The organism is Bifidobacterium sp. wkB338, assembly GCF_003688325.1.
Lineage (GTDB): Bacteria > Actinomycetota > Actinomycetes > Actinomycetales > Bifidobacteriaceae > Bombiscardovia > Bombiscardovia polysaccharolytica.
Genome location: NZ_NPOR01000011.1, coordinates 57672 through 288357, shown reverse-complemented (window position 1 = coordinate 288357; position 230686 = coordinate 57672). Strand labels below are relative to the sequence as shown.

Annotated in this window: 179 protein-coding genes, 2 tRNA genes, 1 other RNA gene, 4 pseudogenes and 1 riboswitch (2 of these 187 only partly in view); of the genes and pseudogenes, 56 read left to right on the top strand and 130 right to left on the bottom strand. The window is 59.7% G+C overall.

The genetic code is table 11. The features are described from left to right. From CI603_RS02690 to CI603_RS02680, 3 genes are all read left to right on the top strand, one after another. Window positions 1-385, top strand: partial view of an NAD-dependent succinate-semialdehyde dehydrogenase gene (locus CI603_RS02690; protein WP_121912939.1) — the 3' portion only. The gene continues 1079 nt to the left of window position 1, outside the view; the window shows 385 of its 1464 coding nt (coding positions 1080-1464); its start codon lies off the left edge, out of view; it ends in the stop codon at window positions 383-385. Window positions 386-625: 240 nt separating this feature from the next. After that, window positions 626-2050, top strand: a complete 1425-nt coding sequence (locus CI603_RS02685; RefSeq protein ID WP_121912938.1) for a sugar porter family MFS transporter — start codon at window positions 626-628, stop codon at window positions 2048-2050. A gap of 44 nt (window positions 2051-2094) precedes the next feature. After that, on the top strand, window positions 2095-2979 hold the full coding sequence (locus CI603_RS02680) for a sugar phosphate isomerase/epimerase (protein ID WP_046323413.1): 885 nt from the start codon (window positions 2095-2097) through the stop codon (window positions 2977-2979). Between the two features lie 90 nt (window positions 2980-3069). Here the strand turns inward: CI603_RS02680 and CI603_RS02675 are convergent, their stop codons facing one another. From CI603_RS02675 to CI603_RS02660, 4 genes are all read right to left on the bottom strand, one after another. Then, window positions 3070-3357 (bottom strand): putative quinol monooxygenase, encoded by a 288-nt coding sequence (locus tag CI603_RS02675; protein ID WP_121912937.1) that lies wholly within the window; start codon window positions 3355-3357, stop codon window positions 3070-3072. A gap of 243 nt (window positions 3358-3600) precedes the next feature. Then, on the bottom strand, window positions 3601-4542 hold the full coding sequence (locus CI603_RS02670) for a TIM barrel protein (protein ID WP_046323415.1): 942 nt from the start codon (window positions 4540-4542) through the stop codon (window positions 3601-3603). Between the two features lie 9 nt (window positions 4543-4551). Next, complete coding sequence (locus CI603_RS02665; protein WP_110425847.1) at window positions 4552-5571, bottom strand: Gfo/Idh/MocA family protein; 1020 nt, start codon at window positions 5569-5571, stop codon at window positions 4552-4554. A 201-nt stretch (window positions 5572-5772) separates the two neighbouring features. Then, window positions 5773-6663 carry an AraC family transcriptional regulator gene (locus tag CI603_RS02660; RefSeq protein WP_121912936.1) on the bottom strand — a complete coding sequence of 297 codons (891 nt, stop codon included), beginning with the start codon at window positions 6661-6663 and terminating at the stop codon, window positions 5773-5775. Window positions 6664-7036: 373 nt separating this feature from the next. Here CI603_RS02660 and CI603_RS02655 point away from each other — a divergent pair, with 373 nt between their 5' ends. The 6 genes from CI603_RS02655 to CI603_RS02630 all read left to right on the top strand — a co-directional run bounded on the left by CI603_RS02655 (window position 7037) and on the right by CI603_RS02630 (window position 13833). Next, on the top strand, window positions 7037-8089 hold the full coding sequence (locus CI603_RS02655) for a 3-isopropylmalate dehydrogenase (protein ID WP_121912935.1): 1053 nt from the start codon (window positions 7037-7039) through the stop codon (window positions 8087-8089). A gap of 142 nt (window positions 8090-8231) precedes the next feature. Beyond that, window positions 8232-9101 carry a sugar phosphate isomerase/epimerase family protein gene (locus tag CI603_RS02650; protein ID WP_121912934.1) on the top strand — a complete coding sequence of 290 codons (870 nt, stop codon included), beginning with the start codon at window positions 8232-8234 and terminating at the stop codon, window positions 9099-9101. A 114-nt stretch (window positions 9102-9215) separates the two neighbouring features. Continuing rightward, on the top strand, window positions 9216-10004 hold the full coding sequence (locus CI603_RS02645; protein ID WP_121912933.1) for a sulfite exporter TauE/SafE family protein: 789 nt from the start codon (window positions 9216-9218) through the stop codon (window positions 10002-10004). Window positions 10005-10184: 180 nt separating this feature from the next. Next, window positions 10185-11897 (top strand): putative PEP-binding protein, encoded by a 1713-nt coding sequence (locus tag CI603_RS02640; protein WP_220702250.1) that lies wholly within the window; start codon window positions 10185-10187, stop codon window positions 11895-11897. A 33-nt stretch (window positions 11898-11930) separates the two neighbouring features. Further along, the gene (locus CI603_RS02635) at window positions 11931-12794 is read left to right on the top strand and encodes a transketolase (RefSeq protein ID WP_121912932.1); all 864 of its coding nucleotides are present in this window, start codon (window positions 11931-11933) and stop codon (window positions 12792-12794) included. A 58-nt stretch (window positions 12795-12852) separates the two neighbouring features. Further along, complete coding sequence (locus tag CI603_RS02630; RefSeq protein WP_121912931.1) at window positions 12853-13833, top strand: transketolase family protein; 981 nt, start codon at window positions 12853-12855, stop codon at window positions 13831-13833. Window positions 13834-13974: 141 nt separating this feature from the next. On the opposite strand, the gene rho is transcribed toward CI603_RS02630, so the two are convergent. Further along, entirely contained in the window at window positions 13975-15876 is a 1902-nt protein-coding gene (rho, locus tag CI603_RS02625; protein ID WP_121912930.1) for a transcription termination factor Rho, read from the bottom strand. Between the two features lie 195 nt (window positions 15877-16071). Here rho and CI603_RS02620 point away from each other — a divergent pair, with 195 nt between their 5' ends. Next, complete coding sequence (locus tag CI603_RS02620) at window positions 16072-16734, top strand: TetR/AcrR family transcriptional regulator (RefSeq protein WP_121912929.1); 663 nt, start codon at window positions 16072-16074, stop codon at window positions 16732-16734. A gap of 59 nt (window positions 16735-16793) precedes the next feature. Here the strand turns inward: CI603_RS02620 and CI603_RS02615 are convergent, their stop codons facing one another. The 11 genes from CI603_RS02615 to rmuC form a co-directional block, all read right to left on the bottom strand. Then, the gene (locus CI603_RS02615; protein ID WP_121912928.1) at window positions 16794-18383 is read right to left on the bottom strand and encodes an NAD(P)/FAD-dependent oxidoreductase; all 1590 of its coding nucleotides are present in this window, start codon (window positions 18381-18383) and stop codon (window positions 16794-16796) included. 138 nt (window positions 18384-18521) lie between these two features. Next, window positions 18522-18836 (bottom strand): DUF2469 domain-containing protein, encoded by a 315-nt coding sequence (locus CI603_RS02610; protein ID WP_029678206.1) that lies wholly within the window; start codon window positions 18834-18836, stop codon window positions 18522-18524. Next, on the bottom strand, window positions 18833-19936 hold the full coding sequence (locus CI603_RS02605) for a GNAT family N-acetyltransferase (protein WP_183122219.1): 1104 nt from the start codon (window positions 19934-19936) through the stop codon (window positions 18833-18835). Before CI603_RS02605 ends, CI603_RS02610 begins: the two co-directional genes overlap by 4 nt. 167 nt (window positions 19937-20103) lie before the next feature. After that, window positions 20104-21606 (bottom strand): Asp-tRNA(Asn)/Glu-tRNA(Gln) amidotransferase subunit GatB, encoded by a 1503-nt coding sequence (gene gatB / locus CI603_RS02600; RefSeq protein WP_121912926.1) that lies wholly within the window; start codon window positions 21604-21606, stop codon window positions 20104-20106. A 24-nt stretch (window positions 21607-21630) separates the two neighbouring features. Beyond that, window positions 21631-23184 carry an Asp-tRNA(Asn)/Glu-tRNA(Gln) amidotransferase subunit GatA gene (gene gatA / locus CI603_RS02595; protein ID WP_121912925.1) on the bottom strand — a complete coding sequence of 518 codons (1554 nt, stop codon included), beginning with the start codon at window positions 23182-23184 and terminating at the stop codon, window positions 21631-21633. 4 nt (window positions 23185-23188) lie between these two features. Then, window positions 23189-23485, bottom strand: a complete 297-nt coding sequence (gatC, locus tag CI603_RS02590; RefSeq protein WP_015022515.1) for an Asp-tRNA(Asn)/Glu-tRNA(Gln) amidotransferase subunit GatC — start codon at window positions 23483-23485, stop codon at window positions 23189-23191. Window positions 23486-23528: 43 nt separating this feature from the next. After that, complete coding sequence (locus CI603_RS02585) at window positions 23529-24518, bottom strand: ABC transporter permease subunit (protein WP_147438270.1); 990 nt, start codon at window positions 24516-24518, stop codon at window positions 23529-23531. Next, on the bottom strand, window positions 24515-25462 hold the full coding sequence (locus CI603_RS02580; protein WP_121912923.1) for an ATP-binding cassette domain-containing protein: 948 nt from the start codon (window positions 25460-25462) through the stop codon (window positions 24515-24517). The genes CI603_RS02585 and CI603_RS02580 overlap by 4 nt, the downstream gene beginning before the upstream one ends. After that, window positions 25459-26163: a TrmH family RNA methyltransferase gene (locus tag CI603_RS02575; RefSeq protein ID WP_121912922.1), complete on the bottom strand. Its 705-nt coding sequence runs from the start codon at window positions 26161-26163 to the stop codon at window positions 25459-25461. The genes CI603_RS02580 and CI603_RS02575 overlap by 4 nt, the downstream gene beginning before the upstream one ends. Further along, on the bottom strand, window positions 26160-26837 hold the full coding sequence (locus CI603_RS02570) for an orotate phosphoribosyltransferase (RefSeq protein WP_259465456.1): 678 nt from the start codon (window positions 26835-26837) through the stop codon (window positions 26160-26162). Before CI603_RS02570 ends, CI603_RS02575 begins: the two co-directional genes overlap by 4 nt. Before the next feature lie 37 nt (window positions 26838-26874). Beyond that, window positions 26875-28227 (bottom strand): DNA recombination protein RmuC, encoded by a 1353-nt coding sequence (gene rmuC, locus CI603_RS02565; RefSeq protein WP_121912921.1) that lies wholly within the window; start codon window positions 28225-28227, stop codon window positions 26875-26877. A 176-nt stretch (window positions 28228-28403) separates the two neighbouring features. Here rmuC and CI603_RS02560 point away from each other — a divergent pair, with 176 nt between their 5' ends. Continuing rightward, window positions 28404-30479, top strand: coding sequence for a hypothetical protein (locus CI603_RS02560; protein WP_183122210.1), 2076 nt, complete (start codon window positions 28404-28406; stop codon window positions 30477-30479). Window positions 30480-30554: 75 nt separating this feature from the next. Here CI603_RS02560 and clpB read toward each other — a convergent pair whose 3' ends face one another. From clpB to ptsP, 17 genes are all read right to left on the bottom strand, one after another. After that, window positions 30555-33326 (bottom strand): ATP-dependent chaperone ClpB, encoded by a 2772-nt coding sequence (gene clpB / locus CI603_RS02555; RefSeq protein ID WP_121912919.1) that lies wholly within the window; start codon window positions 33324-33326, stop codon window positions 30555-30557. 160 nt (window positions 33327-33486) lie between these two features. Further along, a complete protein-coding gene (locus CI603_RS02550; protein WP_121912918.1) occupies window positions 33487-34302 on the bottom strand; it encodes a fumarylacetoacetate hydrolase family protein in 816 nt (271 codons plus the stop codon). Between the two features lie 66 nt (window positions 34303-34368). Beyond that, window positions 34369-35187 carry a YggS family pyridoxal phosphate-dependent enzyme gene (locus CI603_RS02545; RefSeq protein ID WP_121912917.1) on the bottom strand — a complete coding sequence of 273 codons (819 nt, stop codon included), beginning with the start codon at window positions 35185-35187 and terminating at the stop codon, window positions 34369-34371. A 243-nt stretch (window positions 35188-35430) separates the two neighbouring features. After that, window positions 35431-36474, bottom strand: coding sequence for a tRNA glutamyl-Q(34) synthetase GluQRS (gene gluQRS / locus CI603_RS02540; protein WP_121912916.1), 1044 nt, complete (start codon window positions 36472-36474; stop codon window positions 35431-35433). A 77-nt stretch (window positions 36475-36551) separates the two neighbouring features. Further along, window positions 36552-37898, bottom strand: coding sequence for an amidohydrolase family protein (locus tag CI603_RS02535; protein ID WP_121912915.1), 1347 nt, complete (start codon window positions 37896-37898; stop codon window positions 36552-36554). Between the two features lie 224 nt (window positions 37899-38122). After that, the gene (locus CI603_RS02530) at window positions 38123-38854 is read right to left on the bottom strand and encodes a GntR family transcriptional regulator (protein ID WP_121912914.1); all 732 of its coding nucleotides are present in this window, start codon (window positions 38852-38854) and stop codon (window positions 38123-38125) included. A gap of 244 nt (window positions 38855-39098) precedes the next feature. Then, window positions 39099-40505 (bottom strand): PTS ascorbate transporter subunit IIC, encoded by a 1407-nt coding sequence (locus CI603_RS02525; protein WP_121912913.1) that lies wholly within the window; start codon window positions 40503-40505, stop codon window positions 39099-39101. Beyond that, window positions 40502-40807 carry a PTS sugar transporter subunit IIB gene (locus CI603_RS02520; protein WP_046323441.1) on the bottom strand — a complete coding sequence of 102 codons (306 nt, stop codon included), beginning with the start codon at window positions 40805-40807 and terminating at the stop codon, window positions 40502-40504. The genes CI603_RS02525 and CI603_RS02520 overlap by 4 nt, the downstream gene beginning before the upstream one ends. A 5-nt stretch (window positions 40808-40812) precedes the next feature. Further along, window positions 40813-41358 (bottom strand): PTS sugar transporter subunit IIA, encoded by a 546-nt coding sequence (locus tag CI603_RS02515; protein WP_259465455.1) that lies wholly within the window; start codon window positions 41356-41358, stop codon window positions 40813-40815. A 574-nt stretch (window positions 41359-41932) separates the two neighbouring features. After that, window positions 41933-42006, bottom strand: a tRNA-Lys gene (locus CI603_RS02510). A gap of 97 nt (window positions 42007-42103) precedes the next feature. Continuing rightward, complete coding sequence (locus tag CI603_RS02505) at window positions 42104-43624, bottom strand: formate--tetrahydrofolate ligase (protein ID WP_121912911.1); 1521 nt, start codon at window positions 43622-43624, stop codon at window positions 42104-42106. Between the two features lie 39 nt (window positions 43625-43663). Beyond that, window positions 43664-45190 (bottom strand): C69 family dipeptidase, encoded by a 1527-nt coding sequence (locus tag CI603_RS02500; RefSeq protein WP_121912910.1) that lies wholly within the window; start codon window positions 45188-45190, stop codon window positions 43664-43666. A 156-nt stretch (window positions 45191-45346) separates the two neighbouring features. Beyond that, on the bottom strand, window positions 45347-45919 hold the full coding sequence (locus CI603_RS02495; RefSeq protein ID WP_121912994.1) for a YbhB/YbcL family Raf kinase inhibitor-like protein: 573 nt from the start codon (window positions 45917-45919) through the stop codon (window positions 45347-45349). A gap of 217 nt (window positions 45920-46136) precedes the next feature. Continuing rightward, window positions 46137-47675: a PTS ascorbate transporter subunit IIC gene (locus tag CI603_RS02490; RefSeq protein ID WP_121912909.1), complete on the bottom strand. Its 1539-nt coding sequence runs from the start codon at window positions 47673-47675 to the stop codon at window positions 46137-46139. Between the two features lie 87 nt (window positions 47676-47762). Continuing rightward, window positions 47763-48035 carry a PTS sugar transporter subunit IIB gene (locus CI603_RS02485; protein ID WP_024626949.1) on the bottom strand — a complete coding sequence of 91 codons (273 nt, stop codon included), beginning with the start codon at window positions 48033-48035 and terminating at the stop codon, window positions 47763-47765. A 78-nt stretch (window positions 48036-48113) separates the two neighbouring features. Continuing rightward, complete coding sequence (locus tag CI603_RS02480; protein ID WP_046323446.1) at window positions 48114-48560, bottom strand: PTS sugar transporter subunit IIA; 447 nt, start codon at window positions 48558-48560, stop codon at window positions 48114-48116. A 77-nt stretch (window positions 48561-48637) separates the two neighbouring features. Next, window positions 48638-50287 carry a phosphoenolpyruvate--protein phosphotransferase gene (ptsP, locus tag CI603_RS02475; RefSeq protein ID WP_121912908.1) on the bottom strand — a complete coding sequence of 550 codons (1650 nt, stop codon included), beginning with the start codon at window positions 50285-50287 and terminating at the stop codon, window positions 48638-48640. 233 nt (window positions 50288-50520) lie between these two features. On the opposite strand from ptsP, the gene CI603_RS02470 reads away from it, so the two are divergent. Next, a complete protein-coding gene (locus CI603_RS02470) occupies window positions 50521-50787 on the top strand; it encodes an HPr family phosphocarrier protein (protein ID WP_121912993.1) in 267 nt (88 codons plus the stop codon). 51 nt (window positions 50788-50838) lie between these two features. Then, window positions 50839-51897: a LacI family DNA-binding transcriptional regulator gene (locus tag CI603_RS02465; protein WP_121912907.1), complete on the top strand. Its 1059-nt coding sequence runs from the start codon at window positions 50839-50841 to the stop codon at window positions 51895-51897. A gap of 18 nt (window positions 51898-51915) precedes the next feature. Here the strand turns inward: CI603_RS02465 and CI603_RS02460 are convergent, their stop codons facing one another. From CI603_RS02460 to ffs, 5 genes and pseudogenes are all read right to left on the bottom strand, one after another. Continuing rightward, window positions 51916-53076: a DNA polymerase III subunit delta' gene (locus CI603_RS02460; protein ID WP_121912906.1), complete on the bottom strand. Its 1161-nt coding sequence runs from the start codon at window positions 53074-53076 to the stop codon at window positions 51916-51918. 299 nt (window positions 53077-53375) lie between these two features. Then, a pseudogene (gene tmk / locus CI603_RS02455) lies at window positions 53376-54029 on the bottom strand (dTMP kinase); the annotation flags it as partial. After that, a complete protein-coding gene (gene topA / locus CI603_RS02450; RefSeq protein WP_121912904.1) occupies window positions 54026-56890 on the bottom strand; it encodes a type I DNA topoisomerase in 2865 nt (954 codons plus the stop codon). The gene topA and the pseudogene tmk, both read right to left, overlap by 4 nt. 148 nt (window positions 56891-57038) lie before the next feature. Then, entirely contained in the window at window positions 57039-58058 is a 1020-nt protein-coding gene (locus CI603_RS02445) for a phosphatase PAP2 family protein (protein ID WP_121912903.1), read from the bottom strand. Window positions 58059-58156: 98 nt separating this feature from the next. Further along, an RNA gene (gene ffs, locus CI603_RS02440) (signal recognition particle sRNA small type) lies at window positions 58157-58247 on the bottom strand. A 236-nt stretch (window positions 58248-58483) separates the two neighbouring features. Here ffs and glf point away from each other — a divergent pair. Then, complete coding sequence (glf, locus tag CI603_RS02435) at window positions 58484-59662, top strand: UDP-galactopyranose mutase (protein WP_121912902.1); 1179 nt, start codon at window positions 58484-58486, stop codon at window positions 59660-59662. Window positions 59663-59689: 27 nt separating this feature from the next. On the opposite strand, the gene CI603_RS02430 is transcribed toward glf, so the two are convergent. Next, window positions 59690-60403, bottom strand: coding sequence for a TetR/AcrR family transcriptional regulator (locus tag CI603_RS02430; protein WP_183122209.1), 714 nt, complete (start codon window positions 60401-60403; stop codon window positions 59690-59692). Between the two features lie 196 nt (window positions 60404-60599). Here CI603_RS02430 and CI603_RS02425 point away from each other — a divergent pair, with 196 nt between their 5' ends. Continuing rightward, on the top strand, window positions 60600-61850 hold the full coding sequence (locus CI603_RS02425) for an MFS transporter (protein ID WP_121912900.1): 1251 nt from the start codon (window positions 60600-60602) through the stop codon (window positions 61848-61850). A 12-nt stretch (window positions 61851-61862) separates the two neighbouring features. Further along, window positions 61863-63386, top strand: coding sequence for an alpha-N-arabinofuranosidase (locus CI603_RS02420; RefSeq protein ID WP_121912899.1), 1524 nt, complete (start codon window positions 61863-61865; stop codon window positions 63384-63386). A gap of 172 nt (window positions 63387-63558) precedes the next feature. On the opposite strand, the gene CI603_RS02415 is transcribed toward CI603_RS02420, so the two are convergent. After that, the gene (locus tag CI603_RS02415) at window positions 63559-64701 is read right to left on the bottom strand and encodes an inositol-3-phosphate synthase (RefSeq protein ID WP_121912898.1); all 1143 of its coding nucleotides are present in this window, start codon (window positions 64699-64701) and stop codon (window positions 63559-63561) included. Between the two features lie 192 nt (window positions 64702-64893). Here CI603_RS02415 and CI603_RS02410 point away from each other — a divergent pair, with 192 nt between their 5' ends. Beyond that, window positions 64894-67116, top strand: a complete 2223-nt coding sequence (locus CI603_RS02410; protein ID WP_110425881.1) for a transglycosylase domain-containing protein — start codon at window positions 64894-64896, stop codon at window positions 67114-67116. A gap of 95 nt (window positions 67117-67211) precedes the next feature. On the opposite strand, the gene leuA is transcribed toward CI603_RS02410, so the two are convergent. The 14 genes from leuA to CI603_RS02340 all read right to left on the bottom strand — a co-directional run bounded on the left by leuA (window position 67212) and on the right by CI603_RS02340 (window position 80686). Further along, on the bottom strand, window positions 67212-69122 hold the full coding sequence (gene leuA / locus CI603_RS02405; RefSeq protein ID WP_046323453.1) for a 2-isopropylmalate synthase: 1911 nt from the start codon (window positions 69120-69122) through the stop codon (window positions 67212-67214). Window positions 69123-69376: 254 nt separating this feature from the next. Then, window positions 69377-69997: a DUF5701 family protein gene (locus CI603_RS02400; RefSeq protein WP_121912897.1), complete on the bottom strand. Its 621-nt coding sequence runs from the start codon at window positions 69995-69997 to the stop codon at window positions 69377-69379. Between the two features lie 42 nt (window positions 69998-70039). Continuing rightward, window positions 70040-71128 carry an aspartate-semialdehyde dehydrogenase gene (locus CI603_RS02395; protein ID WP_121912896.1) on the bottom strand — a complete coding sequence of 363 codons (1089 nt, stop codon included), beginning with the start codon at window positions 71126-71128 and terminating at the stop codon, window positions 70040-70042. Window positions 71129-71145: 17 nt separating this feature from the next. Then, the gene (locus CI603_RS02390) at window positions 71146-71709 is read right to left on the bottom strand and encodes an ACT domain-containing protein (protein ID WP_046323462.1); all 564 of its coding nucleotides are present in this window, start codon (window positions 71707-71709) and stop codon (window positions 71146-71148) included. Beyond that, window positions 71706-72539: an aspartate kinase gene (locus tag CI603_RS02385; RefSeq protein WP_121912895.1), complete on the bottom strand. Its 834-nt coding sequence runs from the start codon at window positions 72537-72539 to the stop codon at window positions 71706-71708. Before CI603_RS02385 ends, CI603_RS02390 begins: the two co-directional genes overlap by 4 nt. A 156-nt stretch (window positions 72540-72695) precedes the next feature. Further along, a complete protein-coding gene (gene recR / locus CI603_RS02380) occupies window positions 72696-73298 on the bottom strand; it encodes a recombination mediator RecR (RefSeq protein WP_046323913.1) in 603 nt (200 codons plus the stop codon). Further along, window positions 73298-76225 (bottom strand): DNA polymerase III subunit gamma/tau, encoded by a 2928-nt coding sequence (gene dnaX / locus CI603_RS02375; protein WP_121912894.1) that lies wholly within the window; start codon window positions 76223-76225, stop codon window positions 73298-73300. Before dnaX ends, recR begins: the two co-directional genes overlap by 1 nt. Before the next feature lie 70 nt (window positions 76226-76295). Continuing rightward, window positions 76296-76691: an Rv3654c family TadE-like protein gene (locus CI603_RS02370; protein WP_121912893.1), complete on the bottom strand. Its 396-nt coding sequence runs from the start codon at window positions 76689-76691 to the stop codon at window positions 76296-76298. 3 nt (window positions 76692-76694) lie between these two features. Further along, window positions 76695-77072: a TadE family protein gene (locus tag CI603_RS02365; RefSeq protein ID WP_121912892.1), complete on the bottom strand. Its 378-nt coding sequence runs from the start codon at window positions 77070-77072 to the stop codon at window positions 76695-76697. Continuing rightward, on the bottom strand, window positions 77059-77295 hold the full coding sequence (locus CI603_RS02360) for a DUF4244 domain-containing protein (RefSeq protein ID WP_046323466.1): 237 nt from the start codon (window positions 77293-77295) through the stop codon (window positions 77059-77061). The genes CI603_RS02365 and CI603_RS02360 overlap by 14 nt, the downstream gene beginning before the upstream one ends. A gap of 330 nt (window positions 77296-77625) precedes the next feature. Next, window positions 77626-78168, bottom strand: a complete 543-nt coding sequence (locus tag CI603_RS02355) for a pilus assembly protein (protein ID WP_121912891.1) — start codon at window positions 78166-78168, stop codon at window positions 77626-77628. Further along, window positions 78159-78719, bottom strand: coding sequence for a type II secretion system F family protein (locus CI603_RS02350; protein ID WP_220702249.1), 561 nt, complete (start codon window positions 78717-78719; stop codon window positions 78159-78161). The genes CI603_RS02355 and CI603_RS02350 overlap by 10 nt, the downstream gene beginning before the upstream one ends. A 114-nt stretch (window positions 78720-78833) precedes the next feature. Continuing rightward, a complete protein-coding gene (locus CI603_RS02345; protein WP_121912889.1) occupies window positions 78834-79922 on the bottom strand; it encodes a CpaF family protein in 1089 nt (362 codons plus the stop codon). Next, on the bottom strand, window positions 79919-80686 hold the full coding sequence (locus CI603_RS02340; protein ID WP_147438267.1) for a hypothetical protein: 768 nt from the start codon (window positions 80684-80686) through the stop codon (window positions 79919-79921). The genes CI603_RS02345 and CI603_RS02340 overlap by 4 nt, the downstream gene beginning before the upstream one ends. Before the next feature lie 782 nt (window positions 80687-81468). On the opposite strand from CI603_RS02340, the gene CI603_RS02330 reads away from it, so the two are divergent. From CI603_RS02330 to CI603_RS02310, 5 genes are all read left to right on the top strand, one after another. Further along, complete coding sequence (locus CI603_RS02330; RefSeq protein WP_110425893.1) at window positions 81469-83715, top strand: RNA degradosome polyphosphate kinase; 2247 nt, start codon at window positions 81469-81471, stop codon at window positions 83713-83715. A gap of 61 nt (window positions 83716-83776) precedes the next feature. Then, window positions 83777-84856: an NUDIX domain-containing protein gene (locus CI603_RS02325; protein WP_121912886.1), complete on the top strand. Its 1080-nt coding sequence runs from the start codon at window positions 83777-83779 to the stop codon at window positions 84854-84856. A 13-nt stretch (window positions 84857-84869) separates the two neighbouring features. Beyond that, window positions 84870-85565 carry a thymidine phosphorylase gene (locus CI603_RS02320; protein WP_046323916.1) on the top strand — a complete coding sequence of 232 codons (696 nt, stop codon included), beginning with the start codon at window positions 84870-84872 and terminating at the stop codon, window positions 85563-85565. A gap of 248 nt (window positions 85566-85813) precedes the next feature. Beyond that, window positions 85814-86452 carry a uracil phosphoribosyltransferase gene (gene upp, locus CI603_RS02315; protein ID WP_015022561.1) on the top strand — a complete coding sequence of 213 codons (639 nt, stop codon included), beginning with the start codon at window positions 85814-85816 and terminating at the stop codon, window positions 86450-86452. 444 nt (window positions 86453-86896) lie between these two features. Further along, entirely contained in the window at window positions 86897-88966 is a 2070-nt protein-coding gene (locus CI603_RS02310) for an FtsX-like permease family protein (RefSeq protein WP_121912885.1), read from the top strand. On the opposite strand, the gene CI603_RS02305 is transcribed toward CI603_RS02310, so the two are convergent. After that, the gene (locus CI603_RS02305; RefSeq protein ID WP_121912884.1) at window positions 88935-90020 is read right to left on the bottom strand and encodes a glycerophosphodiester phosphodiesterase family protein; all 1086 of its coding nucleotides are present in this window, start codon (window positions 90018-90020) and stop codon (window positions 88935-88937) included. The genes CI603_RS02310 and CI603_RS02305 overlap by 32 nt on opposite strands. A gap of 178 nt (window positions 90021-90198) precedes the next feature. On the opposite strand from CI603_RS02305, the gene CI603_RS02300 reads away from it, so the two are divergent. Continuing rightward, window positions 90199-91059, top strand: coding sequence for an aldo/keto reductase (locus tag CI603_RS02300; RefSeq protein ID WP_121912883.1), 861 nt, complete (start codon window positions 90199-90201; stop codon window positions 91057-91059). Between the two features lie 50 nt (window positions 91060-91109). Here the strand turns inward: CI603_RS02300 and CI603_RS02295 are convergent, their stop codons facing one another. The 5 genes from CI603_RS02295 to dnaB form a co-directional block, all read right to left on the bottom strand. Next, window positions 91110-92819: an AarF/ABC1/UbiB kinase family protein gene (locus CI603_RS02295; RefSeq protein ID WP_121912882.1), complete on the bottom strand. Its 1710-nt coding sequence runs from the start codon at window positions 92817-92819 to the stop codon at window positions 91110-91112. Between the two features lie 92 nt (window positions 92820-92911). After that, a complete protein-coding gene (locus CI603_RS02290; RefSeq protein WP_141650120.1) occupies window positions 92912-93271 on the bottom strand; it encodes a phasin family protein in 360 nt (119 codons plus the stop codon). 217 nt (window positions 93272-93488) lie between these two features. Further along, window positions 93489-94289 (bottom strand): type 1 glutamine amidotransferase, encoded by an 801-nt coding sequence (locus CI603_RS02285; protein WP_121912881.1) that lies wholly within the window; start codon window positions 94287-94289, stop codon window positions 93489-93491. Between the two features lie 26 nt (window positions 94290-94315). Further along, the gene (locus CI603_RS02280) at window positions 94316-95707 is read right to left on the bottom strand and encodes a Mur ligase family protein (protein WP_121912880.1); all 1392 of its coding nucleotides are present in this window, start codon (window positions 95705-95707) and stop codon (window positions 94316-94318) included. A 2-nt stretch (window positions 95708-95709) separates the two neighbouring features. Next, on the bottom strand, window positions 95710-97050 hold the full coding sequence (gene dnaB, locus CI603_RS02275) for a replicative DNA helicase (protein WP_046323917.1): 1341 nt from the start codon (window positions 97048-97050) through the stop codon (window positions 95710-95712). Window positions 97051-97466: 416 nt separating this feature from the next. Between dnaB and CI603_RS02270 the strand changes: the two genes are divergently transcribed. Next, window positions 97467-98858, top strand: coding sequence for an MATE family efflux transporter (locus tag CI603_RS02270; RefSeq protein WP_395947963.1), 1392 nt, complete (start codon window positions 97467-97469; stop codon window positions 98856-98858). 152 nt (window positions 98859-99010) lie between these two features. Here CI603_RS02270 and CI603_RS02265 read toward each other — a convergent pair whose 3' ends face one another. From CI603_RS02265 to CI603_RS02240, 6 genes are all read right to left on the bottom strand, one after another. Beyond that, window positions 99011-99349, bottom strand: a complete 339-nt coding sequence (locus CI603_RS02265; RefSeq protein WP_121912878.1) for a P-II family nitrogen regulator — start codon at window positions 99347-99349, stop codon at window positions 99011-99013. A gap of 17 nt (window positions 99350-99366) precedes the next feature. Further along, the gene (locus tag CI603_RS02260) at window positions 99367-100632 is read right to left on the bottom strand and encodes an ammonium transporter (RefSeq protein ID WP_121912877.1); all 1266 of its coding nucleotides are present in this window, start codon (window positions 100630-100632) and stop codon (window positions 99367-99369) included. 185 nt (window positions 100633-100817) lie between these two features. Then, window positions 100818-102140: a signal recognition particle-docking protein FtsY gene (gene ftsY, locus CI603_RS02255; RefSeq protein ID WP_183122208.1), complete on the bottom strand. Its 1323-nt coding sequence runs from the start codon at window positions 102138-102140 to the stop codon at window positions 100818-100820. A gap of 49 nt (window positions 102141-102189) precedes the next feature. Next, window positions 102190-102753 (bottom strand): hypothetical protein, encoded by a 564-nt coding sequence (locus CI603_RS02250; protein WP_121912876.1) that lies wholly within the window; start codon window positions 102751-102753, stop codon window positions 102190-102192. 248 nt (window positions 102754-103001) lie between these two features. Then, the gene (locus tag CI603_RS02245) at window positions 103002-103733 is read right to left on the bottom strand and encodes an ABC transporter permease (RefSeq protein WP_121912875.1); all 732 of its coding nucleotides are present in this window, start codon (window positions 103731-103733) and stop codon (window positions 103002-103004) included. Further along, window positions 103730-104638, bottom strand: coding sequence for an ABC transporter ATP-binding protein (locus CI603_RS02240; RefSeq protein WP_121912874.1), 909 nt, complete (start codon window positions 104636-104638; stop codon window positions 103730-103732). The genes CI603_RS02245 and CI603_RS02240 overlap by 4 nt, the downstream gene beginning before the upstream one ends. A 1691-nt stretch (window positions 104639-106329) precedes the next feature. Between CI603_RS02240 and CI603_RS02230 the strand changes: the two genes are divergently transcribed. Beyond that, window positions 106330-106653 carry a hypothetical protein gene (locus CI603_RS02230; protein WP_121912872.1) on the top strand — a complete coding sequence of 108 codons (324 nt, stop codon included), beginning with the start codon at window positions 106330-106332 and terminating at the stop codon, window positions 106651-106653. A gap of 236 nt (window positions 106654-106889) precedes the next feature. Here CI603_RS02230 and CI603_RS02225 read toward each other — a convergent pair whose 3' ends face one another. The 5 genes from CI603_RS02225 to CI603_RS02205 form a co-directional block, all read right to left on the bottom strand. Next, a complete protein-coding gene (locus CI603_RS02225) occupies window positions 106890-107510 on the bottom strand; it encodes a GNAT family N-acetyltransferase (RefSeq protein WP_121912871.1) in 621 nt (206 codons plus the stop codon). Between the two features lie 135 nt (window positions 107511-107645). Then, window positions 107646-108320: a response regulator transcription factor gene (locus CI603_RS02220; protein ID WP_121912870.1), complete on the bottom strand. Its 675-nt coding sequence runs from the start codon at window positions 108318-108320 to the stop codon at window positions 107646-107648. Next, window positions 108313-109578 (bottom strand): sensor histidine kinase, encoded by a 1266-nt coding sequence (locus CI603_RS02215; RefSeq protein ID WP_121912869.1) that lies wholly within the window; start codon window positions 109576-109578, stop codon window positions 108313-108315. The genes CI603_RS02220 and CI603_RS02215 overlap by 8 nt, the downstream gene beginning before the upstream one ends. 37 nt (window positions 109579-109615) lie before the next feature. Continuing rightward, complete coding sequence (locus tag CI603_RS02210; protein ID WP_121912868.1) at window positions 109616-111037, bottom strand: FtsX-like permease family protein; 1422 nt, start codon at window positions 111035-111037, stop codon at window positions 109616-109618. Then, complete coding sequence (locus tag CI603_RS02205; RefSeq protein WP_121912867.1) at window positions 111037-111774, bottom strand: ABC transporter ATP-binding protein; 738 nt, start codon at window positions 111772-111774, stop codon at window positions 111037-111039. Before CI603_RS02205 ends, CI603_RS02210 begins: the two co-directional genes overlap by 1 nt. Window positions 111775-112230: 456 nt before the next feature. Here CI603_RS02205 and CI603_RS02200 point away from each other — a divergent pair, with 456 nt between their 5' ends. Next, window positions 112231-113526: an ROK family transcriptional regulator gene (locus tag CI603_RS02200; protein WP_183122207.1), complete on the top strand. Its 1296-nt coding sequence runs from the start codon at window positions 112231-112233 to the stop codon at window positions 113524-113526. 58 nt (window positions 113527-113584) lie between these two features. On the opposite strand, the gene CI603_RS02195 is transcribed toward CI603_RS02200, so the two are convergent. From CI603_RS02195 to CI603_RS02170, 6 genes are all read right to left on the bottom strand, one after another. Continuing rightward, a complete protein-coding gene (locus CI603_RS02195; RefSeq protein WP_121912865.1) occupies window positions 113585-116599 on the bottom strand; it encodes a glycoside hydrolase family 38 C-terminal domain-containing protein in 3015 nt (1004 codons plus the stop codon). 327 nt (window positions 116600-116926) lie between these two features. Continuing rightward, window positions 116927-117835 carry a carbohydrate ABC transporter permease gene (locus CI603_RS02190; protein WP_121912864.1) on the bottom strand — a complete coding sequence of 303 codons (909 nt, stop codon included), beginning with the start codon at window positions 117833-117835 and terminating at the stop codon, window positions 116927-116929. Continuing rightward, the gene (locus CI603_RS02185) at window positions 117828-118703 is read right to left on the bottom strand and encodes a carbohydrate ABC transporter permease (RefSeq protein WP_110425917.1); all 876 of its coding nucleotides are present in this window, start codon (window positions 118701-118703) and stop codon (window positions 117828-117830) included. The genes CI603_RS02190 and CI603_RS02185 overlap by 8 nt, the downstream gene beginning before the upstream one ends. 76 nt (window positions 118704-118779) lie before the next feature. Then, window positions 118780-120156: an extracellular solute-binding protein gene (locus CI603_RS02180; protein ID WP_259465454.1), complete on the bottom strand. Its 1377-nt coding sequence runs from the start codon at window positions 120154-120156 to the stop codon at window positions 118780-118782. 637 nt (window positions 120157-120793) lie between these two features. After that, window positions 120794-122221: an alpha-L-fucosidase gene (locus CI603_RS02175; RefSeq protein ID WP_121912863.1), complete on the bottom strand. Its 1428-nt coding sequence runs from the start codon at window positions 122219-122221 to the stop codon at window positions 120794-120796. A gap of 213 nt (window positions 122222-122434) precedes the next feature. After that, complete coding sequence (locus tag CI603_RS02170; protein WP_121912862.1) at window positions 122435-125179, bottom strand: glycosyl hydrolase 2 galactose-binding domain-containing protein; 2745 nt, start codon at window positions 125177-125179, stop codon at window positions 122435-122437. A 247-nt stretch (window positions 125180-125426) separates the two neighbouring features. Between CI603_RS02170 and CI603_RS02165 the strand changes: the two genes are divergently transcribed. Beyond that, a tRNA-Lys gene (locus CI603_RS02165) sits at window positions 125427-125499 on the top strand. A gap of 182 nt (window positions 125500-125681) precedes the next feature. On the opposite strand, the gene CI603_RS02160 is transcribed toward CI603_RS02165, so the two are convergent. From CI603_RS02160 to CI603_RS08930, 4 genes are all read right to left on the bottom strand, one after another. Continuing rightward, window positions 125682-125987: a type II toxin-antitoxin system YafQ family toxin gene (locus CI603_RS02160; protein WP_121912861.1), complete on the bottom strand. Its 306-nt coding sequence runs from the start codon at window positions 125985-125987 to the stop codon at window positions 125682-125684. After that, window positions 125984-126274, bottom strand: a complete 291-nt coding sequence (locus tag CI603_RS02155) for a type II toxin-antitoxin system RelB/DinJ family antitoxin (RefSeq protein WP_052733388.1) — start codon at window positions 126272-126274, stop codon at window positions 125984-125986. The genes CI603_RS02160 and CI603_RS02155 overlap by 4 nt, the downstream gene beginning before the upstream one ends. Window positions 126275-127221: 947 nt before the next feature. Continuing rightward, the gene (locus CI603_RS02150; protein WP_395947962.1) at window positions 127222-130260 is read right to left on the bottom strand and encodes a cation-translocating P-type ATPase; all 3039 of its coding nucleotides are present in this window, start codon (window positions 130258-130260) and stop codon (window positions 127222-127224) included. A 452-nt stretch (window positions 130261-130712) separates the two neighbouring features. Next, a complete protein-coding gene (locus CI603_RS08930) occupies window positions 130713-131099 on the bottom strand; it encodes a hypothetical protein (protein WP_144177819.1) in 387 nt (128 codons plus the stop codon). 111 nt (window positions 131100-131210) lie between these two features. Here CI603_RS08930 and CI603_RS02140 point away from each other — a divergent pair, with 111 nt between their 5' ends. From CI603_RS02140 to CI603_RS09245, 5 genes are all read left to right on the top strand, one after another. Continuing rightward, window positions 131211-131876, top strand: coding sequence for an ABC transporter ATP-binding protein (locus tag CI603_RS02140; RefSeq protein WP_229281577.1), 666 nt, complete (start codon window positions 131211-131213; stop codon window positions 131874-131876). Beyond that, window positions 131873-133303, top strand: coding sequence for an ABC transporter permease (locus CI603_RS02135; protein ID WP_024627010.1), 1431 nt, complete (start codon window positions 131873-131875; stop codon window positions 133301-133303). Before CI603_RS02140 ends, CI603_RS02135 begins: the two co-directional genes overlap by 4 nt. 433 nt (window positions 133304-133736) lie before the next feature. After that, window positions 133737-134030 (top strand): ABC transporter transmembrane domain-containing protein, encoded by a 294-nt coding sequence (locus tag CI603_RS09250; protein ID WP_024627011.1) that lies wholly within the window; start codon window positions 133737-133739, stop codon window positions 134028-134030. A gap of 397 nt (window positions 134031-134427) precedes the next feature. Then, the gene (locus CI603_RS02120; RefSeq protein WP_198217313.1) at window positions 134428-134724 is read left to right on the top strand and encodes an ATP-binding cassette domain-containing protein; all 297 of its coding nucleotides are present in this window, start codon (window positions 134428-134430) and stop codon (window positions 134722-134724) included. 46 nt (window positions 134725-134770) lie between these two features. Continuing rightward, on the top strand, window positions 134771-134974 hold the full coding sequence (locus CI603_RS09245; RefSeq protein ID WP_183122206.1) for a hypothetical protein: 204 nt from the start codon (window positions 134771-134773) through the stop codon (window positions 134972-134974). Between the two features lie 1181 nt (window positions 134975-136155). On the opposite strand, the gene CI603_RS02110 is transcribed toward CI603_RS09245, so the two are convergent. The 10 genes from CI603_RS02110 to CI603_RS02065 all read right to left on the bottom strand — a co-directional run bounded on the left by CI603_RS02110 (window position 136156) and on the right by CI603_RS02065 (window position 146984). Further along, a complete protein-coding gene (locus CI603_RS02110; RefSeq protein ID WP_121912856.1) occupies window positions 136156-137664 on the bottom strand; it encodes a HAMP domain-containing sensor histidine kinase in 1509 nt (502 codons plus the stop codon). Next, complete coding sequence (locus CI603_RS02105) at window positions 137652-138383, bottom strand: response regulator transcription factor (RefSeq protein WP_121912990.1); 732 nt, start codon at window positions 138381-138383, stop codon at window positions 137652-137654. Before CI603_RS02105 ends, CI603_RS02110 begins: the two co-directional genes overlap by 13 nt. Window positions 138384-138517: 134 nt before the next feature. Further along, on the bottom strand, window positions 138518-139342 hold the full coding sequence (locus CI603_RS02100) for an ABC transporter permease (RefSeq protein ID WP_121912855.1): 825 nt from the start codon (window positions 139340-139342) through the stop codon (window positions 138518-138520). Between the two features lies 1 nt (window position 139343). Then, window positions 139344-140201, bottom strand: a complete 858-nt coding sequence (locus tag CI603_RS02095) for a hypothetical protein (protein ID WP_121912854.1) — start codon at window positions 140199-140201, stop codon at window positions 139344-139346. Then, on the bottom strand, window positions 140198-140893 hold the full coding sequence (locus tag CI603_RS02090; RefSeq protein WP_121912853.1) for a lantibiotic protection ABC transporter ATP-binding protein: 696 nt from the start codon (window positions 140891-140893) through the stop codon (window positions 140198-140200). The genes CI603_RS02095 and CI603_RS02090 overlap by 4 nt, the downstream gene beginning before the upstream one ends. Window positions 140894-141098: 205 nt before the next feature. After that, window positions 141099-141863: a hypothetical protein gene (locus tag CI603_RS02085; protein ID WP_147438266.1), complete on the bottom strand. Its 765-nt coding sequence runs from the start codon at window positions 141861-141863 to the stop codon at window positions 141099-141101. A gap of 2 nt (window positions 141864-141865) precedes the next feature. Beyond that, the gene (locus tag CI603_RS02080) at window positions 141866-142645 is read right to left on the bottom strand and encodes a multidrug ABC transporter permease (protein WP_147438265.1); all 780 of its coding nucleotides are present in this window, start codon (window positions 142643-142645) and stop codon (window positions 141866-141868) included. Further along, a complete protein-coding gene (locus tag CI603_RS02075; RefSeq protein WP_220702248.1) occupies window positions 142642-143745 on the bottom strand; it encodes an ABC transporter ATP-binding protein in 1104 nt (367 codons plus the stop codon). Before CI603_RS02075 ends, CI603_RS02080 begins: the two co-directional genes overlap by 4 nt. Window positions 143746-144147: 402 nt before the next feature. Beyond that, the gene (locus CI603_RS02070) at window positions 144148-145371 is read right to left on the bottom strand and encodes an MFS transporter (RefSeq protein ID WP_121912850.1); all 1224 of its coding nucleotides are present in this window, start codon (window positions 145369-145371) and stop codon (window positions 144148-144150) included. A 14-nt stretch (window positions 145372-145385) separates the two neighbouring features. Beyond that, window positions 145386-146984, bottom strand: coding sequence for a glycoside hydrolase family 31 protein (locus CI603_RS02065; RefSeq protein WP_121912849.1), 1599 nt, complete (start codon window positions 146982-146984; stop codon window positions 145386-145388). Window positions 146985-147208: 224 nt separating this feature from the next. On the opposite strand from CI603_RS02065, the gene CI603_RS02060 reads away from it, so the two are divergent. Further along, entirely contained in the window at window positions 147209-148075 is an 867-nt protein-coding gene (locus CI603_RS02060) for an AraC family transcriptional regulator (RefSeq protein ID WP_183122205.1), read from the top strand. 261 nt (window positions 148076-148336) lie between these two features. Here the strand turns inward: CI603_RS02060 and CI603_RS02055 are convergent, their stop codons facing one another. The 6 genes and pseudogenes from CI603_RS02055 to CI603_RS02030 form a co-directional block, all read right to left on the bottom strand. Continuing rightward, the gene (locus tag CI603_RS02055; protein WP_259465453.1) at window positions 148337-149248 is read right to left on the bottom strand and encodes a carbohydrate ABC transporter permease; all 912 of its coding nucleotides are present in this window, start codon (window positions 149246-149248) and stop codon (window positions 148337-148339) included. Next, window positions 149248-150126 carry a carbohydrate ABC transporter permease gene (locus tag CI603_RS02050; protein ID WP_110425937.1) on the bottom strand — a complete coding sequence of 293 codons (879 nt, stop codon included), beginning with the start codon at window positions 150124-150126 and terminating at the stop codon, window positions 149248-149250. Before CI603_RS02050 ends, CI603_RS02055 begins: the two co-directional genes overlap by 1 nt. 71 nt (window positions 150127-150197) lie before the next feature. Further along, entirely contained in the window at window positions 150198-151505 is a 1308-nt protein-coding gene (locus tag CI603_RS02045; protein ID WP_121912847.1) for an ABC transporter substrate-binding protein, read from the bottom strand. Window positions 151506-151764: 259 nt separating this feature from the next. Next, complete coding sequence (locus CI603_RS02040) at window positions 151765-152421, bottom strand: YesL family protein (protein ID WP_259465452.1); 657 nt, start codon at window positions 152419-152421, stop codon at window positions 151765-151767. Window positions 152422-152514: 93 nt separating this feature from the next. Further along, window positions 152515-154032: a sucrose phosphorylase gene (gene gtfA / locus CI603_RS02035; RefSeq protein ID WP_121912845.1), complete on the bottom strand. Its 1518-nt coding sequence runs from the start codon at window positions 154030-154032 to the stop codon at window positions 152515-152517. A 483-nt stretch (window positions 154033-154515) separates the two neighbouring features. After that, a pseudogene (locus tag CI603_RS02030) lies at window positions 154516-155559 on the bottom strand (LacI family DNA-binding transcriptional regulator); the annotation flags it as partial. A 373-nt stretch (window positions 155560-155932) separates the two neighbouring features. On the opposite strand from CI603_RS02030, the gene CI603_RS02025 reads away from it, so the two are divergent. From CI603_RS02025 to CI603_RS02005, 5 genes are all read left to right on the top strand, one after another. Then, complete coding sequence (locus tag CI603_RS02025; RefSeq protein WP_183122204.1) at window positions 155933-157003, top strand: iron-siderophore ABC transporter substrate-binding protein; 1071 nt, start codon at window positions 155933-155935, stop codon at window positions 157001-157003. 46 nt (window positions 157004-157049) lie between these two features. Next, window positions 157050-158099, top strand: a complete 1050-nt coding sequence (locus CI603_RS02020) for an iron ABC transporter permease (RefSeq protein ID WP_121912842.1) — start codon at window positions 157050-157052, stop codon at window positions 158097-158099. Between the two features lie 2 nt (window positions 158100-158101). Beyond that, the gene (locus CI603_RS02015; protein ID WP_121912841.1) at window positions 158102-159160 is read left to right on the top strand and encodes an iron chelate uptake ABC transporter family permease subunit; all 1059 of its coding nucleotides are present in this window, start codon (window positions 158102-158104) and stop codon (window positions 159158-159160) included. Between the two features lie 5 nt (window positions 159161-159165). Further along, window positions 159166-160065, top strand: coding sequence for an ABC transporter ATP-binding protein (locus CI603_RS02010; protein WP_121912840.1), 900 nt, complete (start codon window positions 159166-159168; stop codon window positions 160063-160065). A 152-nt stretch (window positions 160066-160217) separates the two neighbouring features. Continuing rightward, a complete protein-coding gene (locus CI603_RS02005; RefSeq protein WP_220702247.1) occupies window positions 160218-161189 on the top strand; it encodes a siderophore-interacting protein in 972 nt (323 codons plus the stop codon). Window positions 161190-161422: 233 nt separating this feature from the next. Here the strand turns inward: CI603_RS02005 and CI603_RS02000 are convergent, their stop codons facing one another. The 8 genes and pseudogenes from CI603_RS02000 to CI603_RS01965 all read right to left on the bottom strand — a co-directional run. Beyond that, window positions 161423-162013, bottom strand: a complete 591-nt coding sequence (locus CI603_RS02000) for an aminodeoxychorismate/anthranilate synthase component II (RefSeq protein ID WP_121912839.1) — start codon at window positions 162011-162013, stop codon at window positions 161423-161425. After that, on the bottom strand, window positions 161994-163631 hold the full coding sequence (locus CI603_RS01995) for an anthranilate synthase component I family protein (RefSeq protein ID WP_121912838.1): 1638 nt from the start codon (window positions 163629-163631) through the stop codon (window positions 161994-161996). The genes CI603_RS02000 and CI603_RS01995 overlap by 20 nt, the downstream gene beginning before the upstream one ends. A gap of 441 nt (window positions 163632-164072) precedes the next feature. Then, window positions 164073-165521: an MFS transporter gene (locus CI603_RS01990; RefSeq protein ID WP_110425947.1), complete on the bottom strand. Its 1449-nt coding sequence runs from the start codon at window positions 165519-165521 to the stop codon at window positions 164073-164075. Between the two features lie 40 nt (window positions 165522-165561). Beyond that, entirely contained in the window at window positions 165562-166485 is a 924-nt protein-coding gene (locus tag CI603_RS01985) for a nucleoside hydrolase (protein WP_121912837.1), read from the bottom strand. 34 nt (window positions 166486-166519) lie between these two features. Continuing rightward, on the bottom strand, window positions 166520-167338 hold the full coding sequence (locus tag CI603_RS01980; RefSeq protein ID WP_121912836.1) for an energy-coupling factor ABC transporter ATP-binding protein: 819 nt from the start codon (window positions 167336-167338) through the stop codon (window positions 166520-166522). Then, window positions 167335-168183 carry an energy-coupling factor ABC transporter ATP-binding protein gene (locus tag CI603_RS01975; protein WP_121912835.1) on the bottom strand — a complete coding sequence of 283 codons (849 nt, stop codon included), beginning with the start codon at window positions 168181-168183 and terminating at the stop codon, window positions 167335-167337. The genes CI603_RS01980 and CI603_RS01975 overlap by 4 nt, the downstream gene beginning before the upstream one ends. After that, window positions 168180-168998 carry an energy-coupling factor transporter transmembrane component T gene (locus tag CI603_RS01970; RefSeq protein WP_121912834.1) on the bottom strand — a complete coding sequence of 273 codons (819 nt, stop codon included), beginning with the start codon at window positions 168996-168998 and terminating at the stop codon, window positions 168180-168182. The genes CI603_RS01975 and CI603_RS01970 overlap by 4 nt, the downstream gene beginning before the upstream one ends. 146 nt (window positions 168999-169144) lie before the next feature. Next, window positions 169145-169795: pseudogene (locus CI603_RS01965) on the bottom strand (ECF transporter S component); the annotation flags it as partial. A 251-nt stretch (window positions 169796-170046) separates the two neighbouring features. Here CI603_RS01965 and CI603_RS01960 point away from each other — a divergent pair. Together CI603_RS01960 and CI603_RS01950 are read left to right on the top strand one after the other, a co-directional pair. Next, a complete protein-coding gene (locus CI603_RS01960) occupies window positions 170047-171918 on the top strand; it encodes a PfkB family carbohydrate kinase (protein ID WP_121912832.1) in 1872 nt (623 codons plus the stop codon). A 345-nt stretch (window positions 171919-172263) separates the two neighbouring features. After that, window positions 172264-174333, top strand: coding sequence for a TIM-barrel domain-containing protein (locus CI603_RS01950; RefSeq protein WP_121912831.1), 2070 nt, complete (start codon window positions 172264-172266; stop codon window positions 174331-174333). A gap of 165 nt (window positions 174334-174498) precedes the next feature. On the opposite strand, the gene CI603_RS01945 is transcribed toward CI603_RS01950, so the two are convergent. The 3 genes from CI603_RS01945 to CI603_RS01935 form a co-directional block, all read right to left on the bottom strand. Then, window positions 174499-175851: an MFS transporter gene (locus tag CI603_RS01945; RefSeq protein ID WP_259465450.1), complete on the bottom strand. Its 1353-nt coding sequence runs from the start codon at window positions 175849-175851 to the stop codon at window positions 174499-174501. After that, entirely contained in the window at window positions 175814-178003 is a 2190-nt protein-coding gene (locus tag CI603_RS01940; protein ID WP_121912830.1) for a beta-galactosidase, read from the bottom strand. The genes CI603_RS01945 and CI603_RS01940 overlap by 38 nt, the downstream gene beginning before the upstream one ends. Before the next feature lie 106 nt (window positions 178004-178109). Continuing rightward, the gene (locus tag CI603_RS01935; RefSeq protein WP_259465449.1) at window positions 178110-179072 is read right to left on the bottom strand and encodes a substrate-binding domain-containing protein; all 963 of its coding nucleotides are present in this window, start codon (window positions 179070-179072) and stop codon (window positions 178110-178112) included. 314 nt (window positions 179073-179386) lie between these two features. Between CI603_RS01935 and CI603_RS01930 the strand changes: the two genes are divergently transcribed. Further along, a complete protein-coding gene (locus tag CI603_RS01930) occupies window positions 179387-179782 on the top strand; it encodes a VOC family protein (RefSeq protein ID WP_110425957.1) in 396 nt (131 codons plus the stop codon). Window positions 179783-180085: 303 nt separating this feature from the next. Then, window positions 180086-180979 (top strand): 3-hydroxyacyl-CoA dehydrogenase, encoded by an 894-nt coding sequence (locus CI603_RS01925; protein WP_121912828.1) that lies wholly within the window; start codon window positions 180086-180088, stop codon window positions 180977-180979. A gap of 181 nt (window positions 180980-181160) precedes the next feature. Here the strand turns inward: CI603_RS01925 and CI603_RS01920 are convergent, their stop codons facing one another. The 3 genes from CI603_RS01920 to CI603_RS01910 are packed head-to-tail and all read right to left on the bottom strand — an operon-like array spanning window position 181161 to window position 186541. Next, window positions 181161-182405 (bottom strand): glycoside hydrolase family 1 protein, encoded by a 1245-nt coding sequence (locus CI603_RS01920; RefSeq protein ID WP_121912827.1) that lies wholly within the window; start codon window positions 182403-182405, stop codon window positions 181161-181163. Window positions 182406-182410: 5 nt separating this feature from the next. Next, entirely contained in the window at window positions 182411-185257 is a 2847-nt protein-coding gene (locus CI603_RS01915) for an alpha-L-rhamnosidase (RefSeq protein ID WP_121912826.1), read from the bottom strand. A gap of 15 nt (window positions 185258-185272) precedes the next feature. Continuing rightward, window positions 185273-186541 (bottom strand): MFS transporter, encoded by a 1269-nt coding sequence (locus CI603_RS01910; RefSeq protein WP_121912825.1) that lies wholly within the window; start codon window positions 186539-186541, stop codon window positions 185273-185275. Window positions 186542-186815: 274 nt separating this feature from the next. Between CI603_RS01910 and CI603_RS01905 the strand changes: the two genes are divergently transcribed. Together CI603_RS01905 and CI603_RS01900 are read left to right on the top strand one after the other, a co-directional pair. Then, window positions 186816-187622: an IclR family transcriptional regulator gene (locus tag CI603_RS01905; RefSeq protein ID WP_121912824.1), complete on the top strand. Its 807-nt coding sequence runs from the start codon at window positions 186816-186818 to the stop codon at window positions 187620-187622. Window positions 187623-187960: 338 nt separating this feature from the next. Further along, window positions 187961-189604, top strand: coding sequence for an MFS transporter (locus CI603_RS01900; protein ID WP_121912823.1), 1644 nt, complete (start codon window positions 187961-187963; stop codon window positions 189602-189604). 9 nt (window positions 189605-189613) lie between these two features. On the opposite strand, the gene CI603_RS01895 is transcribed toward CI603_RS01900, so the two are convergent. Continuing rightward, a complete protein-coding gene (locus CI603_RS01895; RefSeq protein WP_121912822.1) occupies window positions 189614-190024 on the bottom strand; it encodes a DUF4186 domain-containing protein in 411 nt (136 codons plus the stop codon). A gap of 188 nt (window positions 190025-190212) precedes the next feature. Here CI603_RS01895 and CI603_RS01890 point away from each other — a divergent pair, with 188 nt between their 5' ends. Beyond that, window positions 190213-191502, top strand: coding sequence for a class I SAM-dependent methyltransferase (locus CI603_RS01890; RefSeq protein WP_121912821.1), 1290 nt, complete (start codon window positions 190213-190215; stop codon window positions 191500-191502). A gap of 81 nt (window positions 191503-191583) precedes the next feature. On the opposite strand, the gene CI603_RS01885 is transcribed toward CI603_RS01890, so the two are convergent. The 8 genes from CI603_RS01885 to CI603_RS01850 all read right to left on the bottom strand — a co-directional run bounded on the left by CI603_RS01885 (window position 191584) and on the right by CI603_RS01850 (window position 200890). Further along, window positions 191584-192129, bottom strand: coding sequence for an FMN-binding protein (locus tag CI603_RS01885; RefSeq protein ID WP_121912820.1), 546 nt, complete (start codon window positions 192127-192129; stop codon window positions 191584-191586). A gap of 1 nt (window position 192130) precedes the next feature. Next, the gene (locus CI603_RS01880) at window positions 192131-192958 is read right to left on the bottom strand and encodes an ABC transporter ATP-binding protein (RefSeq protein WP_121912986.1); all 828 of its coding nucleotides are present in this window, start codon (window positions 192956-192958) and stop codon (window positions 192131-192133) included. Window positions 192959-193002: 44 nt separating this feature from the next. Then, window positions 193003-194169, bottom strand: a complete 1167-nt coding sequence (locus CI603_RS01875) for an ABC transporter permease (protein ID WP_183122217.1) — start codon at window positions 194167-194169, stop codon at window positions 193003-193005. Between the two features lie 16 nt (window positions 194170-194185). After that, window positions 194186-195496 carry an ABC transporter permease gene (locus CI603_RS01870; protein ID WP_121912818.1) on the bottom strand — a complete coding sequence of 437 codons (1311 nt, stop codon included), beginning with the start codon at window positions 195494-195496 and terminating at the stop codon, window positions 194186-194188. 21 nt (window positions 195497-195517) lie between these two features. Beyond that, entirely contained in the window at window positions 195518-196792 is a 1275-nt protein-coding gene (locus CI603_RS01865) for a DUF2318 domain-containing protein (RefSeq protein WP_121912817.1), read from the bottom strand. 13 nt (window positions 196793-196805) lie between these two features. Next, window positions 196806-197429 (bottom strand): iron transporter, encoded by a 624-nt coding sequence (locus CI603_RS01860; RefSeq protein ID WP_121912816.1) that lies wholly within the window; start codon window positions 197427-197429, stop codon window positions 196806-196808. After that, entirely contained in the window at window positions 197426-199240 is a 1815-nt protein-coding gene (locus tag CI603_RS01855; RefSeq protein ID WP_121912815.1) for an FTR1 family protein, read from the bottom strand. The genes CI603_RS01860 and CI603_RS01855 overlap by 4 nt, the downstream gene beginning before the upstream one ends. Window positions 199241-199399: 159 nt before the next feature. Beyond that, window positions 199400-200890, bottom strand: a complete 1491-nt coding sequence (locus tag CI603_RS01850) for an amino acid permease (RefSeq protein ID WP_121912814.1) — start codon at window positions 200888-200890, stop codon at window positions 199400-199402. Window positions 200891-201192: 302 nt separating this feature from the next. On the opposite strand from CI603_RS01850, the gene CI603_RS01845 reads away from it, so the two are divergent. Continuing rightward, window positions 201193-202656, top strand: a complete 1464-nt coding sequence (locus CI603_RS01845) for an amino acid permease (protein ID WP_121912813.1) — start codon at window positions 201193-201195, stop codon at window positions 202654-202656. Window positions 202657-202671: 15 nt separating this feature from the next. On the opposite strand, the gene CI603_RS01840 is transcribed toward CI603_RS01845, so the two are convergent. Further along, entirely contained in the window at window positions 202672-203628 is a 957-nt protein-coding gene (locus CI603_RS01840) for a 3-hydroxyacyl-CoA dehydrogenase family protein (RefSeq protein WP_121912812.1), read from the bottom strand. Between the two features lie 152 nt (window positions 203629-203780). Continuing rightward, window positions 203781-203959, top strand: a riboswitch (Lysine riboswitch). Window positions 203960-204055: 96 nt separating this feature from the next. Here CI603_RS01840 and CI603_RS01835 point away from each other — a divergent pair. Both CI603_RS01835 and CI603_RS01830 read left to right on the top strand, forming a co-directional pair. Beyond that, complete coding sequence (locus CI603_RS01835; RefSeq protein WP_121912811.1) at window positions 204056-205531, top strand: amino acid permease; 1476 nt, start codon at window positions 204056-204058, stop codon at window positions 205529-205531. A 205-nt stretch (window positions 205532-205736) separates the two neighbouring features. Then, window positions 205737-207242: an amino acid permease gene (locus CI603_RS01830; protein WP_121912810.1), complete on the top strand. Its 1506-nt coding sequence runs from the start codon at window positions 205737-205739 to the stop codon at window positions 207240-207242. 295 nt (window positions 207243-207537) lie between these two features. On the opposite strand, the gene ilvC is transcribed toward CI603_RS01830, so the two are convergent. The 6 genes from ilvC to fbaA form a co-directional block, all read right to left on the bottom strand. Next, on the bottom strand, window positions 207538-208587 hold the full coding sequence (gene ilvC / locus CI603_RS01825) for a ketol-acid reductoisomerase (RefSeq protein WP_121912809.1): 1050 nt from the start codon (window positions 208585-208587) through the stop codon (window positions 207538-207540). A gap of 264 nt (window positions 208588-208851) precedes the next feature. Further along, window positions 208852-210108, bottom strand: a complete 1257-nt coding sequence (locus tag CI603_RS01820) for an MFS transporter (RefSeq protein WP_195760154.1) — start codon at window positions 210106-210108, stop codon at window positions 208852-208854. A gap of 399 nt (window positions 210109-210507) precedes the next feature. After that, entirely contained in the window at window positions 210508-211476 is a 969-nt protein-coding gene (locus CI603_RS01815) for an FAD:protein FMN transferase (protein WP_121912808.1), read from the bottom strand. A 9-nt stretch (window positions 211477-211485) separates the two neighbouring features. Beyond that, window positions 211486-212787, bottom strand: coding sequence for an adenylosuccinate synthase (locus CI603_RS01810; RefSeq protein ID WP_121912807.1), 1302 nt, complete (start codon window positions 212785-212787; stop codon window positions 211486-211488). 142 nt (window positions 212788-212929) lie between these two features. Next, window positions 212930-213268 (bottom strand): hypothetical protein, encoded by a 339-nt coding sequence (locus CI603_RS01805; RefSeq protein ID WP_121912806.1) that lies wholly within the window; start codon window positions 213266-213268, stop codon window positions 212930-212932. Between the two features lie 192 nt (window positions 213269-213460). Further along, window positions 213461-214525 carry a class II fructose-bisphosphate aldolase gene (fbaA, locus tag CI603_RS01800; RefSeq protein WP_121912805.1) on the bottom strand — a complete coding sequence of 355 codons (1065 nt, stop codon included), beginning with the start codon at window positions 214523-214525 and terminating at the stop codon, window positions 213461-213463. A gap of 273 nt (window positions 214526-214798) precedes the next feature. Between fbaA and CI603_RS01795 the strand changes: the two genes are divergently transcribed. From CI603_RS01795 to rlmB, 8 genes are all read left to right on the top strand, one after another. Next, window positions 214799-215791, top strand: coding sequence for a nucleoside hydrolase (locus tag CI603_RS01795; protein ID WP_121912804.1), 993 nt, complete (start codon window positions 214799-214801; stop codon window positions 215789-215791). A 13-nt stretch (window positions 215792-215804) separates the two neighbouring features. After that, window positions 215805-217208, top strand: coding sequence for an MFS transporter (locus CI603_RS01790; protein WP_121912803.1), 1404 nt, complete (start codon window positions 215805-215807; stop codon window positions 217206-217208). 845 nt (window positions 217209-218053) lie between these two features. After that, window positions 218054-218635, top strand: coding sequence for a dCTP deaminase (gene dcd, locus CI603_RS01785; protein WP_110425991.1), 582 nt, complete (start codon window positions 218054-218056; stop codon window positions 218633-218635). 248 nt (window positions 218636-218883) lie between these two features. Beyond that, entirely contained in the window at window positions 218884-222942 is a 4059-nt protein-coding gene (locus CI603_RS01780; protein WP_183122202.1) for a fibronectin type III domain-containing protein, read from the top strand. Beyond that, a complete protein-coding gene (locus CI603_RS01775; RefSeq protein WP_183122201.1) occupies window positions 222932-224380 on the top strand; it encodes an MFS transporter in 1449 nt (482 codons plus the stop codon). Before CI603_RS01780 ends, CI603_RS01775 begins: the two co-directional genes overlap by 11 nt. After that, window positions 224377-225459 carry a LacI family DNA-binding transcriptional regulator gene (locus tag CI603_RS01770; protein WP_259465459.1) on the top strand — a complete coding sequence of 361 codons (1083 nt, stop codon included), beginning with the start codon at window positions 224377-224379 and terminating at the stop codon, window positions 225457-225459. Before CI603_RS01775 ends, CI603_RS01770 begins: the two co-directional genes overlap by 4 nt. A gap of 18 nt (window positions 225460-225477) precedes the next feature. Next, window positions 225478-226254 (top strand): carboxymuconolactone decarboxylase family protein, encoded by a 777-nt coding sequence (locus CI603_RS01765; RefSeq protein ID WP_121912799.1) that lies wholly within the window; start codon window positions 225478-225480, stop codon window positions 226252-226254. A 91-nt stretch (window positions 226255-226345) separates the two neighbouring features. Then, window positions 226346-227338 carry a 23S rRNA (guanosine(2251)-2'-O)-methyltransferase RlmB gene (gene rlmB, locus CI603_RS01760; protein ID WP_121912798.1) on the top strand — a complete coding sequence of 331 codons (993 nt, stop codon included), beginning with the start codon at window positions 226346-226348 and terminating at the stop codon, window positions 227336-227338. A gap of 417 nt (window positions 227339-227755) precedes the next feature. On the opposite strand, the pseudogene CI603_RS01755 reads toward rlmB, so the two are convergent. The 3 genes and pseudogenes from CI603_RS01755 to CI603_RS01745 all read right to left on the bottom strand — a co-directional run. Next, a pseudogene (locus CI603_RS01755) lies at window positions 227756-229117 on the bottom strand (DUF4032 domain-containing protein); the annotation flags it as partial. A gap of 172 nt (window positions 229118-229289) precedes the next feature. Next, complete coding sequence (locus CI603_RS01750) at window positions 229290-230417, bottom strand: ABC transporter ATP-binding protein (protein ID WP_121912796.1); 1128 nt, start codon at window positions 230415-230417, stop codon at window positions 229290-229292. Between the two features lie 204 nt (window positions 230418-230621). Next, a protein-coding gene (locus tag CI603_RS01745; RefSeq protein WP_121912795.1) for a carboxymuconolactone decarboxylase family protein crosses the window boundary here: on the bottom strand, window positions 230622-230686 show its end. Its footprint extends 334 nt past the window's final position; the window shows 65 of its 399 coding nt (coding positions 335-399); its start codon lies off the right edge, out of view; its stop codon occupies window positions 230622-230624.

Here is a 230686-nt window from a genome sequence, read left to right as displayed (position 1 = left end):
GGCAGGCGGCCATCGCTCCGATCTCGGCGAATGTTTCTTCCAGCCCACCCTTCTGGACCATGTGCCGCGGGAGTGCGAAGTCTTCCGTGAGGAGATTTTCGGCCCCGTGCTGCCTATCTCCCGATTCAGCAGCGACGAAGAAGGAATGAAGGCAGCCAATGACACCATCTATGGTCTGGCCGCCTATGCCTACACCAGATCGATCAAGCGCAGCGAGTGGGTCCAAGGCCATGCTCAAGCCGGCGTGCTCGCCATCAACTCCGGTGTCCTTTCCGATGCTTCAGTGCCTTTCGGAGGTGTCAAGCAGTCCGGCATGGGCCGTGAGGGCGGCAGCGAAGGCATCTACGAGTACCTGACCACCAAGTACACGCTCCTTATTCCCTGATCGCCTGCAAGACCGACCATCCTCCTTCCACAAGAAGCGAGCGCCGACCATCAATATCCTGGTTGGTGTTCGCTTCTTGTTGTTTCAGAAACGCGCACATCTGATATCAGTATTTATAGAAAACGCCTCTCCCCCTCATTGGGACGCTCAATTTTCCTTAGGCTTATAGCAGTCAGATCCACCGCCGATAACGATGTCGGAGCATTGGATACGGCATCATGCCAACTTGGAGGAACACCCATGTCCACCACCTATAGGGAGATCAGCCGCAACCTCGACATAGAGAAGCTGGCCGCCAACCGACGGCGATACTCCAGACTCATGATCGCTCTGGGCATTTTCGGAGGCGGTCTGTATGGCTACACAACCGTGGTCCTATCGGGGGCCCTGGTCACCATGAACTTCCACGGACAGGGACTCAACGCCTTCCAACAGGGAGTCCTGACAGCAGGGCTCCTCCTGGGCGCTGCCGTGGGATCCTTCCTGGGAGGCTCGTTGGCCGACCGATACGGCCGGAAGAAAATGATCATCACCGGTTCCTGCATCTCACTGCTGGCTTGCGCGGCCTGTGCACTGGCGACCGACTTCTCCCTTTTCCTCATTGCTAGAATCTCAGTCGGACTGGGTGTTGGATTCACCTCCTGCGTGGTGCCTATGGCCATCGGCGAGCTGGCTTCGGCGGACAAACGCGGCCGCTTGGTGTCTGTCAACTCGGTAATGATCAATATTGCGCAGCTCCTGGCTACCTGCGTCAACGCCATATTGGCCAAGGTCGCCGACTGGCATGCCATGCTCTGGGCCAACGTAGTGCCCGCGCTTTGCCTGGTCATCATCGCTTTTCTTATTCATGACACACCCAACTACTTCATTCGCCATGGCATGAACGATCAGGCCGTGCGCGTCCTGCTCTCCACACGCGATGAACAGGAAGCCAAGCAGACCTATGAGTCCATGCAGACCAGTCTGGCCTCCTCCAGCCGAGACTCACAGCACGCCAAGAAGGAGAGCTTCTCCACGCCATGGCTCCGGCGGGTGCTCATCGTTGGCATAGGCCTGGCCGTCATGCAGCAGTTCTCCGGAGTCAACGCCATCAACTTCTTCGCCCCCACCATCTTCTCGACCACGCTGGGATTCGGATCAACCGATTCAGTCATCGCCATGGTGCCGGTCATGCTGGTCTCGGCCATAGCCGCCGTGGTATTTGGCCTGATCCTGATCGACAAGATCGATCGCAGAACCGACCTGCTGATAGGCACGGCCGGCGTGACCGTATTCCTGACTGCCATCGGCATCTGCTACCTCTTCATTCAGGGGGGCAACACCAGCAAGGCTATGTCCTGGACCTTGATCGCCATCATGATGATTTACCTGCTCTTCGCCCAAGGAAGCATGGCACCCGTCACCTGGCTGATGATCGCCGAAATCTTCCCCACCGCAGTCAGGGGCCAGGGGATGGCATACGCCAATATCGCCGTCAACACCTCCAGCTTCATACTGACATTGATTTTTCCGGTCATGCTCGAAAAACTGGGCGGTGCAGGCTCCTTCTTCGTTTTCGCACTGATCAACGCGGGCGCCTTCCTTTTCACCAAGGCCCTGGTTCCGGAGACACGCGGCAAAACCTTGGCCCAGATAGAAGCGGAGGCCCGGCAACGCGTTAAGTGATGCCACACAAAACAACAACGCATACAAGCATCAGGAGGAGTGACATGGCTCTCATCAGCATGAATCAGACCGTGACCATGTACGGCAACGTACGAACCGATATACGTCTGGCCAAGGAGGCCGGCTACGACGGCATTGACCTGCAGACACCCAAACTCTACCGTTACCTGGACAAGGGATTCACTGCAAAGAGCCTGCTGCCTCTGCTTGACGGGCTCGCGGTCAGCGACATCGGGTCCATTCAGGACATCGAGCGGGAGGGATCCGCTGCCAGGGATCTGATGGACGAGGTGCGACGCATGTGCCAGGTGGCCTCTGAACTGGGGGCCCAGTACATCCAACTGTGCACAGGACCGGGACGGTGGGAGGTGGTCGAGGACTATGCTGCGGGCAGGCTCGCCGATGATGACCCCCGATACCGAGGCTTCCTGGGACGCGATGAGGCAGAGATGATCCGCGTTACCGCCCAAAACGTCCAAGAAGCTGCAGACATCGCAGCCGACTTCAACCTAGGCATCTACCTGGAGCCCCTGGCCTGGGCTCCGCTGAACCGCTGCAGGCAGATACTGGAGGTCATCGATCAGGCTTCCAGACCCAACATCGGTTTGGCCGTGGACACCTGGCAGTTCTATTCGGCCGGGGATACTCCTGACGACGTGCGGGCGCTGCCGGGAGATCTGATCAAGGCCGTTCACGTATCTGACGGGCTGGCTCTGACCCCCGGCAAGGATGTTGCCAACATGGACATCTACCGCAACACCATGATCGGAGGCGGCGTCATCCCCCTGCAAGAATGGCTGGATGCCGTGAAATCCACTGGCTTCGACGGCTGGTATTGCCCCGAGATCTTCTCCGACAGAGCCAGCGAAGAGGATATGGCGACCATGGCCGCCCTCACCCGGCAAACCATAGCCAGCCTGCTCTACTGAAACTTGCAGCCAAGCAGCCCGGCCCCTTGTACCGGACCGGGCTTTCCCTATGAGATCATCCGTTGATACAACAATGTCAGCAGGCGAGAATCAGACCAGCTGCCTACTGATGATGTCCTGAACGCCCTCCTCGGTAAGATTGCACATCTTGGGGAAAAGCGTCTTGAAATGTTGGCTCTGGCAGTGCGCTTCGTGGCTGTCGGGCGTGGGCCAGAACTCGATGAAAGCAAATTCATTGTGATTATCCGCTCGCTGAACAAAATGATAGCCGCCGCATTGTGGCTCAGCGGCTGACTTGCGAGCAAGCTCAGTCATCACTTTCAAAAATTCGTCCATGTTCTCGTCCTTGACGTGGACCGTGGCGTAAATGACTTCCATGACTTGTAATCCCTTTCAGACAAACACATACGCACGCCAGCTATTGGCGGTTTACGACTTGCGACGACCGTCAAAAAATGGGCCGGGGGGTGAGGGCTATCGGTTCAACCAGAACATCTGACTGCGAGAGCCATACTTGTTGCTGCCCCGCCCCACCCCTGGGCCTGTTGAAAAAAGAAAACCGGCATCCGACAGTATTCGCATACACATCGCCAGACACCGGTTCCGTTGACATATTGAGAATCAGAGAGTACCCAGACCGCAGGAAGCGAGATACTCGCGGGTCTTGATCGCATTAGGCAGAGGGAAGGAGGGATCAGCAGGATAGAGATCCTGCTCGCAGATCACATACATTTCCTTGTCCAAGGCCGCCAAGGCGTCGACCAGCTCCTGCATATCAGGCTCGCCGGCCGGGGGTGTCACCGATGCACCGCGGGCCACCGCTTCGCCGAAAGGCCAGTCCTTCTCATGGGCTTCCTTGACCAAAGCCGGGTCGAAAGCCTTGATATGAACGTAGGTGATCCTTTCAGGATACTTCTTGACCATCTCGATAGGATCACCGCCGCCGTACACGATATGGCCGGTATCCAGGCACAGATTCACATATTCAGGATCCGTGTTCTCGAAGATCCTGGCGATCTCCTCAGGGGTTTCGATATGGGAATCGCCATGAGGATGCAGGACCATCTTCAGCCCATAGTCCTCTTTCATGATCTTGCCCAGCTTGTTGGCATTGGTAATGTAGGTGTTCCAAGCCTCGGGGGACAGGACGCGGTCATCGGTCCACTCCCAGGTCTTGTCATCACGGTAGAGCGGCGGCAGATGCACGATGTACTCTGCGCCGACAGCGGCATGGGTCTCGGCGATCTCGCGGAAGTGCCGCTCGGTCTCCGGCCATTGTTCCGGCTTGTGCAGGACTCCCCAGCTGGTTCCGGCCACCACCTTCATGCCGTATTCATCGGTCCAAGCCTTGAGCTCCTTGGGATCCTTGGGGAAGTAACCCCAGGGGCCTGTTTCAAGAATCTCGAATCCGGCCTCAGCCATCTCCTTCATTGTCTGACGGGGAGGAATCTGCTTGTCGTCATTGTCGAACCAGACACCCCACTGGTCCGGGCATACACCGATGGACAGCTTGGAGTATTTGGGATCCTTCAGATTGCGAGCCTTGCCCTTGTTGTTTGTCATGATCGCGCCTTACTGCTCTTGGAAGAAGGACGGGGTCTCGGGCAGCTCGATCTTCTTGCGGATGCCGCCCTCGTCGCGCGAAGCGAAGAGCGCATCGCAGGTCACGCAGGCGATGAGGCCATCCCAGGAGGTGGGACCGGTCAGCTGGTCGGCGTTGATGCCGTCCACGAAGGCCTGCATCTCGCGGTCATAAGCCTCCTTGAAACGCACGGTGAAGTCATTGGGGATGGACTCGCGCTCGGACTCGGCCACCTTGACGATGGTGTTCTGCGGAGTGTGCAGGGCGATCTCGCCCTCCTCGCAGACCACACGGCAGTTGATGTCGTAGCCCATGTGGTTGCAGACGAAGACCTCCAGGTCGATGTGGACGCCGGACTTGGTGTCCATCTCGATGATCTGCGGATCGTGCAGTCCCTTGTGGGTGTGGCGGGTCTGCTTCTTGGGCAGGAAGCAGAAGACCGAGTCGTAGTCCTCGCCCAGCAGCCAGTGCAGCACGTCCACCTCATGGATGGCGGTCTCCACAATGGCCATATCGGAGTTGTAGTTGAGCGGGGTGTCCTCATTGCGATGGGCGCAATGAATCAGCAGGGGCTCACCGTAGGTCTTGTTCTGGATGGCCTGCTTGATCTCCTGATAGCCCTGATCGAAGCGGCGCATGAAGCCCACCTGGACCAGACGCTTGCCTCCGGCGATCTCGGCGTCGACCACACGACGGCAGCCGGCAGCGGAGGTGGTCAGCGGCTTCTCACTGAGCACGTACTTCTTCTGCTTGATGGCTTCAAGAACAAACTGCTCATGGGTCTCATGAGGCAGGGTCGCCACCACGACAGCGTCGATGTCCGGGGAGTCAATCAGGTCCTTGCCTGTTGCATAGACCTTGGCCCCGTACAGATCAGCCATCTTCTGAGCCCGTTCCGGTATCAGATCGCAGACGCCGGCGAGAGTGGCACCGTTGATTCTGGTCGAAAGACGCTTGGCATGGTCGGAACCCATGGTTCCAACACCGATGATTCCAATACGTAGTGTCATCTTCGTTCACTTTCCCTTGGCGATGTAATTGCTATCGCAGTAATTACTTTGTTATTGAGGGAGCTGCACTGCGTCCCTCTCATTGCATCGTAGGGGGCCACGCGCTCCCCGACTGCTGCCAATCGACCGGGAAAACACCTTTTCTTATCTTCCCTGCAGAAATCTGAATATTGGGCATCGCATTTTCAGAAAACCTGCAGACTATGAAAAATTCCGTCGAAACTCGGAAGGCGAGACTCCCACAAGCTTCTTGAAGGAGGACGAGAAGTGCGAGCTCACCGTGAATCCGCACTCCTTGGTGATCTGAGCGATAGGGATCTTGCTGGTCGTCAGCAGGTATTTGGCATGCGAGATTCGGCATTCCAGGACGAATTGATGCACACCCATGTCCAAATGGCGCTTAAAAGCATGAGAGAGCTGCGACTCGCTCGTATTCAGAATCTTGCTGAGCGCATGGATGGATACATCTGAGTCGAAATGCCTATTGATGTATCGTATGGCCGCTGACAGATCCGGGGGTACATTGTCGTCATAGTGCACCTCCAGGCTCTCATCGACTCGGCGAGTGAGCAGCACCAACACATGCTCCAAACGGCGGTGGAGCAATTCGTCCAATTGTCTTCGCGACAGTGACACATCCCCGGAGCGCATCTGGTCCAGTATGGAGGTGAGTTCATCCCCGGCATCTTGAGAATCCGTGAACAAAGGACCGTTGACATCCTGCAGATAGTCAGCGTATGCCTGTACGCCGTTGCCCTGAAAATGCAGGTAGGAGAATCGCGTCAGCCCGCTTGACCGGTAATCATTATGGTTTTTGCAGTCCAGCAAAACAACGTCTCCTGCATGAGCAGTAAATGAAGCACCCTCATAGACATAATCAAGACTGCCTGACTCAATGAAGAACAGGAGGAAGGAGTTCATATACTCACGTTTGCAAGAATAGTCCGAATTGACCCGGTACGTCCCGCCCCACAGCGGATGGAGGAAGACTGCGCGCGCCAGCCTTCCTGCGTCATTTATCTGTATGGCTTTCTTCCCGAGAATGCCGGATTCATCCGCCGGTATCCATTTTTTATAATCCTTAGGTGTCATATCCCACGATCCCCTTTACTCGCGTCCTTGCCAGTTCAGGTCCATGAATTGTGCTTTTATTGCTTTATTCTATTAGATTGCGTTGTTGAAATGTTGTCTGCTCTGTGCCCCCCTCCCCCGGGCAACACCCAAGGACCGATACACACGGGGCAGCAGAAGGCACGGATATTCAGCATACTGCCTGTCGAATGATCCGCTGTATTTTCATGTTATGCAGCTATTGGACAGTCCTCTACCCACTTTGATAAGTAAATCAAGGGAATGGCGAATTTTCGACACGATTATGCGAATATTGATATGAAAATCCCGTATATCGGTCTTTTTAGTGGTTTTCTGATTGCTATGCCGCCGGGCAATCATTAACATGAAAGGCATGAATACCCAAACATCAAAGAAGACATTGGACATCGCGGTCATCCCCGGTGACGGAATCGGCCGTGAAATCGTGCCAGTCGCGCAAGCTGTACTCAAGGAAGCCGTTGGCGACAGCGTTTCCTTTAACTACACCAACTATGATCTTGGCGCTGATCGCTACCTGCGCGATGGCACCCTCATCACAGACGAGCAAATCGAGGACATGAACAAAAAGGACGCCATTCTACTAGGTGCTGTCGGCGATCCTCGAGTCAAGTCAGGAATCCTGGAGCGCGGCCTGCTGCTCAAGCTCCGCTTCGCATTTGACCAGGCCATCAACATGCGGCCCTCCAAACTCTACCCCGGCGTCAAATCCCCTTTGGCCGACCCTGGCGACATCGACTTCGTCGTCATCAGAGAGGGCACGGAAGGCCTGTATTCCGGCATGGGCGGTCTGCTTCGCATGGGCACTGAACACGCCATAGCAACCGAGACCTCGATGAACACCGAATTCGGCATCGAGAGGGCGGTGAGGTTTGCCTTCGAACTGGCTCGCAAGCGCGGAGGCAAGAAGCACGTAACCATGGTCAATAAGACCAACGTACTCTACTATGCCGGTCAACTCTGGCTGTGGGTCATGGACAAGGTCGGCAAAGAGTACCCTGACGTGACCTATGACTACCTGCATGCCGATGCCTGCACCATCTTCCTGGTCACCGATCCCTCCCGGTTCGACGTGATTGTGACCGACAACCTCTTCGGAGACATCATCACTGACGAGGCCGGCGCAGTTGTGGGCGGAATCGGCTATTCGGCATCAGCCAACATCAACGTGACCGATGAGCATCCCTCCATGTTCGAGCCCATCCACGGCTCCGCCCCCGACATTGCGGGCAAGGGTATAGCCAACCCTTCGGCCACGGTCCTGTCTGCCGCCATGCTCCTGCAGCACTTCGGGTACGACGAAGCAGCCGCCCGCATCGATCGCGCCGTGGAAGCGGATGCTGAGGAGAACTCCTCACGCAAACGCAGCACGGATCAAATCGGCCAGGACATCATCGCAAGACTGTAAACAAGCAGCAACATACCTGTAAGCGCTCCGGAGGATTGAAACTCTGAACTCCGGGCGCCTACCTACCCTGTCTGCAGCAAGGATGCCGACGAACAGGACGAACCAAGGGCATCCATAAGTTCCAACAACGAGGTTAGACAATATGAAAATCGCATTGGATCCCACACCATTCCATCCCGACCTGCCATTCCTGGAACTGCCCAAGGCGGTAGCGGACGCCGGCTATAAGTACATGCAGCTGGCTCCGCACGATGCCTTCCTGCCGTTTTATGTGCATCCCAAGGCGGACGACGAACTGGTCAAGGACTTCGCGGCCGCTCTGAAGAAGGCGAACGTTGAGCTGTGCTCGCTGCTGCCGGTCTACAGGACCTCCTGGCCCGACGAGCGAGAGCGGCAGACAGCAGTGCGCAATTGGAAGCGGGCCATCGAAATCGCGGCTCTGCTGGACGTGCACGTCATCAACAGCGAATTCAGCGGCATACCGGAGCGCTATGAGGAGTCCGAGGCTGCCTTCTACGCGACCATGGAGGAAATACTGCCTCTGCTTGAGCGGGAAGGCATCCGCATCAACTTCGACCCGCATCCCTACGATTTCGTCGAGAACGGCATTGATGCGCTAAGGATCACACGAGGCCTCAACAGCCCGCTGGTCGGTGCGGTGTACGTGGCTCCTCACACCTTCCACTACGGCAACAATGTGGACGGGATCACAGCTCTGGCCGGCAAACGACTCAGGTCGGTCTATATCTCAGACAGCTATGACCATCATCGTTCGCATGATCTGCGGTATATAGCCAATCCTCCGGGAACCAACGCCCGCGTTCACCAGCACCTGAAAGTGGGCGACGGCGATGTGGACTTCAAGGCCCTGTTCGCCGCCCTGAAGAAGAACGGGTTCCTGGACCGGGAGGATTCCATCATCGTCTCCAACGTATTTGCCGAGGACGAGACCGCCCATGAAACGTCCGTCTACCAGCGTGAAACCATAGAACGCCTGGTGGCGGAAGCCTGAACGCAACTGCCTGTTTCCTCAGGAGTTGCCATGTCGGCCGACACTGATGTGACGCAGTGTCGGCCGACACATCTTCTTATAAAGAGCGTGCGCCAACAAAGGAAGTGACCTAACATGAACCTCTGGCTGATCATCGGTTTGGCGGCGGCTGCTGTCCTGATCGGCCTGGACAAGTCGTTGATACCAGGCTCAGCCATCCTGGCGGTGGCCGCTCTGGCGTCACTGATGCCCGCCAAAGAAGCCACCGAGCTGACGCTGATCATGGCTGTCGTCGCTGACTGGACCGCCATCTGGGCCTACCGGCATGACATTGTGCTGGCTTCCTTGCTTAGACTGTTGCCGACTGTGACCATAGGCATCCTTGCCGGCGTCTGGTTCTTGTATCACGCTGACAATGACGCGACCAAAAAGATTATAGGGGTCATACTTGCCTGCTTCATTGCGCCTTACTTCCTCTCGCGCATAAGGTCCGCGCTGAAAACGCGGCAGAGGGGCAAGAGTCAAGCCCCCCAAGTCGAAACCAGAAGCAAGAACAGGCAGAAGCAGTGGATAAGCGTGGCATTCCACATGCTCTGCGGCGTTCTGGCGGGTTTTACCACCATGGTAGCCAATGCCGGAGGACCGGTCACAGCCGTCTATTTCAGCAGCGAGCGGTTGCCGGTCAAGCAATTCCTAGGCACCACGGCAGCTTTCTACTTAGTAGTGAATATGGTGAAGCTGCCTTTCGCAGTCGGACTGAACACAACCAACAGAGAAACCGCGCTTGCCCTCCTATGCGTTCTCCCGCTCACATTGCTCGCCGTCTTCTGCGGCAGGCTGATCGCCGGTCACGTCAACCAGAAAGCCTTTACTGCGGCAATCTATATCTTCGCAGTCATCGCCGTCATCAACCTTCTGGTCTGAAAGGCGCCATTATGGCAACAGTACCGATTCCTGCACAAAAATTGGCAGAACGCTCCCAATCTCAGCAAAAGACCAAGACAGACTTGAATCTGGTTGAAGGCTTACTACCTCTGCCAATGCCGAGAACAAACACAGCGCGTGTTGTCTATTCAACGCCTTCGATCCAATGAGGGAAATGCTATGCGCAACACTACAGAACAATTCGTGTACAAGCTGTCTGAAGGCGATGCCTCCATGCGTGATCTGCTGGGAGGCAAGGGAGCCGGTGTGGCTGAGATGACCAAACTCGGCATGCCTGTGCCCGAAGGTTTCACTATCACCACGCAGGCCTGCAGAAGCTATCTATCCGGATCCAATGACATCAGCCAGGAAATCCACGAGCAGGTGCTGAGCAGTCTGTCCGATCTGGAGAAAGCCACTGGCAAGCGACTCGGGGACGGCGTTAATCCCCTGCTGGTATCGGTCAGATCAGGAGCTCAGGTCTCCATGCCCGGCATGATGGACACCATTCTCAATCTGGGACTGAACGAAGAGGTGGTGCAGGCTCTGATCAGTAAGACCGACAACCCCCGCTGGGCCTGGGACTCCTACCGCCGGTTCATTCAGATGTACAGCAATGTAGTGATGGGCGTGCCCGAGGAAGTCTTCGAACAACGCCTCTCCGAGCGCAAGACCGAGCGACAGGTCAGCGGCGACAACGACCTGGATGCCGAGGACATGGAATGGCTGGCCCACCGTTTTCTGGACGACTACAAGCAGCAGGAAGGCCGCGAGTTCCCGACCGATCCCACCATCCAACTCTTCGAATCCATCAAGGAGGTCAGGGCTAATGCGGACACGCCGGAAGATGCTCGGCGTTCACAGGAGCTGGGTGCTGAGGGAATCGGCCTGTGCCGCACCGAGCATATGTTCTTCCAGCCCGATCGCATCGAAGCCATCAGACGGATGTTAGTGGCAGCAGACGAAGAAGAACGCCAGGAAGCCCTCGATGCCCTCCTGCCTATGCAACGCGAGGACTTCACCGCCATGTATGAGGCCTTGGGCGGAAGGCCGATGACTGTCAGACTGATCGATCCGCCACTGCACGAATTCCTGCCCAAAACCGCTCAGGCCGTGGAAACTCTGGCAAAGGCGACCGGGCATACAGCCGAAGAGATCAAAGACACTGCTGACGAACTGACCGAGGTCGATTCCATGCTGGGACACCGGGGATCCCGCCTGGCAGTCACCTACCCCGCCATCGCCCGCATGCAGACCCGGGCCGTAGTGGAAGCCGCCATCCAGGTCAAGCGCCGACACCCCGACTGGTCCCTTGCTCCAGAAATCATGGTGCCTCTGGTCAGCGAGCCGGCGGAATTCGAATACGTCAAGCAGGTTGTGGAGGAGACGGCAAACCAGGTCATCAGGGAATCCGGGCTTCCCATGTACTGCTCGGTCGGAACCATGATCGAAACCCCCAGGGCGGCACTGCTGGCCGGTGATATAGCAGCCGGCGCTGAATTCTTCTCTTTCGGCACCAACGACCTTACCCAGACGACCTTCGGGCTCAGCCGGGACGATGCCGGCTCCTTCCTCCAGGACTATTACGACAAGGGGCTTCTGCAGGAGGATCCCTTCTCCCATCTGGACCAAGCGGGAGTCGGCAGGCTGGTTGAGATGGCGGTGAAGTATGGCAAACGCACCCGTCCGAACCTGAAGGTCGGCATATGCGGCGAGCACGGCGGGGATCCCTCCTCCATCGAATTCTGCGAGCGCGTTGGCCTGGACTATGTATCCTGCTCAACCTACCGGGTGCCGGTGGCGAGACTGGCCGCAGCCCAGGCCAGTCTGGGCAGGCATGCGCCCGAACGCAGGAAGGACAGCAATCAGGAAAACCAAACACCGCCGCAATAAGAACCAATCTACAAGAATAGTAAGGAAATCAACATGAACGAAAGCACCGATGCGGACAAGGTCAGAGAACTCAAACAGTTCGCTGGTCGGATCAGACAGGAGACGATCAAGGAGATCTCAGCCTTTGGGACCGGCCACGTAGGGGGATCCCTGTCGATAGCCGACCTTTTGGCCGTCCTGTACGGGCAGGAGATGAACATCAAGCCCGAGGATCCACAGTGGGCCGACCGGGACTGGTTCGTCCTGTCCAAGGGCCACTGCGCCCCGGCCCTATACGCCACACTCGCCTTGCGCGGATACTTCCCCATGGATTGGTTGAATACCCTCAACCGCAACGGGACCAACCTTCCCAGCCATGCCGACAGACTCAAGGTTCCCGGAGTGGACGTAACCGCCGGGTCCCTGGGTCAGGGGGCCTCAGTAGCCTCCGGCGTTGCCCTGGGACTGAAAATGGATGGTCGGGACAACAAGGTCTATCTGGTCATAGGAGACGGCGAGAGCCAGGAGGGGCAGATTTGGGAGATGGCCCTTTTCGCCGCCCAGCATCGCCTGGGCAATCTGATTGCTTTCATGGACTATAACGGCCTGCAGCTGGACGGATACTGCAAGGACATCTGCTCCTTGGGAGATGCCGCAGCCAAGTTCGAGGCTTTTGGGTGGCAGGTCGTTGACGTTCCCGATGGCAATGACGTCCCCTCCATTCTTCAAGCTTTGGAGACAGTCCACAGCAAGACACAAAAGACCGACGACCGACCTTCAATGATCGTGCTTCACACGGTCAAGGGCCTGGGATGGTCCGAGATTGCCGGAACTCCGAAGAGTCATTCAACAACAATCAACGAGCAGCAGCGCGACCAGGCTTTGGCTGAAATCCAAACAATGATGGATGCAGCCTGAGCATGAGAGCCATGTGCGCGAGCCCAATTGCACACGGACAGGTGAAAAGGGAAGAGGAATGATAGAACATACTTTGGAAAACGAGAAACAGGAAATGCGGCAGGCCTTCTGCCAGTGCCTCCTCGATCTGGCGGCCGACGAGGAGCGCCTGGTTCTGCTGGATGCTGATTTGATGAGTGCCATGGGCACCAAGCCCTTCCAGGAAGCCTACCCTGAACGGACAGTGGACTGCGGCATCCAGGAAGCCAATATGATCGGCACTGCGGTAGGACTCTCCCTTACCGGCAAAATACCGTTCGCACACACCTTCGCCTCCTTCATGAGCCGAAGGGCCATGGACCAGATATTCATTTCCGGCGCCTACAGCAAGGCCAATGTCAAACTCATTGGCTCCGACCCGGGAATCACCGCCAAGACCAATGGCGGCACCCACATGTCCTTTGAGGATATGGGGATCATGAGGGGCATCCCCACAATGACCGTCCTGGAAGCCACCGACATCACCATGCTGAAATGGATAATGGGTTGGATGTCCCGAACCTACGGCATGCAATACATGCGGTTGGTGCGCAAGCAGTGCGTCAAAATCTACCGGGATGGAACTGATTTTCAAATAGGAAAAGCCGTGCAGGTCATGAATCAGTTCGATGCACAGGCAACCATCATCGCCAGCGGCGTCTGCGTGGCTGAATCCATCAAAGCCGCCCGTACCCTGAGCGATGAAGGCATAGGGGTCCGCATCCTCGACATGTTCACTTGGAAACCATTGGACAATCAGGCTGTGATCGATGCGGCCAAACAGACCGGGGCTATCGTGACCGCCGAGAACCACAATGTCAACACAGGTCTGGGTGCTGCCGTCAGCGAAGCAGTGGCAAGCAGCTGTCCGGTTCCTATCGAATTCATTGGAGTGCACGACCGATTCGGCCAGGTCGGCGACCAGGACTATCTGGCTCAGCAGTACGGAATGACCGCAAAAGACATTGTAGAAGCCGTCAGAAAAGTCGTCGATAGAAAGCGCCTGTATCTTCACCGCTGACATCTAAGACGTCACCGGAGCACAGAAGAGGGGCAGGGTGTCGGATTGCCGGCACTCTGCCCCTTATTGACCTGTGGCTTAACGCGCGAACTCTAGCCTGCAGCCCTGGACCGGGTTGCACGCACGTTTACCGGATCATTCCTATTTCTGAGCCAGCATGGACTGGTTGATCGCCGCCAGGAAGTCCCGGTTGGTGGCGGTCTTCTTCAGCCTGGGCACCAGGGTCTGGTAGGCCTGCTCGGTCTCCATGCCGCCCAGGAGGCGACGCAGCCGGTAGACCACAGCCAGCTCCTCGGGTGCGGTAATCAGCTCCTCGCGCCGGGTGCCGGAGGCGTTGATGTCGATGGCGGGGAACATGCGCTTGTCGGCCAAATCCCTGGTCAGCCTCAGCTCCATATTGCCGGTGCCCTTGAACTCCTCGAAAATGACCTCATCCATCTTGGAACCGGTCTCCACCAAGGCCGATGAGATGATGGTCAAAGAGCCGCCGTTCTCGATGTTGCGTGCGGCACCGAAGAAGCGCTTGGGCGGATAGAGGGCCTGAGCATCCACGCCGCCGGAGAGGATGCGTCCGGAGGCGGGAGCCGAGATGTTGTAGGCGCGGGCCAGACGGGTCATGGAATCCAGAAGGACCACCACATCCTGTCCCAGCTCCACCAGGCGCTTAGCCCGTTCGATGGCCAGCTCGGCCACGGTGGTGTGATCGCTGGCGGGACGGTCGAAGGTGGAGGAGATGACCTCGCCCTGAACCGTGCGCTCCATGTCAGTGACCTCCTCGGGCCGCTCGTCCACCAGGACCACCATCAGGTGCACCTCGGGGTTGTTGGCGGTGATGGAGTTGGCGATGGACTGCAGGGTCAGGGTCTTGCCGGCCTTGGGCGGCGAAACGATCAAACCGCGCTGACCCTTGCCAATGGGAGCGACGATGTCGATCAGACGACCGGTGATGTTCTTGGGCTGGGTCTCCATCCGCATGCGCTCCTGCGGGTAGAGGGGAGTCAGCTTGTTGAAGTGAGGGCGCCCTGCAGCGTCCTCCACGCTCATACCGTTGATGGTGTCAATGGCCTGAAGAGGAACGAATTTCTGCCGCTGATTGCGATGCTCGCCCTCGCGGGGGGGACGGATGGAGCCATGCACGGCATCGCCCTTGCGCAGGCCGTACTTCTTGACCTGGCCCATGGAGATGTAGACATCGTTAGGGCCGGGCAGGTAGCCGGAGGTGCGCACGAAAGCATAGGAGTCCAGCACATCCACAATGCCTGCCACGGGGACCAGATCCTCGGGCTTGAAGTTCTCCCTGGGCTCATAGTCACGATCCCGGCCGCTGCTGCGATGGTTGTTGCGGTTACGTCGGTCGTTGCGATCGTTGCGGTCATTGCGGTCGCCTCGGTTTCGGCGATCATAGCCGTTGTGACGGTAGTCGCGCCCCTCCTCGCCGCGATCCTCATAGCTGCGCCGACGGGGCCGGTCATTCCGTGAAGGCAGTGCTGCCAGAATGTCGTCCAAATTGCGCACTGAACCTGAGCCGGAACCTTCGCGCTCCTCACCATGCTCACGCTCGCTCCGGCCGCGGTTGGTGTGGGAGCCTCGGGATGAATCCGTGCTGCGGTGGCGGCGACGGGATATGACCACGTTCTCCTCGTCGGCCACGGTATGGGGGAAGCGGTTCCGGTGCTCGGTATGACCGCTCTTATGATCGTCAATGCCCAAAACATCGAAGAGGTCTCCGACAGGACTGTCACCCTTATCACCCTTGGATTCCTGGGTTTCCGTGGACTCCTGTCCGCCTTCCGCGGAGGACTTCGCCTCCTGCTTTGTCGGCTGCTGCTGATCGGCGGCCTGGCCTCCCTTGGCCACGGCGGCCGCAGCCTTGGGCTTGCCAACGGTTACTCCCTCAGGGGCCTTGCCACCCGAGCGTGCCGCCTCGATCGTCTCGATCAGGACCGGCTTGCGCATGCCGGAAATACCGCGCAACCCCAGCTGCCTGGCCAATTCCTTGAGTTCGGGCAGCTTCATGGAATGAATATCTTGGCTTGTTGCCACTGTTGTAATGCCTTTCCTTCGCTATGCCTAATTAGGCTAGGCAAATAGCTTGAGAATAGTGCGGGGGTACCGCTCATGAAAATTCGATGCCGACTCGGCTTATCGAACTTCCATAAGCCTACAACGACTGCCCGACCGGTGCAAGGAACAGCCTGCGTGTCCAAATATTCATGGGTAAACCTCTAGACTGGGCATATGAATGATCGATCATCTCTGCGTGAGCAACGGCGGAGCGAATTCGTAACCACCGCCATGCGGGTCTTCGACCGGAAAGGTGCCGCAAACACCTCCCTGCGCGACGTCATCCACGCCATGAACCACGGCAAGGGCGTGGGCATGAGCGTTTTCTATTACTACTTCAAATCCAAGGACGATCTGATAGATGCCTGCGTGCGCACTTACCTGGCCTCCTACGTGGATCATGTGGTCGACATTCTGCATGATTCTGACCTGAACGTTCAAGAGGCGCTGGACGACATCTGCCCGCATCTGATAAGGGCCATCTGGAAGATGGACGTCATCTTCGCGGACAAGGCCAACTGGTACAGCTACCTGAGCACCAACAGCAATGTGATGGAAGGCTTCGTCAGACAGATTATCGACCCTTTGACCAAGGCACTGGACCGCTGGCTGGATCGGGGTGACCTTCCGCAGACTCCGCTGATCCAAACGGCCGGCACCCATACAGTGGCCTGGCTGATGGCCGACGGGCTCTCGTCCATCGTCAGCAACGGCAGAGAAGCCGCCGGCCACCCGCAGATCAGAGAGGTGGTCCGCCAACGGGTCCGCGAGAGTGTGGCCTTCTTCTCACAGCTGCTGGGCCTGCCTCTGAAGGCGCCGGCCATCGCCCTGTCGTGATGGCAAAGCCCCCGAACTTTCGATCGGAGGCTTAAAACGAAACGAAAGCCGAGGTTTGTCTACTTCTCCTCGTGATAAGACTTCTCGGTATTGACGTTCCAGACGTTGGTCTTGTCGGCACGCCCCGATTTGATGTTGGCCACGGCTTCCATGGATGTAGCCATGGAGTGGTCCTGGTTGTTGTAGTGGTGCTGCCCGTTGCGACCCACGCAGTAGAGGTTGCCGAAGGAGTCCAGCCATTTGACCAGCTCCGGCATCTGGGCGTAGGTATCGAAGTAGGCCGGGTAGGCCTTGACCACCCGCTCCCGGTGGGAATCCAGCACGTCGGCAGGGCCGTTGATGATGCCCATCCGGGTCAGCTCCTTGATGGCGAAGTCAGTGGTCTGCTGATCGCTCATGCTCCAGAAGTCATCACCCTCTTTGCAGAAGTACTCCAGGCCGATCCAGACAGTTCCGTCCACGTTCTTGACCATGTAGGGGCTCCAGTTGTTGAAAATCTGGATGCGGCCCATCTTGTAGCCGGGATCCTGCACATAGATCCAGCAGTCGGGAACGATGGGCGGATCACCCAAGGTCTTGATAGAGGTGGTGTTGCGGATGCGCAGGTGGCGGACCAGCAGGCCAACGGTCACGAAGTCACGGTAAGGCAGACCCTGAGCCACCCTGACCATTTCCTTGTCGGTGGACGGCTCCTCGTGGGCGATGGCCTCCACCAGGTCTTTGATGGGCATGGAGGAGATGATCTGGTCGGCTTGCAGAGTCACTTCTTTGCCATCAGCGTTGCGATAGATGACACCGGTCATGTGGCCGTCATGCTGAGTCAGTCCGATTACGCGGGCATCGGTGATCACGTGGACCCCGTGCTCCACATTGCGACGCTCCACGGTCTCCCAGAGCTGACCCGGACCCAGCTTGGGGTACCAAAACTCCTCGATCAGGCTGGTTTCGACCTGATGGGCATCGCGCTTCTTGGGCAGCAGCTTCTGGAAGGCGTTCTTGAGCACGCCCATGATGCTGAGCCCCTTGACCCGCTGGGCGCCCCAATCGGCGCTGATCTCGCGCGGGTGACGGCCCCAGAGCTTTTCGGTGTAGCCCTCGAAGAACATGGAGTAGAGCTTGCGGCCGAAGCGGTTGATATAGAAGTTCTCCAGGTTGTTCTCAGGCAGCTTGTGGACGACGGACTTCAGGTAGCTGAACCCGGCCTGCATGGTCAGCTTGAAGCCCATGGCCCTGAGGGTGTTGAGCGTCAAGGAGATGGGATAGTCGAAGAAGTGGTGGTTCCAGTAAATCCTGGAGACGCGGTGACGCTTGAGCATGACCCGGTCGGTCTTCTCCGGATCAGGGCCACCGGGTTCCAGGTCGTGGTGGCGGCCAAGTTTTTTATCGTCATAGGAGGGCGCGCCCTGCAGAGGCAGGACCTCCTTCCACCAGTCCATGATCCGGTCATCCTTGGAGAAGAACCGATGGCCGCCAATGTCCATGCGATTGCCGTTATGCCGGACCGTGCGGGAGATGCCGCCGAAGGCATCAGTGGCCTCCAGAACAGTGACATCATAGCGCTCATCGCCGCCGTCCTTGACCAGTTCCCATGCCGCTGTCAAGCCGGCGGGCCCTCCGCCGATGACGATCACGGACTGCTTGCGCTCCATGCCAACCTCCTGAAAACCGTATGAAATCACCACTACTGTACCTGGCTCGTCCCAGGCCAGAGGCTGCCGAGGGACTTCCCACACGAATTCCCGCCATTGCGTGGAACAAACGTGATGATGCTCGCCCCTGAGCGATATTTAGCCCAACGCATCGGGGATGTCGATATCCGTCTTTTGCACTTCCTCCACATTGACATCTTTAAAAGTGACGATGCGGACATTCTTGACGAACCGGCTGGACCGGTAGACATCCCAGACCCAGGCATCGGTCAGCCGGACGTCGAAGTAGACATCCTGCCCAGCGGACCGGACGTTGAAGTCCACCTTGTTGGCCAGGTAAAATCGCCGCTCGGTCTCGACCACATAGGTGAACAGCTTGATCACGTCCCGGTACTCGCGGTACAGGGCCAGTTCAGCGTTGGTCTCGTAGTTGTCGAGATCCTCAGCACTCATCGACTACCTCCATTCGCGCGATCACGGCCATGGCCAAGCGTACGCCACCAAGCACGCTTGGAACGTTTGGTCTCAGCCGACCCATAGGCCCAATCAGATGCCGTATGCTCCTCGCCGGACTGCTCGGCAACAGATTCGTCAGAATCAGGCTTATCCCCGGCATCTGTGACGTCCGTCTGACCAGAGTCTGCCCTCTCATCATTCCTGCTGTCAGATCCTGCATGGTCTTCAGCAGGTTTGTCTGAATGCGGGCCACCTGATGCAGACGAATCCTGAGATGCCAAGGTGGACTCCCCAGGCTCGGACCCGCTTATACCACCATTCTCATCCGCGGCGTATCCGTGTGCAACAAGAGCTTCGGCCACACCGGGGTTTTCGCGGATGACGTGCATGCCGAAAGCATTCAAAGAACGGATGGGATCATACTCGTCAACCAAAGCGTCCATGACGATCTGATCCTGATACTTGCCGTTCTCGGCATCCCAGAGCGCATCACGGGAGGTACCCGAAATCATGAATCCCAGAGACTGGTAGACAGAGATCGAGCGAGTGTTTTTCTCTGGCACAGCCACCCAGATCCGGTGCAGGCCCAGACCCGTAGGAGCAGCCGCGTACCCGTAGGTCATGATTCTGGGCATGGCATCCCGGGAGTAGCCACGCCCGCGGAAGTGCCTGCCCAGGACCACCTGGATTCTGGCCGAGCGTGACCAGCCGTCCACGTCGATCAGGAAGATCATGCCGATGACCCCCTTGGTGGCATCAGCATCGGGCGAGCCGTCCTGGTCGGTGTCCGCATCAGTGACCATGGCCCAAGCCAGGGTGCGGCGGGACTCGGGATCGCCCACGCCCGAATCACGGGCAGCCAGACCCTTGGACCAGGCCACCGATCGACGCACCCAGGCATTGACCACGGCTCGTTCGGCGCTAGGCCCCTTACCGGTGATGCCGGTGGAATTGTAAAAGGCCTCCAGCTGGTCCATTGCCGTCAGATCGGCGATGACGGCCGGCCGCAGGTGCAACATCTCGCCCCGGATGTAGGGAATCTCAATCCGGTCGGGCAGCTGCCTGTCCGCCACGTCGTCAGGTCCCTCGGATTGCATTTGCGGTCGGTCATTGCCCCTGCCGCTCATAGACATCACGTCACCTCCATGATCGCCACCTTGCGATGGCAATCAATTGTAATCCCTCGCCCCTGGGAAAACCATGAGAGGCTGGGCAGGTCCGCCGGTCCGAATCCGATGGAACCAGGTCGGCGGACCGGGCGTGGTCAGGACTTAGCGATGCGCTCCATGACGATCTTGCTGACAGCCTTGGCATCGGCCTGGCCCTTGGTGGCCTTCATGACCGCTCCGATAATAGCGCCCATGGGCTTCATATTGCCGCCTTTGAGCTTGGCCACGATGTCCGGGTTGTCCTTAAGGGCCTGGTCGACGGCAGCATCCAGAGCCCCGTCGTCCGAAACCACCTGGTAGCCGTGCTTCTTGACGACCTCGCTGGGCTTGCCCTCGCCCGCCAGCACGCCGGAGACGGTCTGCTTGGCCAGCTTGTCATTGAGTTTGCCGTCGGCAATCAGCTGCTCCACATCGGCAACATCCTGAGCCGAAATGGGCAGCTCCTGCAGGCTGACCCCACGGGCGTTAGCTTCGCGGGAGATCTCGCCCAGCCACCACTTGCGGGCTCCGGCAGCCGTAGCGCCGGCCTTGACCGTATCCTCGATCAGGTCCACAGCATCGGCGTTGACCGCATCCTGCATTTGTCTGTCGGTGAAATCCCACTCCTTCTTGAGACGGGCGCGGCGTTCGCGCGGCATCTCCGGCATCTGAGCCTTGAGCTCCTCGATATGATCCTTGGTCACATGGACCATGACCAGGTCAGGATCGGGGAAGTACCGGTAATCGTTGGCATCGGTCTTGACACGGCCGCCTGCCGTGGTCTGTGTGGACTCATCCCAGTGGCGGGTCTCTTGCAGCACCTCCCCGCCGGACTCCAGCAGGGCTGCCTGACGGCGGATCTCGTAGGTCAGCGTCTTCTCGATGCCCTTGAAGGTGTTGACGTTCTTGGTTTCCGACCGGGTTCCCAGAGGGGCGTCCGGCCCGGCATGCAGGGAGACGTTGACGTCGGCGCGCATGTTGCCCTGCTCCATCCGGGCGTGGGAGATGCCCAGGGCCCGGACGATGTCTCGGATGGCCCGGACGTAGGCCCCTGCCACCTCGGGGGTACGCGCCCCGGCGCCCTCGATAGGCTTGGTCACGATCTCGACCAGAGGGACACCAGCACGGTTGTAGTCCACCAGGGAGTGATCGGCACCCTCAATGCGGCCGTCAGCCCCGCCTACGTGGGTGTTCTTGCCGGCATCGTCCTCCACATGGGCCCGCTCGATGGGCACGCGGAAGATGCTGCCGTCGTCCAGCTCCACATCCAGATAGCCCTCGCCATTCAGGGGCTTGTCATATTGGGAGATCTGATAGTCACGGGGCATGTCCGGATAGAAATAGTTCTTTCTGGCGAACTGGCTCCACTCATTGACCTTGCAGTGCAGGGCCAGGCCCAGCTTGACCGCATAGTCGATGGCGGTCTTGTTGACTACAGGCAGGCTGCCGGGCAGGCCCAGGGAGACCGGGGTCAGCTGGGTGTTGGGCTCGCCGCCGAACTCGATATGGGCCGGGCAGAAGAGCTTGGTGTTGGTGCAGAGCTCGACATGGACCTCCAGGCCGAACACCGGGTCGTACTTGGCCACGGCATCGGCGTACTTCATCAGTTTTTCAGCCATTGTGATTCCGTTTCCTTCCGATGCCTACTTGTTCGATCCCTGGGCCAGACCATCCAGCCAGGGAGTGGACAACTTCCGGGAGATGGGTCCGCCCCACTGCTCCTCCAGGGCCGCCTCAAGAGCGGCGGCAGGCCGGTACATGACCTCGTCGCGCATCTGGGGGGCAAAGAACTGGAAGCCGACAGGCAGCCCGTCGTCGCTGAGCCCGGCGGGAATCGACATGGCCGGAGTACCAGCTAGGTTGGCCGGAATGGTGGCCACGTCGTTCAGGTACATGGCCAGCGGATCGTCCATCTTCTCGCCGAAACGGAAGGCCGTGGTCGGCGAAGTGGGCGATACCAGGACATCGGCCTGCTCGAAGGCCTTCTCAAAGTCGCGGATGACCAGGGTGCGGACCTTCTGAGCGGAACCGTACCAGGCATCATAATAGCCGGCGGACAGGGCGTAGATACCCAGGATGATCCTGCGCTTGACCTCGTCGCCGAACCCGGCCTCGCGTGTGGCGGCCATCATGTTGGCTGCCGTCTGGGGGACGCCATCGGGAGGCATGACCCGCAGGCCGTAGCGCATGCCGTCGTAACGGGCCAGGTTGGAGGAGACCTCAGAGGGCATGATGATGTAGTAAGCAGCCAACGCGTAGGGGAAGTGCGGGCAGGAGACCTGAACAACCTCGGCGCCCATGGATTCCAGCAGCGAGACAGCCTCGTTGAAACGTGCTTCGACGCCGGGCTGGTAGCCCTCGCCGCCCAGCTCCTTGACCAGGCCCACCTTGAGGCCCTTCAGATCGCGCTTCTGGCCCTGACGAGCAGCCTGGGCCAGAGGGGGAACCGGCTTGGGAATCGAGGTGGAGTCTCGGCGGTCATAACCACCAATGATTTCCTGCAGCAGGGCGGCGTCCAACACTGACCTGGAGACCGGACCAATCTGATCCAGGGAGGATGCCATGGCGATGGCCCCGAACCTGGAAACACCGCCATAGGTGGGTTTGACACCCACGGTGCCGGTCAGGGATCCGGGTTGGCGAATGGACCCACCAGTGTCGGTGCCCAGGGCCAGCGGAGCCTCAAAGGCGCCGACAGCCGAAGCCGAACCGCCGCCTGAACCGCCCGGGACCCGCTCGGTATCCCAGGGGTTGTGTGTGGGCTTGAAGGCTGAGTGCTCAGTGGAAGACCCCTGGGCGAACTCATCCAGGTTGGTCTTGCCCAGAATGGGCATGCTTGCGGCCTTGAGCTTCTTGATGACGGTGGCATCGTAAGGTGGTACCCAGCCCTCGAGGATCTTGGAGGCAGCCGTAGTGGGAATGCCCTTGGTGACGATCATGTCCTTGATGGCAATGGGAACGCCGGCCAGTTCCGGCAGCCCTTCGGCGCCTTCATGGGCCATGCGCTTATCGAAAGCGTCAGCCTGCTCCAGGGCCTGATCAGCGCTGATCTGCAGAAATGCATCAATGCTGGGCTCGGCGGCTTCGATCACATCCAGATGAGCCTGAACCAGCTCGCGGCTGGAGACCTGCCCCGACCGCAGCTGTGCGGCCATGTCGGAGGCGGATTGTTTAACCAATTCTTCCTGTGCACTCATCGTCTCACTCCTCACCCAGAATGCGCGGGGCCACGAACATACCGGACTCAGTTACCGGCGCCCCCGAAAGGGCAGCCTCCTGGGTCAGCGGCTCTTCAGCCTCATCGGGACGCAGATAGGCCTCCAGGGGGATGGGATTGGCAGTGGGGGGCACATCATCGCCGGCCACCTCCTGGACCTTGGTGATGGAATCGGCGATCACGTTGAGTTCGCCCTTGAGGCGGTCGGCCTCCTGATCGGTCAAGGCAATACGGGCCAGATCGCCCAAGTGCTTGATCTCTTCACGTGTAAAAGTTGGCATACCACTTATCATATGGGTGCTCTATGACACGCAGAAGACAGGGTCAACCGATGTCTGCGCGCCGGAAGACCAGGGTTCCCAGAGCACAGCATAGGGCTGTCCAGACCATCATGATCAGGCCGGCCTGCCACCAGGTGGGCCACCATCCGCGACCTGCTTCTGCAGTCCGGCCCAGGCCCGAGAGGAAGGTGACCAGCAGGCTGGTTGGGGTCAGCCTGAAGGGAATCTGCAGCCAGTCGACATGATGGGTCAAACCTCGCAGGATGCCCAGAATCAATGGCAGGATCAAGGTCAGTCCAAGAAACAGGCCGATCCCGCCGGCCTTGGATCGGCTCAAGGCTCCCAGGCCTAGACCCATCAAAGCGAAGAGGACCAGCATGAGCGGGCCGCCCAGCAAATCAATCAGGGTCAGCCCAGGCCTGGATGCAGACGAGGTGCCGGATCTGACTGATAGAAGCAGGGTCGCCAGTATCCAGCTGAGCAGCAGGCCCACCTGTGCCGCCAGCCAAGTCAGCAAGGCCAGAACAAAGCCCTTGGCCATAAGAACCATGCCCCGACGAGGATTGGCCGTCAGCGTGCTCTCAATGGTGGCGCCGGAAAATTCACGCGTGAGGGCCAGAACCCCCAGAATGCCTGCCACAATCATTGCCGGAAACAGGCCAGCTGCGACGGCCGACCAGAAAACGTCACTGGAAGCAGGCATGAGGTGGGCCGGGTATTGGCTGGCCTGTCGCCCCAGGCCAGCCAATACCCGGGGCGCACAAGCCATCAGGCCAGTGGTCAACGGCTGCAAGAGCATGACAATCAACAAGAGAACCCAGGTCGATCGCAGGGAGAACATCTTGCGCAGCTCCCCTCGGACCGCCCCGGAAAGGGTCAAGTGACCGGATGGCCGATGCAAATCCATGAAGGACAGCCCCGAAGTCCGACGCAACCTGGTAAAAGCGGAGCCATGCCGTGGAGTTGCGTAATCAAGTCCTGCGGGTACCTCTCGCCGACTCCGACGGGCCCGACGACCGTTGTCAGCACTCACAGTCTTGCCTCTGAATCACTCTGCCGCGCGCCCCTTCTCCCGTGGATGATGTCCTTGTAGGCCTGTTCCAGGGAAACCTCCTCCTGCTGGAAATCGTAGAGAACCACACCCTCCTGGGCCAGAATCGAGGCTGTGGATGCCAAGGGCGCACCCTGGATGCGGAAGCGGGCGGCATCTGGCGGACAGTTCTCGTCTGGCGGCAGACGAGTGATGCTGATTCCGGCAGCCGTTGCCAGAGCGGCCTTTAATTGGTCGGGCTGCGGCGTCACCGCATAGATGGAGTCACGGGAGTGCTCGCCAATGAACCGGGCCACGGTCGTTCTCTCCAGTATCTGCCCCTTGGCGATGATGACCAGATCGTCAGCGATTTCAGCCAACTTGTTTATCTTATGGGAGCTTAGGAGGACTGCCTTTCCCTGTGAGGCAAGGCTGTGCCAGATGCCCCTCATCCTCTCGGCTCCCTCCGGATCCAGTCCATCAAAGGAATCATCCAGAACCATGTTGCGTGGGTCGCCCAGGAGGGCTGCGGCCAGGGCCAGCCGCTGACTCATCCCCAAAGAAAAAGAACCCGTCGATCTATCGGCGACCGATTGCAGGCCAACCATCTCCAGTACCTGGTTCACCCGACGCTGATCGATGCCATTGACTGCAGCCAGGGCCAGCAGGTGGTTCCTAGCATTGCATGCAGGATGGACATTGCGTGGATTCAGTACTGCTCCTACTGTCCGCATGGGCGATGAGAGCCGGACGAACGGCTGGCCGTCGAACAGGGCTCTGCCTGAATCAGGACGAACCAGCCCTAGAGCGATGCGCAGTGTGGTCGACTTGCCAGCGCCTTTAGGCCCCACAAACCCGGTCACCCGACCGTCTCTGGCCGTGAAGGAGACACGGTCCAGTGCTTTGCGGGAGCCGAAACGCTTGGTCAGTGAGTCGATGACAATCATGGACCCGCCACCTCCGCATGCTGGCAGATCCAGGAGTGCATGGCCACGGCAGCCGCAGCCCCCGCATTGATGGATCGCACCGATCCAAACTGGGAGATGTAGACCACATCGTCGGCCAACTCCAAGGCCTTCTCGGAGAGCCCCGGCCCCTCGGCGCCGAACATGAGCAGGCAGCGACGAGGGAAGCTATAGGTCTCCATGGGAACGGCCCCAGGGACGTTGTCGATGGCAATCATACGGGGCATGGACTCCCCCTGCCCGGCTACCTCTTCTTGCAGGGTGGTTGCCATGGTCGCTATGTCGGGGTCGTGGACCACGTGCTGGTAGAGCTCGGTCATCAGGGAGCCCTTGCGGTTCCATTTGTGAGGACCAACTATATGGACGCGGCGGGCGGCAAAGGCATTGGCGGTTCTGACCATGGAGCCGATATTGAAGTCGTGTGTCCAGTTCTCCACAGCCACCTCGAAATCATGACGGCCTCGGCGATCCAAGTCGTCCCGAATGGCCTCGACCTTCCAGTAGCGGTACTGGTCCAGGACGTTGCGGCGGTCCCCCTGATCCAGCAGTTCACGGTCATAGCGCGGGTCTATCGGAAGGGGCTGCTCAGGATGCTCTTCCTGCCAGGGGCCAACCCCCACTTGCCGGAAGACCGGCTCATCCGAGACCATGGCCGCTCGGGTGACTGGATCAGGCTCCCTCATGATCGCTCCGGCGAACCGTCGGCAGTGCCGGCGAACTGATCCTCCTGGTAGGCGCAGATGAAGGGCAGCTGCTGCCGGGATCCGTCCACCGGATCGACCACCTGAATGCTGCCGTCTGTCCGGCCGCCCACCAGCGAAGCGATAGCCAACGTCTTCGCGCCCTGGCGCTGAATGATCCCGCAGTCAAGATTCAGCTCGTTATTCTTGCCCAAGGTAACCAGGGATGAAGTTTGCACATAGGATTTCCGGCCCAGCCAGGCATCCAGCAGGATGACCCGCCTGCCTTCGATGGATGGGCCCTTGATGGAGGGGTAGACGAAATCCATGACGAAGGCGTCCAGATCCTGCCCGCGCGAGGCTGCGGCATGAAGCATGGCATCAGCCAGTGGCACGGCAGCGGCGGTCAGGGCCCCGACCGCATTGAAATCGTCGACTGAATAGCCCGCATCCTCCAGGGTATCCAGAAGAACATGCCCGGCAAGTTCGGCCCCGCGGTGGTGGAAGGTGACCCCGCTCAGCTCGGTGAAGGGACGCCCGCCGATCTCCTGGGCTAGGAGTTCGCGCAACTGATCGACCGGCTCAGGCAGGTCCGTGTCGGATTTGCGCCCGACCAGATCAGGCGACCCAGTGGGCCTGAAGGATGAACCCTCTTGTCTCTTCGATGCCTCGTTCATGCTTATCAGACTAGCGCCGGAGGCCCCTAATCGGCACTCACTGCCCTTGGTCGGACAAAACTTCCGGCGCGGTCAGCTCCCTGATATTGCCCTTGTCTGAATCGATCATGTCGACCGAATCGATGACCTTGGAAGGGTCCATCTGCTGCAGCTTGCGAGCGGTAACCAGAACCCGCGATTCCAAAGAGGATGCAAACTTGTTGTAAGCGGTCACTGTGGCAGTGATGGAACGGCCCAGTTTGTTGGCCCGATCGCCCAGGACCACAAAGCGGTCATAGAGCTCGTGGGTCAACGTAAATAGGGTGCGGGCGTCCTCGGACAGGTTCTGCTGCTGCCAGGCATAGGCCACCGACTTGAGCACAGCCCAGAGGGTCACTGGCGAGGTCAGAGCCACCTTTTGGGCAAAGGCATCATCCATCAGGGTGGGATCCACCTCCAGAGCAGCCTGCAGAAGGGAGTCGTTGGGGATGAAGGCCACCACGAAGTCCGGGGCCGTCTCGAAGGCGTTCCAATACTCCTTGTCAGCCAGGGCCTTGACGTGCTCGCGTAGGGCACGGGCATGCGCCTTGAGCAGCTCGTCCCGGCGGCGCAACTCGTCATCCGAAGCAGTGTCGGGGATCTCGCAGGCCCGTTGATAGTCGGAATAGGGGGCCTTGGCGTCAATAGGAATAGTCTTGCCGCCGGGCAGGTGGACCACCATATCGGGACGCAGAACGCGACCATCCGAGGCCGTGACCACAACCTGAGTGTCGAAGTCCACATGCTCCAAGAGCCCCGCCGACTCGACGATATTCCTGAGCTGAGCCTCTCCCCAGGCGCCGCGCACCTTGTTGTTGCGCAGAGCCGAAGCCAGAGAGCTGGTCTCCTTGTCCAGCCGCCCCTGCTGCTCACCCAAACTCTTCAGCTGCTGCCCCAAGGAACCCATCTCCTGCTTGCGACCCTCCTCGATTTGGGCCACCTTATGCTGGAGGGCATCCAGATTCTTCTGCACGGGAGCCAGGGCAGAGAGCACCTTGCTCTCTTCCTCCATGCTCTGAGCCTGCCTGCGCCGCTTCTCCTCCTCCTGAGCCTGCGTACGGCGGCGCTCCTGCTCGATTCTGATTTGCTCGGCCTGTTGGGCCTGGGCCAGCTGGGACTTGACGAAGGAGAGCTCACGATTCAGGCCGTCCACCTTGGTCCGTGCCTCCACCAGAGCCGCCTCGGATCCGTGAAGCCTGTCCTGAGCCTGGTCCAGCTGCGAACGCAGCTCATCCACCTGGCCGTCAGACCCCGTGCCGACGGCCCTCCGGCCCTGGGCCCGACCCAGCGCATATCCGGCCAATCCTCCCAGGACCATACCGATCAGCAGGAGAAGCACAACCATGACTACCGATGACGTAGAATCGAACATATGTTCTAGTAAACCTCCAAGACTGGACCCGATAGTCAGATCGGCACGGCAGGTTGTCGGCGATGATTCGAGAATTCGTTTTTTCCGCAAGGAATCGGCCTTAAGACGGGTACCGGACCGCAATGACGGGCAGAATAGGAAATATTGAGGGGTTGGAGCAAGACCGAAGGAGATCCGTGGGTATCGACATCTTCCTAGCGATAGCCGATCTGGTCGTGGCCTGTGCGGTCACCTGGCTGATCATCTGGTACTTCCTTATGCCTTCGGCTCATGTCAGCGACCAAGATGCAGGCGCAGACTCCCCGGCCAACCGCCCCTGGCGCGATCCCGAGGATTGGGGCAAATGGGGGGCCGATCTGGACTCTCGCAGCCACCGTCTGCTCAGGCCTACCATCATTAGCGCCCTGCTGACCGCGCCCGTCCTGGTTCTGGATCTGTTCGATCGTTTCGGCCCCGATCTGATTCCCTCCTGGCTGACCAGCCCCTGGGTCCAGGCCATTCTGATAACCCCAGTCATCTTCTATTGCGGCCGTGGAATACTCATGGACGGGTGGAAGTCCATGACCGAGCACCGCTGCAGCCCCGATCTTTTGGCCATGCTGGCCACAAGCCTGGCCTACCTGTACAGCCTGGCCACCTGCCTGGCCGGGTCCCTGTTGCCGGAGGGCTCCCGATCCCCATACTTCGATCTGATCGGCGTAGTCATCACCCTCCTATTGCTGGCCCGGGTCATCGGCACCAGAATGGAAGCCTCCCTGGTGGCCTCTTTGAACCATCTAACAGAAATCCGACCAGCCTCAGGCCTGGTGGCTGATCCCGAGCATCCGCAGACAGTCCCCGCCCAGATTCTTGCACGTGACCGGATTCGCCCAGGCGATTTGCTTCTGGTGCGCACAGGAGAGCGCCCAGCCGCCGACGGGGTTGTGGAGTCAGGGTCGGCCCTGGTGGACGACAGCGAGCTGACCGGCGGCGACCGACCCCGGCCTTGCGGACCCGGTGACCGGATCCTGGCCTCCAGCAAGATTCTGGAGGGTCGACTGTCCATCCGCGTGGATGCCGCCGGCGACAACACCTATGCAGCCAGACTCGTGAAGATCATCCCTCAGGCCCTGGTCGAACGCTCCCCCGCCATGCGAAGAATGGATCGAATCGTCAACACAGCCATCGCCCTGATCATGATCCTGGCTGTCTGGACCTTCATGCTCTGGCTCATGCTGGGACCGCAACCCCACCTGGCCCACGCTGTAGGCAATGCGGTCTGCGTACTGACCATCGCCTGTCCCGCTGTCGCAGCCATGACCATCCCCATGGCCTTCCGAACCAGCTTGGAGACCGGCCTGGCCCACGGTCTGCTCTTCACTTCACCAAGAGCCATGAACCACCTGGGCCGGGTGCGCACGCTGATTCTGGACGACTCCTCTCTGCTGGATCCCGACGACTCGGAGAGCCAGGGTGTCCACGCGGAATCCCTGACCCGTACCGCCACCCATCTGCGCTCCTTGCGAGTGAGCAGCCTGATCCTGGATGGAAGCCGCCACCCGGATGACAGGATTGAGCGGGCAGCCCGTCAGGCGGGCGTGGATATGCTGATCACCCGACTGACCCCCGAACGCAAGCGCGAGTGCATGGATCGTCTCAACCACGACCTGACCCGGACCAGCAGAGGCGTTCCAGCGGATCGGACTGGTCAAGACACCGCATCCGCCGGGGAGCAGGGCCGAACCAGCCTGGTGGCTCTGGCAGCTGGTACTACAGCGGATCCCAAGCTGACGGCCAGGGCTCAGGTGAGCATCACTTTGGGTCCAAAACTTCAGGCTGACACAGACGATGCCACGGACGACATTGACCTGCCCCACCCGGATCTGATCCTGCACCAAGGCGACCTTGACGGGACAGGCAGGGCCATTGAACTGAGTCGGGCCACCACCCAGGTCATCAGGCAGAACCTGACCTGGTCCACTGTCTACAACGTCATCGCCCTGGCCATTGCCACCGGAATCTGCCAACCCTTCTTGGGCTGGATGCTCAACCCCATGATCGCAGCAGTAACAGGGGCCCTGTCCACCATCCTGGCCATGCTCAACGTTCGTCGCCTGCACCGGCTGCGGCACCTGCGCCGTCGCTGGTTGCACCTCGCCCTGATCGACACAGACCAGCTACCGACTGTAGCGGCACGGCGTCCCCAGGTCATCGTCGACAGCCAGTGGGAGTCCATGCAAGAGGGCAAGGATCCGGCGGCCGCTATGGACTGAATCCACAGAGCACAACTTGTGGCACAAAAAGGGTTGATACCCAGGATTATCCCGGGTACCAACCCTTAATTGATCTCAGCGAGACTGGGCCTGACCCTGATCGTCGCCACGAGCGGCATGACGGCCACGACCGTCATCGCCGGCATCAGCATCGGCATCGCCATCAGCTGTCACGTCGTTGACCGTGACCGAATCATCGACCAGATTCTCAGTGGGCCAAGCGGTCAGCTCCAGGTGGTCGCCGCCGGTCTGATCCACCAGGACCGTGTCGCCGTCGTGAACCTTGCCAGCCAGCAGCATCCTGGCCAGCTGATCGCCCACCTCGGTCTGGACCAGCCGACGCAAGGGCCGAGCGCCGAAGGCCGGGTCATATCCCATGTTGGCCAGCCATTCCCTAGCGGAGTCGGTGACGTCAAGGGTGATGCGCCGGTCGGTCAGCCGCTGGGCCACCTGCTTGACCTGGATGTCCACAATGGAACCCAGCTCGTCGCGGGTCAGCGGGTGGAAGATGACCAGATCGTCCAGCCGGTTGATGAACTCGGGCTTGAAGTTGGCATGCACCGCATCCATGACGGCCTTGCGCTTGCCATCCTCGTCCAGGTCGTCCCGGACCAGGAACTGCGAGCCCAGGTTGGAGGTCATGATCAGAATGGTGTTCTTGAAGTCCACCGTCCTGCCCTGGCCATCGGTCAGCCTGCCGTCGTCCAGAACCTGCAGCAGCAGGTCGAAGACCTCAGGGTTGGCCTTCTCCACTTCGTCGAAGAGGACCACCGAGTAGGGCCGCCTACGGACGGCTTCGGTCAGCTGGCCACCCTCCTCATAGCCCACGTAGCCGGGAGCAGCGCCAATCAGCCGGGAGACCGAGGCCTTCTCCATGTACTCTGACATGTCGATGCGGACCATGGCCTTCTCGTCGTCGAAGAGGAAGTCGGCCAAAGCCTTGGCCAGCTCCGTCTTGCCCACGCCGGTGGGACCCAGGAACATGAAGGATCCTGTAGGCCGATCGGGATCGGCGATGCCGGCACGCGAGCGCCGAACCGCGTCGGATACCGCGTGGATGGCCTCCTGCTGGCCGACCACCCGCTTGCCCAGGTAGTCCTCCATATGCAGGAGCTTCTCGTTCTCGCCCTCCATGAGCCGTCCCACAGGGATACCGGTCCAGTCCGAAACGATCTCCGCTACGGAATCCGCATCAACATGGTCAGGAACCATGGGCTCCTGGGCCGGTCCTCCAGCGATGTCAGCCCCATCGGGACCAGCGTCATTGGAGGCGTTCTTGGCCTGCTCGGCCGCGTTCTCCGCCTGGGCCAGCTGCTTACGAATGCCGGGGATCTCCCCGTAGAGGATGCGGGAAGCCTTCTCCAGGTCGCCCTCGCGGGTGGCCTTGTCAGCCTCGACCCGCTTGGCATCCAGCTGGGCACGCAGATCACCGACCTTGTTGTGCCCGGCCTTCTCGTTCTCCCAACGGGCCTTGAGGCCACCCAGCTTCTCGCGAGAGTCCGCCAGCTCGGCCTGCAGCTTGCTCAGACGGTCCTTGGAGGCTGGGTCATCGGCCTTCTTCAGCTGCATCTCCTCCATCTCCAGACGGGTGACGCGACGTTGAAGCTCGTCGATTTCCTCAGGCTGGGAATCCAGCTCCATCCTCAGGTGGGCAGCGGCCTCGTCAACCAGGTCGATGGCCTTGTCTGGCAGCTGACGACCCGAGATATACCGGTTGGACAACGTAGCTGCCGCCACCAGGGCATCATCCCCGATGGTCACCTTGTGGTGAGCCTCGTAACGCTGCTTGAGACCACGCAGGATGGCCACAGTATCCTCCACGGAGGGCTCGCCCACGAAGACCTGCTGGAAGCGGCGCTCCAGAGCCGGGTCCTTCTCGATGTTCTCACGGTACTCATCCAGGGTAGTGGCGCCAATCAGACGCAATTCTCCCCTGGCCAGCATGGGCTTGAGCATGTTGCCTGCATCCATGGATCCCTCTGCGGCACCAGCACCGACAATGGTATGGATCTCATCAATGAAGGTGATGACCTGACCGTTGGCGCTCTTGATCTCGTTGAGAACAGCCTTGAGTCGTTCCTCGAATTCGCCACGGTACTTGCTGCCAGCCACCATGGAGCTCAGATCCAGGGAGATCAGCCTCTTGCCCTGCAGGGTGGTGGGCACGTCGCCGGCTACGATGCGTTCGGCCAGGCCTTCGACCACGGCTGTCTTACCCACGCCAGGCTCGCCGATAAGGACAGGGTTGTTCTTGGTCCGCCGAGACAGGATCTGCATGACACGACGAATCTCCTGATCCCTGCCGATGACCGGGTCCAGCTTGCCCTCCTTGGCCTGGGCGGTCAGATCGGTGGAGTACTTCTCCAGAGCCTTGTAAGTACCCTCGGCATCCGGGCTGGTCACCTTGGCACCGCCGCGCACCTGGGGCACGGCCTTCCGCAGGGTATCGGCCTGCAGACCGTTCCGGTTCAGAATATCGGCAGCCTGCGAAGGACCCTGGGCGATTGCGATAAGCAAATGCTCGGTGGACACGTATTCGTCCCCCATGGCCTGCATTTCCTTCTCTGCCTGAGCCAGGGCCATGCTGAGCTGACGGCTGGCATCGGGCTGCGATGCCGTGGATCCGCTGGCCGACGGCAGAGCCACCAGGGCCTGACGGACCTCGGCTCCGACCCGTTGGCTGTCACCACCAGCGGCTTGAATCAGTCCAGGCACCACTCCGGACTGCTGACGCAGCAGGGAGTCCAACAGATGGAGCACATCCACCTGGGGGTTGCCGGCCGCCGAGGCCGACTGGATAGCATCGCCTATGGCCTGCTGAGCCATGGTGGTGAAGTTTTCGTTCATAGAGCATCCTCCAACATTCTTCGGCGGGGCCAGCCGAATCATTCGACCAGACCCCGTCACGGGTTCATCTGCCTTCTACAACAGCGAAAGGAGGATGCCTATTCCCAAACTTGAGCCTAAATGACTCAAGTTTTTATATCGCTTGTTTTCCTGCTATTCGCTACTCGTCGATGACCACATTGCGCAGGTATCCGATTCCCTCAACCTGAACCGTGGCCTCGTCTCGGTTTTTCAGGGAACCTGTGGCGTGCGGCGTGCCGGTCATGATGACATCGCCGGGCAGCAGGGTGGCGAAGCTGGAGATGAAGGCGATCTGCTCAGGAATGGAGTGGATCAGGTTAGCGGTGGTGCCGCTGGCCTCAGGCACCTCTTCCCCGTTGAGTTTGAAGGAAATCTTCGCATCACGATAGTCCAGGTCGGTCTCGATCCACGGCCCGAGGGGACAGGCGGTGTCAAAACCCTTGCAACGGGTCCACATAGGATCGTTCTTCTGCAGGTCACGCAGGGTTACGTCATTGACACAGGTGTAGCCCAGCACATAGTCCATGGCCTCGTTGACGCTCACCTTCCGCGCCATCCTGCCCATGACGACGGCAACCTCGGGCTCATAGTTCATGTCCTTGCTGTAAGAGGGCTTGACGATGGGGTCGTCAGGGCCGATGACCGAGGTGGAGGGCTTCATGAAGAGCATGAGATTCTCCGGAGGCTCCGGATTCGAGGACTGGCCATGTTCGGCCATGTAGGCGGCATGGGCGCGGTAGTTCTTGGCCGCTCCGTAGATCTTGGAGGGGATGACCGGGGCCAGCAGCCGCACATCCTCGTCGTCCAGAGGGTAGCGCTGACCGGTGGGCTCGACCTGCTGGCCGGTCAGGGGGTAGCCGCTCAACTCAACCAGATAGTCCTTGCCGTCCTGCTTGTCAGTTTGGACAAAAGCGTATCGTGGGGTGTCCTTGTAGGAAAAACGCGCGATTCTCATAGGGCACAGTCTAGCCCCAGGTCGGTCCTCTTAACAGAATCGGGTTCCGAAACAGGCAGTGGCTGGTCAGATAAAAGCCCGCGGGCCGAAGATGGCTGTGCCTACACGGACCTCGGTCGACCCCTCAGCCACGGCATACTCCATGTCTCCGGTCATTCCCATGGACAGCATGGTGCAGGTGTCAGTGCCCGGCTCCCCCGAATCCCTGATGCGATCGCGCAGACCGCGCAGGTGAGCGAATCCGCTCCTGATGACAGCCTCGTCGTCCACATGTGCGCCGACGGTCATCAGACCCTTAAGCTGAATCCCCTCCATGGCAGCCAGTTCATAAGCCAGATCCAGGGCTTGATCGGGGGCGCATCCCGACTTGGCCTGCTCGCCGGACTCGTTGACCTCCAGGAGTATGCCCACAGTTCTGCCTGCAGCCAGTGCCCGCGTGGCCAGCTTTCGAGCCAGCGAGGGCCCGTCGACCGACTCGACCGTGTCGACATATGGCAGGATCTTATTGATCTTGTTGGATTGGAGCTGCCCAATAAGGTGGAAGCCAACGCTGGCACTTGATGAATCACTGTTTGCAGTGTCAGTGCCGAGGGACAACCCCCTGTCCCGGCAAAGTTCCAGCAATCCCTGGGCCTTGGCGGTGACTTCCTGAGGACGGTTCTCGCCAATCCGACGCACCCCGGCATCGATGGCTGCCATGATCTCGCCCACGTCGCGGGTCTTGGTGGCCGCCAGCAGAGTCACCGAGTCTTCTTCTCGACCGGCGGAGTCCTCCGCTTTGGCGATTCTTTCAGCTACACGCCTGACCCCATCCGCGATCTGCCCAGCTCGTTCCCTGCTGATCTGCCGATTGCCCAGATCCTTGTGGTCCATATAGGCGACCATGACCCGCTACCTCCTTAAAATCCGGAAGCCTTGACTGAGGCCATGGTAACCAGTGGCTCATACCGGAATTCGCTCCGACCCCGAGCACCAAACGGCAAGACTAATGAACCAGGATCGATGAGTCACGTTGCACGCTTACGAATATCGCTATTCAGCAGTCACTAAACAATAATTCCCGCAAGCCCGAAAGCCGGCAGGTAAGCATATGCCATAAATGATCGACGCGGCTCAGGACTGGAGAACTCAAAAATCCGGCTTTGCTCCGGAAACGTTCAGCTTGCTCAGATCCAGCTTCCTGTCCTTGCTGTCAGCAGCCAACATGTTCCACGTGAAACCATCCAGCAGCTCCTGCAAATTCACGGGTCTGGGTCGATCCAAGAGTCCCAGGAGCCATCCACAGACCCCAAGCACCTGCCTTGCCGTCCAGCCGTCTCTTCTGAGCGAGCCCAGGTCTGGCGATCCGAAACGCTTGGACATCCTTCTGCCGTCCACGCCGTCAATCAGAGGCAGATGCGCATACTGAACATCAGGAGCCTGCTGCTGAAGATGATTCCGGATCCACATCTGAATGGCCGTGGACCTCAGCAGGTCCCTTCCTCGCACAATCTGATTGACACCCATGGCCAGATCGTCCACCGTCACTGCCAGCTGGTAGGAAACCAAACCATCCGAGCGTTGAACAACCACATCACCGACCTGCCTGGGCAAATTGAAGGACTGCGGGCCAAAAATCAGATCGTCGAAGCGACAGGTGGCATCCGACTCGTAGGGCTGATCAGGGACTGCAATCCGAAGGCTGTGCCTCTGCCCCCGAGCCAGCCTTTCACTGACCGCCTGAGGGGAAAGTCCTCGGCAGGTGCCCGGATAGACGATGAACCCGTCGCCTTCATTCGGCGCCGATGCCGCGCGGATGTCGGCACGGGAGCAGAAGCAGGGATAGATCAGGGGCTGCCCGCCAACTAATTGCTGCGATTCCAGCAACTTCAATGCCTGACTGTAAGCATCAGCGCGCTGGGACTGGTAGACCACCTCGCCATCCCAATCCAATCCCAACCATGCCAGGTCGTCCATGATCCAGCGATCGGCATCCTTGACCACACGCGGCGTATCTATGTCTTCGATGCGAAGCCGCAGCACCCCGCAAGACCCTTGCGACCTGACACCCAGCCAGGCCGCCAGGCATGCATAGACATTGCCCAGATGCATCCGTCCAGTCGGCGAAGGCGCCAACCTTCCTACGACCTTAGCCTGGTCGGCCTGGTCCACTCTCGGTTCTCCCTTGTGCATACCGACATGCTTGCATACCACCCGGTCAAACTATTGCACGCCTCTTGCACGCTTCTGAATGGCCCTGCAGCAAATGATCAGAAGCTGTCGAGCAGGCGATCGATCTCCTCGAAGTGCTTGACCTCAGGCCGCCATACCGGCTTGCCGCGAGCGATGACCAGCTTGGGATTGGCCAGGGTCCGCACATTCTTGGCAGGGTCCTCGTCAAGGACGATCAGATCTGCATCCTTGCCCGTGTCGACCGAACCGGTGACACTGTCGAAGCCCAGGTTTCGTGCATTGACCTGAGTGGCGGCGTGGAAGGCCTGCGCCGGGGTGAAGTCCGCGTACCGCACCAGATAATCGAGTTCTCGCCAAGTACCGTACTGGGGCACGAAGGTCATGCCTGTGTCGGTGCCGACTCCGACGGCAATGCCGTTCTCATGAGCCTGCTTGGCGCTCTTGACCATGCCGTCAACGACCAGCTCAGAATTGCCGCGAACTATATCGTTGATCCCCAGCTCCTGCTGACTGATCTTGACCAGAGGCAGTCCGGCGGACAGGGTGGGATCCAGAGCAGAGAAACCGCGAAGCGAGCGCGGATTGTCAAGGAAGAGCCCGATCATCTCGTCATCCAGAGCGCTGCCATGCTCAATGGTATCCACGCCTGCCTTGAGAGCGGCCTTGACACCCTCAGGGCTCTGGGCATGCGCTGCGACCAGCACACCAAACTCATGGGCCTCATCGCAGACGGCGGCCATCTCCTCCTCGGTCATCTGCGGGCTGCCGGCCTCACCAAGCTTGGTGGCATCGGTGACGCCGCCGGTCGCAGCCACCTTGATGGCATTGACACCATGATCCAGGTTCTCCCTGGTCCGACGTCTGGCCTCGTCGGGAGAGGAGCAGGACAGGGCGATGAAGGGATCGCCATGCCCTCCTGGAATCGCCAGGAGGGGACCGGCAGCCAGCATGCGCGGGCCTGTCAGCTCGTCGGCATCGATCTTGTCGCGCAGACGAACCGCCTCATAGCCCACATCACCCAAGGTACGAATGGTCGTTACTCCCGAGTTCAACAGCGTGGAAACGTTGCCCTTGATCCTGGCATCCATAATGACTTTGCCTGCAGGACTGTGCATTACCTTCAAACCGGCATCGACCACACGCGGCGACAGGTCAGTACCACCAGACAAGGGCTTGCCGTCGGCAAAGAGATGGGTATGGGCATTGATGAGTCCAGGTGCCACAAACTTACCCGTAGCGTTGATTCGGTGATATCCGGAGGGCACGTAGGCCAGCGGGGTCGGGCAGACCTGCTCTATCCGGCCGTCCGCGGACACCAGAACAGACATATCCTTCTGAACCGTGCCTTTTTCATCACCGGTCGCGATACTGGCATGCTCGAGCACAAACGGCTCGCGCTCTTTCCTGCCTTGAAGACGCCCCATGGTCGTACCTGCCTTCCCATCTCCGATGCACTCATTGCGAGGAATCGGGCATATATGTTCAATACTATCCGCTGCAGGACGAACCATTCAAGCCTGACGCACAAGCAAATGAGGCCATTCAAAAGCAGCCTGGCAGCAGAAGCAGGGGCGAAATTGCCGAAACGCAGCAGACGCAGTCGAAGTAATGGCCACTAACCGTTAACGACCTCTCTGAGCGCGGAGCATCATCTGGAGTCCGGCATGCTGTTGATGACGAACTCTATTTCGGAATATGCAGGCGGTTGAAGAGCTACGCCGAATGCCACCACCGAACCGAATCCGTCAAAGACGGTGGAGTCCATGGCCAGCACGGGCCGGCCCCTGTCCACATGAAAGTATCCAGCGATCCGTGAATCGACATTCTCGATGCGGACCACTACTTCGTTTCTGGCGAGCCTGACGTCGTATTGTTCCTCGATGAAGCTATAGAGGGAGCCATCGGAGAAATCATGCTCAAGTATTTCCGGAAACTGGACGGCCGACAGGTAGGTGCAGACATATTGATGCAGATTGCCATCGACATAGCGCAGTCGTTCCAGTTCGATCAGGTCTGCCTCAGCATCGATACCCAACTTGGACGCAAAATCGGCATTCTTGACAATCCTGTTACCAAGTACCCGGGTCTTGACCGTTCTGCCTAGGTCACGCTGCTGGCGCCAGAATCCCCTGATGTGGCCGTTGATCACCTCACGAGAGGACGAGGGCGACTTCAACTTGAAGGTACCCTTGCCCTGACTGCGAACGATCAACCCTTCACGAATCAAATCTTCTATGGCATGACGAACCGTAATCCGACTGACATTGTAGCGTGTGCAAAGTTCGGACTCCGTGGGCAGCTGCGCCCCATCCTTCATCCGTTTGATGCTTCCGCGCAGATGGTCTCGCACGGACACATACTTGGGAATTCCATCTACCATTGCAAAACCGACCCACCTGATTTCATTGCCCTCATGAATCGAAATCCCGCGACCTGCGTTAACTAGAGGTCTGCTGCCTTCAATGATTGTAAAAGCCCTTGCCCGTTTCTGCCCAACACAGGAGCCAAGCAGCAATATTCTCCAGCTACGGATGGGTCATGGAACTGATATTGAAAGTCCGTTAGTCCCATGACCCCTCTCCATCGCTGTCCCTGCCAGCTTCAGATTGGACAGGGGATTCAATTCAGGCGACGGCCTTGGCCTTGTCAGCCGAGTCAGCTGCAGCGGCAATGGTCTTCTTGCGCTTGTTCATGAAGTAGGAGACCACATAGACCAGGATCAGCACAACAATGATTCCCGCGATGATCGCAATCTGGCCGCCGGCCTTGTTGAGGTAGCCCAGGAAGATGCCGGCCACACCAAAATCGGCATCCGAGTATGTGGCGGCGCCCTTGCCTACAGATCCCAGCACCGGCAGAAGCAGGAGCGGCAGGAAGGTTATGGCCAGGCCGTTGACGAAGGAGCCGAGAATGGCTCCACGCCGACCACCCGCGCCGTTGCCGATTACGCCTGTGGCACCGCCGGTCATGAAGTGGGCCACGACGCCGGGAATGATGACGGTGGTTCCGGCCAGAGCCATGATGGCCATGCCTACGATGCCGCCGACGAAGCTGGACAGGAACCCAATCAGAACGGCGTTAGGAGCGAAGGTGAAGGTGACGGGGACATCCAGTGCAGGCTTGGCGTTCTTGACCAGGTGCTCACTGATGCCCTTGAAGGCAGGAACAATTTCGCCCAGGACCACACGAACACCTGCCAGGATGATGTAGACGCCGGCAGAGAAAGTGGCGGCCTGCAAGACCACATAGACGATGAAGTTCTGTCCGTCACTGAGCTTGCTCTCGATATAGCCGGGACCGGCGAAGAGCGCCACGATGACATAGATCACAGCCATGGACAGAGCCACAATGACTGTTGTATCGCGCAGGAAGCCCAGGTTCTTGGGGAAATTGATATCCTCAGTAGATTTGGAGGGATGCTTCTTGCTGCGAGTGAGCGTAGCCACCAGACCACCAAGGGCGATGCCCGAGCCGCCGGTGTGGCCCAGGGCCACATCATCGGTACCAGTCACCTTTTTCATGAAAGGCTGCACGACCGCGGGCGAGAGGGTCACAACCAGGCCCTGAGCGATTGAGCCCCAAAGCAGGGTCTGCCAGGTGGAGAAGCCGGCCGCTACGAAGATGACCGTTATCATCGTGGCCATATAGAAGGCCACGTGTCCTGACAAGTAAACATATTTGAAATATGACGTTGCAGAAAGAATGATATTGACAATCATTCCGAAGAAGAAGATGAGTGCAGCTACGGATCCGTACTTGACCAGTACCGTGCCGACTATGGCCTCGTTATTGGGAACAACGCCCTGGACATGGAAGGCATGCTGGAACATATCCCCAAAGGGGGTCAATGCATTGGTCACCACGCCAGCGCCAGCGGCCAGGACCAGAAAGCCCACGAACGTGCGTATGGTCCCCTTCATGACATCCGTGGCAGACTTGCGTTGCAGAGTCAGGCCGAGCAGGGAGATCAGCGCGACGATGACGGAAGGTTGTCGGAAAATGTCCAAAAGGACTTTTAATACCCCGTTCATGCCGCCTGCCCCCCTTCAGGAACATCCATGCCATGGCGCTTCAGGGCCTCGGCAAGCTTTTCTTTGATCTCATTCATGTCGATCAGACTGTTCAGAACGACTACGTCGCCCAGATCCTTGGCAGCATCAGCGATGTCACGCCCGACAAAAATAATATCGGCATCGCCCTTGTTGACCGAACCCAGATCGCTATGGTTGGTCTCGACCCCGGTGACGCCAAGCTCTTTCAGCGCCTTGTCAATATTGAGCTGGGTAATGAAGCTCGACCCCAGTCCAGTGCTGCAAACCGTCAGAATCTTCATGTTGATTACCTTTCTTCCTTGAGGATCGTCCTCAATTCCTCAACGTTCGCGGCCTTGCCCAGCCGTTCCTGATTCTTCGCGTCACTCAGGAAGGTCGCCAGCGATTGCATCAGGCTTAGATGGCTGTTCGAGTCCTGCGCAGCCAGGCAGAAGAGCGTGCTGATCGGGTGGTCCTGAGAATCGGCCAACAGGAAGGGACTGCGAACCTTCAGCACCGATAGAGAGGTGGTCACAACGCCTGCCTCGGGCCTGGCATGAGCCATGGCAATGCCTTGACCCAGATCAATATAGGTGCCGCCTGGTTTGCGTATCGAAGCCTTGATGGCATCGACATAAGAGGGTTTGATCCTTCCAAGATCAACCAGCGGACCAGTGACCACGTCCACCGCTTCTTCCCAATCGGCTACGCCGTCCCTATACATGACGGTGCCTTCCGGGAAATACTCGTTCAGCAATTTGCCTCCTCGCATACGATGAAGCCCATCCGCTTCGGAGCGAAAGATCGTGGGAGAATGCCTCCCCGGAACTTCAACCTCGAATTCCGCAAACATTATAACAACATGACAATATGATGTCTAAACGTGCGTGTTCAAACATCATATTGTTCAGGCACCATATTCCGAGTCTTTGACTAAGACCCGGGCCCTTGGCACAGGCAAGATCCGGTGAAGTGAGCGCGGCAACAGGTTGCATACGGATTCAGACCGGGGCCGCTGGGATCGCTCAAATAAGCGATCAGCCTCCACGCAATCAAGCCAGCAACGATGGAGACGGCAGCTTAACCCCCCCCTACCCCTGCAGACAGCAGAGGATTCCTATTACCAGCGCAAGGCTCACATACCCTTCTACCAGTCAGAAATGAACGGCTTCTGTTCTTGCGGGTTTTATGCTCAGCATGCACGGAACGGTGCGTCAGGGCAGAGATCCTTGGCCAAGGAAAGCAGCAGACGACAGACTTGAGGCGCATTTGTTGATTAATCGATAGGTTTTGCGTTTCACCACAGAGTAGCTTTTCTTTTGCGGATACTTTTATCCGACGAATATCCAACAAAACCGTGTTCCAGACGAATTCCCCGAGCAATGGAAAAGCCCCGCAGCCTTTGCGGCTGTAGGGCTTTGACTCTGTGCCCCCACGGGGGCTCGAACCCCGGACACGCTGATTAAGAGTCAGCTGCTCTAGCCAACTGAGCTATAGGGGCAGGGCACTTTCAAGAGCCAAGTAGATACTATACACGGTTTCGGCAGGCCCGCAACACGGCGCGTCACAGGCCTGCCGAATCCATATGCATGGCCTGCTCAGACGATCTTGGGCATGGGCGTGGTCAGGGAAGTGGTCAGATTCACCTGCAGGAGGCCAGCACCCGTATGGGCCTCGACCTTCTTCAGGGTGACTGTGCGCTTGTCCTGGTCGGCCCGGTCATCGTCGGTCATGGTAGCCGGCGATTTGACCGCCACTACAACCAGATCCTCGAGGGAAATGCCAGCCTTATTGCACAGGTCGGAGGCCGCCTGCAGGCTGTCTTGGAAGCCCTCACGCTCGACGACCCGATCAGCCGGTACCCCGTATGCGCTCTTGGCGATCCAGCGAATCCGATCCGGCACGGACATATCATGCAGGCTGGCTGTATCCATCTGGGCTTTCACGGGTTCCTGCAGGGCCTTGATCAGATCATCCAGCTGAGACTCCAGGGCCTTGCCACCGTCCCGGAAGAGGTTGCCCGCGATAGGCCTGCGGAAGCCCAGGCCGTCGGCGGTCTCCCGCAGGGAATCCACCTGGTCGTCCTCGCCCTCCCAAAGGTTGATCAAAGGGAAGGTGGGGATGCCCAGTCCCTCAAGACGGTGCACGTGGAAGGGATAACGCCAACTCAGCTTGGGATCGTCCCGCCAGGTGGTGGCACGGGTGACGACCACGGCGGCGGCCGGCCACTGGGCCCCATACTCACGGGCAGCGATGTCCAGCCACTTCTGGGCGCCGGCATCGGCTCCGTAGCCCGCCTCGACGACGACCACATCGTGCCTGGCGCAGGCCATCTCCACGGACACCAGGCTGGGAATGCCGATGGAGACGTTGGCGAATGGCCCGCCATGCACATAGACCGGAGAACCCTCCAGGGTCTGGGTGAAAGCGGGCTTGACCGCATCGGTAAGGATGCCGGTGATCCGCCACAGGTCCACAAACTCTCCGAAGGTGACGGGACGGCCATCCAAGGTCCCCGCGACCATGGCGGCCACGCGCCGTTTGATCTCATCCATGCTCCGGGAGAGCACTACGATCTGCATGAGCTCACAGGTGGGCGTCAACACGGTCCGTTCGGGCAGATCGCCCTTGCCGCGGTCCACGGTGATCTGGCGCAGGGACCGCGAAGGCACCTCGCTGACCCTAGGCACCAGGACGGTGTCCAACCGACCCTCGTCCACAGCCTTCTCTGCAAAGGAGACCAGCAGGTTCTGGGCGGATTCGATGGCCGCCATCTCCCCGCACAGACCCCAGTCCACCAGCTCAGGATGGGTCAGGGAGGACTTGCCCCCACCAGAGGCGCCACCCTTGGAACCGGCAGCGGTAATGCCCATGCTGGGCTGACGCAGGACAGCTGCGGCATCCACTCCCCGGGCGCGCAGGGCGTCGATCAGCGCGATGGTAGTGGTGGTCTTGCCCTCCCCTCGCGAAGCCTTGAGCGGGGTGTCTGCGGTAACCAGCAGCACCCGGCCATGCTTGCGCGGCATATCCGGATGATCCTGCAGATCCTTCAGGTAGCCGAAGGCATCGATCTTGTCAAACAGACCGTATGGCCTGACGTAATCGTCGAAGCCCGTCATGAGGCTCTCCTCCTTTATGATCCTTGTCAATCGGATGGCTCAGTTGTCGGACAGATGGTAGCCGTTGCGCATGCCCATGCTGGCCGTGTAGAGCACCTGACTCAGCAGGTCGTCGGTTTCCTTGCGCAGAAGGTCGGCCATGTCCTTGTTAGCAGCCTCCAGCACCTGGCGAACCTCGGGGTTGTCAGTGCCTTTATCGGCACCTTCCAAGCGGGCCACCTGTTCATCTGTGGCGGCAATCATGCGATGACCCTCAGCGCCAACGCCCTGTTGGTAACGTTCGACTGCCGCCAGAGTGCCAGCAAAGGCCGAGTCACACAAGGCGGCGATCAGTCGGTCGGACCAGTAGAGGCTGTCGGTGGAAACCCGGCCCGTGGTGTTGGCCAGATAATCGGGCGTACGATCCACATTTGCATAGAAGGGAACCAGGGCATTGAAGGCGTTGGACCCGTATGAAATCCACTGGATGGCCCGGCAGGATTCAGGCTGGTAGGGGCGCAGCTGGATCAGGGACAGCTGGTCGTTGCGATTGATACCGATGGGACGGTAAAGCCCCTTGGTGTGCTCGTCGCCGGTCCGCCCATAGGGATCGTAGGGTGTGCCCTGGTAGTGAGAGCTGAGCAAGTACTTGACATCCTCCACGGTAATCAGCCGCTCAGGCTGACGGCACCAAGGGATGTTGTCGCTGGTGGGAGTGTGATCGGCGTCCGGCCCGTCCCAGATCTCGTCATAAGGGTTGAGGAAGCGCTGCATGTACCAGGCCCGAGGCGTGTTGTATACATGGTCCGAGTCGCTGTGGGATCCAAAGGCATCACGCGGGTTGAAGGGCGAAGCTGACTCTACGGACAGATCCAGGTAGTTGTCAGCGATGAACTCCCGCAGGTCGGCCGAGCAAAGGTGGTCGGTCTGGTCTCCGAAGGCGTCGTCCAAATCGAACTCGTCGATGCCCAGCTGGTTGGGCATGGTCACATAGGAATCATCAGGCACGCGCTTGGCTATCCAGTGGTGGCCACCCACGGTTTCCATCCACCAGATCTCGTCCACGTCGCTGAAAGCGATGCCATTCATCTCATAGGTGCCGTAGCGCTCCAGCAGGGAGCCCAGCCGTTGGACGCCCTCCCGAGCCGAGTGGATATAAGGCAGGACGATGGTGACCAGGTCCTCCTCGCCGATGCCTCCGGGCACTCCGGCCAGGTAGTCCTTATCCCCAGGACGGCCCTGGGCGGGTGTGGGCTCAACCAGCGGATCTGCACCCAGAACACGTTCGTTGGTGGTGATGGTCTCGGTGGCTGACATGGCCACATTGGCGCTGTTGACGCCTGCGGCAGCCCAGAGCCCCTGATTGTGCAAAGCATCGGGCACCGAGGTATAGCGCATGGGATCGTCGGGCAGATCTATCTCCAGGTGGCTGATCACACTGTGGTAGTGCCGCGGCTGCTGGTCAGGAGCGACTAATACGAAGCGCTTGGGACGAAACTCTCCGTTGGACGAATCCTCATCCCGTGCGATGATGGTGGATCCGTCGTAACTGGCATTTTTGCCTATCAGAAGCGTGGTGCAGGGCATATAAGCGTCTTCCTTTGTCTGGTCGCGGTCAACTGTCATCACCAGTCCGGAAGTCGGGGGATGTCATGGTAACCGACTGCGTGGGCAGGCAGGGATGACGGCCGTCTGCGCACTTGGGGCATGGCATCACTCTAGTGCTAGACCGCCCCAACCAGATCAGGCATCAGCTGGCAGCCAGGCCCGGGCTGCTGCGGCCACCGGCTGGGCGGAATGGATGGCATGTGCCAGGGCATTGAGCCAGAATCCCTCCTCCAGGCCGGGCAGAGACTCTTGTGTGGCCCAGACCGACAGCACATAGTCATGGACCCGGTCCGGAGGCGTGGGGCCGTTGTAACGCATAAGCACGGCGGGATCGTTAGCGATCTCCTCCTCCATAACCAGGGGCGAGGCTGCCGAGGTGCGCCCTTGGGGCACACCGGGAATCAGATTAGACAAATTTCTGGAGAAGTCCTCAGGAATCGCCAGCACGGAGCTTCCGGTCCCCTCAGGTTGCAAGGAACGCAAAGCCTCGATGGGCAGGTTGGCCAGAGACCAGTGAATCCAGGGGAAGCCACACACGGGCACGGAATCAGGATCCACCAGCATCCAGTGCAGGTAGCGGGCCTCCTGGGGCACATCCTCGAGCCGGAAGGGGAAGGAGACTACAGGACGTCCCTTGCGGGTAAGGGACTGAGGGGCGCGCTTGGCGTACCGATCGGGAATAGTGCCGAAATCAGTGATAATCCTCATGATTCGATTCTCGCCCGCCCAGCCGACGAGGTCAAGTTCTTCCGTGAAACCGGCCGCAAACAGCACTCAGCACGATAAATTCCACCACCCTGCACAAAAAGTGCAAAAGCCGCCCGGATCCTTCCACATGAAAACGATCCGGGCGGCTCTAAATCGGACTAGGAGAAAGGAATCAGCAATACCTCTCTCCCGGCGCTTATACGGCGCTTATACACGCCTATTCGGCCTTTGCGGCCTTGGCCTGTGCACGAGCGGCCTTGGCGGCTGCACGAGCCTGAGCCTTGGCCTCCTTCTCTTCAGCCTCGACACTGGCGATGAACTCAGCATGCTTGGCGGCAGGCAACCATCCGGTGTTGACCACCTTGACCTGCCAGACCCAGGCCAGGGCGAAGATCACCACTGCCAGAATCACCAGGACCACGGCCCCAACGGGGATGCCCAGCTGGGACAGCTTGCCAACCACAGTGCCGTACCAGGCAAAGTCGGCATCGCCGAAGGTGGCGTTGGACAGGCCGAAGCTGCCCAGAACCGTCATCAGGATGGCCGGTAGGAAGGTGATCAGCAGACCATTGATGAAGCCGCCGACCACAGCCCCGATGCGGCCGCCGGTCGCGTTGCCGAAGACACCAGCACCGCCGCCATCGAAGAAGTGGGGCACCATGCCCGGCAGAATCAGGGCCAGACCCCAGACGGGCCCGAGCCAGACGGCGATGATGACCAGGGCCACCAGACCGCCGGCAAAGGAGGCCAGGAAGCCAATCAGGGATGCGTTGGCACCGTATGGGAAGACGATGGGGATGTCCAGAGCAGGACGGGCGCCGGGGACCACCTTGTTGGCGATGCCCTGGAAGGCGGGCACCAGCTCACCCAGGATGATACGGACGCCGTAGAGGATGATGCTCACGCCGATGCCGAACTGCAGGGCCTGGGCGAAGGCGGCCATGAAGAAGGATCCCCAGTTGGCCGGATGGGAGGGGAAGACGGCGAAGGCGGCCTTGGCAGGCACCACAAAGGCGGTCCAGACGGCGAAGACCAGGTAGAGGACGACCATGAGCAGGGTGGTGGAAACCATGGAATCACGCAGGAAGCTCAGCCCTTTGGGGAAGTCGATATCCTCAGTGGAGCGCGACTTCTTGCCCACGGCGCTGCCAACCGCGCCCGAAACCACGTAGCCCAAGGTGTTGAAGTGGCCGATGGACAGCTTGTCGCTGCCCGTCACCCGGTTCATGTACGGCTGGGCGAAAGCGGGCATGGCCACCATGATCACGCCCATGAGCAGGGAGCCAATCAGCACGATGAGCAGGTTGTTGCCCTTGCCGAACCCGATCGAAAGAACCAGGGCCAGCAGGGTTGACATGAAGACCATATGGTGACCGGTCAGGAAGACGTACTTGAGCGGGGTAAACCGTGCCAGCAGGATCATGACGATGAAGCTGAGCACGATGATGTAGGCGGAGGCTGCACCGAACTGGCTGGAGGCCTGGGCCACAATCACCTCGTTGGTGGGGACGACCCCGTGGGCGCCCGTGGCCTTGAAAACCAGCTTGCCGAAGGGATCCAGGGCGTTGGTCACCACGGTGGCGCCGGCGCCCAGAATCAGATAGCCCATGGCCGCCTTGAGGGCGCCCGAAATGACCTGGCCTGCGCTCCGTTTCAGGGCGATCAGGCCGATGGCCGCCACAATGCCAATCAGATAGGCGGGCACATTCAGAATCTCCTGGCTGATGAAGTTCAGCACCGCAAGGAAGACATTCATTGTTTGTCCTTACTATTTCTCTCTTGTTGTCAAGTTAAAGAGCGGGTATTCCATCGGCCTGGCGATGACGAATGTCCGCCGGACTCATCAGTCGGCGTACTGCTCCAGGATGCCCTTGATCTCGTCCTTGTCCATGAAGTTCTGGACGGTCTCGACCGGAGTGGTGGTCCCCTCCAGCTCGGGCGCCAGCTGAGGCGAAGTCAGCACCAGGTCGTTCATGTTGGCCGTGCCCTTGGCGCTGCCCGCGTCGGAGGTGGTCACAGTCACATCCATGCCCAGCTCCGATGCCACCTGCTCGACGTTGACCTTGAGCAGAACCGAAGTGCCGATGCCGTTGCCACATACACAGAGAATATCCATGAGTTGCTCCTTTGTTCCTTGTTTGCTTCTACTGCTTCTTGTATTTGCCATGCTGGGATCCGCAAAAGCGGGTCCTCCTCACGATTCGAGAATGGCGCGAACCTCGTCAGGTGTGCCGGCCTTGGCCAGCTGCTCGGTCTTCTTCGCGTCGGTCAGAGCACCGGCGATGGCGGACATCACCTGCAGGTGCTCCTGCTCATCCCGCCCGGCCAGACCAATCACCAGTGAGACCGGATCATTGGCCTTGTTGCCGAACTCAACAGGTGTGGACAGCCTTACCCAGCTCAGGCCGGTTCCCAGGACCGCTTCGCTGGGCCGGGAATGAGCCAGAGCCAAACCGGGGGCGATGACGATGTAGGGACCCATCTTCTCGACGGTCTCGATCATCTGGTCCGTGTAGGCATCTGTGGTGAACCCGGATGCCACCAGCCTGTCGCCCGCCTTGCGGATGGCATCCCGCCAGTCAGATGCCGGTACATCCAGGGCGAAGGATGTGTCGGGAAGGAAGGCTTGGAAATCCGTCATGTCTGCTCCTTGCTCGTGCTGTTTGACTTGATCGACTGCACCGGATCCGATGGATTTACACAAATCCGGCCGGCTGCTCACCAACCCTGGGGATGGTAGAACTCTCCGTCCAGAGCCTTGGCGGCGAGCGCCTTGGCTTCATCCATGGTGTGCTTGGCCAGTTCGGCGCGAACGTCATCCAGGGCGACCGGAGTCATGGACAGGCTGGTCACGCCGATGCCGGCCAAAACCACGGCCAGGTCAGGATCGGCAGCCGCCTCGCCGCAGACTCCGACAGGCATATTATTGGCCTGACCGGCATCAGCGATGAGCTTGATGGCCCTGAGGACGGCAGGATGCCAGGCGGTCTGGTAGGAGGCGACCGAACCCAAGGTGCGATCGGCGGCCAGCGTGTACTGGGTCAGATCGTTGGTGCCGATGCTGACGAAATCGGCCACCTTGGCCACCTTGTCGGCCATCAGTGCAATCGAAGGAACTTCGGCCATGACACCCACGCGCTTGAGCCCCTTGCTCTTGCCCAAACGGACGAAATAGTCAGCCTCGTGTTCGTCGGCGACCATTGGCGCCATGACCCATAGGTCGGCATTGGTCTCGGCATCGGCCCGGGCAAGGGCCTCCAGCTGATCCTCCAGAACCTGGCTGTGGACCTTGAGCGTGCGCAGACCACGCAACCCCAGGGCAGGATTAGGCTCGTCGGCCTGCGTCAGGAAGGGCAACGGCTTGTCAGCACCGGCATCCAACAGGCGGATGACCACCTTGCGGCCAGGGAAGCGTTCAAGAAGAGCGCGGTAAGCCTCGGCCTGCTCCTCGACGCCGGGCGCCTGCTCGTTGCCCAGGAAGAGGAACTCCGAGCGGAAGAGTCCAACCCCCTCCGCTCCATACTCCAGGGCAGGATCGGCATCCGCAGGCTTGCCGACATTGGCCAGGAGGGGAATCCTTGTTCCGTCCTTGAGCTGGCCTGGGCGGCCCCGCAAAGCCTTGGCCTGATCCGCTTCGCGACGGGCCTGCTCAGCTTTCTCAATCTGTTCCTGGGTCGGATCGGCCGTCACCTTGCCGGCAGCAGCATCGACGATGACCGTTTGTCCGTCGGACAGCCCAGCTGCGTCCTGAGCGCCCACGACGGCGACGATCCCCCTGGACCGGGCCAGGATGGCGGTATGGCTGGTCGGACCGCCCTCAATGGTGACAATGGCCAGAACCTTGGTCATGTCCAAGCTGGAGGTGTCGGCCGGAGACAGGTCAGGGGCGACCAGGACGAATGGCTTGTCGCTTTCCGGCACGCCCGGTGCCGGGACACCGAGCAGATGGGCGATGACACGCTGGCCAACATCATGCAGATCGTTGGCACGCTCCCCCATGTAGCCGCCGATAGCCTGAAGCTTTCCCTCGAAGTCGGCAAAGGCCTCATAGACGGAACGCTCGGCGGTCTTGCCACCGTCAAGCAGAGATCGAATCGAGGTCTTCAGAGCCGGGTCCTGGGCCATCTGGGCCAAGGCTGTCAGAATCGGAGCAGCGTCCTTGGCCCCCTGCCCGTCTTGGGCGGCCTTGGCGCGCGCAAGCAAGTCCTTGTTGACCGCTGTCAGAGCGGATTCGACCCTGCCGAATTCAGCATCCGCCGTGAGGTTCTCAGGCCTCGCCTCATCGCCGGGTACATCCAGTCCGGCCGCCATATGGATAACCGGGCCAACGGCAACGCCGCGGCCAATGCCTACGCCTTGGATCTCCATGTCGCACTCCTTAGTGCCTGCCCACTGCACGTGAGCCGCCCCTGAGGCGAGCCGAACAACGACAGTGGAAACGTTCTTCATGCAACGATGTTCAGTATACACATATTCATTCGTTTTTCAACGGTAATCGTTTTCTGTAATTTCCCTTCTGCAGTGGTAGGATATCCAGCGTATCCACCACTAGGCATGCCGGTTCGACAAGATCGGCCATATATTCAGGAGAGATGATCACCATGGCAACAGCGCAACGTTCCACTGTCATCACCGACCCGGTGGGCATTCATGCCAGGCCCGCTTCGGAATTCTCGCAGGCCGCCGCATCCAGCGGTTGCAAGGTCACCATAGCCAAGGGCGAGGGCAATCCCGTAGACGCCGGCAGCATTCTGATGGTCATGAGCCTGGGCATCGCTAAGGGCGACAAGGTCACTGTGACTGTCGAGGGCGACGAAGCCGAGTCCGTAGCCGACTCCCTGGTCACTAAGCTGACCCAGGCCGAGTGACCCGCCGCTAGCTGTAGCCGACATCGACGGAAAGAGCCTTCGAGGGAAACGATGGGACACACGGCGGACAATAAGCCTTCCATTGCCAACGTCGCAGCCCTGGCTGGAGTTTCGACGGCGACCGTGTCCCGCGTCCTTTCCGGCCATAGACGCAAGAACGACGACATCAGCCGCAGGGTCAGAGCTGCTGCCGAAAAGCTCAACTACTCGGCCAATTTTGCTGCCAGCACCCTCCGATCAGACCGCAGCAGAACCATAGGACTGATCCTGTGCGGCACATCCACGGGCATAGACGGGTCCATCCTGGATCTGCTCAGCAGGAGACTGACAGAACAGGGTCGCTACCTGCTGGTCATATCCGTCAGGGGCGACCAGGAGCGAGAGGCGGCCATCAGATCCATGGCAGCCCGACAAGTCGAAGGAATCATCATCGTTCCTTCGCTGGACGACGATCCGGTCGGTATGCCCGTCGACCTGCCGTCCGGACTGCCCATCGTCCAGGTCGGTGGCAGACCGCTCTCCTACCACACCAGCTGGGTCGGCATGGACCAGGCGGCTTCCATGCGGCTGATCATCGCCCACCTGGCCGAGCAGAACGCGCATTCGGTGGCCTATCTAAGCCGTGAACTGAACACCAGTGCGGCCACTGAGCTCTTCACGACCTTCTCCACTCTGACCAACACCCTAGGGATGACGCCTCAGCCGGACTGGATCCAGTTTGGCCCCTGCAGCATGCGCCGCGGCCATGATGCCGTCATGACCATGCTCGCTGAGGGAAACGACCGTCCCGATGCCATCATCTGCGGGGACGACTCACTGGCCCTGGGCGCTCTGATGGCCTGTGACCAACTGGGCTTCCAGGTTCCCGACCAAGTCAAGGTGGCTGCCTTCGTGGACAGCCCAGCCTGTCTGATCAGCAGTCCGACCTTGACCGCAGTCAAGGCTCCCCTGAACGGCATTGTCCAGGAGGCACTGCGGCTGGTCGACGCCAAGGGACAGTCCATTCTGCCCTCTCACGTGGCTCTGCCGCCAGCGCTGGAGTGCAGGGAATCGACCTGGTCGCCAAGAATTGGCAGCAGCGACATGACCTCACCGGGCACTTTCGCCTGATAGCAGTTAAGTCCGTACTCAGACCAGCAGGGTGCAGAAGAGCGCCTCGAAGACCAAGAGCGGCGAACCGTTGGCAGCCAGCCTCCTGCGAGCTCGGGCAATCAGCTGAATACGGTCAATGGCCCCCTGTCTGGAGAGTCTGACGGACAAATCAGCAATAGCCGCCCGATTTTCCAAATTGACCAAGCCAGCCTTCTCTTCGGCGCCGTTCTGCAGGACACCCACATCCCGGTAAACGCTGGCCAGGGTACTCAGGTTGCGGTCCAGCACGTCCCGGGTCAGTCTGGTAACCCGTCGGCGGACCTGATCCTTGCCCCCCAATGCATGGTAGGCTCCACGCAACTGCCGGGGAATGCGTTCCTTGTCTCTGAGACCGTTGATCTGCCGAAACTCCCGCTCGTCCCTGGCCACCTCATCGTCCACGGTGGCGGTGGCTTGATCCCGGGCGGCATCAACCACCCGGCCAGCCAGAATCACAGCATCCGAAGCTCGCCGCAGCCCCAGCAGACCCACCACCAGCTCATCACGGTCAGCCAGGACCTGATCCCTGGTGGCGTAGAGACGAGCGATGCCGATGTGTCCCTGAGCCAGACGAGCGGCCTTGGCGGCCAGAGGCCGGTCCACCCCCACCTGATCAGTCAGGAAATCCGCCACTGCGGTGTTGGATGGCACCGCTAGGTTGAGCACCCTCGTCCGTGAGCGGATGGTGGGCAGCACATCCTGGGCGTTGGGTGCGCACAGAAGCCAGATGGTGTGCTCGGCCGGCTCCTCGATCTCCTTGAGCAACACATTGGTGGTCCGCTCCAGCATCCGGTCCACGTCCTCGATGATGATGACCCGCCAACGAGAGGTTGAGGGCATCTGCTCCGAGGTCATGATCAGATCCCTGACCTCGTTGATACCGATGGTGACCTTGTTGGTTGACAGTATGGTCACATCCGGATGGGTCCCGGCCAAGACCTGCTGAGTGACGCGTGTGGGCTGATCGCTCAATCCCTGGTCAGGACTGATCAGGGCCGCCGCAAAAGCTCGGGCCAGATTGGACCGCCCTGATCCTGGAGGACCACAAATCAGCCAGGATTGCGCAACCTCGTCATGACCCTGCGTCTGAGCGGCCACCGTCCGCTTGAGCAAATCTACCGTGGGCTGCTGACCCACAATGGCATCCCAGACGCTCATCGGGTCTTCCGCAAGAGCCGGGACCGGAGCAGCCCGCGAGCGCGGGAACCCACAGGAACCGAATCGTCGTCAGCATCCCCGCCGGCTGTTCCCGCCTCCATGGACTGGTCGTCCTGATCAGACGTATCCGCAGACTCAGTCCAATCCGTCTCGGTAGCCTGCTCATCGTCCTCATATCCTGCAGCCGATTCATCCTTGTCGGCATCGTCCTGAGCACCAGTGTCATCATTCTCATCATCGACATCCGGAAGATCATCGTCGACCTGCGGCAGATCTGGCATGCGCCCTTCGACTAACTTGTCCAAATCGTCTTGAATGATCTGCCAGACCTGCTCGATGGACTGGGTGGCGTCGATAACCAGGAACCGATCGGGTTCCCTCTGCGCCAGTTGCAGGAATGCCTGACGCACATGCTGCTGAAAGTCGTCGCCAGCCGATTCCAGCCGATCGGGCTCATGATCCAGACGCGACTTGGACTGTGACGGATCCGCGTCCAGCAGGTAGGTGCGCTTGGGCAGAAGGTCCTGACTGGCCCACAGACTCAGTCGACGAATCACATCCACTGACAGATCACGGCCTCCGGCCTGATAAGCCAATGAGGAATCCAAGTAACGGTCGCAGAGCACAATGTCTCCGCGTTCCAGAGCCGGACGCACCACCTGGGCTACATGCTCAGCCCGGTCCGCCGCATAGAGCAGGGCCTCGGTCCTGGGGGCAAGATCGTCGGAGGCGTCAACCACATCGGTACCTCCGGTCACGGCAACCGAGGGGAAAGCGGCCAATCCATGCAGAACGAGTTCCCGTATGGTCAACCCGACGGGGGTGCCGCCTGGCTCGCGGGTGACCAGAGATCGCAAGCCACGCTCCTGCAGATAGTTGTGTGCTTGTTGGACCTGGGTGGTTTTGCCTGCACCATCCACGCCCTCGAAGGAAATGAACAAACCATCGCTCATGCCTGATGCTCCGTAGTCTTGGAAGTCTTGGAAGTTTTTGTCTTCTTTGTGGTTTTGCGAGCGCGGGTAGCCGACTTGCCAGCCGTAGTTTTGCTGGACGCCGACTTTCGTGCAGTCGACTTGCGGGTGGTCCTGCCACGCCTCTTGGCGGGTCCGGCCGCGCGCTTCTCTGCCAGCAGGCGGAAGGCCACCTCCGGCTCGATGGACTGGGCCGTGTACTGCTTGGGCAGGGTTCTGTTGGTCTGCCCGTCGGTAATGTAGACACCGTAGAACCCATCCTTGATGGTGACGGGTTTGCCGCTGTCAGGGTCCGTGCCCAGCTCACGGAGAGGAGGCTTGGCAGCGCTCCGGGAACGCCGTCCGTACTTAGGCTGGTCGAAGAGGGCCTTGGCCCCGGCCTGGTCAATAGTGAAAATCTGCCCCTCGTCGGTCAGCGAACGCGTCTCGGTGCCGCCGTCGGCCTTAGTGGCCGTCAGATAGGGGCCATAACGGCCGTTGCTGGCCGTGACGGTGGCTTGGCTGGTTTCTCCCGTCTTGGCATCGGTCAGTTCGATGCTGCCCACCGTCCTAGGCAGGCTGAGCAGCTTCAGAGCATCCTCCAGGGTGACCGTGTCTGGATCCATGGTCTTGAATAGCGAAGCCATCTTGGGCTTAGGACCAGTCTGCTTGGTTGTCCGTGCAGTTTTGCGGGTCGACTTTTTCTGCTCTGCCGCTTCCTCTTCAGGGCTGATCAGGGCCACATAGGGACCGAATCTACCCTTGCGCACCTCGACCCGACCGCCGGTCTGCGGATCCTTGCCCAGCTGACGGGGACCGCCGGCATTTGCGACGATCAGCTCATGACCCGCCGCCACTGTCAGCTCGTCCGGAGCCATGGTGGGCGGCAACGAGGCCCGCTTGGGGTTTCCGTCGGCATCCAGGTCGGCCGTATCCTCAAGATAGGGACCGTAACGGCCGACCCTCACCTGCAGGCCATCACCGATCTCGATGGTGTTGATCTTGCGGGCGTCGATGTCTCCCAGCTGAGCCACCTGCTCCTGTAGGCCCTGATGGGCCTGGTCAGCGTTCTGGGCAGCGCCCGGGCCCGAACCGAAGTAGAACCGTGTCAGCCAGTCCTTGCCTCGCTCCTTGCCGTGGGCGATCATATCCAGGCCATTCTCCATCTGCGCCGTGAACTGGTAATCCACGTACTTGGGGAAATTGGTCTCCAACAATCTAACTACCGAAAAGGCCAACCAGGAGGGAATCAGTGCACGGCCGCGCTCGTAGACGTATCCGCGGTCGATGATGGTCGAAATGATGCTGGCATAGGTGGAAGGCCTGCCAATCTCCTTGGCCTCCAGAGTCTTGACCAGAGAGGCCTCAGTGTAACGTGCAGGTGGCTGGGTCTCATGGCCCTCGGGATCGACAGAGGCAGCACGAAGCACGTCACCCTGCTGGACCGGAGGCAGGGAAGAATCCTCATCGTTCTGCTCGGAGCCTGCGCCACCCATGGCCTTGAGGAACCCAGGGAACTTGATGACGGTGCCTGAAGCCTGGAAGAGGGCCGTACCCTCCTTGCCAGCCTGCGCCGACAGGTGGATAGTGGCTGTGGACCCGGTGGCGTCGGCCATCTGCGAAGCCAGGGTGCGCCGCCAGATCAGGGTGTAGAGCTTGAGCTGGTCAGGGGCCAGACGGTCGGCAAGATCCTGAGGCCTGTGGAAGGTGGAACCGGCGGGCCGGATGCACTCGTGGGCCTCCTGGGCGCCAGCAGTCTTGGTCACATACTGTTTGGACTCGGCCGAAAGGTATTCGGCCCCATACTCACGCTCGACCCCCTTGCGGGCAGCAGCGATGGCCTCCTGGGAGAGAGTGACCGAATCGGTACGCATGTAGGTGATAAACCCGTTCTCATAGAGCCCCTGGGCAGCCCGCATGGTGGCCCGGGAACTCATGCCCAGCCGGTTACCAGCCGTCTGCTGCAGGGTAGACGTGGTGAAGGGGGGCTGAGGACGCCGACGGTAAGGCTTGGTCTCCATACCCGTCACTGCGAAGTCCTGATCCTTCAGCGTCTCAGCCAGGTTTCGGGCATGCTGCTCATCCAGCTGCAGGACCTGCTCCTTGGCAGCCGCTTCCGTCAGCTGACCCTTGGAGGTGAAGTCCTTGGAAACCGCCAGCCTCTGCTCTCCTAGGCTGATCATCCGCGCCTGAAAACCACTCGACGACGCCGATTGCCCGGCATCCTCCTGCACCAGACGCGCCAGCAGATCCCAGTAGGAGGCCTTGACGAAGGCCATGCGCTCACGCTCGCGCTCCACAATCAGCCGAGTCGCCACAGACTGGACACGCCCTGCGCTCAGTCCCGGACCCACCTTGCGCCAGAGCACCGGTGAAAGCTCGTAGCCATAGAGGCGATCCAGCACCCTGCGGGTCTCCTGGGCATCGACCATGTGGGCATCCACGTCCCTGGTGTGCTTGAGCGAATTCTTGATGGCCTCTGGGGTGATCTCGTGAAAGACCATGCGCTTTACCGGAACCTTGGGTTTAAGGGTCTGGACCAGATGCCAGGCGATGGCCTCCCCCTCCCGATCCTCATCAGTGGCCAGATAAAGCTCGTCGGCGTTCTTCAGCGCCTTCTTGAGCTCGGAGACCGTGTGTTTCTTTTTATCGTCCACGATGTAGTAGGGCTTGAAGCCATCATTCACGTCTACGCCGAACTTGCCGTAGGCCTTCTTCTGGGAGGCCGGGATCTGCGATGGCTGGGCCAGGTCGCGGATATGGCCCACCGAGGCCATGACCGTGTAGCCCTTGCCCAGGTACCCGCCGATCTTCTTTGCCTTGGTTGGCGACTCAACAATGACGAGCTTATTGCCGGATGCCATGGCCTCTCCTTATATTGTTGTCTTTCGCACGCCATCTTACTCACGGGGTTCCGTAACCATGCAAATCAAGGGGTCATGTGCACGGGCGTGAAACCCTAGGACTGATGGTGGATGAATCAGAGACGTTCAGTACGCCCAGAGTTCGACCTCAGTCATTTTTAGGCGGAGCCGGGGGCCGACCGACAAGGCCCATCCTGGTCAGAGGCGAGGCCGTAATCTGCCTCATTGCCAGGACCAGACCCAGGGTCAGAGACAGAACCGAGGCCATCAGTATGACCGCTGAGCAGTGAACCCCATAGGCCGTCCACCGGGCACCGATCTCCAGACCAGGGCTGACCTGCCAGATGACATAGCAGGCGTAAATAATCCCTAGGAACCCAGCTACCAGCATCAGGGTGGAGACAATCTGAATCGAAGCCGAGGACATCCTGGTCCCAGGAACATCCATCCCGGTCCCCCGAGTGGCGGCCAGTGCAATAAGACAGAGACCGGTAGGAATGAGAATGCCCATGACCACGTCTGAAGGGCGATGCCACCCACCCTGCACCAGCGAGCAGCCCACGGACAGGTCAAAGGCGAATCCCACCAAGGCAACAAAGGCCCTCCAAACCCGGGGCACCACGCAGAGCAGGGCCAGGACCACCGCCAGAGCGAGGATGGTGTGTCCCGAGGGGGCTGAATTGGCAGCGGAAGCCTGAACGTGGATCAGCACAGGGCGAGGCAGGTAACGTTTGAGAATGCGCGCCGCCCCGTAGACCACCAATGCATAAACAGCAACCTGGCCAAGCAGCCACCACCGGCGTCGCACTAGAACCACCACTAGGGCGACAAGGCCCAGCACTACGCAGATCGCCACAGTCACAAAAGGAATGGTGAACAGTCCCAGATAAGCCTTGACAAGTGGTGCCTGGTCAAGGAAGCCACGGAAGTTGGTCAGGGCCATGTCGTCATAGGTCTGCCCGGGAACAGTCCAGACGGCCGCCCACCAGACCAAAGCCGCCAGACCCAGGCAGGCCAGGCCTGCGACCAGGCACAAAACCAAGGCTGAGATCCGGGGGCGAGACATCAAGGGATCCCGGTCAACATGACTGCTGGCCGCTTCGGTCTGCTCATTCGGGTCCCGGTACCAGGCTTGCCGTACTTCGCCCTGCTTGCGCTTGTTGGTCATACCTCTAGACTCTATCCAACCCCTGGGTCGACACCCGACACCCCGTCCGACGAGCGCGCTCCCTTCACGACTCCAACCGGTTCAGTCAGGGCGAATATGAAAAACTCCCACGCACCCGCCAGAGGCCACTTACCCTTGCTGCATTCCTGCCCTGGGGGGATTGGGTGACATAACGCCACGTGAGAGCAAGTCACCATGATAGCAGACAGGCTCCACTTGTCCACTGACAAGCGCCGACCCATCGACACCAGGTGCGTATTCAGTCGATATTGCTGCCCGCCGCTTCCCTGACCAGACCTGTCCGCTAGCATGTAGGCAACAGGATCGCCGTACTCCAGCGGTTGATCACGGATCGTGCCGGACCCTGGCAGTAGACAGTAGCCAGCCCGGCATCACAGCGACAAGGGATGGATGGCTGAAGACGAATGGCTGACATGGATGCTGATTTGGTGATTGTGGGCGCTGGCCTGTTCGGTCTGACCGTGGCCCAGCAGGCGGTCGAGCACAGCGGGGCACGGGTGCGAATCATCGACGTGCGCGACCACATCGGGGGCAATGCCTACTCCTATATGGACGAGGAGACCGGGGCCGAGATCCACAAGTATGGGGCCCACCTCTTCCACACCTCCAATCGCAAGGTCTGGGAGTACGTCAATCGCTTCACCGAATTCACCGACTACACCCACCGGGTCTACACCACCCACAAGGGCGAGGTCTACCCCCTGCCCATCAACCTGGGCACCATCAACCAGTTCTTCCACGCCCACTACACGCCCCAGCAGGCCCGTGAACTGATCCGCGAACAGGCTGGCGAACTGGCCGGGACCGACCCGGGCAACCTGAATGACCAAGGCATCTCCCTGATTGGCCGGCCTCTGTATGAGGCCTTCATCAAGAACTACACGGCCAAGCAGTGGCAGACCGACCCCTCTCAGTTGCCGGCTTCGATCATCAAACGGCTCCCGGTGCGATTCAATTACGACAACCACTACTTCAAGGACACCTGGGAGGGCCTGCCCAAGGACGGTTACACGGCCTGGTTCGAGAGGATGATAGACGACCCGCGCATCCAGGTGAGCCTGAAGACCGACTTCTTCGACAACTCCCAGCCCTGGAACCGGGATGCTTTGGTGGGCCAGGTCCCCGTGGTCTACACCGGACCGGTCGACCGCTACTTCGACTACCGTCTGGGCGAGCTCAAGTGGCGGACCGTGGACTTCAAGGAGCGCCGCTACGACGAAGACGACCACTTCGGCTGCCCGGTCATGAACTTCTCCGATCCTGACGTGCCCTACACCCGTGCCATCGAGTTCAAGAACTTCAACCCCGAACGCTACGACCGGCAGAACCATGAGCGCACCGTGGTCTGGGAGGAGTACAGCAGATTCGCCGGCAAAGGCGACGAACCCTACTACCCCATCAACACCAGCGACGACCGGGCCCTCTATACCCAGTACAAACAACTGGCCGCCCAGCAGCCGAAAGTGGTCTTCGGCGGCCGCCTGGGCACCTACGCTTACTACGACATGCACCAGGTCATCAATTCAGCCCTGGACGCCTGGGACAAGCGGATCGCTCCCCTGGTAGGCCACGCCAAGGACTGAAACCTGAGTTGAACCCCCGTTCGCCTTCTAACGGTAATCATCCCACTGGGGTGATGGGAAGAGGATGGGCTCCGCCTTTGCCCACAGGGCGATCATGTCGTCGTCGGGATTGGTCAGCGCCTGGATCTGCACACCGTCCATGGTGCAATAGACGGTTCTGATCAGCCGATGGAAGGACGACCGATCCCGATAGGGCTCAGGCAGCTTCCAGCGGATCCCGTCCATGAAGTCGATCATCCGGGCATGGCGATCGCTGTAGTATTCATGCGCAGGATGAGCTGGATCGTGAGCCTCCACAGCCAAATGCATGAAGAGCATGACCAGGACCATGCGCTCGGCATTCTCCTCGACCAGGCGACGCAGATAACCCGGCAGCGAATAGAGGGAATGCCCCTCCTGGTCTAGACCAATGGCCAGCTCATCACGCTCGCCGGGCTTGGATCCAAAAGTGAAAGAACCCTGGTCGTAGTAGACCTGGATGACCAAGGAGAGGAGCTCCTCACGCGTGCGGGCATAATGACGTAACCCTGGCAGGGTCAGGCCAACGGCATCCGCGATGGCCTGCATGGAGACGCCATAGGTACCGTAATAGGCGATCATCTGGGCGGCGACCTGGGCTATCTGCTTGCGACGCTCGTCGGGGGTCATCCGCCTGCGTACACCGATTGGCCGCCGTGAAAAGCGTCCAATAATCTGCTCTCCGCCAGCCTTGTTCCTGGTTTTCCTGTTCGCATCGCTCATCAGGATCATCATACCGTTGGCCGTCAGACCACCAACGGCTCTATATTGCCCCTCTCTACAGCCCGTTGCCAAGATGGGAACCGCCAGCAAGGACTTGCTCTCTTGCTTATTTTATATTTTTAAGATATAAAACAATACGGGAAGCACGGCGCTTCCCCACTGTGCACAGACGCACCGAAAGAGAGGGAGTCGGATAATGACACAAGCCGATTCAGCAGGCAGACAGGAGCTCGGCACCGCTGCTAAAAGCCGATACTGCATTGCCTTCTTCGTTTTCAATCTGTTCTGGATGATGGCCCTGTCCATCGTCGCCTCGGTCTTGTTGCCCCAACGCCTGACCGACATCGCTCCCGGGTCCAAGGTTGCCATATCCGGGGTCTTCAACGCCACCACGGCTCTGACCTCACTGGTATCCAACCTGATTGTGGGCAACCTGTCCGACAGGACCCGGTCCATCTTCGGCCGCAGAACCCCCTGGGTCGTTTCCGGCGGCCTTATAGCCGGCGTCTCGCTCTTCCTCATGGGCGTCATTGCCAACGTCTGGGCCATCGGCATCTTCTACTGCCTGGCCATGGTCGGCCTGAACATGATGATCTCCCCAGTGGTCGCCTCCCTGTCCGACCGTGTTCCCGAATCACAGCGAGCCACCATGTCGGCATTCATCTCGGCGGGCAATCTGGTCGGCAACTCCTTGGGCACCCTAGTCGGCGCCCGCTTCATCACCATGCAGATTCCAGGCTGGATCATGTCCGGCATAGTCATGGGCGTGGCCGGCCTGGTCACAGTGATCATCTGGCCCAAGGAGCCCTCTTCAAAGGACATGCCCGCTTTGAGCAGCAGCCTGCGCTCCATCCTGGAATCCTTCCGCCCGCCTCGTCACGCGCCCGACTTCTGGATGGCCTTCGTAGGACGTTCCCTGCTCCTGTTCAGCTACTATATGATCCTCAACTACCAACTCTTCATCCTTCAGGACTACATGGGCCAGTCCGTCAAGGACTCGGCGGCCACCATGTCGACCATGTCCCTGGTTCTGATCGTGGTCTCCATGGTCGCGGCCCTGGGTGCTGGCCCGATCTCCGACAAGATCGGCCGCAGGAAGATGCCCGTGGTCATCGCCAGCCTGCTTCTGGCCCTGGGCTACGCCATGCCCTGGATCATCCACAGCCCCCTGGGCATGATACTGTTCACCGCCATCGGCGGCTTCGGCTACGGAATGTACGGGTCGGTCGACCAAGCGCTCAATGTGGACGTTCTGCCCAATGCCGAGGAGGCGGGCAAGGATCTGGGCATTCTCAACATCGCTACCACCCTGGGCCAGATGGTGGGACCCATGGTGACCTCACTGATCGTCTCAGTGACCAAGTCCTACCAGCTGGTCTTCCCCACCGCCATCATTCTGGTGCTGCTGGCCTGCATCTTCATCAGCCGCATCCGCACCATTAAGTAAGGAGTCCAAACAGTGAGCATCCACATCGACCCACGCCTGACTATCGGCACCATCAGCCCTTACCTGCACGGCCAGTTCATCGAATTCCTGGGAGAGTGCATCGATCAGGGACTATGGGTGGGCACGGATTCCCCCATCCCCAACACCGACGGCATCCGCACTGATGCCCTCAAGGCCCTCAAGGCCCTCAAACCTCCACTGCTGCGTTGGCCCGGAGGCTGCTACGCCGACACCTACCACTGGTGTCAGGGTGTCGGGCCACGCAATCAGCGTCCAGTGGGATATAACGAGAACTTCGGCACCTACCAACCTGACGGACATGGCTTCGGCACCGACGAATTCCTCCGTCTGTGCCAGGCCGTTGGCGCCGAACCCTGGATCAACGTGAATATGCTGAGCGGATCCGTAGCCGAGATGCGCGACTGGATGGAGTACTGCAACCGCCCATCGGGCACGGCCATGTCAGCCATGCGTGCCGCCAACGGCCACCCCTCCCCCTACGGCGTGAAGTTCTGGGGGCTGGGGAACGAGCCCTGGGCCGGCGGGGGGACGATGACCCCGTCCATGTACGCGGACCGCTATCGGATGTTCGCCTCAGCCATGCCCACTTTCGCAGAAAACGGGGATCAGCCCCCGATGATCCAGCCCATCGCCTGCGGCCCCGACGGCAACAAGCCCATGGAACGGGTGCGTTGGACCAGGGACTTCTTCCAGGCCCTGGCCCAGTACCGCCAACCGCCCATCGCCGCCTACGACCTGCACTTCTACAACTGGAACATCGACCACCCCGGCGACACCTCCACCCACTTTGATCAGGACGGCTGGAATCGGGTGATCCAAGGCGCCCTTGAGCTCGGGGAAGTCATCGACCAGCAGTGGAACCTGATGCAGGCCTGCCTGGCCACTATGCCCTACCCTGAGAGCACCATGGATTCCAGACTGACAAAGGTCGATCTGGTCATGGGCGAATGGGGCAACTGGCATGGCGATGCCTTCACGGTTCGTCCGGCGCTCCGGCAGCAGGTGACCATGCGCGACGCGGTCACCTCGGCCCTGACGCTGGATATCCTTCAGTCAAGGTGCGACAAGGTCTCCATGGCCTGCAATGCCCAGACCCTGAATGTCCTCAACTCGCTGATCCTGACCGAGGACGAAGCCACCATCCTGACCCCCAACTACGACGTCTTCATGATGTACCGGTGCCACCAGGGGGCCCGGGCGATCCAGAGCCTGCCGGAGGCCGACAACCCTGCCCTGCACGTCTTTGCCTCGATCAAGGACGGACACATCATGGTGGACCTGGTCAACGCCGACATGGTCTCCTCGGCCGAAGCGACACTGACCCTGCCTGAGCCGGTGCTCCCAGCAGGCATGCAGAGCCTTTCAGCACAGGATCCGCATGCTTGCAACACCCGATCCGACCCGGACCAGGTCAGGGCTCGCCAGGTCGATGTCTCGGACATCCCTGAAGGACGTGAAATTACGGTCCGCCTGGATCCGGCCTCAGTGAACGTGCTCGATCTGGCCATGGCCTGACAGCAGAAAGCATCAATTGACGGATTGGGCACTGTGCCCGCTAGCCGCCAACTAAATACAACTAAATATAGGATGCAAAGATACATATAAAACAGCATGTGGCCGATCCCCCGAAGGAGGGACCGGCCACATGCTCATATCAGGCGCCTGACGACAGCTGACGGAGTTCTACTCAGGCGTGCCAGACATCCTTGCCGTTGTCCTTGGCGGCCTTGACATCGGCATCCAGGGCGCTCTCGTCACCCTCCACCTTGCCGGCGATATAATCCTCGACCAGCTGGCGGGCCTCGTTGTCCTCATGCTGGACAGCAGGGGACTTCATGAAGTAGGAGCTGGGTGCCAGCACCGGGCCGGCCAAGTGGCGGTCCAGGGCAATCTTGGCGGCACGCAGGGCGTCGATGACAATACCGGCCGAGTTGGGCGAATCCCAGACCTCCAGCTTGTATTCCAGGTTCAGCGGGACATCACCGAAGGTGGTGCCTTCCAGACGCACGAAGGCGAACTTGCGGTCATCCAGCCAGGCCACATAGTCGGAGGGACCAATGTGGACGTTGTGGGGATCCATATCGTGAGGAACGATGGAGGTGACTGCACGGGTCTTGGAAACCTTCTTGGACTCCAGACGAGTGCGCTGCAGCATGTTCATGAAGTCCATGTTGCCGCCCACGTTCAGCTGGTAGGTGCGGTCCAGACGCACGCCGCGATCCTCGAAGAGGCGGGCCATGACCCTGTGGGTAATGGTGGCGCCCACCTGGCTCTTGATGTCGTCACCCACGATGGGCAGCCCGGCATCGCGGAACTTCTGAGCCCACTCGGGGTCGGAGGCAATGAAGACGGGCAGGCAGTTGACGAAGGCGCAACCGGCCTCGATGGCGGCGGTGGCGTAGGCCTTGTCGGCCTGCTCAGAGCCGACGGGCAGGTAGGAGACCAGCACATCGACCTTCTTGTCGCGCAGGACCTGGGCCACATCCACAGGCTCGGCATCCGACTCGGTGATCATCTTCTTGTAGTACTCGCCCAGCCCGTCACCAGTCGGCCCGCGCAGGACTTCCACGCCCTTGTTGGGGACATCGCAGAACTTGTAGGTGTTGTTTTGCGAGGCGAAGATGGCCTCGCTCAGGTCCTTGCCGACCTTAAGTGAATCCACATCGAAGGCGGTCACGAACTCCACGTCACGAATGCGGTAGCCGCCGAAATTGGCGTGCATGATGCCAGGGATCTTGTCATCATCCTTGGCGTCCTTGTAATACTCGACTCCCTGTACCAGCGAGGAAGCGCAGTTGCCCACGCCCGCTATAGCTACACGGATGCTCATACAAACTCCTCTGATTTACTGAGTTATTCCAACCTAAGCATACCTTCTCCCGGTAGATAGCATGATGGAATGGGCCTCATATGCGCGCCCGCCGACAGTACAGACCTCCAAGGATGGCGCAAACGTACGAAAATGATGAACGTTCAGCCTTAGGTCGAACAGTTTTCAGCCCTGCCGGATAGCGTGGTTGGCATGGCCAATCAGACTCGTTCAGTCAGTTCGACCTCGCCCACCCGCAGGGTCCGGTCCGGGTCACGCGGTGGCAGCAATCGCACCGACAGACTCACCTCGCGACATGCCGACCGCAATCCCCGGGGCGGCGGACCTCGTCGCAGGCGGCGCCGCAAGTCGCATCGTCTGCTCAAGTGGACCCTGGGTCTGCTGGGACTGGTGCTTGTCGTCGGGGCAGCAGCTTTCGCCTACCTATACCTGACTACTGAGATCATCCCGCCGGAGAAGCAGGCCCTGGCACAAAAGACCACGGTCTACTATGCTGACGGCTCCACCCCTATCGGCACTTACGCCGACCAGAACCGGGAGATCATCGACTGCGCAGTCCTGCCCAAGTATGTAGGAAACGCGGTCGTCTCCTCAGAGAACCGCTCTTTCTATAAGGATAACGGCATCGACCTCAAGGGCATCGGCCGGGCCCTGCTCAACAACGTGACCAAGGGCACCCGGCAGGGCGGATCAACCATCACCCAGCAGTACGCCGAGCGCTACTATCTGGGTGAGACCACCACCTACAAGGGCAAGCTGCGCGAGGCCATCCTCTCCCTGAAGATCTCCAGGACCGAGAGCAAGGAAACAGTCCTGTGCAACTATATGAACACCATATACTTCGGCCGTGGAGCCTACGGGATCCAGGCCGCCGCGCAGAACTACTTCGGCAAGGACGCCAAGGATCTGACCATGCCCGAGTCGGCCATGCTGGCCGGCATCATCCCCGCCCCGGCCTCCTGGGATCCGGCGATAAACCCCAAGCAGGCCGAGTCGCGCTTCCACCGGGTGCTGGGCATCATGGAGGAGGACCACTACATCAGCCACAAGGACCGGGTCGGCGCCCAGATGCCCCAGACCATCAAGTACTCGCCGCAGAACGTCTATCAGGGGCCCAACGGCTACCTGCTGCGCATGGTCCGCAATGAGCTGTCCACCGGCAAAAAGGCCCCCTTTACCGCGGACGACCTGGATACTGGCGGCTACCGAATCATCACCACCATCCAAAAGGACAAGCAGGATCTGATGTTCCAGGTGGCGAGCCCTTCCACAGGCAACAAGCGTCAGCCACCCACCCTGCAGACCGGTGGGCTCTCGGTCGATCCCAAGACCGGGGCCATCATCTCCCTGTACGCCGGTGACGACTACCTGACCCACCCGCTCAACAACGTGGATCAGGCGACCTACCAGGTGGGTTCGACCATGAAGGCCTACACGCTCCTGGCCGCCATCCAGGATGGAGTCAACCTGAACACAGTCTTCAATGGCAATTCACCGCGCACCTTCTCCAGCGTGGGCAAGTCCGTCGCAAACGACGGAAACTTCAGCTACGGGTACATCAATCTCTATTCGGCCTTCGCCAGATCGGTCAACACGGTCTTCATGGACCTGGGCGAACACGTGACCTCACAAAAAATCGCTCAGGTGGCCCACACTGCTGGCATCACCGGCAAAATCGACGACACGACCACCTTCGACACCCTGGGCCTGGATGCCCTCTCGGTCTATGACGTGACACAGGGGTATGCCACGCTGGCCAATGGCGGCAAGCGGCCCAAGCTGCATCTGGTGGCACAGGTCAAGGATGCCAAGGATCAGGAGCTCTACACGGCTGCGATCCAGTCAGATCAGGTCTTCAACGCCGACCAGGTGGCCCTGCTGCAGAAAGCCATGAGCACCACAGTTCAGTACGGCACTGCCACCTATGCGCGTTCCCTGGGCAGGCCCATCGCCGGCAAGACAGGCACGGCCAACGACCAGACAGCCATCTCCTTCATCGGATTCACCCCCTCGGTTCTGACCACCTTCGCTGTCTGGAACCAAGGACAGGACGGCAGTGCACTCAAGGTGCCCGAGGTCTATCAGAATGAGTTTTTACCGGTCCCGCTGTTCACCCAGTACATGAAGTCGGCCTTGGGCGACAGCCCAGTTGAGCGCTTCCCTGCGGCCGAAGACCATGGCAAGATCGGCGGGCCGGATGGCAGCTGGGGCACCGGATATAGGCGGAGCTACTCCTATACGCCCAGGCGTAGCTACAACTATGAATATGTGCCTCAGCGACGCACCCAACAGCAGACAACTCCTCAGGAGGAGTCAGGCGCCAGCAGTGGTTCGGGTTCAGGCAACGGAGGCGAGGCCGAGAGCAGCAACAGCAGAACCACTGAGGGCAACTCCGAGTCAGAGCAATCCCAGTAGTAAACCAGCGTGGACAACCTGGCCCGATCCGAACCAATCAGCTGCGTTCGGATCGGGCCGTGAGGCTGACGAGAGTTGCTGCCTCTCTATGACTTCTAGCCGCGCTGGAAGCGGTTGAGCGCCGAAATAATGGCCTTGAGGGAGCTGGTGGAGATGGACGAATCGATGCCCACACCCCAAATCACGCGGGACCTGGCCGGTTCGCCCACCTGGCATTCCACGTAGGAAGCCGCCAGAGCATCCGTGCCGGCGGTCATGGCATGCTCGGCGTAGTCCAGAACCGAGACGGTCTGATCCAGGGACTTGAGCGCATCCAAGAAGGCCGCGATTGGGCCATTCCCATGTCCCTGAACACGCCGCCTCACCTCAGGATCACCCGGGGCAAGCCCCCGGTCCAGCAGGGTGGCATCCAGGACGGTGTCGGATCCGTCCTCGCCGGAGGTGACTGCAACATTCAGCAGCTTGAAGCGTCCCCACTGGCGCAGGGTCTCATCGCGCTGATCGGCCATGGACTCTCCGCCGACCACGCTCCCGCCAGCCTCCACGGGCAGGTACTCGTCCTTGAAGAGCCGCCAGATGTCGGCATCCTTGACCTCGCGCTTGGTCCTGTCGGCATAGCTCTGGACCAGCCGTTCGAACTCCACCTGGAGACGCTTGGGCAGGTCCAGATGATGGTTGGCCTTGAGCAGGTAAGCCATGCCGCCCTTGCCAGACTGGGAGTTGACCCGGATGATGGCCTCGTAGTTGCCACCCACATCCTTGGGATCGATGGGCAGATAGGGCACCAGCCAAAGGAAGTCGTCAGGGTTGGCGTTGGCGCGCAGAGCCGCCTGCTGGCGGGCGTCCAGACCCTTCTTGATGGCATCCTGGTGGGAGCCGGAGAAGGCCGTAAAGACGAAGTTGCCGACGTAGGGGTGCCGCTCGGAGACGGCGATCTGGTTGCAGTACTCCACCGTCCGACGGATGCCGGGCATGTCGGAGAAGTCCAGCTGGGGATCGATCCCCTGGACCAGCAGGTTCAGCCCTACCGTGCAAATATCGACGTTGCCGGTGCGCTCACCATTGCCCAGCAGGCAGCCCTCCACCCGGTCAGCCCCGGCCAGCAGACTGAGCTCGGTGGCAGCCACGGCCATACCCTCGTCGTTGTGGGGGTGCAGGGAAAGCACCACCGCATCCCGGTCCTTGAGATTGGTGGATATGTACTCCACCTCGTCGGCGAAGACGTTGGGGGTGGTCATCTCCACGGTGTTGGGCAGGTTGATGATCATAGGATGCTCAGGCGTAGGCCGGATCACGTCGATGACCGCGTTGCAGACCTCCAGCGAATACTCGGGCTCGGCACCGGAGAAGGACTCAGGCGAGTACTCATAGGAGAGATCAGTGCCCCCGGCATCGGCCTCCAGGGAGCGGCAGAGCTCGGCTGCGTCGGTGGCCAGCTTCTTGATCCCGGCCTTGTCCTTGTGGAAGACGACCTCCCGCTGCAGAACCGAGACCGAGTTATAGAAGTGGACCACGGCCCTCTTGGCTCCACGCAGGGCCTCGTAGGTGCGACGGATCAGATGTTCGCGAGCCTGGGTCAGGACCACGATAGTCACATCGTCGGGAATCAGCTCGCGCTCTATCAGGAGGCGGATGAAGTCGTAATCAGTCTCGGAGGCCGAGGGGAAGCCCACCTCAATCTCCTTGAATCCCATGGATATCAGCAGATTCCAGAATCTCAGCTTGCGCTCGGAATCCATAGGGTCGACCAGGGCCTGGTTGCCGTCGCGAAGATCCACCGAACACCAACGAGGCGCCCGCTTCAGGGTCTTGCCCGGCCACGTGCGCTGCGGATAGTCGAAAGGCACCTGCTTGTTATAGGCCACATACTTGTTGTAGGGCATGGCACTGGGCTTCTGCGGCGAACCCACAAACCTGGGGGGAGGCAGCAGCAGGTCGTTGTTCCCTCCATTGGACGCCGCGGCCTGGGCCGCAAGATCAAACACGGATGCACGATCCTGATCCATCTCTCCTCCTTCTTTCGTTCGTCGGAAACCGCAATATCACCCGGCCATGGGTGTTCGGACAGGCCGAAACCGTGTCGGGGGTGCCATTATTTTACCGGAGGAGAGCCAGGACATGCGGTCCGGGTCCGCATTACGACGCAGAGGAAGGCGAGGGCACAAAGTCTTGCGCAATTCGCAAGGTTACCCAAGCTGCAAACTCCAGACTAGGCAAGCACTTACAGAGTGCTTGCTGCATAAGATTCAGTTGAAGAGATTCACTGGAAGAGTGAGACACCGCGACGGCCCTCGCAGTAGGCGTTGCCCAGCCAGGTGTGGCGCGAGTTGGGCCAGACGGAGCCTAGACGGGGGGCGTTCTGGCTCATCCAGATGCTGGGCACGCGCCCATCGGCGCTGTGGGAACCCAGCAGGTTGAAACCGTTCTTGACCGCCAGCCAGTCGGGATGCTGAGTGGCGATGGCCAGCCCCTCTTCCAAGGTCAGAGGGAGACGGTCATCGGAGTCGATCAGCTTGCGGGCCACGTCCGGCTCGCGGTTGGTGTAGCAGGTGCCCGTATGCGGGTCCAGGACGATGTAAAAGGGCCCCTCGGGCGGCTCGAATCCGTTCTGTGGCAGGAAGCTGGCAATGTCGCGCGGAGGCATAGTGGTAAAGCCAGCCATGCGATTGATGCTGGTACGCGCGATCAGCGACTCAGGCGAAACCAGCTCCCTGGTAGGGATGAGCAGGATCTGCTCGCCCAGCTCAGTGGACTCCAGCGCGGAGATTAGAGGCTGGGCCAAGGCTCTGAAAGCGGCGGCGCTGATGTCCGCCACATCCGGATAGCCCAAGGCCACGATCCGATCCAGTTGCCGCTTCACTTCTTGGGAAGATCTGGTCATGGCCTCCAGTCTAATCGGTGCCCCACAGGCGGACCGATCATCTCAAATCCTGTCGGCAAAGTGCTTGCGGGCGATCAGCTCGGCGATCTGCACGGCGTTGAGGGCGGCTCCCTTGCGCAGGTTGTCATTGGCCACGAACATGGACAATCCCCTCTTGCCTTCCACGGCCTGGTCCTGGCGGATGCGGCCCACGAAGCTAGGGTCCTTGCCGGCTGCGTCAAGAGGAGTGGGTATTTCCGCCAGACTTACCCCGGGAGCCTTGGACAGCAGGTCGCGGGCCTGATCAGGAGTGACATCGTGATCAAACTCAGCATTGATACTCATGCCGTGGGCAGTGAAGACTCCTACCCGCACGCAGGTGCAGGAGGCGGCCAGGTCAGGCAGGTGGAGAATCTTGCGACTCTCATTGCGCAGCTTCTGCTCCTCGTCGGTCTCCCCGCTGCCGTCATCGACCAAGTCGCCTATAAAAGGAACGGCGTTGAAGGCTATAGTGCGCACCACCTTGGTGGGCGGGGGAAACTCAATGGCCGATCCGTCGAAGACCAAACGATCAGCACCCTGCTCCACGGCTGTTTTGGCCTCGTCGCGCAGCTGGAGGACGCCGGCACGCCCAGCCCCCGACACAGCCTGGTAGGAGGAGACGATCAGGCGGCGCAGACCGTATGTCTTGGCCAAGGGACTCAGCACGGGCATGCAGGCCATGGTGGTGCAATTGGGATTGGCTACGATTCGTCGTGGTATAAGATCCAGGTCTTCGGGGTTGACCTCAGACACCACCAGGGGAACCTCGGGATCCATCCGCCAATGGGAGGAGTTGTCGACCACGTAGGCTCCGGCCTCGGCGAAGCGTGGGGCCCAAGTTCCTGAGGTCGAACCGCCGGCGGAGAAGATGGCCAGATCGATTCCGCTCAGGTCGGCCTGCTCCACATCCTCAACCGTGATGGTCCTGTCACGCCAGCGCAACTGTTCGCCGGCAGACCGGGATGAGGCCATGAAGCGCAGGTCAGCTACAGGGAAGTCCCGTTCGTCCAGCATGCGGCGCATGACCATGCCTACCTGGCCGGTGGCGCCCAGAACGGCTACATTGATGCCACGGCGACCATCGTTCGCCAAATCAGCTTTATCAGTCATTGCTCTTTCCTCTCCGCTCAGCGACCTGTGCCGCCATAAACGACCGCCTCGACCTGATCGGCATCCAAATGGAAGGCCGTATGGATGGCCCGTACCGCCTCGTCCAAGTTCTGAATGGGCACCAGGGCGGAGATACGAATCTCAGAGGTCGAAATCATGAGCACGTTGATATGCCGGTCGCTCAAGGCCCGGAAGAAGGTGGCGGTAATGCCCGAGTGGGTCTTCATGCCGACCCCTACCAGGGTCACCTTGCCCACCTCAGGGTTGATGTCGACCGAGTGGAACCCCAGTTGCTCACGGGAGTCATCCAGCATGGGAACCACCTGATCAGCCTGAGCAGACGGCAACGTGAAAGAGATGTCCACGGTTCCGGTGGCCGCTCCAGCCTGGACGATCATATCTATGTTGATGCCGCCCTCGGCAAGGATAGTGAAGAGCTGTGCGGCTACGCCGGGTCGATCCGGCACGGCCCGCAGGCTGACCTGGGTCTCGCTGCGGTCGTGGGCAACCCCTGAGATGATCGGTGACTCGGGGCCGTTCAGGTCCGGGAACAAGTCGCCCATGGATTCGCCGTTGGTCATGACCTTCCTTCCGTCATATCCCGTTGCCTGTCAGTTTGTGCAGCGGGGCGGTCCGGCAACTGGCCGGTCTCCAGATTGGGAATCTTGTCGACATCGACATCGTCGGGCATGATCAACGTGCCAGGACGATGGGAAAAGGAACTGCGCACATGAATGGGCATGCGGAAGCGCTGGGCATACTCCACGCAGCGCAGTGCCAGCACCTTGGATCCGCCAGCCGCCATCTCCAGCATCTCCTCGTATGAGATGCGGGCAATTCTTCGGGCGGTGGGCACAATGCGCGGGTCGGCAGTAAAAACGCCATCCACGTCAGTATAGATCTCGCAGACATCCGCATTGAGCGCCACAGCCAGGGCCACGGCCGAGGTGTCCGAGCCGCCGCGGCCCAAGGTGGTGGCATCGCCGTCAGAATTGACCCCCTGGAAGCCTGCCACAATTCCCACTTCGCCTCGGTCCAAGGCCTTCATGACTCGCTGGGGTCGAACATGGCGGATGTGGGCTGCGCCGTAGCGTGCATCAGTCATAAATCCCGCCTGCGAACCGGTGAAGGAATGGGCATGCTCGCCTTGTGCATGGATACTCATAGCCAGCAGGCTCATGGAGATGCGCTCCCCCGCAGTCATGAGCATGTCCATCTCGCGGGCCGGAGGATTGGAGTCCACATCCATGGCCTGATCGATCAGATCGTCAGTGGTGTCACCCATGGCGGAAACCACCACTGCGATGTCATTGCCAGCGCGCTTGGTATCAATGATGCGCTTGGCCACACGCTTGATGGAGTCCGAGTCTGCCACCGAGGACCCGCCATATTTCTGAACGATAAGTGCCACTGCTGTTCCATCCCGCGACGGTTAAGCCACTAGACCATCATCTGCAACATGTTGATTACATGGATTATACGAACGACACCGTTCTATCAGACCCCCTCCACCAATATACGAAACAATGACAGCAGCCGGGAAGCTATGAATCAGTGACTACGTGCCTTACAGATCCCGACGGCCAGAAATCGCCCGGCCAAGGGTGATCTCGTCAGCATATTCCAGATCACTACCGACAGGCAGACCGCTGGCCAGCCTGGTGACCCGAAGATCCAGAGGACCCAGCAGCCGTCCCAGGTAGGTGGTGGTTGCCTCGCCTTCAATGTTGGGATCAAGGGCCAGCATGACCTCTTTGACCTGATCCGTGCCCAACCGCTTCAAGAGCTCGGGAATGCGCAGATCACCGGGCCCGACGTTGGACATGGGGTCGATGGCCCCACCCAGCACATGATATAAACCCCGGTATTCTCCGGTACGTTCGATACTCATGACATCCTTGGGCTCTTCGACTACGCAGATGATACTGCGGTCACGACGTGGATCCTGGCAAATGGGACAAGGGCTGGTCTCGCAAACATTGCCGCAGATCTCGCAAAACCGAACCTTCTCCTTGGCGGTAACAATGGCATCAGCCAGATCCTGAGCACTGCGCCGATCGGCTCCCAGAATATAGAAGGCGATGCGCTGCGCCCCCTTGGGGCCAATGCCCGGCAGTTGGGCAAAAGCATCAATCAGCTCTTGAATGGCTCCATCATAGGTAGCAGCCATCATTCACCTCCCTGTCGCTGCGTCTGTTCCTGCCGGCGCTTTTGGACGTTGATCGGATTCTGGGGGTCGTCAGCAGCAAAATCCTCCACCTTAGTCACGTCAAACATTTTGGTCAGTTCATCCTGGTTCATGGCATTATCCGCCCCGAGCCGGGCATCGTCCATGGAATAGACATCGTCCTCGGGATCCACAGAAGGCCCCGAATCCTGGGAGGCAGCTACAGCGGATGAAGCATCCTGACCGAGACCACTGGATGCCGAGCTAGCGAAGCCTGCTGGCATCCTCCTGTCCTCAGATCCGGCTGCCTTTGCCATTGCTCGGGAACCATTCGAGCCGCCTGCGGTACCCGAACCGCGATCGTCGCTCTGCATATCCGGCGAGGTTGGGATGCCAGCCGCCATGGTCCCTTCGTCAGCAACCGATCCGGTCCCCAATGTCGGAGCCGAGGTTGCACCCGAGGCGCTTCCCTGCCCCGACGAATCAACCGATTTCGAAACTCCAGGCCCCTGGTCTGAAGCTTCATGGCCTTGACTGTTGGAGGACTCCGTAGAAGCTGCAGCGGTGATTCCGGAATCGGGCAGGGCCCAAGGATCCGTGTCATCGCTCATGTCCGGCAGAGCAACTTTTTTGGACTCATGGTCTTTCTGAATAGTCGTCCCATCGCTGCCCTCACCAGGCTGCCGGGTCTTTTGCGGCACATGAGTCGCTGGAATGGGGTGAGCCCAGGGATCGTCGTCCGGCAACACCGTTGAAGCGGTTGAGCCGAAGCCTGCAGCCGGCAACGGTTCCGGAGACGACTGGACCGGGCCGCCGACCGGGTGGTGAGCGTCGTCGGAGTTTCCGTCGCCTGCAGCTTCTCCAGAGGTGGACCTTCCGTCCGACGTCGATGCTCCGGTCTCACCCTGGTGACCCGCCGAGGCCGTCATCTCCCTAGGGGCATGCCCTTGCTCCGTGGCCGCATGAGGCATGACCGCCGCTCCAAGGTTCATGGTGGCCAAGCCAGCCCGAGCCAGAGCCACCTCCTTCTTGACCTCTGCCCGACGCTGGGGGGACATCTTGTTGACAGACTCTACCGTCTCGCCGTTAGCAGCCGTCCCTGATGGGGCGATCATAGTGTCCTGTCCGAACTCCTGGCGAGCGCGAACCATGACAATACGTGGAACTTTGGTCTCCCCGTCAACCGACTGCGCAGCCACGGCCATGGCGAAGGCATGCTGGCTGAGTGGACGGTCGAAGGTCATAGACAGTCGTTTGCGGCCGGAGGGGTCTGCTTTCATGGCCACGGCAGGCACCCGGTCCCGCACCACATATTGGCGGACCTCCTCCGGCAGGGCAGCCACCAGAGCATCCCAGCGCTTATCCAGCTCTGTGCCGGTCGGAATCTCTGTTCCCTGTCCTCGCGTAGCCTCCGGTTGTACAGACTGCGGCGGTTCCGTAGACCGGGCAGGCCCGGAAGGATTGGTTGATTCGGCCTGCCCAGTTGGCGAGGAAGGGGCTTGCTTGCGCTCGGGTTGGGCAGAGCCTGAGCCGGAATGGGTGGGCAGTCCTTCGCCCTCTTGCCGTCCGCCAGCAAAGGAATCGGAATGAGAGCCTGCCATCCTCTGCGGCCCGGCAAAGGAAACGGGCGCTGCTACAGACGATGATCCTGCTCTGCCAGGTTGTTCAGAGCGATTAGCCTCGTCAGCGCGCCCAGGCTGGGATGCTCTGGCCGGCCGACCGTTCTGCTGTGATCTGTCAGCGCCGATGAACCCGCTACGGGCGGGTGCCGGGGTCACGCCACCGGCGGAAGTTGTCCCTGGGGCTGGTGCCTGCTCCATAGGCTCGCAACCAATTGCCAGCAGCCTGGCAGCCAGTAGCTCCAAGCGCATCCTGGGCGAGGTGGCTCCGTTCATTCCCGCCAGCGCATCATTGATGATGTCAGCCATTCTGGTCAGGACCTGCAGATCCAGAGCATTCGCCTGCCGATGCAGATCGGCCACCTGGTCGTCGTCAGCGTCCTCGCTCAGCACGCTCTCAGCACGCTCTCCCGCCAGTTTTAGAACCAGCAGGTCGCGGACATGGGCTAGCAGATCCTCAACGAAGCGCTGAGGCTCGAACCCACCGACGACCACCTTTTGAATGACCCCGTAGAGGCCAGCCCCATCGTGGGCGATCAGCGCATCCACAGCTTCGCTGATGAGTGCGGCAGGAGTGAACCCCAGCAGCGCTACAGCCGCATCATAGGTAATGGTGTGCTCGTCAGCGCCTACCATGAGCTGGTCCAGTACGGAAAGAGTGTCGCGCACCGATCCGCCTCCAGCCCGCATGGCCAGCTTGAGCACACCAGGCTCGGCCTTGATGTTCTCCTTTTCACAAATGCCCTCCAAGTAAGGCCCCATGACTTCCTGGGGCACCAGGCGGAAGGGGTAATGGTGGGTGCGGGAGCGGATGGTGCCGATCACCTTCTCAGGCTCTGTGGTAGCGAAGATGAACATAACATGTTCCGGCGGCTCCTCGACGATCTTCAGCAGGGCATTGAATCCTTGCTGGGTGACCATATGAGCCTCGTCCAAAATGAAGATCTTATAGCGGTCACGCACAGGGGCGAAACCTGCCCGCTCCCTAAGCTCCCTAGCATCGTCGACTCCATTGTGGCTGGCGGCGTCGATCTCCACCACATCGATGGAACCAGGGCCTCCTGTGGCCAGATCCCTGCAGCTGTCGCATTCGCCACAGGGATGGCTGGTCGGCCCCTTGGCGCAGTTGACGCAGCGGGCGAAAATCCTGGCACTGCTGGTTTTTCCGCATCCCCTGGGACCGGAGAAGAGGTAGGCGTGGGTCAGCCGGTTCTCATCCAGAGCTCGGGTGAGAGGGACCGTGACCTGCTTCTGACCGATTATGCCGTCAAAAGTGTCAGGCCGATACCGCCGATAGAGTGCTAGTGCCATGGTTCAAGGCTATCCATTTCTTTAGACACGTTCGCTTACCTTCCTAAGGCTTTCGCCCCGCTTCCTTCCCTCATCCACAGGGCTCGGGGCCTGCTCGGGCAGACTGGACCAAACGGGGCATCATCGGGACTCCGGTGTCTACGCCTACCGAGACCCTCACATCACCTCCATCCACCTGACAATCCGTCAGGACGCCACGGTTGAGACGGGCGACCCGGGAGGCCAGAGTACATGGCTGGGCCTGTCCTTCGTCCAGGGCAGAAGCTGCAGCAAGAGCCGAAACATCAGCACCGGTACGTGCACGCGTCCGGCAGATCATGAGATTGCCCAGAAGCGCCGCCAGAACCAGACCCAGGCCGACCAGAGCCATCAGCATAATGCCCAGAACCGTGCCGGAACCCGGATCCGAACCCCTTATCCATGAACCGGTACACTTCAGGTGCGTCTTTCTGGCATGTCCGGGCATGACTCATTCCTCCAAGATGGCCACGGCAGTGCCATGGACCTGTGCAGGCAGCACGCCCATTGGGCCGGCAACCACTGGGCATGACACCCTGACTGCCGTCTGTCCGGCTGATGGGCTCAGCCTCACCTGGGCATGCGGCCCAGCCATCCGGTGCACCAGCTCTTGGGAATCGCTCTTGCCGCGAGTGACGATCAGGTCTCTGGCAGCCGCGTTGGCCGCATCCTGACAGACCATGCCAATCCTGATCGTCTGGGTCAGCGTTAGCAGTATGAGAGCCAGGACCATGACCGCAGGAAGAATGATGGCGAACTCGGCCGTTACCGTGCCATTATCGGATCGCCACCCCCGTCTCCGTCCATACCGTCTTTCAGCCGACGGCACTGAGCGCCTTCTTCACCAGCCCCATCAGCAAAGTGCGTGTGGAAGGGGATTTGACAATTGCCAGCAATACACCGGCCAGCGTAGCGGCCGCCACCATGATCACGGCGTATTCAGCAGTGATGGCCCCGGATTCAGGCCTAGCCAGAACCACGCTCAGCCGCGCATGCAGGGCACGCACTCCAGAATCCATAGCCTGGCTGATGCGGACGTACAAAGCCGTCATGAACCGGCTGGAACGTTGCCTTATTCTTTGCAACCATTGTGATCCGGCACCTGCATCAGACCATGTCGTAGCCGACACCAATTGGCCTCCTGCCTGTCTTGTCTGTAGATGGAAGACCGTTGCAACCTCTTGTGGATATGTCATCGTTCTCACCTTTGTCTTTCCTTGTCTTCCCCACCCCGGCGAATTGCCATTCCTCAAAGAATCGGCATCCGATACCTTTCACTGTGCCCGTTCCAGCACATCTCTGTCGCCTTGTCGGATGCATGTGGACGAGTGGACCTGCATCGGCAACCTGTGGACAACTGTGCCCACAAGAACTCCACACCATCAGGACATCCCACCCGCAAAGGCCGCAATGCAAGGGATGACTCCGATCAGCACGAAGGCCGGCAGAATACACAGCCCGGTCGGCACCAGCAGCCTGACCGTGATCGTCGCCGTGGTCTGGGCCAGCGCGCTGCGGGCATGGTGATCCAGTTGACGGATGGTTGTCTCGATACGAGTCAGAGGCGATGATCCCAAACGCCAGGACGGCTCCAAACAGTCAGCCAGGACCTGCATGGACTGCCCGTAATCAGAATCGCCGATCGCCCCCGACCAGGACAGATCCCATCCGTTACCGCGTTCGAGCAGGTGAGCCACTTGAACCATCCGAAGCCCATAAGGGCCTGGCAACAGCCCGCCAATAACCCCCAGAGCTCTGGGCAGAGAAGCTCCCTGACGAACAGCGACCCCCAGCAAGGCTAATACCAGGCTCAAAGGCGGAGTTGATACCTGCTCATCGGCTAATCGCTCACCAAAGCCGTCGAATTCCATGAGCAGAAGGGCCAGTATGCTCGACAGAGCGGCAATCAGCGGTTTCAAATCCATAGATTCTCCCTGCCCAGATCGTTCATCAGCTGATGTATCCAAACCAGACCAACAACATAGAAGGCCGCTCCAAGAATCAGACATATGGTTCCCGGGCCCGGGCGACATAGGAAGGTCAACGGTCGCGCACCCATGAACTCTCCCATGATGATTGTCAACACCGGCAAGATCGACAGGAGGCGGATCGTGGCCCTGGGCACAGCAAAGGCTTTTTCCCGGGCCTCATCCAGCGCCGCCCGCCGCCTCTGCATAACCGCCACGGTCCGCAGCCCATCAGAAGCCCGGCAACCCATGATGGCGCTGAGCCCATAACAAGCCATCAGAGCCTGGGCCATAATTGTCAGAGTCGGCCCCCGTTCCTGAGGCAGGCATCGGTTCTCCAACATGGCCATGACACGTTCCCTCGTGACCTCCTGGGTGGCGAACCGCCGCCCGGATGCCTCCTCGAAAGCCTCTATCAGACCGCCTCCATTGTCGACAAAGGCAAGCAGGGAAGTGATCAGCACCGCCAGGCCGGGCCGATCCGACTGTGCAGAGGGCTTGACTGACATGGCCTTGAGCCTTGCGGCCACGTCGCCTCTATGCGGAAGCAGGGCCAAACAGGCAACAGACGTTATCATCGCAGCCAACCAAGCTGCAGTCTCGCCATTCATAATCCACCTCAACTACGCAGCGTTCGCCGAGGCGCTGGTCACAATGCCCCACCGCCTGGCAAACTTCGACCAGGCCGTTCCATATGTAGCTGCCCCTCGGCCCGGCCAGGTACAGACAGCCTCCCCCAAAAGCCGACCGTCAACGGTCGTCGTCAGTCGGCCAATCTGAGCGATATGTCTATGACCTCCGGTTCGTTCCAGGTGGATAACAACGTCAAACGCCCCTTGAGCTAGAGCCGCCAAGGCCCTCGGCTCCAGCCCCGCCAGCAGCCCCAAGGCCGCCAACCTGGCAGGAACGCGTTCTACATTGTCGGCATGCAGAGTGGCCATGCCACCCCGATGACCAGAATTGAAAGCTCGCAGCAGATCCGCTATCTCCTCTCCCCGGCACTCACCCAGAATGATCCGATCGGGCCGCATGCGCAGTGTGGCCTTGACCAAATCGACTAGCCCCACACCCCCTGCCCCTTCAATGTTGGATTCTCTGGCAGCCAGGGAAACCAAGTTCCTATGACCGGCAATACGGCCCAGCTCACGGACTTCCTCTACGACAACCAGCCGCTGCTCCTGTGGACACATGCCCAGCAGGGCCCGCAGAAGTGTGGTCTTGCCGGCACCCGTGCCACCAGTCACCAGAATGGTCGCCCGATTGACTACTAGTGCCCGAAGGATAAAGAGCCAACTGGCGGGACACAGCCCGCCAGCAACCAGCTCCTCCAGACCGGGCGGGTTTCTGTTGGGCAGTCTGATGGAAATGGCAGCGCCTTCTGGAACGAGCGGGGCCAGCACGGCGTGAACCCTGATCCCCTCCCTGCTGGAGGCATCGGCCATGGGCCGAGCATCATCCAGGCGACGCCCCAGCTGAGCGCATAACTGCACAGCAAAGTCCCTTACTGCCCGAGGGCCTGCAAACCCAGGCCGAAGCAGAACCTCCTCCATGCCCGCACCTCGGTCGATCCAGACATCGCCCTGTCCGGTCACTGCGATGTCAGTCACCACGGGGTCGCTCACCAGCCCATCCAAGTACCCGAAAGTGGGCGGCTGAGCGAAATCATCATCAGGGAATGAACCTTCGATGCTTTCCCCACTTCTCTCGATCATTGAACAGCCTTAGACCGAGTCGGTTCGCGAGAAGAGACCCGCTCTTCCCTTCTTTCGCCGACGATCATTCCTGCAATCCGCTCCACTAGTGGATGAAGAGCCCGAGCGTAAGCACGCGGTACCCGTTCCAGACCACGTCCATCCAAGACGGATGCAGACAGTTTCGGTTGCGGATTGAGAACCACGTCCACCGATCGGCCCAGAAACTCTTCCGCCTGCTCCGGGTCGACGCCATGACTGACCCGGTGCTGAGTGGGCATCATCCCAATCAGAGCCATAGGGGGCCTACACGAAATCAATGGACCGTCTTGAGCTTGGTCGCCCGCACCTCTGCGGCTGTTCAGAGCATGGAGCAGTGCCCTCGCCCGTGCAAGGCCCAGCACGGTCATATCCACCATCAACAACGAAGGCAGACCCTTCAGCGAGCGCAGATTACCCAGACCACGGCCCCGACCGGCATCGATCAGCAGGAGATCAGCAAATCCAGCCATTGCGTTGACGGCTGCATCCACGTCCCACCAACCCTGTGACGGAGCACTCCAAGGATCGTTGCTGAGTAACGGGATGCCATCCCAGACCGGCAGCTCTTCACGGAGGGCCTGAGGATCCACCCGGCCCAGGGGAGCATGGATTCCTCCCAACCGCATACCAGGCGCCCCCTCGATGCCGACCAGGACATCCATCCCTCCGCCGTCCAGGTCCAGATCCACCAGAGCGCATGACAGGACCATGTCCCGAAGCTGCTTGGCCATCAAAGCTGTCATGGTCGTCAGCCCAATGCCTCCTGAAGCAGAGAGAAAGACCAATCCGGCCACAGCGGACCCATATTTGGCTTCCGGGTCGCTCCGCCCGATGCCGGTATCCTCGCCCGCCCCCCCGCCTGGTTGGTGTTCCGAGGACAACCCGACCGAATTAAAGGAGTGCAGAGTCCTTTCAGACTCCCACCTTTTCATGCCGTCTTTTATAACTTTCGGCCGTCTGCCTATGCTTATTCCAGTCATGGCTACCAGTACATCCGCCCTCTGGCATCAGCACCAGTCCCCGGAGCTGATGTGGTCGAATAACCGCATGTCTCCACATCGCTTCGCCCTCTTTGTGTATAAATGCATCAAGACCGCGACACGCCTGAAATTGCAGTGTTTTTGAGTCCAAGCCCATGAAATGCCACAGATGAGCACACGGAAGCAACAGATTCCTCCAAACCTGGTGCATTCGGCCTGCCTCAATGCACGCAATCGCACAAAAGACCAAGTCGGCAGCCTTCCCTCGCCCCAGCCGATGGACAGGCTTGCCATCGGCCTCGGAACTGGCATAATAGCTTATACAAGGACGGTTCAAGAGCACGGAAGCCCACAAAGTGTATGGCCACTAGGACCGATACGTTGGACGGGTGTATAAGACTTGACCGTTGCAACGATGATGTTGTGCAGAGATTCCATCTGGACCGACCTTGTGGGAACGGCCTCCTGCGGGGGGCCGTTCCTATTTATCCACAGGCTTTATCAACGATTGCAGAGGACGGCACCTGGGAATAAAGTGCTATGGTATGGTTCAGAAATTTGACGCACCCTCCAAGGCCTTGCTACGGAGCCAGATTGCGGAGCATATTGCCGAGACCGACGGCCAGGCACGGCATGTATCCAAGCACTCGGATCACCCGGTCTCGCCCTTGCCTGAGGACCGCTATTTCGACCGGGAGCTGAGCTGGCTCAAGTTCAACAAACGTGTGCTCGAACTGGCCGAGGATGAGAGTGTACCCCTGCTGGAACGGGCCAATTTCGCCGCCATCTTCGCCAGCAATCTCGATGAGTTCTTCATGGTCCGCGTGGCGGGTCTGAAGCGCCGCGTAGACACCGGCATCGCTGTAACAGCTGCCAGCGGAATGAGCCCCCGTCAGCAGCTGAGGGCCATCTCCGAGCAGGCCCACAAGCTTCAGGATGAGCATGCCCACTATGTAATCGACCACATCCTGCCGGATCTGGCCGCCGAAAGCATCATCCTGCTGAGCTGGACACAACTGAGCAGCCAGGAGCAGGAACGGCTCACCAACTTCTTCCGGAACCAGGTCTTCCCGGTCCTGACCCCGCTGGCCGTCGACCCGGCCCATCCCTTCCCCTATATCTCAGGCAACTCGCTGAACCTGGCGGTCCTGGTGGAGAACCCCACCTCGGGCAAGACCCACTTCGCCCGCGTTAAGATTCCCGACAATCTCTCACGTCTGATTCCTGTGGACGATCTGACCGACGAAGAGGGCAAAGAGGAGCGCTACGGGTTCATCACCATGGAGAATCTGATCATCGCCCACCTGGAATACCTCTTCCCCGGCATGATCATCAAGGAGGCCCGCTCCTTCCGCGTCACCCGCAATGAGGATATTGACGTCGAGGAGGATGACGCAGAGAACCTGCTCAACGCCATGGAGAAGGAGCTTCTGCAGCGAAGGTTCGGACCGCCAATCCGCCTGGAGATTTCCGACTCCGCCTCTCCCTTCCTCTCACAGCTGCTGGCCAGCAAGCTCCGGGTCAACCAGGAAGAAGTCTATCGGCTGCCTGCTCCCTTGGACTGGACGGTCCTGTTCGAGCTGCAGTCCATCGACCGGGCCGACCTCAAGTTCCGCCCCTTCATTCCCACCACCAACCGGCAGATCGCCGAAGTGGAATCCAGCCAGGCCCAGGATATCTTCGCCGCCATCCGCGAGCATGACATCCTCCTCCACCACCCCTATGACTCCTTCTCCACCTCGGTTCAGGCCTTTCTGGAGCAAGCGGCGGCCGATCCGCGAGTGCTGGCCATCAAGCAGACCCTCTACCGGACCTCAGGCAACTCGCCCATCATCAATGCCCTGGTAGATGCCGCGCACGCCGGCAAGCAGGTCCTGGCCCTGGTCGAGATCAAGGCCCGGTTTGATGAGGAGGCCAACATCGCCTGGGCTCGCCAGCTGGAACGGGCCGGCGTCCATGTGGTCTACGGAATCGTGGGCCTGAAAACCCACTGCAAACTCTCTCTGGTGGTTCGTCAGGAGCAGGACGGCCTACGTCGTTACTGCCACGTGGGCACCGGCAACTACAACCCCAAGACCGCCCGCCAGTATACCGACCTGGGTCTGCTCACCTGCGATCCAGTAGTGGGACAAGACCTGACCAGGCTCTTCAATCAGCTGTCAGGCTATGCGCCCAAGTCCTCCTTCCACCGCCTGCTGGTAGCCCCACGCACGGTCCGCTCCGGGCTTCTGCAACGGATCGCCCGCGAGGAAGAGACCGCCTTGAACGGCAAGCCCGCGTGGATACGAATCAAGGTCAACTCCTTGGTGGATGAAAAGATCATCGACGCTCTCTACCGGGCCAGCCAGGCCGGAGTTCGCATAGACATCGTGGAGCGTGGCATCTGCGCCCTGAAGCCAGGCGTGCCCGGGCTGAGCGAGAATATCCGAGTCCACTCCATCCTGGGACGGTTCCTGGAGCACAGCCGCATCTTCGCCTTCGCCAACTCTCAGGGCCCCCAGATCGGCGAAGGTCCCTTGGCCGGGCCAGAAGTCTGGATAGGCTCTGCTGACCTGATGCACCGCAACCTGGACCGCCGTGTGGAAGCGTTGGTTCGCATCACCGCACCCGAGCAGGTACAGGGTCTGATCGACTACGTGGATCTGCAGATGGCCGACACCACCAGCTCCTGGCACATGCAGCCCGACGGCACTTACGTGCGCCATAGCCGGGATGATCAGGGCCGGCCTCTGGTCGACTCGCAGGAGTACCTGATCGACCGTCACTCCCGAACCCCCAGGGCCAGGCGATGATGATACGCCTCCAAGCCGGCAGGCCCGCCTCAGAGGCGGACGATCGGGATGGCATCCGGCCATGAGCAGGACGGTCGAGGCAGCCGGAGCCATCCTCTACCGGTGGCGCACAACCTTCCAGGGATGGATGAAATTCAGCGACGACGGCCGAGCAGCCCCAGGAAGCAGCCCCCGATCCGACCTTGATGAACTGGAGCTTTGCCTGGTCCATCGCCCCAAGTACGACGACTGGAGCTGGCCCAAGGGCAAGCTGGAGAATCGTGAGACCCACATGCGGGCGGCTGTGCGCGAGGTCGGCGAGGAGACAGGCTGTCTTGTCCGGCTGGGGCCATACCTGGGGGATACCGAATATCCCCTGAACAACGAGGGCCGACGCCGGGGCGGCAAGGGCGGCAGACTCAAACATATCTGCTACTGGATGGCTACTCCGACCGATTCGGAACACGGCGACGGTCAGGGCACACTGCTGGGACCCATCCACCGGCCTGATTCCAGGGAAGTCGACCAGATACGATGGGTCGGAGCCTCCGAAGCCCGCAAACTATTGACCCACCCCAGCGACAGAACCATACTGGATGCCTTTGTGGACCGGGTGGAGCAGGGCGGCATTCGGGCTCGTCAGTTGATCATCGTCCGCCACGGCAAGGCAGTGGCCCGAAAGGAATGGGCGGGCAAGGATGCGAATCGTCCTCTGACCCCCAGGGGCGCCGGCACCTCCTACGCCCTGGCTCGGGAGCTGGCCTGCTTTGCTCCCGACCGCCTCCTGTCCTCCCCCTGGATCCGCTGTGTGCAGACACTGCGTCCCTACGCCGACGAGGTAGGCCTGCCCATAGAGATGGAGGCCTGCCTGACGGAATCCTCCTACCACCGACGCCCAGACCAGGCCCACAACTGGCTTGACGAGCAGATGGCCGACCTGCTGAAAGGTAACAGAACCATCATGATCTGCATGCATCGCCCTGTCCTGGGAGGAGTCTTCGAGAAGCTGCGTGGGCTATGCTCCAGCGGATCGCTGTCCAAACGGCTGCCAGACGACTCCCCCTTCATGCCCACCGGCAACGCTGTCGTCCTCAGTCTGACCGGCGACCCCAATCATCCGACCATCATCGACATACAGAAGGTGACTCCCATTGTCTACTGACAGCAACTCCAGAATCGGCTCATCCTCAATCCGCTCCTCCCGTACGGGATTCGTGGCCTCTGGCACCGGAGCATCCCGGCCCTCACGCCCTGGCCAGCTGGATCCAGCCATCGCCGACCAGCTCTCCGGAGGCATGGATCCACAGCAGATCAGCGAGATGAGCCATGTATCAGCAGCCTCCCTGCTGGACCGGGTCCACCACAGCGCCGACCCGGCCATCGTAAAACGGGTTCTGACCCTGGTAGATCGCGAGGGTGTGGATGTCGTGGCCGAGCTCTGGAGCGACAGCGACCCCGATTCTCTGCCTGGCATCCTTTGGCGGCTTTACATGCTTCGCAGCTGGATGCGTCGGGACGCTGACGGAATCAGTCGTCTGTGGAGGCTGGGCGAACCCACCGACACCGCTGCATCAGCAATCGCCGGCGTGGACCAAGCCCCGGAGGCCGACGACATCATCCGAACCGCCGACTCCATCCTCTCCGGAGCATTCACGGGCGACTTCGCCATAGCCCTGGAACGGGCAGGAGCCTTCTGCGACGTGATCGCCCGCGGAATCAAGACCACCATCCGGGATGCCCAGAGCCGGCAGCTGGACGACCAGGAGGCCAAGGAGGTGGATGCGGCGCAGCGCACCGTCAACTCCCTCAATCAGACGGCACGTGACTTCATGAGGGGCGCATCACTCTGGCGGCGGGGACGGCTGGAGTAGGATCCGCCATCCTTTCAAGCCGGAAGCGTAAGCGCGTCGTGAGCACAGATCAGACCCCGGCATGCCCTACAATGGGGACTGCGTCGGACCATGTCTAAGCCCCGGGCTCCGTTTGTTGCCGCTGCGAGCGGCGTTTGCGCCGACAGGCGCTTGCATGGTTCGGCGTTTTCATTTCCACTCCCAAATCGAAGGCAGCATGGCTTGCCGGTCGCTACCAGAAGCCGACCCGCTGAGCTACGCTGAGAGGTATGGAACTTCACGTACTGGAACACCCGCTGATCGAGCATAAGCTGACCGTACTGCGGGACAAAAACACCCCTTCCAACACCTTCCGCGAGCTGATCAGCGAACTGGTCATGCTGGAGGCCTACGAGGCCACCCGCAATCTGGACATCGAGGACCACCCCATCGAGACCCCGGTCGCTCCCATGGTGGGCAAGAAGCTCTGCTCCCCCCGGCCTATGGTGGTTCCCATCCTGCGCGCCGGACTGGGCATGCTTGACGGCATGACCCGGCTGCTGCCCACCGCCGAGGTCGGATTCCTCGGTCTCAAGCGCGACGAGAACACCCTGGACATCATCACCTACGCCAACCGTCTGCCGGAGGACCTCTCCGGACGTCAGTGCTTCCTGCTGGATCCCATGCTGGCCACCGGCGGCACCCTGATCGCCGCCACCAAATACCTTGCCGAGCGCGGCGCCAAAGACGTGACCTCCATCAACATTCTGGCCGCTCCCGAGGGCCTGAACCGCCTCAAGGAGGAGATGGACCCCTCCATCAACCTCAAGGTGGTGGTCTGCGCAGTCGATCAGAAGCTGAACGAGCACGCCTACATCGTGCCTGGCCTGGGCGATGCCGGCGACCGCCTTTACGGCGTCATCGACTGATCCAACGAACTGACGGGGCACGAACCCCATACCTGACAAGGACCCGAATCTGCACGATTCGGGTCCTTTTTTCAACGGTGTTCGATGGCCGTCCCGGCGGATGCTGTGCAAAATGGACTAGGCTTCCCTCCCCTACCCCGTCAGCGAGTATAGGTTCGCTATGAAGTCGCCGCTATAGAGACTGCCGGCTCTGCAATGCCATGGAGCTTAGCGAACCAGTCATCATGTCTGTAATCCTCCCAACCTCTATTCTCCCAACCGTCTATCCCTCGACTCCCACCCTCTCGCCTCTGTCCTCTTGCCCACCCTCTCGCACAAGAGTGCCTAATCGCTAATCGCTACCCTGGTTCTCCCCCTGGTCTGACCCTGAAAACACCCTGAGTGGGCCTTCGCACAGTGTTGCAATAAGAACAGCAGCATTCAAGGGCGAGAAAGGAGCACACCATGGAGGGCAAGTCCCTTTCCCTAGGTGAATCAATCACAGGAACCGGTGCCTCAGGACCGATGGGCGGGGGCGGCTCGCAAACCGCAGGTCGAACCAAGGCACGCACTCCTGGCCTGGCCTCCCTGGTGCGATCCTTTCTGCATGAGCATCGGTCCTCCTACACGGTCATGGTCTTGGCGGTCATGGCCGCCTCGGTCCTTACCAGCGCCTGGGCCCAGGTAGCCATTGCCGCTCAGAAGGGCGACGGGATGCCAGATACTCGCGCAATGAATTCCTACGACCGCGCTATGACCCTGTCCTTACAAGACGGCGCTGCACTGATATCCATAACGTACGCCTGCATATGTGGGTTCGTCTCCATCTTCCTCGTCATCACTTCTGTGGGGTTCCTGATCGAGCGCCGTCGTCGCGAATATGCTATGATGCGGCTTTCGGGCGCCTCTCCCCGCACGGTGAGACTCATCTCCCTGTTGGAATTCATGATTCCGGTAGGCTTAGCCGCCCTCGTGGGCAGTTTGGCGGGATGCCTGCTGGTGCCCGCATTCGCCAAGTCCCTGATTAACTCAGGCCTTGAAGCGCTGGAAATGACCGCGCATCCCCACCCCATGGGGATTGTCCTCGCCTTCGCCGGGATACTCCTGGCAGGCCTCTTAGGAACCTGGTTCGCTGCCAGAAGGATTACCGCCATCTCTCCCATCGAGGCTTTGCAGGACTCAGGGAATCGGTCGGGGACCAAGTCAATCGGCCCTCTTCGCCTGATAATCGCCCTGGCCGGCCTGGCTGGAGGACTGGCCATGGTCTATCACCGCTTCAACGGCATGGACATTGAAATCCAGATCCTGGCCACGACCGGCTGTCTGCTCGTCATCATCGGCGCCCTGGCCCCTGTCCTGGTTCCGGCCTGCGCCAACCTGATCGGCATCCCCTTCCAACTGGCTTTCCGAGGTGCAGGTCTCCTGGCGCGGCAAAGGGCGCGGAAGGAGAACCGGAGCTCCACCGCCATCGCGGTGCCGATCATACTGATGCTGGTCATCGTAACCGGATTGATAGCCCTAGGAAGGTCCAGCTGGGCGCAATTATCCCTCAGCCGAAACAAGCCGGTTGCTGCCGAAGTCATGGTCACAACAGATACCAAAGACACCAGGGATTTGGACCGGCAACTTCGCTCGTCCGCAGATGTAGGATCCGCCGTCACCTACAGCAAAGAATCTTGGAGAAGAGCGGGCAACACAGACAGCAAAAGCGATGCACCTTTCATCAGTGCCATGCACATCAACAAAAGCGGCAAGGCACTTGACACGATCAGTCCTGCTTTCATCACAGGCTCGGCTGCAGACCTGGGACCAGGTAAGGTCGCCATATCGAAAGGCCACAGTCAGGAAAAGAATCCCCTCGGACGCACGCTGACCTTAATCGACAAAAACGAAAAGCGTCACACGCTGACCATCACCGCCATTGTTGACATGACACCGACAGGGCAGACAGGCGAGTACCTGATCATGGATGACAGCCTGTCACAACTGGCTCCCGACAACCGTGGGTTGACTACCTTAGTCAGGACCGCTCCCCGAGTCCAGACAAACGATTTGATCAGTAAGCTCAACGCTTCATGGGACAGCAAGGGCATCAAGGCCTGCACCAAGAAGGAGTACATTCGTTCCGACATCCAAAGGTCACAGGAGGTGCAGCGAGCCATGCCCCAGATGGCGAGCGGGGCCATCGTCCTGACGGCCATATTTCTGATCCAGGCATGCGCCATCGCGGTCAATGAGCGTCGCCAGGAGAATCGTAGAATGCAGGCCGCCGGTGTTTCACGTGGAACCTTGGTCTGCTCCTCGATTTGGGAGTCAGTGATTGATGCTCTTTCGGCCATCCTTCTTTCAGCCCTGGCCATGGCGGGGGTGCTGGCCGTCATCTTCCATCAGTTGTCCGACCAGGTAGACATGAGCGTCGTGCCCCTCCCCTACGGCTACTTCCTGACCATGGCACTCTGGGCGATAGGCTTGGCCGCTGCAGCCTCCGGGCTGTATAGCTGGTTCAGCTCTCGGGCAGATACGACTCGAAGATGATCCCATCGAAGTCCGGACTGGCCGCCTTTTGCGCACGCTCTGAGCGGACGGTCCAGGCGAGGGGAGTTCCACCCAGGAATCGATAGAGACGCATGGGCAGTGAGTGCCCGCTGTGCCACTCGCAGGCCACAAAGTCCGGCCGCCCCAGCCAATCGAAGAGGAGGGATCCAGCCATCCAGCGCACAGCCGAGGAGCAGGTGTCCACCCGGCCGTGATAGGGGGCGACCAGTTGTCCCCTAGTGACGCCTGGGTGGTGAACCCGATACCAGGCAAGGGCCAGGACATTGAATGATTCAATCACATAAGGGCCCTGGTATTTGGACAGGAGGGCATCGGTCCGACGCATAAGCTCCCGATCCAATCCTCGGTCCATCTTGATCTCGACAACCAGGGGCACCCGGCCATCCACCAGAGCGAGCACCTCAGACAGAAGAGGCACATGCTGCACTTCAGGATCGTCGAGGCTCTCGTCCTCTCCCTCCGTTTCGGGACCGCCATCGTGGTCGGCAGAGCCCGCAATCTCTTCCACGGGCTCAGGAGCTTCAGCAGGGCTTGGGCACAGGGGAATCCTCCGCAGCTGATCGTAGGTCAGGTCCGCTACTGCTCTATTGACGCCTGCCACCCGCCGCAGATCTCCATCGTGGATGACCACCACCTGGCCGTCCCGACTGAGATGGACATCCAACTCGATTCCGTAGCCGGCCCTGCAGGCTGCCTCGAAAGCAGCCAGCGAATTTTCGGGTGCCACCACCCGACGGTGGTTGACCGGAGCCGAGGCGTGCCTGCCCAAGGGCCTGCCGGATGCAACCTTCAGGCAATCATAAATACGGTGCAGGTAGGCGGTCTGTCCAGTGTTGGGATTGGTCACCTCCATCCCCGAGCCAGCATCATGCAGACCCCTATGAGCATATGGATGCAGCGACAGGCCCACAGGCTTTCTCCGGCCCGCAATCACCGAAAAACCAGGAGCCAGAGCCCAGCACCAGCCTCCCAAAATCCCGAATCCCAGACCCAGCGCGACCTTGCCGGCCAATCGTGCTTTGGACCCCATCATCGCCTCCAGCCATCAGCTACTTCACTATCCACGCTAGCATCGCAGAAGGCTGGACGCGCTTTGCTGGTTGACTTCAAGCTGCTCCAAGGCCCTATCCTTGAACAAGCAGATCATAGAGGCACGCTTTGCCCCTCAGCCTGTTCCATCAAACCATTTGCCAAGAAAGAAGCACAATACCATGCAGAACGATTCATCCACCTCCGTCCCGTCCGTCAAGCTCAACAACGGCGTCCTCATGCCCATGGAAGGTTTCGGCGTCTACCAGATCGCCGACCTGGACGAGTGCCGCCGCTCAGTCCTGGATGCCCTGGAGACCGGGTACCGGGCCATCGACACGGCCCAGGCCTATGGAAACGAGCAGGCCGTCGGAGATGCCCTGGCCCAGAGCGGCCTCGACCGTGACCAGGTCTTTCTGACCACCAAGATCTGGATCACCAACTACGGATACGACAAGACCAAGGCCTCGGTCGAGGAGTCCATGAAGAAGCTGGGCACTGACCACCTGGACCTGGTCCTCCTTCACCAGCCCTTCAACGACTACTACGCAGCCTGGCACGCCCTTGAGGACCTCTATGACCAAGGTGTACTGCGGGCCATCGGAGTCTCGAACTTCTATGCCGACCGGTATGTAGACCTGGTCAAGTTCAACAGAATCGTCCCGGCCGTCAACCAGCTGGAAACCCACGTCTTCCACCAGCGCCCCCAGGAGCGCACCTACATGGACAAATACGGCACCCGTATTGAATCCTGGGGACCCTTCGCCGAAGGCCGCCAGGGGATGTTCACCAACCCGACCCTGACCGAGATCGGGCAGGCGCACGGCCGGACCGCAGCCCAGGTAGCCCTACGCTTCCTGGTCCAGGACGGGGTAATCGTCATCCCCAAGAGCACCCACCGCGAGCGCATGCGCGAAAACCTCGACATCTGGGACTTCCAGCTCACCGACCCGGAGATGGATCGGCTACGGGCCATGGACACCGGCAAATCCGCCTTCATGGACCATGAGGACCCTGAAACCGTGGAGGACTTCGCCGGCTGATTCAGCATCAGACAGTATCTATACCCATATAGGATGAAGGGGCTCTCAGCCTAGGCTTCGCCGTTGCGTCGCCGACGCTTGAGGGCCCGGTGCTTGATCAGGATGTCCAGGACTATCCAGACCGAAAGAACGAAAGCCACCACATAGCCCAGCATGCTGACCACCGGGATGCCGAAGACCACCGGCTTGATGCGGGCAAAGTAGACGATCGAAGAGCCCACATAGAGGCCGACGACAATGAGGGCCATGGTCAGCCTGTTGACCATGTCGGACAGCTGCTGCAGGGGTTCCTCGGAGCCTACCAGCTGCACATTGGCGCGCAACTGGCCCCGGGTCAGCATCTTGGCTGCGGTCTGGGACTCAGCCAAGGCGCCCAAAAGCCCATGCAGGGCCAGGTCGCCCTGGATGCCCAACTTCCTGGTCTCTTCCTTGAGGATGGATCCCGCGCCCTGGCTATAGCCGACATGATCGGTGATGATCTGCACGATGTTGGCCTCAGGCAGGAACTCGTCCAGGAGTCCTTCAAGCGTGACCAGGCAGCGCGCCACCATGGTGACCGACCCCGGCACCTTGATGCCATGCCGGGCGGCCAGCTTCATAACGGCATTGACGTATTCGGCGATATCCAAATCGGCCAGATCCAGCTTGCCGAACCGCTGGACGACCGCATCCAGGTCGGCCAAAAGATAGGGGTAGTCCTCGGCCCTGGCCTCGCCTGTGCCAGCGAAGCGGAGCAGTCCCTGGGCCAGTGCAGGTGAATCCTCACGTCCTACTGCAAAAATCATGTCCTTCAAGGCCGATTTGGTCACCTTATCCAGGCGTCCGACCATCCCAAGGTCGATCAGCACTATGCAGCCGTCACGGATGATGATGTTGCCGGGGTGCGGATCAGCGTGAAAGAAGCCCCGGTCCATGATCTGGGTGGCATAGTTGTCGACCAGCTTGATGCCGATCTCCTTCAGGTCATAACCCTGGGCCACCAGCTGGGCGGGCCGTGAGAGGGATATCCCGTCGATGTACTCCATCACCACCACATGCCTGGTGCAAAGCTCGGGATAGGGCTTCGGGCAGTCGATGTAGGCGTAAGGGCCACAGAAATCCTTGAATTCAGCCAGATTGGCGGCCTCCTGCTGGAAGTCGACCTCGGACTGGAAGGTCTCCCAGAGCTCCTCGACAACCCCACGGATGTCAATCACCTGGGTACTGCGGACGAACCGGGAGGCCCACTTGACCATGCTGCGCAGAATGTCGATGTCCTGGGCCATGGTCTCTTGAATCCCTGGGCGCTGGACCTTGACGGCCACGTCCTCCCCGCTGATCAGGCGGGCCCGATGCACCTGCGCCAGGGAAGCCGACCCCAGGGGAACATGATCTATGGAGGAGAAGATCTGGTCAAGCGGACGGCCGTACTCGGCGGCCAGTGTGCTGATCACCACGGAATACGGGATGGGATCCGCGTCGGCGCGCAACTTGGAGAGCTCACGGCAGAAGGCCTCCGGCAGGATCTCCGAACGCATGGAGAGAATCTGGCCCACCTTGACGAAAGTGGGCCCGAGCGCCTCGAACAATCGGCGCATGGTGACCGGGGTCAGACCATGGATGATGTCGAATTGGTTGGCAATGCGGATCATCTCAGCCAGCCGACGGGCCCTGCCACGCCTGTGCCGGATCCTTACTGCCGCCCCCTGCCGCTCTCCCGTACCGACCCCGAAGAGGCCGATGGTCTGCACAGGGGCATCATGCCCGTTCATGGCATCCATACTCACCACTCACCTGCGTCCTTTATCCGCATGGCCGACCAGCGGCAGGCATTCCGGCGCAGACGACCGACGCTGACAGTAATTGACCGCCTTCAGCCCTGCTGACCCGCAATGGGATCATTGGAGGTGATGGGGATGGACCCAGACCGACGATTCGGCATTGGCGCCAGGGGCTCATGGTCGGGACGACGGGGATCAGGAGCAACATGAGTCGCAGGCCTGGGCGCGCCAGCAGCCGGGGCCGACGCAGCCGGTGCAGGTGCAGGAGCGGGAGGGTTCTTCCTGTTCCGCTTTAACTCAGTATTAAGAATCTTCCCCTGCTCTACTGTCAGCTCACCCTTCTTGACCAGGTTGTCAATGACCTCCTGGCCCTTCTCCACGCCTGTGGCCAAGGCTCCGATGCCAGCCAGAAGCACCTTGTGCAATCCGTCACCGATATGCAAATCCGACATGATATGCCTCCCAGCATTCATACGCCCTTGAAGTACCGGGCTCTTTTGACCGCCAAGAGACGAGCGGCCGTCTCTCTTTATAGTCTAGCTGGATATCCCCGACTGATCCCACTCGACACCGTAGCAGGAGGGACCGCAACGTCTTTCCCCTGTTATTGCCCTCCGACCACTCATCAAAATCTGTGCCGGACCCGCAGACGCAACCGCAGGCCCCTCCTCATCTGGGCCTGGAGGCAGCGATGCGGCTGGCCTGATCTGCCAGGGAGTCCAGACGCTCCAGTTCGCTCCGGCTCCTCTGGTCCATGGCCTTCTTCATCTGGGCGAAGGTGCCCTGGCCGTACCGCCTTTCGGCTGCACCCTTGATAAGAAAGTCTGTGATGGCCGGATTCTTCGGCAGCAGCGACCCGTGCATGTAGGTGCCGATGACCTTCTTCCATCGGGCCCCCTCGGTGTGGTCCTTGCCATTGTTGCCGCGGCCATCCTCGGTCACCATGCCCAGGGGCTGGGCTCCCTCCCCCAGGTAGGTCAGGCCCGAGTGGTTCTCATAGCCGACCACCCTGCCGAAGTCCTCTGCCTGCTCCACCAGGTTGCCGATCATCCGCTCGGGCTCGGCAATGGTATGCACGTCGAGGATGCCGACCCCCTCCAGGCGCTCATGATCGGAGGTCTCGAAATAATGGCCGAAGAGCTGGTAGAGCCCGCAGATCATCAGCATGGGCACATCCTGGTCGGCCAGATCGCGCAGAAGCCCGCCCCGCTCCCGCAGGTCGTCGATGATCCGTTCCTGGCCATGGTCCTGGCCGCCACCGCCCAGAATCATGTCGATCCGCTCCGGCCAGGCATCGCCGGGATCGTAATAACGGACCACGGGACTGAACCCATACAGATCAGCCCTGCGGGTCACGCTGAGTATGTTGCCCGAATCCCCGTAGATGTTCATGTCACGGTGGTAGAGGGAGAGGATCTGCAGCGGCGGATGGGTCCCAGCGGCCTTTGCCTTATCCTGCGACTGCGACATTCCTGCGCTCCTTTTGGTTCGCTCGCTCATGCGCCCACCCCGGCATCGTCAACGCTCGTGATCCTGCCGAGGGCGGACCGGAGCCGGAGCATTGACGTGTAAGTGCAGTAGATTCGCTTGGGCCGCCCTGGGTGCACCTCAAGGAAGGCCGTCAGCGCCCGATCCAGGTCGGTCTCGATCGCATCCGTGGGCACTTGGTCATAGGCCAGACGCAGGGCCATGTCATAGGCCCGGGTGCCGGAAACCATGGCCACGCCGGTATCCCTGAGCGAGGTGAAGTCCACATCCCAGAGCCAGCTCATGTCACGTCCGTCCGCATACTCGTCGCGGATGGCGATCATGGTGTCCTGTCCGGCAGGGTCGAAGGAGGACAGGGCCAGGCGGAAGCCCATGGGGTTCTTGACCAGGACCAGCTCAACCGGCGCGCCCTGGTAGGTGATGACCTCTCCGCGGCCGAAGGCGGGCGTCACCTTGGACAGGGCATCCATGAGCGCTGCATCATCAGGCTCCCTGTCTTCCAGAACGACTCTCACCAGCGCCAGGGCAGCGGCCGCATTGTAGAGGTTGTAGACGCCCTCCAAACGCAGATCGGTCTCCAGGATCCGACCGTCCAGGCGGAAGGCAGCCCTGTGGTCCATGACCCGTTCCAGGGTCACCTCGGCTGGCAGCCGGTGACCATGGCGGACCGGACGGGGAGCGCTGCCCGCACTGCCAACGTCAGCACCCCGGTCCGAGGCATGCATGTCGTCATCGGTGGGGAAATAGTTCAGCAGATCGTCTGACAAGCCGAAGTAGGCCACACCGGTCTGGGCCGGTGTCTGGGCGGCCAGGCTGGCAATGCGCGGATCCTCACGGTTGAGGACCACCGTGCCCGTGGTGGCCTGAGCCACCTGACCCAGCAGCCGGGCTGTAGTGTCGATTTCCCCAAACCGGTCCAGCTGGTCGCGCATGACATTGAGCAGAAGGGCGTAACGGGGCCTGACCTGTCGCACAAAGTGGACCGCATAGGCCTCATCCAGCTCCAAGACGGCGATGTCGGCATGCAGACGGCCGGAGAGCCCCAATGTAGAGACCAAAGCCGAAACAACGCCGCGGGTGAAGTTGGATCCGGTCGGATTGGTGAAGACCTTGAGGCCCAGGGATTCCAGCATGGAGGCCACCATCCGGGTGGTGGTGGTCTTGCCGTTGGTACCCGAGACCAGAACCACACCACGAGGCAGCCCCGACAGGGTCCTGGCCAGGAAGCCCGGGTCGATCCGCTCCACCACCTTGCCAGGCAGGGCCGAACCGCCATGATGGGATAGTCGCGAAACGAGGCGCACCGCCTTGCCGACCAGAAGGGCCAGGAGCGAACGCCAAGGCCGACGGGGACGATCAGGCTGATCGGCAGGCTGCGCCTTGGAAGTCGTGGACCGCATGATCAGACCCCTCCCTGCTGGTAGTCCTGGGGCATGTCCTTGAACTTGGACTTCTCGCCCAGGAAGGCCAGCTTAAAGGTGTCGGTGGGGCCGTTGCGGTGCTTGGCCAGGATGATGTCGGCCTCGCCCGGACGGTCCTCCTTGTCGTAGAAGTCCGGTCGGTGGACCAGGAAGACCACGTCGGCATCCTGCTCGATGGAACCGGACTCGCGCAGGTCGGAGAGCATGGGCTTCTTGTCGTTGCGCATCTCAGGACCACGGTTGAGCTGGCTCAGCGCCACCACCGGGACCTCCAGCTCCTTGGCCAACAGCTTCAGGGCGCGTGAGAAGTCGGAGACCTCCTGCTGGCGGGATTCGACCCGCTTGCCCGAGGTCATCAGCTGCAGGTAGTCGATGACCACCAGCTTCAGATCGTTGGTCTGCTTGAGCCGGCGGCACTTGGCGCGGATCTCCATCAGGCTCATGTTGGGCGAATCGTCCAGGAAGAGCGGGGCGTCCTGGAGTCTGCTCCAGAAGGTGTTCAGGGTGTTCCAACGTTCGGGGGTGATGTCATCCGCCCGGCGCAGGGCCACCAGGGGGATGTCGGTCTCGGCCGAGATGATGCGCTGGGCCAGCTCGGTCTTGCTCATCTCCAGGGAGAAGACCACTGTGGTCATGTTGTTGTGGAGGGCTGCGGCGCGGGCAAAGTCGATGCCCAGGGTGGACTTGCCCATGGCCGGGCGGCCGGCCACCACGATCATCTGCCCGGGCTGCAGGCCCTGGGTCACATCGTCGATGCTCTTGAAGCCGGTGGGTACACCCCGCTCCATTTCGCCGTTCTGCAGCTTGTCCAGCTGGTCCAGGGTGTCATGGACGACCGGCCCGATGGCCTCGTAATCCTGGCGGACCCTGCCCACGCTCATCTCGTAGACCTCAGCCTGGGCAAGATTGACGATGTCCTCGGCCTGGGAGCCCTCGGCCGAGTAGCCCAGCTGGGCGATCTTGGTGCCAGCCGCGATCACATTGCGCAGGATGGCCCGCTGGTGGACGATTTCGGCATAGTAGGTGGCGTTGGCGGCTGTTGGGACCGAGGCCACCAGGGAGTGCAGATAGTCGGTGCCCCCCACTTTCTCCAGGTCGCCGGACTTGAGCAGTTCGTTGGCCACCAGGACCGCATCCACCGGCTGGGAGGCCGAGAAGAGGGTGACGATGGCCTCGTAGATGGTCTGGTGCTTGGGCTGGTAGAAGTCGGATATCTCGATCATCTGGCTGACCTCGCCGATGGCATCCTTGCTCATGAGCATGCCGCCCAGCACGGCCATCTCCGCATCGTCGTCATGCGGGGGCACCCGGTCGAAAAGCATGTCACGGCCGGTCTGGGCATGATCGGTGGGACGCTGTTCGGGATGGGTGTAGTCGGTGTAGTCGTCGGAAGCCATAGCCACGATTCTACGAAGAGGACCGTCCTTGACAGCCCTAAGAGACGGATTTCACCCAAGGCATTCACCAGGACGCGCCGACCGTACTGGACGGGCACAGGGCTGCTCCTGTATGTGTACAGAAAAATAAGTTATCCACATTCAAGGCGTGTCCTAGAGGACATGTGTGCAACTTATCCACCTCATGGGTATAACTCTGTGCAAAACTTGGGGACAGCCTTCCACATCATCAATCCAGCTTGCACTCAGGGCTGTTTGGTGATACGTGATCTGCCGGCAGGGCGTCCACGGACGGGCTTCCAGGGGTTGCGTCTTCAGGCCCGAGCACTAGCATGACGTCCATGCACAGCCACAGGAACATCCCTGAAACCGAGACCGGATCAATCACGCCGGAAGAGCGGCGGGCGACCTACCGGACTATTGCCGGACTGGCCATACCCACCTTCGGCCAGCTGATCGCCTCCCCGCTCTTCGTCATGATCGACACCGCCATCGTGGGCCACATCAGCGACTCGGCCCTGGCCGGGCTCTCCATCGGATCCACTGTGGTGCTGACCACCGTGGGGCTCTGCATCTTCCTGGCCTACGGGACCACCTCTCAGGTGGCCCGACTCATGGGTGCAGGCCGCCGCAGGGAGGGCATGCAGGCCGGCGTGGACGGCATGTGGCTGGCCTTCGTCATCGGCCTGGTCGTCTGCGCCCTGCTCCTGGCTCTGAGCCGGCCCATCTGCAGCCTGATGGGAGCCCGCGGGCCGGTCCTGCAGGCAGCGCAGACCTACCTGAATGCCCTGGTCTTCGGTCTTCCGGCCATGCTTATGGTCTATGCGGCCAACGGCATCTTCCGGGGACTGCAAAAGGTAAAGATCACCCTGGTGGCCGCTGTATCAGGCGCCATCCTCAACACCGCCTTGGAGGTCCTTCTGGTCTTCGGCCTGCACATGGACATTCTGGGCTCAGGCCTGGCCACGCTGATTGCCGAGTGGGCCATGGGGCTCTTTTTGACCATCCCCGCCCTGGTCTGGGCCCGTCAGGAAGGCGCCCAGCTGCGGCCCCGACTCTCAGGCATGGCGGCCAGCATGGGCGACGGTTTCCCGCTCTTCCTGCGGACCCTGGCCCTGCGGATCTGCCTGTTCATGACCGTGGTGGCTGCAGCCCACCTGGGCGAGCAGGTATTGGCTGCCTACCAGGGGGTCAACTCGGCCTGGAACTTCGGACTGAACATGCTGGATGCCGTGGGCATCGCCGGTCAGTCACTGGTGGCCACCGAGCTGGGCGCCAGACAGCGGGCGCGAGCGCGGGTCATGACCGACCTGTCAGCCAAGGCCGGCATGACCATGGGAGTGCTGGTCGGGCTGGTCATGATCGCTTTGGGCCTCTTCGCTGCTCCGTTGTTCAGCCCAACGCCGGCCATCAGATCTCTGATCACCGTGGGCATGATCGTCCAAGGGGTCTTCATGCCCGTCGCTGGATGGATGTGGGCCTTGGACGGAATCCTGATCGGAGCCGGGGATTATCGCTACCTGGCAGCCACCTGCTCCCTGACAGCCGTGATCTATGTAATCGGACTGCTGGGCATGACGGCTCTGGCCATAAACTGGACACCCACCTGGCGGATAGCCATGCTCTGGGCCGTTCTCAATGTCCTCTTCATCGGCGTCAGGGCCATCTGCAATGGCTTGAGAACGCGCACCGATGTCTGGATGGGGACAATCGACCAGACCAGCCAAGCGTGAAGAGCCATTTTCAACGACTCAGACAAGGAAATCCCAGACATAGAAAAAGCAGGATCCCGACAGCTAGACCATGAAATTGGCCACAGCGACAAGATCCTGCGAAACTGGTCAGCACAGGAAAACGACCATACAGACGGCAGCAGGCGGCTGCCTCAGATAGCGTCTACGCCGGTCTCCCCGGTACGGACCCTGACCACCGAGTCCAGGGTCTGCACCCAGACCTTGCCGTCGCCCACAGTGTTGGTGGCGGCGGCCTGGACGATGGTGTCGACCAGCTCGTCAACCCGGCGATCCTCGGTCAGCACCTCCAGCCGCACCTTGGGAACCAGGTCCACCTTGACAGTGCTGCCCCGGTAGACCTCCTTATGGCCGCCCTGCCGGCCATAGCCCTGGGCTGACGAGACGGTCATACCGTGCACGCCGACCTCGGTCAGGGCCTGTTTAACCTGATCCAGCCGTCCGGGCTGAATGATGGCGGTAATGAGTTTCATGCTGCCTTCCTTTCTGATCAGTTCAGAATGGACCCGAAGTCGTAGGCGCTCTCACCCTGATCGCTCTGATCGACGCCGATGACCTCCTGATCCTTGCTGACCCGCCAACCAATGGTCTTCTCCAGCGCAAAAGCGATCACGCCAGTTACTGCAGCCGCGTAGATGATCGCAATCAGCGCCACCAGGAACTGAACCAGCAGCTGCCGGAAATTGCCGCCGGCCAGGAAGCCCGTGCCGGTACCAAAGAAGCCTATCAGCAGAGTGCCCAAGAGACCACCCACACCGTGGATGCCTACCACATCCAAGGAGTCGTCATAGGCGAAACGGAACTTGAGCCCACAGGCCAGGCAGCAGACGAAACCAGCCAGGAGGCCGATGACCATGGCCCAGAGGGGTGAAACCACGTCGGCCGCTGGGGTGATGGCCACCAGACCGGCAACCATGCCGGATGCGGCACCCATGGCGGTGTAATGCCCGGTGCGGACCCGTTCAGTAAAGAGCCAGCCCAGGGTGGCGCCGCTGGCGGCTATGGTCGTGGAAACCCAGGCATATCCGGCTGTGCCATTGGCTGCGAAGGCAGACCCGGCATTGAAGCCGAACCAGCCGAACCAGAGCAGGAAGGCGCCCAGCATGACCATGGGCACATTGTGGGGACGCATGGATTCCTTGGGGAAGCCGATTCGCCTGCCGATGATGAGCACAATGATCAGGGCTGCCACTGCCGCGTTGATGTGGATGACCGTACCGCCTGCGAAGTCGTGCGCCTGAGCTCCGATGGCGTTGGAGATGGGTCCATCGGCAGCCAGCAGTCCGTGATTCCAGACCATGTGGGCCATGGGCGCGTAATCCAAGGTGATCCAGAGGGCCACGAAGATCATCCAGGTGCTGATTCTGACTCGCTCTGCAAGGGCTCCCGAGATCAGGGCCACGCAGATCATGGCGAAGGCGGCCTGGAAGGCGATGTCCACCGTGTGCGGGTAGGCAGCGTTTGCGGAATCAAGCGAGGTGAAGACCCCATTCTTGGCTGTGACCGTATCCTTGAGCAGGAAGCCGGTGATGGGGTCGCCGAAGACGCCGCCAATATCCTTGCCTGCGAAGGAAATCGACCATCCCCAGAGGGTCCAAATGATCCCAGTCACGGCAATGGCCAGCGTGGACATCATCATCATGTTGAGCACAGCCTTGGCTCGGACCATACCCCCATAGAAGAAAGCCACCGCCGGAGTCATCAGGAAAACCATGGATGCCGCTACCAGCATCCAGGCAGCATTTCCAGAATCCATGCCTACACCTCGCTTTTCCCCATCCGAGCGAGCAGTCCCAATAAAGAGGACTTCCCTCCGGACAGCCTACGTCAGAATCTCTTCCACTTCCCGATTCATCAAACAGGAAGCGGATGACGGTCAGGTCACCGCCGCATTACCTGCGGGTGACTATTGGATGACCACCTTATGACCTATCGGCAGGACTACTCGTCTCCCAGAATGCCGTCGACAAAGGATTCGGGATCGAAGACAGCCAGATCGTCGGGACCCTCGCCCAGCCCGACCAGCTTGACAGGCACGCCCAGCTCCCGCTGGACAGAAATGACGATGCCGCCCTTGGCCGAGCCGTCCAGCTTGGTCAGGACAATGCCTGTGACCCCGATGGCCTGGGCGAAGACCTGGGCCTGGATCATCCCGTTCTGCCCAGTGGTGGCATCCAGGACCAGCAGAACCTCGTCCACGGGCAGGTTCTTCTCAACCACCCGCCGGATCTTGCCTAGCTGATCCATCAGGTTGGCCTTGTTCTGGAGGCGCCCGGCTGTGTCCACGATGAGGACATCTGCATGTTCGTTTTTGGCCCGTTCCGCGGCTTCGAAGGCCACCGAGGCCGGGTCGGCACCGTCGCGGTCGCTGCGGACAACGGGCACGCCCACCTTGCCGCCCCAGGTCTCCAGCTGGTCAGCGGCGGCGGCACGGAAGGTATCGGCAGCACCCATGACCACCGACTTGCCATCGGCCACGAAGAGTCTGGCCAGCTTGCCCGCCGTGGTGGTCTTACCGGTGCCGTTGACACCCACCATGATGATGACCGACGGCCTGTTGGCCTGGGGTCGGGCAGCCGCCAGAGTTCGGTCCATATTGGGGTCGACCAGATCGATCAGGCGCTGACGAAGGCCACGACGCACTGCTGCTGGGTCCTTCTGCCCGGTGATCCGGGCATCGTCACGCAACTGTTTCACCAGCTGTTCGCTGGCCTCAGCGCCCACATCCGCCATGAGCAGGGTGTCTTCCACATCCTCCCAGTCGGACTCGCTCAGATGGTCCTTGGTCAGAATGGCAAATAGGGCCTTGCCGAAGGGGTTGGGGCTCTTGGCCAGCCTGGCCTTGAGCCTGGTCATACGGGATGCGGATGCTTCCGGGTGAGCCAGCTCCTCCTGTGCCGACGGTGCTGCTTGATCGGCTGAGGACGATTGACTGGATGCCTCTGAAGCGACTGAGCCTGCTGAACCTTTAGGTGCGTCCGGATTGGAGGATGCATCCGATGCAGGCGAGGCAGAGTGGATTGCCCGGTCACCCGACGAAGCTTCTGGGGAGACATCAGGTCGGCCTTCAGCTTGGCTATTTTCTGCAGAGGTCGCCGACTCCGGAGGCAAAGAAGAGCGGCCATCACCAGGCTCTTCCGTCCTGCCGGGGCGGGTGGAATCCCCCTGGGACCGGCGTTTGCGGACCGTCACCAGAATACCGACCACCGCCAGCACCAGGACGATCAACACCGCGATAAGAATAAGGAGCTGCTGTGTTGTCATAGGTACCAGCCTAAGGGCGAAAAGGGACACGGACGGTTATCGCCAGCGGTCACTTTCCGCCTGGGTGGCTCTTTTCCGTCTGCGAACCGCTCTTGACTGCAGGCATGACATCGGAGGTGGTGGCCTGAGGCTCCCTCCGCTGCGGACGCGAAGGCTCGGGGCTGGATGATCGTGGGGCGGAGTTCCTGGGAGCTGGAGGCCCAGAGGTCGCAGAAACTGACGGCACGGCATTTTTCTTTTGTCTCGGGCTGACCGACGATGTGGAATCGTTGCTCGGTGGCGGGGGCAGATTTAACTCGTCCGTGGAATCGGAGGCCAGCAGACCCCGAACCTCCACCACAGAGGAGGAATTGACATAGACCGGATAGGGATGTTCGCCGTCTTCAGCGGTTGATGCGTCCTCGCCCGAGCCAGGGGAGAACGACAGGTGCCCTCCTGTTATCCGCGGCAGCTTGTTCTCTCGCTCCTGCTGACGGCGTGCAGCCCGGCGCACACGCTCATCGAGAGACTGGGAGAAGGCACGGTCCTGGGACTCGCCAAGCGCCAAGCGCATGACAAATACAACGAATGCCACCACCACCAGCACCCATACCAGGACAATCAGCCAGACCATACATGCCATTCTCTCAGAAGAACCCCGCAGACGCGCTACGACACGAGGAATCTATTGGTCTCTTTCACACTGGCAGATCAGTGGATGCCCTGGACCCTTCTTATACCTACCCAAGGTATACCCAAGGCGGCCAAAGGCAAGAAGAATGGCTTTCGCGCGAATTAACCTGAGCCGAGCCCGCAACTACCATTCAGGAAACCGAGAAATTCCTCGCAATGGCAGCAAAAGGTGCATAGCCGTCAGAAGTATCATTTCCAGCGAAAACCGTATATGGAAACAAGCCCTAAGGTAATGCAGCCCACGGTCAGGTAGAGGATCCCGAGCCAGGCATGAGGCCAGGTGCCCGATCCGATCAGCATCATCGATAAGGCCTCCCGCATGTGATATAGGGGCGTATACGGGGCGATGGTCTGCACCCAGGACGGCAGCATATTGACAGGCATCATAGCTCCGCCAATGAAGCCCAGGGGCAGAATAATGATGTTCGCAAGGATGGATACCCCGACGATTGAGTAAATTATCATGGCGATGATGACACCCAGGAAAAAGAACAAAAGATAGCCAAGGACCAGGGGAAGCAATCCCGACAAAAACGTCGGTTTCAGCCTCATTCCCATGACCATCCCCAAGACGACAAGCACTACAGCTTGTGCCAGAAGAACGACGATACCCACAACAGCTTGGGAGAGGATAACCACATTCCAGGATAGAGGAAAATTGCGAACCGTCTGAAGCATGCCATTCTCACGCCAGAGAGCAAGGTGCGAAGCCCCTGCAAAAATACCCACATAGGCAGCGCCAAATGCAATGACATTGGCGCTGATTTGACTGGCAATATCAACTCCAGGAACGTAGCTCTTAAAAGACAGGACCAGGGCCAGCAACAAAGCTATAGGAAAGAGAAAGGTGAAAACCAAAGTGGACCAATCACGAATATCATAGTGGAACATCAACTTGAATAGAGTTTTGAAGCTGTTCATTTGACGTTCTCCTTTTCGAGAAGGCGAAGGTAGACATCCTCCAGACGCCCATCCTTGACTTGCGCCTGGCTTGTATTGATCCCTGAATCAACCAATTTTGCGAAAGTAACTCCGGTATCCCGGGTGCGTACTGTTAGACCATCGGGCGTGACCTTTACATAGTCGTCCCCCACGAGATGGGCTACTTGATCAGCGTGATCCAAGGCATTTGGAAGAAGAATGGTCGATTCCATCTCTGCTTGCGCAATAAGCTTGCTGGGACTGGCTGTTACGAGAATATGCTTATCCGCCAAGATCGAAACCATGCTGCACAACCGCTCCGCCTCATCCAGATGGTGCGTCGTATAAAGAACCGTGGCGGCCAATTGCTGATTCGATTTGAGCAAGCTCACAAGATCATGGCGTGACTCCGGATCGAGGGCGGCAGTGGGCTCATCTAGAAAGAGCAGCCGAGGATGATGGACGACGGCCGTAGCGATAGCCAATCTCTGCTGTTCGCCGCCGGATAATGATTCAACCTTGTTGGATGCCACATGATCCAGTTTCAATGCATCAATAAGATCGTCCATACGCGACCGGGGCACCTGGTAGATATCCGCCACTGCGGTAAGGTGCTCAAGGAGCGTCGTTTTAGGGAAGAAGGACGACTTTTGAGGCTGGATGCCTATTTGGCGGAGCAGGGCCAAGTTGCGTGGATAGGGCGTCTTGCCCAGAACAGAGACCGTTCCCTCAACCGGTTTTTGCAGTCCTTCCAAGACGGTGAACAAGGTTGTCTTTCCAGCGCCATTTGGCCCGATGACCCCGTGGAAGGCCCCTTCTTCAACCTCCAATGAAAGATGAGAGAGAATCGTTTTGTTCTTTATTCGAACAGTAAGGTTCGATACGCTTACTTCGATATTGCCCATTCCAGAGCCTTTCAGCGTCAATACTGATGTGGTAAAGCGCGGGTTGTGTCGTCTATTGCTGCTTGTCTATTCATGACTATTTCAATTTGCTGAGTCTGCGCAGGTGGAGGAAAGAATCAGTCCAAATTCCGGCCTAGCATAGTATGGTGATTTTGGCTCCGATGGTCTTTTCCATGAGACCATCTGCTTCAACTACGATAGCTTACTAATCCATATTCATTCCTCACCCATGAGCCCAGAATTTCAGACATTTTCTAATAAGATACAAGCTGGATCGGACATAAAAATCGACACCAACCCACAATTATGGCATGCAAGAACAGGAACTGACAAATACTGATTCCAATGCGAATTTACCTCCAGCTGGAACAGCGTATTCCCATTTATCAAGCGAAGCCGCACCCGTACCAGCAAAAGTAGGTATTGAGAAAAGTGGGATGACAGTTCCCCAGGCTCATGCTCACCAGCCAGGAGGTTGAACGCCGGCAACAATGCTAAACGCCATAAGCGATCGACGAAACCCGCTATTTCGCCCTTTTCGCATATTGGCTATCTCAAACGAAGCTGGTCTTTACTGTTTCGACGCCAGTGTCTGACCACCATGAAGATAATCATTATCAATCGGGCTGCTGGGTACGTGCATAAACCCCAGAACTGTGAGCCGGTGGCAAACGATATAACATGAGCGAGAATTAATGCCAGCGCGAAAAAGCCGACAGCAATGACTAGTGGCCCATCGGATGGTTTCCGCGTCGAAGATGTATGCCTCATGGCGGTTCCTTTGCCGTCGTACATAATACAAAACCAATGAGTCCGCATGCTGAATGTGTATATACGTCATCGAAAAAGTCGTATGCGACAATCCGGTTCCGATCAGTCTCGAAGCGTTTTCCAGACTGGGCAAGTCACCGATGGCTTTGGATGCGTACTTGTGGGCGAACCGACGCATGTCACATCTTCGAGGGCCGGGGTTCGTGCCCTGGCAACTGCTCTACCAACAAGTAGATTCATATAACGTAACGAAAATTTATAAACAAAGTTTCAAGAAGGCTATTGATCGTGCCCGTGAAGCTTAGCCGGCTGCGAACATCACCGTCAGCGACGAGCATAGCGTGATGCTGTTCTCTCATCACGAACTTTAGTGCCGACCACGGCACAGACGCGGACTTCTGAGATGATGGCGAAGCAGCCCAAGCGTGAACTGAGTGAGGATGACATCAGTAACGTGCTCGAACATATCGACTATGGCGATGACTCCCTTGCGGCTAGGAGGCACGTTGTGCGCGGATTATCCGCGGATACACAGGCAGGAACATCATCGACGCGTAGAGGCCAGGGAACGATTCTAGAGCCGCTATAACAGCTCTTATCGGGTTCGGGTGTCCCGCAGTCCGGTGAAACCGGAATGAGTGTCGGCCCCCCAACGCTATGCTTGCTGCCCCCAAAACAGACGTTCGGTGTGGAACGAAAAATAAGTAGCATGCATAGTAAATGTACGTACGAGTCCGTCCAATTACTCACTCATGCCAGGCAACCGAACCCAATGATTGCGTAAACTTGGCACATGCATACTTGTGCCTTGTCGTCGCTGTGAATGCGCCAACCGCCAGACGACGTAGAATGTTCTAGGCAACATTCCAGTTCTTCGCACAATAAAATAAATCTTTAAATAATATTGGAGGTAGTGCATTTTGTCCAGGAACAGTATTGAACGGGACGGCGTTGAAGACTTCTCGGTTACTTTGCAGCATGGAGTAACTGCCCACTTTTCCAGACAGGAAAATACAAGTGACTACGAAGTCACATACGAGAACGTTCCCGTATTCCTCAGGGATTACTTGCATGACGCAACCATAGGAAGAACGCAGCTTGCAGTTCCCAAGCACAAGATGGAACAATTCAATGCACGTCTGATTGAACTGATCAATGAGATTTTCGCTCCGGAAACCACAAGAGAAGATTTAATCGAATCCGCCATTCAGGATATTAACAATGCTGTGAAAGAAGCCGAATAGCGGATTCGATAACATACGACTAGCGTTTGCAGGTTACGGAGATTTCTTTCGACCAGCCTCATGCAGTCGGATCTGCGTAGTGCAATAAATCAACATCTACCCATGCCTTAATACTTGTACGTTTTACCGACGGGGCAGTTGTAGTGAGCGGTTGCTCTTTGACCTTCCCCAGCACTAGGTAACGCAACTATGTTGCCCTAAGACCCAGCCTTTACCCATTTACCACCACTTAAATCTCATCGAACCGACTTTGACTCTTGCTGTCTCGGTTTTACAGGTAAGAGTTGATCTAGTCCACCAACAAATGACCTCAAGTTGCAATCAATCCAATATCGTTCTACTGGCTGACCAAAGCTGCTGAGGAGCACATTCTCCAGTTGCCCGCCACGCGAGAGGATAGTCCGGCGGCTGGCCAGATTCGACGGGGAGCAGGTGATCAGGACCCGGCTCATGCCAAGAGCGGCCGCCCGTTGCAGGCAATCATCCAGCATCAGCCCGGCATAACCCCGCCGACGACAATCAGGGCGAACTGAATAGCCGATGTTGCCGCCCGAGCGTAGAAGCGCCTCTGTAAGCTGCAGCCTCAACTGAATCATCCCCACCAGTTTGCCGCTGGGATCCATGGCTGCGAACTGCAGGGCGGGCACAAATCCCGACGGCAGATCATCGCCGCGCGCCTGACGAGCCACCTCCGGCAGGCCTGATTGACGAACCTCATCCAGGCTGTGGCAGTCCTCCAGGGGGCCGAGCCCGGCTGCTTCATCCTCAGGCCGAGCACGACATGCCTGCAGATATTCCCATATTGCTTCGGTGTCTACCGCCCCCGGCTGGTCCATCCTCACCAGACGGATTCCCATAGTTCCCCTCCTCTGTCGAGTGCTTGGCCACTCCTTTGTGCTTCAGCTTACTTAAACAGCATCCAGCGGAACTGAAGATCCATCGTTCTTTCTGCTTTTTTCCTTCCAGTGCCCGGGAAGGCTGGTCATGAATCGTCAGTCAGACATTCCGGCCTGAAACCATGTGATGACGATTTGTGTACGGTCTCGCAGGCCGGTCTTGTCGAGTATGCGACTTACGTAACGCCGGACAGAGGTAATTTCGAGAGTGAGGCGCTGGGCTATTTCCTGATTGGAGAGACCTTGAGCGATGAGCCCGGCTATCTCGTACTCCCTGGGGGTCAACTTATCCAGCTGCTGCCTGGCCTGCGGATCACTGACCTTACGCCGGGCATAGGCTCTGTCGCGGTTGATGAGCTCTGCTGTAATGCGGGGGGTGAGCACTGCGTCCCCATCGGCCACTGCGTGAATGGCTCGGTGCAGGTCTCTGGTAGATACGTCCTTGAGCAGAAAGCCGTAGGCGCCTGCGTGCAGACCGGTGAAGGCATAATCGTCTTCGTCATAGGTGGTCAGGATCAGCGTACGAATGTCGGGGAACTCCTTGGCAATGACCGCAGTGGCGCTGATGCCGTCCATCACCGGCATCCGAACGTCCATGAGGATTACCCGAGGAAGTGGCTGCGCGACTGCTTTCATCTCCCGAAGCATGGTCACTGCCTCCTGACCGTTGGAGGCTTGTCTGACGACCCGGAGATCGTGGTCAGCCTCGATCATGCGGACCAGCCCCTTGCGGAGGAGCGCAAGGTCATCGACCAGCATCAGGTCAATCATGGGCGTTGCACCCTTTCTCGCTGGTGCCAGGCAGGATGGCTTCTACCGTCCATCCCCCGTTCTCGCTCAGTCCGCAACTCAGGCTCCCTCCCATCAGTCGGCATTGCTCGCTGATTTGTTTGAGGCCCACTCCTTGATGATCATGAATGGCCGGTTGCTGATCGCCCAAGACTTGCCCATGCTCATTCCCGTGCCCATCATCGTGAATGCTGATGCGGAGGGTGCCGTCCTGCTCATAGTCACGGGAGATGACGATGGTACTCGGGTCTGAGGCGTGCCTGAGCGTGTTGGTGATTGCCTCCCTGCTGATGATGAAGCAGAGGTTATCCTGTCTGGGATCGTGCCGCTGATGCCCTGTTTCGGTAGACACGACAGCCAGACCAGCCGCGCGGGCATGGGCGATTACGGGGTCGAGTTCGTCGAGCGTGTGCAGCCTGGAGCCATAGCTACGCCCATCATCATCGGACTCTTCAGGTAGCGCCTCATGCTCTTGGACAAGGGTACGCACGGCTTGTCGGGTGTCTGCCAACCCATCCCTGGCCACCTGATTGATGTCCTTAAGCACCTCCTGCAGCTCCTCGGTCTCAACCGAGTCAGCGAATCCCTGGGTCAGGGCAATGATCGTGGTGAGGTCATGGCCCACGCTGTCGTGCAACTCCCCTGCCACCTGGGCACGTGATATAGCCTGATCCCTTTGCCTGGCAAACATTTCAGAGCGGATGCGCTCCTGCTCCTCACGCCGTTGCGTCTCGCGTCGAATCCGGTAGGACCTGACAGCTACGGCAGCGGCCGCGACCGCCATGATGACAGCCATTCTGGCCGACCATTCCAGAAAGAGCATGTGCCCGGCATGCATGCTGACGGTGACCAGACTGACGGCCGCGACTACCTCACCTACGCCTGCTGCAATCTTGGGTGCCGACGATAAACAGACGCAGAAATAGAGAGCGCCCACCAGTGGTATCAGGAAGCTATCGTCCGAAGTGGCAAATGACAGACCGATGTATATCAGGGTCTCCATGATCGTGATGAGCAGGGGAAGCTGCCTGCTCCAATACAGCAGGCAGGAACACAGGAATCCGATCAGGCCGATGACCGTCTTCCAAACGGGCAAAGGAATGTTCTCGGCCCAGGCTGGAGGAAACGCGGGGGCGCTGACATAGAGAAGCGTATACGCCAGGCTCAGCACAGGCATGACAAATCTGGTCAAGCGCTGATTGCTCAACAACTCGAAGAGGTTGGTTGCTATGCCCTTCATCGCGCCCCCTCACGCCGCATGCCGAGGATGCCCACGTTCATTCGCCAGTGTACTGTGCTATCACATCCGCAGGGGAACGACCTGCTGATTTGTGCACCGTGGCCCACGAAGCCAGTGATGCCGCCGAAGTCAGCAGCAGGTACACCAGCGCCCAGTGAGTCCAAGGTATGCCAATGCTGGTAGCGCCAAATACCTTGCGAAATCCGGCAGCGTAAGCAATGACCGGCAGGATGCTGGAGGTAAAAGATATCAGTACGGCGGTGGTTGCCATGATGAACCCTTCAAGGGCGGACATGATTTCAAGTTGATTCGGGTCTGCGCCAGCAATCGAGATGAGGGACAGATCCAGGCTTCGACCGTGGGCTGAGATCAGGTATCCGGCGCATACTCCAGCCAGCGTAACGACCAGCGCGGGACCCAGGAGCGTAATGAGCATGGAGAAGTCGGAGCTGCTGACATCCAGGTTGGGAGGCAGCAAGCGACTGGATTCGGCGCTGGTCTGGTAGAAGGAATCCGTCATCATCAACAGTGAGACCCCTACGACCAGCGGTATGACCGTGGAGCTGAGGCTGCGCATGCGGGTACCGGCTTGCCGGTAAGCAACCAGCCATGAGGGCTTGCGGAGAACGATGAGTCTGGTCCAACCGCTGGTGACCGTGCCCAGCAGAGAAGGACCAGCCAAGCAGATTGCGGCCAGCATGAGCACGAAGCCGAAAGTGCTGCCCATGGCGATGGGCAGGATGGGTGCAGCGGTGTGCAAACGGACCAGTTGCTCATCAGGTATAGTCCTAGCCTGAATAATCGGCATCAACATGACAGCCGATGCTGCCAGCAAACACAAGATAGCGGCGATACGACGAACCAAGCCCGCTGCTTTTGGAGGGCTGATTGCGGCCCGCAAAGATTCCACAGGACTGATCCTGCTGATAGTCCGGATGGTCAGCAGCGTGCCGATTAAGGCCACCAATACCCCGCACGAGGTTCCTGCCGCCCAGGAAGTCAGTTGGCAACTGGCGATGAAAGGCTGCTTGCCGATCAGGAACTGCGAGGTCTCCCAAGCATAGAGAGGACGGACCAGCAGAAAAGAGGCAGCCAGCGAGACCACACTGGCCGCAAGCGCCAAAATGAGCACGCGCAGACAGGTCAGTGAAGTCAGTTGCCAGGGTGTAGCGCCTTGCAGGGCCAGGAGGGCGAGGTTGCGCCGTCGCTGGTTGATCACTGATGAAACAACTTGCGGAACGATCAATACTGCGGCAATGAGGAGAGCTACGAAAGGGATCATCAAATTTTGGTAGGCGGTGCGGCTTTGCTCGGTCATGCCGGGGTGATTACCCAGGGCCCTGGCTGAAGAGAGCATCATGGCAAGCAGGCCGACCATGGTCTGCGTGGCGATCAGCACGAGCATGATGCCAGACCAAGCCAAGGGGGCATCTTTGAAATCGCGTAATAGAAGTCGCATCAGATGCTCGCTTTCAGCATGGGAACCTTGTCGTCTGCTGATATGCGACCGTCACGGAGATGCACCAGTGTGTTGCAGCGGGAGGCGACTTCCGGACTGTGGGTGACCATGATTACTGCGTGGCCCGGCCGATTGGCGAAGGCAACGAGCTCATTGACGACCGCCTCTCCGGTCCTCTGGTCAAGGGCGCCTGTAGGCTCATCAGCGAAGATGATTTCGGGATCCGAAATCAGCGCACGGGCCAGGGCCACACGCTGCTGTTCGCCCCCTGACAGGAGGGCCACGTTGGCTTTGAACAATCCCCTGATGCCCAGTCTATCTAGCAGCTTGAGCGCCTGATCCTCCGGCCAGCGGGTCTTGCGCAGGATGAAGGGCAGTTTGAGGTTGTCCTCCACACTCATCGAAGGCACCAAATTATAAGACTGGAAAACGAAGCCCAGGTGTGCACGTCGGAACCGTGCCGACGCTGCAGCCCCCATGGCAGAGATGCATTGACCCAGGACCTCAACCTTACCGGAATTGACTGGTTCGAGACCAGCCAGACAGTAGAGCAAGGTTGATTTGCCGCTACCCGATGGCCCCACGATTCCGGTCATGGCTCTCCAAGAGGCGGCGAACTCCACATTATCGAGGAGAGTGATGATCTCCCCTTTCCTGGGCGAAACCTGCCTGCGCAGACCGGATGCGTAGATGGGGAAGGGCTCGCCCTGGTCGGAAGGATCGACAGTATGTTTCATGGCAGTATCCAATGCTTGCGAACGGATGGATGCCAACGTGGGCCTGTGACGCTCTGTACATCCTGCCGTGCGTATTGAATCAGTTGTTTCATCGAAGCTCCCTCCCTCAGCACAGTTGCGAGGGCAATCGGGCCGCCTCGCAGTGATGATTCTTCCAAGCCGCATAAGGGAAATCAACGTCGGTCGCCAATTCGCCATCTACAGATGACAAGGCAAAGACCAGTCACTGCGTAAAGCGTGGAGGACTTCATCGGTTGAATCGGCCGTACCCGGGCCATCAGCCCCCACCCTCCCAACACGGTCCTGGCCCGGTACGCCCGCCCTGCTTACCCATCCACGTCGCTTCATGCCAATAAAATCAATGACATACAAGAAACCCTCCCCGATGCCGAAAGGGCCATCCATCCGCACTTGCTCGGACCAGGGATGCGGAAACCATCGATCAATGAGGCAAGAATGTCCCTTTCCAAACAGTCAGAATCCCCCTTCCTGCAAGGGACCAACCTTACCGCCGTCGGCGATTACAACCGCAGCGTCGTTCTCGACACCATCCGAAAAGCCGGACAGATCAGTCGGGTGGAGGTGTCCCACCTGACCGGCCTGACCAGCCAGACGGTGACCAACATGGTCCGTAAGTTGATTGACAGTGGACTGGTCCAAGAGGAGGGAACGGTGACGGTGGGCAGAGGGAAGCCCCGCACGGCGATCAGGTTGAATCCCGATGGGCGCTATGCTGTGGGAATCCATCTGGAACCGGCCAAAACCACCGTCATTCTGATCAATCTGGCCGGCCATATCATCGACAGAGACCTGCCCGACCTGCCTGACGATTCTGCCCAGGCCATAGCAGCACTGGCCTCGACGGTCTCTCTTCTGCTTGGACGCAACGGGATTCCCGGAAAGAGGATGGGAGGAATCGGCATAGCCATCCCCGGCCCAGTCGATGCAAGGCGGGGGACCGTGCTCGACCCACCCAACCTTTCCGGCTGGCGCAACGTCCGACTGGCCCACGACTTGGAATTGAGCACGGGTCTGCCCGTCTTCATGGAGAAAGACGTGACCGCCGCCTGCCATGGCCAGACCTGGGCGGGCAAGGGAGAGGAAACTGGCCAGGACTTCCTATTCATGTACATGGGCCTGGGCATCGCTTTCGGGACTGTCAGACATGGCCATGTCTACCAAGGTAGGACAGGCAATGTGGGAGAGATGGGACACATCGTCGTCGACACCTCGGGCCCTGCCTGCTGGTGTGGACAAAGGGGGTGCGTGGCCGTCACCTGCGATCCACGCTCCCTGGTCAAACAGGCTGAGAAGGAGGGCCTCTTCCCCGCTCCTACCCACGTGCAGGACCCGCGGGCCTTCAACGATTCCGCTGACCTCCCCTTCTTGGATGAGGCCTTCAAGTCGCTCTGCCAACGGGCCCACGGTGGCGATGAGGTCTGCCGAGACCTCCTCCTGGAATCGGCAGGGCGAATCGGCAGGGCTGTGACCATCCTGACCGACCTGTGGGATATGGACACAGTGGTCTTCGGGGGTCCCTACTGGCACCTTCTGGAAGACATCTACCTGGATAGAGTGGCCCAAGTTCTCAGGCGGCGGTCCGTCCTCAGGCAGGTTCATGACTTCAAGGTCCTGTCGACCACTTTGGGGGGCGACATCGCCGCCATTGGAGCTGCCAGCGCCATATTGGACCACGATCTAACACCCGGCCCGGCCCCGGGGATGTCCGGGAAGGACCGGTCGGCGATCTGACAGGCGGATTGCGAAAGGTGCCGTCCGGCAGGTTGCTGGAAGGCACCTTTCACTCGATTCAGGGCCTGTGGAACCGCAGGGTCACAATCTGGAAGGGATGGAGCTCAAGGTCGATCCCTTCCTCACCCTTGGACCGTATGGCCGGCTGGACAGCATCGCAGGGAACCTCCATGAGGCCCACTTCGTCGACGCTGGACCAATCAAAGCAGGCGGTCAGCCGAGCACGGGAACGGGCACCGGCGGATTCATAAAGACGGACGACCAAATCGCCCGACCTATCCTCGGCCAGCTTGACGCTCTCAATCAGCACATCCTGCCCGTCCACTTCGACCAGGGGGTCTACCGGGTGGGCGCCTGTCAACCGCCGGACCGGAACGTTGAGCCTGTAGCCCATCCGGATGGCCCGCCTGATGTCGGTACCCACACCCAGGGCCACTGTGAAGTCGTGCTCTCCAAGGTCGGCACGGGGGTCCGGGAAGTGGGGGGCGCGCAGGAGGGAGATCTGGATGCGTGTGCCCGGCCTGCCATCCGGCAGGACAAACTGGTGAATGTCATGGCCGTAGTTGGTGCAGTTCGCCAGGCTGACGCCGAAGTCACCCTCCTGGATGTGAACCCACCGCTGGGCCGCGGCCTCGAACCTGGCCTGTTCCCAGGAGGTGTTCTCGGTGACCGGCCTGGTCAGATGACCGAACTGGATCTCGTTGACAGACTCCTTGGTGTAGAGGTTGGTCGGGAAGGAGAGCTTGAGCAACCTATCGCTTTCCTTCCAATCCACGTGTGTGCGAATCACCAGGGCATCAGTGTCATCATCCAAGCTGAGCTCCTGGCTGAAGGTTGACTGGCCGATGGTCCCAGAGACGGTCACGGTCCCTTGGTCGGTCAAAGTAGTCTCCTCGACCTGGGCACCAGGCAGTTCCATGTCCTGGTAGGTCTTCTCGATATCCCAGGCATCCCAGTGGGCGGGAGCGTCGACGAAGAGGCGGAGGACGTTGGCCGGGACAGCCGGGTCAATCACCTCACGATCGGAGACCCTGTCGACGGCCGAGACCACATGACCGCTGGCATCGATACGGAAGGAGACGCGGTCGTTTTCGAGGACCGTATCGTCGCCCTCCCTGCGTGCCTGGCCGCTGGCGGTACTGACGGGTGCGGACACGGCACCAGCGTGGACACCCTCCTGGCTCAGGGGCCCTGCGTTGGCCTCCAGCTGGACCGGGCCGCTGCCAGCAAGCGCCTTGAGGGACCTGTCGATGATCTCCTCCAGCTGGGACCAAATCTTCCTGTCGGAGCGCTGCACCTCGGCATAGACCCAGGCGATGGCCGATCCGGGAAGGATGTCGTGGAACTGGTAGAGGAGGACCTTACGCCAGATCTCCTGCAGCTCCTCGTAGGGGTAAGGGGTCCCGCAGAGGATGGCAGCCTGGCTGGCCCACCATTCGGCCTGCCGCAGAAGGGACTCGCTACGCTTGTTCCCGCTCTTGGTCGCCGCCTGTGAGGTGGCGGTACCACGGTGGAGCTCCAGGTAGAGTTCACCCACCCAACGAGGCGGGTCTTTCATCTCTTCCTTGGCCTGGCGGAAGAAGGTCTCCGGTGAGGTCATCAGAACGCGGGGGCCACCCTCCAGATTCTCCTGGAGCTCGGTCGCCGCCACCATCTCACGGGTGGGCCCGCCACCGCCGTCACCCCAGCCGTAGAGGAGCAGGCTGGAAGCCCCCTTCCCCTTCTCGGTGAAGTTCTTCTCGGAGCGAGCTACGTCGGCCGGGGAGGCATCGGAGTTGTACTTGTCTGCCGGCGGGAAATGGGTGAATATCTCCGTCCCGTCGATTCCCTGCCACATGAAGGAGTGGAAGGGGAAGGTGTCTGTGTCGTTCCAGGAAATCTTCTGGGTCAGGAAGTAGTCCATGCCTGCCAGGCGGGCAATCTGCGGGAAGGCGCCCGAATAGCCGAAACTGTCCGGCAGCCATGCGACGTGCGAAGTGACGCCGAACTCCTCCTGGAAGAAGCGGCCGCCTTGGAGGAATTGGCGAACCAGGGACTCGCCACCTGGCAGGTTGGCATCGCTCTCAACCCACATCCCCCCGACGGGGACGAACTGGCCGGAGCGAATCTTGCGCTTGACACCCTCGTAGACATCGGGCTCGCTGTCCTTGAGCCACTGGTACTGCTGGGCCGAGGAGGCAGCAAAGATGAAGTCCGGGTACTCGTCAGCCAGCTCGACAGCATTGCTGAAGGTCCTGGCCACCTTGCGCGGGGTCTCTCTGAGGGGCCAGAGCCAGGCGGAGTCGATGTGCGCGTGGCCTACGGCATAGACGGTGTGACCCTTGGTGGCGGGTGCACTGAGCACATCCACAAGGCACTGGCGGGCACGGCGGGCGGTGCCTGCCACATCATTGGGGTCGATGCTGTTGAGTGCAGCCTCGATGGCATCCAGGATGTTAGCGTAACGAGTGCGAGTGGGGTCTACCTCGTGCAGGAGACCCTCGAGGACCTTGAGTTCTTGGATCAGGTTCCAGACCTGGAGGTCAAGCAGGCCCAGCTCCAGCCGCTGAAGACGGTAGATGCCCTGCTCCTTGCCCACACCCTCGTTGCCCAGCTCGGTCGGGTGGAAGGACCCACCGTTGGAGATCTGGGGGTTAGATGCGGCCTCAATGTAGAACTCGCAGGGCTGGCCTGGTTCGGGCACCGGCACCCACCCATTGAAGGGCTCCACGGCCTTGATCACGGTCCCGTCCGGGCGACGGACCAGGCCTTCAGCCTGGAATCCGGGACCTAGTCCGACCCTGCCCAGATCGACGACCAGCTCGGGGCGGGTATCCGCCTCGTTGGCCCACTCAGCCGGCACCTGGCCGGTCACGTGAAGCCACCAGGTGTCCCAGGCCGTTCCCCACGGGTCCCCGACCGACATAGGCCGGTATTCGGCCTGCTTGGCCGTCTGGAAGTCGACGGGTTCGCCGGCGACGTCCCAGGACTCGATTGAAACAGGACAGGTGTGACGGTACAGGGCGTTCTGCAGGTGCTGGCCCAGAAGCCTGTCCAGCCTCCACAAGACCTTTTCCTCACGCGTGAATCCCAATGTTCAACCTCCTCGTTGGCGGGCCCCAGAAGACCCCGCACGTACATTGTCTTTTGCAACCTGTGCAAAAGTTAGTTTAGTTTACTTCTTTGTCGGTTGCCACCGTCTGCGCCGCATTCCGCACACCTTTTTATGCCATCATCACAAATCATTCCCTGGTGGTTGTGAATTTGTCTACTTCCTTGCGGTTAGACGGCTGGGAGGATGACTGCCCGTCATGCCTCCCCTACGAGGTTACCCGGCCGACCGAGGACGACACCCTGCCCTTTCGGATTCCGCCACGATGGGCACGGTCCTGGCACCGGCCTTCGCCGCGCAACTGCCTTTTCACCCCTTCACACCGCCGGCCAGGGAGTACGTCCCCAGGAAGCGGTTGGCGATGACATACATGATCACCACTGGGAGGGAGTAGATCAGGGAAAAGGCAGCCAACTGACCATAGATGATCATCCCATGCTGTCCGAAGAAGGAGTATATGGTCACTGAGGCCGGCTGTTTGCTGGGCGACAGAAGGAGCATGTAGGGGACGAAGAAGTTCCCCCAGGTACCCATCAGTATGAAGATGCTGACAGCAGCCAGTCCCGGCTTCATCAGCGGAACCACCACCAGTCGCAGGGACTTAAGCATGCTGGCCCCATCCACCCAGGCGGCCTCCTCCAACTCGACCGGGACCGAGTCCATGAAGTTTTTGGTCATCCAGATGGCCATGGGGAGGGAGGATGCCGCCAGGAAGAGTATGGTCCCCGTCATTGAATCCAGGAGGTGAAGCATGACGAAGAGGGAGTAGACCGGGACCATCAAGCAGGTGATCGGCAGGCAGGTGCCGAAGAGGATGGTGTAGAGGAAGGGTTTGTTGAACTTGGACCGGTATCGGGAAAGGGGGTAGGCGCACAGGACGGCGCAAGCCAGGACGATAACCGTGACCACGGCCGAGATCAGGAAGCTGTTCCACAGGGGAAGGAAGGTCTGGTCCTTGGTCATGATGGCCGCAAAGTTCTTCAGAGTCCAATGCCGGGGAATCTTGGTCTGGAAGGTGGCTTCCCCATCGAAGGCGGCGAAGAAGAGCCAGAGAAGGGGGAGGATGAAGGCCACGAAGACGACCCCCATGGCTATGTAGGACAGCCAGGCGGACAGGCCATGCCTGGTGGGCGAGGTTGGGGTGTTCAGCCTCCCCCTATGCCCGACTGTGCGGGCCGGGCGCCGGCCTGCAACCGGTTGTCTGATTGCTTCACTCATTGGTTACCCCTTTCTCGTCCTTGAGAGCGTTGACATAGACGATGCCGAAAATCGCACCGATGAAGAGCATGACCACGGCGATGGCGCACCCGTAGCCGATGTCTCCAAATTTGAAGGCCACCTTGTAGGCGAAGACTGGCAGTGTGGTGCTCTTGTCTCCGGGCCCGCCGGAGGTCATGACGAAGATCAGAGTGAAGGCAGACATGGTCTGCAGGGTGATCAGCATGAGGTTGGTCACTATGGTCTGCTTGATAACGGGAACAGTGATATGGATGAAGACCTGCCAGGCGTTGGCACCGTCGACCACGGCGGCCTCGGTCAGGGACCGGTCCACCTCACCGATGGCGGCCTGGTAGTTCATCATAGAAAAGGCCGTACCCCTCCAGATGTTGGCCAATATGACCGCGAACATAGGAAAGAGGTAGAGCCATTCCGACCCATGAACCCCAAAAAGGGAAAGGATCTGATTGAGGGTACCCTCTTTGGAGAAGAAGGCGTAGCAGGCGAACCCGGCAACCATCTCGGGCATGACCCAGGCGGCCACGACGGCTGTGGAGACGAACTTGCCGGCGATTTTGTTGGCTCTCTGTAGGAGAACCGCCAGGGCCAAGCCCAAAAAGTTTTGAGCGATTATGGCACTGACCACGACGAAGATCACAGTCAGCCATACGGATCTGGGGAAACTTGGATCGGTGAAGAGGTGTGAATAATTCTTCATGCCGACGAAGGCGGGCGCTGTGGCGGTGGGCCCACTCAGGGAGACATTGGTCAGTGACCCGTAGAAGGCCCAGATGATGGGACCGAGCATGAAGACGGCCATGAGGACTATGGCGGGCAGGACCGTCCAGTACCGTTTTGCAGTATGCATTATGGCATTTCCTTTCCAGGACGGGAGGTCGGGCGCAGGGCCAGTAAGCAGGCCGCGCCCGACCGATCACCAGGTCCTATTCCCTGGTGGCAACCTTGTCCTGGCCGACGATGCCCGTTACCGCTTGGTCGTAGGCCTTGGCGGCCTCGTCTACCGACATTCCGCCGGTCACCACCTGCTCCGTGGCCTTCTGGATTTCAGCCGAAACCTTGGGGTACTCGCTCACGCTGGGGCGGACATGGGTGTAATCCAGGGCCTTGGTGGTGATCTCAGTGAAGGCGTTTGTGGCCAGATACTTGGGATCCTTGGCCACGTCAGACCTGACTGCGATCTTGGCCTCCTTGATGTCCTTCTCCAGCGAGAAATCCTTGTTGCCTAGGAGCTTGATGAACTCGAAAGCCAGCTCCGGTTTCTTGGATTTGCCGCCCACAGCCAGGGTCCACCCGCCTGAAGAGGTGACGTACTCCGGTTTCGCACCGGTCTTGCTCGGGAAGAGGGCAGCCCCCAAAGTCTTCTCGTAATCAGGCCACTCCTTGGGCCCGCCCTTAATCCACGTGGAGGGCAGCCAGCTGCCGTCCAAAGTAAAGCCGATCTTGTCATTGGGAAGCCAATCCATGCTGATTGTCCCGCCGATATTCACATCCTGCGCCTGGGCCGGAGTGGGGGCATAGCCCTTGTCATATATGGTCTTGAGGAAGTTCAGCGAATCCTTGAACCCCTGGGAGCCGATGGTCCACTTCCCCGTCTTGACGTCCATCAAGGCCTTGTCCCTCTGCTTGGTCCCGTAGAGCAATTGATAGAAACTCTGCATGGAAGTCCCCTCGCCAACGGAGGTTCCAACGAACATGTTCATGGGGACCACGCCCGGCACCTTGGCCTTGATCGTAGCCGCCGTGTCCAGCAGGTCCTGCCAGGTGTGCGGCTGCCAGGGGACAGGAATACCCGCCTTGTCGAAGACGTGCTTGTTGTACCAGATAACCCTGGTGTCCGTATCGACAGGGACCCCGTAGACACCGTCACGGCCTGTGCCGATCTTCTTGGCGGTCGCGATGTAGTTCTTGTTCCAGTCCTCCCACTTGTCCACGAAAGGCTTGATGTTGTAAAGGTAGCCGGCATCGGCATCGGCCTGCAGACTGTCGGAATCCTGGACGATGACATCGGGCGCGGTCTCCGGTGAACGCTGTGCCAGTGAGAGCTTGGTCTTGTAATCGGATTCCTGTGCCGAAATAGGCTGTAGGTCAACCTTCTTGCCCGGGTGCTCCTTCTCGAATATCTTCTTCGCCCTTTTTACCTGTGAGTCAAACTGTGAGAACTGATCAGTCTTCTGATAGATGACTTTTATGGAGTCACCCCCCCCCGCGGAAGAGGACGACCCCCCACAGGCGGACAGACAGAGCGACACAACCACTGCCAGGGCCGTCAGACCCAACGACTTCTTCATTTTCTTTCCCATCTTGCTCCTTCGCACTTGTACGGCCCTACCTTGGAATATGGCATCCTCGACTTCTCATCCTTCGGTAGGACCGATTTAATCAATTTAAATGATTTATTTGGAGATTGCAAGTCTCATTCACTCCGTCAGGGTTAAGTCTCAACCTGGCCCTCTTCCACCAGCACCCTTACCGCCCAATCCCATGAATTAGCGGCTTTCCCGACGGTTGAGCGCCCTGTGATCACCTTCTCCGTGGCCTTGAGTTAGACCGTCACGCTGGGGCCGAAACGGGCGAACCCGAGCGAGTCAGTTATCTGTCGGATGAAGGAGTAGCCGCCAGACAGGCGGGATCCTCAGCTATTCTCGACCTATTTTATCAATTCGATTGATTTATTGGTCGAACACAAGGCGTTTTCATATGCGCCCGTACTCTGGGACCCGGTTGCCGTGACGGTCCTCGGTGGGGCAGACAGCCGGAAGCCCGCGGTCCCGGCCCCTGCTCCACTTGCCTAGCGGATAATCCAGTAGCGTTCGGTTGGCTTGCCCTGGCTGTTCCCCCGAATATCCTCGGCGGTCCTGCCTCCGACAATCGGCGATCCAGTAACGCTCCGCCTGGTCCAGGGAGACGTAAATCCTCCAACCGCCGATACCGGCTAGCTCATCGCCCGCTTCCCTCGCGGATCAGGCAGGTGTCCAGAGCCACGGGGCCACGTGACCTGGTCACACTGACCTGCAAGTGACTTGTGGTCAGTGGACCGACCTGTGTGAAGTGCTGATACCCAACGGCCCCTACTTCTGCCACTTGGCGGAGTTCACCGTCAAGTTCGGCACTGATGACGACCTGCTCCACCCGCTGGCCGACCTCGATGTGCTCACGAAGGACGAGCCCATCCACCTGTCGGGGGCGGTCGAAATCAATGGTAACAGTGGGATGCTCATCATCCGCAGCGGCCAGCCACCAGCCGGAGTCCACATCGGTGGACAGGAGGGCCTGTGGATCACTCCCGCAGGCGTTGGAGGAGACGGACACCTTGGCACCCTCGGTGACGGCACCCTGCCAGAATTCCCGAATCCTGCGGCCCAGACCGGTCAGGGAATCCACATCGGGCTGGCTGATCTTACCCTGGGCGTTCGGCGGCACATTGAGCAGGAGATTGGCATTCCCACCGACAGTGGTGGACCAGATGTCGAAAAGTTCGTCAGCCGTGCGCACCTTGTCGTCCTCGCTGGCATGGTGGAACCAGCCGGGCCGGATGGAGGTGTCGACCTCGGCTGGGTACCAGACCAGGGGCCCGCCGTACTGTTCCAGGACCTTGCGGCTACCCAGGTCATCATCTTCAGAGCGCTTGGACCAACCGGGGTTGGCAAGTTGGTCCAGTTCCCCCTTGCCCATCTTCCACTCTGCGTGGCGGAGCGGGGCTGGAACCACGCTCCATTCGTTCTCGCGTGCCTTGCCGGCCTCGTTGCCACACCAGCGGACATCAGGTCCGCAGATACTGATGACCGCTTCCGGCTGAAGGGCCCTGATTACATTGAAGTAGCGTTGCCAGTCATAGGCCTGGGTCTTGCCGTTGGGCCCCTCACCATTGGCCCCATCCATCCAGACACTGAAGATGGGTCCGTAGTGGGTAAGGAGTTCTATCAGCTGGTTGACATAGTAGTCGTCATAGGCCTTGCCCTGCCCGTAAGCGGCCTCGGTCCTGTCCCAGGGGGACAGGTAGACACCGAACTTTAGGCCGTGACGGCGGGCAGCCTGGGAGACCTCGCGGACCACATCGCCCTTCCCCTCCTTCCAGGGAGAGCTGGCCACGCTGTGCTTGGTGTAGGCACTGGGCCAGAGGCAGAAGCCGTCATGGTGCTTGCAGGTGAGGATCACCCCCGTCATACCAGCGGCTTTAAAGGTCTCCATCCACTGGTCGCAGTCCAGGTCCGCCGGGTTGAAGAGGGCAGGATCCTCGTGGCCCAGGCCCCATTCGCGGTCGGTCATCGTATTCATGCCAAAGTGCATGAAGGCATACATCTCCATGCGCTGCCAATCGAGCTGACGACGGGATGGCTTGATATTGGCGAGATAATCCAGATTCATCGGAATCCTTCCTTGGAATTCGTCTTGTCGGTGGGTTGCCTGGGTCTGCGGTCTCCTGGCTGGTCTTTGCACTTCTTTGTTCGAGTCTGCTCATACTCCATCGGGCAGCCGAGACCCAATTAATTAACTTACCTCACAATTACTACGAAAGGAATTGACACGCATGAAGCATGAATCGGAGGGGACACCATCGGCTTCCCCTCGGAAGGATGCTCACAACTGCTGACGATGCAAATCGTTGGCTGTCCGCAGGACCTTGGGAGACAAGAAGGCCTCAGGATCGTCCACAGAAGCCGAGGTGATGTGCCAGACGACCGACTCCCCGGGAAGGAGGGTGGCCATGCCGCCGTCGATTGAGGCAGCGGGGTCCACCTTGTCCACCATGCAGAAGACGTCACGGGCATATGTCCGAGCGGTCAGGGTCAGTCGGTAGCCGCAATCCTCAGCCTCAATGGAGGTTTCGAGGGGGTCGGGCCGGAGGGCCTGGTCGACAACCTCAGCAGGATTGTAAATGACCCTAGCAAAACCTGGTTGGTCGGAATTGGCCACGAGGATCTCCTGGGCAGGGTCGCCGAAGGTAGCCACGGCGGCCTCCAGAACCACCTGGGCCTGTCCTCCTGCCGGTATAGAGACCCGGGCGATCTGATCGGCCAGAACGGTTCCATCCAGGCGGCGGCGCTCCACCCGCCACTGGCCCTCCCAGGCCTGGCGGGTGTCGTTGACCATGACCAGGGCCAGCTGGTCGGGGGCGACAGGCATGCCAGCCCAACTGTGCTCAGCCCGGTATTCCTCTGAGACCTCGGGCTGAATGGAGGCTAGGCGCGGAGTGAAGAAATCGCGCGAGGCGAACCAGAGGGGCTTGCGATGCCCGTCATAGTCCACCGCCGCCCAGGAGATCACCGGCCAGTCGTCATTGAGCTGCCAGACCAGGGTGCCGGCATTCACCGGCTCCAGCGAGCGCATGTACTCCACCCCGAATCGGATGGCCTGTGCCTGCTGCAGCTGACAGGCCCAGTGCCAGTCCTCAATGTCCTCCCAGCGGTCACTGGGAATCAGCCAGGAATGTGGCCCATCCGAACGTTGGCCGTTGACCACGCCGCCGTAACTGATGTCATAGAAGTCACCTGGAGTCAGGTGGGAACGCATGCCCCGGGAGAGCTTGATGTTGCCATCGATGGCCTTTTGATGGACCAGCATCTGGGTGCCGAAGGGGTCCAAGGGGCTGTCATGCACCACCCGGGTCAGGGTGCTCCAGGCAGGAGGCGCCTGGTATCCGAACTCGTCGGCGAAGCGGGGCTTGTAATCCCTGTAGGCCCTGTAGTCCTTGTTGTTCCACACATCCCAGATGTGCACGGTCCCGTCGTTGTCCTTGTTGGGCGAGGTGTACTTGGTAAAACTCATCGGGGAACTCGGCAGGTAGATCCTGGTCGGATCCAGCTGTGCGAACAGACGGGGGAAAAGATCGGAATAGTATCCATCACCCCAAGGGCGTTCCCCGTAGCCGTACGCGTTGGGGGCGGCCGAAGGGTCGGCCAGAGCGTTCTTGAACCCGCCCCAGTCGGCATAGGCCGTGTAGTTCTCGTTGGATCCGTTCCATACGACCAGGCTGGGGTGCGGGGAGAGCCGACCGATCTGCTCCCGGGCCTCCGCCTCAACCTCTGACCAGTTATCCGGGTCCTCCGGGTAGGCGGCGCAGGCGAACATGAAGTCCTGCCAGACCATCACCCCGTTCTCGTCCGCCATGTCATAGAAGTCATCGGACTCGTAGTATCCACCTCCCCAGATTCTGACCATGTTGGAATTGGACTCGACCAAGTCCTCCATCCGGCGTTGGTAGCGATCCCTGTTCATCCGGGTGATGAAGGCATCGTCGGGAATCCAGTTGTAACCGTGGGCATGCACCGGTACCCCGTTGACGGATATGCGGAAGGGACGGCCGTTCTCGTCGGCCGCTGTGTCCACACTGACCGTGCGGAAACCCACCCGGCCTGTCCACATGGCCTGGGGACGGGATTCATTGGACCCGGCGGCCGCCTCCTCCTGACCTGCCGTGACATCAACCGTGTAGAGGGGGTGGTCACCATAGCCCAGGGGCCACCAGAGCTGCACATCCGGCACCCTGAGGACCAGGCGGACCGTGTCCGCGCCGGCACGGAGGTAGGAGCACGCCTGGACGTCGGCTCCGTTGCCACCGAGATGGACCCGCACGGGTATCCCACCAGACTGGGTGCCAGGCCGGGCCGTCTCATCGATGCCGGATCTGCCGCGACCACCGGCGCGTTCCAAATCCACATCCACGGTGAGCAGGCCCTCGCCCTGGTCGTCGACATCTACCAGCGGGCGAACCTGGGCAATTCTGACACCGGACCAGGAATCAATGCCTATGGGTTGCCAGATTCCAGCATTGGCCACGTCGATTCCCCAGTCCCATCCGAAGGACGAGGCTGCTTTCCGGAGCTGGTTGAAGGGGTGGTTGTCATGAGGGTAGTAACCCAGAATCGCCTGCCGTCTCTCCCCCTCGCGGACGGGAGAGGTGAAGGAGACAACCAGCGTGTTTCCCCCCTCCTTGAGGAGGTCGCGCACATCCCACCGGTAGGAGCGATAGGCGTTCTGGGTGCTGCCAACCGGTCGGCCGTTGAGTTCCAGTGCGGCTACCGTGTCCAGTCCGTAGGCCACCAGGTCGTGACGCTGCGAACCGTCGTCGTGCCAGTCGAACCGGCAGGTGAACTGCCAATCCACATCGCCGATCCACTGTTGGGCCTGTTCATTGTCCCCGTCATAGGGGTCACCGATCAGGCCGGCATGGAGGAGGTCCATGGTTGCCTCCCCCGGTACTCGGGCCTCGACCCCATTGGCCAGGCGATCACGGAGATCCTCCGGCGCCGCCTGAGGATTGAGGGCTGTCATGGTCCAAGTCCCGTCAAGAGGGGTGAATGTGGATGGGTGATGTGTGAGCATGGTGCTTGTCTTCCTTGTCTTGCGCTCCGTCGGCAGAGGCTTCAACCTTTCCCCGAAGTCCCGTGATGGTCATTCAACGCGGTGTACTCCTGCACCACACTAGCAAAGGGACGGGCCGAACATCAGGCAACGACGAGTCTGCCAATCGGAAGGGTCGGCCGTCAGGAACCCGGCCCGATGGGGTCATCCGGTGGACAGGCCGCCGCGATGTGCCGTCGGCCAAGTATGAGGTATACTGTGCCATGTTGCCCCTCTGGCTCAATGGTTAGAGCAGCGTCCTTTTAAGTCGTGGGTTGTGGGTTCGAATCCCACGGGGGGCACTTTGGATTGCCGATTATTTAATACCAGTTACTAGGTTCCGTAAAAGATCGATTCCACAAGAACACGAGATCTGATTCAATGCCCAGGTATCACAACCCTCACACAGCAACCATTAGGGCCATCCGCCTGCGCAATAGTAGGCAAGGCTTCGTATGCATAGCCTTGATCCATTTGCTGAAGCTCAGTATTTGCCGCGCCTGCCCAGCACCTGATCGTGGGATCCCAGTCGCAGTATATAGGCGGCATCGCCCTCCCTATGCCACACCAGCAGCAAATCTCCAGCATTGCCTATATGGCATTCATATACTGCTGCATAACCTTGCAGTATATGCATTCGATGACGCGCCTCCAAAGTACGAAGCGATGCTTCGGAATTCTCTGCTATCAGATCTAGCACCTCCTCGACCGGCTCTAATGGGACGTGCTTGCGAGCCATGCGCTTCAAATCCCTCGCGAAAGCACCAGTGGGAACCAGCGCTAGCCTCATCGGTCCACGCCAGCAGTTGCCAGCACGCCATCCACCAGGTCCTTTCCTGTGGCATACCCCTTAGTCTTCCCCCTCATGGCTAGAAGGCGCGATTCCTCCAAGGCTTCTTCGGTTTCGACAGGTAGGCCCAAGCTGAAGTCCAAGGGCACCCGCTGCTCCCGAATAATTTGCTTGTAAAAGGCTCTGGTGACCGTAGTCATATCCAGACCAAGCTCCTTCACGATATGATCCACCTGTTGCTTGTCTGCATCGGATATACGCACCGTAACCTGAGACATCTTCTCCATCTGAGCCCACCTTCCTTGTTATCTACAATTTTGTACTAAAGTGCAAAATTACAGCAGATTATCTACTTTAATGCAAAATTACAGTGCATGGTAAGGCATCGATGCGTATAGCTCACAGCAATAGCACATGTCCATCGCTCCATGCTGCGCTGGGCGACTCCGATTACTCATACTTCCAAGCCATCTTCGACGAAGTGGACCCCTACGGAGGCGATACCCAGTGATCTTCCGCTACAACCAAAGTCGCCCGAACGAGAATGACGCCGAACACGGCTGCACTTGCCCCTTAGCAATAACGGCCTTGACCCCACACAACTGTTTGATCGTAAATACACCCCGCCAGAGGACTTCTGGGCCCATCGCCATTCTGGCCCTTTCCTAGATGCCTTCAAACAAGAATAAATAAGCAGCCAAGGCATAAGGCAAAGTCACTAATAACCCAGCCTTACTTTTTAATCTGCAGCAATAGGATTGGTCTTACAGACCAAAGATGACGTGCTGCAATTAAAGGAATTCTGGCCGCGCCTTTCCGGCTCAGATCAGGCTTTCGCACTCACATCCACAGGCAGGTCCTTGGCAATCCTGGATGTATAGGTTCCATTCTTCCAATCAGCGAGATTGCCTACCACGTAGACACGGCGCTTGGCTCGCGACACAGCAACTTTAAGCAGATTAGACGGACCCGTTAACCCATGAACGAGAGCCTTCTCCACGCTTGCCGGCTTTGTTTACAAGGACCATGAAGACCACGTCGGCTTTCCGCCCCTGGGGTGTGTGTACGGTTCCGGCCTGACTTCAAGCCAGCCGGTTTGCTTCGCCGCTGTTGCAAACAGTGCATTGCTGCAAGGCATCCGTAATGGCTGTACGAAAGATGAAGTAGGACGCAACTGTGCCCTCGCTTAATGCGGTGAGAGCAAGTGCAGTCGCCGCATCAGGAAGAAGCGATGTTATGCCCGTACCCGTCTGACTGCCCAGTTGAATAGTTTGCGCAGTTCCGAGGCCACAAGGACCAGGGAGGCCAAAGCGATGCACTCCAGCCAGGCCTGGGGCTGGAGGGGGACAGTGCCGAAGGCCTCGCCCAGGAAGGGCACGTAAATCACCAAGAGCTGGAGCAGTATGGAGACACCGATGGCGCCCCAGAGCCAGGGATTGCTGAAGAGACCCAGGAAGGCCGACTTGCGGGAGGAGCGGGAGGCCAGCGCGTTGAAGAGCTGGGCGAAGACCAGGATGGTGAAGCCCATGGTCCGCGCCTCCCTGATCTGCGCCTCGTGGCCGATCGCCTGGACGGACCTGTCGGTGAAGAGGCCGCCGCTCAGGTGCATGTCCATGCCGATCAGGGTGACCGCAGCCATGACCAGGCCTATATAAACGATGTCAACCCACATGTCCCGGTCGATCACCCGGTCGTTGATGGATCGGGGCGGACGGTCCATCAGATCGTCGGTCTGCGGATCCACGCCCATGGCCAGCGCGGGCGCCGCGTCGGTCAGGAGGTTGATCCAGAGCAGCTGGGTGGCCAGCAGCGGCACGGTCACGCCCGCCATGCCGGGCTGCGATATGCCCAGAAGACCAGCGAAGACCACGCCGCCGAAGACCGTGAAGACCTCGCCCATGTTGGAGCTGAGCAGGTAGCGCAGGAACTTGCGAATGTTGTCGAAGATGCCCCGGCCCTCTCGCACGGCCTGGACGATGGTGGCGAAATTGTCGTCCGCCAGGATCATCTTGGCCGATTCCTTGGTGACCTCGGTCCCGGTGATGCCCATGGCCACGCCGATGTCTGCGGTCTTGACAGCAGGGGCATCATTGACGCCGTCGCCGGTCATGGCCACGACCTTGCCCTGGTCCTGGAGCGATTCGACGATCTTCAGCTTGTGCTCGGGGGCCACGCGGGCGTAGACGGAGACCTTGGAGGTGGTCTCCCGAAGCTGGTCCGAGTCCATGGCATCCAGCTGCTCGCCAGTGCAGGCCGGCTGTCCGGGCTTGATGATGCCCAGGTCCCCTGCGATTCTGGCTGCAGTAAGCGGATGGTCGCCGGTGATCATGATCGTTCTGATGCCGGCCTTGTGAGCCTGATCCACCGCATGGCGGACCTCAGTGCGGGGCGGGTCAATGATGCCGACCATGCCCGTCCAGATCAGATTGCTCTCCAGTCGGGTGCTTTCCTGGATCACCTTGTCGGCAGACAAGCGAATTGCAGGAGCATGCTGAGACTTTTCAGGCAACCGGTCCGTCTGATCCGTCCCGACCGTGCTTGACGGCCACTCCCCCGCGTCAGCTTCGGCCAGCGCCGACAGCTCCTGGTCGGATACAGGCCGGAAAGCCTGTCCCAAGGTCCTGTAGGCATCCGCCGAGAGACTGCTGACCTGAGCAAGTATCCTTTCCCGATCGGCACTGGTCATAGGTCTGACCTGGCCGCCATCGAGAATCCGGTCGCATCGGCCAAGCAGCACGTCGGGAGCGCCCTTGCAGAAGAGACGTGATTCCCTTTCGTTGTCATCATTCGGGGCAGCCAGAACCGACATGAGCTTGCGCTCGGACGTGAAAGGAATCTCGGCCAGACGACGGTAGCTATCAGCCTTGGCATCAGCGCCGACTTTACGGGCGGCAACAATCAGCGAAACCTCCGTGGGATCACCGACGATCTGCCAGTGACCCTGTCCGGATCCGGACCGGGCCTGGGAATCAGGTTCGGCCTCGTCCACCTGCCAATGAAGGTCTCCGTCGTTGGCAATAGTCCCGACCATCAGGGTCTCTTCAACCGCTTCAGCCAGAGATGAACCGAAGGCGTCCACCAGCTGTTGGTCATCTGACCCACTGGCCTCAACCGGCTGCATGGTTCCCTCCGGGGCATACCCGGTGCCAGTGATCCGGACCTGTCCCGAGGGGACGACCACCCGCTCAACGGTCATCTCATTGCGGGTCAGTGTCCCTGTCTTGTCGGAGCAGATGACCGAAGCCGAGCCCAGCGTCTCAACCGAGCTGAGCTTCTTGACGATGGCATGATGCTTGGCCATGCGCTGCACGCCCAGGGCGAGAACCACAGTCAGGATGGCCGTCAGCCCCTCCGGCACAGCAGCTACGGCCAGAGATACGGCCATGAGCAGGGAATCAATCAGATCCTGGGTTGTCTGAAAGCCTTCCATCAGGGCCAAAGCAGCCAAAACCAGGGCGGCAATCAAGCAGACGGCCAGTCCGAGGAGCTTGGAGACGCGGGCCATCTCCTTCTGTAGGGGCGTGGGTTCCTCCTGGGTATCAGCCAGCATGTCGGCGATCTTCCCGACCTGGGTGTCCATACCAGTAGAGGTGACGATCATGCGCCCGTTCCCCTGGGTCACTGCGGTGCCGTTGAAGACCATGTTGGTTCTGTCACCCAGAGCCTTGGGCTGGTCAAGCCGACCGGGCCGCTTGCCCACCGGCAGCGACTCGCCGGTCAGCGATGCCTCGGCCACGCGCAGACCCGCGGCCTGGAACAGTCTTCCGTCGGCGCCGACCGAATCGCCTTCAGCCAGGACTACTACATCACCAGGCACGATCCTGCTGGTCTCCAGGCTGACCACCCGGCCGCCTCGCAGCACCGAGGCGTGCGGGGCCGTCATGCTCGCCAGAGCATCCACAGCCCGCTCGGCCTTAGCCTCCTGAGCGTACCCCAGGGCGGCATTAAGGATGAGGATGATCATGATGACGATGGCATCAAAGGGCAGGGGCTCCCCGCCTCCTGATGCCGGATGTGAGCGTTCCACCACCCAGGCCACCAACGAAATGGCCGTGGCTGCCAGAAGCAGATAGACCAAGGGGTCCTTGAACTGTTGAAGGAATTCCCTCCATGCAGGAACGGGAGGCGCTCCAGCCAGCTCATTAGGACCGAACCTGTCCAGCCGACGCGCCGCCTCGGCCTCATCCAGGCCCCGGTCGGGGTCCACATTCAGAGCAAGGGCAACCTGATCGACACCTACTATAGAAGGGTCCTTGAGGACGGGGCCATTCACTCTGCGCCTCTGCTCATGGCCCTGCCCTGCAGTCGGGATCACGCCGGTATCTGTCGATTTCTCATGCTTGGGATCGCTGGTCAACCCAGTCATGCCACTCTCCTGCTTATGCCACGGAGTAGTCAACGCTTCAGAGGCCCGTTGGAAGAAATCAGAGGCGGCCAGACCAAAACGCTGCGTGGATGCTTGCCAAGTTGAACCAATAATATACATAAACACGGCCGAAGTCGTCAAGGCCTTTGCTTCAGTATGCATTCTCAGGCCTGTCTCATGACAGAGACGGTATCTTTGCTGCACTTAACTTGGCAGCGCCCTAGTTGCCGAATCCCCCCCCAAAAAAAATACTAGATCTTCATTAGAAAAGCTTTAATCAATTTGGGCTCATCTGGCATAAAAACCCTTATCTGCCCTGAGAATCCTATTTAAGACCCTCTTGTGATTATTCGACAGGCTCAGCTGGCGTTATCTGAGCAGTAAATAGTCTTATAGGCCAACCATGGTAGTTCTTGCCAGCCGTCTGCCCTAACGATCCTTTCAGTGGAGACACCATTGGAAATAGCACTAAACACGAGAAAGAGAGGAGAGAGACGGACAAAATGCACAACATTATCGATCTGCAGAATAGTAATATCGCCATGAATGATGAAGCCGCTCATCATAGCGGCGTCAGCATATTTGCATGCCACGGCGGTGGGCATGATAATATCTGGAGTTGATGGACCTGCAGCTAATCCACAAAAATATGCCACTGCGATGACGCATTCACCAAAATGGCATGGGCTGTCATTTTTGCCCTGATGACGGCAGGGACAACAGTCATGTAAGTCTATGGGCGCCATCCTTGTATGGCATCCATAGCAATATTCTGATGAAGATTTATAAGTCGCGAGAACGGCGATGATGGGAGAACGGTGATGAGTGGTGCTTCAGTGAGTTCAAATGGATTGACAATGACGGTGACTCCGAGGAAGGATGATTCGATCACCATCCTCGACCATGTCGACTTCCATGCTGAGCCCGGAAGAATCACGGGGATTGTCGGCCCCTCAGGCAGCGGAAAGTCCACCTTGCTGTACTGCCTTTCGGGGTTGGAACGTGCGACATCCGGAAGCATCTCCCTTCTAGGGCATGACATCACACATATGCGAGCGTCCGCGCTCACTCGGTTTCGGCGTCGACATCTGGGATTCGTGTTTCAATCCTACAACCTGATCACGAGCATGACGGTGGAGGAGAACCTCGCGCTGCCATTCACCCTGCGCGGCCGTCGACTCCCCAAGCAAAAAGCGGATGAGATGTTGCGGTACTTCGGATTGGCAAACGAGAAAAAAAGGAGCGTGACGATGCTCTCAGGCGGAGAGCAGCAACGTGTCGCGCTTGCACGAGTGCTGCTCTCCGATGCAGATATCATTTTCGCCGACGAGCCGACTGGAGCCTTGGATCAGGAATCTGGCGCCAAGGTCATGCAGGTGTTCAAAAGCCTGGCTATGGATGCGGGCAGGACCGTAGTAATAGTGACCCACAGTGGAGAGGTAGCCGGACAGTGCGACCAGATCGTTGAGGTCCGTGATGGCCACGTGCTGAACGCTGATACGGAGAGCGGGGCCCGCATATGAGGGGCGCACTCTCTGATCTGAAAGCAGCCCCGGCCGTATGGGCCGGCGTATGGCTGTCACTAATCGTTTCCCAGACCGCTGTGTGCACTATCGTCGCCGCGCGCAGGGCTATTGATGCCGCTTACCACGGACCGGATGCCGGGTTAGGCGCCAACCTTTCCGGCCCAGCAATGCTGTTCAGCGTGGTCATAGCCGTGTTCGTGATGCTGTGGGTCGTGACCGCCGCTCTGAACCAGCGCAGGCACCAACTAGCATTGCTGGTCCTTCAAGGCGCCACGCCCTGGCAGCTGCTCTTCGGGAATCTGGCTATCATCATCGTCCTATTCATCTTGGCAGCAGTAGCGTCATCCCTCCTGACGCCGCTGGCAGCACCATATCTGTTCGACCTCCTGGCCAGAGCATTCGAGCTGAAACTGACGTATCAAGCAACCCAGCTGCTGGCATCCATCGGCACTGGGTTGGCCATTGCCGGAGTCGCCGTCCTTGCAGGCACAGTGCTGACCGTGCGCACACTATCCAAGATCAGGCCGATAGAGGCGCTTCGGCAGTCACAAAACCCGCCGAGACAAGTGAACGCATTCCGTGTTCTGCTAGGCGCATCGTTGCTCGTGGGAGCGATATGCGCGCTCATCATCCCGGGGACAGCTACACGCAAGATAGACTCTGGCGAGCTCGCCACGCACATTTCCGGCAGGAATCCCATAGAGTCCAGAGTGACAGGATTCATTGGGTTCTCCATGGGAGGCATGTTCCTCCTGATCTTCGCATTGGCTGTTCTGGCTCCCTATGTCATGCACTGGTTCACCAAAGGATGGACGCATCTTCTCCCCCTGCCATTCAGCACCTGGAAACTCGCTAGGCAGCAGGCCGTTGGGAGGATCCAACGACAGAACGCGACCATCATTCCCATGACGGCCGGCTTGTCGTTGCTCATGACTTTCTCTGGTGTGTTGCATACGCTGACCGACAGCCTCAAGAATTTCGCCAGTAACGGCCATTCCATGAACGTGAACCCACACATGCTGACGAACCTGATGGCCATGCTCGGCCCTGCGCTCATCATCGCTTTGGTGGGCGCAATCTCCGGACTGATGATCACCGCACGAGGGCGACGCCTGGATCTGGCGCTGACATACGTATCCGGTGCCAGTACCGGACAGTTGCGCATTTTGGGAGCCCTCGATGGTCTCATTTCGATGGTCACCTCGGTGCTGCTCGCCTTCGTCATCACACTGCTCAGCACCTGCGGCACCGCCTTCATGCTGCAACGATATCTGGGAAGCGCAAAGATAAGCGTTCAATGGGGATATTGGGCGGTCATCGCACTCCTCGCTATTGTCGTAGGCGCCCTCGTCACAGGCGTGCAGGCGCTGTGCGCGCGTTCCGAGGATTCTGTGAGGGTCATATCACGTGCAGTCGGTGAGTAACCACCCCCAACAAAGGACGAAAATGTCGCCACACAAGCGGAATAGTAATGAGAAAACCGCATCTTTGATAGACGTGCCCCGCCTTTTGAAATCCATAAGGGTGTTTTATTCACGGTTAGTCTGCTAAGTATAGCGAGCGCCCTCTTAAATCTGGCTCAGCCACAGCTTGTCAATGTCATTCTTGGACGCGTGCAGCATAACATGCGATCCGCAGTGCCCCTCTAATAGCGTTGGCAGGAGTGTTTCTGTCCGGCGCAGCAATCACTTCTTTTGACGCTTACCTGCTGTTGAACGATATGAGACGGTCTCTAGTAATGCATATTCTGCATTTGCCGTTCAAAGATCTGGACCAGTCGCATACAGGCAACGTAATTTCTATTATTTCATCTGATACAAATGAACTGAAGCGATTGCTGACCGATAATTGCCAGAAGTGTTTGGCACTTTACTGGTGTTCATAGGCGCGTGTGTGGGAATGGTCATAATCAGTCCCGTCATGTTCGTTATCTCTCTTTCGACCTGTCTTGTTACTGTCGGTTTACTGGTAGTCTTATCCGGAAAATTACGAGACTGCTCCAGAGGGGCTCAAACGGCCATAGGAGATATGACGTCTGCAGCCACTGATGCTTTGATGAGTTTGAAAAGGATCAGGGTTTTCGACGCCACGGAGCGTGAGACCAATAAAATCGGCGAGAAGCCAGGCAAGCGTGCACATCCGGTCGTCTAATTTCAAAGAAGCAGTCACTGATATGGCCATCAGGAATGGCCTTAATGCAGTTGTGCCTGATGGTTGTATCGGGAATCGGCGCTTTCCAAGTGGCCAAAGGAGTGATGACTGTTCAGCAACTGGTAACTTTTCTATGTACCTAGAAATGATGCCCACGCCTATGGCGACACTTTCTTCGACATATAGCAGACTGTTCAGAGCGTTGGGCGCGAACTCCAGCATTCAAGCGATAATGAGAATGCCGACCGAAGATGCGACATCAGCATGAGCAGTATCCAGTAGGGTCCAAAGGAAGGTCACCAACTCCGATCAGATTGACATCGATCTTGACCATGCTGATATTCCGTATGATGACGCACGGAACAATCGTGGCGGGCTCCAACTGAATGAAGCGGGTGTGCATATGAAAGGCGGCGTCGTCTACGCGATAGTCGGACCATCCGAAGCGGGCAAATCAACCATGCTGGCCCTTATAAAGGTATTCTATAAGCCAAATCATGGCCATGTTCTCTTTAATGGCATTGATATTTCAACTCTCAGCTCCTCTTATGTACGTTCTCTGATCGGCTATGTAGAACAAGATGCCCCCATATATTCCGGTTCTTCCAGAACGAATTTGGCGATGAACAAGAACGGCGTATCCGATGAAGGCTGCTGGAATGCCCTAAATAAGGTGAACCTCACGCCAAAGTGAGAGACACCTTCGATGGATTGGATACCCCAGTAGGCAACGCGGTGTATTGCTGAGTAGCGGTGAACGCTATCGCTTGGCCCTGGCAAGGCTGTTGTCCATAAGGCGGCCGATCATGCTGCTTGACGAAACAACATACCATTTAGACGCTAAAAACGAGGAGCTCGTCGCACAAGTCATTCATGCCAATTCCCCGGAGCAGACAATAGTCATGGCGGCACAGAGAATAAAATCAATCGCTTCGTCAAAATAGAATCATAGTTTTGGCCAATAGAACTATCAATGGTTTCCTTTGGAAAATATTGTCTGCCAATCCTACTCTCCTATATGTATTGCTGTTAATAAACTTGATACCAATGTGAATTATTTGGCTATATATAAATATGCGCGGACAATACGATCCACCGGCAGCAAGGTTCTCACCTCAACAAAGGAACAGACGATTCAAACTATCGTCTTGCCCTCTAAAGATATCTTTAATGAAATATATTGGCTGCTTGGTTTCCGGCATGATATGCAGTCATTGCTAGACTGATCATGGGATACCTAGCAGTAAAGTTTAGCGGGGAGTACAGTACGTGAAACTTATACAGGGCACGCAGGAATAAATCTTGGAATTGCTCATTTTCAAGACATGACCCTCGCTGTTCCGCACAGTCAATCAGCTATCTGTTTTTTTGATGACTATATGATCACGACGATGTTGATCGCCTACGGGCTTAAGGAGCCGGACCGGGCATCAGACCGCTGGTTAATAGCCTAAACGAGTGGGCGTGGGCTGATACATGACGTACGCTCTGAGCTTCTCATACCAGATAGGATGATACAAAAAGAAAGAAGAGGATACGGCACCTATATTCCATGTCGGCCGTGCGTTTTGAACCGTATTACGGTATTTTCATGCCAGGCCCTGACGACGATCTCGAGGCTCCTCCGGTCATCTCAAATAGTTTCAATTTCATACAGCTGCGTAGGCGTCATACGGGCATCGGCATCTCCGATCGGGTATGACTGCCTGCGCTGATGCCTGCTGTCTTGCAGTAGACAGGCCTCTTCGCCTATGTGTCTGCCGTTGATGCAAGCCGAAACCACCGTTTTGCCGTCGATCAGGCTTTCGCTATAGAATATGTTTGACCTCGGGATTCATTTCTTTTTCCCTGTGCTATTATCGCCTACTCCAGCGACAGATCGCTCTGTTCAGCGTCATCTGATTTTTACATGCAGATCCCTAAGGATTGATACTTTCTGTTATCTGTAACATACAGATCTGCCAAAGAATGGTGAACTTTAGTAATCAATTACTAAAGCGATTGCTAAACAATTGATGTTTTCATAATTATTGGCCCACGATTAACACTATTTCCTAATCTTTACCACTGCGCAATTCTTAACTGGACACTGAGTTTGCTGTGACCGGTATCAGCTCCACTGAATTCACTGCACTGGCAAAGATACAGTGACTGCTGCGCCATCGCCACTGGCTGCATTGGCCAGGATTAGGCGGCCTCCTGCACTTTCCACAGTCGACCGCGCTGCAGCCAGGCCGATGCCATGGTGACCGCTGGAGCCGTGCCGACTGCTGTCAGCCTGATAGAGCCATTCCGTGGCATGGGCCAGAGCCCGGCTGCTGAAACCTGGACCCCGGTCACGCACGGTCACCACTAGGGCTCGCCCGCCCTCCTGACCACCCTCCAGCCTCCAGGTCAACGTCACTAGGCCATGGTCCGGCGAGTAGTCAGCCGCGTTCGCAACGATGTTCATGATCGCTCGGACAAGGTCAGCGGCATCACCGGAAATGTGACCGGCGGCGGAATCCAGACGGCCATCGCTCTCAAGCCGCAGCCCCCGGGCATTCAGGTAGCCTTGGGCCTGGTTGTTGACCACATCTTTCAAAGCAACCGCCATAACCCCGGATCGCCCTGAAGCCGTGCCCACGGAACCCTGGCTGATGGCTTGCGCATAGTCAGCCATCTCACGGATGACATCCTCGATGGAGTCCAGGTAGGACTGCTGCTCCCGGCTGAGCCCGGTCTCCCCCAGCAGGTCTGCATTGCCTCGCATGATGGTCAGCGGCGTCTTCAGGTCGTGTGCCAGGGCCGCCACCTGCCGACGCTGGGACTCCTGGGCCATCCAGGTCTTCTCCAGGGATTCCTTCAACGTGGCGCGCATCCTATCGAAGGACCCCAGCACCCGGTTGATCTCCAGCACGTTGCTGCGGGGCAGGGATGCGTCAAGATCCTGCCGCCCTATGTCGTCAGCCACCTGGTTGAAAACCTTGAGCTTGGACGATATGACATGGGCCGCCCGCAACCCGATCAGCAGGAGGGTGATCAGCAGGACCGCCCCGCAAGACGCGAGCAGAAGGTTCTGGGGATTGGGATAGCGGTCCCGGTCCTGCCTGGATGCCCACTGCGGCTGAACCCGATAGGCCAGGACGCATGGCCTCCCATCGGCTGTGGCATAGACGACGTAGGTCGCATCCGACTTCGCGCGAGTAGCTAGGGGCCTTCCTGTCTTCTTTATCTGCTCTTCCGATGACTTAGATGCCCTGTGCTTCCAACGGTCGGCCGCCAGCTGGTCGGCCTCGCTGGCCATGCCGCCCTTCATATCTCCCCCCGTAGGATGCCCCTGATGGTCATAAGTCCGATACCAGTAAGCGGAGGGAATCACAGATTCGTCAATAGTGGTTGAGCGGCCGATGGATTGCCCGACCTTCTCCAGATGCTGCTCGCCATAGTTGGCCCAGAAGAAGTCACCCCTAGCCCCCAGGTTTATCCAGACCATATAAATGCCGGCGAACAACAGAGCCAGAATCAGCAGCACATAGAGAAAATATCTGATGATCAGCACAACGATGGGCATTCCCTTGCGGCTCGGCCGGCCCTTGTCGTCGACGCTCTGCTCCCTGGGCGATTCGGGCACGCCGTCGGTCAGGCCACCCATTGGTAACCCACCGACCAGATGGTCCTGATGGGGTCCACCCCCAGGGCCTTGAGCTTGCGCCGGGCATTGCTCAGATGCACTCTTACCGCAGCCGTGGCATCGCTGTCCATATCATCGGCGGCCGGGTCATCCTCTGCGGCCAGGCAGGCCTCCCATATCTGCATGGGCGCGTAGGCCCGACCGGGATGTTCTGCCAGCAGGGCGCATATGCGGTATTCCGCATCCGTCAGATTGGCGTTGCGCCCGTCCACCCTGATCTGTCGCGCCTGAAGGTCCATGTCCAAGGGTCCGAAATGCAGGAGGGGACGCCCGCGCCGACTGCCCTGAGACAGCTTCGCCCTGACCTTGGCTCGAAGTTCGACAATGCCGAAAGGCTTGCGTATATAGTCGTCGGCACCCAGGCCATAGGCCAGGACCGCACTGTCCTCGTCGGTCTTGGCCGTCAGGAAGATGATCGGGCAGGACACCCGTTCCCTGATGGCAGCCAGGAGCGCAAAGCCGTCCATGTGAGGCATCATGACATCGCAGAGGATCAAATCGACCGAAGCCAGGTCCATGCTTACGACCTTCCTTGACTCGTTGACCACGGTCACGGCATAGCCGTCCTTGGACAGGGCGGCCATCAGCAGGGTGGTGATCCTTGGATCGTCGTCCACCACCAGGATGGAGGCCCGATGCCGATTGTCCCCACGGGAATCTTCGGCGTGCACGTCAGCCACGATTGGCTCCTTTTCTGCGCTTGCCGACTCGGCCCAGCCGCGTTTGAGAATGAACACCTTGTGGGCCAGGATTCTTGCAAGCTTGATTTCCTGCAGGACGGATTTCTCACGGACCGGATGCCCTGTAATCCAGTCTAATCGCTGACCTTGCGCCGATCCTCGAACCTGCCGATCCAGAGCAGGAGGGCCAGGCCCAGGGTCAGGGTGAGGACCAGACAGGGGACCAGATTATCCACAGCCGTCACGCCGATTGAAGCACGCAGACCTTTCCCTTCCGGCATGGTCAAGGCCAGCGCCTGCTCAATCCCCAGGGAGCCGAACCTGGTAGGCCAGGTAAAGGGTATCCACTGGCTGATCCCGGGAGTGCTGGCGGCACCGGAAAGGGTACGGCTGTACAGGCCGTTGAAGAGGCCACCGAGGGAACTGATGGATACTCCGGTACCGAGGACACCAATGGCGATGGTCGCGTTCCGGCCGAAGCTCAGGGCCAGGGCAATGGAGAAAAGGTAGAGGCATAGGGAGCCACCGGCCATGCCCAGGGTGGCGAGCGCGACGGCCGGGATTGGTGCGCCCAGTCCGCCAGCCAGAACCATGGGCAGGCAGAATGCCAGAGCCGCCAGGGCCAGAGCCAGCAGACCCAGAAGCCAGAGCACCAGGACCTTGGCTGCCAGACCCAGACGGCGGCTGGGAATCCCCAGAAGGTTGGCCATGTCGCCGGCCTCACGCTCAGTCTCGATGTTTATGGCAACTACGATGGCAGCCATTAGGGGCATGAAAGCGCCTAGGACCTGAAAGAAGGCATCGGTCTCCAACCCGGGATCATAGGGGGCTGCGGCGAAGTAGGCACCGCAGACGAGTCCTGCCGCCAGTCCGCAGACGACATGGATGGCAATAAGCACAGATCCGTGCAATCGCACGATTTCCGAGGCTACGACACGGCCAACTGTCATCCCAGTCATGTCAGTCGGTCTCCTTTCGTGAGAACCAGATTCCTGTCAGGATGGACAGGAGCAGGAACCAGACCAGACAGGCCACCAAGGCCATCAGACTCTGCCCGCCGAAGACAGACAGTGCAGCCTTGATCGGACTGTTGTCTTCGGTCTCCAGCGGCACGCCATCAGGCATGACCTTCATGAAAGGCACCGGCAGGTTGATCATGGCAGCGGGCGGCAGGAAGGGCCAGAGCCGTTGGTTCCCCCAGAAGGTGATCGAGGCCAGCAAGTCCACCATGTAAGGCAGGCCGAATCCGACCAGAACGCCGAACCGGGCGGTCAGCGCCAGTCCCGTCGGTATCATCCAGGAGCATGCTAGGACCAGCATCAGGGCGCTGACTACGAAATCAACTATGGAGGGGCCCTGGACCCTGGAGACGGCGACCATGACTGCCGAAAGACCCAGAGCCAGCAAGGTAGCAAGGCCGACTAGAAGCAGACAGTAGACGATCTTGGCCCACCAGACCAGAACGGGCGCTGCAGGCAGAGACAGGGTGGTCCTCCACCGTTGCTTTCCGTCGATGTTGGCCACGGCAACGCTTATCAGAGCAGTCATGGCCGGAAGGAGCAGAACATACCAGTAGTTGACCCAGGAGGGCATCCAGATGTGCAGTCCGAACGCGAAGCAAGCCACGATGACAATGAGCACCAGAGGGAAGGCCAAAGCCATCCGCCTAGGTGCAGCCGATCTGCCCTTCATGATCTCCGCCGCCAGAATTCTGCCGAAGGGGATGCCTCCTCCCCGCGTTCTAGCCTTTGTCACGGCTCGAGCGTCTGAAGTAGCCATATCCTGCTGGATGAGTTCGTTGAGGTTCCTCTCGTTCATCGCGACCTCCTGAGCACATCCATGAAGAGCCCTTCCAGGTCCTCCCCGGCGTGCAGTTCATTCTCGTAGGCCAGGCGGCCGTCGGCAATGATGCCGATGTGATCCGCCAGGATCGACACCTCGGAGAGGATATGGCTGGAGACAATTACGCTCATCCCCTGCTGCGGGAAACTGCGGATCATCCCCCTCAGCTCCTCGATCCCCAGCGGGTCCAGCCCGTTGGTGGGCTCGTCCAGGATCAGCAGACGAGGGTTGGTCAGAATGGCGTTGGCTATCCCCAGGCGCTGCTTCATGCCCAGGGAAAACTGTCCGGCCTTCTTGGAGCCTGTATCGCTCAGTCCGGCAATGGAGAGCGCCTGGTCAATCCGCTCATCGGGCAGGCCAAAGAGGGTTGTGCGCACCTTGAGGTTCTGGCGGGCCGTCAGGTTGGGATAGACGGGCGGCTGCTCGATCAGGGCGCCGATGTCGTAGAGGTCCCGGCGCGACCAGGGGTGCCCGTCCAGAATCATCGATCCGCCAGTGGGGTGCAACATGCCTGTAACCATCTTCAGTGTGGTGGACTTGCCGGCCCCGTTTGGGCCCAGGAGCCCGTAGACTCCGCCCTCAGGAACATGCAGGGACACCTGGTCGACGGCCCGCTGTCCGTGGCCGAAGACCTTGGTCAGCCCCTCGGTCCGCAATATGTAACGCATGGTCAGCTCCTATTCGTTTCCTTGTGGCAGGAGCCAGACTAAAGACCGAAAATAAAGAAAGATAAAGGAGCCGAAACGGATTCTCACGCCGACATAATGTCTTGCTAGACGAACACCTGAGACAGGAGGAGGGGTGCATGCACGCGCACAGCCCCTCCTACCTTCCACATCCGTTCACGGGACATTCAATAGCCGCTAGCTTCAATCACAGCCGCATGTAGGCCCCTGACCGTATTCTGCGCAGGGCCGCTACAGAGGCCGCTAGACCGATGGCTATCTCCACCAACCCCCTGATGACCTCGGCAAGGAGGACCGCCGTCGAAGATAGGCCATAATCTCCCACGGCCTGGACCGTGACCCCCAAGGGGAGGATGGTTGCGAACCGACGAAGTGGGACCGGGTAGGCTTCAGCGGGCACGACCACACCCACAGCCACCGGGAGTAGGACAGTAACCGCATTCAGCGGGGCGAAGGAATCCGCAGTCAACAGGCCAAGGCCACCCACAAGGAGTCCCAAGGCCAAACCTGCAAATAGGGCGGTGGGCAGGAGGCTCAGGGCCCGGAGAAAATCGGACGGGCTGTGTCCGACATTCAGGACCAGGGTTCCGGCCAGGGCGACCAGCCCTGTGAACGAAGCAGCCACCACACCCGGAAGACCCAGGCCAATCCAGTAGGCCAGGTCCATCGGACGGCGTATCAGGACCTGCGATATGATTCCCTCCTCCCTGTCCATGGTCATACCGCTTGCCATGACAGTCGCCACCTGGCAGGCTGCAGTCACCAGACCACCGGCGTATCCGATGCGAGCCAGGGCCGGGGAATTCAGGCTCCCTCCGAGCATGAGCTGGCAGGCCACGTCCAGAATGGGGACAACGACCAGGGATACCAGAAGGGCCAGGGGCCGGCCAGCAGGCATGGAAGAGCGCCAGCTGACATTGACGACGGTGAGCATCCTATGAACCCAACTCATGGTCAGATCACCTCGATTGTGCCGTCACGCCGGACTCTGGCCTCGGAAATGCTGGCAAGGCGGGCGGCCAGGCTGATCCACAGGAGTAGGGCCACCAGCCAGCAGGCCAGGTCCCACCAAAGGATGGAAACCCCTGGATCGGATGCAATGCCACCTGCCTTCATGATGGACAGGGCAGGCCGGGTGGGGATCAGATTCTTCAACCCCTCCCCCAGGTCAATCGTTCTCGTCGGACCCTCGAAAACTCCTGACAGGGCCATACAGGGGACAAGGACCAGGCCTTCATAGGCCGTAGCATAAGGGGTCATGACGAAGAGACAGGCCACAGCCAGGGCCATGACCAGGGCCCCCAGCCAAATCAGGGGCACCCCCAGGACCAGAACCGGCCAATGCTCCCCCAGCTCGGTCGGCAGGAGGGCACCCGGCCCTGGAATCAACCAGGCCACACCGGCTAGAGGAAAAGCCAGCAGGCCAAAGGTGGCGGTTGAAGAGATCAGGGCAAGGATGGCAGGCCGGGGGCCAGACCTGCTGACCATGAGATGAGCCAAGGTCCCTTTGCGCCGTTCGAAACCAATCAGACCTGCGGCGGAGGTGCAGGAGGTCCACAGGCCCATGACGGCCGAACGGAGAAACCCCTCGTAGGGATCGGATCCCCAGGCCCTGACTCCCAACCGTTGGACCAGGCAGGCTGAGAGGGTGGCTACCAGGAGGATCTCAATGAAGTAGGTGGTTCTGGTGTATTCGCGCAGTTGGAAGGCGGCCTCCCTGAGCATCCTCATCATAGATCCGCCTCCGCGCCTGGGCGGGCGGCCAGGGCCAGGAAAGCGTCCTCCAGACCTGCGGGCCTGAACAGGAGGTCCGCCGGGCAGTCGAGAGATCGGTCCGCGAAGAACCGGGCCATTTCTCGTCCGAGACGGGTCGGCTCTGCACCGGCAGGCCCCGATCCCTCCTCCGAGGCTCGCTTCCAGAGGATGGATACCATCCAGTTGGGGCCTGATGGCCGTGTGAGGACCACGCCGCGCCGGCCGACCCAGCCAATCAGGATACCGGGGTCGGCCAACTGGTCCGGCCTTAAGGTGAAGGAAGCCACCCAGCCCACGTCGGCGAACCGCCGGACGACCTCCAGAGATCCATTGACCAGGATTCTGCCCGAGTCGATGACCGCTATGCGGTCGGCCAGTTCCTCCACCTCCTCCATGCCATGGCTGGTCAGGAGGATGCCTACCCCCGAATCCGCCACCGAACGGATCAGGCTGCGGATTCGCAGGGCCACGCCCGGGTCCAGGCCACCAGTTGGTTCGTCCAGGAGGAGGAGTCTTGGGGAGCCTAAGAGACTCCTTGCTATGTGGAGGCGCTGGGTCTGACCCCGCGAGAGCTCATATACTGCATGGCGCTCCTTACCGTTCAGACCCACCTCCTCCAGGACACGGCCGATTTCGCTGTCCCTCCGCCGGTAGGGCACATCGGCCAAGTCGGCGAAAAAGCGCATATTGGCCATTACCGTGGCCCTGGGGTAGAAACCCCTGTCCCCACCGAGCACCAGCCCCAATCTCTTCCGGGCCTGGCTCGGATCGGCAAGGGCATCCACCCCGTCCACGCTCACCTCGCCACGAGTAGGGGTTAGAAGTGTGGAAGCGATTTTGACCAGGGTGGTCTTGCCGGCCCCGTTCAGACCGACCAAGGCCTGTATCTTTCCCCGGTCCACCTTCAGGCTGATGTCCGATAGGACTGTGTGAGGCCCCTCCCTCCGCCTACTTCGCCTTCCGGCGAAGGACCGCCAGACGTGTGAGAGGGCCAGGGCCGGACTGTCATCGCCTCCGGCCTGCGGATACCTGCAGCTTTCATGTCTCCTTATGTTGGAATGCTTGATGAAATCAATCAAAATTAGATGCCGTTTCCGTGCTCTGTGTCTACAAATCCATGCGCACCCAGACCGTGATCGAAATCAGGATCGAACCAATGCGGTCCGGAGTACCACGAGAGACGCCTCATAGGGGCGCCAGACCGGGCATAACGGAATCGCCGCCCCTATGGGCGGCTTGAACCAGCGGGCCTACAAAGCCTAAAGGGCTTCAGAAGACCCTGCCCGGGATCAGCTTCTCGCAAAGGAAGCCGGCAGTCATATGACTTCACCATCCACTGATAACAAAAATCGCAGGGGCCAGGACTACAAAGGCCCATCCCCATGCATGTATGCGGGCCCCCGCAGGGACCTGTTTGTCACTATACACCGGGCCGGGGTACCAGTTCCCCGGCCGATGATGACGATTGCGGATGACCGCCTTTATGCATCACGTCCAGTCGGGACCCGTTTGACCCCCTGTATCCGGATGGCCATCAGCAGGGCGAAGACGGTCACGGCCAGAGAGAAGCATCCGTAGGCAATCAGGACATTCTGATCGGAACCGACAAGGGCCGAGACCCACTGAAGGACGTAGGGGGCCATGAAGCCGCCCAGATTGCAGCCCACCAGGACGAAGGATGTGGCCAACGTGACGGAGTTTGCATCGGCCAGTTCGCTGGCCCTGTTGTTGCAGTAGGTACCGATGTAGACCATGGAGACGGCCACCACCAGGACGGTTGCCAGACCGGTCATGATGATGTTATCGGAAAAGGCCGCCAGAATCTGACCCAAACCCATCAGCAGTGTGCCCAGGGCCAGAATGTAATGTCCTAGGTACTTGTAGACAGCCCCGAAGAGGAATCCTGCAATCATCCCGACTATGGTGGCGATACTCTGGCAGTTGCTCACCTCGGTGGCGGAGGCATACCCGGCATCGGTCACGATGGTGGGGATGCGGACAGTGAAACCGGCCTGGATGCAGACGTAAACCATGGACAACAGGGCCAGACCTATGACACCGGGACTCACCTTCTGCCCGGCCATGACCCCCTTGACTGGCTGGTCCTGCTTGACCTCAGGCACAAAGATCCAGAATACGATCAGGATGGGGAAGGCGGCCAGGTAGACCAGGAATGACCAATGCCAATTGATGTTCAACAGGAGGCCCGCCAGGAAGGTCATGACTGCACTGCCTATGGATTGAAAGGCGTTCTGGAAGCCCAAGGCGGTGGCCTTCTCGTTGCCCGAGAAGAAATGGGACAGGAGGCTGACGGCCAGGGAGTTGAACAGCCCGAAACCTGCACCCAGGACCAGACGGGAGGCCAGAATGACCGGGTAGCTGGTCACAAAAGCCGGCAGGGCGCCCCCGACACCGACCAGGAGCAGACCGATGCCAACGGTCCGCTTGGCCCCTATATGCTGGGCTATCCACCCGCTGAGGAGGACCATGACGACCACCGAGATGGTGGGAACGGTGGCCAGGGTCTCAATCTGGGCCAGGGAACGGTCCGGCATGGACTTCTGCATGGCGGGCAGGACGGCCGAGATGGCATATGCCGAGGTCAGCACAAGGGATATGGACAGGAGGGAGTATTTGAGCGCCGGCCCCGCTTTTACAGCACCGCCCTTGTCAGTCTTATCCTCGCTTGTTTTTTCATCACTCATTGCGGATCATCCCCTCAGTCGATTCTCCGGTAGGCAGGCAGGGTGGCCAGCGTCACTGGAACATCGCGGGTGACCGGTCCATCCACCACAGTCGATTCATCCTGGAGAGACTGCCAACGCCCTTCGGGGAAATAGACTCTCTTACTGGTTGCACCCTTCTCGATCACTGGGGCCGACAGAATCCTGTCGCCGAGCATGAACTGGGTCTTCAGGCAGTCCACAGGGGCCTGCGGAAAGTCATAAGCCATGCTCCTGGTGATGGGCTCACCGGTCTGGCTGGCCTTCCTGGCCAGGTCGACGATCGTCTGCGAAAGTTCCACATGGAGGTGGGCCGCCTCCTGGCAGAGAGCCAGGTGTTCCTTGTCCAGCACCCTCCAAGGTGCCACGGAGAACTGCATCATGGCCATGAGGGCGGCGCACTGGGCCGAGCGGACAATCAGTTCCTGGTCCAGCGTCTTGGTCCCCAGGAAGCTGCGATACTCACCGCCGCCGATCATGTCGGGGCAGTTGTAGTAGTAGCCCAAGAGGCCCTGGGTTATGGTATCGGGAATCAGCTCGGACAAGCCGTCCTTGCCCCACTCGAAAATCTTGTCCTGAAGACGATTCACCAAGGGCAGACCACCATTCTTGTAATTGACCCGGTACTCGTTGTAATCGAACTCAGTGCCGAAGCGTCCCCAGAGCTGGGCCTCCTCCTGCCTGGTAAGCCGCATGAGCGAAGCATCGTCGTCATGGTAATACTTGAAGTCCCCGGCATCGAACTTGAATCCATCCACGCCGGTCTGGCTACGCAGGTCTTGCAATCCTTCCTTCAGCCAGGCATATGTTTCGGGATTGGACATGTCCAGAATCGCCCCGTAGCCGTTCCACCACTGACGTATGACAGGCTCGCCATCCCGATCAAAGATGAGCATGTGCCGGTCACGCAGCTCGTGGTACTCCACGGTGTCAGGGGTCACGAATGGACAGACCCATACCATGACCTTGAAGCCCATATCATGGAGTTTCTCGACCATGCCCTTTGGGTCAGGGAACTTTCTGGGCGAGAACTGCCAACGACCGTAGTAGTCTCCCCAGAAATCATCGATCATGATGATTCCCGGAGGGAAGCCGTTATCTACTATCCCATTGGCGTACTTCATCACGTCGCGCTGATTCTGCTTGTATATCAGCTCGATCCAAGTGTTCCACTGGGGCATACGGAAGAACTCCTCAGGGGGCATCTGCCCAAGGGTGAAGGTCTGCCTGGCCAGATTCTGCTGGGCGTCACGCAGGTTGGCACCTGAAGCGTCCACATGCACCGTCCCCCGTGTGATCATCACCATGGTGTCCCCCTGGACCTTGAGGTCGAAGGGCTCCTCGCTCCACAAGGCCCGTCCGTGGGTGGAGACGAAGGCCGGAGAGACCTGGTTTGGGCTGTCCAGATCGATCAGGTCCAGCCTGTAATCGTCACTTGCAGTGAAGGGATAACGCGACCCGTCCATGACGCAGCCTCCGTACCAGTACTCCCCGTCTTCAATCTTGAGGGAGCATGGGGCCGTGAGCCCGCTCCTCAGGTCTTGGACCAGCGAACCGTCATGGTCGGCACTACCTTCCCCATTTTCTGCTTTCATTTGTTCTGTCAGCTCCATCGCCGACGCCACCTTTCTCGAACAGTCCCCCATAAGCCCGGTCGACCGGGCATTATCGGCGAAAACGCCGCTGAGGAACCCACCTACAATGTATGGCATGATGCCGGTGCCGACGACCTGCAGGTTGGCGACGGATGTTTGGCTGTCTTGGCCTTTTGTGCACAGTTGCAAGGTCGATAACGGAACCGGTTCGGAAGGGGTTCGCCGTGGAAAAAGAGACACTGGTCCGCCTGCCCGATCTTGGCTGGCGGGACCTCAGACCCCTCTTCACGGGACGGTCAGCCTGCTACGGGGGTCATTCCTACGGACCGGGGGCCAGACCCTACCACCTGGTCCACTTCATCGTATCGGGGTCCGGCATCCTGCGGATGAAGGAAACCACTTTCCACCTGCACGCCCACCAGGCATTCATCATCGCACCGAACGAGCTTGTTTACTACCAGGCCGATTTCGACGACCCCTGGACCTATGAGTGGATCGCCTTCGATGGCACCAGGGCCGCCGATCTGATGTCCCAGCTGGGGTTCACCTTCCCCATGATCGTCTCCACGCTGACCCAGTCAGAATTCACAGATGTCGACGGACAGTTAACTCTGATGAGACAACGAAATCACAAAAGCGCCTTCGACAACCTCCAGGACCAGTCCGCCCTTTTCGCTATCCTTTCCACCCTGGCGCAGTCGGTACGGCAGACCAGAGAACCCCTGGCTTCCAAGGACGGGGGAAGGGCGGGGTCTTATGTGGACCAGGCAATCTCATTGATAGGACAAAAGTACAATTCCGACCTGTCAGTAGAGGGGCTGGCGGCAGATATCGGCATTGACCGCTCCTACCTGTCGACTATTTTCAAACGACAGACGGGTCTGACCGTCAAGGACTACCTGACCAGCTTTCGCATTTCCCGTAGCCAGGAAATCCTCTTCACCACGGACTGTCCGGTGACCCAGGTGGCCAGAATGAGCGGGTACAACAGCGTCTCTTATTTTTCCAAGGCCTTCAAGCGGCAGATGGGCATGTCCCCCAACCAATACCGTAGGTGGAGGCGGTCACGCTTGGCCAGAGGTGGAACCTGAACGTCAGGAATCCGCCCGAGGCTCTATAGACGGTTGTGGTCATGCCGAAGCAGCAGAAAACAGAACAATTGAACCGCTTTTCACGGGCTGGCTCGCACGGCGTCAAACACCGGCAGACATCCCATCGTCATGATCGGCCCGCCACACCACCTGTATCCATCGTCTCGATTTTGGGCCGTAAGAGACTGGCCCGAAACCAGGTGCAGGAAACAGGCGGTGCGTCCGTCAGGGGCGGGAGGATCCGCGATGGGGAATTCTTGCTCAGCCCTTGACAGCCCCTGAGGTCACGCCCTCAACCACATACCGCTGGAGGAAGACGTACAGAACCAGAATGGGGAGCATGGCCAGGAGGAGGGCCGCCATAACCAGACCGATGTCTGTGGAATAGGTTCCGTAGAAGACCTGTGTGGCTATGGGGATGGTATAAAGCTCCTTGCGGCCCAGCACCAGGGAGGGCAGGAGGTAGTCGTTCCAGAAAGCCATAGCTTCGATAATCGTCACCGTGGCAACCGTGGGCTTCAGGAGGGGAAAGACGATCCGCCAGAAGGTCCTCCACTTGCCGCAGCCGTCGATTTCGGCCGCTTCCTCCAGCTCCATAGGGATGTTGGTCTTGATGGCCCCGTGGAACATGAAGGTGGCCAGGGAGACCGAGAAGCCCACATGCATGAGGATCAGGGTGATCCGGCTGTTGAGCACATGGAGTATCCCGCCGTAGACCGAAACCAAGGGAACCATGATCACCTGGAAGGGGATGACCATGGAAGCCACCATCAGGGTGAAGAGGATGGCCCCCGCCTTCCAGGTGGGGTTGCGGACGATTACATAGGCCGCCATGGCCGACAGAAGGACAGTCAGGATCGTGGCGCAGATGGTCACGAAGAGGGAGTTGCCCAGGACCGTCCAGAAGTCCATCTTTTCCATGGCCTCAGGGAAGTTCTGAAGGGTGAACCCGTGACGGCCGATCAGAGCCAGAGGCTTGGAGGTGATGTCCGCCTTGGTCTTAAAGACGTTGATGACCACCAGAAGGAAGGGGGCCAGGAAAGCGAAGAGGAGAACGATCAGAACCAGCCAGACCAGGCCATGCCCGATCCTGGTGCCCATGCCCGTCTTGGGCCTGCGAGGTTCCTCCCCCTGGATGGCCCCTGCCTGCATCTGTTTTGTTGCTGCACTCATCAAGCGTCCACCTCGCCCTTCTTACCGAAATAGACCTGGAGGAGGCCGATGACCGCACACACTACGAACAGGAGGAGGGCTTCGGACTGGCCCACCCCGTAGTTCTTGTACACGAAGGCCTTGTTGTATACGTGCATGGCCGCCATGACCGAGGAGTTGAATGGTTCACCCTTGGTCAGCGAGAGGTTGAGGTCGTAGACCATGAAACACCGGGTCGTGCTCAGGAAGATGCATTGGACAAATGATGACCTCATGAGGGGTATGGTCACCTTCACCATGGCCTGAGCCTTGGAGCAGCCATCAATCTCCGCTGCCTCCTTTAGACTCTGATCCACACTCATGAACCCGGCCACATAAATCAGCATCATGTAACCCGCATATTGCCAGACCGAGACCAGGATCAGGCAGAACATGGCCCCGTTGGGCGTGGACAGGAGGGAGGATGTCGTATGGGATGTGACGGCTTCCCCGATGGCTACGAAGGCCCGATTGAAGACGAACTTCCAGACATATCCCAGCACGATTCCACCGATCAGGTTGGGAATGAAGAAGGCTGCCCTGAAGAAGTTCTGCCCCTTGATCCCACTGGTCACCAGGTAGGCCAGGAGGAAGGCGACAACATTGACCAAGATGACTGAGATTACCGAATAGATGACGGTTCTGCCCATGGCCTGCCAGTAGGCAGTGTCAGCAAAGGCCTGACGGTAGTTGGACAAGCCCACGAAGGGCTTGTGGTTGGATATCCCGTCCCAGTTGGTCAGAGTCAGGTAGAGGCCGTAAATGAAGGGGACGATCACCACGGCACAGAAGAGGATGGCGGCAGGGCCCGCAAACATGAGGAACTGCCCCACCTTGTATGAGAGTTTGCTTCTTTTCATGATTATCAGGCTTGCCCCGGCCGGGCGGGGGCGGCAGAGGGTCGGTCCCCGCCCGGCTGTGTAGTGGACAGTTACTTTCCGGCCTCGTAGATCTTGGCCGACTTCCAGTAGTTCTGAATGTCCTTGGCCAGGGAAGCCCTGTCCTCCTGACCAGCCAGGTATTTCTGGAAGTTGGCTCCCAGGACGGAGAAGTGGTCATCGGGCAGATGGTTATAGTTGGGGATCAGCTTGTCGGCATCGGCGTACTTCTTCACCGACTTGCCCAAGGGATCCTTGACCTCCAGCTTATTGTTGGCGAAGGGAGAGATCAGGGAGCAGTCATTGACGATGAAGGACTGACCGTCCTTGTCGTAGACCAGCCAGTTGAGGAAGTCCTCGGCCGCCTTGCGCTGCTTGTCGGAGGTTTTATCAGAGGAGTCGATGAAGAGGAACTTGGAGCCGCCGCCGACCAGCTTCTCGTTACTGCCGTCCTTGGTGTCCTGGGGGACGGGCATCTCCCCCATGTTCTCGGTGTAGTCATAGTCCTTGATGACGGACCAGTCCCAGTTGCCGCCGAACATGAAGGCGATCTTCCCTTCGGCCAGGTTCTGCTCGGTCACCTCGCGCTCGGCCGAGATGGCGTTGTCCTTGGCGTAGTTATTATCTTTGAGCACGTCGAAGGTGTCCATGAGGGAGGTGAATTTGGCGTCCTTGTCGAGGTCGACCCCGCCCTCGTGCAGGCTCTTGATGAAAGCATCAGGATCCTCATGCTCCTCATAGACCTGGGTCAGATAATGGGCCACCAGGGACCAGTCCTCTTTGATGACACCGGTGGGGTGCTCCATCCCTCCGGCCTGAAGTTCCTTGATCAAGCCCTTGAAGGCCGAGAGGGTCTTGTAGTCCTCAGGCTTGAACTCCTTGCCCGTGGCCTTCTTGATGGCATCGGCGTTGTAGAGCAGGCCCCTGGCCTCGATGCTGACCGGGAAACCGTAAACCTTGTTGTCAATCTTCAGTACGTACTTGGTGTCCTTGACCCACTTCTGGTCGCTCAGGTCGATCGCGTGTTCCTTGGCCAGCGAGTATACATCCTTGGGATCCACCATGGAGATGGTGTAAGGATCGTTGGAGGCGTACTTGGTGGACAGATGGGCCACCACGGCATCGGTGGAGGAGTAGACCTCGACATCTACGCCCTTCTTCTGTGAGTACTCCTTGGCCATCTTCTCCATCTGGGACTGAATCTCCGACTTGGAGTTGAATATGGTGATTTTGGTGCCCGATGACCCCGAACTGGAGTTGGAACCCGATCCGCAGGCCCCCAGCATGCCAACTGACAGGAGTGTTGCCAATACAATCGCACCCGCCCGCTTCACTGCGGGGCTCTTCTTGAAGATTCTCATCGTTGCCGCCTTTCTGCCTTCTACGGCTGAGCCGCATTGCCCGAGACCGGTGCTGGCTTTGGGCTGACACCGGCATGGATTCAGGTACATCAAACCGGTTCGATACGAACCTGTTTTATGTATCTAACCGGTTCGATACTACATGCAGCCTACATTCGTTGTCAAAGGGGCCGATTCACGAGTCCACCGAAACGGGAGCAACACAAACCCCTGGAAATGCTCGCGAATGCCAGGGGCAAACCTTGCGACACGCCTGCCGCTAACGGGCCTGCCCCGCGCCTGAGTCAGGTCCGCCCTTCCTGCCCTCTTCCATTCTTTTAAAAATCGGGTTGTAAAGCCAGGCGCAACAGTATTGAGGGAGAGTGAACCCCAGCAGGAGCACGAGAGGGAGCAGGTAGACCAGGTATGCAGCGTAGAGAACAGCGGCCCCTATGGTGATAACGGTCATGGCCAAGGTCCGTGGGAGGAATCCCAGGGCCAGCCTGCCAGCATTGGTCAGGGCTTGGATGGCGGTGTTCTCGTACCGGGAGAGCAGAAAGAAAGCATATTCGGCCACGGATACGGTGAGCAGGGCAACTACGATCAAGATGACCTCCAGAAGGCCCCGCCCCGACCGTGACAGTTCTCCCATGGCATGCACGTCAACCCACATAATCAGGCCGACGACCATGACCAGGAACCAGATGACTGTCGCATTCTTCCAATTATCTTTGAAGGAATGCCAGAACTGCATGGCGATGTAGGAATCCTCTCCACGGACCATGTGCCAGAGGACGTAGTGCATAGCGACGAAAGCAGCTCCAGCCGTGAAAACGGGTATGCAGAAGATCAGAGTAATCAGATTGAGCTCGATCAGGTCGAAAAGAATGCCCATGAACCTGAAAAAGACGTTGTACTGGTTGAAGAACCGCTTCACATCAGCCTCCGTCTCCCCGCACCGCCCCGGGCAGTTCGCAGGATCGCCTGCACGGGGCCATGTGTGCGATCGCATGCCTCTACCGAGTCTAGCTCAGACCCGTGGAACCAGCCCTTCCAGTTCAAGAAGGTTCATACAACGGTGACTCCCCTGACCGTCCTCCCACTCGAGGTTGGCGACAGGCACCAGGGCATCCCCACCCAGGCCCCGGGCAGGGGTGAAGGCCAGCCGGGCCCGGCTGGCCTGCCCGGCCCAGTCCAGGAGGAGGCCTGTATCCGTCATCCGGCTGGAGAAGGACCCGTCGAAGGCATCCAGCCCATTGCGGAGGCGGCAGAGTGCATTGAGCGCCCTGACTACCGGCCGGCGAAGATTCTCATCCACCTCCATGGTGGAATAACGATGGCGGTTGATGTCACGCCCATTACCCGTCTGGTGCAGGAGGTTCATATCATTGGGCCCAGCCATAGCCCCCACGTAATAAACCTGGGGCACTCCGGGCAGGAAGAACTGGACTGCCCTGGCGGCCAGGTATGCCTGGTCGTTGCAGCCCAGGGCCGAGTAGTAGGTGCTGTTCACTTGATAGAGGTCAAGATTACTGGCGGCCCCACCGGTGGCCTCGGCCGACTGGCCCCCGGTGCGCTCGTGGATGGTCCTGACCAGGTTGTCCACCGCCTGGTCGCTGACCAGCCCCTTCAGGTTCCTGTCGAGCTGATCGGAGCCGATGTCGATCACCCCGATTCCATCGTGGGTGTCAAGGACGGTCACCGCGTTCTGGGGACGCACCTGAATCCAATGTTCCAGCGCGGCCACGTCTCCTGTGTAAAGGGCATGAAGGAGAAGAGGGGGCAAGGCGAAATCGTAGACCCTGTCAACCTTGGAAGCGATTTCAATCTGTTTTCTGTAGTAGGAGTGGACCTCAATCAGGGTCTCCAGGCCACGTCTGGCCCCCTCCTCCTTAATCCGCCCGATCAGCTCGAAGGTCTTGGGAATCATGAAACAGCTGGTGCCCGCCTCTTTGGCTCCGTAGCCCACGGCATCCAACCGTATGTAGCGCACATGGCTGGCAGCCAGCCGGTCCAGGATGGAGAGGATGTACTCCCATCCACCCTGGGAGTCGGTGTCGATGTCGACCTGTTGGGGGGTGAAGGTGGTCCAGACCAGGCGCGTCTCGCCCGCCCAGGTGTATTGGGTAAAGGGCAGGCCCGGACGCGGACGGTAAATGCCGGCCAGGTCGGACTCGGTGGCCCCGTCAGGGAAGACCGTCGACATGGTCAGGAACATGCCGTAGTAAGGGCTGCCCTGCCCGCGGGCCATCACATCCTGGAACTGGCTGGATTTCCATGACATGTGGTTGACGATGGTGTCCACCATCACGTCGTGGGTACGGCTGAGTTCGGTCACATCGTCCCACGTCCCCAAACGGGGGTCCACCTGGGTGTGGTCGATGGGGTCGAAACCGGCATCAGCCCCGTCATAGGGGGCGAAAAAGGGGAGGATATGCACACCTTCGTAGACCCCTTGGAAGCGGGTGCGCAGGAGATGGGTGAGAGAGGCCAGCGTACCGTCCCCGAACCGGTCCGCGTATGCAATCAGTTGGACCTTGTTATCCATGAAGCCTCCTTAGGTCATCTGCCCTGCTAGCCCTGCACGTCACAGCTCTCCCCAAAGAGACGCCAAACGCAATATCGAACCCGTCGTCGCCACGTCTGACGAACGGGTTCGATAGTATCATAAAACCGGTTCGATACATTTGAAAAGCACACATGGCGCAACGGATTCCTGACCTCACGCTGGAACATAACCGCCAGCCTTTGGATCCGGTCAGGCTCATCTCTGGGAGGGGCCCAGCCAAATGCCGATTCAGTTGGTTTTGGTGGTCTCGCCGATCCTTACGTGCAGAGGAATCACATCCGCCACAGTATGCACGAATCTGTTCCCATCCATGGCAGATTCCGCTACCGAATCCGGACCTGCATGTGGATCCTCCCCGTCGGACACGCCGCCCTGGCCACCACGACGGGCCGCGGAATACGCACCCCTGTCCCGGCACTCGCGACCGCTGCCACCGGTTTGGGTCCTGCCGCCTCCGGAGGGCCTGCCCGACCTCCGAGCATTGTCCCTCTTCTCGTCGGCCTCGATGGACTCAATGATCCGCCGGCCCAGAAGTTCGGCTATCCTGTCGAAGTTCTGTTGGAGTGCGGTCAGCCTCATGCCGGCCGCATCAGCCAGGTAGGTGCCGTCGTAGGCGATCACCTGAAGGTCGTCCGGAATCCTGATACCCCGCCGTATGGCCTCTTGGACGCAATACGCCGCCCCAATATCCGAACTAACCACGGCATCGACGTCGTCATAGGAGTCGAGCACATGGTTGACCGCCCTGGCATAGCCCTCCAGACTCTCGACAGCCCCCGCCTCTACGTACTCGTATCGGACCTCGGCCTGGTCCAGCGCGTGTTCCAACGTCAGGTAGTAACGAACCGTGGGGAAGGTAGTGTCCAGGCCTCCGCCCCCCCGTTGAATAGGGTCTGCAAGGCTTTTCGCCGACCTTCCCCGTTTGGAACCAGCCCGAGGCATGTCATGGAACTGCTCGCGTGGGCCGCCGATCATAACCACGTGACGGGCTTTGGAACTGAGTAGGATATCAGCCACGGAGCGCCCCCCACCCTCGTGGTCGGAGGCGACGACAGGGATGCCGGGTCCCAGGTAGCGGTCAAAGGCCACCAATGGGCGCCCGATGGAGGTCCAGTAGGAGGCAGGATAAGTGGTGTGGGCCCCCATGATGATTCCGTCCATCATATGTCTGCGGAGCATGTCGACGTACTGATCCACATCCTGGTTCACATCGACTGTGGAACAGAGGATGGTGCGAAAACCGTGCTGGTAAAGGACCCGTTGCAGGCTGGCCGTGAGTGTAGCGAAGAAGGGGTGGCGGATCGTGGGCACAATGACCCCGATGATGTCTGTCCGGTTGCGGTAGAGGTTCCTGGCCAGCTCGTTGGGTATGTAGTCAAGGTCCTCCATGGCCGAATGGACCCTGGCCTTCATTTCGTCCGAAACGTAGCCGGTACCGTTGACCACCAGGGAGACTGTGCTGATCGAAACCCCCGCGGCCCGGGCGACATCGCGCATACCAACCATAGTGGCCTACCATCCTTCCAGGTCTCTCCCCCGGGCTTCCTCACCCCGAGGCTAGCGGATACTCCATTATTACCAGCATGGTCATGACGAAGAGGCGACGAAGGGGAGTAAGTCCCGTGATCCACGTCCAACATGGTAGGCCTAACCTCATTCAAAGCCTTAGTGGTTGAGGATGGTTTACGCAGTGGCAAGAAGGCCCGAGCTCATCAAGTTATTCATGCCCTTGATCGCAAGGACACTATGGTCGGCATATGCTCCGTTTAACACATGCAATCAAGGAAATCAACTCTTTTCTTCCCATCGTGCCGATGCTACATCTGGTGTCTGGCTCTGGTGCACCATGCCAATTCGACAGCACGATCAAAGGAACCACATGCACATTCGACCACTCCTTTCCCTCACTCGATTCAAGCGCACTATCGCAACCATCCTGGTGCTGGCAAGCGCCCTGTTCTTCCTGGGAGCCTGCGGGTCGGGCTCGCAGGCAGGCCAATCCGGCCAGCCAAAAGCCTCGGAGGAGCAAGGCTCCTTCCCCATCAAGATCGACCACGTCTACGGCACCACCTCCATACCCTCCAAGCCCAAGCGCATCGCCACCGTCGGATGGGCCACTCCCGACAACCTCATCGCCTTGGGGGTCGTGCCGGTCAGCATCCAGAAGAATGCCTTCGGCAAGACCGTGGATGGCGGATACCTGACCTGGACCAAAGAAGCCCTGGATGACATGCATGTGGACAAGGCGGATATGCCCAAGCTGCATGACGAATCAGACGGCATCGATGTCGAGGCCATCGCCGCATCCAAACCCGATCTGATCATCGGACTGCTCTCCGGCATGACCAAGAAGCAGTACGACACCTTGAGCAAGATTGCGCCCACCATCGCCTATCAGAAGGTTGCCTGGGGCGACCCCTGGCGCAAGGTCATCACCGCCACGGCCCAGGCCATCGGAGAACCCGAAAAGGGCAAGAAGCTAATAGCCGACCTGGAGGAGCGCATCGCAAAGGCCGGAGAGGCCCACTCAGCCATCAAGGGGAAGACCGGGGCGGTCATGTACTTCGATGCCGCCAAGCTCTCCAAGTTCAGCGTCTACACCACCTCCGACGCCCGGCCTCAATTCCTGAACGACCTGGGCCTGGAGACTCCGGAATCCATCAAGGAGGACTCCAAGAGCACCAAGGACTTCTACAAGGAGATCTCCTCCGAGCATGCCGACAGGTACAAGGACGTCGACATCATCGTCACCTACGGCACCCCGGACCTACTTGAAGCGATGCGCAAGGACCCCCTCCTTTCCAAGATTCCCGCAGTTGAGCGCGGATCCGTTGTGGTCATCGACAACGACAGCGAGATGGCCAACGCCCTTGACCCCTCGGCCCTGTCCATCCGGAAGACGACCGACACCTACGCAGGGCTTCTGGGCGAGGCTGCCGCCAAGGTCTGATTCGGCCCCGCAGGGAAGGGATGGAAAAGGAAGAGGGAGCGCCGATATGCGGTCAGAAATGACACCGCGCCCTGATACTCGACAGGCCGTCATGCATCGCAAGAGAACCGGACCCATGGTTTTGTCCGGGCTGATCCTGGCGGTTTGTCTGGTCATAGTCTGCGCCCTATCCCTGGTATTCGGCTCCCGTTCCGTCAGCCCTTCCGACATCCTCCACGCCCTGTCCGCCTCCTCGGATGACATTGCGGTCTCGGCCATCCGCCTGAGAATCCCCCGCACCGTCCTCGGTATCCTGGTCGGTGCCGGGCTCGGGGTGGCCGGGACCCTGATGCAGGGCATATCCCGCAACCCGCTGGCGGACCCGTCGATTCTAGGCTTCAACACGGGGGCAGCTCTTGCAATCGTCTGCTCCATAGCCTTCTTCTCCCTTTCAACACCAGCTCAGTATGTCTGGGTGGGATTGCTGGGCAGTGCGACGGCCGCACTGGTCGTCTGGGCCATAGGATCCCTGGGCCCATCCGGCCCATCGCCCCTGCGGCTGACCCTGGCCGGTGTCGTGATCAGTTCGGTACTGGAATCCCTTACCTCCGCTATCCTCCTGCCGCGCGTCAATGTCATCAGCTCTTATCGCTTCTGGCAGGTGGGCGGAATCTCGGGCGCCCGGTTCGACCTCATGATGCCGGTCCTACCTCTTCTCGCTCTTGGACTGATACTCGCCTTCTGCCTGACGCCCGGAATCAACGCTTTGACCCTGGGTGATCAGATGGCCGAGGGGCTGGGCATGCACGTCGGGCGTGTCCGCAGCATGGCCTGGCTTGCGGCGATACTCCTCTGCGCCTCATGCACGGCACTAGCAGGTCCGATCGGCTTCGTCGGGCTGGTGGTTCCCCATGTGGCACGACTGCTCATAGGACCCGACTACAGGCGAATCATGGCCCTGAGCATCCTTATCGGTCCCATCTTGGTAGTTGGAGCTGACGTGGTAGGCAGGATAATCACCCGTCCATCCGATGTGGAAGTCGGCATCGTCACAGCGCTGATCGGAGCTCCCGTATTCGTGATTCTGGCCGGACGCAGAAGAACCGCGGAGGTATAGGCATGGATGCTTGTCTCCTTTATGATTCGGCTAAATCCGACACGATGACCAAACTGCAGCGGATACGACGGGCCCATGCCATTCGTTCGCTGACAGTTACCGTCCTACTTGTGATACTCCTGGTCGCTCTCGCACTGGCCGATCTGGCCCTAGGACATCGCGTCTACTCCATGAGCGACCTGCTTGGAGTGGTTTGGGGGCAGTCAGACGAAGGCACCAGGTTCGTGATTCTCCAACTGCGCATGCCCCGGACACTAATTGGCTGTGTCGCCGGCATCGCATTCGGCATGGCCGGAATTGGTTTCCAGCATCTCCTGCGCAACATGATGGCCAGCCCGGACATCATCGGCATTACTGCCGGAGCCAACACTGCTGCCATCTTCGGCATTGTCGTATTGGGTCTGTCGGGCATGCCTCTGGCCTGCCTGGCGGTCATGGGTGGTCTCCTGACAGCCCTCCTGGTCATGGCCCTGGCCTGGCGCGGTTCGTTTGACCCGACCCGGCTGATACTGATCGGAATAGGAGTAGCCGCAGGGTTCAACGCACTGGGCTCCTGGCTGATGATTCGTAGCGACCAATGGAACATCCAGGCTGCGACCAGATGGCTGACGGGCAGCCTGGCCGATGCCCAGTGGACCGATCTGCCGATACTGGCAACAACAGCACTGCTCGGCGCCACGCTCCTGTTGGCACTCGACAGGAATATCAGCACCCTACAGCTGGGACCGGAGATGGCCGCAGGACTGGGCGTCAGGGTAAGCCGTGTTCAGTTTCAGGTGATTATCGTAGGCGTGCTGCTCCTGTCCGTCGCAACAGCGACTACCGGTCCCATCTCCTTCGTTTCGTTCCTCTCCGGCCCCATCGCCACGGTCCTGGTCGGCCGGGGAGCATCAGCCCTTATCCAGTCAGGCCTGGTAGGAGGTTGCCTGGTTCTGGGTTCGGACATCGTCGCCCAACATCTGCCCTCGGCCCAGGTGCCGGTCGGCATCATCACCAGCATTGTGGGCGGACCCGTCCTCATCGCGATCATGGTCCTCATGACCCGCAGACAGGAGCTCTGAACATCATGATGTCACCCCCGGCACACGACTCCTGGAGCAACGAGCATCGGCTGGCCGCCTCGCACCTTCGCCTCACCTATGGCGGACGTACGGTCATCGAGGACCTGAGTCTTGATATACCTCCACACACGATGGGATCCATCATCGGACCCAACGGGTGCGGGAAGTCGACCTTTCTCAAGGCCATGGCCAGGATTCTGAAACCGGCGTCGGGGGCCGTCACGCTGGACGGAGAACCCATCACCAGCATGCCCACCCGCAAGGTGGCGACGATTCTGGGGCTGCTGCCGCAGAACCCGTCAGCCCCCGCCGGCATCACCATCGCCGACCTAGTTGCTCGCGGCCGATATCCCCACCACCACTTCGTCGAACGGTGGACCACCAAGGATGAAAAGGCAGTGGAACGAGCCCTCGCCCTGACCGGACTGGCCGATATGGCGGGGTGCCCAATCGACCGCCTGTCCGGAGGCCAACGCCAGCGCGCCTGGATTGCTCTGACCCTGGCTCAGCAGACCGACATACTCCTTCTTGACGAGCCGACCACTTACCTGGACATCGCCTACCAGCTTGAGGTACTTGATCTGCTTAGCACCCTGAACAGGCAGGAGGGCGTCACGGTGGTCATGGTTCTCCACGACCTGAACATGGCCGCCAGATATTCGGATTGGATCCTGGCCATCAAGGATGGCAGGAGGGTCGCTTTGGGCGCTCCTGACGAGGTCATGACCGAGAGCCTGGTCACGGAAGTATTCGACATCGCATCCACCGTGGTGAAGGATGAATCCACCGGCACCCCGCTGATGACACCAGCGCCCCTCCATAGCCTCGAAGCTCACTCTGGCGGGGCTTGTAATGTACACGTACACTGGGATGACTCGGCAGGACGACACCAGACAATCCGATGATGTAAAACCTCTCGTCCCGCCCTCCACATCACTTACCCCGACATCCCGAACCGCCAAGTCTCAAGCCACAAAGTCACAAACTGTCACAACCTGAACGACGACAACCCGACACCAAAATCGACCTATAAACCTCAACCGAAAGAGAGCCAGCCGTGGAACGCCAAGCCAACAATCATCCTGTACCCTTGATCCCCTTCCGTGTCTCCGTAGCCAGAGCAGAAACGCTCTCGCCCCATTTCAAGCGAATCGTCTTCCAGGGACCGGATCTGAAGATTTTTGCAGACGCCGGGTACGATGAGCGAATCAAAATCCTTTTACCCCTTCCCGACGGATCCGTGCCGCCCCCTTCCTTCTTTGAGGCGACCCCTGAGGATCCGCTCGCCTGGTACCAAAAGTGGAGGACCCTGCCCGCAGAGAGTCGCAATCCCATGCGCACCTATACGGTTCGCAAGGTCAGGCCCGAGAGCGAGCAAATCGATGTGGATTTCGTCATCCACGATCATGCCGGACCTGCTGGAGCCTTTGCAGAGGCTGCAAAACCTGGCGACCAGGCCATCATCATCGGCCCCAATGCACAGGCCGGGGGACCGGTCGCGGGGATGGATTTTCACCCAGGCCAATCCAGACATCTCCTCCTGGTGGGCGACGAAACGGCGGTACCGGCCATCGCCGCCATAATGGACAGCCTGATTCGTGACCACTGGCAGGGCGACGGGGTGGCATTGATTGAAGTACCTATCGAAGAGGATCGTCTTCCACTGCCCGAACTCGAAGGAATCCGCGTCATCTGGACGACCTGCGACGAATCCGGACATGGGCGCGCCCTCATCGAAGCCATGCGTAACCTGTTGGAGGACCTGCCGATCCATTCGCCTACGGCCGCAGCCGCTGAATCTTCCAAGGAATTCTCAGAGATTGATATCGACAAAGAACTGCTCTGGGAGACTGCCGATGCCGCCCAAGCCGATGCCTCCATTCGTGCCGACGACCTGTACGCCTGGATCGCCGGAGAGGCAGCCACCGTCCGCGAGCTGAGGCGCATGCTGGTCAGAGACCGAGGGATGGACCGGAGCAACGTCTCTTTCATGGGATATTGGCGTCAGGGCCGCAGCGAGATGTCCTGACCGTCCGATCCCGTGAGCGGGCGACCTGCCATGCGCGGACAACCCACTCCAGTCTTTCTTGACCTACGAATCAGAGAGTGATCACACGAACCCTTCCGACTATGTGAGTATAAGGCCATGGGTTTCCGAGCTGAACCTCGCCACAGCATCTTGCAGGACAGATGAAGAGAAACCACAGTCCTGCTTGTTACACGGCGGATTATACGGAAAGGAACCCGGCCTGGCCTGATGAGTCAGTCCCCGTCTGATGAACCGCAGTACTCCTGGAAGAAATTGGCAATCACCTGGTGACCATACTGGCTGCCGATGCTCTCGGGGTGGAACTGGACACCCTCCATGAGCGACCGGTTCCGCCTCAGACCCATCACATAACCATCCAGAAGCGAGCGCGCGCTGATCTCCAGATCGGCAACCCGACTGACCGAGGCCTCGTCAGCAACCAGAGAGTGGTATCTGGTCACGTCGAAAGTATCGGGCAGGCCCTTGAAGCAGCCCTTCCCGTCGTTTCTTATCCCGCTCACCTTGCCATGTTGACGACTGGAGGCCCTGACCACCTGAGCTCCGGCATGTACCGCGATGGCCTGCATGCCCAGGCAGATGCCGAAGACCGGCTTCCTTCCTGCCACCTGATCAAGAAACTCCAGGTAGCCGCAGTCCTCCGGGCGGCCCGGTCCGGGGCCCAGAATGACCGCGTCGAAGGCGAACGGATCCACCTGCGCAAGGCGGTTCACCCGGACAATGGTCGTATCGACGCCCAGCAGGTCCACGTAGTTCTTGACCACATAGACGAAACTGTCAAAGGCATCAACCAGCAAGACTTTCATGGGCCAGCTCCTTTCCGGTGATGGCCAGGTAGGCCGAACTCATCTTCTTCATGGTCTCCTGCCACTCGCTCTCAGGCTGGGAGTCCTCAACGATCCCGGCCGATGCGCGCAAGTGGTAGCTGCCGGAATGGTAGGAGGCCGTCCGTATGCACAGTGCAGTCAGAACCATACCGTCGAATCCGAGGAAACCCACTGCCCCGGCGTACACCCCGCGCGAACTGACCTCGGTCTCCTCAACGATTTCCACGGCACGTACCTTGGGGGTTCCTGTCATGGTACCGGCGGGGAAGGCTGCCGAGAAGACGTCGTACTTGTCCAGGCCAGGCCGGATCCGGCCGATCACATCCGAAACCATGTGAATGACGTGGGAGTAGACCTCGGTGGTCATCAGCCGGTCCACCTCCAAGGATTCGGGTGTGCAGCACCTGGCTACATCGTTGCGACCCAAATCCACCAGCATCAGGTGCTCGGCCCGCTCCTTGGGGTCGCCGGTCAGCTGCCTGATGGCCGACTGGCGGGCCTCCTCATCTCCGGGGTTGCCGACCGTCCCGGCGATGGGCCGCAGGGTTATATCGCCATCAGGGGTCAGCCCAATGAAAAGCTCAGGACTGGCACCGATGACATGCACCCCTTGGAGAGTCACGAAATAGTACATATAGGGGGACGGGTCCTGCAGACGCAGTCGCTGGTAGACCTGGAAGGGCGGAATGCGGGAATCCACCTCGATCTCATGCCCGAGCTGGAGCTGATAGACATCACCCTGGGCTATGTGCTCCTTGCCCTTGGCAAACCATTGATAAAAACGATCCCGATCGATTGTGTCATGGGCCTCGTATGGATAGTCCGGCCCAATGCCACCCTGAATGCCGGTACGAGTAGCATCCGACTCAGAAGTTTGCGCCGGCGTTGCGTCGGATTGCAGCAACTCCAGCAAATCTTCTAACAGCGCGGATCCATGCCTGGTCTCCTCGCTTCCGGTTGCAATATTCTGAATCTGTGGACCAGGCTGTGCAGAAGATCCGCGCTCTCGCAAATTCTCCCCGCCCCCTGGAATGCCACACCCGGCAGTGTCCTCTTCGACATGAATTAAAGTAGCGCAGTGGCCGCCGGCCTTCAGATCCAAGGTGATGATTCCCTGATAAAGTGTCAACGAGATGACCGGCAAAGCCGCGTCCCTTGGTATATGCTCCTCCAAATCCTCAATCATGAAGATGGTGTCATACCCGAAGTAGCCGAACCAGCCCATCCCGAAAGGGCCTTCGTGGTCACCGCTGATGACGAAGGAGGATTCCAGCCCCCTCAGCACTGCAAAGACCTCCTTGATGTCGGGGACCGGATGGTGGACCACCCCCTGCTCGATACGACCAAATGTCTCCAGGATTCCTGTCAGCTGAGCATTGCCCAAAGGATCGATGGTCATGACATGGTCCGTCACGCTCAGAGTCAGCATCGGCTCGAACCCAATTGCCGAACGATTCCGGTCCTTATCGGGCCCACTCAGAGACTCCAGAAGGAAGAGCTGATCCTCCCGATACCTGGTACACAGCCGCCTGTAGATGGCCAGGGCATCGAGGTCACTGGAGAACCGGCTAGATTCCATGGTTACGTTGATAGTCATTAGGGCACTTCCTAAGTCGAATACTGCGGTTTGGAGCGGCAGCGATACCTCACCTGATGCCGTTTCAGCGCGCCATGGATATGAGTTTCCTATGGCAGCATGTCCGCAGATAATAAAAGAGCAACCTCAAACACAGAGGTAAAGAGGCAAATATAGGAATTAGAAGAAGAACCGGCTAAAACATCAACGCCATCGGGCATCGACATAGAAGAAGACACCCTTGGGCAGCCAAGGCTGCAGTGACGTCGTTTTCTCCATGGCCACGATGCTAGAGCACCAGGATGCAACCGCCCAACCAGCATCCATAATTCGGACATTTCTAGACCGAAGGCTGTCCACCCGCCAACGGTGTTGCGGAAGATATGCCCATCATGCCCAAGAGAAGAACCGGGCCCAGGAATAAATCCCAGACCCGGTTCTCTCAATCAGCAGCTCGGAAGATCAGTCCTCGTCCTCAGCCACGCGGGAGTGGCTGTAGATCATCTTCATGGAGCAGATGAAGAGCACCAAGCCCAGCAGGATGATCACGCCACCGATCATGAAGACATTGGCGTAGGTCGAAGCCAGGCCCTGCGCTGTGCCGGCCAGGCTGCCCGAACCCATGGATCCGTTGGCCATGAGCTGACCGAAGAGGGCGACGCCGACGGAGCCGGTGATGGCCTGCAATAGGTCGTTGAAACCGAGCACACGCCCGGACTCCTCAGGAGCAACGGTCAGGGTCGCGGTGTCAACGATGGGCTGGTAGAAGAAGGATGTGCCGAAGTAGTAGATGCAGGGCGCTACAGCCAGTGCCCAGATCTTACCGGCGGGAATCAGGAAGGCGATGGCGATCAGGCCGCCGCCCATGCAGGCCAGAGCCAGGATGACCGAAGCCTTGCGCCCGATCTTCTGGATGATCGGCCCGGCTGCGAATCCCATGATGCCAGCCAGGATGATGGACCAGACCAGCAGGTTGGAGACCTTGGAGGAGTCGATGCCGTACACGTTCAGACCAATGGCGTTGACGCCGGCGTTCAGGGTGTAGCTGAAGAAGTAGCCGACGAAGATGACGGTCATGGTCATGGCAAATGCCGGGTTGGTCAGCATCTTCGGAGTGATGAAGGGGTTGCTGGCCTTGTTGATGTACACCACGAATGCAACGAGGGTCACGATGCAGGCGATGCCCCAGCCCCAGTTGATGTCGGTGAAGAACATGGTCACTGAAGCGGCGAACAGTCCAATTAGCGTGAAGCCGATGCCATCGATCTTGACGCCAGCTGCATGCTGGTCGGGCAGGTTCTTGGCCAAAACGGGAATGAAGAAGACGGCCAGGATGCCCACGCCGAAGAGCCAGCGCCAGTCAAGCAGGGTCATGTAGCCGGCCAGGAAGACTCCCAGGGCGGCGGCGAAGCGGAAGACCGCGACGAAGACACCGTACCAGAGCACGCGCTTCTTCTTCTCCACATACTTGGAGACCAGAACCAGGAAGATGGAGCCGGAAACCTGCCAACCGGCAGACTGCACCACACGGGCGGCGATGACGATCCAGATGCTGAAAGTGCCGAAGCAGCCCAGAATCGACCCCAGCACGAAGACGATCGTGCCCAGAATCATCATCTTCTTCAGGGAGACGAAATCGCCCAGGGATCCGTAGATGACGCAGACGATTCCCAGGATGATGCCGGGCAGGGAGGTGATCAGCGGCGCCAGATTGGCCTGGTTGAGCTGCTTGCCGATGTTCACGTAGATCATGCCGAAGGCCTGCTGCTGGAGCACGCCCAGGGTGAAGATGATCAGGACCACCGGGATGGCCACGCGGGCCATCTTGTTCATTTTCGTGAACTCGGGAGTCCCCTCCTCGGGAACGGGTATGCCGTTCTTCTGCTCCTCGGAGACAGTTGACTCACTCATTTTTTCCTTAGTTTCCTTTCGGTTCTTCTCAATGCGGAAGCTACTGGCGACGGACCCGGCCGACCCTGTCGACAAAGGCGGAGCGGAACCCGTCCACATCCACGTCCACGCAGACGCTGGCGTTGGCTTTGCCGCCCAGGATGCCGTCGTAATCGACCACCGTGGCGCCCAGGGTGAGCGGGCTGGAGATCTCGACATCCACAAAGGACTGACGCATGGTGAACAGGTCGGGCTGGAGCAGGACCATGGCGGCGGAAGGGTCGTACATCTTGATCCCCTCTTCGATGTGTCCGCCGTCGTAGGACCGGAAGAGGGAGGCGACCATGCCGCCCACTTCGCCGGTTGCGTCCAAATCGTCCAGGTCGCCTGCGACCAGATGGGCCTTGCGACCGATGTCCAGGCCAACCATGGTTACAGGCAGCCCGCTGCGGAAGACCATCTTGGCAGCCTCAGGATCGACGGAGATGTTGAACTCGCCATAGACCCCGATGTTGCCGCGTCCGGTGGAGCCTCCCATCATGACGATCCGGTCGATGTGGTCCTTGACCTCCGGGAAGGTGGCCAGCAGCAGGGCGATGTTGGTCAGAGGGCCCAGGGTCAGGATGGTGACTGGCTCATCGCTCTCCAGCAGCACCCGCCGCTCCTCCAGGACCGCATTGTTCTCGGTCAGCAGGCTGGTGTCCGGCTCGGGAAAGACGAATGACCCCATCCCCGACTTGCCGTGGGCCTCGGTGGCAAACCTGTTGTCACGCATGAGCGGGGCCGCAGCGCCACGGGCCACGGGGATGTGCCTGCCCAGGAAGGTCAGCAGCTTCAGGGCATTGTTGGTGGTGTGGCCGATGCCCACATTGCCGGACACCGAGGCTATCAGCCTGATGTCGAAGCTGGGCTCGTCGACCAGCATCGTAATGGCCGCAGCATCATCGATGCCAGGGTCCGTGTCGATGATCAATGGTCTGGTCATTGCTTCACTCCTTTTGCTCTTGTCGTGTCCAAACTCAAATTCCTGCCCCTTCTTTGGCCCGCCGGGCTGCATCGACAAAGCCTGAAACGGTGAAGACCGGGCCATCCAACCCGACCTGCCGTGCCACTCGGGTGATGGGCGGAGGTGTCACGTAGGCCTGCTTGAGCACATCCTCCCGGGCGAAGACCTCCTCGCGGCTGCCATCCAGCAGGACCCGGCCATGCTGCATGAGCACAACCCTGGGGAAGTTGCGGGTGACAAACTTCATGTCGTGGGAAATCGTGATGCACAGCTTGCCTTGGTCCCGCAGACGGGCGATGATGGCAGCCAGCCGATCATTGCCAGCCTTGTCCTGCCCGCATGTGGGCTCATCAAAGACCACGGCACCCGTATCCATCATGAGGACGGATCCGATGGCGCAGAACTTCTTCTCGGTAGGGCTCAGGTCAAAAGGATGATCATCCAACCGGTCCGCCAGACCCACTAACCCAGCCACCTGCTCCATGCGTCGCCCTATCAGATCCTGATCGAACCCAAGCTGCCGGGGACCAAACTCGAATTCCTTGCGCACACTGTCCAGAAAGAGCTGATCGTCGGGATTCTGAAAGACGTACCCCACCTTCCGGGCCCACTGGGCCGTGTTCGCCGTTGCCAGATCGACGCCGTCAATCAAGATCCGGCCACTGGTAGGCCTAAGGATGCCGTTCAGATGCTTGGCCAGGGTGGTCTTGCCGGCGCCGTTCTGACCGATCAGCGCCACGGGTCGGTCACCTTCGAGGGTCAGATTCACTCCGTCCAAGGCACGATGGCCATGCGGGTAGACGTACTCCAGATGCTCCAGGTCGATCTTCATCGCAGCGCCTCCCGAATCATGCGTACCGCCTGGTCCTCGCGTACGGGCAGATCCGATAGATCAAATCCTGCATCCTGCAAACCTCTGCCGAGCTTGACATAATCCGGTATGTCAATCCCCCACTTCATGGTCTCGAGATCGGCGAAAACCTCCTCGGGAGTGCCCAGGGCACGAACCCGGCCTGCTCCCATGACCATGACCTGGTCAGCGCATCGGGCGACCCGCTCCATATCGTGATCGACCATGACTACGGTGATCCCCTCCTGGTTGAGTCGCTTGACAATGTCGAAGATCTCCTCGCTGCCAAGCGGATCCAGCTGAGCCGTGCATTCGTCCAGAACCAGGATGTCCGGTTCCATGATCAAGGTCGAGCCGAGGGCCACCCGCTGCACCTGGCCGCCGGAAAGCTCCAGGGGGTTCTTGTCGAGCAGATCCTCGATATGCATAAGAGCAGCCACCCGAGCCACCTTGGCATGCATGGTTTCACGTGAAACCCCATGATTGCCCAATCCGAAAGCGAGTTCCTCGGCCACGGTCCCCGCCGTATAAGAGAGCTGATTGAAGGGGTTCTGAAAGACCAGGCCCACGTGTCTGGACAGATCGGCAATGGTCGAACTGGCTACATCCCTGTCCTTAATTCTGACGCTTCCCTTGGATTTGCCTACGAAATAGTGTGGAATCAGACCGACTAAGGCGTTGCACAGGGTCGATTTGCCCGACCCGTTGGCTCCGACGATGCAGAAGAAGCTGCCCTGTTCGACGCTGAAACTCACCCGCTTCAAGGTGGTCCGATCGGCATCGCGGTATCTGAAGGAGAAGTCCTCCACTTGTATGACCTTGGTCATGCCCGACCTCCCCACTGGATGGCCAAGGTGATCAGTCCTGCATGCGAGAGGCAGGCGAGCACCAGGGCCAGCACCAGAAAAACGGTGAACAGGATGGTCATGACGGTGTCACTGCGCCGCCAGACCACCTCAAGGTAGCTGGTCTGCCGCACTCCCCGGATGCCGAAGCCGCGGGTCTCCAGGGTCATTCCGCGCTCCTGCGAATCCGTCAGGGAGGAAAGGACCACCGGTCCGAGCAGGGGCAGGAAGGCCCGCGCCCGGGAAATCAAACCGCCGCCAGTCTCCAAGCCACGTGCATGCTGAGACTGCTCGATAATCGCAATCCTGCGCTGCATCTGCGGGACCACATTCAGGCTGGCCAGAATCAGGTAGCCGATCTTCGAAGGCACGCCGATCTGTGTCAGAGCAGCAACCAGGCGACCCATGTAGGTAGTTTTATTGGTCAGGTAAAAGGACCCCAGGAAGACCAGAAGTGTCACTACGATTTTGGCCGCATAGAGGCTGCCTTCGAGGCCCAGTTGAGCGAAGCCCAAGTCAAGAATGATCCTGGTATTCCTCGGGCTGTAGCACCCCTGGATGAACAGCAGCATGAGCGTAACGGGAATGCCGAACCCCAGCATCACGCCCGAGAAGGGCCGGAGCACCCGGGCCAGAGCCGCTGCGATAAAGAGCATGACGATGATTCCCAGACCCAAGGTAAAGTCCGGCCAAACCAAGGTCGCCAAGCCCAATGAGCACACGCCGACGATCTTGGCCATGGGATGCATGCGAGCCAATGGAGAATCGGGAATCCCGTTTGATTCAGGGCCAGGCATCAGCGTTCAGACCTTTGGGTACGATCACAGTCCAAATCCGCGGGGGTACCTGGCAACGAGCCCCGATCAGCTTCTGCCCCGATGTCGACCTTCACCGGCTGCGATGAACTCTCTTGACTGGACGCTCCAGCCGCTTCGTACCCATTCTCGTCTTCGTCCTCATCCAGGTCGTCTAAATCGTCCAGATCCGCCTGGTCCTCGCTACCGTCCAGAGCATACTGGCTCAGGAAACGCTTGGGGATTCGACGCACAATGACGTAAGCAATCAGGACGGTGATGCCCTTGTCAATCAAATTCTCCAGCATGGAGGAGGAGAGCACAGAGATAACGATGTTCTTCACAGCCACCACCAGTGCAGCTGTGAGGACCGAGGTGCCATTGACCCCGGTGGCGCCTCCGTAGACGAGCACGGTGATCAGAGAGGCGGTGACCGTGTTGACCAGGGCGCAGACCAGCCAGACCAGGACGACTCCCCATATCCGTTTGAAGAGTCCAGCCTTGACCATGTATCCGATCACCAAGCCACACAGAACGCTGGAGAGCGCGTAGGGCAGATAGACCGGATTCGCCACCAAGGCGAGGAAGACGTTGGTCAGCAGTCCACACAGGGCAGCCACCCAGGGACCGGACAGACAGGCGATGACCGTGGTGCCGATCATGTCCAGGAAAAGCGGCAGCTTGAGGGTAGAGCTCAGAGTCCCGCCGATGAGGTTGATGCCCACTGCGATGGGTATCAGCACCAAGGATTTTGTCGAAAACTGCGCAGTGATTCCTCTCCATAACGATCGCGCGCTCATAATCCGTACCGCCTTTGGTCCTTGAATGTCGATTTCTGCAGATGGCCGTCGCTCACAGCCAGATCCGCATCACCGCTTTGAGAAACCACTTTAGTAAACAACTTTCATTGACCGAGACTATCAACAGCCGGATGGGGTGTCAAATGCGAAACCTCCGATGACGATCTCTCAGGTAAGCTTGATTCGCTAGATCCAACAGGTCGACAGAGCCGTTCGCCGGAGCGTCAAAGATGAGGAGGACAGGAAACCCCATGAACATCAAGGACATTGCTCAGCTTGCCGGCGTATCCACATCGACGGTCTCCAAGGTCGTGAATCACAGGGACGCGAGCATCACAGCCGCCACGCGCGACAGGGTCCTTGAACTGGTCAGGAAGTACCACTACACGCCCTACGGATCCTCCAAACCCAACACCACCACCTGGAGAATCGGAGTCCTGCTGAGCTCATCCATCTCCATGGACTCCACCTTGGATGGGATCATCCAGCAGGCACAAAAGTCGGGGTACGGCACCCTGGTTTTCAACAGCTACGGCAATCACGACCAGGAGGAACGCAACATCCTGGCAGCTCTGGAACATCGAGTGGATGGCATGGTCTGGGAGCCGATCGACCGCACAAGCCTGGCCTTGAAAGGCAAGATCGAAGCACAAGGGATTCCCGAATTGACCATTGGACCCCTGGGAGACGACCGGACCGCGCTCATGCCCTATGAGGAGGCTGCATACAGTCTTACTGAAGAGCTGATCAAGCGCCACCACACCAGCATCGCCTGTCTGCTCTCACCGGGCAGACGGACCCAGAGCTTCCTGCACGGTTATCGTCGCTGCTTGTTCGACCACAACATCCAATACCACACTGACATGGTCCTGGAAACCATCGGCGAGGACCTGACCCAAGTCCTGGAGAACCGGCAGGTCACCGGAATCGTGGCATCCCACTATCACCATGCCCTGGAATTCCTCCAGTTCGCTGAATCCATGCATTACCGCCTGCCCCAGGATCTCTCCCTGGTCTCCCTGATGAACGACACCAACGTGCACCTGCGCTACCCTGGCAGCCCGGAGATATCGTCCTACGTCATGCGCAATGCCGACTTCGGTGCCTACTTGTGCCGACGGATCATCCACACCATCGAACATGAATCCCAGCCAAGCGAGGCTTTCGAGCACGTCTTCGCCTTGGACGGCGAGCAGACTGTCGGCCGGCCCCCGGACCAGCAATGCAAGAAGATCGTGGTGGTCGGCAGTATCAACGTGGACACCTACCTGACCGCCCCCAACCTGCCCAAGGCGGGCATGACCACCACGACCAGAAACTTTGCCTCCACACCGGGCGGCAAGGCCACCAACCAGGCTGTAGGCGTGGCCAGGCTGCAGCATCAGGTCTCCCTGATCGGCAATGTCGGCAGTGATCCAGCCGCAGACTACATCTACAAAACCATGAGGCAAGCCCATGTGGATGCCACCGGTGTGCGCAGAGTCACCGGCGCGGACACGGGCAAAGCCTACATCTTCGTCGACAGCAAGGGCGAGTCGATGATTTCCCTGGTGGCAGGCGCCAACGAGTCTCTGACCCCGGACGACATCACCGAGCGCGATCAGATCTTCCGGAACGCCGGCTACTGCCTGATCCAAACAGAAATTCCCATGGATACCGTCGCCGAGGCATGCAGAACAGCCAAGCACCACCAGGCCGCCACCATCGTCAAACCGTCATCCTGCGACCACCTGCCTGAAGACCTGCTGACTTCAATCGACATCCTGATCCCGAATCTGAACGAGTTGAACACCCTGATACCCGGACCAGGATCCGTGGCGGACAAGGCGAAACAGTTCATCGACGGCGGGGTGGGCAAGGTCATCATCACCCTGGGCGAGCGCGGTTGCACCTTGGTCACCGCCAGCGGACACAAGGACTTCCCGGCCCACGAGACCCGAGCAATTGACGACACCGGCGCCAGCGATGCCTTCATCAGCGCCCTGGCCTCCTATCTATGCAGCGGATGCCCCCTGGACAAAGCCGCCCACATTGCTAATCTGGCCGCCGGCTTCAGCGTCGCCCACGAAGGCGTCATCCCCTCCCTGATCAACCGCCGCCAGCTGGAGGGCCTGATCGACTGAGCGGTCCAGGCGCAAGTACGGTCGGAAGGCTGTTACCGTCCCTGGCCATGCTCTGACTCAAGCTGAACGTCCCCAGGTTCTCCGGCTGCAGTACCTATCATCAAGGTCTGCCGTCTTGGCCCCATCTCAGCCTCTTGGAGCGCGTCCCTCACGATGGGCCTTTATAATTTTATAGGGTACAGAATCCGGAATGGAGACCATTGATGGCTGCAGCTGTTCTGGCTTCGGCGCCAACCGCAATACTGCTGATGGTCGCACGGGAATATGTCATTGCGGGAGTTGCAGCAGGTGCGATAAAGGACTGATCTCAAAGGTGAATCAACCAGTTGGAAGGGTACCGAATCAATGCAACATTCAACATTTACTATCGACGGCCAAGCCCTGAAGTGGACAAGCGACGGTGAATACCTTCGCATCGAGCCCTGGGGAACAGATTCGATACGCGTCCGATCCTCGCAGATGCATGAACCTGAAGACCCGGACTGGGCGCTTTTACGCGACCACCACGAGCCTACCGATGCGGTGCACATAAGCATCGATGACCAACAGGGCCAGGCCACCATAATCAACGGATCTTTAATGGTCAAGGCGCAGGCTTCGGGCGGCATTGACACAGGCAACGGCTATACCGACAAGTGCCTGCTCAGCTTTTGGCGCACCGACGGCAAGCTGCTCTTCAGCGAGATGAGCGATGGCGGCTCCCTGAATTTAAGAGCGCGTTCTTTCACTCCCATCGTGGGAGGCGACCACCAGGTCAAGGTAACATTCGTCCCTCCGGAAAACGAACGCCTGTATGGTATGGGCGAATATCAACAGAACATCATGAATCTGAAAGGCTGCACTCTCGAACTGGCCCATAGGAACTCACAAATCTCCATACCTTTTGTCGTCTCCAGTAGTGGATACGGATTCCTATGGAACAACCCAGCCGTTGGTTCCGTCAGTTTTGGAAAAAATAAGACTCAATGGTCGGCGGAAAGCACTCGACAGATTGATTATTGGGTTACAGCCGGTGCCGATTATCGCTCAATTATGGCCCATTACGCAGACGCTACCGGCCATGCTCCTCAGATGCCTGAATGGGGTCTTGGCTTTTGGCAGAGCAAGCTTCGCTATTGGAACCAGGATCAATTGCTGGAGGTCGCCAGAGAATTCAAAAAGCGCAACATCCCTCTGGACCTCATTGTCATCGACTTCTTCCATTGGCCTCACATGGGTGATTTCAGATTCGAAGACGAATTCTGGCCAGATCCCGTCAGCATGAGCAACGAATTGCACAAGATGGGAATTCGACTCATGGTGTCAGTCTGGCCGCAGATAGCACTGACTTCTGAAAACTATCCAGAGATGAAAGCCAAGAATCTGCTGGTACGAGCAGACCACGGCGAAGACATCGGCATGATGTTCGAGGGACCCAGCCAGTTCTACGACGCCACCAACCCTCGAGCCCGCCAATATGTATGGGAGAAATGCCGTGAGCACTATGCCGATGTCGGTGTCGATGCCTTCTGGCTGGATGAAGCCGAACCGGAGTATGGTACTTACGATTTCGGCAATTACCGCTACTGGGCTGGACCTGCACAGCAAACGGCCAATTTGTATCCGCGGGAATACAACAAGGGATTCTACGAGGGACAACTGGCCTACGGGCGCCAGGGACAGATCGTTAACCTCACCAGATGCGCATGGGCCGGATCCCAGCAATATGGGGCTCTTGTATGGTCGGGCGATGTTGCATCCACCTTCGAAGCGTTCAGAGCACAAATCACTTGTGCCATCCATATGGGCATGGCCGGCATTCCTTGGTTCACCACCGATCTGGGAGGCTTCCACGATGGTGATATCGACGATCCCACCTTCCGTGAACTGCTGTTGCGGTGGGCGCAATTCTCCTGCTTCTCGCCCGTCATGCGCAATCATGGTGACCGTAGCCAGCATCACCCCGATGGAACCACCAAGACCGCCATCACTACAGCGCAAGGCGAGCGGCGATTACCGTCCGGGGCGAGCAACGAACCATGGAGTTACGGCAAGTCTGTCGAAGACATCTATGTCAAGTTCATCAAGATCCGAGAACGTCTTCGCCCTTATTTGCGTGAACTGTTTACTCAGGCGCACGAGGATGGGCAGCCGCTTATCAGGGGGTTGTTCTACGAATTCCCCCATGACGATGCTGCCTCCGATATCGCCGACGAATATATGCTCGGACCTGATCTGCTGGTAGCCCCCGTGGTAGAGGAAGGGGCCAGATCTCGACAGGTCTACCTACCCGGGGACGCGACTACGCAGTGGCAGGATCTTCGCGACGGAGCAATGTACGACGGGGGTCAGAGGATCACCGCAGAAGCCCCGCTGGATACTCTGCCGGTATTCGCAAGGGACAGCAGAAACCACGAGCTGCTGAGCATACTCTGATATATACATCTGTACACCACGTGCAGATTGCAGATTATCCGATCACTAATAATGGGTCAGGACCATCTCGTCCTGACCCACTTCATTCTTCAAGATAAGTTGATGAGGCACGATGGTTTGTTGGGACCATGTGCCGATATGCTGATCAGCTCATCATTTGCCTCATTATTTGACCTTGCGAATAAAGAAAATCAGGCAGGCACCGACGGCCGCCAGAACAGCCGCCAGTGGGAAGACCCCGCTATAACCGACAATCTTGATGATCGCGGCAGAGAAAATGGGTCCCAGCACCTGACCTCCGTTATTGGCAATGTTGAGAATACCAAGATCCTTGGCTGCTGTCCGCTGATCAGGCAGCACTTCTATATTCAGCGCCTGATCCACGGAATTGAACATTCCCATGCCAATGCCCACAACCACGGCGTATGCCAGCATAATGAAGGGACGATTGGTCAAAGCAGGCAGAAACGACCCAACCGCTATCAGCAGACCTGCGATGATGACCGGCACTTTCCGTATATGCAATTTGTCAGAAACAGGACCGGCGCCGATGCACATGACGATTGCGGTCACCATCATGATCATGGAAATAGCCGAGACATATGCCTGCAGAGCGTTGCCTTTGAGCATTACGTAGTCGGTCAATATGTAAAGCTGATATCCAGAAATCGCGAATGAAGCGGTTTGTATGCTGAGCTTACCGAACAAGGCCAGATAATAGTCCCGCACATGATGGGTCGGGAATACAAAATTATCGGAGAACGTCTTCCACGTTACCGGAGAAACAGGCATGTTTTTAGTCGAACCTTCGCGCAGTATCAGAGCAGCCACAGGACCCGACAATAAAGACATGACTGCCAAAACCAAAAATCCGGTCTTAGGCATAGGAAGGAAGAAAGAGGCCAACATCTGCCCACCGTATTGTCCGGCCGAATTGCCGAGTGCGTAGACGGAAGATATCGTTCCACGGTACTTCGGCGCAGTCCGATCGGCAATAACCGCAATCAACGGCGCCACAATCATATTCAGGAAAATCATATATACCGAATCCGATAGGACCACTTGCCACACGGCAGAGCATTGGCCCCAGAACAGCACACAGACAAAGGTCCCAACTGATCCGGCGACGATCCATGGCGTCCGGCGACCCCATCGAGAACGTGTCCGATCCGACAGGCCGCCTTCCACGATGTTGGCGATAGTGGATACGATCATGGCCACCGTCGACATCAATGCGATATCGCCCGTTTTATTGGCAGGATCTATTCGCGCCACTTGCTGAGGAACCAGAACACCTACCAGGCCGAGATACGGCCCCAACCAAAGCAGGACACCTAGTGCGAGCGCCACACCCGTGCGCACAGGAACGCGATGCTGTTGATCATCACGGGGAGTCATCCAGGCAGCAGAGGGTTCATTATCCGTCTCCGCAGTCTTCCCTTGCGCACTGTTCATTGACCTTGCGGAATCCATATCATCCTCACCTTCCTGAATCCATAGGATTGTCGGCAAGGACATGCGTCTCCTGTAGTAGAACCACGTCCCAGGGGCCCAGCTCAACACTGCTCAAAGGCTCATTCTTGCCCAGCAATGTACATGAAACAGGCACGGTGATCCTGTGCGTCTGCCAGCTCCAGTTGAAGAGGAAATGCAGCCGTCGGCCATATCGATTGACTGCCGAGGAGTGCGATATTGTCGTCTGACCAGCCAACCACGGATCGTCTGGAAGCAGATAGTCGAACAACGAAGCAGCCAGAGCCTCGTTGGGGACCGTGCCGATCATCGTTACTCTTCCCTGACCGGCAACATGGCTGGTGATCAGGGGAAATTGTGAGAAGTGGGGGTGGTCGCTTGTAGCCAGAATTTCCGCTCCCTTGCTCTGTAGACAATCAATCCACTCAGTGGCAGCAGATCCAGGACGCAATTTAAATGAGTCCGTTCCCTTAACTGATATAGGGGATTTGATATTGGAAAATTCCTGATAGTCCGCGCCAGCAAGATCATCAAGCATTGACGGTTTGGTTTCCATACGCGCGCGTGCGTACTGATCCGCATATGCCGTACGCGGTCCCAGGACCAGATGCCCGCCGGCTTTTACATATTCACGCAACCAGGAGAGCAAGGCATCAGAGCATATATACGCCCCTGGAACCAGCAGCAGGGGGTACTGGTTGACGAATGCAGTCGGCGCGACTACAGGTTTTTCAGCAGAGCCATCGATAAGATGCGTATCCTGAATCATTCGCACCTGATGCCCAGTGCGGAATGCACCACGATAAAAAGCCGTAAGCATATGATCATACGATCCGGCATTGCGTGCACGGTGAGCATCTCCTGCACCATTTATCGCTGTGTATGGTTCGAATGTCAGGCCCCAACGTGACCCGACTGAATACAGGATGGCCACATCAGCATCCGGCTTAAGGTCCGTCACTGCATCGCCGGCAGCTGCCAGCTCTCCGCCAAGCTGAGATATCTCCGCATAAACACGTCCCGGCTTGCGGTCATGAGGGAGAATGCCTCCCCAATACATCTCAGTACCATAATGCAGCTGTTGCCAATGCCAGTATTCGATGAGATCCGCTCCACGCGAGACGAATTGCCAACCAGCTTGGCGCCATTGCCCCTTATAGCCAGGGAAGTTGTCTGCGGAGCCGCCGATGGGTCCGCCGTCCGTTTCCAGCACAAAGAAAGGAGCGGATTTCAGCGAATACGTCCTATCGGCCATCTGGGCAATCGTCCAGGGGCCAGAAGGATACCAAGCATCTTCTGCCATATCCGGTTCAGGCAATTGCAAGCCGTCTTGCATATGGAAATACGGATCTGAACCTGCTACATCCAAATGCTCGGAAGACCTGGCCTCATCAACAGCCTCACGCCCCAAAGCCATATTCACCGTGATGAATTGATCGGAGCGACAATGCTGACGGATCAGGCGACTTTGCCAGGCGAGCATATCATCGGTGAGCAGCGCCTGATAACGATGCCAGGCAATATCGTATTGTGGCTGGCAGTTGCCTTCGGGCTTCCATAAGTCATCCCAAGTAGATAACTCATGAGACCAATACGTCAACCCCCATGCCTTATTCAGATGTTCCACGCTACCGTATTCTTTGCGCAGATAATCTTTAAAACCTTCGAAGGCATCTGTAGAATAGTTCAGCCGTAAGCCAGGTTCATTATGTAATTGCCAGCCGATGACGGATGGATGCCCGACATAGCGATCCACAATCTTGCCGATAAGCCTGGCTGCGTAATACCGGAACACAGGGTGGCTATAGCTATGCTCCTCTCGCGAACCGAAAGGAACTTTCTGACCATGGTCATCGCTCAAGGCAATCTCTGGATACTTACGCACCATCCATTGAGGTATGGCAAAGGTCGGCACCCCGATAATCGCTTGGATATTGTTCTCAGCAGCCTTATCGAGAACTGGCTCCAGCCAATCCAGTGAAAATTGTCCGTCTTCCGGTTCCCAGTGTGACCAGCTTCCTTCGCCCACACGGATCACATTGATATGGGCTTTACGCATGAGTTGCATGTCGGCATCAAGGTTCGAGCTGGGTTGATATTCGTCATAATACGCAGCGCCGAACAGTATATGGTCGAGAGACTTCATTGCCTTCCCTTTCTTAAGTGAACGTTCACTTAATAACTGCAAAGAATGCATGGCATCAAGTCAACATTGAATTACAAGCAGCCATGCATGGTATGTAGCAGTTGCATAATAAGCACGTTCACATTAACTGTCAAACGCATGCGAAGACGCCGGAACGTTATCTGCTACTCGACTCCCGGATGATCAGTCGAGGCTGCATCAGTAATTTCTTGACGCTTGCTCCATGAATCATGTCGATCGCACGTGAGACCGCCCGACTGCTGAGCGCATCAAAATCCTGCTGAACGGTGGTCAGGGATGGAATCGTATAAGCCCCCATAGGAACACCATCGAAACCGGCCACCATCACATCATCAGGCACACGCAATCCACGATCACAAAAAGCTCTGATAAGCCCTATGGCCATTTGATCATTTGCCGAGAAGACGGCATCCGGCAGGTCATCGGCCATATCAAGACCAACGCGATAGCCCGACTCCTCGCTCCAATCACCTCGATAAACACGGCCCGCTGTCAGTGCGTAACGCGATGATGCCTGCATCCACTCCTCTAAACGGGCTTCAGACGAATACCATCCGTGGGGACCAGAAAGGTGGTCGATGCGTCGTGCCCCTTGAGCCACCAGATGATCCAACAAAGTGCGCACACCCTGTTGCTGATCAGTATCGACCACGGAGAATTGCCCTTCTTGGGCGCAGGAGGACCCGATACTGACAAGGGGCAGGTCAGCAACCATTCTGACGACAGGCTCTATCCATGTCTCTGTTGAGAGCACAATAATTGCCGAGACATCGTATTCAAGCAGCTTGCCGACAGCTCGTTGGACATCATTGTCATTGTTGTTTTTCAGCAGGGATATCTTTGCCAAATACCCTTGTTCACCCGCAGCCTTTTCTACATTCCACAAGAGCTGACCCGGTCCAAACTGCTGCGAGTCCGAAGCGAGGACACCGATTCCATTAGAAACCGAGCTCTTCAGAGCCCTGGCATTCTCATTACGGTGATATCCAGTTTTCCGTATGGCAGCTCTGACCGCTTGCAACGTTTTTGGGCGCACAGATCCAGGGTCATTCAACACTCGAGATACTGTTTGATGGGAAACGCCGGCCACGCGTGCCACATCCACAATGGATACGGACCGTTTCCGTCCTTGCCCACTCCGCACAGTGTTCACACCCCTATTATTTGTGTCCTCTGCCTTGCGTACTCCCGTGAACTGCCAGCACAGAAATACGCACTATATTGCTTAGTGTACCGACGACGCTCTATGAGGCAGCTTTCCGCTGCTTCTCCAGCGGTAAATCACGTGTATTCATGTTTATCACCTCGCCGTATGTCTGCACCGCAGAACGCATCCACGTCTGCCAGAACGGCCATCGCCTAGAGTAGATATCAGGAAGCATCGCGCATCAAGGTACCAAAGGAGCGGCCATCATGAGACCAATGTCGGACTATGCCAAGGACCTGCAGCACTCGGGCATGATCGCCCGTGATCTGGACGAGACCATCGACTTCTACACCAACAAACTCGGGTTCGAGCTGGTCGGCATCTACCCCAATGGGGAGAACCGCTGCGCCTTCCTGCGTCTGGGACATTTGACCATCGAAACCTGGGAGGGCGAACCTGCGCCCATGCGTACCGGGGCCATCAACCACTGGGCGCTGGATACGCCAGACATCGATGCCGCTTACGAGCATGCCCTGGAGATGGGATTGAAGATCAGAGAGGACTCCATCCAGTCCATTCCCACCTTCTGGCAGCGCGGAATCCGCTATTTCAACATCATCGGCCCCAATCAGGAGACCATCGAGTTCTGCCAGATTCTCTGACTGTCTTTTTTGATGTCCGGTGACTTTTCCCTCTTGCGGATACCGAGGAATGCAGGTGGCCGATTGCGTAATATAGCAGCCCTCGACCCCACTGCGACGACGGCTGCCGTATAACATTCATGTGAGCGAAGCGACAAAATTCTCAGTGTTCCACACAATTAATTAAACGGACGAATAAGCCCTGATACCTCCTGTAATTCCAGCCTTTCAGCGACATAGGAACGCCCAGAATAATCCCAGGCACTGCCGGTATTATGGAATAAGTATCCAAAGATGGATGCATTGCAACGAAAAGAGGTTTCTATGACGAACATTCATAATGTCACGGTTGCCGGCGGCGGGGTGCTTGGCAGCCAGATTGCCTATCAATCAGCCTTCAAGGGCAAGAAAGTAACGATCTACGACATCAACGACCAGGCTGTGGCGGCCGCCGAGGAGCGCGTCAAGAACCTGCGCGATTCCTACAAGCACGACATCAATGCCACTGATGAGCAATTCGACGCCGGACTGAACAACATGTCCTTCACCGCCGACATGGCCGAGGCCGTCAAGGACGCTGACCTTGTCATTGAAGCAGTCCCGGAGAAGCCCTCGATCAAGCATGACCTTTATCAGAACCTGGCCAAGATGGCTCCCAAGGACGCCATCTTCACCAGCAACTCCTCCACCTACGTGCCCAGCACCTTCGCAGCCGACACGGGCAGGCCGGACAAGTTCCTGAACATGCACTTCGCCAACCAGGTTTGGCTGTACAACACGGCTGAGATCATGGGTACCGATCAGACCGACCCCAAGGTCTTCGACGAAATCGTGGACTATGCCAAGGAGATCGGCATGGTTCCCATCGTCCTGAAGAAGGAACAGCCTGGATACGTCCTGAACACCCTCCTCATCCCCCTGCTCGAGGCTGCCTCCTACCTTTGGGGTCAGGGTATCGCGGATCCGGAGACCGTGGACAAGACCTGGATGATCGCAACAGGCGCACCCATGGGACCCTTTGCCATCTTTGACGTTGTGGGACTGCGGACCGCCTTCAACATTACCAAGGAACAGCGGGGAGACAACCCTGACTTCAAGCCCTTCCTGGAGAAGATCCAGAAGATGATGGACGAGGGCAAGACCGGCAAGGATTCGGGAGAAGGGTTCTACACCTATCCCAACCCCGCCTTTGCTGATCCTGACTTCCTGAAGGCCTGACAAGGTACGGCAGGAATACGGCAATCCAGACGGTCGGCCAGAGGACAAGCGATTGATCGCTGAACTGTAGTCCGACGAAAATCGAATGACCCCAACGAACTCCTTTCACGGAATCCGCTGGGGTCACCTATCAGAAATCTCCGAACCGCCATACAACATGTCGTACGGTCGGACCCTGGTTTCAGATAACAGTGTTGGTCACGATGTCGCGGTAAACCCCGGCACTCTTCTTGGGGGTGCGATCGAAGGTACCGTGCTCACGGTCCACTGAGCAAAGGCCAAAGTGAACGTCGAAGGCACTGATCCACTCATAGTTGTCCAGAAGCGACCAGTGGAAGTAGCCGAGGACCGGAACACCATCACGGACGAGTTCAATCAAGGGCGGTATGGACGCTTTGAGGAAGCGGCACCGCAGCTCATCATCCTGCGTGGAAACACCATGCTCGGTGACAACAACAGGCAGGCCCGTCAGATGATGGATGTAATTGACGGCATTGACCAGCGACTCGGGGTGGAGGGCAGTACCGGTCTCGTTGACCTCTTCGCCTGGCTGAGCTGGGACGGGCCCATCGTCGCCGAATATCTCACGCTCATAGTTCTGGACGCCAACGAAGTCGTCTCCCTGGACGGCCTGAGCCCAAGGACCATAGCAGGACCGACGCTTGGCCATGGCTAACTTTTTACCCTCCTCAGTCCTATAGCTTTCGTCAATTACAGCCAGGGAGAGGCCCACCGGCAGTTCGGGACAGACCGAGCGCACAGCCTGCACGGCAGCACGATGGGCGCGGACGAGGCCGAACTCCAACTGGGTCACCTCTTCAGGGATGACCACATTGCCTGAACGGTACTGTTTCACACCGGCCTTCTTAGTGGCCGCGTTGATGCATGCGCGCTGAAGGTCCACCGCCTCCTGGGGCAAGCTCCCGTTGTCCAGAATCCTAGGCAAATCAGGTTCATTGAATGTGACGGCCAAAGCCACCCGGTCCCCAATCCGGTCCAGAACACGAACGCACTCATCGGCGAACATGGCGGGAGCATCATGATTGAGCCACCCTCCCTTGGCTGCGAACCAGCTAGGAATCGTGAAGTGGCAGAGGGTGATCGCAGGATCAATCCCGCGCTCCAGGCACCCGTCCACCATACGATCGTAATGATCCAGGGCATCCTGGTCGACATTGCCCTCCTCGGGCTCAATCCGCGCCCACTCGACGGAGAAGCGGTAGGAGTTGAGTCCCATCCCTTTAATCAAGTCCAGATCGTCGGCCCATCGTTCCCAACTCCTGCAGGCATCTCCGGCTGGTTCCTTGAATACCGAGGGAGAAACGCTCTCCAGGAAGGTGGTATCGGCAGCGGTGTCACCTCCGTCCACCTGATGGCCGGCCGTAGAGGCCCCCCACAGAAAATGATCAGGCAGGATTGCTGTCATGGTAATTACTCCTTTTCCTTTGTGTACAAATCTTGTTTTTTAAGACCAGTCAGAAAGCTCCTGCAGACCCGCTCTATCTCGTCTGCTCCCGGAACGTACCCCTGCTGGGAGGCGACATCGGGCAAACGGTCCAGATCCGCATCCAACCACGGCTTAGCCGCTTTGGTAAAGGCCACATCCGCCTGATCACCTACATAAACCGGCGATCCGGGTAACTTCAGAGCCTCGGTCAACCGATCCATGGACACGGTCGAATCAATCAGGTCGCGAATAGTTCGGATCGGACTCGATGGCCCGCAGACCTGGTCTAATGGAATGTCCCAGGCATACCGGCCATGTCGGCAAGTCTCTTCCCTCCCTCCCGGCAGAGCTACACAGGCCTGGACGCCGACAGGAATCTCCAGCTCCAGATGGAATATTTGGCCGCAGATCGCCCAATTCAATCGAATAAGCCCGTAGGGCGTCTCCTGACTGATATCGACATGGGCGATGGCGGGATCGACAACTGGAGATACGCAGACCTTCCTCCAACCTGGTTCGCGCATCTGCAGGCCGGCCAGACCCTCAAGCATCCAATGGACAATGGCACCCAGAGCGTAGTGGTTGAACGAAGTCATCTCCCCAGGGTTGATTGAACCGTCGGGCAGCATGGAATCCCACCGCTCCCAAATGGTGGTGGCTCCCATTGTGACTGGATAGAGCCAGCTGGGGCACCGGTCCTGCAGAAGGAGACGAATGGCCAGGCGTGGATGCCCACTTTTAACCAGGGCCGGGCATACCAGGGGTGTGCCGAGGAAGCCGGTGGAAATACGGAAACCGCTGACCCGAATGATGTCAGCCAGGCGATCACCCGCACCCTGACGCTGGTCTGGGGTCTCCAGAAGGTCCCAAACCAGCGCCATGGCGTAGACCGAGGCACAGTCAGAAATAATTGCACCGTTGGCAGTCGCGTATTCTTCGCGGAAGGCACGAGCCACCTGGTCGGCCAACAGACTGTAGTGATCAGCCTGGTCCTCTTCTCCCAGGGCCTGATGCGCCCGAGCCACCAGACGGGCCGAATGAGCAAAGTACGCAGTGGCCACTACATCCGGGTCGGCTTTGGAACCCCCGGGATTGTCTGGCGGTGCATCCGGATCCAGCCAATCACCAAACTGAAAGCCTCCACGCCAGAGACGGGAGCCCCCGCAATAGACTTCGACACCGTCTACGAACCGGTCCATCATGGGCAGGAAGCGACGCAATACCGCCTTATCCCCTGTAGCCTGATAGATCGCCCAAGGGACAAGTACAGCCGCATCCCCCCAGCCACAAGTCAGTTTGGGTCCATCTAAAACATCTGGCACTACTACGGGGATCCCCCCGTCAGAAGCCTGGGTGTCAGCCATATCCTCCAACCAAGATGCCAGAAATCCTCCGGCACGGAAGAGGGCGAGTGCCGTTGGAGCGAACATGGCAATATCGCCAGTCCAGCCCAGGCGCTCATCACGCTGGGGGCAATCAGTGGGAAGCACGATGAAGTTGTCCATAGTGGACCAGCGGGCGTTCTGGAAAAGCCGATCCAGCTCGGCTCGCGAGGACTTGAAAGTTGCCAGAGGCTTCATCTCGGCTGAGACCAGACAGGCTTCCAGATCCTGAGCTCGAAAATCCTCCACACCCTCCACCTGAACATAACGGAAACCATGCTGGGTGAAGAGGGGCTCCAGGTCTTCCTCGCCTCCGGAGAGGATGAAACGATCTGTCGCCTTCGCGTTGCGAAGAGGACGAGTACCTAGTTCACCTTTTTCAAGAACCTCGGCATGGCGGAGGATCACTTCCTGCCCAAGTTGCCCGTGCCTGATGTGCATGCGGACCCAGCCGGACACGTTCTGGCCGAAATCCACAATTTTCCCTCCGGATGGGGTTGTGATGATCTCCAGGCCTGGTAAGCGATCAAGAATCCTCGCGGACGGTGCCTCCTGTGGTCTGATCCGCGCCGCCGGCATCGGCAAGGCCCGAACCGGGTGGGTCTGTCCCCCCTGATTGAGCAGTGGGACGCGCATGTCCCGGGTTTGCCCGTCATAGAGGTCATTCGCCAGAATGGGCGAAGACCTCCACGTCCAATCCTGATCGGTGGCAAGCCTGTGCTCCCCATCCTGGTCCCGCCAGAATAGATTGGCCAGAAGCCAGAGATTCTTCCCATAGACTTCGGTTCGGCAGGTCCAGGTGAGTTGACCACGGTACCACCCGTTGCCCAAGATGACTGCAAGTTCGTGCCGACCCGGAGCAAGCACCTGTGTCAGATCGTAGGTCAGAGCATTCATGCGTTTTCTGTAATCAGTCCAACCGGGCGTCAACTCATCGCAACCAATACGACATCCATCCAGATAGGGGATGAAAATACCCCCCGCCGTCAAATCCAGGCGACCCAGATCACACCCCTGACCCACGGTAAAAGACCGCACCATGATAGGCGCTGGATCTTCCCGGCCAACACCCGGATCAGGCTCAATCGGTGAACCCGACCAGTCCTCATTGCTGAGCAGTCCGGTCTCCACCAGAGTTGGGTCGGACCAGGAGGACCAGTTACCGTCTTCTCCTGCAACCCGAACTCGAACACGGGCGCACTGACGCGACTTCAAAGGGGTGCCAGGCCAAGGCAGGCAAATCTGAGCCGCTCCTTCAAAGTCGTGAATCTGAGGTGGCTGCCCACCCTGGACGATCTCAACCTGAGCTCGATGCTGCTCCCAGCCGTGAGGAGCTGAAAGAATCCTCCACGAAAGAGAGGGCCTCCGATCCTCATATCCTATGACCCGATCAGCAACGGGGTGTTGCCCAAAACCAACCTTGCCGACGGTCACTGCTGCCATGGTCATGCACCCTTCCCCTTCCTATTTGATTCCCCTGATGAGGGGCATTATGACTACACTGCAGAGACTGAGCACTGCACCGATGAACCAAAGCAGCGGGTAATTGTTCCCACCGGCGCTGTTGATGACAATAGGGGCGACGGCGGGCACCAGAACGTTGGCCCCGTTCAGAGCCAGTGCGAAGACACCCATATCCTTGCCAGCATCCTTGCTCTCAGGCAGGACGGCGGCGCAAAGGGCCAGATCCACGGTCAGATACATGGCCTGCCCCACGCAGAAGATCTCCCAAGCAATCAGGAATTGAGTGAAGCTATGGGATGTCCCGCCCAAGCAGAGAGCACCAGCCATTATGATGGCGGCCAGAATGACAAAGGGCTTCTTCCGGCCCAGACGATCGGTCAGAAATCCGGAACACGAGAAGAAAATAACCGATATTGGCGCCGAGCACAGAGTAAGCAGTCCGGCCTTGCTCCCCACTTGGTTGAGGGGGACGCGCAGACCGGAGATCAGGTAGTAGACGAAGTAGGTCTGCATGGAAGCCATGGCCAGACCGACAAGGAAACGCGCCAACCAGGTCCATCCGAAGTTGGGATGTTTGCGGGGGTTGACGAAGAAACCACCAAAGAGTTTTTTCAGGCTGAGCGGTGGCACCTGGCTGCGCTTCTTAACCGGGTCACGGTATAGGAGAAGCAGAGGGATCGAGGTGAGCAAACCAAGCAGTACGGGCACTGTCATGAGCAGAAGGCCGTTGCCCACCAAGGCACCCGTGAGGTAGGTGCCTGCCGAAAAGGAAAGGGCCCCAAAGAGTCCCATCAGCCCCATGACTGTTCCTCGTCTATTCTCCGGTACTCCCTCCACGGCGATGACCGAGTAAGCATTGAACCCGGCCTGCATGAAAACAACAGCGATCACATAGGCAACCCCCATGATCCAGACGTTGGTGGAAAGGCCCACGACTGCAGCCGCCGCGAGACAGACCAGGAGGCAACCTACAATCCAAGGCCGACGGCGACCGAATCTGCTTGTCGTCCTGTCTGAGAGACCTCCGACCAAGGGAATGAAGAAGAGCATAAGCAGAGAACCTACCGAAGTTATACGGCTGTAGACCGTATCTTTCCGGTCCGGCATGACTGAAGCTACTCGTAGGGAGAGCGCCGTACCCAGACTCATGCACATGATGTAGAGACCAACTGCGGCAATCAGGACTAAAGCGATGGTCTTGCGCGGGTCGGGATACTCAGAAGGTAGATACCCTGGATCATGATCCGGCTTCCTGCCTGGTTCACTCATGTCAAGTCCTCCTTTGGACTGTAAAACTCGTTTACTTCTTTCCCGGGTGCATGCCCTCCGCAATCTGCATCCAGATCCGGTCACCGTTGCTACTTCGCATCGTCGCTTCCTGGCCACCAGCTCCCTAGATCTGATCCAACCCGGGTACACATCCGTTTTTATTCGTCCTGTGAAGGGAGCATGAAGTTGATTCCCACTCAATGGAAAAGACTTGGTTTGACCCAGTAGATCTTCGTATGGTTGCCGGTAAAGGATATGGGAGCATATTAGAGCTATGGCAGCAACTCATTATTCCGGCAGATCTACACGCAGCGGTGTGCTTGACCGCACATTCGCCATATTGACTTGCTTCACCTCTGATCAGCCCTCACTGACACTGACCCAGATCATGCACCGGACTGGACTACCTGCCAGCACCACCAGCCGGTTGCTAAAGGAACTCACCTCTCACCAGGCTCTGAGCAGGGACCGGTCAGGCTCCTACTCCATTGGCCCCTTGCTGATGGAGATCGCTCAATACGCCCAACCCATGCTCTACATCCGTGAGGCAGCCTCCCCGGTCCTGGACAAACTGTCAAGAATGACTGAAGAGCACATCCAGCTGGGAGCCCTAGACGGCCAGGAGATGGTGGTCCTGGACAGACGAGAGGGGAGACCTCGGATTCCGGTCTACTACCATATCGGCGACCGCCTGCCCGTAGTCCCCACAGCCGTTGGCAGGGTTCTCCTGGCCTATGCCGACCCAGACACAATCGACGATATTCTGGATCAAGAACAGTTCACTTGGCCCACATGGCAGACACCACGCCCTCCCTCCAAAGCGATCCGCCGTGACCTGGAGAAAATACGCCAGCATCAAGTGGCTCTTCTGAGGACGCCCAAGGCATCGGTCCATTCAGTGGCATCCCCCATCTTCGGCCATACCGGGGCTGTCATAGCGGCCATAAGCATCGTAATGGGCTCCGACGAGCAACGTCTGGAGCAATATGTACCAATTATCAAGGCCGGGGCCAGGGCCATCACCCATCGGATCAGCGGGCCAAGGCCCTCGCGCATCCTCCCACCCTGGGATGGAGAATGACCTATTCAAGCCACCGCCAGACATCACTACTCCAACCCTCGATTGCATCCACACCCCGACAGACTTGGCATCAGCAGCTTTCGATTGCCGAGGTTAGAAAGCGAAACCAACCCAACATGTAAAAGCATATTGGTCAATATCTAACCGTTTCCCTCCATCATTCGACGTTATGTCTCACGGCCGCTCCCGAGCTCACTGCAAAGAATGAACTGGGAGAAAAATTGCCTTGTGGTAAAATGTACATTTATGACATTTTTGTAAAGCATTCGAGAGGAGACCGCTGCGGCAGAAGACAGACCTCGGAGTAGTACAACGGCCCCATGGCCGGAGAAGGAATAATGGTACAAGACGAAACAAATTCGACCAAGCATGACGGTCTCAGCGAGAAACAAAGCCAGAAACAACTGAAGAAGCAGCAGGCCGCGGCAAAACGCAAGGCCCGCAAGCAGAACCCCAGACCGCATCGGGGCTGGAGCGAGCGCCTGCATCTGACCGACATCAACGTAGTGGATAGATCCACCCTCAAGCGGGCCATCGCCGGCACCGTGGTCGGCAACTTCATGGAATGGTACGACGTGGGGGTCTACGGCTACCTGGCGGTGACCATCGGCCGTGTCTTCCTGTCCGACGCATCCGATGCCGTGCAGCGGCTCTTCTCTCTTGGTGTTTTCGCCGTCACTTTCGTTGCCCGACCGCTGGGCGGCGTGGTCCTGGGCCAGCTGGGCGACAAGGTCGGCCGCCAGCGCATTCTGGCCTTCACCCTCCTTAGCATGTCCGCAGCCACCCTGCTGATCGGCCTTCTGCCCAGCTATGCTGCCGTCGGTCCGCTGGCGCCTATTTTGCTTATCCTGCTCAAGCTGATTCAGGGCTTCTCCACAGGCGGCGAGTACGCAGGCGCCTCGACCATGGTCACCGAATATTCCCCTGACCGGCATCGTGGCTTCTTCGCCTCCCTGCTGGACGTGGGATCCTACCTGGGCTACGCCTTCGGAGCAGCCTTGGTCTCCCTCCTGGAGTTCTCCATCTCCCCAGAAGCCATGCTGGCCTGGGGCTGGCGCATCCCCTTCATCATCGCCCTGCCGCTGGCTGCCATCGCGGTCTACTTCAGGGCCAAGGTCCAGGACACCCCTGCCTTCCGTCAGGCCCAGGATGCAAGCGACGAGAAGACCAAGAGCCAGCACAAGAGCCTGCTGGACCTGATCCGGGGCTACTGGCGGGAACTGCTCATGGCTTTCATCCTGGTGGCCGCGGCCAATACCCTGAGTTACACCCTGACCGCCTACATGCCCACCTACCTGTCGGGCACCCTGCACTACAACACAGCCCAGGCCAACCTGCTCTCCCTGCCGGTCCTGCTCATGGTGGCCTGCTGCATCCCCATCACCGGAGCCCTTTCCGACCGCTTTGGCCGCAAGAAGGTGCTGTTTATGGGAGCATTCACTGGACTGTGCCTGTCCCTGCCAGCTTTCCGACTGTTGGAGCATGAGACCACGGGTGCCGTCTTCGGCGGACTGGTCCTGCTGGCCATCCCAGTCATCTTCTTCGTGGCCAACCTGGCATCCACCCTGCCGGCTCTCTTCCCAACCGCATCCCGTTACGGCGGCATGGGGCTGTCGTACAACCTGGCCGTAGCCGTCTTCGGCGGAACCGCGCCTGTCATCATGGAAGGGCTGGTGACCGCGACCGGCAAGTCCCTGGCACCTGCCTACTGGATCATGTTCACCTCGACTTGCGGTCTTGTTACCGTGCTCTTCCTGGCGGAGACCGCCCGGCGCCCTATGCCCGGCACCTTGCCCACTGTGCTCAATCGACAGGAGGCACGCGACCTGGTGGCCACACAGGACCGCAATCCCGACCTGGACGTAAAGACCATCATCAAGGATGCCGAAGAGAGTGGCGTGCGCAAGACACCGAAAAAGCTGGTTGCCGAGACACGCAAACTTCTGGGCATTCCCCGCTCCGGAGCCAAGAACAAAAAGTAGCGGGCGCTGTCAGGCCGAACTGGCCGGATGATTGACCAGGTCGCGCTCGATCCAGGCCATGACCAGCCTGGCCAGGGCATCAACCTCTGCATCTGTCAAAGCCCGGCCTCGCGGAATGTGGTGCCAGCGCTCGATGCACCCCCGGCAACAGGTGGCCGTGGCATGCTGTGCCGTGAAAACCGGATGCCCCCGGTAGGGGGTCTGCTTGCCGTCCTTGAGCGGGTGGGCAGGCCCCACACGCTTGGCCAGCATCTCATGAGCGTGGCGGTCGATGGTATCCCTGCCCTTGGCGCGGGCGTAGGCGCGATCCTTGGCCGACAGGGAGAAACCAGCCCGGAAGCGTGAATGCCCCAATCTGGCAAGAGTGTCCTGGACCCAGGCCTCATCTGGCCTGGCCGCCGCTGATCCGCTGCTGGTCATTTCCCGCTCGCCTCCAGGTTCAGCCTTACCAAAGAGTCTGTACCCAGGCAAGGTTTCCCATGCGGAATAATTCAGCGAACATGACACCGATAGGGACCAGTGTCAGGGGTAGGGTGAAGACAGTACTTGTATCCACTAACTACCAGACCCGCCATGTTCGGTCATGTCGGGTCACACAAGGGGGCTTTATGGCCAAAAGCAAGATGACTGTAGCCGAGATGATCGGGCTCTTCCTCACCCCTGACGCGCCTGTGCAGGTGACCGCCTTCGACGGGTCGGTCTTCGGGCAGGACCAAGCGCCACTGCATCTGGAAGTCAAGAATTCCCGTGCCATGTACTACATCACGGAAAATCCCAACGACCTGGGTCTGGCCCGCGCCTACCTGCAGGGCGATCTGGATTCTCCCGAGTTGCTGCCAGGCAACCCCTACCAGGTTCTCAAGGAACTGATGGGCCTCAAGCACTTCGTCAAGCATCCCAGCAAGATGGAGCTGGCCCGGGCGGCTGGAGCCGTCTTCTCGCATGGGGTGCGTGTACCCGAACCGCCAGCCATCGAAGGGCCCTCTCTGGCCAAGCGACTGACCGAGGGCATCCGCCCCCACACCCGCCGTGGCGACGCAGCCACCGTCAGCTACCATTACGACCAGTCCAACGACTTCTATCGGCTCTTCCTGGGCTCCTCCATGACCTACACCTGCGCCGTCTTCGAGAAAGCGGAAGACAGTCTGGAGGACGCTCAGTGGCACAAGCTCAACATGGTCCTGGACAAGATGAACCTGAACAAGGGCGACCGTCTGCTGGACGTCGGCTGCGGCTGGGGCTCCATGGAGATCGCGGCCGCCCGCCGCGGCATTCACGTCATCGGCGTGACCCTGGCTGAGGAGCAGGTCGAGTGGGCCCAGAACTGGATCCGCCAGGAGGGTCTGCAGGATCTGGCCGAGGTCAGGCTGATGGACTACCGCGACGTGCCCGAGTCCGGCTTCGACGGAATCTGCTCCATCGGCATGATGGAGCATGTGGGCTACAAGCAGTACCCCTCCTACTTCAAGGAGATGATGGACAAGCTGCGTCCGGGCGGCATCCTGCTCAACCACCAGATCACCCGCACCAACTCCCACGACCACAAGCGGGCCGGCGGATTCATCGACCGCTACATCTTCCCCGACGGTGAGCTGGCCAGCCCGGCCGAGATCGAACTGGCCATCCAGGACACCGGCTTCGAGGTCATCACCCAGGAGAACCTGCGTCAGCACTATGCGCTGACCCTCAAGCACTGGACCGAGAACCTCCAGGAGCATTGGGGCCAGGCCAAGCCCATGGTGGGCGAGCCCAAGGCGCGGCTCTGGGGCCTGTACATGGCCGGCGCGCGGCTCAACTTCGAGCTCGACAACATTCAGATACACCAGTTCCAGTGCATCAAGCCTGATCCTGAAACCGGCACGGACACCTATCCGCTGCGGCCCTGGTGGGATCGGTAGTAGGTAGTATAAAGGCTTGAAAAGGGGCGAGGAATCAAATCCTCGCCCCTTTTTGTTTCTGCCACCCGTACGGCCCGGTTCTCAGGACGACCTTTCCGCCGAAGCCTCCAACCGAGCCAGATCCAAGGCCTTGTTGAAGGCATCCGAGGTCCAGCTGGCCCCAGCCACCTTGTCCACCTTGAGGTCCTTGAGTGGGCGCCCCTGGACTACTCCAGGCACAGCCCGGGCGAAGCGTTCCATGTGGCCGCGCGAGATGGGCGAATCCGAATGCCCCTGGACTTGGACCCGGGTCACCTGGCCTCCCGACAGGACCAGATCCACATCAATGCTGTCAGCCCCGTCATGCCCGTACTTGCCCGTCAGGGCGTAGGTGCCATCGTGATAGTTGCCCGTGTCAGCCGGGGCGGTCGGCAGTCCATCACGGGAGACGGCGGTGGGATTACCTTCGCCCGCAGAGCCGGCTCCTGACTCTGGCGCAGAGCTGGACTCTGCGCCCGATCCGGCGAACTCGTCGTCCATGGGCTTGGCCTGCTGACTTCCACAGCCGCCCAGGAGGGAGCCGACCGCCACAAGGGTCGCCAGGGTTGCCGAAGCCGTGGCCAGTCCCCGAGACTTGCTTTTGGCCATTTCAACGCCCTCCTTCTGCATCAGCGGCCGATCCCGGCAGGGAGCCGCCGGTCTTGGCCGTCTTGGTGGGGTCATGGAAACCCGCTGGAATATCCTGGTCCCCGGAATCGACAGGAGTTCCACTGAAGGCCGGACGGCCTCCGGCAGCAAGGTAGGCCCGCTTGGCCTCCTCATCATTCCACTGCTCGCCGGCCAGCACACCGTGGTTGAGCATGATCTCCCGCTGGGCGCAGGAGGCCACCAGGGCATCGTGGGTGACCACAATCAAAGAGGTCCCCTGGTCATGCAATTGCCTAAAGAGGTCCAGCACAATCCGCTCATTGGCCTCGTCCAGGTTGCCTGTGGGCTCGTCAGCCAGGATCAGCTTGGGCTCGTTGATCAATGCCCGGGCCACGCAGACCCGCTGCTGCTCGCCGCCCGAAAGCTGACTGGGCAGGTGGCGGGCCCGATCCGCCAAACCCACCCGGTCCAGGGCCTTCATGGCCTGGTCCTCGTCCACCACCGAGTGGTAGTACTGGGCCACCATGACGTTCTCCAGGGCGGTCAGATGCGGGACCAGGTAGAACTTCTGGAAGACCAGGCCGATCACGTTCTTGCGCACATCGGCCAGCTGGGACTGGCTCAAATCCTCCAACGGCCGCCCCTGCAGACGGACCGAGCCCCGGCTGGGGGTATCCATGCAACCCAGAATGTTCATCAGCGTGGTCTTGCCTGAGCCGGATGACCCCACCACGGCCAGCCACTGACCTTGTGGAACGCTCAGATTCAGGTCGTCCAAGGCATGCAGATTGCCGTAGATCTTGGATACATGGTCCAAGTCCAGCAGCATGCCGCCGCCCGACTGGGACTCGCTCGCCTTTGCCTGCGTCATTGTCATTCCTCCCTCAAAACCAGGGCCGGGTCGATACGCGAAGCCCGGAGGACCGGCCGTATGGATGCGATCATGGATATGGCCACGCTCAGCAGTACCGTACCCAGGGCCAGCCACCAGTTGAAGCCCAGCGGCCGTTGGAAGACGGACAGGCAGAGTAGCCGGGCGAAGCCATAGCCCAGGGCCGTGCCGATCAGGCCTCCTGCCAATCCGTAGCAAGCCGATTCCGCCAGAAACTCCATAGCTATCCCCCGCGAGGAAGCGCCCAGGGCCTTGCGCAGGCCGATCTCGCTGCGCCGCTGGGAGACGATGGAGGCCATGGTAGTCCCCACGCCCACAAAGGTCAGGACCAGCACCACCACCGAAACCAGCCAGAAGAGCGACTGGAGCATGGCGATGGTATGGCTGTCGCCCGCTGTGATCCTGGTGACCGGCCGAGCCTTGACCCCCATGGAGGCCATGTCGTTGATGCCTGCGGCAATGGTCTTTAGCCCCGAGGTCATGGTGTTGACCGAGTATTCAATGACATCGGTACCCCGCTTGGCCCCGGTCAGGAGCTCCAGGTCGGCCAGGTCGGCGTAGATGATCCGATCTTCAGAACCGCCAGTATCGACAATGCCTCCAACACGAAAGTCACGACCCTGGCCTCCGGCCTTGCCCGTGGCTGTGACCTTTCCAGCGGGATAACCAATAGTTATCTGCTTGCCGGTGGTCAGCCCCAGCGAATCAGCCAAGTCCCGCCCCACCATGACCGAACCGGGCCTGGGCCAGGAACCCTCCACGCTCCAGTGGCGGTTGAGCTGACGCACTTGGTCAGAGTGGATACCGGCCATCACGCGGGCCCCAGCATTGACCTGCACTGTCTCATATCGATAGGTGGCGTACCTTGCCGGAGCCTTGACGGTCACCATATGGGTGGTGTGGTCCACCATGCCCTGTTCAATGCCAGATCCGGACCGATTGCCCCCCTGAATGGGCGAGACGATCAAATTGGCCCCGTAGGAACGCATCTCCTGGTTGATCTGTCTGGGAGCCTCGATGCAGACCGCCGCCAGGCAGAAGAGTGTGGCCGCCCCCACCAGGGAGGCCACCACTGCCATCAGTGCCCGGCCACGACGACGGAAGACGGCCCCGAAGAGCATGGTCAGGAACATGCGGGTATTGGTCATATGGCTTGTATGGCGATCAGCGGCCATGAAGCACCTCCGCCGGCCGAAGCCGCAGAATGGATCTGATGGACGAGATGGATGCCAGCAGCACGGTCAGGGCCAGCAACACGAAGATCAGCACGAAAACCATGGGCCGCATGGTGATGCCTGAGCCGAAGACCACCCTGCCCACGATCTGAGCCACTCCGGAGCCCAGCAGAGCGCCGACCAGAGCCCCGGCCAGGGCGATCAGGGCCGTCTCGGCCAGCACCAGTCTGGACACGGCCCCATCGGTGGCGCCCAGAGCCTTGAGCAGGGCGAACTCCGAGGACCGCTCGCTTATAGAGGATGCCATCAGGTTGGCAACGGCGATGGCTGCCGCCAGCAGGCTAAGCACGGTCATCAGAATCATGACCGCCTGGGTCTTCTGCAGAACATCGCCCTGCAGGGCAGCCACCTGCCTGACCTGCTTGGCCATGGACCCGGGGATGGCCTCCTCGATCTGGTAGGCGATGGAGGATGGATAAGCCGTGCAGTACCAGGTCTCCCACTCGTCCTGGGAGAGGGCAGCAGGGTTTCGTGCGGCCTTTCGGGCCAGGTCGTTCTCTGGCGTGGTCAGAGCCTTGACCTCCACCTGGTCGATCTGATCGGTCAGGCCGGACATCTCCTGCAACGGCCGAGTGGGCAGGTAGAGGGAGGCGGCATCAGCATCACCGGAGTCGAAGATGCCCACAACGGTGACAGTCTGCTGTTTACCATACAGACCCACCTTGACCTGGTCGCCGACCTGACGGCCGCCCAGTCGTGCAGCCAGCTCTTTGCCCATCATGGCCTCGGTCCTGCCGCCGGACCCAGCCTCGTCCTTGGGCCAGCGTCCTTGAACCTTCCACCAGGGCCGAAGACCTTTGAGGCCTGCGGTACTGCTCTCGCCGCTGTCCACCTTGACGGTCCGGCCGAACCAGGTGCCCACCAGAGGGGCGCCGACCTGGTCCACAGTGCCGCGAAGGTCCAGGCGGGGGGCAAAGTCGGTGATGTTGTAGGCCCAGAAGATGGTCTTGATCTTGGGCACCTGGGACTCCTTGAGGAAGGCGGTTGGTGTTGACTCGTCACTTGAGGGGCCGCCCTCCTGGTCGCCGTAGAGGTCGGAGACCACGGCATCCGCCTTGGCCTGGACAGTGATATTGGATCCGTAGGTGGACAGTTCCGCGTTGAGCTTGTCACCTACGTCGAAGACCACCCCCAGCATGGCCGTAGCCACGCAGGCCGACAGGCAAACCGTGACGGCGATGAGCATTCTTCGCCCGAACTGGCGGCTGAATGACCGCAGCATCATTCGCATGAAGAACATACCAACCGCTCCTTCCCTTTTTCAGCTCTTGAAGTGCGAGGATAGAGCATCCAGGTCGGCGGTGCTGATCAGTATGGCGCCCCGGCCGGTTTTGTATGGCAGGGGTACGGGATTGCAGCCGCCCTTGAACCCGATGGTGGCCAGGTTGATGGCTACGTCGCACTTCTTGCAGATGATCTTGCCGTCTTTTTCGTAATAGCCCGCATCCCCGCAGTTCTCGCAGGCATCCAGCCCGACCCCATAGGCTGCGCCATTCTTGCGGATGATGATGAAGCGCATCTCAGTGCCGTCCTTGGCCCGGTAGCTGAATCGATGCAGGTGGCCATCCTCCACCTGGGAGAAACGAATGGTAGCCGTATCAGCGGTCAGGGAATACCGCTCAGGAGGCGAGAGCACGGGCACCTGGTGGGCCTTGGCGGTGCCCACCGTCAGTGCCAGGGTGACGCCGATCATGGCCACCAGGCTCCAGACCGCCGATGCCAGGGCCCTTCGGCGGAAGGCCCGGTGGCTACGGTCGTCGGCTGTGGAAGCCCCAGTCACCGGCATGCGCCAGCCCGCAACCAGGCAGGCCAGAACCGGAATGATGAAAACCAGCACCTGGGCAAGAACCAGGATCAGGTCGGCGTTGTATCCCAAGGCCATGACCCGGAAGGCCCATCCGTGCAGAAGAATCAGGCCGGTGGTCTGCATCAGGGCTACCAGGGCTACGGCGTGCCGGACCAGCAGCAGGATCACCATGAGCAGAGCGGCCAGGCGGAAGGCTATCCGAGGGCAGGAAGTATGCATGGTCCTCAGAATGGCGGCTACCGTCACAGCGGCAGCCAGACCGAGCAGGAAGCCCAGGGCCCTCAGAAGCATGGCCGAGGTCAGCACCGGCTCCCCCGGCTCCACAAAGGCCGTAAGCTGCAGGATGACATCGGGCAGGGCGCGGAATGTGGTCAGCGCTATGGCCAGGGCCGCCAGGGCGTTGACCAGATCCATGGCCCAGGGGCGGCGATGCCAGTCTGAGACCAGCCGGTCGGCGGCCAACACCACTACGATGGCCGCCAGGTCGGTCAGAACGCAGGCTACCAGGGTCGGGTAGTTGACCATGGTCCGGCGGTTGATGATCACGGTGGCGCGCAGGAGGGCGAAGACCAACGCCCCCAGCACGCCGACCCCCAGGCCGATCAGCCGCCAGGAGGAAGAGCGAGGCCGATCGCGGCCCTCGCCAACCCCCAAAAGCACACTGAAAACCATGACCAGGAGGGCCGGGGCCAGCGTCCCCGGCAAGACCGTGACAAATTGCTCAAGCATGGTGCATAGCAGCTTACCACTGGTGGGGCGTGTAGTCCCAGTCCCAGCTGACCACGATGGGCTCGGTCCAGAAGTGTCCCTTCACGCCGGTCTCCGGGTCGACGTGCAGCATCCAGCCCTTCTTCTCAGGAGAGTCGATGGAATAGGTCAGCTTGTAGGATCCGGCCTTCTCCATCTTGATGTTGGCTCCGTAATGCGGGCCGTCCGAGGCGTTCATCTGCATGAAGGTGCCGGACTGCTTGTCGTTGGGATCATCCTTGTTCTGGATGGTGTAGTTGACGGTCAGATCCGGAACGAACTCACCCTTGGCATAGCCCAGGTTGTTGTTGGGCAGGGCGTGGATATCAGCCTCCAGGTGCAGGCTGGCATCCGCTGCCTTCAGCCCCATGGATGCGGGCTCCATATCGATGGGCTGGAAGAAGACCGTGCCGATGTTCAGGGGGCCCTTCTGCTGATCGTCGGGCGGAATGGGGATCTCCTCGAACCCGGCCCCCTTGCCCGCCGAGGACTGGGAGGAGCCGGAAGCCTCAGGCGCAGGGGCCTCACGGGTGCCTGATCCGCCGGAGCCGCACCCCGCCAGGGCCAAGGTGCCTGAGAGCACCAGCGCGACCAGGGCGGTCAGTTGTCTCTTCTTCATGATTGTCCTTCGCTCTTTGGTGTTTGCATGGATGCCGTGACCTCAGAGGGCACAGCCCCTTCGGCGGCCTGCTCGGCTTCCGTCTGATGGACGGTTGCCGACGGCGACCCGCCGGAGTCCTGATTCGACCGCGATTGCTCCTGCTTATGCAGGCGGTGGGTCGACACAATTGCCAGCACGACCACGACCAGGGCCGCCAGAATCTGGGCGCCGATGGTCTGCGTGTAGGGATACAGCCCTATCCAGTCGCTGGTGGGCACACCAGGCAGATAGGTGGCCGGCACCAGGTCGCCCTCGATCAAGGCATGGACGCCACCCCCGGCAAAGATGACCACCATGACAGCCATGAGCAGGCTGGTCATGATGAAGAAGGGCCGGATAGGAATTTTGACCGAGGTGAAGCGGATGAGCACGAAGACAATGACCAGGACCACGGCGGCAGCCGCAAAACCAGTCCAAATCTCCCGTCTGCCACCGGGAGCCATGGCGAAGATGGCCTGGTAGAACATGACCGTCTCGGCACCCTCCCGGAAGACCGCCAGGAAGGAGAGCAGGGCCAGGGAGATAACGCTGCCATTCGAGATGGCCGCCACTGTCCGGCTTTGAATGTAGTGGTTCCAGGATTCCACAGAGGACTTGGACAGCATCCAGTTGCTGGTGTAGAGCAACATGAGCATGGCCACCAGGGCCACCACGCCCTCCAGGATCTCCTGCTGGGGACCGTTCCCATTGAAGAGCAGGGTGAAGAGCAAGGCCACCAGCCCGCTGGCCACCAGGCCCGCTGCAATGCCCCAGTAGATGTGCCGAACCTTGTCTTTATGGCCGGACTTGACCAGGTAGGCAATGATGGCGGCCACCACCAGGATGGCCTCCAACCCCTCCCGCAACAGGACCACAAAAGCCTGGCCAAAGGCGGAGGTCAGGAAGGACGTCCACCCGTTGACCTGGTCTGCGGCGCCGCCGTCCAGAATGGCTGCGTCCTCGACCAGCATGCTCTTCAGGTCGTTCACCAGGGTCTTGGCCGGCTTGCCCGCCACCATGGCCATCCGGGTCTCCTTGAACTGGTACTCGACCTGGGAGACCCTGTTGCCGCTGATGGCATTCATGACGTTCTTCTCGAAGCCCAGCTTTTCGTAATACTGGTAATAAGCCTTGTTGACCAGGTCGGACCCCGCCTGGCCCTGTCCCTTGGATGCCTGGGCGAGCGCCTGATCCAGGATGGGCGTCATCTCGTGGGCCACCTGAGTCCAGGTCCGATCGCCCTTGCCGTTGTTCCGATGCTTCTTGGCTGCGTCCAGCCTTCGACGGTCCGCCTTGATCTGCTCCTGCTGAGCCTTGGCATAAGCACGGGGATTGGCCAGCCCTTGGGTGGCATCCAGCTGGGTGGCCGCAGCCGCCAGATCGGCCTTGAGCTTTTCACTGCCCTGGGTCAGGGCCTGCCCAGCATCCGGAGCGTAGGCCTGGTTCTGCAGGGCCTGGAACTGCCCGTCCAGACCGTTGCGCTTATCCTGCCCTAAGGTCGACTCCACGACCGAAACGAACCCAGAGCCCACATAACCCACGTTGTAGGCTCCCATGAATTGCGAGGCGGCCCCGGCGCGATCTCCATGGCCATAGTCCTCACACCCTCGGTCCAGCTGATGGGATACGGAGTCAGCCACCTGGGTCCAGCTGTCATAATCCGTGGCCGCGCTCGCCGCCATGGCCGACTGCGGGGTTTGCAGAACCAGGAGTATCAGGGCCAACAGCAGGTATGAGAGCAGGGAACCAGCGGTCCTGGCCACTCGCGTCCTGCCGACCTGTGCAACCATGGGCGATGATCTCCTTCGTCGATCCCTCGTTATCGAACCCACGAGAAACGAAGGCCGATTTGACAGCTACCGAAAATCAATCTAGCCCAAGCACAAATGGAAAAACAGACTTGTTTATAGCCCTTTAAGGCCATATAATGCGCCCGCGCTCGCAGAAAGTCAGTCGACCGACAACGGCTCACCCTTATGCTTCCACAGGCAGATGCCGCCGAATACCAGCAGCCAGACCAATCCCAGTATGGCCGGATACCGGGTGTCGGGAGCCAGGAAGAGCGAGAGGTAGATCAGGACGAAGAAGGCGATGGCAATGGCTCCAGTCACCCGGTAGGCCGGCATGATGAACCCATCAGGCATGAAGTCCGGGCTGGTCCGGTAGCGGCGGTGAGCAAGCAGGGTCAGGATGTAGATGAAGATGATGACCGCGCTGGAGCAGGAGGTGAACAGGACGAAGGTGTTCTCGAAGCCGGGCAGCATATGCAACACCGGAGATAAGAGGATCAGCACTCCGGACAGGATGATGGCCCGGGCGGGCACCTTGCCGCGGCGCGAAATCGTATGCAGGCTGCGCATCACAGGAGAGTGGCCGGCGGCGGCCAGTTGGAAGAGGTTGCGGCCGGCGGAGTAGAGCAGGGAATTCAGCGAGGAGCTGGCTGCCGTGATGACCACGAAGAAGACCAATGCGGCCGCCCAGTCCACCCCGGCGTAACGAAAGACCATGACGAATGGCGAGGTGAAGCTGCCGTCGGCGTTGGGGCGGAAGGAGCGCCAAGGCACGATCAGCATGATGGCGACCAGGGCACCCACGTAGAAAATCAGTACGCGCAGGATGATCTGATTGATGGCCTTGGGCAGGACCTTGCGGGGATTCTGCGTCTCGGATACGGTCACCCCTACGAATTCGATCATCTCGTAGGCGAAGAAGACCATCTGGAAGCTCATGAAGAAGGCCATCCACCCGTTGGGCGCCAGGCTCAGACCGCTGGTGATGTTGTCCAGGCCGGCATGCCCAGCCGGGCTGATCCGGTCCTGTCCCGGCATGTGGACGGCCGGATAGTGGAAGCCTGTGATGACCATGACCACAGCCGTGACGATCATGGCCAGAATCAGGGTGATCTTGATCATGGAGAACCAGAACTCGGTCTCCCCGAAAACCCTCACGGCGATCAGATTGATGCACACCATGGCCGTCAGGAAGCAGAACTCGATCAGACCCCGCCAGGCGCTCAGATCAATGCCGAAGGTGCCGAAGAAGGTGACGAAGTAGGTGCCCACGGCAGTCAGCTCGGACATGCCGATCAGGATGAGCACAATCCAGTAGGACCAGCCGGCGAAGGACCCCCACCCCTGGCCCAGGTAGCGGCTGATGAAGGCGATGAAGGTGTGCTGGACGGGGCTGCGATACATGAGCTCGCCAATGGCCCGCATGAGCAGGTACATGATCAGCCCCACGCCGATGTAGACCAGAATGATGGAGGGACCGGTCAGGGCTATGGACTTGCCCGACCCCAGGAAGAGCCCGGTGCCGATGGTGCCGCCGATGGCGATGAACTGCACATGACGGTTGCTCAGACCGCGTTCCATACCGTCGCCTGCCGAGGCGCTGTCACCTTGATTCTGTTGCGCCAAAGGGCCATTGCCCGTACGGTTCATGCGACTGCACCTCCTTGTCTTCACAACCCATTAATCATCGCCGTCCAAGAAGGGACATCCTGTCGAGGCCGGTAGGACAGCAATACCACAGAGGTGTCGATAACCGGGAGCAGGCGGCAGGCACCGACGCCCATGGTAGGGCCTGACGGTCACCATTCGGTGAATTGACCGTCTCATATGGCGGACGCCTCTATTCCACAATGCAAAGGCATGCTCATTCCGCTCGGACCGGCTCCTATAGGGTTGGCCCTGTCAGCCGGTCACATTCAGCTGACAACTACCATCTAAGGAACGACATCCCCATGGATCAACCCAAGGAGTCGCAGGGCAAGGACCTGCGCAAAACCCTGAAGAACAGGCATATCCAGCTCATCTCGCTGGGCGGCGCCATCGGAACGGGACTCTTCTACGGGTCCGGGGAATCCATCTCATTGGCAGGACCGGCCATCATCATCGCCTATCTGATAGGCGGTCTAGCCATCTTCATGATCGTCAGGGCCATGAGCGAAATGAGCGTGGAAGACCCCAAGTCCGGCGCTTTCAGCTACTACGCCACCCGCTACTGGTCCAAACGGGCAGGGTTCGTTTCAGGGTGGAACTACTGGATGAACTACGTGCTGGTATCCATGGTCGAGCTGTCCGTGGTGGGCACCTTCGTCAACTTCTGGTTCCCGGCAATACCCGCCTGGGTATCTGCGGCCTTCTTCCTGGTGGTCATCACGGCAGCCAATCTGATGGGCGTCAGCAAATTTGGCGAGTTTGAGTTCTGGTTCGCCATCATCAAGATCGCAGCCATCGTGGCCATGATCATCGGCGGACTGGCCGTCGTGGTCATGGCCCTGCCCACGGCCAACGGACTGCGGGCCTCCTTTGCCAACTGGTTCACCGTGGGCGGCGGATTCCTGCCCAATGGACTGATGCGTCATGGCGCCAACGGCCAGTGGACCGGTCTGCTTATGTCGCTGGCTGTGGTCATGTTCAGCTTCGGCGGCACGGAACTCATCGGCATCACCGCCGGAGAAGCCTCGGATCCCCGTCGGACCATCCCCAAGGCCACCAACGCCATCATTTGGAGGATCCTGGTCTTCTACATCCTGACGCTTGGGGTGATCATGGCCGTGGTTCCCTGGAACGCCATCGGCAAGCCCAATGCCCAGGGCATGGTCGTCAGCCCCTTCGTCCAGATCTTCGACTCGGTGGGAGTCCACGCGGCCGCAGGCATCCTCAACTTCGTCTGCCTGACCGCAGTCATGAGCGTCTACAATTCGGCCCTCTACTCCAACTCCCGCATGCTCTTCTCCCTGGCCCGGCAGGGCAATGCCCCCAAGTACCTGGGACGGCTGTCCAAGGGCGGCGTGCCCTACGCAGGAGTGCTGACCTCGGCCTGCATCATCGCCCTGGCGGTGGTCGTGGTCTTCCTCTGGCCCCAGTTCGCCTTCAACTACCTGATGAGCATCGCCACGATCTCGGCCATCATCAATTGGTCCATGATCATGGTGACCGAGATGCTCTTCCGGCGTGCTGTTGCCCGCGGTGAAGGCCCCGGCGACCTGGCGGGCAAGACCGGCGAAAGCGCCCTGGATGCCCTACACTTCAAGCTGCCCTTTGCCCGGGTGACCCCCTGGGCGGTCCTGGCCTTCCTAGCCATGATCGTGGTACTCATGTGCTTCTCATCCAGCTACCGGGTGGCCGTCATCGCCGGGCCTATCTGGCTTATCGTCCTGCTGGTGTCCTACCAACTGACCCAGCGCCGAGCGCGCCAGTGATATAAGCGGGAGAACTCAGCGGTCTTTTTCTTTCTTGCGGTCCGCGACCAGCGCCTCCAGCAGCCGCTGGTCGCGGTCGGCGATCATGGCTTGGCTCTCGGCCCCCTGCCATGAATAAAACCCCTGGCCGCTCTTGGCGCCCAGCTGACCGGCCTGGACCTTGGACTTCAAAACCGGGTCCTCGCCCGGACGGTTGTCCAAATCGTCGTAGAGGTACTTGGAGATATTGTCGAATACATCCAGTCCGCCTAGATCAGCGCTGGCGATGGGCCCAAGGATGCTCCACCGTCGGCCCAGGCTGTAGGTGACGATCTCATCCACGGCCTGCGGGGTGGCAATGCCCCGTTCCACAATATTCAGGCACTCTCGAATAACGGCCGCCTGGATGCGGTTGCCTACGAACCCGAGCGATTCCGTGGACAGCGCCACGGCATGCTTGCCGATATGGTTCATAAGCCCGACCGTGGTATCCACCACGCCCTGGTCAGTGTTCGCAGCAGGCACCACCTCGACCAGGGGCATGAGCTGGGCGGGATTCCAGAAGTGAGCCACCAGGAACCGCTGGGGGTGCTGCAGCACCGAGGCAATTTCAGTGGGTCCCAGTCCTGAGGTGTTGGTGGCCAGAATGGTCTGCTCGCCAACTATGGCCTCCACCTGTTGCCAAACCTGGTGCTTGACGTCCATGTCTTCCAAGACGGATTCGATGACAAAGTCAGCATCAGCCAGAATGCCGTAATCAGTGTCCTCTTGAATCCGATTCAGCACGCCCTCCCTCTGATCCTGAGGAATCAGACCAGCACCGATGAATGTATCCAGATCATGCTCGATCAATCCCCTCCCCCGGTCCAGGGCCTGGCGGCTGGAGTCCACCAACCGGACCGGATACCCCCGCATGGCGAACTGGAGCGCCGTTGCATGCCCCATGGTGCCCGCCCCGATATTACCGATCACCTTGATATCATCGACCTTCATCAGTCACTGCCTTCTTTCCTAACGAATTCACGCCCATCCTACGCGGTCAATAGGCGCAGCCAGGATTGCCAGCACGGCCATGGACATTGCAGAAAAGCAGAAGCCATTTGGGCCTTGTCTGAGAATCACTCTATGCTGTCTCGTGATTACAAAACCACTGATGAGGTCGCCGAACCTATCAGTAACCGGGATCAGACAGTGCGGTGTCGCATACTCCCGGTGAAAGGAGGTCCGGCCGAAACGGTTCGGATCCGCCTATCCGACTCGTTGGGCCCGGGTCGAACAGGTCCGGGACTGTCGCAACCAGATGTTGCGGAGCGCTATGTGCAGTGTCACAGACAGGCAACCTGCCTGGATTCCGCCTGAGCGGAACTGGCCGGAACCGTCGTCATAGGGCTCTCAGGTCAGTTCGAGGAGAAGAGCAGTCATGGCGACCAGGCAGGGCGAGAAAGACGACCCCTCCGCATCCGACGACCGGGTCCAACGCAACCTCAAGACCCGGCACGTCTCCATGATCGCCTTGGGCGGCTGCATCGGAACCGGTCTGTTCATGACCTCCGGCTCCACTATTGCCAAGGCCGGGCCGGGAGGCGCACTGGTGGCCTACGCGGCCATGGGGCTCATGGTCTACTTCCTGATGACCAGCCTGGGTGAGCTGGCCACCCACCTACCTATCTCCGGCTCCTTTGCCGCTTACAACGCCCGCTATGTGGATCCGGCCCTAGGCTTTGCCATGGGATGGAACTACTGGCTGAACTGGGCCATCACCGTGGCTGTGGACATCTCCACCGCAGCCCTGCTGATCCAGTACTGGCTGCCCCACACTCCTGGCTGGGTTTGGAGCCTCCTGGTTTTGGTGGTCATCTTCCTGATCAACGCCCTGACCGTGTCCACCTTTGGCGAGACCGAGTTCTGGCTCGCACTGATCAAGGTGGTGACAGTGATCGTCTTCCTGGTCATCGGTCTGGCCATGATCTGCGGAATCATGTTCCGTCCGGCCGTGGGCTTGGGCAATTTCACCTACAAGGACGCCCCCTTCGTGGGCGGATTTCCCGCCATTCTCAACGTCTTTCTGATTGCAGGCTTCTCCTTCCAGGGCACCGAGCTGATCGGCGTCACGGCCGGCGAATCCGAAAACCCCGGCAAGGCGGTCCCCAAGGCCATCAACGATGTCTTCTGGAGGATCCTGCTTTTTTATATTCTGTCCATCTTCGTCATCGCCGCGCTGATCCCCTACACCAGCCCCAATCTGCTCAGCTCCGCCGAAGGGGACATCGCCATGTCGCCCTTCACCATGGTCTTCCAGCGGGCGGGCCTGGCCTCAGCAGCCAGCGTCATGAACGCCATCATCCTGACCTCGGTCCTCTCATCCGCCAACTCAGGTGTCTACGCCTCCACCCGAATGCTCTACGCTCTTGCCAAGGACCATTACGCCCCGGCCTTCTTCGGGCACACCACCCGACACGGCATCCCCATGGCCTCGCTGGTCGCCACTCTCGTGGTCTCCCTGGCTACCTTCGCTGCCAGCATCTTCGGTCAGCGGATCTACATGTGGCTGGTGGCCGCCTCGGGGCTGACCGGATTCATCGTCTGGATCGGCATCGCCCTGAGCCACTACCGCTTCCGCCGCGCCTGGGTGGTCCAGGGCCACCGGGTTGAGGAGCTGCGCTACCATGCCAAGCTCTTCCCCCTGGGGCCAATCCTGGCTCTGATCCTGTGCGTCGTCGTCATCGGCGGGCAAAACATCGAGGCCTTCGTCAACTGGAACTGGCAGGAGATCGGCGTCACCTACATCAGCGTGCCCCTGGTGCTTGCCCTTTACCTGGGCTACAAGATCCGACACCATACCCGAATCGTGCCCCTGGAGACCATGGATTTGAGCGGGGATCCTGAATCGTTATGAAAGATTTGCCAGCTGACATGACACATTGTGACCACGGGAGCCGAAAGGCCATATCAATGGCATAGACTCCCTAAGCGTTCGAGGACCGGCTCAAGGACCCGGCCATATGAATCTATTCCGACATCCAGCCGGCAATATCAGGAATCACAATTTCAGTACGACCCCGGACTCCCCGGTGCGTCGCCCAGCCAAAAGGAGGAGGATCATGACGCAGAACACCAGCAATGCAGCGTCGAACACCAATCAATCCGACCGGGCCGGGCAAGAGCATCATGGCTACGGCAGCGTCAAGCGCAACCTCAAGACCCGCCACATCTCTATGATCGCCCTGGGCGGATGCATCGGCACCGGACTGTTCATGACCTCCGGCTCCACCATCTCCACTGCAGGCCCCGGCGGCGGACTTCTGGCCTATATAGCCATGGGTGTCATGGTCTACTTCCTGATGACCAGTCTGGGCGAGCTGGCCACCCACCTTCCAGTGTCGGGATCCTTCGCCGCCTACAGCGCCCGCTACGTGGATCCGGCCTTGGGATTCGCCATGGGCTGGGACTACTGGCTGAACTGGACCATCTCAGGTGCAGTGGACATCTCCACCGCCGCCCTGCTGATCCAGTACTGGCTGCCCCACACCCCAGGATGGATATGGAGCCTGCTGGTCCTGGTCATCGTCTTCCTGATCAACGCCCTGACGGTCTCCGCATTCGGCGAGACGGAATTCTGGCTTTCTCTGATCAAGGTGGCCACCATCATCGTCTTCCTGGTCATCGGCATGGCCATGATCTGCGGCATCATGTTCCAGCCGGCGGTCGGCCTGAAGAACTTCACCTACAAGGACGCCCCCTTCGTGGGAGGATTCCCGGCCATCATGAGCGTCTTCCTGATCGCCGGCTACTCATTCCAAGGCACTGAGGTGGTGGGCGTGACCGCCGGCGAGTCCGAAAACCCCGGCAAGGCGGTTCCCAAGGCCATCAATGACGTCTTCTGGCGAATCCTGCTCTTCTATGTGTTGTCCATCTTCGTCATCGCTGCCCTGATCCCCTACACCAGCCCCAACCTTTTGGGAGCCTCTGACGGGAACATCGCCATGTCACCATTCACCCTGGTCTTCCAGCGGGCAGGCCTGGCCTCGGCGGCCAGCGTCATGAACGCGGTGGTGTTGACATCCATCCTCTCGGCCGTCAACACCGGGGCCTACGCCTCCAGCCGCATGCTCTACGGACTGGCCAAGGACCACTATGCTCCGGCCATCTTCGCCAGGACCACCAAGAGGGGCATCCCCCTGGCGGCCCTGGTAGCCACGGTCTGCATGTCCCTGGCCACCTTCGCCTCCAGCATCTTCGGCCAGTCCTTCTACATGTGGCTGGTGACCGCCACTGGACTGACCGGCTTCATCGCCTGGATCGGCATCGCCCTGAGCCACTTCCGCTTCCGGAGGGCCTTCAAGCTCCAAGGGCACGATCTGAGCGAGCTCAAGTACCACTCCAAGCTCTATCCGTTCGGCCCGGTTCTGGCCATGGTGCTCTGCGTCATCGTCATCGCCGGGCAGGATATCCCCTCCCTGCTCAGCCTGAACTGGTCGCACATGGCCATGACCTACTTCAGCGTGGTGCTGGTCCTGGTCCTCTACCTGGGCTTCAAGTTCGTCAACCACACCAAGATCGTGCGCCTCAAGGACATGGACGTGTCCGGCGCCGAATCCGCCCGCTGATGCAGCAGACGCGGAGAACAGCCCGTAAGTGGTTTAACGTCCGTATATAACCAATGGTGCCCCGCAGATGGTCATTCCATCCGTGGGGCACCGCCGTATATCCTCCGGCATTGAAAATTTCACACATCCATATGACCGATCCGATCAACGAAAAATCTGATCGTGCAACTGCAATATGAGTATCGGGAATAACTAAATGGCCGTTCCCTCATCGGCATTGCATCCGGATGAGGGAACGGCCATTTGCTGAATGGTCAGTCAGACCAAGCAGGGTCCTTCCGACAGAACCTAGAGGTCACTGAACCTGGGAGCGGGCGATCTTGCCGGTGAAGGACTGGGCCTCGTCGGCATCCTTGACGTCCTTGTTCCAGGAGAACATGGCACGCAGCTTGGGGCCGACCTCCTCGATCTTCTCGTGGGAGTACTTCTCCTGCAGCTCCTTGAACTTGGGGGCGCCGGCATCCTGGTCGTCGATGAACTCCTTGGCGAAGGAGCCGTCCTGAATGCGCTTCAGCTGGTGACGCATCCTGTCCTTGGTGGACTCGTCCACCACAGTGGAGGTGAAATCGCCGTACTGGGCGGTGTCGGAGCAGGACCAGCGAGCCTTGTTCAGACCACCCTCGTTCATCAGGTCGACCAGCATCTTGAGCTCGTGGCAGACCTCGAAGTAGGCGATCTCCGGCTGGTAGCCAGCCTCGGTCAGCACCTCGAAGCCGGCCTCGACCAGGTGGTTGACGCCACCCATGAGTACATCCTGCTCGCCGAAGAGGTCGGTCTCGGTCTCTTCCTTGAAGGTGGTCTTGATGGCGCCGGCGCGCAGGGCGCCCAGAGCCTTGGCATAGGCCAGGGTGATGTCCCAGGCGTCACCGCGCGGATCCTGCTCCACGGCCACGACCACGGGCACGCCACGGCCAGCGACATACTCACGGCGGACGATATGGCCCGGGCCCTTGGGGGCCACCATGAAGACCGGGTGGTCGGCACTGGGCTTGATGTAGCCGTAATGGATGTTGAACCCGTGGGCGAAGGCGACTGCCGCACCCTCCTTGATGTTGGGCTCGATGTCGTCCCGCCAGATGTTGCGCTGGTACTGGTCGGGGGCCAGGATCATAACGATGTCGGCCTCCTTGGTGGCCTCGGGCACGGTCTTGACCTCTAGTCCCTGCTCCTTGGCGAAGGGCACCGACTTGGAGTTGGCGCGCAGGCCGACCACCACATCCACACCGGAATCACGCAGGTTCAGCGCATGAGCATGTCCCTGGGAACCGTAGCCGATGATGGCCACCTTCTTGCCATCCAGAACCGAAAGGTCCCCATCCTTCTCATACCAGATCTGTGCTGCCATTATCTACACTCCTTTATGTGCGTTCCAACCGGACCGGCTCTTCCAGGCCGGGGAACGCAAAATACTGTGAATTCCTGTCGTTGTTCCAGGCGGACGATGCTCTTTCGACCGGGGCGACGGATTTTGTCCTTGACCCCGATCCGTACCCAATGGATACGGTATGCCTCCAACCATACTCGTGATATGGCCAGATGGACTGTCCGCAATTCGTTGTTCGGACACCGGCGCGATTCAAAGAAACGGCCGGCGGGATGCATCCAGGGCTTACTTGGTGAAGTCCACATCCTTGGTTTCGTGGCAGGTCAGCACTGCCACCAGGCAGCAGACCGCCATGACGGCCAGGTAGAGCCCGACCGAGCGCACTCCCCAGTGGGAGGAGAGCCAGGTGGCGATGGTAGGCACGAAGGCCGCGCCCACGATGGCCGCCAAGTTGTAGCCGATGCCGGAACCCGAGTAGCGCACGTTGGCGTCAAAGAGCTCCGGCAGGAAAGCGCCGATAGGCCCGAAGGCGATGCCCATCAGGGCGAACCCGACGCAGAGGAAGACCATGACCTGGAAGGTGTTGTGATGGGCCATGAGCAGGTAGGGGAAGACCAGGCTGAAGACCACCAGCATGACGGAGCTGCCGATCAGCACCCGGCGACGGCCGATGCGGTCCGCGTAGACGCAGGCCAGCACGATGAAGAGGGCGAAGACCAGGATGGAGACCATAAGCATGAGCAGGTACTCCTGGTTGGTGAAGCCCAGTCCGCCGCCGCCCTGGGACTTGGGCTTGGTGCCGTAGGCCAGGGACCAGGTGGCCAGGGTGTAGAAGAGGGTGTAGGTGACCGCGACCAGGAAGGTGGCCTGGAGCACCTGGCGCCAACTCTTACGGAAGACCTCCAGCAGCGGGGTCTTGACGACCTTCTGCTGATCCAGGGCCATCTGGAAGATGGGGGTCTCTTGCATGGAGACGCGCACAGCCAGCCCAACGACCACCAGGATGGCGGAAAGCAGGAAGGGCACCCGCCAGCCCCAGCTCAGCATCTGCTCGGGAGTGCAGAACATCTCCAGCAGGAAGTAGGTTCCGTTGGCCAGGAAGAAGCCGATGGGAGCGCCCAGTTCAGGGAAGGAGCCGTAGAGGGCCCTCTTGCCTTCCGGGGCGTTCTCGGTAGCCACCAGAGCTGCGCCGGACCACTCGCCGCCCAGACCGATACCTTGCACGAACCGGCAGAGGCAGAGGACCACCACGGCCCAGAGCCCCCAGGTGGCATAAGTGGGCAGAACGCCGATTAGCACCGTGGAGCAGCCCATGGTCAGCAGGGAGACCACCAGCGTGGTCTTGCGTCCCTGGCGGTCACCGAAGTGTCCGAAGATCAAGGACCCCAAGGGCCGCGCGATGAAAGCGATGGCGAAGGTCAGCAGGGATGCCAGCAGGGCCACGGTCGGATCGGTCTTGGGGAAGAAGAGCTTGGGGAAATAGTTGGCCGAAGCCGTCCCGTAAGCGTAGAAATCGTAGAACTCGATGGCCGTGCCGACCATGGAAGCCCCGATGACTGTGCGAACCGAGCTACGGGTCACACGGGTGCCGCCGGACACGGAGGCTGCCGAGGCCGGGGAAGCAACACTAGCGTCGTTTGCCGTCACTTCATCTCATCTCCTTATAGAAAAACCCCGCTGTTGGCAGGGTCTGATGCGATGAAGCCTATGCGTCCAGCCCCGCCTTCCGACGGGGTCGAACAATGAAGATTGTCGAGTCAGTCCGCCGGTGAGGACGGGCTAATAATTCGTGCGGACACGGTGCCGAATCGGCGGGTGTCTGTCAAGCTGGTCATCACGGCGAACCTCCCTTCATCATCCTCGAATCGGATGCGTTCTCTGCGCATCCGCATTGGTGCCGACCATAGGCCTGATCTCGGCCGGTCCAGCGAGACTGGTCCACTATGTGGACGGATGGATGTTGGGGTCAGTAAAGAACCGACCCGGAAATTCGTCGGAGATCACGGCCTGACGGTCGGCATACATCAGGGCGCAGGAGAAGGAGAATCCGGCGGCCAGCACATCCGGCGACACTAGGAACAAGGCGGTGGCCAGACCGTCAGCCAGGCCCGTGGGGTGTTCATTGTCCTTTTCCTCAGTCACTACCCAGGAGGCCAGCACACGGTCAACTGGACGGCCGTCAATGGCGTCCAGGATGTGGTGAAGTGCCGTTAACCCTGCCGCTGCGGCATCCTCGGACCGGTCGGCCCAGTGACGACGGCTGGGGGCCGAGGCGCACAAGGATCCATGGGACAGCTCGATCCGACCCACGCCTGCAGACAAATCACCGGGATCTTCCATAGCGATGGAGATCGGGTGAGAGGTCCGCATACGCATGTCGCCGCCAGCATCGATCAGATACTCATCGACTTGAGGTTCGAGCAGATCGGCAAGCAGGTCAACCAAATAGCCCTTGCCGACTGCCCCGAAATCAAGGCTGACCGGACCGGCAGTCATAAGGACAGCACCCTGACGTCTGAGGTCATTGCCCCAGGTCGGCCGCCCATGGATCCGCCCCAGATGACCGGCGGCATCGGCCTGCAACCGGAAAGTGGGCTGCATGCCGTAGCCCAGACGGGTCAGATCCTCGCCCACCATGGGGTCCAAGGCCCCGCCGGTAGCAGAATACAACCTGTCATACAGGTCAAACAGCCCCTGGCAGTAGTCAGGAAAGACGAACCTACCCCCATGGGTAGCCTGGGCCATTTGCGCAGGTATGGCATCCTGTCTGAACCTTGACAGGGCACACTCGTAATCCTCGATCAGATCAGCGATAGTCCCGTGCAGTCGTTCTCCCAGAGGCCTGTCCGTAGAGATGATGATTCCTGTCCCGACCACCCCCGGGAAGGCAGTCAGGCAGGGCAGACCCATGGATCTTCCTCAGTCGATCAGAGAATGGATCTGCACGATCTGGTCGCGGCCCGGGCCCGAACCCACAGCAGAGATGCGGCAACCGGACAGATCCTCCAGGCGATGGATGTAGTCCTTGGCCTTGGTCGGGAACTCGTCGAAGCTCTTGGCACCGGAGATGTCCTCGCGCCAGCCCGGCAGCTCCTCGTATACCGGCTGGGCGGATTGGAACTCGGCCTGGTCCACGGGCATCTGATCCACCCTGGCCCGGGAGCCGTCGGACCGGGTGATGTCGTAGCCCACGCAGACCGGGATGGTCTCCAGGCCGGAGAGGACATCCAGCTTGGTCAACACGATGTCGGTCAGGCCGTTGATCTGCACTGCATACCTGCTGACCAGCGCGTCGAACCAGCCGCAGCGGCGGGAGCGGCCGGTGGTCACCCCGTACTCGTGGCCCTGACGGCGCAGCCATTCACCCTGCTCGTTGTCCAGCTCCGTGGGGAAGGGTCCCTCCCCCACACGGGTCACATAAGCCTTGGCTACGCCGACCACACGGTCGATCTTGGTCGGTCCCACGCCAGTACCGGTGCAGGCGCCACCCGCCGTGCAATTGGATGAGGTGACGAAGGGGTAGGTGCCATGGTCCACGTCCAGCATGGTGGCCTGTCCCCCCTCGAAAAGCACGTTCTTGCCCTGCTCCAGGGCCTGGTTGAGCATCAATGAGGTATTGGCCACGTAGGGCTTGAGCCGCTCGGCGTATCCCGCCAGCTCTTCAACGGTGGCCTCCACCTCGATGGCACGGCGGTTGTAGAGCTTGACCAGCATCTGGTTCTTCTGGTGCAGGCTGGCCTCCACCTTGTCGCGCAGGTGGTCGACATTGAACAGGTCGTGCACACGAATACCCACACGGTTGATTTTGTCGGCATAGGCCGGGCCGATTCCGCGGCCTGTCGTGCCGATCTTATGCTTGCCCAGGAAGCGCTCGGTCACCTTGTCCAGCGTCCGATGATAGGGGGCGATGACGTGCGCGGACTCGCTGATCCTCAACCGGCTGCAATCCACGCCGCGGGACTGGAGTCCATCGATCTCCTCGAAGAGTGCGGTCGGATCGACCACGACGCCGTTGCCGATGACCGGGGTAATGGCCGGGTGAATAATCCCCGAAGGCAGGAGGTGAAGGGCATACTCCTGGTCACCCACGACGACGGTATGGCCGGCGTTGTTGCCCCCGTTGAACCTGGCGACGTAGTCCATGTGCTCGCCGATCAGATCCGTTGCCTTGCCCTTGCCCTCGTCGCCCCACTGGGCCCCGACGATCACGATTCCCGGCATACGATGCTCCTTATCCACTGGTCGCCATTCAAGGAAAACAAAGGCAGACCATCCATAGACGAGCCTAACCCCATGTATGGAGCTGGAGATCTTTCAGACCTTTCAAATCAGCATGGGCAGACGCGAAATCGGAAAAGTCCGGTCAGGTCCTGGAGCCGATCATGGTCTCCCGGCCCCGACAGAGCAGGAAGGCCGCACTGACGAGCGACCCTAGGATGACCGGGATCAGGGATGCTTCGATGCCGAATGATCCACCGGTCAGCAGGGTCGGCCCCTGAACCTTCATGACCATGAAGCCGCGAATATTCTGGCCGGAGACCGGAATTCCCAACAGGGCCTCAGTGATGTTCCACCCTATATGAAAGCCTATGCAGATCCAAAGATTATGCCTGGATACCATGATGGAGCCCAGCATAAGACCGGCTTCGATAGCTATGGCCAGACACGAGAAGAGGGTAGCCCCAGGGTTGAGAGCATACATGAACCCAGATGCCGAAGACCATGAGGAGGATGGCGACCAGTAACTTCAACGACTGAGCCCATACGGCCTGCCCGCTCATCGGGGTCGTTGAGGAATCGAGCATCAGCAATACGCCGAACCCCAGAAGTCCCCAAGCAGCAGTCTTGTGCATTCCCTGTCTGGGCTGGCATGAATTGGATTGCGTATGCTGTTTCATTTCATGGCCCGCCCTGCGCTGCCCAGCTGCTGGCAAGCCTGGACTACGCGCGCCGCCATGCCGTCTTCAGCCTGGCGCCCCCAGGAACGGGGGTCGTACTCGCTCTTTTCGCCGACCTCCCCATCCACCTTGAGGACCTTGTCGTAATTGGCGAACATGTGCCCTGCCACGGCCCTGGTGAAGGCATACTGGGTATCGGTATCCACGTTCATCTTGACCACGCCATGAGCGACGGCCGATGCGATCTCTCCCGGCTGCGAACCAGAGCCCCCATGGAATACCAACAAGAAGGGCTTGTCGGCAGGGGCACTCGGGGAGGGGATGCCGCCAACCTCCCCATCGGATATGGCTTTGGAGGTCCTGGCCTGGATCTGCCCCAGCAGATCAGGACGCAGCTTGACTACACCGGGCTTGTAGGACCCGTGCACGTTGCCGAAAGTGAAAGCCACCATGTAGCGGCCGCGTTCGCCCAGACCCAAGGCATCAACCACCCTGGGGCCATCCTCGGGCGATGAATAGAGCCGCTGATCAATAGCAGCCGAATGACCATCCTCCTCGCCACCGACAGTGCCCACTTCGATCTCCAGAACGGTGTGGGCGGCCCGGGACAACTCCAGCAGCTCTGCCGCCGTGGCCAAATTTTCCTGTAAGGGCAACCCGGAGCCGTCCCACATATGCGACTGGAAGAGCGGATCCTGACCGTGAGCCACTTGCTCCTTCTCATAGGCCAGTAAGGGACGAACCCACTCGTCCAGGTATTGCGGGGCGCAATGATCCGTATGCAGGGCCACGGTGATGCTCGGATAGCGGGCGATCACCTCGTGGGCGAACTTGGCGAAGGCGATGGAACCGGCCACCCGGTCGGCCAGGCGCTGTCCCGACAGGTAGGCAGCACCTCCCACGGATACCTGGATGATTCCGTCGGACTGGGCTTCGTCCAGCCCCTGCAGGGCCGCGTTCAAGGTCTGCGTGCTGGTCACATTGATGGCGGGATAGGCGTAGGACCCCCGTCTGGCCGCATCAAGCATCGCCACATACTGTTCAGGAGTCGCTAAAGTCATACCCTCATTATCGTCGGTTGCGCGGAAAAGCGGCCGTCAACCTGCGAATGCATGATCACCGACAGATTTGCAGGTCTCTGCCCTGATGGCGAACACCCACCGACGCGCTTTGACAAGCCTCCAAGCCGCAGGTAGTTTAGCTCCGTACAGTTTGATGAAACGTTACATCAAACAGGTTGTTTGTTTCACGGCAGTAACGAATCAGCCTAGGGAAGGCACGACATAGGTAAGCAGAAGGTTGGGGTCGCCCATCCTTCTGGGAAGGAGACCAACGTGTCAGCAAGCAATGAAACCGTCCGCAAGATCATCCTGGATCTGGACACTGGCATCGACGACACGCTGGCTCTGTCCTACGTCCTGGGCTCCCCGGATGCCGAGCTGATCGGAATCACCGGCACCTACGGTAACGTGGTGCTCGACCAAGGCGTCGACAACGATCTGCGGCTGCTGGCCATGTACGGCAGGGAGGACATCCCGATCTTCAAGGGGATCGATCACCCCAGCACGGCCGACTCATTCAGCGTTCCGCCGGACTCCGAGATCTTCCATGGGGCCAACGGCACCGGCAACATCGAAATCCCCGCACAGACCGACCGGCAGGCCAGCCAGCAGAGCTCAGTCGACTTCATCATCGACGCAGTCCGCCGCTATCCCAAGGGCGAGCTGGTCGTGGTGCCCACCGGTGCCCTGACCACCATCGCCGCCGCCCTGGAAAAGGCCCCCGACATCGTCGACCGCATCAGCATCGTCATGATGGGTGGCACGCTGACCCAGCCGGGCAACGTGGGGCCCTTCGCAGAGGCCAACATCAACCAGGATCCCGAGGCAGCCAACCGTGTCTTCGCCACCACCGCAGATATCACCATGGTTGGTCTGGACGTGACCACCCAGGCTCTGATGAGCCGCGAGGACACCGAGGCCCTGCGCGCCACAGGCACCAGCGCCGGACGCTTCCTGGCAGACATGACCGACTACTACATCGACATCAGCGAAAAGGAAAGCGGGGTCTACCTGGGCGGCTGCAACCTGCACGACCCCCTGGCCGCCGCGGTGGCCATCGACCCCAGCCTGGTCACCACCTTCGCCACCAACCTGATGGTCGAGACCGAGGGACCGCAGCGGGCCCGTACTATCGGCGACCCCAGCAGGCTCCTGGACCCGGTCAAAAACACCAAGGTGGCCCTGTCGGTCGACACCGAGCGGTTCACCCGGCGCTTTATGGACAGGCTCCTGACCCTGGTGCGCAAGACCGAGAGCGAACGATAGAAGGACGGCAGTCATGAGCGAATCCATCACCACCGCGGCCACCGAAGCAACCTTGGACGAGAACCGCCGCAGCACCAAGCGGGCCCTGCCGGCCCTGCTGACCATCTTCCTGCTGGGCACACTGATGATCCAGGCCTTCAATCTGGTCTTCCAGAACGTGGGCGACTCCCTGGGGATGTCCGCCAATGCCTCACTGATCAGCACCCTGCCCGGCATCGTCCTGGGCGTGGTCTGCATGCTCTACGGCACCCTCTGCGACTACATCTCCCCCCGTAAGATGACCCTGTTCGGAGTGGGCGCCCTGATCATCGGCAGCCTCCTGGGCTTCTTCGGCGCATCGAACTTCTGGGCTGTCGTCCTGGCCCGCATGATCCAGACCGCGGGCGGTCAGGTGGCCGGCTCGGTCTTCCTGGTCATGGCCATGAAGTACCTGAGCGACAAGGAGCGTGCCTTCTACCTGGGCATCTTCAACGCCGTCTACTACGCCTCCTCCGCTGTGGGCATCTTCGCCGGCGGACTGATCACCTCCATCGACTGGCGCTACCTCTTCCTGGTACCCCTGGTATCCATCCTGCTGATCCCTCCGGTAATCAAGTACACGCCTGATACCGGTATCAAGGGCGAGCGCATCGATGTCTTCGGCATTGCACTGTTCGCGCTTATCGCCGGATTCGTGGCCGTCTACTTCTCCTTCCCGGCCACCTGGATGTTGGGGGTGCTGGCCGTCCTGATCCTGATCTTCGCCGGCTATGTCTGGAAGGGCGCCAACCCCTTCTTGAGCCGCGGGTTCGTGACCAACGGAGCCTACATGGCTGTCCTGCTGGCCCTCTTCGTCTTCTACTTCTTCAACTTCGCCTGCGTGCCCATCTACAACGTGATCGGCGACCGCATCTACGGGATCTCCCTGAGCCAGGTCTCCCTCTGCCTGACCATCGTCTACATCGTGGCTACCCTAGTGGGCTGCCTGTCCGGAGCCATCATGAACGCCATGGGACGCCTGCCCATGCTGATCCTGTCCGCCCTGCTCATGATCGCTGGAGCTGCCGGTTCTGCCCTGATGCTCACCTCAGGCTTCTGGGTCCTGACCGCGCTGGCCTCGGTCTTCATTGCCGGCATCACCATGTCCTACACGCCCCTCTACGACTCCTTCTCGGCCACTTTGCCCGTGGACCAGAACGGCCGCGGCATCGGGATCGGGGATCTGATGATGAACACCTCGGCCTCCATCGGCATGGCTGTCTACAGCGGACTCATGGCCAATCCCCAATTCGGGTCGCATGCTCTGGCAGGCGTAAAGACCGGCATCCAGGCCCAGGTGGCCAACATGTTCTGGGTCATGGCGTTGGCCGCCCTGCTGGCCCTGATCATTGTGGCCGTCTTCCACAAGGCCATGTCAGCCAAGGCTCCCCAGGAGTAAGGCTGGTGTGACCCACACATACTTGGTCGGATAGCCGCGCTGCTTGGTCCACTCTTCCTGTCCTCGGGAATGAGTCAGGCCCTGCACCGGCACCCGGCCGCTCGAACCGGGGAGGGAGCGGAGTTCGGACTGCTTTCGGCAAAGTGATAGTCCCCCTCTTCCCTCAGCCGCCGAAGGCAAGAAGAACGCCGCCCCTCCCCACGGTGAAGAACCCCCGTCATAGCCATAACTGACGGGGGTTCTTCCATATCTTCAACCGCTGCCTTTAATTTTGTGCCTATAGTTCGAGCCGCACATCGGAGCACAGCCTATACAGATGCCAGAGAAGAAGAACCTGAATCTTGAGAATGCGACTGTGCAAAACTGACGATTCCGCCTTTGAGATTCGTCTACCTTGAGTTTCGAATCCAGGAGAGGCAGAAGTCAAAAGAGCAGATGACCGGCACAGCCAAGCACTAGACAACTCTTGGATTTGCAAACGCCCTACCGTCCTGTATAAGACTCAACGAACTCAATCGAGTCATTGGCCATGCGGTTTCACGTGAAACGTCGGTGCACTGATACTTCCCCCAAAATGAAGAGAACCCGGCGGTGCGTGAACACCGCCGGGCGAGAGAGAAGAAAGGGAAATCAGTTGTCGGGCGGAGGTCAACCGCCCATCGGTTTTTGAGCCGACATCTATAGTAAAGAACAGCTACCTTATGGTGACGATAGCGTTATCTGAAAATTCTCTGTGAATACAGCCAGATCAGAAAGCGGGTATAGGCCCGGTTAGACTGGATTCAGAATGGTTTCCCGCCAGAGGAGAGACCCTCGACCGACGAACCTAAAGGAGATACCCCGGCATGCTGCTCAGCGACCATGACATCCTGGATGCCCACCAGGCAGGACACCTGAATCTGGACCCGTGGACGCCGGCCATGGTTCAGCCATCCAGCGTGGACGTGCGTCTAGACCGCTACTTCCGGGTCTTCAACAACCATCAGTACACCTATGTGGATCCGGCGGAGGACCAAGGTGCGCTGACCGAGCAGTTCGAGGTGCCCAAGGACGAACCCTGGATCCTACACCCCGGCGAGTTCGTTCTGGGATCCACCTGGGAGTACGTCAAGCTGGACTCCACCCTGGCCGCCCGGTTGGAGGGCAAGAGCTCCCTGGGCCGTCTGGGCATTCTGACCCACTCCACCGCCGGATTCGTCGATCCCGGCTTTGAAGGGCACATCACTTTGGAGCTGTCCAACGTGAGCACCCTTCCGGTCAAGCTCTGGCCCGGCATGAAGATTGGCCAGATGTGCTTCTTCCAGCTCTCCTCGCCCGCCCGGTACCCCTACGGCTCCAAGCACAACGGCTCCCATTACCAGGGCCAGCGCGGGCCAACCCCTTCCCGCTCCTACGTCAACTTCTACAAGGCCGACGTCTCGGACTGATCAGCCTCAGGCCTGGCCCATAAGGCCTGGCATCTGCATGCTTGTGCCTGTATATTCACCGACCTTCCCAGAACGCTCAGGCCAGAAGCCTGCCTTCAACCGCCATGTTTGAAGCAAGCCTTGCCCCCACTACCCGGGTCCGGATTGGCAATAAATGGCAATGCCTTAATTCGATGTACTCTGCCTGTTGACAGGCCATAATGACCGGTCGGAAACTGACACAGCAGCAGGCAGCGAGGCGAAGCGGCGTGAAACTCAATCTCAACGGCATCTGGGACTTCCACCCCGACGACGGAGACCGGGGATATCCCGTCATGGTGCCCACCTGGTGGGACAGCTTGCCAGAGACCACCGGCTATCCGGCCTCCTGGAGCCGAGACCTCCGCCATGGCGTCTACCTCAGGGAATTCTTCCTAGACACCCTTGACCCGAATGAGGATATAATCCTGCATCTGGATGCCCTAGCCACCTTGGGCAAGGTGTCAATCAACGCAATACCGGTGGGGCCGTCATCCACCAGGGGCTATCTGATGACGCTGCTCCCCTATGACCTGGATGTCACGAGGGCGGTTCATGCCGGACGCAACCAGATAAGAATCGAAATCTGGAGCGTCAAATCCCTTCCCACCGATGCCCTGACTTCTACAGAGGGCCCTGACCGGCTGCTCTTCCCCTTTGGCACAGAGAATCTCGTCGGGCGGCTGGGGTTGGGCGGCGACGTCTGGCTCAGCAGCAAGCCCAAGATCCGCATCGAAGATCTGCAGATCATCCCCGATCTGGGCGGCGATGCCGACCCTTCCAACGACCGGCTGGAGCTCAACGCGACGCTGGTCAACACCAGCGGGCGCCCATGCGATCTGCGGTTCAGGGCCGACATCCGACCCTGGAAATCTTCGATGTCCAAGGGCCGGACCGTGCTGGCCTTCAACCCGGTGTCCTGCTCCCTGAATCCCCGCTCCTCCAAGGTCATCCGCCTGCAGATGGCCTGGCCGGACGCCCACTACTGGTCCCGGACCGATCCCTTCCTGTATGTCATGCAGGCTGTTCTTAACATCGGCAGCCATGTGGTCGACCGTTCCCAGGAGCGATTTGGCTTCCGGCAATTCCAGCGCCAGGGAGACCGGTACCTGCTCAACGGCATGCCCATCCGGTTGCGCGGCGACTCCCTCTGCCTGCTCAACCAAGGCAGCCGCGACCTCATCAACGAGGCCGGCGATGCATATGGGCTGATCCTTGACGACAACCAATCCGGTCAGGACATGACCAAGGCCTGGGTGGATGCCTATCGACATGCCAACTTCAACATCTTGCGCAACCACATCCGCTCGGTCCCCTCGCAAGCCCTGGCCGACCACGCCGACGAGACCGGCATGCTCCTTGAGGAGGAGACGGCCTTCTGGAATCCGGGCTCTCCAGCCAATGTCCAACTGAATCCGCCATTCCACATGAGCTACGGACCTGAAGCCATCGGGCACTATGTCGAGTGGACACAGCGGTGGGTGCGGGCCTACCGGAACCACCCCAGCATCGTCCTCTGGTCCACCACCAACGAGGCATGGAATCCAAAGGATGGCGACCTGCTCATCCCAGCCCTGCAAGCAGCCGTCCATAAGCAGGACGGTACCCGGCCAGTGGTCAATGACGGCTTCAATGCCCCCATTACCGATGAAGATTCCCGCCACTATTACGGTGGGTATCCCTCGGGTATGACCTCGGCTCCAGACATCTATGCCCTCTACGACATCGATTCACCGCTGCCCTTGGCCGCCGGCGAGGAATTCTCGGTCTCCACCGCGGGAATCCCCCGCTACGATGAGCAGGGGCAGATTGCCGACATCTACCATGGCCGGCTCAACGGCGATCCGGACACCATCTCCCGGGCGGACTTCGGCCGGGAGGTCGGACGGGTGACCAGGGGCATACGGACCACGCGAGTGGTCGACTGGAAGCCCTTCTGCATTTCCGCCTTCATCTACGACAACATCGAGGCCTGTCTGGAACCGGACCGGCGCAGAATCCGCGGGGGGCTTAACCCTAAAAGGTTGCTGCGCCCCCAATTCGATCCCTGGCGCGGCAAGGATGAACCCTGGCAGGAGGGGCCGGCCTTTGGATATATAGCCGCCTCCTTCGCAGATGTCGCCGCCTACGACAAGGAATTCGACCGCGAACCGCGCCTGGGGCAGCCCCACAGGATCTACCCACGCGCAACGACCAGCCGACGTACCATCATTGTCCACAATGACGAGGAGCGTCGGGGGACCGACCTTGAGCTGGTCTGGCAAGTGGCCTGGCAACGTGGCCCAGGGGGCAGACGGGTAGTTGTCGACCGAGGACGCCGACGGGTGCAGGTCCCATATGCCTCCTGGCGGACCGTACCTGTGACCATCACCGTGCCCGAGGATCAGGCCAGCCAGGGGGCCCGACTCCTTCTGGTCCTGTGTGTGCGCAAGCAGGGGCGACAGGTCTTCCGGGAGGAGAACTTCCTGGGATGGATCGACCATGCCGCTCCGCCTCGGCTGGGGACCGCACGCCCCCGCATCGACCTGGGCCGGGTGGAATGGGTATCACGGGAGGTCAAGCACTGCATCCATCTACGCCAGGAGGGCGGCGCAATGAGCGAGCACTGGACCGCCCAGGTCCTGGAGGATGCCGAAGGCGCCTTCAGCCTGGAAAGCATGAACGGGAACCTGCGCCACGAGCAGGATATCTACTACACTGTCAATCCCTCCGGCCTGGAGCCCGGGCATCTCTACCGGGCCCGCGTACGCTTCCAGGGGGCGCTGCAGGAGACTGCCACAGTGACGGTCACCTTCACCGCAGGGCGGCGGCCTCCCCGACAGGCTCGGGCCAATCTTGCCGCAGGAGCACGAGTCCAAGTCTCCTCCCAGGCTGATCTGCCAGGATGGACAAGGGCTGCCCTGGTCGACGGCCGTCTCGGAGCCGCCTACGACCGATTCGGATGGTCCAGCTTCGTCAGCAACCGGAACCGCCCGGAATGGATTCTCCTGGAGATGCGGCAGGCGGCCACCTTGTCCCAGGTGGTTCTGGTACCTCGGGGCCGCAATCCGTCCGGAGATGCCAGCCAATCCAGCCAGTGGTCAGGCACCGATTCCTTCGGCGTGTTGGAGTACGCAACCGGCCACAGATCGACTGACCCCAACCAGGGTCAGGGCTTTCCGCTTGATTTCTCCATCAGTCTTTCATCAGACGGCCGCAACTGGACTCGGGTCTGCAGCCGCCACAACTATCCGCTGCCGACGGACGGCCGACCGCAGGCCTTCGATTTTGCTCCAATGAGCAATATCAGGTTCATCAAAATCGAGGCAACCCGGCTGCGCGCCAACCCTTATCAGGGAGGACGGTACGCCCTGCAGCTGAGCCAGATCATGGCCTTCGCCCGCCATCGTCTGCCAGCCATACCCGCAGCTCCCAAGAACATCGACGCCCAGCCTCACGGACACCGTCTGCGCCTGGCTTGGCAGCACGGACCAATCCGACACCAGGCAGACGCGCCCCACACCGCCCAGGTCCTTCTGCGTGACCGAAAAGGCAGGTCCATGACCTTCCACCTGGACCGGCCTCAAGGACGGGCCCACCTGGACGGAATCCCCTTCGGCTCCTGGCGTATGATCCTGCAGGAGTGCAACTCCACAGGCATCGGCGAACCTGCAGACCCGCTTGAACTGCATATAGGCCCTCAGAAAGCCGGAAGGACTGATCCGGCGCTACCCAGGCCCAGCGACCCCCAGGTCAGCATTGATTCGGCGGACATGACCGTACATGTGACTGTTGACCAGGTCCCTCAGGGGTTTTCAGGGTGCGAACTGACCTTGAAACCGACCGACGACCATGAGCCCGAGCCGACCGTCTGGCTGCCCGCCGGCGGGCAGACCCACAGTTTCCGACAGATTCCACCAGGCATCTACCGGGTCATGGCAACCTTTACCACCGAGGATGGCCGGGTCTCGCCCCCTTCTTCCCAAGGCGATCCCTTGATTCTGGGACATGCGCCCGGACGCCCGGCCAAACCCGGGCTGACTTCTTCCGGTAAAACCATGCAGGCATCCTGGTCGCCCCCGAACGATGGAGGCATCCCTCTACAGGCCTATCTGGTCACCATGCGCGAAATGGGCAGTAGGCAGAATACAAGACTGCGGTTGGCCGCGAAACAGACCACCTTGACCCTCGATGATCTGGGGCCCGGTAAGTACACGGTCAGCGTCAGCGCCATCAATGCGGCAGGAGCCGGACCTGAATCCCCCGTCTCCCTTCCCTGTCTCATCGCCGAGGGCGACCATGAACGCTGAGTCCCTGCCCAGGTCCGCCATTCTGGGCTACGGACTGGGCGATGCCGCCAACAACGTCGGCTGGCAGATGACCAACCTCTTTCTGACCACCTATTACCTCTACCTGGGCATGGACCCTATGCTGGTGGCCGACATCTTCCTGGGAGCCCACCTCTTCCAGGCCCTGGTCTACATGGTCGCCGGAAGAATCACCGACGGACGCGCCAAAGACCAGGAGGGCGGTCTGCGGCGGCTGGTGGTCGTCTTCGGCCTGCCGATGATGATCTCCGTCACCCTGATGTACACCATTCCGGCGGGCGCCCCCATGCCGGTGCGCATCGGCTGGGCCATCGCCACCTACCTGCTTTATCAGCTCCTTGGAGCCCTGGGCGGCGTGCCCTACGGAGCCCTGCTGGGAGCCATGACCCGGGACCCCGACGACCGCCAGCGCCTGGCGGCCTCCCGCACCTTCGGCGGAGCGGCGGCAGGGGTCGTCCTGACCTTTACCCTGGCTCCGCGGGTCAACGACATGGACCCCTCCCGACTCTTTCTTCCGGTGGTCGCCGCCTGCTGTCTGCTTGGCTCCCTGGGTTATCTGATCATGGCCCGGACCACCAGGGAGCGCTACCTGCCTCCGGCAGCTCCTCGCACCTCCCTGAAAGAGGATCTGCGGCTTCTAGCCGGCAATCGCCCCCTGCTGGTGGTCTGTCTGGCCACCTTGTTCCTGACCAATCCTGTGGCCTCGCTGGCCCCCATCGTCGCTAAAGAGGTTCTGACCGTCGGCAACCCTGGGCAGACCGGACGAATCACCTTCGCCCTGACGTTGGTGGGCGTCCTTGCCGGGGTGGTTGTAGCCCCCTGCTCGCCATGGCTGGTGCAGCGTCTAGGTAAACGGGGCACCTGGACCTTGGGCGGACTGATGGTCATCGGATCCTCGCTGGCCTTCATCCTGGTCCGGTCCGCCTGGCCTGCCGTTGCCTGCATAGCCTTGAACGGCATCGGAGTGCAGGTCATCACCCCCTGCATTTGGGCCATGCAGGCGGATTCGGTGCAGTACGAGCAGTGGCGAACAGGCAACGGAAACACCGCCGGAGCCTCCATGGCCGCCCTCAGCATCACCCGCCAGGTCGGAGCGGCCATCAATGGATGGGCGGGGCCGGCCATCCTGTCTTTCCTGGGTTACAGGCCGGGCATGAATGTTGCCCAGAATCCGGCCTTGGGCATCAACATGCGACTGGCTGTGGGCCTGGTACCGGCTGCCATGTTCACCATCTCGGTCCTGCTCATCCGCTGCTATCCGCTGACCGAGGAGGTCTTCGGACGCATCAGCGCCGATCTGCAGGCAGGGCGCCTACAATGCCAGTGCAGCCATATCAGGCAAGGAACGGAGCATCAGGCTTGTCCAGGAGATCCCCGGAGCCCGCACAGGGGCGGGAAGGGCACCGACGCGTGCGCATGATCGACGTGGCCGCAAAGGCCGGAGTGTCCCCGTCCACGGTCTCCCGCGCGCTCAACAATCCCAGTCGGCTGAACTCGCAGACAGCCAGCCAGATCCGCTCCCTGGCCCGATCCATGGGATACCCCCTGCCTGATCACCCTCCCAGCAAGGATGCGACCGGGCCGGTCATGATAACCTTTCTGGTCCAGGACACCTCCAACGGCATCTCCTCCCAGATCCTTGCCGGCGCTCAGGAAGCTCTTCCTGAGCAAGGTGCAGTCGGCATCATCGAAGCCGGAGCCGAGCTGGGGCATACGGAAGACCTGCTGGAACAACTGGTCGGGCACACCCGTGGAATCATTCTGGCCACTGATCAGGTCCGAGCATCAACGGCTCGGCGCCTGGGGCGCCGCCTGCCTCTTGCAATTCTCAACCGCCCCATGGAGGGCCTTCCCTCCGTCCTGCCCGACGCCTCCACCGGCCTAGCCCAAGCCTTGGAACTGCTACGGCGACAGGGACGACGGTCCGTAGTCTACATAGCCAGCCGGGTGGGGGCCTGGTCCGACCGTTCCCGTTGGGAGAGCGTGCAAGCACTCAGTCGGGCTATGGGGCTGGAATGCCGGCGAATGGGTCCAGTGGATCCTACTGTCCAAGGCGGCAGGCAGGCTGCAGCCGCTCTGGAGCAGGAACCTCCCGATGCTGTGGTCGCTTACAATGACCTGATTGCCGCTGGAGTCATTCTGGGACTGCAATCCAAAGGAATCACCGTGCCTGACAGGGTTGGCGTCATCGGATTTGACAACACCATGGTCGCTCCTGTCGTCAAGCCGGCCGTCGCTACGATTCGGATCCCCCGCAAAGCCATAGGACATGCTGCAGCGGATATTCTGCTTGGCCGGAAGCCCGAAACCGGGCAATCCCGCCAACAGTCCGCCCTGATCGCCCGGCTGCGCAAAGCCGGCATCCCGCCTGTTACTGAGGACCCCGGAGCCCTGACCCTGCCTACCTCGCTGATCATCCGGGATAGTCTGGGCATCCTTGACTTCGAGCGCACTCGAAGGAGTATAGCTGAATCTGCCGGAATGACCCGGCCAAGATGATGGCAAGGAGACTAACCCATGGCAATCAAACAGACGGCGGGCCACGACCGGCTCGGTCGGTTCGCACCACAATTCGCCCACCTCAACGATGATGTACTCTTCGGCCAGGTCTGGTCCCGCGAAGACGAACTTTCAGCTCGGGACCGTAGCATGATCACCTGCGCAGGTCTGATGAGCATGGGACTCTTCCCCCAGTTGAAGAGCCATATGGCCATGGCCAAGGGCAATGGCGTCACCCGCACTGAAATGGTGGCACTGATCACCCACCTGGCCTTCTATGCAGGCTGGCCCAAGGCATGGTCGGCTTTCGACCTGGCCAAGGAGGTCTACGGTGAGGGCGACCGTGACGACGAGAGCCAGGACACCACTGCACCTGCAACCGCAACTGCTGCCGGGACGGAGCCGGATTCAGGGCCCTATCCCTTGGGAGACTCGGCTGATGGACCCAACTTCACCGGTCATGTCTGGCTGCACCGACTGACTGATCCAGACGCAGAATGCGCCGCCAGCAATGTGACCTTCGCACCCGGATGCGTCAACCGTTGGCACACGCACCCACACGGCCAGCTGCTGATTGTCACCGCCGGGCAGGGGTGGGAGCAGGAGGAAGGCCATCAGCCCCGCAGGCTGGAACCCGGCGACGTGGTCTTCTGCCCGGCAGGCGTCAGACACTGGCATGGGGCCTCGGCCCGGTCATCCATGGCCCACATCGCCGTTACCCCGGCCTCAAGCGGACAGTCTCCGGTCGAGTGGATGGAGTTCCCAGATCCCGATCAGGTAGCCGCTCTGGGGTGACTCACACGGCCTGATTACAGTGTGTCCTCGCCCTGCAGATATTGAGGCCGACAGACAACTACCGGTTCCCGCCTGCCTTTACACTGAAGACATGGCTAACAAGAAAGGCCCGACCAAGGGTTCGGGCGGCAAGCACCGCAACAAACTGCGCGGACGGGGGCCTACCCCCAAGGCCGAGGATCGCGTCTACCACAAGGCCTATAAGGCCCGGCAGGCGGCCCAGCGCAGGCAGGCGGCCGATCCACGTCTGGCAGCCCGCCGCCGGGCCGACCGATTCACCTCTGATTCCGATGATCTGGTCATCGGCCGCAATGCAGTCCTGGAAGCCCTGCGTGTAGGAGTCCCAGCCAGCCAGCTCTATCTGGCCGCCCGGATGGAACACGACGACAGGACCAGAGAAATCGTACGGCTGGCCGGGCAAGAGGGACTCAACCTGCTGGAAGCCGACCGTCTGGAGATGAACCGCATCGCCCGGTCCAGCAACCACCAGGGCGTAGTCCTCAAGGTGCAGCCCTACCAGTACGCCTCCCTGCAGAGCCTGGTCGACAGGGCCGAGAAGCACGCGGCCGCCCTGGAAGGAGCCGATCAGGCGACCAAGGTTGCCGCCCGCCCGCTGTTCATCGCCCTGGACGGGGTCACTGACCCGCAGAATCTCGGGGCCGTAATCCGTTCAGCAGCGGCCTTCGGCGCCTCGGGGGTGGTCCTGCCCGAGCGACGCAGCGCCTCGGTCACAGCTGCGGCCTGGAAGGTGTCTGCCGGAGCCGCCGCCCATCTGCCTGTGGCCCGCGTGGTCAATCTGACAAAGGCCATCCAAGGACTCAAGGAGCGCGGCTACTACGCGGTTGGCCTGGACGGCGCAGGCACCACCACAGTAGGCGAGACAGGCTTCGAGACTGATCCGCTGGTGGTGGTCCTGGGCTCCGAGGGCAAGGGGCTGAGCCGCCTGGTCCGCGAGAACTGTGATGCCCTGGCCTCCATCCCCATTTCCAGCTCGGTGGAGTCCCTGAACGCCTCGGTTGCGGCTGGCATCAGCCTCTACGCCGTAGCCATGGCACGCCGACGGTCCGCCAGCCAAGCGCAATAGCTCCAGGCAGACACCGGCAATCTGAAGACAGACAAGCCAGGCGGCAACAGCCTACGTGCGGTAATAGCCTGCTGCAGACTGGTTGCCGCACAGACCAAAGAATCAGCTGGAAGCCCAGACTGCATCGTCCTGATCGTCCTGGTCGGCAGCCGCATCCAGGCTGCCAGGGGCGTAGACCGATCTCAGCGAGCGTCGGCCGCCATTCGCGTCCTCAAAGGCCGGCTGCGACGACACCTCCTCGACAGCCCGGTCACGGTCCGTCTGGGTGCCTGCTCGGGTCTGGCCTCCAGCATTGGTTTGGTCAGTCACCTCACTGTCAGCTGCGTCTTGGCCTTCCACTTCACGGCCATTTGCATCCTTGTCGGTCCGATCGCGGCCGGCTTGCTCATCCTGACCGGCCTGGGCATGACCGCCCTGCCAATTCATCTCGTCGTCGACCACCCCGGCATCGGCCTCTTCATTGATGGTCTTCATGTCCTCGGAATCCAGCCGGTACTCGGGCAGGGACTCGCTGATGTAGCTCTGCACGGCCTCGGCCATGGGCACATCGTGGCCGGCCTTCTCGGCCATCAGCCAGCGGTGGGTCAGCACCTCATGGAAGAACTGGGCCGGTTCGATCTGCGAACGATATTCCGGCGGGATCATGCGCACAGTAGGCTCGAAGACCTCGCGCATCCAGTCGGTGGCCACGATCTCCAAGTCCTCGCCCTGACGCCAGGTGGAGGCACGATAGGCATCCAAATCGTTGAGCAGCCGCCGGGCCTGGTTCTCCTGCACGTCCAGACCAGTCAGCCGCAGCAGCTTGCGAGAGGCGTAGCCGGCATCGACCACCCTGGGCCGCACCAGCACCCGGTTGCCGTCCTCCTCGGTCTTCATTTCCAGCTCGTCCACGTCGAAGCCCAGATCGTTGAGCCGGTTGACGCGGCGCTCGATCTTCCACATCTCATCCGGGTCGAAGCTGTCCACGTCCGTCAAGGCGCTCCAGAGTGAGTGATAGCGGTCCACCAGCCGGTTGCCCACACCGACCTCGTCCACCTCGCCGGCCAGCAGGTTGCCGGAATCCAGATCCATGAGCTCACCGATGATGTTGGTCCTGGCCAGATCAATGTCGTACTCGCGCTGGCCGTCGGTCAGGCTGGGATGCAGATCGCCGGTCTCGGCATCGACCAGGAAGGCCGAGAAGGCATCGGCATCGCGCAGAAAGAGCACGTTGGACAGGGAAACGTCGCCCCAGTAAAAACCGGCCAGATGGAGCCTCACCAGAAGGACCGCCAAAGCATCGATCAGACGCTCGGCCGTGTCCGGGCGCAGATTGCGGGCGAATAGGGCACGGTAGGGCAGTGAGAACTTCAGGTGTTGGGTGACCAGCATGGCCTCAAGAGGCTCGCCCTCACGGGTGTGTCGACCGGTGACCACGGCGATGGGATTGACCGTAGGCAGCTCCAGTTTTTTCAGCTTGCGCAGAAGTTCGTACTCACGCTCGGCCACCCTCTGGGTGATCTCCTTCATGGCGTAGACATCGTCGCCCACGTGGACAAAGCGAACCACGTGCCGGGAGATGCCTCTGGGCAGGTTGGCCAGCAGATCCCGGGGCCAGGTGGCCAGCGGCCGCTCCCAGGGCAGGGTAAACATCCTGGGGTTGGAGCTGGTGGCCGTGATGTGCAGGGCAGTCGGCTCCTGCTCAGAGGAGGGATCGGCCGTGGTCTTTATCGAGGTGGCTTTCAGGGCACGAGGGTCCAGAGAGGAGGCCGTCGCCCGGTTGATGTTCACGCTAGTCATGCTTCATCCATCCCATCGCCGCCCATCCTATACGGGAAGAGCCCCGCACGGATGCGCCGCGCGGGGCTCCTGGTCACCCGGTTAACAAGGAAAGGAGATGATATCAATGATCGGATACGGGCCCTGCGGCTCGGCGGGAAACCGTGGCCGAACCACAGGGTCACAGAAAGGCTCAGTTCAGCCGCAGCTCACTGGCCGGGGAGAAGAGGTGCATCTTTTCAGGATCGATGTGGATCTTGACCACGTCGCCCACCTTGGGCAGGTCGCGCGGGTTGACGCGGATGGTGGTCAGCTTGTTCTGGTCGGACATGACGATGGCCTGCTCAGCCATGCTGTTGTCGGTCAGAATGTTGCCGTAGATGTAACCGTCGGAGCCCAGATCCTCCACGTTGGCCACCTTCAAGGAGAAGGCATCCGGATCGGAGGGGCTGGCCAGACCGGCATTCTCGGGACGGAAGCCCACGACGATCTTGCCCTGGTCCTCAGGGGTCAGCTTGTCGACGGCCTCGCGCGGCAGGCTGATGGTGTCCTCGCCGATCTTGGCCTGGCCGTTGACCACGGGATGGATGTTGATGTTCATGGAGGGCGAACCGATGAAGCCAGCCACGAAGACGTTCTCAGGCCGATCATAGAGCTCGGTAGGCGCACCCACCTGCTGCAGGACGCCCAACTTGATGACAGCGATCCTGTCGCCCATGGTCAGAGCCTCGGTCTGATCGTGGGTCACATACAGGGTGGTGACGTTGAGCTGACGCTGCAGAGCAGCGATCTGGGTACGGGTCTGGACACGCAGCTTGGCGTCCAGGTTGGACAGAGGCTCATCCATCAGGAAGACCTTGGGCTGACGCACAATAGCGCGGCCCATGGCCACACGCTGACGCTGACCACCTGACAGAGCCTTGGGCTTGCGGTCCAGGTACTCGGTCAGATCCAGCACCTCGGCGGCCTTCTCCACCCGCTGGCGAATCTGATCCTTGGGGGTGCCAGCGATCTTCAGGGCGAAGCCCATGTTGTCGGCCACGGTCATGTGGGGGTAAAGGGCGTAGTTCTGGAAGACCATGGCGATGTCGCGGTCCTTGGGCTGCATGGTCGTCACGTCCTTGTCACCAATCATGATGCGCCCCTTGTTGACCTCTTCCAGGCCGGCCAGCATGCGCAGGGTGGTGGACTTTCCGCAGCCGGAAGGCCCTACCAGAACAAGGAATTCACCGTCTTTGATGTCCAGACTAAGGTCACTGACCGAGGGCTCATCGTTGCCCGGGTAGATACGAGTGACGTGGTCGAATACCACTTCTGCCATTGTTCATCCTTTCATCGGCAGGTACGTGCCGAACGATCCGTAGTGAAGGGTTGATTTTCACTGTGGTTTCCGTCCCGGGGTCAACACCGACATCGGCATGGCCATGCGACGGTTTTCTATTTTGTGGTTAAGAGAAACTCTCCCTTGAGCCAGTGTCCACTATACACCAAGGCCTGAATTCGACGTGCAAACCCTTGCCGAGACTCAATCCTTGGGCTTGTCGGAATCCTCAGAGCCGCGCTCGAAGACCGTCCTGGCCACGTTGATCG

Excerpts from the sequence above, each read along its gene's own strand:
- CI603_RS02400 (WP_121912897.1), bottom strand. The coding sequence starts at position 69,997 with ATGACCAGATCTTCCCAAGAAGTGAAGCGGCAACTGGATCGGATCGTG.
- CI603_RS01835 (WP_121912811.1), top strand. The coding sequence starts at position 204,056 with ATGGCGACCAGGCAGGGCGAGAAAGACGACCCCTCCGCATCCGACGAC.
- CI603_RS02110 (WP_121912856.1), bottom strand. The coding sequence starts at position 137,664 with ATGGGTGGCCTGACCGACGGCGTGCCCGAATCGCCCAGGGAGCAGAGC.
- CI603_RS02460 (WP_121912906.1), bottom strand. The coding sequence starts at position 53,076 with ATGAGCGTCTGGGATGCCATTGTGGGTCAGCAGCCCACGGTAGATTTG.
- gluQRS (WP_121912916.1), bottom strand. The coding sequence starts at position 36,474 with ATGCACAAGGGAGAACCGAGAGTGGACCAGGCCGACCAGGCTAAGGTC.
- CI603_RS02685 (WP_121912938.1), top strand. The coding sequence starts at position 626 with ATGTCCACCACCTATAGGGAGATCAGCCGCAACCTCGACATAGAGAAG.
- ptsP (WP_121912908.1), bottom strand. The coding sequence starts at position 50,287 with ATGGAGATCCAAGGCGTAGGCATTGGCCGCGGCGTTGCCGTTGGCCCG.
- CI603_RS02280 (WP_121912880.1), bottom strand. The coding sequence starts at position 95,707 with ATGCGGTCCACGACTTCCAAGGCGCAGCCTGCCGATCAGCCTGATCGT.
- CI603_RS02065 (WP_121912849.1), bottom strand. The coding sequence starts at position 146,984 with ATGAAAGCAGAAAATGGGGAAGGTAGTGCCGACCATGACGGTTCGCTG.
- CI603_RS02425 (WP_121912900.1), top strand. The coding sequence starts at position 60,600 with ATGACACAAGCCGATTCAGCAGGCAGACAGGAGCTCGGCACCGCTGCT.
- gatB (WP_121912926.1), bottom strand. The coding sequence starts at position 21,606 with ATGGCTGAAAAACTGATGAAGTACGCCGATGCCGTGGCCAAGTACGAC.
- CI603_RS02270 (WP_395947963.1), top strand. The coding sequence starts at position 97,467 with ATGCACAGCCACAGGAACATCCCTGAAACCGAGACCGGATCAATCACG.
- topA (WP_121912904.1), bottom strand. The coding sequence starts at position 56,890 with ATGGCATCCGGCAATAAGCTCGTCATTGTTGAGTCGCCAACCAAGGCA.
- ftsY (WP_183122208.1), bottom strand. The coding sequence starts at position 102,140 with ATGACAACACAGCAGCTCCTTATTCTTATCGCGGTGTTGATCGTCCTG.
- CI603_RS01850 (WP_121912814.1), bottom strand. The coding sequence starts at position 200,890 with ATGAACCGTACGGGCAATGGCCCTTTGGCGCAACAGAATCAAGGTGAC.
- CI603_RS02215 (WP_121912869.1), bottom strand. The coding sequence starts at position 109,578 with ATGAAGGGCATAGCAACCAACCTCTTCGAGTTGTTGAGCAATCAGCGC.
- CI603_RS02490 (WP_121912909.1), bottom strand. The coding sequence starts at position 47,675 with ATGAATGTCTTCCTTGCGGTGCTGAACTTCATCAGCCAGGAGATTCTG.
- CI603_RS02620 (WP_121912929.1), top strand. The coding sequence starts at position 16,072 with ATGAATGATCGATCATCTCTGCGTGAGCAACGGCGGAGCGAATTCGTA.
- CI603_RS02370 (WP_121912893.1), bottom strand. The coding sequence starts at position 76,691 with ATGCCCGGACATGCCAGAAAGACGCACCTGAAGTGTACCGGTTCATGG.
- CI603_RS01925 (WP_121912828.1), top strand. The coding sequence starts at position 180,086 with ATGACGAACATTCATAATGTCACGGTTGCCGGCGGCGGGGTGCTTGGC.
- CI603_RS02545 (WP_121912917.1), bottom strand. The coding sequence starts at position 35,187 with ATGGTCGCCTATATGGACCACAAGGATCTGGGCAATCGGCAGATCAGC.
- CI603_RS01975 (WP_121912835.1), bottom strand. The coding sequence starts at position 168,183 with ATGACCAAGGTCATACAAGTGGAGGACTTCTCCTTCAGATACCGCGAT.
- CI603_RS02225 (WP_121912871.1), bottom strand. The coding sequence starts at position 107,510 with ATGGGAATCCGTCTGGTGAGGATGGACCAGCCGGGGGCGGTAGACACC.
- CI603_RS02160 (WP_121912861.1), bottom strand. The coding sequence starts at position 125,987 with ATGAGGCTAGCGCTGGTTCCCACTGGTGCTTTCGCGAGGGATTTGAAG.
- CI603_RS02390 (WP_046323462.1), bottom strand. The coding sequence starts at position 71,709 with ATGACCAACGGCGAATCCATGGGCGACTTGTTCCCGGACCTGAACGGC.
- CI603_RS01960 (WP_121912832.1), top strand. The coding sequence starts at position 170,047 with ATGAACATCAAGGACATTGCTCAGCTTGCCGGCGTATCCACATCGACG.
- CI603_RS02325 (WP_121912886.1), top strand. The coding sequence starts at position 83,777 with ATGAGCAGGACGGTCGAGGCAGCCGGAGCCATCCTCTACCGGTGGCGC.
- CI603_RS02240 (WP_121912874.1), bottom strand. The coding sequence starts at position 104,638 with ATGGGCAATATCGAAGTAAGCGTATCGAACCTTACTGTTCGAATAAAG.
- CI603_RS02635 (WP_121912932.1), top strand. The coding sequence starts at position 11,931 with ATGAACGAAAGCACCGATGCGGACAAGGTCAGAGAACTCAAACAGTTC.
- CI603_RS02395 (WP_121912896.1), bottom strand. The coding sequence starts at position 71,128 with ATGACTGATAAAGCTGATTTGGCGAACGATGGTCGCCGTGGCATCAAT.
- CI603_RS02095 (WP_121912854.1), bottom strand. The coding sequence starts at position 140,201 with ATGAACGAGAGGAACCTCAACGAACTCATCCAGCAGGATATGGCTACT.
- CI603_RS02505 (WP_121912911.1), bottom strand. The coding sequence starts at position 43,624 with ATGACGGGCTTCGACGATTACGTCAGGCCATACGGTCTGTTTGACAAG.
- CI603_RS01940 (WP_121912830.1), bottom strand. The coding sequence starts at position 178,003 with ATGCATTCTTTGCAGTTATTAAGTGAACGTTCACTTAAGAAAGGGAAG.
- dnaB (WP_046323917.1), bottom strand. The coding sequence starts at position 97,050 with ATGCTTTTCGACCGGGTGCCCCCGCATGACGACGATGCGGAGATGGCC.
- CI603_RS02550 (WP_121912918.1), bottom strand. The coding sequence starts at position 34,302 with ATGAGAATCGCGCGTTTTTCCTACAAGGACACCCCACGATACGCTTTT.
- CI603_RS02290 (WP_141650120.1), bottom strand. The coding sequence starts at position 93,271 with ATGTCGGATTTGCATATCGGTGACGGATTGCACAAGGTGCTTCTGGCT.
- glf (WP_121912902.1), top strand. The coding sequence starts at position 58,484 with ATGGCTGACATGGATGCTGATTTGGTGATTGTGGGCGCTGGCCTGTTC.
- CI603_RS02605 (WP_183122219.1), bottom strand. The coding sequence starts at position 19,936 with ATGCAATCCGAGGGACCTGACGACGTGGCGGACAGGCAGCTGCCCGAC.
- CI603_RS02175 (WP_121912863.1), bottom strand. The coding sequence starts at position 122,221 with ATGAATCTGGATTATCTCGCCAATATCAAGCCATCCCGTCGTCAGCTC.
- CI603_RS02530 (WP_121912914.1), bottom strand. The coding sequence starts at position 38,854 with ATGGTAGATGGAATTCCCAAGTATGTGTCCGTGCGAGACCATCTGCGC.
- CI603_RS01980 (WP_121912836.1), bottom strand. The coding sequence starts at position 167,338 with ATGAAGATCGACCTGGAGCATCTGGAGTACGTCTACCCGCATGGCCAT.
- CI603_RS01820 (WP_195760154.1), bottom strand. The coding sequence starts at position 210,108 with ATGGTCGGCACGGCCATCGAGTTCTACGATTTCTACGCTTACGGGACG.
- CI603_RS02445 (WP_121912903.1), bottom strand. The coding sequence starts at position 58,058 with ATGACCAACAAGCGCAAGCAGGGCGAAGTACGGCAAGCCTGGTACCGG.
- CI603_RS02680 (WP_046323413.1), top strand. The coding sequence starts at position 2,095 with ATGGCTCTCATCAGCATGAATCAGACCGTGACCATGTACGGCAACGTA.
- CI603_RS02155 (WP_052733388.1), bottom strand. The coding sequence starts at position 126,274 with ATGGAGAAGATGTCTCAGGTTACGGTGCGTATATCCGATGCAGACAAG.
- CI603_RS01790 (WP_121912803.1), top strand. The coding sequence starts at position 215,805 with ATGAGCGAATCCATCACCACCGCGGCCACCGAAGCAACCTTGGACGAG.
- CI603_RS02070 (WP_121912850.1), bottom strand. The coding sequence starts at position 145,371 with ATGAGTGATGAAAAAACAAGCGAGGATAAGACTGACAAGGGCGGTGCT.
- CI603_RS01970 (WP_121912834.1), bottom strand. The coding sequence starts at position 168,998 with ATGCCTGGCCCTGAATCAAACGGGATTCCCGATTCTCCATTGGCTCGC.
- CI603_RS01950 (WP_121912831.1), top strand. The coding sequence starts at position 172,264 with ATGCAACATTCAACATTTACTATCGACGGCCAAGCCCTGAAGTGGACA.
- CI603_RS02350 (WP_220702249.1), bottom strand. The coding sequence starts at position 78,719 with ATGTCAGTCAAGCCCTCTGCACAGTCGGATCGGCCCGGCCTGGCGGTG.
- CI603_RS01995 (WP_121912838.1), bottom strand. The coding sequence starts at position 163,631 with ATGACTATCAACGTAACCATGGAATCTAGCCGGTTCTCCAGTGACCTC.
- CI603_RS02300 (WP_121912883.1), top strand. The coding sequence starts at position 90,199 with ATGCAGAACGATTCATCCACCTCCGTCCCGTCCGTCAAGCTCAACAAC.
- CI603_RS01840 (WP_121912812.1), bottom strand. The coding sequence starts at position 203,628 with ATGAAGGTCGATGATATCAAGGTGATCGGTAATATCGGGGCGGGCACC.
- CI603_RS02630 (WP_121912931.1), top strand. The coding sequence starts at position 12,853 with ATGATAGAACATACTTTGGAAAACGAGAAACAGGAAATGCGGCAGGCC.
- CI603_RS02580 (WP_121912923.1), bottom strand. The coding sequence starts at position 25,462 with ATGATTGTCATCGACTCACTGACCAAGCGTTTCGGCTCCCGCAAAGCA.
- CI603_RS02250 (WP_121912876.1), bottom strand. The coding sequence starts at position 102,753 with ATGGTCTGGCTGATTGTCCTGGTATGGGTGCTGGTGGTGGTGGCATTC.
- CI603_RS02535 (WP_121912915.1), bottom strand. The coding sequence starts at position 37,898 with ATGGGGCGTCTTCAAGGCAGGAAAGAGCGCGAGCCGTTTGTGCTCGAG.
- CI603_RS08930 (WP_144177819.1), bottom strand. The coding sequence starts at position 131,099 with ATGGCGCCCATAGACTTACATGACTGTTGTCCCTGCCGTCATCAGGGC.
- CI603_RS02055 (WP_259465453.1), bottom strand. The coding sequence starts at position 149,248 with ATGAGTGCAGCAACAAAACAGATGCAGGCAGGGGCCATCCAGGGGGAG.
- rlmB (WP_121912798.1), top strand. The coding sequence starts at position 226,346 with ATGGCTAACAAGAAAGGCCCGACCAAGGGTTCGGGCGGCAAGCACCGC.
- dcd (WP_110425991.1), top strand. The coding sequence starts at position 218,054 with ATGCTGCTCAGCGACCATGACATCCTGGATGCCCACCAGGCAGGACAC.
- CI603_RS02480 (WP_046323446.1), bottom strand. The coding sequence starts at position 48,560 with ATGACGGATTTCCAAGCCTTCCTTCCCGACACATCCTTCGCCCTGGAT.
- CI603_RS01870 (WP_121912818.1), bottom strand. The coding sequence starts at position 195,496 with ATGTTCTTCATGCGAATGATGCTGCGGTCATTCAGCCGCCAGTTCGGG.
- CI603_RS02190 (WP_121912864.1), bottom strand. The coding sequence starts at position 117,835 with ATGAGTGAAGCAATCAGACAACCGGTTGCAGGCCGGCGCCCGGCCCGC.
- CI603_RS02345 (WP_121912889.1), bottom strand. The coding sequence starts at position 79,922 with ATGATCGAGAGAAGTGGGGAAAGCATCGAAGGTTCATTCCCTGATGAT.
- CI603_RS01900 (WP_121912823.1), top strand. The coding sequence starts at position 187,961 with ATGGTACAAGACGAAACAAATTCGACCAAGCATGACGGTCTCAGCGAG.
- CI603_RS02170 (WP_121912862.1), bottom strand. The coding sequence starts at position 125,179 with ATGCTCACACATCACCCATCCACATTCACCCCTCTTGACGGGACTTGG.
- rmuC (WP_121912921.1), bottom strand. The coding sequence starts at position 28,227 with ATGTTCGATTCTACGTCATCGGTAGTCATGGTTGTGCTTCTCCTGCTG.
- CI603_RS01775 (WP_183122201.1), top strand. The coding sequence starts at position 222,932 with ATGAACGCTGAGTCCCTGCCCAGGTCCGCCATTCTGGGCTACGGACTG.
- CI603_RS01945 (WP_259465450.1), bottom strand. The coding sequence starts at position 175,851 with ATGTCCTTGCCGACAATCCTATGGATTCAGGAAGGTGAGGATGATATG.
- leuA (WP_046323453.1), bottom strand. The coding sequence starts at position 69,122 with ATGGATCAGGATCGTGCATCCGTGTTTGATCTTGCGGCCCAGGCCGCG.
- CI603_RS02655 (WP_121912935.1), top strand. The coding sequence starts at position 7,037 with ATGAATACCCAAACATCAAAGAAGACATTGGACATCGCGGTCATCCCC.
- CI603_RS02430 (WP_183122209.1), bottom strand. The coding sequence starts at position 60,403 with ATGAGCGATGCGAACAGGAAAACCAGGAACAAGGCTGGCGGAGAGCAG.
- CI603_RS02265 (WP_121912878.1), bottom strand. The coding sequence starts at position 99,349 with ATGAAACTCATTACCGCCATCATTCAGCCCGGACGGCTGGATCAGGTT.
- CI603_RS02640 (WP_220702250.1), top strand. The coding sequence starts at position 10,185 with ATGCGCAACACTACAGAACAATTCGTGTACAAGCTGTCTGAAGGCGAT.
- CI603_RS01910 (WP_121912825.1), bottom strand. The coding sequence starts at position 186,541 with ATGAGTGAACCAGGCAGGAAGCCGGATCATGATCCAGGGTATCTACCT.
- CI603_RS01770 (WP_259465459.1), top strand. The coding sequence starts at position 224,377 with ATGATCGACGTGGCCGCAAAGGCCGGAGTGTCCCCGTCCACGGTCTCC.
- CI603_RS02295 (WP_121912882.1), bottom strand. The coding sequence starts at position 92,819 with ATGGATGCCATGAACGGGCATGATGCCCCTGTGCAGACCATCGGCCTC.
- CI603_RS02645 (WP_121912933.1), top strand. The coding sequence starts at position 9,216 with ATGAACCTCTGGCTGATCATCGGTTTGGCGGCGGCTGCTGTCCTGATC.
- CI603_RS02205 (WP_121912867.1), bottom strand. The coding sequence starts at position 111,774 with ATGAAACATACTGTCGATCCTTCCGACCAGGGCGAGCCCTTCCCCATC.
- CI603_RS01815 (WP_121912808.1), bottom strand. The coding sequence starts at position 211,476 with ATGGGTCTGCCCTGCCTGACTGCCTTCCCGGGGGTGGTCGGGACAGGA.
- CI603_RS01990 (WP_110425947.1), bottom strand. The coding sequence starts at position 165,521 with ATGAGTGAGTCAACTGTCTCCGAGGAGCAGAAGAACGGCATACCCGTT.
- CI603_RS01855 (WP_121912815.1), bottom strand. The coding sequence starts at position 199,240 with ATGGTTGCACAGGTCGGCAGGACGCGAGTGGCCAGGACCGCTGGTTCC.
- CI603_RS02525 (WP_121912913.1), bottom strand. The coding sequence starts at position 40,505 with ATGAACGGGGTATTAAAAGTCCTTTTGGACATTTTCCGACAACCTTCC.
- CI603_RS01750 (WP_121912796.1), bottom strand. The coding sequence starts at position 230,417 with ATGGCAGAAGTGGTATTCGACCACGTCACTCGTATCTACCCGGGCAAC.
- CI603_RS01885 (WP_121912820.1), bottom strand. The coding sequence starts at position 192,129 with ATGGCCAAAAGCAAGTCTCGGGGACTGGCCACGGCTTCGGCAACCCTG.
- CI603_RS02485 (WP_024626949.1), bottom strand. The coding sequence starts at position 48,035 with ATGGATATTCTCTGTGTATGTGGCAACGGCATCGGCACTTCGGTTCTG.
- CI603_RS02210 (WP_121912868.1), bottom strand. The coding sequence starts at position 111,037 with ATGCGACTTCTATTACGCGATTTCAAAGATGCCCCCTTGGCTTGGTCT.
- CI603_RS02090 (WP_121912853.1), bottom strand. The coding sequence starts at position 140,893 with ATGCGTTACATATTGCGGACCGAGGGGCTGACCAAGGTCTTCGGCCAC.
- gtfA (WP_121912845.1), bottom strand. The coding sequence starts at position 154,032 with ATGGATAACAAGGTCCAACTGATTGCATACGCGGACCGGTTCGGGGAC.
- CI603_RS02285 (WP_121912881.1), bottom strand. The coding sequence starts at position 94,289 with ATGTCGCAGTCGCAGGATAAGGCAAAGGCCGCTGGGACCCATCCGCCG.
- recR (WP_046323913.1), bottom strand. The coding sequence starts at position 73,298 with ATGGCTGCTACCTATGATGGAGCCATTCAAGAGCTGATTGATGCTTTT.
- gatC (WP_015022515.1), bottom strand. The coding sequence starts at position 23,485 with ATGCCAACTTTTACACGTGAAGAGATCAAGCACTTGGGCGATCTGGCC.
- CI603_RS02080 (WP_147438265.1), bottom strand. The coding sequence starts at position 142,645 with ATGATGAGGATGCTCAGGGAGGCCGCCTTCCAACTGCGCGAATACACC.
- CI603_RS01880 (WP_121912986.1), bottom strand. The coding sequence starts at position 192,958 with ATGCTGCTGGACTTGGACCATGTATCCAAGATCTACGGCAATCTGCAT.
- CI603_RS01985 (WP_121912837.1), bottom strand. The coding sequence starts at position 166,485 with ATGACCAGACCATTGATCATCGACACGGACCCTGGCATCGATGATGCT.
- CI603_RS02305 (WP_121912884.1), bottom strand. The coding sequence starts at position 90,020 with ATGATGGGGTCCAAAGCACGATTGGCCGGCAAGGTCGCGCTGGGTCTG.
- CI603_RS01765 (WP_121912799.1), top strand. The coding sequence starts at position 225,478 with ATGGCAATCAAACAGACGGCGGGCCACGACCGGCTCGGTCGGTTCGCA.
- CI603_RS02570 (WP_259465456.1), bottom strand. The coding sequence starts at position 26,837 with ATGAACGAGGCATCGAAGAGACAAGAGGGTTCATCCTTCAGGCCCACT.
- CI603_RS02330 (WP_110425893.1), top strand. The coding sequence starts at position 81,469 with ATGGTTCAGAAATTTGACGCACCCTCCAAGGCCTTGCTACGGAGCCAG.
- CI603_RS02000 (WP_121912839.1), bottom strand. The coding sequence starts at position 162,013 with ATGAAAGTCTTGCTGGTTGATGCCTTTGACAGTTTCGTCTATGTGGTC.
- CI603_RS01810 (WP_121912807.1), bottom strand. The coding sequence starts at position 212,787 with ATGCCGGGAATCGTGATCGTCGGGGCCCAGTGGGGCGACGAGGGCAAG.
- dnaX (WP_121912894.1), bottom strand. The coding sequence starts at position 76,225 with ATGGCACTAGCACTCTATCGGCGGTATCGGCCTGACACTTTTGACGGC.
- CI603_RS02500 (WP_121912910.1), bottom strand. The coding sequence starts at position 45,190 with ATGCCCTGCACCACGCTTCTGATAGGCAAAAATGCCAGTTACGACGGA.
- CI603_RS02610 (WP_029678206.1), bottom strand. The coding sequence starts at position 18,836 with ATGAGTGCTGAGGATCTCGACAACTACGAGACCAACGCTGAACTGGCC.
- CI603_RS01860 (WP_121912816.1), bottom strand. The coding sequence starts at position 197,429 with ATGAAGAAGAGACAACTGACCGCCCTGGTCGCGCTGGTGCTCTCAGGC.
- CI603_RS02185 (WP_110425917.1), bottom strand. The coding sequence starts at position 118,703 with ATGCATACTGCAAAACGGTACTGGACGGTCCTGCCCGCCATAGTCCTC.
- CI603_RS02615 (WP_121912928.1), bottom strand. The coding sequence starts at position 18,383 with ATGGAGCGCAAGCAGTCCGTGATCGTCATCGGCGGAGGGCCCGCCGGC.
- CI603_RS02410 (WP_110425881.1), top strand. The coding sequence starts at position 64,894 with ATGGCCAATCAGACTCGTTCAGTCAGTTCGACCTCGCCCACCCGCAGG.
- CI603_RS01875 (WP_183122217.1), bottom strand. The coding sequence starts at position 194,169 with ATGACCAATACCCGCATGTTCCTGACCATGCTCTTCGGGGCCGTCTTC.
- CI603_RS02360 (WP_046323466.1), bottom strand. The coding sequence starts at position 77,295 with ATGACGGCTTTGTACGTCCGCATCAGCCAGGCTATGGATTCTGGAGTG.
- CI603_RS02660 (WP_121912936.1), bottom strand. The coding sequence starts at position 6,663 with ATGACACCTAAGGATTATAAAAAATGGATACCGGCGGATGAATCCGGC.
- CI603_RS01930 (WP_110425957.1), top strand. The coding sequence starts at position 179,387 with ATGAGACCAATGTCGGACTATGCCAAGGACCTGCAGCACTCGGGCATG.
- CI603_RS02135 (WP_024627010.1), top strand. The coding sequence starts at position 131,873 with ATGAGGGGCGCACTCTCTGATCTGAAAGCAGCCCCGGCCGTATGGGCC.
- CI603_RS02575 (WP_121912922.1), bottom strand. The coding sequence starts at position 26,163 with ATGAGGGAGCCTGATCCAGTCACCCGAGCGGCCATGGTCTCGGATGAG.
- CI603_RS02200 (WP_183122207.1), top strand. The coding sequence starts at position 112,231 with ATGTCCCTTTCCAAACAGTCAGAATCCCCCTTCCTGCAAGGGACCAAC.
- CI603_RS02015 (WP_121912841.1), top strand. The coding sequence starts at position 158,102 with ATGGATGCTTGTCTCCTTTATGATTCGGCTAAATCCGACACGATGACC.
- CI603_RS02010 (WP_121912840.1), top strand. The coding sequence starts at position 159,166 with ATGATGTCACCCCCGGCACACGACTCCTGGAGCAACGAGCATCGGCTG.
- CI603_RS01895 (WP_121912822.1), bottom strand. The coding sequence starts at position 190,024 with ATGACCAGCAGCGGATCAGCGGCGGCCAGGCCAGATGAGGCCTGGGTC.
- CI603_RS02045 (WP_121912847.1), bottom strand. The coding sequence starts at position 151,505 with ATGAGAATCTTCAAGAAGAGCCCCGCAGTGAAGCGGGCGGGTGCGATT.
- CI603_RS02470 (WP_121912993.1), top strand. The coding sequence starts at position 50,521 with ATGGCAACAGCGCAACGTTCCACTGTCATCACCGACCCGGTGGGCATT.
- CI603_RS02355 (WP_121912891.1), bottom strand. The coding sequence starts at position 78,168 with ATGGATTTGAAACCGCTGATTGCCGCTCTGTCGAGCATACTGGCCCTT.
- CI603_RS02260 (WP_121912877.1), bottom strand. The coding sequence starts at position 100,632 with ATGGATTCTGGAAATGCTGCCTGGATGCTGGTAGCGGCATCCATGGTT.
- CI603_RS02670 (WP_046323415.1), bottom strand. The coding sequence starts at position 4,542 with ATGACAAACAACAAGGGCAAGGCTCGCAATCTGAAGGATCCCAAATAC.
- CI603_RS02675 (WP_121912937.1), bottom strand. The coding sequence starts at position 3,357 with ATGGAAGTCATTTACGCCACGGTCCACGTCAAGGACGAGAACATGGAC.
- CI603_RS02085 (WP_147438266.1), bottom strand. The coding sequence starts at position 141,863 with ATGAGTTGGGTTCATAGGATGCTCACCGTCGTCAATGTCAGCTGGCGC.
- CI603_RS02220 (WP_121912870.1), bottom strand. The coding sequence starts at position 108,320 with ATGATTGACCTGATGCTGGTCGATGACCTTGCGCTCCTCCGCAAGGGG.
- upp (WP_015022561.1), top strand. The coding sequence starts at position 85,814 with ATGGAACTTCACGTACTGGAACACCCGCTGATCGAGCATAAGCTGACC.
- CI603_RS01830 (WP_121912810.1), top strand. The coding sequence starts at position 205,737 with ATGACGCAGAACACCAGCAATGCAGCGTCGAACACCAATCAATCCGAC.
- CI603_RS01915 (WP_121912826.1), bottom strand. The coding sequence starts at position 185,257 with ATGACCATGGCAGCAGTGACCGTCGGCAAGGTTGGTTTTGGGCAACAC.
- CI603_RS02415 (WP_121912898.1), bottom strand. The coding sequence starts at position 64,701 with ATGAGCATCCGTGTAGCTATAGCGGGCGTGGGCAACTGCGCTTCCTCG.
- CI603_RS01845 (WP_121912813.1), top strand. The coding sequence starts at position 201,193 with ATGGATCAACCCAAGGAGTCGCAGGGCAAGGACCTGCGCAAAACCCTG.
- fbaA (WP_121912805.1), bottom strand. The coding sequence starts at position 214,525 with ATGACTTTAGCGACTCCTGAACAGTATGTGGCGATGCTTGATGCGGCC.
- CI603_RS02050 (WP_110425937.1), bottom strand. The coding sequence starts at position 150,126 with ATGAAAAGAAGCAAACTCTCATACAAGGTGGGGCAGTTCCTCATGTTT.
- CI603_RS02140 (WP_229281577.1), top strand. The coding sequence starts at position 131,211 with ATGACGGTGACTCCGAGGAAGGATGATTCGATCACCATCCTCGACCAT.
- CI603_RS01905 (WP_121912824.1), top strand. The coding sequence starts at position 186,816 with ATGGCAGCAACTCATTATTCCGGCAGATCTACACGCAGCGGTGTGCTT.
- ilvC (WP_121912809.1), bottom strand. The coding sequence starts at position 208,587 with ATGGCAGCACAGATCTGGTATGAGAAGGATGGGGACCTTTCGGTTCTG.
- clpB (WP_121912919.1), bottom strand. The coding sequence starts at position 33,326 with ATGAACGAAAACTTCACCACCATGGCTCAGCAGGCCATAGGCGATGCT.
- CI603_RS01890 (WP_121912821.1), top strand. The coding sequence starts at position 190,213 with ATGGCCAAAAGCAAGATGACTGTAGCCGAGATGATCGGGCTCTTCCTC.
- CI603_RS02340 (WP_147438267.1), bottom strand. The coding sequence starts at position 80,686 with ATGACAGCTTTGATGGCCAAGCAGCTTCGGGACATGGTCCTGTCATGC.
- CI603_RS01805 (WP_121912806.1), bottom strand. The coding sequence starts at position 213,268 with ATGTATGCTCTCAACCCTGGGGCTACCCTCTTCTCGTGTCTGGCCATA.
- CI603_RS02515 (WP_259465455.1), bottom strand. The coding sequence starts at position 41,358 with ATGTTTGCGGAATTCGAGGTTGAAGTTCCGGGGAGGCATTCTCCCACG.
- CI603_RS02245 (WP_121912875.1), bottom strand. The coding sequence starts at position 103,733 with ATGAACAGCTTCAAAACTCTATTCAAGTTGATGTTCCACTATGATATT.
- CI603_RS02310 (WP_121912885.1), top strand. The coding sequence starts at position 86,897 with ATGGAGGGCAAGTCCCTTTCCCTAGGTGAATCAATCACAGGAACCGGT.
- CI603_RS02020 (WP_121912842.1), top strand. The coding sequence starts at position 157,050 with ATGCGGTCAGAAATGACACCGCGCCCTGATACTCGACAGGCCGTCATG.
- CI603_RS02100 (WP_121912855.1), bottom strand. The coding sequence starts at position 139,342 with ATGACTGGGATGACAGTTGGCCGTGTCGTAGCCTCGGAAATCGTGCGA.
- gatA (WP_121912925.1), bottom strand. The coding sequence starts at position 23,184 with ATGAGTGCACAGGAAGAATTGGTTAAACAATCCGCCTCCGACATGGCC.
- CI603_RS02025 (WP_183122204.1), top strand. The coding sequence starts at position 155,933 with ATGCACATTCGACCACTCCTTTCCCTCACTCGATTCAAGCGCACTATC.
- CI603_RS01920 (WP_121912827.1), bottom strand. The coding sequence starts at position 182,405 with ATGACAGCAATCCTGCCTGATCATTTTCTGTGGGGGGCCTCTACGGCC.
- CI603_RS02520 (WP_046323441.1), bottom strand. The coding sequence starts at position 40,807 with ATGAAGATTCTGACGGTTTGCAGCACTGGACTGGGGTCGAGCTTCATT.
- CI603_RS02665 (WP_110425847.1), bottom strand. The coding sequence starts at position 5,571 with ATGACACTACGTATTGGAATCATCGGTGTTGGAACCATGGGTTCCGAC.
- CI603_RS02180 (WP_259465454.1), bottom strand. The coding sequence starts at position 120,156 with ATGGGAAAGAAAATGAAGAAGTCGTTGGGTCTGACGGCCCTGGCAGTG.
- CI603_RS02495 (WP_121912994.1), bottom strand. The coding sequence starts at position 45,919 with ATGAGGATTATCACTGATTTCGGCACTATTCCCGATCGGTACGCCAAG.
- CI603_RS02465 (WP_121912907.1), top strand. The coding sequence starts at position 50,839 with ATGGGACACACGGCGGACAATAAGCCTTCCATTGCCAACGTCGCAGCC.
- CI603_RS01865 (WP_121912817.1), bottom strand. The coding sequence starts at position 196,792 with ATGCTTGAGCAATTTGTCACGGTCTTGCCGGGGACGCTGGCCCCGGCC.
- CI603_RS02650 (WP_121912934.1), top strand. The coding sequence starts at position 8,232 with ATGAAAATCGCATTGGATCCCACACCATTCCATCCCGACCTGCCATTC.